General features: G+C 66.5%; 191 protein-coding genes, 4 pseudogenes and 2 riboswitches (1 of these 197 running past the window's edge). Of the genes and pseudogenes, 105 read left to right on the forward strand and 90 right to left on the reverse strand.

Annotated features, from left to right (window positions below; translation table 11 throughout):
- On the forward strand, window positions 1-852 hold the end of the coding sequence (locus tag D5084_RS06705; protein ID WP_128514738.1) for an alpha-amylase family protein. 1,008 nt of this gene lie to the left of the window's left edge; the window shows 852 of its 1,860 coding nt (coding positions 1,009-1,860); the start codon falls outside the window, past its left edge; it ends in the stop codon at window positions 850-852.
- Window positions 853-927: 75 nt separating this feature from the next.
- On the opposite strand, the gene D5084_RS06710 is transcribed toward D5084_RS06705, so the two are convergent.
- Both D5084_RS06710 and D5084_RS06715 read right to left on the reverse strand, forming a co-directional pair.
- The gene (locus D5084_RS06710; RefSeq protein ID WP_128514739.1) at window positions 928-1,590 is read right to left on the reverse strand and encodes a YggS family pyridoxal phosphate-dependent enzyme; all 663 of its coding nucleotides are present in this window, start codon (window positions 1,588-1,590) and stop codon (window positions 928-930) included.
- A 93-nt stretch (window positions 1,591-1,683) separates the two neighbouring features.
- The gene (locus D5084_RS06715; protein WP_128514740.1) at window positions 1,684-2,637 is read right to left on the reverse strand and encodes a porin; all 954 of its coding nucleotides are present in this window, start codon (window positions 2,635-2,637) and stop codon (window positions 1,684-1,686) included.
- A 269-nt stretch (window positions 2,638-2,906) separates the two neighbouring features.
- Between D5084_RS06715 and D5084_RS06720 the strand changes: the two genes are divergently transcribed.
- The 4 genes from D5084_RS06720 to holA all read left to right on the forward strand — a co-directional run bounded on the left by D5084_RS06720 (window position 2,907) and on the right by holA (window position 7,630).
- Window positions 2,907-3,443, forward strand: coding sequence for a DUF3576 domain-containing protein (locus D5084_RS06720; protein ID WP_128514741.1), 537 nt, complete (start codon window positions 2,907-2,909; stop codon window positions 3,441-3,443).
- Window positions 3,444-3,544: 101 nt separating this feature from the next.
- Window positions 3,545-6,097, forward strand: a complete 2,553-nt coding sequence (leuS, locus tag D5084_RS06725) for a leucine--tRNA ligase (RefSeq protein WP_128514742.1) — start codon at window positions 3,545-3,547, stop codon at window positions 6,095-6,097.
- Window positions 6,098-6,143: 46 nt separating this feature from the next.
- On the forward strand, window positions 6,144-6,620 hold the full coding sequence (gene lptE, locus D5084_RS06730) for an LPS assembly lipoprotein LptE (RefSeq protein ID WP_238382547.1): 477 nt from the start codon (window positions 6,144-6,146) through the stop codon (window positions 6,618-6,620).
- Window positions 6,617-7,630 carry a DNA polymerase III subunit delta gene (gene holA / locus D5084_RS06735; protein WP_128514744.1) on the forward strand — a complete coding sequence of 338 codons (1,014 nt, stop codon included), beginning with the start codon at window positions 6,617-6,619 and terminating at the stop codon, window positions 7,628-7,630. The genes lptE and holA overlap by 4 nt, the downstream gene beginning before the upstream one ends.
- Window positions 7,631-7,682: 52 nt before the next feature.
- On the opposite strand, the gene D5084_RS06740 is transcribed toward holA, so the two are convergent.
- Window positions 7,683-8,081, reverse strand: coding sequence for an OsmC family protein (locus tag D5084_RS06740; protein ID WP_128514745.1), 399 nt, complete (start codon window positions 8,079-8,081; stop codon window positions 7,683-7,685).
- 92 nt (window positions 8,082-8,173) lie between these two features.
- Between D5084_RS06740 and D5084_RS06745 the strand changes: the two genes are divergently transcribed.
- Both D5084_RS06745 and D5084_RS06750 read left to right on the forward strand, forming a co-directional pair.
- A complete protein-coding gene (locus D5084_RS06745) occupies window positions 8,174-8,596 on the forward strand; it encodes a GAF domain-containing protein (protein WP_222929376.1) in 423 nt (140 codons plus the stop codon).
- Complete coding sequence (locus D5084_RS06750; protein WP_128514747.1) at window positions 8,596-8,919, forward strand: hypothetical protein; 324 nt, start codon at window positions 8,596-8,598, stop codon at window positions 8,917-8,919. Before D5084_RS06745 ends, D5084_RS06750 begins: the two co-directional genes overlap by 1 nt.
- Here D5084_RS06750 and D5084_RS06755 read toward each other — a convergent pair.
- A complete protein-coding gene (locus tag D5084_RS06755; RefSeq protein WP_128514748.1) occupies window positions 8,916-9,350 on the reverse strand; it encodes a DMT family transporter in 435 nt (144 codons plus the stop codon). The two genes, D5084_RS06750 and D5084_RS06755, sit on opposite strands and share 4 nt — an antisense overlap.
- Before the next feature lie 113 nt (window positions 9,351-9,463).
- Between D5084_RS06755 and D5084_RS06760 the strand changes: the two genes are divergently transcribed.
- Window positions 9,464-10,372, forward strand: a complete 909-nt coding sequence (locus D5084_RS06760; protein ID WP_128514749.1) for a LysR family transcriptional regulator — start codon at window positions 9,464-9,466, stop codon at window positions 10,370-10,372.
- 15 nt (window positions 10,373-10,387) lie between these two features.
- Here the strand turns inward: D5084_RS06760 and D5084_RS06765 are convergent, their stop codons facing one another.
- Window positions 10,388-11,581 carry a glycosyltransferase gene (locus tag D5084_RS06765; RefSeq protein WP_128514750.1) on the reverse strand — a complete coding sequence of 398 codons (1,194 nt, stop codon included), beginning with the start codon at window positions 11,579-11,581 and terminating at the stop codon, window positions 10,388-10,390.
- 212 nt (window positions 11,582-11,793) lie between these two features.
- Here D5084_RS06765 and D5084_RS06770 point away from each other — a divergent pair, with 212 nt between their 5' ends.
- From D5084_RS06770 to D5084_RS06805, 8 genes are all read left to right on the forward strand, one after another.
- Window positions 11,794-12,951, forward strand: coding sequence for an ABC transporter substrate-binding protein (locus D5084_RS06770; RefSeq protein WP_128514751.1), 1,158 nt, complete (start codon window positions 11,794-11,796; stop codon window positions 12,949-12,951).
- Window positions 12,952-13,034: 83 nt separating this feature from the next.
- Window positions 13,035-14,033, forward strand: a complete 999-nt coding sequence (locus tag D5084_RS06775; protein WP_128514752.1) for an ABC transporter ATP-binding protein — start codon at window positions 13,035-13,037, stop codon at window positions 14,031-14,033.
- A gap of 133 nt (window positions 14,034-14,166) precedes the next feature.
- On the forward strand, window positions 14,167-15,105 hold the full coding sequence (locus D5084_RS06780) for an ABC transporter permease (protein ID WP_128514753.1): 939 nt from the start codon (window positions 14,167-14,169) through the stop codon (window positions 15,103-15,105).
- On the forward strand, window positions 15,095-15,904 hold the full coding sequence (locus tag D5084_RS06785) for an ABC transporter permease (protein WP_128514754.1): 810 nt from the start codon (window positions 15,095-15,097) through the stop codon (window positions 15,902-15,904). The genes D5084_RS06780 and D5084_RS06785 overlap by 11 nt, the downstream gene beginning before the upstream one ends.
- Window positions 15,905-15,923: 19 nt before the next feature.
- Window positions 15,924-17,348, forward strand: coding sequence for a gamma-aminobutyraldehyde dehydrogenase (locus tag D5084_RS06790; RefSeq protein ID WP_128514923.1), 1,425 nt, complete (start codon window positions 15,924-15,926; stop codon window positions 17,346-17,348).
- A gap of 330 nt (window positions 17,349-17,678) precedes the next feature.
- Complete coding sequence (gene mutL / locus D5084_RS06795) at window positions 17,679-19,520, forward strand: DNA mismatch repair endonuclease MutL (protein WP_128514755.1); 1,842 nt, start codon at window positions 17,679-17,681, stop codon at window positions 19,518-19,520.
- Window positions 19,517-20,677, forward strand: a complete 1,161-nt coding sequence (locus D5084_RS06800) for a DNA recombination protein RmuC (protein WP_128514756.1) — start codon at window positions 19,517-19,519, stop codon at window positions 20,675-20,677. The genes mutL and D5084_RS06800 overlap by 4 nt, the downstream gene beginning before the upstream one ends.
- 106 nt (window positions 20,678-20,783) lie before the next feature.
- Window positions 20,784-21,314: a HutD/Ves family protein gene (locus tag D5084_RS06805; protein ID WP_128514757.1), complete on the forward strand. Its 531-nt coding sequence runs from the start codon at window positions 20,784-20,786 to the stop codon at window positions 21,312-21,314.
- A gap of 34 nt (window positions 21,315-21,348) precedes the next feature.
- Here D5084_RS06805 and D5084_RS06810 read toward each other — a convergent pair whose 3' ends face one another.
- A complete protein-coding gene (locus D5084_RS06810) occupies window positions 21,349-21,993 on the reverse strand; it encodes a ChrR family anti-sigma-E factor (RefSeq protein WP_128514758.1) in 645 nt (214 codons plus the stop codon).
- Between the two features lie 14 nt (window positions 21,994-22,007).
- Window positions 22,008-22,553 carry a sigma-70 family RNA polymerase sigma factor gene (locus D5084_RS06815; RefSeq protein WP_238382548.1) on the reverse strand — a complete coding sequence of 182 codons (546 nt, stop codon included), beginning with the start codon at window positions 22,551-22,553 and terminating at the stop codon, window positions 22,008-22,010.
- A 336-nt stretch (window positions 22,554-22,889) separates the two neighbouring features.
- Here D5084_RS06815 and D5084_RS06820 point away from each other — a divergent pair, with 336 nt between their 5' ends.
- The 10 genes and pseudogenes from D5084_RS06820 to hpaH all read left to right on the forward strand — a co-directional run bounded on the left by D5084_RS06820 (window position 22,890) and on the right by hpaH (window position 32,323).
- Window positions 22,890-24,185 carry an NAD(P)/FAD-dependent oxidoreductase gene (locus tag D5084_RS06820; RefSeq protein WP_128514760.1) on the forward strand — a complete coding sequence of 432 codons (1,296 nt, stop codon included), beginning with the start codon at window positions 22,890-22,892 and terminating at the stop codon, window positions 24,183-24,185.
- On the forward strand, window positions 24,185-24,931 hold the full coding sequence (locus D5084_RS06825) for a DUF1365 domain-containing protein (protein WP_128514761.1): 747 nt from the start codon (window positions 24,185-24,187) through the stop codon (window positions 24,929-24,931). Before D5084_RS06820 ends, D5084_RS06825 begins: the two co-directional genes overlap by 1 nt.
- Before the next feature lie 46 nt (window positions 24,932-24,977).
- Window positions 24,978-26,321: pseudogene (locus D5084_RS06830) on the forward strand (MFS transporter); the annotation flags it as partial.
- The gene (locus D5084_RS06835) at window positions 26,318-26,905 is read left to right on the forward strand and encodes a DUF3833 family protein (protein ID WP_128514763.1); all 588 of its coding nucleotides are present in this window, start codon (window positions 26,318-26,320) and stop codon (window positions 26,903-26,905) included. The pseudogene D5084_RS06830 and the gene D5084_RS06835, both read left to right, overlap by 4 nt.
- Window positions 26,902-27,642 carry an SDR family NAD(P)-dependent oxidoreductase gene (locus tag D5084_RS06840; RefSeq protein WP_128514764.1) on the forward strand — a complete coding sequence of 247 codons (741 nt, stop codon included), beginning with the start codon at window positions 26,902-26,904 and terminating at the stop codon, window positions 27,640-27,642. The genes D5084_RS06835 and D5084_RS06840 overlap by 4 nt, the downstream gene beginning before the upstream one ends.
- Before the next feature lie 147 nt (window positions 27,643-27,789).
- Entirely contained in the window at window positions 27,790-28,182 is a 393-nt protein-coding gene (locus D5084_RS06845; RefSeq protein WP_128514765.1) for a 5-carboxymethyl-2-hydroxymuconate Delta-isomerase, read from the forward strand.
- Entirely contained in the window at window positions 28,179-29,684 is a 1,506-nt protein-coding gene (gene hpaE, locus D5084_RS06850; RefSeq protein WP_128514766.1) for a 5-carboxymethyl-2-hydroxymuconate semialdehyde dehydrogenase, read from the forward strand. The genes D5084_RS06845 and hpaE overlap by 4 nt, the downstream gene beginning before the upstream one ends.
- A 2-nt stretch (window positions 29,685-29,686) precedes the next feature.
- Window positions 29,687-30,667: a 3,4-dihydroxyphenylacetate 2,3-dioxygenase gene (gene hpaD / locus D5084_RS06855; protein ID WP_128514767.1), complete on the forward strand. Its 981-nt coding sequence runs from the start codon at window positions 29,687-29,689 to the stop codon at window positions 30,665-30,667.
- A 4-nt stretch (window positions 30,668-30,671) separates the two neighbouring features.
- Window positions 30,672-31,526, forward strand: coding sequence for a fumarylacetoacetate hydrolase family protein (locus tag D5084_RS06860; RefSeq protein WP_128514768.1), 855 nt, complete (start codon window positions 30,672-30,674; stop codon window positions 31,524-31,526).
- On the forward strand, window positions 31,523-32,323 hold the full coding sequence (gene hpaH, locus D5084_RS06865) for a 2-oxo-hept-4-ene-1,7-dioate hydratase (protein WP_128514769.1): 801 nt from the start codon (window positions 31,523-31,525) through the stop codon (window positions 32,321-32,323). Before D5084_RS06860 ends, hpaH begins: the two co-directional genes overlap by 4 nt.
- Here hpaH and D5084_RS06870 read toward each other — a convergent pair.
- The 5 genes from D5084_RS06870 to hmgA form a co-directional block, all read right to left on the reverse strand.
- The gene (locus D5084_RS06870; RefSeq protein ID WP_128514770.1) at window positions 32,275-32,511 is read right to left on the reverse strand and encodes a DUF2783 domain-containing protein; all 237 of its coding nucleotides are present in this window, start codon (window positions 32,509-32,511) and stop codon (window positions 32,275-32,277) included. The genes hpaH and D5084_RS06870 overlap by 49 nt on opposite strands.
- A 3-nt stretch (window positions 32,512-32,514) precedes the next feature.
- Window positions 32,515-34,131 (reverse strand): FAD-dependent oxidoreductase, encoded by a 1,617-nt coding sequence (locus D5084_RS06875; protein WP_238382549.1) that lies wholly within the window; start codon window positions 34,129-34,131, stop codon window positions 32,515-32,517.
- 17 nt (window positions 34,132-34,148) lie between these two features.
- Complete coding sequence (locus D5084_RS06880; RefSeq protein WP_128514771.1) at window positions 34,149-35,099, reverse strand: MBL fold metallo-hydrolase; 951 nt, start codon at window positions 35,097-35,099, stop codon at window positions 34,149-34,151.
- 8 nt (window positions 35,100-35,107) lie between these two features.
- Window positions 35,108-36,367 carry a fumarylacetoacetase gene (gene fahA / locus D5084_RS06885; RefSeq protein ID WP_128514772.1) on the reverse strand — a complete coding sequence of 420 codons (1,260 nt, stop codon included), beginning with the start codon at window positions 36,365-36,367 and terminating at the stop codon, window positions 35,108-35,110.
- 66 nt (window positions 36,368-36,433) lie between these two features.
- On the reverse strand, window positions 36,434-37,795 hold the full coding sequence (gene hmgA, locus D5084_RS06890) for a homogentisate 1,2-dioxygenase (protein ID WP_128514773.1): 1,362 nt from the start codon (window positions 37,793-37,795) through the stop codon (window positions 36,434-36,436).
- A 121-nt stretch (window positions 37,796-37,916) separates the two neighbouring features.
- Here hmgA and maiA point away from each other — a divergent pair, with 121 nt between their 5' ends.
- Both maiA and D5084_RS06900 read left to right on the forward strand, forming a co-directional pair.
- The gene (gene maiA / locus D5084_RS06895) at window positions 37,917-38,546 is read left to right on the forward strand and encodes a maleylacetoacetate isomerase (protein WP_128514774.1); all 630 of its coding nucleotides are present in this window, start codon (window positions 37,917-37,919) and stop codon (window positions 38,544-38,546) included.
- A gap of 53 nt (window positions 38,547-38,599) precedes the next feature.
- Window positions 38,600-39,064, forward strand: a complete 465-nt coding sequence (locus D5084_RS06900) for a MarR family winged helix-turn-helix transcriptional regulator (RefSeq protein ID WP_128514775.1) — start codon at window positions 38,600-38,602, stop codon at window positions 39,062-39,064.
- 18 nt (window positions 39,065-39,082) lie between these two features.
- Here D5084_RS06900 and D5084_RS06905 read toward each other — a convergent pair whose 3' ends face one another.
- The 3 genes from D5084_RS06905 to D5084_RS06915 form a co-directional block, all read right to left on the reverse strand.
- Window positions 39,083-40,435, reverse strand: a complete 1,353-nt coding sequence (locus D5084_RS06905; RefSeq protein WP_128514776.1) for an aminotransferase class III-fold pyridoxal phosphate-dependent enzyme — start codon at window positions 40,433-40,435, stop codon at window positions 39,083-39,085.
- Window positions 40,436-40,460: 25 nt separating this feature from the next.
- Entirely contained in the window at window positions 40,461-41,939 is a 1,479-nt protein-coding gene (locus D5084_RS06910) for an aldehyde dehydrogenase family protein (protein WP_128514777.1), read from the reverse strand.
- Window positions 41,940-42,004: 65 nt separating this feature from the next.
- Window positions 42,005-42,796, reverse strand: coding sequence for an IclR family transcriptional regulator (locus tag D5084_RS06915; RefSeq protein WP_128514778.1), 792 nt, complete (start codon window positions 42,794-42,796; stop codon window positions 42,005-42,007).
- Between the two features lie 141 nt (window positions 42,797-42,937).
- Between D5084_RS06915 and D5084_RS06920 the strand changes: the two genes are divergently transcribed.
- Window positions 42,938-44,176 (forward strand): Tm-1-like ATP-binding domain-containing protein, encoded by a 1,239-nt coding sequence (locus D5084_RS06920; RefSeq protein ID WP_128514779.1) that lies wholly within the window; start codon window positions 42,938-42,940, stop codon window positions 44,174-44,176.
- On the opposite strand, the gene D5084_RS06925 is transcribed toward D5084_RS06920, so the two are convergent.
- From D5084_RS06925 to D5084_RS06960, 8 genes are read right to left on the reverse strand one after another with little or no spacing between them, the layout of a single operon-like run.
- Complete coding sequence (locus D5084_RS06925) at window positions 44,173-45,795, reverse strand: AMP-binding protein (RefSeq protein ID WP_128514780.1); 1,623 nt, start codon at window positions 45,793-45,795, stop codon at window positions 44,173-44,175. The two genes, D5084_RS06920 and D5084_RS06925, sit on opposite strands and share 4 nt — an antisense overlap.
- Window positions 45,796-45,822: 27 nt before the next feature.
- Window positions 45,823-46,221, reverse strand: coding sequence for a RidA family protein (locus D5084_RS06930; RefSeq protein WP_128514781.1), 399 nt, complete (start codon window positions 46,219-46,221; stop codon window positions 45,823-45,825).
- Window positions 46,214-46,627 carry an acyl-CoA thioesterase gene (locus D5084_RS06935; protein WP_128514782.1) on the reverse strand — a complete coding sequence of 138 codons (414 nt, stop codon included), beginning with the start codon at window positions 46,625-46,627 and terminating at the stop codon, window positions 46,214-46,216. The genes D5084_RS06930 and D5084_RS06935 overlap by 8 nt, the downstream gene beginning before the upstream one ends.
- Window positions 46,624-47,760: an acyl-CoA dehydrogenase family protein gene (locus tag D5084_RS06940; protein WP_128514783.1), complete on the reverse strand. Its 1,137-nt coding sequence runs from the start codon at window positions 47,758-47,760 to the stop codon at window positions 46,624-46,626. The genes D5084_RS06935 and D5084_RS06940 overlap by 4 nt, the downstream gene beginning before the upstream one ends.
- A 50-nt stretch (window positions 47,761-47,810) precedes the next feature.
- Window positions 47,811-48,638: an enoyl-CoA hydratase family protein gene (locus D5084_RS06945; protein WP_128514784.1), complete on the reverse strand. Its 828-nt coding sequence runs from the start codon at window positions 48,636-48,638 to the stop codon at window positions 47,811-47,813.
- The gene (locus D5084_RS06950) at window positions 48,635-49,066 is read right to left on the reverse strand and encodes a MarR family winged helix-turn-helix transcriptional regulator (protein ID WP_128514785.1); all 432 of its coding nucleotides are present in this window, start codon (window positions 49,064-49,066) and stop codon (window positions 48,635-48,637) included. The genes D5084_RS06945 and D5084_RS06950 overlap by 4 nt, the downstream gene beginning before the upstream one ends.
- A complete protein-coding gene (locus D5084_RS06955; protein ID WP_128514786.1) occupies window positions 49,063-49,812 on the reverse strand; it encodes an SDR family NAD(P)-dependent oxidoreductase in 750 nt (249 codons plus the stop codon). Before D5084_RS06955 ends, D5084_RS06950 begins: the two co-directional genes overlap by 4 nt.
- Window positions 49,809-52,094: a bifunctional salicylyl-CoA 5-hydroxylase/oxidoreductase gene (locus D5084_RS06960; RefSeq protein ID WP_128514787.1), complete on the reverse strand. Its 2,286-nt coding sequence runs from the start codon at window positions 52,092-52,094 to the stop codon at window positions 49,809-49,811. Before D5084_RS06960 ends, D5084_RS06955 begins: the two co-directional genes overlap by 4 nt.
- 106 nt (window positions 52,095-52,200) lie before the next feature.
- Here D5084_RS06960 and D5084_RS06965 point away from each other — a divergent pair, with 106 nt between their 5' ends.
- The 8 genes from D5084_RS06965 (at window position 52,201) to D5084_RS07000 (ending at window position 59,706) form a co-directional block, all read left to right on the forward strand.
- A complete protein-coding gene (locus D5084_RS06965; protein WP_128514788.1) occupies window positions 52,201-52,956 on the forward strand; it encodes an enoyl-CoA hydratase-related protein in 756 nt (251 codons plus the stop codon).
- A complete protein-coding gene (locus D5084_RS06970) occupies window positions 52,953-54,071 on the forward strand; it encodes a 3-hydroxyacyl-CoA dehydrogenase (RefSeq protein ID WP_128514789.1) in 1,119 nt (372 codons plus the stop codon). Before D5084_RS06965 ends, D5084_RS06970 begins: the two co-directional genes overlap by 4 nt.
- Window positions 54,068-55,246, forward strand: coding sequence for an acetyl-CoA C-acyltransferase (locus tag D5084_RS06975; protein ID WP_128514790.1), 1,179 nt, complete (start codon window positions 54,068-54,070; stop codon window positions 55,244-55,246). The genes D5084_RS06970 and D5084_RS06975 overlap by 4 nt, the downstream gene beginning before the upstream one ends.
- Before the next feature lie 215 nt (window positions 55,247-55,461).
- A complete protein-coding gene (locus tag D5084_RS06980) occupies window positions 55,462-56,460 on the forward strand; it encodes a ligase-associated DNA damage response exonuclease (RefSeq protein ID WP_128514791.1) in 999 nt (332 codons plus the stop codon).
- Window positions 56,457-58,028, forward strand: a complete 1,572-nt coding sequence (locus D5084_RS06985) for a cisplatin damage response ATP-dependent DNA ligase (RefSeq protein ID WP_128514792.1) — start codon at window positions 56,457-56,459, stop codon at window positions 58,026-58,028. The genes D5084_RS06980 and D5084_RS06985 overlap by 4 nt, the downstream gene beginning before the upstream one ends.
- 160 nt (window positions 58,029-58,188) lie before the next feature.
- Entirely contained in the window at window positions 58,189-58,476 is a 288-nt protein-coding gene (locus D5084_RS06990) for a class I SAM-dependent methyltransferase (RefSeq protein WP_238382550.1), read from the forward strand.
- Complete coding sequence (locus D5084_RS06995) at window positions 58,467-58,874, forward strand: type II toxin-antitoxin system PemK/MazF family toxin (RefSeq protein WP_128514793.1); 408 nt, start codon at window positions 58,467-58,469, stop codon at window positions 58,872-58,874. Before D5084_RS06990 ends, D5084_RS06995 begins: the two co-directional genes overlap by 10 nt.
- Window positions 58,875-59,016: 142 nt before the next feature.
- Window positions 59,017-59,706 (forward strand): DNA methyltransferase, encoded by a 690-nt coding sequence (locus D5084_RS07000; protein WP_238382551.1) that lies wholly within the window; start codon window positions 59,017-59,019, stop codon window positions 59,704-59,706.
- 213 nt (window positions 59,707-59,919) lie between these two features.
- Here the strand turns inward: D5084_RS07000 and D5084_RS18320 are convergent, their stop codons facing one another.
- Window positions 59,920-60,063 carry a hypothetical protein gene (locus D5084_RS18320; RefSeq protein WP_155523103.1) on the reverse strand — a complete coding sequence of 48 codons (144 nt, stop codon included), beginning with the start codon at window positions 60,061-60,063 and terminating at the stop codon, window positions 59,920-59,922.
- Window positions 60,064-60,160: 97 nt separating this feature from the next.
- Window positions 60,161-60,793 carry a cob(I)yrinic acid a,c-diamide adenosyltransferase gene (gene cobO / locus D5084_RS07005; protein WP_128514795.1) on the reverse strand — a complete coding sequence of 211 codons (633 nt, stop codon included), beginning with the start codon at window positions 60,791-60,793 and terminating at the stop codon, window positions 60,161-60,163.
- Window positions 60,794-60,829: 36 nt separating this feature from the next.
- A riboswitch (cobalamin riboswitch) is annotated at window positions 60,830-61,027 on the forward strand.
- Window positions 61,028-61,110: 83 nt separating this feature from the next.
- On the opposite strand from cobO, the gene D5084_RS07010 reads away from it, so the two are divergent.
- From D5084_RS07010 to cobJ, 7 genes are all read left to right on the forward strand, one after another.
- Window positions 61,111-61,485, forward strand: coding sequence for a DUF1636 family protein (locus tag D5084_RS07010; RefSeq protein ID WP_128514796.1), 375 nt, complete (start codon window positions 61,111-61,113; stop codon window positions 61,483-61,485).
- Window positions 61,482-62,528 carry a cobalamin biosynthesis protein CobW gene (cobW, locus tag D5084_RS07015; RefSeq protein ID WP_128514797.1) on the forward strand — a complete coding sequence of 349 codons (1,047 nt, stop codon included), beginning with the start codon at window positions 61,482-61,484 and terminating at the stop codon, window positions 62,526-62,528. Before D5084_RS07010 ends, cobW begins: the two co-directional genes overlap by 4 nt.
- A gap of 94 nt (window positions 62,529-62,622) precedes the next feature.
- Window positions 62,623-65,982: a cobaltochelatase subunit CobN gene (gene cobN / locus D5084_RS07020; RefSeq protein WP_128514798.1), complete on the forward strand. Its 3,360-nt coding sequence runs from the start codon at window positions 62,623-62,625 to the stop codon at window positions 65,980-65,982.
- 148 nt (window positions 65,983-66,130) lie between these two features.
- Entirely contained in the window at window positions 66,131-67,372 is a 1,242-nt protein-coding gene (locus D5084_RS07025; protein ID WP_128514799.1) for a ferredoxin-like domain-containing protein, read from the forward strand.
- Entirely contained in the window at window positions 67,356-67,985 is a 630-nt protein-coding gene (locus tag D5084_RS07030) for a precorrin-8X methylmutase (protein WP_128514800.1), read from the forward strand. Before D5084_RS07025 ends, D5084_RS07030 begins: the two co-directional genes overlap by 17 nt.
- 2 nt (window positions 67,986-67,987) lie before the next feature.
- Window positions 67,988-68,719: a precorrin-2 C(20)-methyltransferase gene (locus D5084_RS07035; RefSeq protein ID WP_128514925.1), complete on the forward strand. Its 732-nt coding sequence runs from the start codon at window positions 67,988-67,990 to the stop codon at window positions 68,717-68,719.
- The gene (gene cobJ, locus D5084_RS07040) at window positions 68,716-69,450 is read left to right on the forward strand and encodes a precorrin-3B C(17)-methyltransferase (protein ID WP_128514801.1); all 735 of its coding nucleotides are present in this window, start codon (window positions 68,716-68,718) and stop codon (window positions 69,448-69,450) included. The genes D5084_RS07035 and cobJ overlap by 4 nt, the downstream gene beginning before the upstream one ends.
- Window positions 69,451-69,509: 59 nt before the next feature.
- Here cobJ and D5084_RS07045 read toward each other — a convergent pair whose 3' ends face one another.
- Window positions 69,510-70,241, reverse strand: a complete 732-nt coding sequence (locus D5084_RS07045; protein ID WP_128514802.1) for a cobalt-precorrin-6A reductase — start codon at window positions 70,239-70,241, stop codon at window positions 69,510-69,512.
- On the opposite strand from D5084_RS07045, the gene cbiE reads away from it, so the two are divergent.
- The 8 genes from cbiE to D5084_RS07085 all read left to right on the forward strand — a co-directional run bounded on the left by cbiE (window position 70,240) and on the right by D5084_RS07085 (window position 77,546).
- Window positions 70,240-71,409, forward strand: coding sequence for a precorrin-6y C5,15-methyltransferase (decarboxylating) subunit CbiE (gene cbiE, locus D5084_RS07050; RefSeq protein ID WP_128514803.1), 1,170 nt, complete (start codon window positions 70,240-70,242; stop codon window positions 71,407-71,409). The two genes, D5084_RS07045 and cbiE, sit on opposite strands and share 2 nt — an antisense overlap.
- On the forward strand, window positions 71,391-71,765 hold the full coding sequence (locus tag D5084_RS07055) for a cobalamin biosynthesis protein (protein WP_435532661.1): 375 nt from the start codon (window positions 71,391-71,393) through the stop codon (window positions 71,763-71,765). Before cbiE ends, D5084_RS07055 begins: the two co-directional genes overlap by 19 nt.
- 136 nt (window positions 71,766-71,901) lie before the next feature.
- Window positions 71,902-72,687, forward strand: coding sequence for a precorrin-4 C(11)-methyltransferase (cobM, locus tag D5084_RS07060; protein WP_128514804.1), 786 nt, complete (start codon window positions 71,902-71,904; stop codon window positions 72,685-72,687).
- Window positions 72,684-74,018, forward strand: a complete 1,335-nt coding sequence (locus D5084_RS07065) for a cobyrinic acid a,c-diamide synthase CobB (RefSeq protein WP_202910035.1) — start codon at window positions 72,684-72,686, stop codon at window positions 74,016-74,018. Before cobM ends, D5084_RS07065 begins: the two co-directional genes overlap by 4 nt.
- A 97-nt stretch (window positions 74,019-74,115) precedes the next feature.
- Window positions 74,116-74,844: a uroporphyrinogen-III C-methyltransferase gene (cobA, locus tag D5084_RS07070; protein ID WP_128514805.1), complete on the forward strand. Its 729-nt coding sequence runs from the start codon at window positions 74,116-74,118 to the stop codon at window positions 74,842-74,844.
- Window positions 74,845-74,887: 43 nt separating this feature from the next.
- Window positions 74,888-75,107: riboswitch (cobalamin riboswitch) on the forward strand.
- A 31-nt stretch (window positions 75,108-75,138) separates the two neighbouring features.
- On the forward strand, window positions 75,139-75,813 hold the full coding sequence (locus D5084_RS07075) for an energy-coupling factor ABC transporter permease (protein ID WP_128514806.1): 675 nt from the start codon (window positions 75,139-75,141) through the stop codon (window positions 75,811-75,813).
- Window positions 75,814-75,868: 55 nt separating this feature from the next.
- A complete protein-coding gene (cobF, locus tag D5084_RS07080) occupies window positions 75,869-76,609 on the forward strand; it encodes a precorrin-6A synthase (deacetylating) (RefSeq protein WP_128514807.1) in 741 nt (246 codons plus the stop codon).
- The gene (locus D5084_RS07085) at window positions 76,602-77,546 is read left to right on the forward strand and encodes a phosphotransferase enzyme family protein (protein WP_128514808.1); all 945 of its coding nucleotides are present in this window, start codon (window positions 76,602-76,604) and stop codon (window positions 77,544-77,546) included. Before cobF ends, D5084_RS07085 begins: the two co-directional genes overlap by 8 nt.
- 5 nt (window positions 77,547-77,551) lie before the next feature.
- On the opposite strand, the gene D5084_RS07090 is transcribed toward D5084_RS07085, so the two are convergent.
- On the reverse strand, window positions 77,552-78,436 hold the full coding sequence (locus tag D5084_RS07090) for a DMT family transporter (protein ID WP_128514809.1): 885 nt from the start codon (window positions 78,434-78,436) through the stop codon (window positions 77,552-77,554).
- Window positions 78,436-79,320 (reverse strand): LysR family transcriptional regulator, encoded by an 885-nt coding sequence (locus D5084_RS07095; RefSeq protein WP_128514928.1) that lies wholly within the window; start codon window positions 79,318-79,320, stop codon window positions 78,436-78,438. Before D5084_RS07095 ends, D5084_RS07090 begins: the two co-directional genes overlap by 1 nt.
- 148 nt (window positions 79,321-79,468) lie before the next feature.
- Between D5084_RS07095 and D5084_RS07100 the strand changes: the two genes are divergently transcribed.
- The 14 genes from D5084_RS07100 (at window position 79,469) to D5084_RS07165 (ending at window position 89,094) form a co-directional block, all read left to right on the forward strand.
- Window positions 79,469-80,353, forward strand: coding sequence for a glycosyltransferase (locus tag D5084_RS07100; RefSeq protein WP_162302395.1), 885 nt, complete (start codon window positions 79,469-79,471; stop codon window positions 80,351-80,353).
- Window positions 80,354-80,539: 186 nt separating this feature from the next.
- Entirely contained in the window at window positions 80,540-82,051 is a 1,512-nt protein-coding gene (ffh, locus tag D5084_RS07105) for a signal recognition particle protein (RefSeq protein WP_128514811.1), read from the forward strand.
- On the forward strand, window positions 82,051-82,587 hold the full coding sequence (locus tag D5084_RS07110; RefSeq protein ID WP_128514812.1) for a GNAT family N-acetyltransferase: 537 nt from the start codon (window positions 82,051-82,053) through the stop codon (window positions 82,585-82,587). The genes ffh and D5084_RS07110 overlap by 1 nt, the downstream gene beginning before the upstream one ends.
- Window positions 82,584-83,156 (forward strand): GNAT family N-acetyltransferase, encoded by a 573-nt coding sequence (locus D5084_RS07115; RefSeq protein WP_128514813.1) that lies wholly within the window; start codon window positions 82,584-82,586, stop codon window positions 83,154-83,156. Before D5084_RS07110 ends, D5084_RS07115 begins: the two co-directional genes overlap by 4 nt.
- On the forward strand, window positions 83,153-83,449 hold the full coding sequence (locus D5084_RS07120; RefSeq protein ID WP_128514814.1) for a chorismate mutase: 297 nt from the start codon (window positions 83,153-83,155) through the stop codon (window positions 83,447-83,449). Before D5084_RS07115 ends, D5084_RS07120 begins: the two co-directional genes overlap by 4 nt.
- Before the next feature lie 43 nt (window positions 83,450-83,492).
- Window positions 83,493-83,858 (forward strand): 30S ribosomal protein S16, encoded by a 366-nt coding sequence (gene rpsP, locus D5084_RS07125; RefSeq protein WP_128514815.1) that lies wholly within the window; start codon window positions 83,493-83,495, stop codon window positions 83,856-83,858.
- A 52-nt stretch (window positions 83,859-83,910) separates the two neighbouring features.
- Window positions 83,911-84,495, forward strand: coding sequence for a 5,6-dimethylbenzimidazole synthase (bluB, locus tag D5084_RS07130; protein ID WP_238382552.1), 585 nt, complete (start codon window positions 83,911-83,913; stop codon window positions 84,493-84,495).
- Window positions 84,495-84,995 (forward strand): ribosome maturation factor RimM, encoded by a 501-nt coding sequence (gene rimM, locus D5084_RS07135; protein ID WP_128514817.1) that lies wholly within the window; start codon window positions 84,495-84,497, stop codon window positions 84,993-84,995. Before bluB ends, rimM begins: the two co-directional genes overlap by 1 nt.
- Before the next feature lie 61 nt (window positions 84,996-85,056).
- Window positions 85,057-86,025: a hypothetical protein gene (locus tag D5084_RS07140; protein ID WP_128514818.1), complete on the forward strand. Its 969-nt coding sequence runs from the start codon at window positions 85,057-85,059 to the stop codon at window positions 86,023-86,025.
- Window positions 86,026-86,068: 43 nt separating this feature from the next.
- A complete protein-coding gene (gene trmD / locus D5084_RS07145) occupies window positions 86,069-86,872 on the forward strand; it encodes a tRNA (guanosine(37)-N1)-methyltransferase TrmD (RefSeq protein WP_128514819.1) in 804 nt (267 codons plus the stop codon).
- A gap of 279 nt (window positions 86,873-87,151) precedes the next feature.
- Entirely contained in the window at window positions 87,152-87,526 is a 375-nt protein-coding gene (gene rplS / locus D5084_RS07150; protein ID WP_128514820.1) for a 50S ribosomal protein L19, read from the forward strand.
- Window positions 87,527-87,537: 11 nt separating this feature from the next.
- Window positions 87,538-87,759: a 50S ribosomal protein L31 gene (rpmE, locus tag D5084_RS07155; RefSeq protein ID WP_128514821.1), complete on the forward strand. Its 222-nt coding sequence runs from the start codon at window positions 87,538-87,540 to the stop codon at window positions 87,757-87,759.
- 50 nt (window positions 87,760-87,809) lie between these two features.
- The gene (locus D5084_RS07160; RefSeq protein ID WP_128514822.1) at window positions 87,810-88,187 is read left to right on the forward strand and encodes a hypothetical protein; all 378 of its coding nucleotides are present in this window, start codon (window positions 87,810-87,812) and stop codon (window positions 88,185-88,187) included.
- Window positions 88,188-88,284: 97 nt separating this feature from the next.
- The gene (locus D5084_RS07165) at window positions 88,285-89,094 is read left to right on the forward strand and encodes a division plane positioning ATPase MipZ (RefSeq protein ID WP_128514823.1); all 810 of its coding nucleotides are present in this window, start codon (window positions 88,285-88,287) and stop codon (window positions 89,092-89,094) included.
- On the opposite strand, the gene D5084_RS18325 is transcribed toward D5084_RS07165, so the two are convergent.
- The 11 genes from D5084_RS18325 to xdhA form a co-directional block, all read right to left on the reverse strand.
- Window positions 89,063-89,236 (reverse strand): hypothetical protein, encoded by a 174-nt coding sequence (locus D5084_RS18325; RefSeq protein ID WP_155523105.1) that lies wholly within the window; start codon window positions 89,234-89,236, stop codon window positions 89,063-89,065. The two genes, D5084_RS07165 and D5084_RS18325, sit on opposite strands and share 32 nt — an antisense overlap.
- A gap of 150 nt (window positions 89,237-89,386) precedes the next feature.
- A complete protein-coding gene (locus D5084_RS07170) occupies window positions 89,387-90,178 on the reverse strand; it encodes a glycoside hydrolase family 25 protein (RefSeq protein WP_128514824.1) in 792 nt (263 codons plus the stop codon).
- A gap of 65 nt (window positions 90,179-90,243) precedes the next feature.
- A complete protein-coding gene (locus D5084_RS07175) occupies window positions 90,244-90,594 on the reverse strand; it encodes a carboxymuconolactone decarboxylase family protein (RefSeq protein WP_128514825.1) in 351 nt (116 codons plus the stop codon).
- Between the two features lie 60 nt (window positions 90,595-90,654).
- Complete coding sequence (locus D5084_RS07180; protein ID WP_128514826.1) at window positions 90,655-91,731, reverse strand: NAD(P)/FAD-dependent oxidoreductase; 1,077 nt, start codon at window positions 91,729-91,731, stop codon at window positions 90,655-90,657.
- Window positions 91,732-91,836: 105 nt separating this feature from the next.
- On the reverse strand, window positions 91,837-92,922 hold the full coding sequence (locus tag D5084_RS07185; RefSeq protein ID WP_128514827.1) for a BMP family ABC transporter substrate-binding protein: 1,086 nt from the start codon (window positions 92,920-92,922) through the stop codon (window positions 91,837-91,839).
- Between the two features lie 49 nt (window positions 92,923-92,971).
- Entirely contained in the window at window positions 92,972-93,898 is a 927-nt protein-coding gene (locus D5084_RS07190; protein WP_128514929.1) for an ABC transporter permease, read from the reverse strand.
- A 16-nt stretch (window positions 93,899-93,914) separates the two neighbouring features.
- Window positions 93,915-94,994: an ABC transporter permease gene (locus D5084_RS07195; protein WP_128514828.1), complete on the reverse strand. Its 1,080-nt coding sequence runs from the start codon at window positions 94,992-94,994 to the stop codon at window positions 93,915-93,917.
- Window positions 94,995-95,063: 69 nt separating this feature from the next.
- Window positions 95,064-96,587, reverse strand: coding sequence for an ABC transporter ATP-binding protein (locus D5084_RS07200; protein ID WP_128514829.1), 1,524 nt, complete (start codon window positions 96,585-96,587; stop codon window positions 95,064-95,066).
- The gene (xdhC, locus tag D5084_RS07205; RefSeq protein ID WP_128514830.1) at window positions 96,584-97,543 is read right to left on the reverse strand and encodes a xanthine dehydrogenase accessory protein XdhC; all 960 of its coding nucleotides are present in this window, start codon (window positions 97,541-97,543) and stop codon (window positions 96,584-96,586) included. The genes D5084_RS07200 and xdhC overlap by 4 nt, the downstream gene beginning before the upstream one ends.
- Window positions 97,536-99,950 (reverse strand): xanthine dehydrogenase molybdopterin binding subunit, encoded by a 2,415-nt coding sequence (xdhB, locus tag D5084_RS07210; RefSeq protein WP_128514831.1) that lies wholly within the window; start codon window positions 99,948-99,950, stop codon window positions 97,536-97,538. The genes xdhC and xdhB overlap by 8 nt, the downstream gene beginning before the upstream one ends.
- The gene (gene xdhA / locus D5084_RS07215) at window positions 99,947-101,323 is read right to left on the reverse strand and encodes a xanthine dehydrogenase small subunit (RefSeq protein WP_128514832.1); all 1,377 of its coding nucleotides are present in this window, start codon (window positions 101,321-101,323) and stop codon (window positions 99,947-99,949) included. Before xdhA ends, xdhB begins: the two co-directional genes overlap by 4 nt.
- Window positions 101,324-101,567: 244 nt before the next feature.
- Between xdhA and dnaE the strand changes: the two genes are divergently transcribed.
- The 3 genes from dnaE to pheT all read left to right on the forward strand — a co-directional run bounded on the left by dnaE (window position 101,568) and on the right by pheT (window position 108,402).
- Window positions 101,568-105,113, forward strand: coding sequence for a DNA polymerase III subunit alpha (gene dnaE, locus D5084_RS07220; RefSeq protein WP_128514833.1), 3,546 nt, complete (start codon window positions 101,568-101,570; stop codon window positions 105,111-105,113).
- 80 nt (window positions 105,114-105,193) lie between these two features.
- Window positions 105,194-105,925: a heparan-alpha-glucosaminide N-acetyltransferase gene (locus D5084_RS07225; RefSeq protein ID WP_128514834.1), complete on the forward strand. Its 732-nt coding sequence runs from the start codon at window positions 105,194-105,196 to the stop codon at window positions 105,923-105,925.
- A gap of 59 nt (window positions 105,926-105,984) precedes the next feature.
- Window positions 105,985-108,402, forward strand: coding sequence for a phenylalanine--tRNA ligase subunit beta (pheT, locus tag D5084_RS07230; RefSeq protein ID WP_128514835.1), 2,418 nt, complete (start codon window positions 105,985-105,987; stop codon window positions 108,400-108,402).
- Window positions 108,403-108,477: 75 nt separating this feature from the next.
- Here pheT and D5084_RS07235 read toward each other — a convergent pair whose 3' ends face one another.
- From D5084_RS07235 to panB, 10 genes are all read right to left on the reverse strand, one after another.
- Window positions 108,478-109,149, reverse strand: coding sequence for a DUF1523 family protein (locus D5084_RS07235; RefSeq protein WP_238382553.1), 672 nt, complete (start codon window positions 109,147-109,149; stop codon window positions 108,478-108,480).
- Window positions 109,150-109,161: 12 nt separating this feature from the next.
- Window positions 109,162-109,440 (reverse strand): hypothetical protein, encoded by a 279-nt coding sequence (locus D5084_RS07240; RefSeq protein WP_238382554.1) that lies wholly within the window; start codon window positions 109,438-109,440, stop codon window positions 109,162-109,164.
- Window positions 109,440-110,789, reverse strand: a complete 1,350-nt coding sequence (locus tag D5084_RS07245; RefSeq protein WP_128514836.1) for a DUF6638 family protein — start codon at window positions 110,787-110,789, stop codon at window positions 109,440-109,442. The genes D5084_RS07240 and D5084_RS07245 overlap by 1 nt, the downstream gene beginning before the upstream one ends.
- Window positions 110,786-112,285, reverse strand: a complete 1,500-nt coding sequence (locus tag D5084_RS07250) for an AlbA family DNA-binding domain-containing protein (protein ID WP_128514837.1) — start codon at window positions 112,283-112,285, stop codon at window positions 110,786-110,788. Before D5084_RS07250 ends, D5084_RS07245 begins: the two co-directional genes overlap by 4 nt.
- Before the next feature lie 31 nt (window positions 112,286-112,316).
- On the reverse strand, window positions 112,317-114,245 hold the full coding sequence (locus tag D5084_RS07255; RefSeq protein ID WP_128514838.1) for an AAA family ATPase: 1,929 nt from the start codon (window positions 114,243-114,245) through the stop codon (window positions 112,317-112,319).
- A gap of 137 nt (window positions 114,246-114,382) precedes the next feature.
- Window positions 114,383-115,522 (reverse strand): hypothetical protein, encoded by a 1,140-nt coding sequence (locus D5084_RS07260; RefSeq protein ID WP_128514839.1) that lies wholly within the window; start codon window positions 115,520-115,522, stop codon window positions 114,383-114,385.
- Window positions 115,515-115,838, reverse strand: a complete 324-nt coding sequence (locus D5084_RS07265; RefSeq protein WP_128514840.1) for a hypothetical protein — start codon at window positions 115,836-115,838, stop codon at window positions 115,515-115,517. The genes D5084_RS07260 and D5084_RS07265 overlap by 8 nt, the downstream gene beginning before the upstream one ends.
- On the reverse strand, window positions 115,835-116,788 hold the full coding sequence (locus tag D5084_RS07270) for a hypothetical protein (protein WP_354001215.1): 954 nt from the start codon (window positions 116,786-116,788) through the stop codon (window positions 115,835-115,837). The genes D5084_RS07265 and D5084_RS07270 overlap by 4 nt, the downstream gene beginning before the upstream one ends.
- A gap of 385 nt (window positions 116,789-117,173) precedes the next feature.
- Window positions 117,174-118,013, reverse strand: a complete 840-nt coding sequence (gene panC, locus D5084_RS07275) for a pantoate--beta-alanine ligase (protein WP_128514842.1) — start codon at window positions 118,011-118,013, stop codon at window positions 117,174-117,176.
- The gene (gene panB / locus D5084_RS07280; protein WP_128514843.1) at window positions 118,010-118,840 is read right to left on the reverse strand and encodes a 3-methyl-2-oxobutanoate hydroxymethyltransferase; all 831 of its coding nucleotides are present in this window, start codon (window positions 118,838-118,840) and stop codon (window positions 118,010-118,012) included. The genes panC and panB overlap by 4 nt, the downstream gene beginning before the upstream one ends.
- 155 nt (window positions 118,841-118,995) lie before the next feature.
- On the opposite strand from panB, the gene D5084_RS07285 reads away from it, so the two are divergent.
- Complete coding sequence (locus D5084_RS07285) at window positions 118,996-119,337, forward strand: cupin domain-containing protein (protein ID WP_128514844.1); 342 nt, start codon at window positions 118,996-118,998, stop codon at window positions 119,335-119,337.
- On the opposite strand, the gene D5084_RS07290 is transcribed toward D5084_RS07285, so the two are convergent.
- Complete coding sequence (locus tag D5084_RS07290; RefSeq protein ID WP_238382555.1) at window positions 119,334-120,212, reverse strand: L,D-transpeptidase; 879 nt, start codon at window positions 120,210-120,212, stop codon at window positions 119,334-119,336. The two genes, D5084_RS07285 and D5084_RS07290, sit on opposite strands and share 4 nt — an antisense overlap.
- A gap of 253 nt (window positions 120,213-120,465) precedes the next feature.
- Between D5084_RS07290 and D5084_RS07295 the strand changes: the two genes are divergently transcribed.
- Entirely contained in the window at window positions 120,466-120,720 is a 255-nt protein-coding gene (locus D5084_RS07295; protein WP_128514846.1) for a GlsB/YeaQ/YmgE family stress response membrane protein, read from the forward strand.
- A gap of 35 nt (window positions 120,721-120,755) precedes the next feature.
- On the opposite strand, the gene D5084_RS07300 is transcribed toward D5084_RS07295, so the two are convergent.
- Window positions 120,756-121,964: an aminopeptidase P family protein gene (locus tag D5084_RS07300; RefSeq protein WP_128514932.1), complete on the reverse strand. Its 1,209-nt coding sequence runs from the start codon at window positions 121,962-121,964 to the stop codon at window positions 120,756-120,758.
- A gap of 258 nt (window positions 121,965-122,222) precedes the next feature.
- On the opposite strand from D5084_RS07300, the gene D5084_RS07305 reads away from it, so the two are divergent.
- Both D5084_RS07305 and D5084_RS07310 read left to right on the forward strand, forming a co-directional pair.
- Window positions 122,223-122,558: a TFIIB-type zinc ribbon-containing protein gene (locus D5084_RS07305; RefSeq protein ID WP_128514933.1), complete on the forward strand. Its 336-nt coding sequence runs from the start codon at window positions 122,223-122,225 to the stop codon at window positions 122,556-122,558.
- A gap of 112 nt (window positions 122,559-122,670) precedes the next feature.
- Complete coding sequence (locus tag D5084_RS07310; RefSeq protein ID WP_128514847.1) at window positions 122,671-123,666, forward strand: P1 family peptidase; 996 nt, start codon at window positions 122,671-122,673, stop codon at window positions 123,664-123,666.
- Window positions 123,667-123,759: 93 nt separating this feature from the next.
- Here D5084_RS07310 and D5084_RS07315 read toward each other — a convergent pair whose 3' ends face one another.
- From D5084_RS07315 to D5084_RS07365, 11 genes are all read right to left on the reverse strand, one after another.
- On the reverse strand, window positions 123,760-124,200 hold the full coding sequence (locus D5084_RS07315; protein ID WP_128514848.1) for a molybdenum cofactor biosynthesis protein MoaE: 441 nt from the start codon (window positions 124,198-124,200) through the stop codon (window positions 123,760-123,762).
- 1 nt (window position 124,201) lies between these two features.
- Window positions 124,202-124,450, reverse strand: coding sequence for a molybdopterin converting factor subunit 1 (gene moaD / locus D5084_RS07320; RefSeq protein WP_128514849.1), 249 nt, complete (start codon window positions 124,448-124,450; stop codon window positions 124,202-124,204).
- Window positions 124,447-125,112: a CDP-diacylglycerol--glycerol-3-phosphate 3-phosphatidyltransferase gene (gene pgsA, locus D5084_RS07325; RefSeq protein WP_128514850.1), complete on the reverse strand. Its 666-nt coding sequence runs from the start codon at window positions 125,110-125,112 to the stop codon at window positions 124,447-124,449. The genes moaD and pgsA overlap by 4 nt, the downstream gene beginning before the upstream one ends.
- Before the next feature lie 67 nt (window positions 125,113-125,179).
- Complete coding sequence (locus tag D5084_RS07330) at window positions 125,180-126,475, reverse strand: M16 family metallopeptidase (RefSeq protein ID WP_128514851.1); 1,296 nt, start codon at window positions 126,473-126,475, stop codon at window positions 125,180-125,182.
- Entirely contained in the window at window positions 126,472-127,821 is a 1,350-nt protein-coding gene (locus D5084_RS07335) for a M16 family metallopeptidase (protein ID WP_128514852.1), read from the reverse strand. Before D5084_RS07335 ends, D5084_RS07330 begins: the two co-directional genes overlap by 4 nt.
- An 84-nt stretch (window positions 127,822-127,905) precedes the next feature.
- Window positions 127,906-128,436, reverse strand: coding sequence for a DUF3035 domain-containing protein (locus tag D5084_RS07340; RefSeq protein ID WP_128514853.1), 531 nt, complete (start codon window positions 128,434-128,436; stop codon window positions 127,906-127,908).
- 62 nt (window positions 128,437-128,498) lie between these two features.
- The gene (gene lspA / locus D5084_RS07345) at window positions 128,499-128,993 is read right to left on the reverse strand and encodes a signal peptidase II (protein ID WP_128514854.1); all 495 of its coding nucleotides are present in this window, start codon (window positions 128,991-128,993) and stop codon (window positions 128,499-128,501) included.
- Between the two features lie 2 nt (window positions 128,994-128,995).
- Window positions 128,996-130,582: a bifunctional phosphoribosylaminoimidazolecarboxamide formyltransferase/IMP cyclohydrolase gene (purH, locus tag D5084_RS07350; protein ID WP_128514855.1), complete on the reverse strand. Its 1,587-nt coding sequence runs from the start codon at window positions 130,580-130,582 to the stop codon at window positions 128,996-128,998.
- Window positions 130,583-130,594: 12 nt separating this feature from the next.
- Complete coding sequence (locus D5084_RS07355) at window positions 130,595-132,328, reverse strand: heparinase II/III family protein (protein WP_238382556.1); 1,734 nt, start codon at window positions 132,326-132,328, stop codon at window positions 130,595-130,597.
- A gap of 134 nt (window positions 132,329-132,462) precedes the next feature.
- Window positions 132,463-133,614 carry a saccharopine dehydrogenase family protein gene (locus tag D5084_RS07360; protein ID WP_128514856.1) on the reverse strand — a complete coding sequence of 384 codons (1,152 nt, stop codon included), beginning with the start codon at window positions 133,612-133,614 and terminating at the stop codon, window positions 132,463-132,465.
- Window positions 133,615-133,697: 83 nt separating this feature from the next.
- Window positions 133,698-134,747: a saccharopine dehydrogenase gene (locus tag D5084_RS07365; RefSeq protein ID WP_128514857.1), complete on the reverse strand. Its 1,050-nt coding sequence runs from the start codon at window positions 134,745-134,747 to the stop codon at window positions 133,698-133,700.
- A gap of 151 nt (window positions 134,748-134,898) precedes the next feature.
- On the opposite strand from D5084_RS07365, the gene rfbC reads away from it, so the two are divergent.
- Genes rfbC through rfbA form a run of 4 tightly spaced genes read left to right on the forward strand, consistent with a single transcriptional unit; the run spans window position 134,899 to window position 138,204 of the window.
- The gene (gene rfbC, locus D5084_RS07370) at window positions 134,899-135,459 is read left to right on the forward strand and encodes a dTDP-4-dehydrorhamnose 3,5-epimerase (protein ID WP_128514858.1); all 561 of its coding nucleotides are present in this window, start codon (window positions 134,899-134,901) and stop codon (window positions 135,457-135,459) included.
- Window positions 135,456-136,493 (forward strand): dTDP-glucose 4,6-dehydratase, encoded by a 1,038-nt coding sequence (gene rfbB / locus D5084_RS07375; protein WP_128514859.1) that lies wholly within the window; start codon window positions 135,456-135,458, stop codon window positions 136,491-136,493. The genes rfbC and rfbB overlap by 4 nt, the downstream gene beginning before the upstream one ends.
- Window positions 136,490-137,335: a dTDP-4-dehydrorhamnose reductase gene (rfbD, locus tag D5084_RS07380; RefSeq protein WP_128514860.1), complete on the forward strand. Its 846-nt coding sequence runs from the start codon at window positions 136,490-136,492 to the stop codon at window positions 137,333-137,335. The genes rfbB and rfbD overlap by 4 nt, the downstream gene beginning before the upstream one ends.
- Complete coding sequence (rfbA, locus tag D5084_RS07385; protein ID WP_128514861.1) at window positions 137,332-138,204, forward strand: glucose-1-phosphate thymidylyltransferase RfbA; 873 nt, start codon at window positions 137,332-137,334, stop codon at window positions 138,202-138,204. The genes rfbD and rfbA overlap by 4 nt, the downstream gene beginning before the upstream one ends.
- A 205-nt stretch (window positions 138,205-138,409) precedes the next feature.
- On the opposite strand, the gene fliP is transcribed toward rfbA, so the two are convergent.
- From fliP to fliF, 4 genes are all read right to left on the reverse strand, one after another.
- A complete protein-coding gene (gene fliP / locus D5084_RS07390; protein WP_128514935.1) occupies window positions 138,410-139,069 on the reverse strand; it encodes a flagellar type III secretion system pore protein FliP in 660 nt (219 codons plus the stop codon).
- 62 nt (window positions 139,070-139,131) lie between these two features.
- The gene (locus D5084_RS07395; RefSeq protein WP_128514862.1) at window positions 139,132-139,401 is read right to left on the reverse strand and encodes a FliM/FliN family flagellar motor switch protein; all 270 of its coding nucleotides are present in this window, start codon (window positions 139,399-139,401) and stop codon (window positions 139,132-139,134) included.
- 7 nt (window positions 139,402-139,408) lie between these two features.
- A complete protein-coding gene (locus D5084_RS07400; RefSeq protein WP_128514863.1) occupies window positions 139,409-139,990 on the reverse strand; it encodes a FliH/SctL family protein in 582 nt (193 codons plus the stop codon).
- Entirely contained in the window at window positions 139,990-141,600 is a 1,611-nt protein-coding gene (gene fliF / locus D5084_RS07405) for a flagellar basal-body MS-ring/collar protein FliF (RefSeq protein ID WP_128514864.1), read from the reverse strand. Before fliF ends, D5084_RS07400 begins: the two co-directional genes overlap by 1 nt.
- A 122-nt stretch (window positions 141,601-141,722) precedes the next feature.
- Here fliF and D5084_RS07410 point away from each other — a divergent pair, with 122 nt between their 5' ends.
- The 10 genes from D5084_RS07410 to D5084_RS07455 all read left to right on the forward strand — a co-directional run bounded on the left by D5084_RS07410 (window position 141,723) and on the right by D5084_RS07455 (window position 151,296).
- Complete coding sequence (locus tag D5084_RS07410; protein WP_128514936.1) at window positions 141,723-142,202, forward strand: flagellar basal body-associated FliL family protein; 480 nt, start codon at window positions 141,723-141,725, stop codon at window positions 142,200-142,202.
- A gap of 10 nt (window positions 142,203-142,212) precedes the next feature.
- Window positions 142,213-142,605, forward strand: a complete 393-nt coding sequence (locus tag D5084_RS07415; protein ID WP_128514865.1) for a hypothetical protein — start codon at window positions 142,213-142,215, stop codon at window positions 142,603-142,605.
- Window positions 142,602-143,165: a MotE family protein gene (locus tag D5084_RS07420; RefSeq protein ID WP_128514866.1), complete on the forward strand. Its 564-nt coding sequence runs from the start codon at window positions 142,602-142,604 to the stop codon at window positions 143,163-143,165. The genes D5084_RS07415 and D5084_RS07420 overlap by 4 nt, the downstream gene beginning before the upstream one ends.
- A gap of 68 nt (window positions 143,166-143,233) precedes the next feature.
- Window positions 143,234-144,103, forward strand: coding sequence for a flagellar motor stator protein MotA (gene motA / locus D5084_RS07425; protein WP_128514867.1), 870 nt, complete (start codon window positions 143,234-143,236; stop codon window positions 144,101-144,103).
- A complete protein-coding gene (locus D5084_RS07430) occupies window positions 144,100-146,262 on the forward strand; it encodes a hypothetical protein (RefSeq protein WP_128514868.1) in 2,163 nt (720 codons plus the stop codon). The genes motA and D5084_RS07430 overlap by 4 nt, the downstream gene beginning before the upstream one ends.
- Before the next feature lie 89 nt (window positions 146,263-146,351).
- Window positions 146,352-147,023 carry a transglycosylase SLT domain-containing protein gene (locus D5084_RS07435; protein ID WP_128514869.1) on the forward strand — a complete coding sequence of 224 codons (672 nt, stop codon included), beginning with the start codon at window positions 146,352-146,354 and terminating at the stop codon, window positions 147,021-147,023.
- A 1-nt stretch (window position 147,024) separates the two neighbouring features.
- Window positions 147,025-149,100 carry a flagellar biosynthesis protein FlhA gene (gene flhA, locus D5084_RS07440; RefSeq protein WP_128514870.1) on the forward strand — a complete coding sequence of 692 codons (2,076 nt, stop codon included), beginning with the start codon at window positions 147,025-147,027 and terminating at the stop codon, window positions 149,098-149,100.
- Window positions 149,097-149,879, forward strand: a complete 783-nt coding sequence (locus D5084_RS07445) for a flagellar biosynthetic protein FliR (protein WP_128514871.1) — start codon at window positions 149,097-149,099, stop codon at window positions 149,877-149,879. The genes flhA and D5084_RS07445 overlap by 4 nt, the downstream gene beginning before the upstream one ends.
- Window positions 149,876-150,955 (forward strand): EscU/YscU/HrcU family type III secretion system export apparatus switch protein, encoded by a 1,080-nt coding sequence (locus D5084_RS07450; RefSeq protein ID WP_128514872.1) that lies wholly within the window; start codon window positions 149,876-149,878, stop codon window positions 150,953-150,955. Before D5084_RS07445 ends, D5084_RS07450 begins: the two co-directional genes overlap by 4 nt.
- Window positions 150,952-151,296, forward strand: a complete 345-nt coding sequence (locus tag D5084_RS07455; protein ID WP_128514873.1) for a hypothetical protein — start codon at window positions 150,952-150,954, stop codon at window positions 151,294-151,296. The genes D5084_RS07450 and D5084_RS07455 overlap by 4 nt, the downstream gene beginning before the upstream one ends.
- A gap of 82 nt (window positions 151,297-151,378) precedes the next feature.
- Here D5084_RS07455 and D5084_RS07460 read toward each other — a convergent pair whose 3' ends face one another.
- The 9 genes from D5084_RS07460 to D5084_RS07500 are packed head-to-tail and all read right to left on the reverse strand — an operon-like array spanning window position 151,379 to window position 155,876.
- Entirely contained in the window at window positions 151,379-151,879 is a 501-nt protein-coding gene (locus tag D5084_RS07460) for a flagellar basal body-associated FliL family protein (protein ID WP_128514874.1), read from the reverse strand.
- Window positions 151,879-152,604: a flagellar basal body L-ring protein FlgH gene (gene flgH / locus D5084_RS07465; RefSeq protein ID WP_128514875.1), complete on the reverse strand. Its 726-nt coding sequence runs from the start codon at window positions 152,602-152,604 to the stop codon at window positions 151,879-151,881. The genes D5084_RS07460 and flgH overlap by 1 nt, the downstream gene beginning before the upstream one ends.
- A gap of 1 nt (window position 152,605) precedes the next feature.
- The gene (gene flgA, locus D5084_RS07470; protein WP_128514876.1) at window positions 152,606-153,025 is read right to left on the reverse strand and encodes a flagellar basal body P-ring formation chaperone FlgA; all 420 of its coding nucleotides are present in this window, start codon (window positions 153,023-153,025) and stop codon (window positions 152,606-152,608) included.
- The gene (gene flgG, locus D5084_RS07475) at window positions 153,025-153,810 is read right to left on the reverse strand and encodes a flagellar basal-body rod protein FlgG (RefSeq protein ID WP_128514877.1); all 786 of its coding nucleotides are present in this window, start codon (window positions 153,808-153,810) and stop codon (window positions 153,025-153,027) included. The genes flgA and flgG overlap by 1 nt, the downstream gene beginning before the upstream one ends.
- A 9-nt stretch (window positions 153,811-153,819) precedes the next feature.
- On the reverse strand, window positions 153,820-154,530 hold the full coding sequence (locus D5084_RS07480) for a flagellar hook-basal body complex protein (RefSeq protein ID WP_128514878.1): 711 nt from the start codon (window positions 154,528-154,530) through the stop codon (window positions 153,820-153,822).
- Window position 154,531: 1 nt separating this feature from the next.
- Window positions 154,532-154,798 carry a flagellar biosynthetic protein FliQ gene (locus tag D5084_RS07485; protein ID WP_128514879.1) on the reverse strand — a complete coding sequence of 89 codons (267 nt, stop codon included), beginning with the start codon at window positions 154,796-154,798 and terminating at the stop codon, window positions 154,532-154,534.
- On the reverse strand, window positions 154,795-155,085 hold the full coding sequence (fliE, locus tag D5084_RS07490) for a flagellar hook-basal body complex protein FliE (protein ID WP_128514880.1): 291 nt from the start codon (window positions 155,083-155,085) through the stop codon (window positions 154,795-154,797). The genes D5084_RS07485 and fliE overlap by 4 nt, the downstream gene beginning before the upstream one ends.
- A 12-nt stretch (window positions 155,086-155,097) precedes the next feature.
- Window positions 155,098-155,481, reverse strand: a complete 384-nt coding sequence (gene flgC, locus D5084_RS07495; RefSeq protein ID WP_128514881.1) for a flagellar basal body rod protein FlgC — start codon at window positions 155,479-155,481, stop codon at window positions 155,098-155,100.
- Window positions 155,482-155,492: 11 nt separating this feature from the next.
- The gene (locus tag D5084_RS07500) at window positions 155,493-155,876 is read right to left on the reverse strand and encodes a FlgB family protein (RefSeq protein ID WP_128514882.1); all 384 of its coding nucleotides are present in this window, start codon (window positions 155,874-155,876) and stop codon (window positions 155,493-155,495) included.
- Window positions 155,877-155,960: 84 nt separating this feature from the next.
- Between D5084_RS07500 and D5084_RS07505 the strand changes: the two genes are divergently transcribed.
- Window positions 155,961-157,271, forward strand: a complete 1,311-nt coding sequence (locus tag D5084_RS07505) for a FliI/YscN family ATPase (protein WP_128514883.1) — start codon at window positions 155,961-155,963, stop codon at window positions 157,269-157,271.
- 10 nt (window positions 157,272-157,281) lie between these two features.
- Here D5084_RS07505 and D5084_RS18330 read toward each other — a convergent pair whose 3' ends face one another.
- From D5084_RS18330 to D5084_RS07525, 5 genes are all read right to left on the reverse strand, one after another.
- Complete coding sequence (locus tag D5084_RS18330) at window positions 157,282-157,458, reverse strand: hypothetical protein (RefSeq protein ID WP_155523106.1); 177 nt, start codon at window positions 157,456-157,458, stop codon at window positions 157,282-157,284.
- Between the two features lie 91 nt (window positions 157,459-157,549).
- A protein-coding gene (locus D5084_RS07510; RefSeq protein WP_435532666.1) for an IS5 family transposase occupies window positions 157,550-158,355 on the reverse strand; the annotation gives its coding sequence in 2 pieces (ribosomal slippage) (window positions 157,550-157,998 and window positions 157,998-158,355; 807 coding nt in all).
- Window positions 158,356-158,594: 239 nt separating this feature from the next.
- Complete coding sequence (locus D5084_RS07515) at window positions 158,595-159,641, reverse strand: YeeE/YedE family protein (protein WP_202910036.1); 1,047 nt, start codon at window positions 159,639-159,641, stop codon at window positions 158,595-158,597.
- A gap of 20 nt (window positions 159,642-159,661) precedes the next feature.
- Window positions 159,662-160,018, reverse strand: coding sequence for an ArsR/SmtB family transcription factor (locus D5084_RS07520; protein ID WP_435532662.1), 357 nt, complete (start codon window positions 160,016-160,018; stop codon window positions 159,662-159,664).
- A 108-nt stretch (window positions 160,019-160,126) separates the two neighbouring features.
- A complete protein-coding gene (locus tag D5084_RS07525; protein WP_128514885.1) occupies window positions 160,127-160,486 on the reverse strand; it encodes a thioredoxin domain-containing protein in 360 nt (119 codons plus the stop codon).
- A gap of 85 nt (window positions 160,487-160,571) precedes the next feature.
- Here D5084_RS07525 and D5084_RS07530 point away from each other — a divergent pair, with 85 nt between their 5' ends.
- From D5084_RS07530 to D5084_RS07590, 13 genes are all read left to right on the forward strand, one after another.
- On the forward strand, window positions 160,572-161,309 hold the full coding sequence (locus tag D5084_RS07530) for a cytochrome c biogenesis CcdA family protein (RefSeq protein ID WP_128514886.1): 738 nt from the start codon (window positions 160,572-160,574) through the stop codon (window positions 161,307-161,309).
- 11 nt (window positions 161,310-161,320) lie between these two features.
- The gene (locus tag D5084_RS07535; RefSeq protein WP_202910037.1) at window positions 161,321-161,878 is read left to right on the forward strand and encodes a SoxW family protein; all 558 of its coding nucleotides are present in this window, start codon (window positions 161,321-161,323) and stop codon (window positions 161,876-161,878) included.
- Window positions 161,879-161,990: 112 nt separating this feature from the next.
- Entirely contained in the window at window positions 161,991-162,464 is a 474-nt protein-coding gene (soxX, locus tag D5084_RS07540; RefSeq protein WP_128514887.1) for a sulfur oxidation c-type cytochrome SoxX, read from the forward strand.
- Between the two features lie 35 nt (window positions 162,465-162,499).
- Window positions 162,500-162,919, forward strand: a complete 420-nt coding sequence (gene soxY, locus D5084_RS07545; protein WP_238382557.1) for a thiosulfate oxidation carrier protein SoxY — start codon at window positions 162,500-162,502, stop codon at window positions 162,917-162,919.
- A gap of 18 nt (window positions 162,920-162,937) precedes the next feature.
- Complete coding sequence (soxZ, locus tag D5084_RS07550; RefSeq protein ID WP_128514889.1) at window positions 162,938-163,267, forward strand: thiosulfate oxidation carrier complex protein SoxZ; 330 nt, start codon at window positions 162,938-162,940, stop codon at window positions 163,265-163,267.
- A 27-nt stretch (window positions 163,268-163,294) separates the two neighbouring features.
- Window positions 163,295-164,155: a sulfur oxidation c-type cytochrome SoxA gene (gene soxA / locus D5084_RS07555; RefSeq protein ID WP_128514890.1), complete on the forward strand. Its 861-nt coding sequence runs from the start codon at window positions 163,295-163,297 to the stop codon at window positions 164,153-164,155.
- A gap of 121 nt (window positions 164,156-164,276) precedes the next feature.
- Window positions 164,277-165,968: a thiosulfohydrolase SoxB gene (gene soxB / locus D5084_RS07560; RefSeq protein ID WP_128514891.1), complete on the forward strand. Its 1,692-nt coding sequence runs from the start codon at window positions 164,277-164,279 to the stop codon at window positions 165,966-165,968.
- 20 nt (window positions 165,969-165,988) lie between these two features.
- A complete protein-coding gene (gene soxC, locus D5084_RS07565) occupies window positions 165,989-167,248 on the forward strand; it encodes a sulfite dehydrogenase (RefSeq protein WP_128514892.1) in 1,260 nt (419 codons plus the stop codon).
- Complete coding sequence (locus D5084_RS07570) at window positions 167,232-168,614, forward strand: c-type cytochrome (protein ID WP_128514893.1); 1,383 nt, start codon at window positions 167,232-167,234, stop codon at window positions 168,612-168,614. Before soxC ends, D5084_RS07570 begins: the two co-directional genes overlap by 17 nt.
- Before the next feature lie 14 nt (window positions 168,615-168,628).
- Window positions 168,629-169,315 (forward strand): c-type cytochrome, encoded by a 687-nt coding sequence (locus D5084_RS07575; protein WP_238382558.1) that lies wholly within the window; start codon window positions 168,629-168,631, stop codon window positions 169,313-169,315.
- A gap of 55 nt (window positions 169,316-169,370) precedes the next feature.
- On the forward strand, window positions 169,371-170,633 hold the full coding sequence (locus D5084_RS07580; RefSeq protein WP_128514895.1) for an NAD(P)/FAD-dependent oxidoreductase: 1,263 nt from the start codon (window positions 169,371-169,373) through the stop codon (window positions 170,631-170,633).
- A 62-nt stretch (window positions 170,634-170,695) separates the two neighbouring features.
- The gene (locus D5084_RS07585) at window positions 170,696-171,607 is read left to right on the forward strand and encodes an MBL fold metallo-hydrolase (protein ID WP_128514896.1); all 912 of its coding nucleotides are present in this window, start codon (window positions 170,696-170,698) and stop codon (window positions 171,605-171,607) included.
- A 24-nt stretch (window positions 171,608-171,631) separates the two neighbouring features.
- On the forward strand, window positions 171,632-172,066 hold the full coding sequence (locus D5084_RS07590) for a DUF302 domain-containing protein (RefSeq protein WP_128514897.1): 435 nt from the start codon (window positions 171,632-171,634) through the stop codon (window positions 172,064-172,066).
- A gap of 106 nt (window positions 172,067-172,172) precedes the next feature.
- On the opposite strand, the gene D5084_RS07595 is transcribed toward D5084_RS07590, so the two are convergent.
- Together D5084_RS07595 and D5084_RS18660 are read right to left on the reverse strand one after the other, a co-directional pair.
- Complete coding sequence (locus D5084_RS07595; RefSeq protein ID WP_128514898.1) at window positions 172,173-173,240, reverse strand: YeeE/YedE family protein; 1,068 nt, start codon at window positions 173,238-173,240, stop codon at window positions 172,173-172,175.
- A 103-nt stretch (window positions 173,241-173,343) separates the two neighbouring features.
- Window positions 173,344-174,033 (reverse strand): STAS domain-containing protein, encoded by a 690-nt coding sequence (locus D5084_RS18660; RefSeq protein WP_435532663.1) that lies wholly within the window; start codon window positions 174,031-174,033, stop codon window positions 173,344-173,346.
- 82 nt (window positions 174,034-174,115) lie between these two features.
- On the opposite strand from D5084_RS18660, the pseudogene D5084_RS07605 reads away from it, so the two are divergent.
- Window positions 174,116-174,634: pseudogene (locus D5084_RS07605) on the forward strand (transposase); the annotation flags it as partial.
- 31 nt (window positions 174,635-174,665) lie between these two features.
- Here the strand turns inward: D5084_RS07605 and D5084_RS18665 are convergent.
- A pseudogene (locus tag D5084_RS18665) lies at window positions 174,666-174,836 on the reverse strand (SMC-Scp complex subunit ScpB); the annotation flags it as partial.
- A gap of 236 nt (window positions 174,837-175,072) precedes the next feature.
- On the opposite strand from D5084_RS18665, the pseudogene D5084_RS07615 reads away from it, so the two are divergent.
- A pseudogene (locus D5084_RS07615) lies at window positions 175,073-176,508 on the forward strand (IS256 family transposase).
- A gap of 110 nt (window positions 176,509-176,618) precedes the next feature.
- Here the strand turns inward: D5084_RS07615 and D5084_RS07620 are convergent.
- The 6 genes from D5084_RS07620 to D5084_RS07645 form a co-directional block, all read right to left on the reverse strand.
- Window positions 176,619-177,347: a DUF1217 domain-containing protein gene (locus D5084_RS07620; RefSeq protein ID WP_238382559.1), complete on the reverse strand. Its 729-nt coding sequence runs from the start codon at window positions 177,345-177,347 to the stop codon at window positions 176,619-176,621.
- A 59-nt stretch (window positions 177,348-177,406) separates the two neighbouring features.
- The gene (gene flbT, locus D5084_RS07625) at window positions 177,407-177,811 is read right to left on the reverse strand and encodes a flagellar biosynthesis repressor FlbT (RefSeq protein WP_128514901.1); all 405 of its coding nucleotides are present in this window, start codon (window positions 177,809-177,811) and stop codon (window positions 177,407-177,409) included.
- Window positions 177,808-178,179 (reverse strand): flagellar biosynthesis regulator FlaF, encoded by a 372-nt coding sequence (gene flaF, locus D5084_RS07630; RefSeq protein WP_128514902.1) that lies wholly within the window; start codon window positions 178,177-178,179, stop codon window positions 177,808-177,810. The genes flbT and flaF overlap by 4 nt, the downstream gene beginning before the upstream one ends.
- A 70-nt stretch (window positions 178,180-178,249) precedes the next feature.
- Window positions 178,250-179,488 carry a flagellin N-terminal helical domain-containing protein gene (locus D5084_RS07635; RefSeq protein ID WP_128514903.1) on the reverse strand — a complete coding sequence of 413 codons (1,239 nt, stop codon included), beginning with the start codon at window positions 179,486-179,488 and terminating at the stop codon, window positions 178,250-178,252.
- A gap of 195 nt (window positions 179,489-179,683) precedes the next feature.
- Window positions 179,684-179,995 carry a hypothetical protein gene (locus tag D5084_RS07640; protein ID WP_128514904.1) on the reverse strand — a complete coding sequence of 104 codons (312 nt, stop codon included), beginning with the start codon at window positions 179,993-179,995 and terminating at the stop codon, window positions 179,684-179,686.
- The gene (locus D5084_RS07645; protein WP_238382560.1) at window positions 179,982-180,290 is read right to left on the reverse strand and encodes a rod-binding protein; all 309 of its coding nucleotides are present in this window, start codon (window positions 180,288-180,290) and stop codon (window positions 179,982-179,984) included. The genes D5084_RS07640 and D5084_RS07645 overlap by 14 nt, the downstream gene beginning before the upstream one ends.
- 72 nt (window positions 180,291-180,362) lie before the next feature.
- On the opposite strand from D5084_RS07645, the gene fliK reads away from it, so the two are divergent.
- Complete coding sequence (gene fliK / locus D5084_RS07650) at window positions 180,363-182,198, forward strand: flagellar hook-length control protein FliK (protein ID WP_238382561.1); 1,836 nt, start codon at window positions 180,363-180,365, stop codon at window positions 182,196-182,198.
- A 7-nt stretch (window positions 182,199-182,205) separates the two neighbouring features.
- Window positions 182,206-182,859: a flagellar hook capping FlgD N-terminal domain-containing protein gene (locus D5084_RS07655; RefSeq protein ID WP_128514906.1), complete on the forward strand. Its 654-nt coding sequence runs from the start codon at window positions 182,206-182,208 to the stop codon at window positions 182,857-182,859.
- Window positions 182,860-182,919: 60 nt separating this feature from the next.
- Here D5084_RS07655 and D5084_RS18435 read toward each other — a convergent pair.
- On the reverse strand, window positions 182,920-183,253 hold a 334-nt coding region (locus D5084_RS18435; protein WP_202910038.1), incomplete at its 5' end, for a GntR family transcriptional regulator.

Here is a 183,253-nt window from a genome sequence, read left to right on the forward strand (position 1 = left end):
AACAGCCTGATGGTGCAATTCTGGTCAGCACTGGCCACGCGCGACACGCGGCTGATGACCCATGTGCTGGCCACGCATTTCCCGGACCGGCTGACCAACGCGACCTATGCGACCTATATCCGCTGCCATGACGACATCGGCTGGGCGGTGACGGACGAGGACGCGGCTGCGGTCGGACTTTCGGGTCAGGCGCATCGCGCCTTCCTGTCGGACTTCTACGAAGGCAGCTTCCCCGGCACCTTCGCCAAAGGCGCGCTGTTCCAGGTGAACGAGGCGACGGGGGACAAGCGGATATCCGGCAGCTTCGCCTCGCTGGCGGGGATCGCGCAGGACCCGGAGCTTGCCGTGCAGCGCATCCTGATGGGCCATGCGCTGATCGCGGCCTGGGGCGGCATTCCGCTAATCTACATGGGCGACGAACTGGCGCTGCCGAACGACGACAGCTACCTGCAGAACCCGCATCACGCGCATGACAGCCGCTGGATCCACCGCCCCAGGATGGACTGGGCCCTGGCCGAGACGCGACACACGGCCGACACGCCCTCGGCGCGGGTGTTCCGGGGGACCAGGGCCATCCTGGCCCGGCGCGCGGCGACCAAGGCGCTGCATGGCGCGGTGCCGGTGCGGGTGGTGCGGTCGGGCAACGACGCGGTCTTTGCCTTTCAGCGGCTGGCGCCCACGGGCACGCTTCTTGGTCTGTTCAACTTCACCGAACACTGGCAGCACCTGCCGGAGGCCTGGGTCCGATCGCAGGGGGTCAGTGCCTTCCATGATGCGCTGTCGGATGGGCATGTTGCGGCGCACGATGGCCAGATCGTCCTGCCGCCCTATGCCCGCGTCTGGCTGACCTGACGCCAGGTGCCGATTTCCGGGAAGAGATCGGAGCGGAGCCCTTGAAGGCTTCGCCCGCCCCGCGCCCGGGCGCCGTCAGGCCCTGGGCGGATAGGCCCGAGCGCCGAAGATCGCGCTGCCGACGCGGATATGCGTCGCGCCGTGGGCAATGGCGGCCTCGAAGTCGCTGCTCATCCCCATCGACAGCTTTGTCAGCCCGTGGTCCGCAGCCATCCGGGCCAGCATGGCGAAGTGCGGGGTCGGGTCCTGATCTTCGGGCGGGATGCACATCAGGCCGACGGGAGACAGGTCCATCGCCCGGCAGTCCCGCAGGAACCCCGCAAGGTCGCCCGGCAGGACACCCGCCTTCTGCGGTTCTTCCCCCGTGTTGACCTGCACGAACAGCTGCGGCAGCGCGCCCCGGGCCTGCTGCAACCCTGCCAGCCTCGTGGCCAGCGAGGGGCGGTCCAGCGTGTGGATCGCGTCGAACAGGTCCACGGCGACCTTGGCCTTGTTGGTCTGCAAGGGGCCGATCATGTGCAGCTCCAGCGGCCCGAACCTGTCACGCCAGGCAGGCCACTTCGCCGCCGCCTCTTGCACATAGTTCTCGCCAAAGACGCGGTGGCCTTCGGTCAGCACCGCCTCGACCCGCTCTGCCGGCTGGACCTTGGACACGGCGATGAGCCGGACCGACCCCTCGGCCCGCCCCGCCGCCCGTTCCGCCGCGCGCATCCGCGCCAGGATTTCCGCAAGTGCCATCTCGCCCCCCGTTTGCAGCGCAACCTAACCGGGCGGGCGAAAAAGAAAAGAGCGGGCAAGGCCCGCTCTTTTCCCTCGTGCGATCCGGGAGGATCAGAACGAGAAGTTGATGCCGAGGTCGGCGTAGGTTTCGTCGTCGAAGCCCTTCTGGATGGTGCCAGCAATGGTCGCGCCGCCAAGGTCGTAGTTGGCGCCCACGCCGATGGCGTAGTCGTTCGCGTAGGTCACGTCGGAGTCGACGGCCGAAACGAACGCGCCGATGCCGATGCCGCTGGCCAGCTTGGTGTTGCCGTACAGGGTCAACGTCGTGTCGTCGCCTTCGCCAACGGGCGCACCATCTTCACCGATGAGCTGCAGACCAATGTTGGTCATGTCGTTCATCGCGTATTCGCCGAGCAGGGCGTAGACGTCATAGCCGCTGGTGCCCGCCGCGTTGTTCACATAGCCGAAGCCCAGCTTGTAGGCGCCGGCGGTGTAGTCCAGCGAGAAGCCGGTTTCTTCAGCGTCGGTCGACACGTTCTGGTCGTAATCGACGTACGACAGGCGAGCAACCACATTGCCGACCGAGTAGCTGGCGAACAGGCCGATACGGTTTGCCTGGCCAGCAGCGTACGGGCCGGAGTTGTACGAATCGTAGGAGAACAGCGAGTACGAACCGGTCGTCGACGAGATGAAGCCGAGTTCCGCGTTGTAGAGGGTTGCCAGCGAATCGAACGCGGTATTGGCGTTACCGATTTCGAAGCGGAAACCAGCGGTTTCAGCGTAGAGCATCGCGGCGTTCAGTTCCGCAGCGCCTTCGCCCGTGCCGTCGACGGTGTCGCCGGCGTCGTATTGCATGCGGATCCGGCCACCGAATTTCACGCCCGAGTCAGTCTCCTTCGCAGCGTCGATGTTCAGACGCATACGGTAGGACAGAACGGTGTCGGAGTTGGTGCCATCGTCGGTGTAGACCAGACCGAAGCGTCCCGAGCCGCTGAGCGTGACGTCGGCTGCGGCCATGCCAGCAAAGCCCAGCAGCGCGGTCGAAGCCAAAAGAACCTTTTTCATGTTTTCCCTCTTTCTTCAAGGTAAGCCCGCCGCAGGGGAATCCGCAGGGGGAATGCAGCGTATTTCGCCCGTCATGGCATGGATTGCAACGTTGTCGGCAGCGGTGAAAGATTTCGGCAGATGATTGGTGCAGCAAAGCAACAGGTCGGGAATCGCCACCCAATCGCTCCGTCGCGGGCGGGTTCCCTTCCGCGACCGTGCAAGCAAAGGGCCTTGGCAGGCCGCGGACGCTCGGCTAGACAGCAGGCAAGGGTTCTGAGGATGGCCGGATGATCTTGGTTCAAATTGCGCGGATGGCCCTGGCGGCGAGTCTGATGCTCTCGCTTTCGTCCTGCGGCGGGATCGCCAGCGGTGATAGCGGCCTTTTCGGCGGAAAATCGTCGATGACCGAAAAGCAGCGGGCCGAGCGCGATGCGGCGGCCGAAGCGCACCGCGACGGCAAGAGCAAGTCGGAAAGCCGGACATCGCTTCTGGACCTGTTCAAGACATCCGATGACCCCAACACCACGGTCGAGGTCAACAAGTACATCTGGCAGGCCAGCCTGGAAGTGCTGAACTTCCTGCCCATCGAATCGGTGGACCCGTTCACCGGCGTGATCGTGACCGGCTACGGGCGGCCTCCGGGCGGCGGGCGGGCCTATCGCGCGACGATCTATGCGCAGGACCCGGCGCTGGATGCCCGCAGTCTGAAGGTCGCGCTGCAAGGACAGGGCGGTGCCTCGGTCGCGCCGGAAACCGTGCGCGCGGTCGAGGATGCGATCCTGACCCGCGCCCGTCAGCTGCGCGTGCGCGACAGCAGGCTTTAGTCGTTTCAGGGCCGCGCAGGATCGGGAAGGGGTGGACCTTTCCCGGAGCCTGTGTGTAATTCCGCGCGCCAACCCGCCCGGACTTCCGCATGAGGCCAATGATGTCGCGCTATGACCCCGCCCAGATCGAACCCAAGTGGCAGGACGCCTGGGACAAGGCCGGGGCCTTCACGGCGGTGCGCGATCCGTCGAAGCCCAAGTATTATGTGCTGGAGATGTTCCCCTACCCCTCGGGGCGCATCCACATGGGGCATGTGCGCAACTACACGATGGGCGACGTGGTGGCGCGCTACAAGGCCGCGCAGGGGTTCAGCGTGCTGCACCCGATGGGCTGGGACGCCTTCGGGATGCCCGCCGAGAATGCCGCGATGGAACGCGGCGGGCACCCGAAGGACTGGACCTACGGCAACATCGCCGACATGAAGGCGCAGATGAAGCCCCTGGGCCTGTCGATCGACTGGTCGCGGGAACTCGCGACCTGCGACCCGGAATACTACGGCCAGCAGCAGGCCATGTTCATCGACATGATGGAGGCGGGCCTCGTCTATCGCAAGGCCGCCGTGGTCAACTGGGACCCGGTGGACATGACGGTTCTGGCCAACGAGCAGGTGATCGACGGCAAGGGCTGGCGGTCCGGCGCCGCGGTCGAACGGCGCGAGCTGGTGCAGTGGTTCTTCAGGATCAGCGATTACTCCGAGGAACTGCTCAGCGCGCTGGACGGGCTGACGCACTGGCCGGAAAAGGTGCGCCTGATGCAGGCCAACTGGATCGGAAAGTCGAGGGGCTTGCAGTTTGCCTTCGAGACGGTGGGGGCCCCGGCCGGGTTCGAGACGCTGGAGGTCTATACCACCCGTCCCGACACGCTGATGGGGGCGTCCTTCGCCGCGATCAGCCCGGATCATCCGCTGGCCAAGGCGCTGGAGGCCGACCCGAAGGTGGCCGAGTTCGTGGCGCTGTGCCGGAAGGGCGGGACCTCGGCAGAAGAGATCGAGACGGCCGAGAAGATCGGCTATGACACAGGCATCCGCGTCCGACATCCGCTTGATCCGACGTGGGAATTGCCGGTCTGGATCGCGAACTTCATCCTGATGGACTATGGCACGGGCGCCATCTTCGGCTGCCCGGCGCATGACCAGCGCGACTTCGAGTTTGCCACGAAATACGGGCTGCCGATCAGGCCGGTGTTCAGCGCCGACGGAAGCGATGCGGCCCTGACCGAAGCCTTCGTGCCGATGAAGTCCGAGCGCGTCCACTACATCCGCGGCTTTGCCGGGGAAACGGTGCAGACCGGGGACGAGGCCGTCGCCGCGGCCATCGCCCACGCCGAAGCGAACGGCTATGGCAAGGGCGTGACGAAATACCGCCTGCGCGACTGGGGCCTGTCGCGGCAACGCTACTGGGGCTGCCCGATCCCGGTGGTGCATTGCCCGACCTGCGGCGTGGTGCCGGAGAAGAAGGAGAACCTGCCGGTCGAACTGCCGTATGACGTCAGCTTCGACAAGCCCGGCAACCCCTTGGACCGCCATCCGACCTGGCGCGATGTGCCCTGCCCGCAATGCGGCGCCCCGGCCAAGCGCGAGACGGACACGATGGACACCTTCGTCGATTCGTCTTGGTACTATGCCCGTTTCACCAGCCCCCGCGCGACGACCCCGACCGTGGCCGAGGACGCGGAATACTGGATGAATGTCGACCAGTATATCGGCGGAATCGAACATGCGATCCTGCACCTGCTCTATTCCCGCTTCTTCGCCCGGGCGATGCACAGGACCGGGCACCTGCCCGCCAAGGCCATCGAACCGTTCAGCGCCCTGTTCACCCAGGGCATGGTGACGCACGAGATCTACATGACCCGCGACAGCCAGGGTCGCCCGGTCTATCACCTGCCCGAGGACGTGCTGCGGGGTGAGGGTGGCGCCACGCTGAAGGATGGCACTCCGGTGGAAATCGTGCCCTCCGCCAAGATGTCGAAGTCGAAGAAGAACGTCGTCGACCCGATGAACATCATCGCAGCCTTCGGGGCCGACACCGCGCGCTGGTTCGTGATGTCCGACTCGCCCCCCGAACGGGACGTGGAATGGACGAGTTCCGGGGCCGAGGCGGCCTTCAAGCACCTCAGCCGCGTCTGGGCCCTGTCGGCGCGGATCGGCGAGATGCCCGAGGGGCACCCGGGCGAAGGCGATGCCGACCTGGCGAAGGCCACGGCGAAGGCCATCGACGAGGTGACGAGGGGGATCGAAGGATTTGCCTTCAACAAGGCCATCGCCTCGCTTTACGCCTTCACCAACACGCTGTCCCGCGCCAATGCCTCGACCGGGGCGATGAAGACGGCGATCCGCACGCTGGCCAGGCTCATGTCGCCGATGACCCCGCACCTGGCCGAGGAAATCTGGGCCATGCAGGGCGGAGACGGGCTTTGCTCCCAGGCGCCCTGGCCCAAGGCCGATCCGGCACTGCTGGTCGATGACACCGTGACCTTGCCGATCCAGATCAACGGCAAGCGCCGCGCGGAAATCAGCGTGCCGAAGGACATGCCTGCGGCGGAGGTTGAAAAGCTGGCGCTGGCGGATGAGGATGTGGTCAGGTTCCTTGCCGGCCAGCCGGTGAAGAAGATCATCGTCGTCCCGGGCCGCATCATCAATGTCGTCGTCTGATCGCAAAGTCAGCATCTCCGATCCGTTCCCGACCCGGGAGCGGGCGGTGAGCCGTCGTTTCGTCGTTCTGGCCCCTCTCGCCCTTGCGGCCTGCGGCTTCACCCCGGCACTCGCGCCAGATGGACCAGCGACCGCGCTGCTTGAAACGGTCTATGTCCAGGATCCGACCGACAAGAACGGTTTTGATCTGGTGGAGCGGCTGGAGGAACGGCTGGGACGACCCGAGAACCCGAAGTACGACCTCAGCTACACCATCGTCACCGAAACCCTGGGCGTCGGCATCACCACCGACAACAAGATCACGCGCTACAACCTCAAGGGCGTGGTCGACTATACGCTGACCGACCGCGCCTCGGGCGCGCGGATCACGGGGGGAAGGGTGCAGAACTTCACCGCCTATGCCGCCACCGGCTCTACCGTCGCGAGCCTTGCCGCCGAGGAAGACGCCGCCTACCGGCTGATGCGCATTCTGGCCGACCAGATCACCGCCCGGCTGATTGCGGCCACGGCTCGGCAGCCATGATCCTGAAGGGGGCCGAGGCCGCCCGCTATTGCTCCCGCCCCGATCCGGGCCGCGCTGGCCTGTTGATCTTTGGACAGGACGCGATGCGCGTGGCGCTCAAGCGGCAGGACGCCATTTCCGCGCTGGTGGGACCCGAAGGCGAGGCCGAGATGCGCCTGACCCGGATGTCTGGCGGCGATCTGCGCAAGGATGCAAGCCTGCTTCTGGACGCGATCAAGGCGGTGGGCTTCTTCCCCGGCCCCCGCGTCGCCTTTGTCGAGGACGCGACGGACGGTCTGGCCGACACCATCGCCACCGCGCTGAAGGAATGGAAGCCGGGCGATGCGGTGATCGTGGTCACGGCGGGGGGCCTGACGGGGAAATCCGCGCTGAAAACCCTGTTCGAGAAGCACCCCGGTGCCGTCAGCATCGGGCTTTACGACGATCCGCCCAGCCGGGAAGAGATCGAGGAGGCGCTGAAGAAGGCCGGCCTCAAGGACATCGACCGCGAGGCGATGAGCGACCTCAACACCCTGGCCCGCGCGCTTGATCCCGGCGACTTCCGGCAGACGCTGGAAAAGATCGCGCTTTACAAGTTCAACGATCCGACGCCCCTGACCCCCGCCGACGTCGCGGCCATGGCCCCCGCCACCATCGAGGCCGAGGTGGACGACCTGATCGACGCCGTGGCCGAGGCGCGCAGTACCGCCATCGGCCCGCTGTTCCGACGACTTGAAGGCCAGGGCGTGCTGCCGGTCACCATCTGCATCGGCGCGCTGCGGCATTTCCGCATCCTTCACGCCGCCGCGACCGATCCGGGTGGCCCGGGCGCCGGCATCCAGAAGGCCCGGGTGAATTTCAAGCAGAAGGACGCGATGGGCCGGCAGGCCGGGCAATGGGGTGCCCGCGCGCTGGAGCAGGCGGTGGCGATCCTGCTGGAGACCGACCTGACGCTGCGCTCTGCCAGCCGGGCCCCCGGGATGGCGCTGATGGAACGCGCCCTGATCCGCATCGCAATGACGCGTCACTAGACGCCGCCGTCTTCGAAGACATCGGTCCGGAGTTTTCGAACACTCCGGTGCCTCAGGCCCGGCGGATGGTCCCGGTCAGGGGGACGGCTGCGGACAGCGTGTTGGAAATCGTGCCGTATTTCAGGATGTTGCGATGCAGAAGATCAAGCCGCGCCTCGCTTTCGGGCGTGTCGACCGTGATCTGATAGCGGATCGCCGTCAGTTTTGGCGGCGAATCCTGCCGGTCGGCCTGCAACTCCACCCGGATCCCGTCCAGCTGGAACTTCAGCACCGGCAGCACCCGTTCCGCCCCCTTGATCATGCAGGCCGCCAGCGCCGCCAGCAACAACTCGACCGGGTTCAGCGCGTCCTTGCGGCCCTCCATGTCGGTCGCCAGCCGGACCTCTGCCCCGTGGCTGGTGGCCAGGCCTCCCGTCGCGTCCACCCGCCGCGCGCTGACTTCGTACTGCATGACATCCCCCGCATTGACACTGCCTGACCTTGACCGAGAATACCCCGGCACTCTCACCCCGCCTTGATCAGGCGCAATTCCGGAGCCCGGACTTGTCCGCATTCACCGACCTTCACGCCCGCTGCGCCGCGCTTGGCACCCGGCTGTTCACCGTCACCCGGCTGGACGAGGACAAGGCGCTGTTCGCCCGCGTCTTCACCTCACATCCGAAGGAATACCCGGTGTCGGGGACGAAGCCGATGGAAAGGGACGGCTGGTACGACACGACCATCGCCGGGCGGCGGACCTTCGTCGCCAACACTCCGCCCGAGTTCGCAAGGTATTTCTTCGACCACGCGCTGATCGTCTCGCTTGGCCTTGGTTCCTGCATCAACGTGCCGGTGGTCGATGACGACCGCGTGCTGGGGACCGTGAACATCCTGGCCGAGGCCGGGCACTTCACGCCCGAGAAACTTGCCGCCTATGAGGCGTTGGTGGCCGCCGCCACCCCCGCCCTTGCGACCGAGCTGCGCTGATGGCGAAAGAGCTGACCCCGGTCGAGGCCTTCCTCGCCCCACTGGCGAAGATCACGCGCAAGCACCGCGACATCGAGGGCCTTGTCTTCTGGGGCGGTGCCGAGGGCTGGGACCCCTCGCCCTCCGAAGCCTTGGAAGCCGAAGAGATCGTGTTCTACGCCGAGGGCCTCTTGATCGACGGCTTCCACATGGATTGGGCGCTGGTTCTGGAGGGCGCGGCGGTGGATCACCTTCGGCTCTGCTTCTGGCAGGACGGCGAACCGCCACCCCCCGTCGCCGTGCCCTGGACAGTCGGGGACGCGGGGCGCTGGCAGGCCCCCTAGGCCCGCGACAGGATCAGCCCGGCCATCACCAGGCCGGCAGCGGCGATCCGGGTCGGCGTGATCTCGCGCGCGGTCACGCCCAGCGCGCCGGTCGCGTCGATCACCATCGCCGCCGTCATCTGCCCCAGGATCAGGGCGGCGACCATGGTCAGCACGCCCAGATGCGACACGCCCCAGACGGCGCTCAGGACATACCAGGCGCCGAAACAGCCGCCGATCAGCGTCCAGGCCGGAACCTGCGGCAGTTTCAGGAAGGTTGCACCCTGCCCCTGTGCCATCGCGATCACGAACAGGACAACGAAGCCCACACCGAAAGATACCGCCGCCGCCGGGACCGGACCGCCGAGTTCACGCGCCAGGGCGGCATTGACCGGAGCCTGCAAGGCAATGGCCACGCCACCCAGCACAACGGCCAACAATACCCAGACCATCCCTGCCTCCGTTTCCTTTTTCACCACAAAGCCACAGCGGCGGGGGTGCTGCAACCCTTGCCACAGGGCCATCTATCGGGCAGATGTCATCCAAGGACCTATCGCGGTTTCCGATGGCATTCACTCTGCGCCAGCTTCAGTTCTTCGTCGGCGCCGCCGAGGCGGGCTCGGTCTCGGGCGCGGCGCGGGCGCTGTCGATCAGCCAGTCCTCGGTCACCGAGGCGATTCGCGGGCTGGAGGATGACCTGGGCGTGGTTCTGTTCGACCGGCAGGCGCGTGGCATCGTCCTGACCCACAAGGGCTCGGCCTTCCTGCGCCATGCCCGGCAGATCCTGGCCGATGTCGCCACCGCCCGCACCACCTTCCAGACCGAGGCCGAGACCGCCAAGGGCCGCCTGTCGCTGGGTGTCACCAGCCTTGTCGCGGGCTATGTCCTGTCCGACATCCTGCAACGCTATCGACGGGCCCATCCGCAGGTCGATCTGAACGTGATCGAAGACAGCGGCGAATACCTGCAACACCTGTTGATCGGCGGCGAGCTGGACGTGGCGGTCCTTCTGACCTCATCCGTCCATGACCGGATGGCGCTGAATGTCGAGACGCTGCTCGTGTCGCCCTACCGGCTCTGGCTGCCGCTGGGCCATCCGCTGGCGCAGCAGGAAAGCATCGCGCTGGAAGAACTTGGCGGATCGCCGATGATCCAGCTGATGGTCGACGAGATCGAGGAATCGACCCGCCGCCTCACCGCCGCCCTGCCGGTCAAGCCGCAGATCGCCTTCCGGACCCGCAGCGTCGAGGCCGTGCGGTCGCTGGTCGCCACCGGCGCGGGGCTCGCGATCCTGCCCAGCCTTGTCTACCGGCCCTGGAGCCTGGAAGGCGACCGGATCGAGATCCGCGATGTCTCGGGTGATCTGCCCTCGGTGCAGGTGGGCCTTGCCTGGCGCAAGGGGGCGCCGCTGACGGGACCGGCGTCGAACTTCATCCGTTCGGCACAAAGCACGGCTGTCGTGCGGCCGGGGTGAGCAGCCTTGTCCCGATCAGGCCGCGACGGGCAGAAGCTCGACTCCGGCGATGCGGGCCAGATGCTCCATGCGGCGCCGGAACTCGGGCAGGAAGCCATGGGCGCGGGAAAACGCCCAGGCATTGCGGCTTGCGGCATTGATCGCCGCCGGGTCGCGCGCCAGATCGGCGATGCGGTCGGCCAGGGCCCGGGCCTCGCCGAGGGGCACACCCCAGCCCGCCTTCGCCTCGGCGTTCAGCCGTTCCCACATCCGGTTGTCGTAGCTTGCGACGGCAACCCCGCAGCCCATCGCCTCGATGTAGGTGCAGGACGGATCGGACTGGCGATGGCAGCCGACAAAGATGTCGGCCTGGGTGCGGGTAAAGGGAACAAGCTCGGTCTCGAAGTCGACAGCCCCGTGCAACCGGACCCGGGCCGGTTCCTTCAACCGCTTTATTCCCGCAGCGATCTGGCTGTCCAGCGCGCCGGTCCCGAACACGTCCAGGGTAAAGTCCACGCCCCGCTCGATCAGCCGCTCGGCCACCGGCAGCAGGTCCTGCGCGCCCTTCATCGGCTCCAGCCGCCCCGAGAAGATCAGCCGCAGCGGCCCCTCTGCCGCGCGCCAGGCCTCGCGCGCTGTCATCTCGGCCTCGGTCGCAAAGAGGTCGGTCGTCATTCTGCCGTCCAGATACAGCAGCGTGTTCCGACACATCGGCGCATAGGCGTCATAGGCCGGATAACCGTTGGCCTGCAGCGCATCCGCGGCCCGGAACGCCCGCTCGCGCCGCGCCTCCTGCTGGCGCAGCCAGAGCCGCCCCTTCAACCGCCCCAGAAGGCTGCGGCTGCCGTCCAGACCCAGGATCTGCATCCGGGTTTCCGGGGTGTATTCGATGGCATAGACGATCTTCTGTCCCGGCTTCAGATGGTCGGTCAGGCCCAGACAGTGAAAGTCGTCGCCCCCCGCATAGATCAGGTCAAAGCCGTCCAGGTGCCGGGCGCACAGCTCTTCGTCGGGGTCCAGCAGCCGAAGGTCGAACGGCAGTTCGCTGCGCTCGTAGTCGCGGCCGAAGGGAATCGACGGCGCCCCCCGACGCAGGGCCACGGTGATCCGGTGCGGCCACAAGGCCTGCTGAATGCGCATGCCTTCGACGAACTTCACATCCAGACGCACCCTGTCGTCGGTCTCGATCACCGGCGCCGGTGCGATCATCAGCATACTGGCCATCCACATGCCCACCAATCTCCTGGATAGCTAAGCAAAGATGCACTCCACACAAGCTGGAAAAGCCGAAACAATGCGACAACGGGGCCGGGCATCGGTAAAACCGATATCTGGCTTCAGTTTTTTGTTATTGTGAAAGTTTCGTGGCGAATTACGGTTTTTCCAAGTCCGCAAGAACGGACTCTCTGCGCATGCAAGAGACACACCAACGGGAGCCTGACATGAACCACCTCAGACTGATGGGAACGACGACCCTTGCGCTTCTGACCGGTCTTTCGCCGGTAATGGCCCAGGTCACCGAGATCGGTGCCCCCGAGGGCCAGGTGAACATCGTCGCCTGGCCGGGCTATATCGAGCGCGGCGAGACCGACAAGGCCTTCGACTGGGTGACCAAGTTCGAAGAGACCTCGGGCTGCAAGGTGAACGTCAAGACCGCCAACACCTCGGACGAGATGGTCGCCCTGATGAACGAGGGCGGCTTCGACCTTGTCACCGCCTCGGGCGACGCCTCCCTGCGGCTTGTCGCCGGCGACCGGGTGCAGCCGATCAACATCGACCTGATCCCGTCGTGGAAGACCGTGGACGAGCGTTTGCAGAACGCGCCCTGGCACACCGTGAACGGCGTGCACTATGGCGTGCCCTACATGTGGGGGCCGAACGTGCTGATGTACAACACCGAGGTCTTCAAGGAACCGCCGACCTCCTGGAACGTGGTGTTCAAGGAAATGACGCTCCCCGATGGCAAATCGAACAAGGGCCGCGTTCAGGCCTATGACGGCCCGATCCACATCGCCGATGCCGCGCAGTACCTCATGTTCCACAAGCCCGAGCTTGGCATCACCTCGCCCTACGAGTTGAACGAAGACCAGTACAAGGCCGCGCTCGACCTCTTGCGCCAGCAGCGCAGCCTCGTCAGCCGCTACTGGCACGACGCCTTCATCCAGATGGACGATTTCAAGAACGAAGGCGTCGTCGCTTCGGGCTCCTGGCCGTTCCAGGTCAACCTGCTGAAGTCCGAGGGCATGCCGATCGCCTCGACCATTCCGCAAGAGGGTGCCACGGGCTGGGCCGACACGACGATGATGCATGTGAATGCCGCCAACCCGAACTGCGCCTACCTGTGGATGGAGCATACGCTGTCGTCGAACCTCCAGTCCGACCTTGCCGTCTGGTTCGGGGCCAACCCGTCGGTTCCGGCGGCCTGCACCAACGGCTCGGGCATGTCCACGGCGGAAAGCTGCGCCGCGAACGGCGCGAACGACTTCGACAAGATCCGGTTCTGGACAACTCCGGTGTCGAACTGCTCTCAGGGCGAAGGGGCCTGCGTGCCCTACTATCGCTGGGTCTCCGACTACATCGGCGTGATCGGCGGCCGCTGATACCACAATCCCCAGGTGCGCCCCCCGGCGCACCTTCCCCCAAACCAGCGGTGCGCCCCGGGGGTGCGCCCTTTGGATTGCCCATGTCTGCTGCCGTAGAATTCCTGAACGTTTCGCGCCATTTCGGCCCCGCCTCTGCACCGGTAAAGGCCGTAGACGGCGTGGACCTGACCATTTCGGAGGGCTCGTTCTTCGCCATGCTCGGCCCCTCCGGCTCGGGCAAGACCACCTGCCTGCGACTGATCTCGGGGTTTGAAAAACCCACCGGCGGGGCGATCCGCATCTTTGGCGAAGATGTGTCGAACACGCCCCCGCACCTGCGCAACGTGAACACCGTCTTCCAGGACTATGCGCTTTTCCCGCACATGAATGTGCGCGACAACGTGGCCTACGGGCTGATGGTCAAGGGGATGGGCCGCGCCCGGCGCCATGCCAGGGCCGACGAGATGCTGGCGCTGGTCAAGCTGGACGGATACGGCGACCGCAGGCCCGCGCAGTTGTCCGGCGGCCAGCGGCAGCGCGTCGCCCTGGCCCGCGCCCTGGTCAACGAACCCCGCGTGCTTCTTCTGGACGAACCCCTGGGCGCGCTGGACCTGAAGCTGCGCGAGGCGATGCAGGATGAACTCAAGGCCCTGCAGAAACGCCTTGGCCTGACTTTCGTCTTCGTGACCCACGACCAGCACGAAGCCCTGTCGATGGCCGATAGCCTCGCCGTCTTCAACGAAGGCCGTATCGCCCAGATCGGAACCCCGCAGGACATCTACGACCGCCCCGCCACGCGCTTTGTCGCCGATTTCGTCGGCTCTTCGAATGTCCTGCCCCCCGACCTCACCCGCGCCCTGGGCGGCCCCGCCGAATGGGCCAGCCTCCGACCCGAGGCGACGCGCCTTGCCGCCACCGGTCCGCTGACCGGCACCGTCAAGGCGCTGCGCTACCTTGGTTCCGGCACCCGGGTCGTCCTTGACGCAAATGGCACGGAGATTGCCGCCATGGTCCCCGCCGGCCAGCCCGTGCCCGCCGAAGGCACCCGCGCCGCCATCGCCTTCGATCCGCAGGCCCTGCACCTGATGGGGGACAGATGAAATCGAGCAAGCCTTTCATCTGTCCTGCAAATATCCCCGCCGGAGGCTCCGATCTCGGCCCCAGGCGCAACGCCGCAAGTAAAGGCGCGCAAAATTCTTCCTTCAAGAATTTTGCCGGTCATAGGGCGCGCGCATGACCCAGTCAGCCATCCTCCCCGCGAAAGGCCCCGCCGACCGCCTCACCGCCCTGTTCTGGCGCCATCCCCGCGTGCTGCTGGCCCTTCTCCTCACCCCGCCGCTCCTCTGGCTGGGCGTGGTCTATCTCGGCTCGCTCGCTGCCCTTCTCCTCCAGTCCTTCTACTCGATCGACGAGTTTTCCGGCGTCGTGAGGCAGGAGTTCACGCTCAAGACCTACGGCGAGCTTCTGCGCCCGTCGAATTTCGACATCCTGGTGCGCACCGTCAGCATGGCCGCCGCCGTGACGCTCGCCTGCGCGGTACTGGCCTTCCCCATCGCCTATTACGCCGCCCGATATGCCCGCGGGCACTGGAAGGCCGCCTTCTACCTTGGCGTGATGCTGCCCCTGTGGTCCAGCTACCTGGTCAAGGTCTATGCCTGGAAGCTGATCCTGGCCAAGGAAGGCATCCTCGGCTGGGCCGCCGCGCAGACGCATACCTCGTGGATCATCGACGGCCTCCTGTCGATCCCCGGTCTCGAAGGCTCATCGCTGTCGACCTCGCCCCTCGGCACCTTCATGGTCTTCGTCTACATCTGGCTGCCCTACATGATCCTGCCGATGCAGGCCGCGCTGGAGCGGGTGCCGAATTCGATGCTGGAAGCCTCGGCCGACCTTGGCGCCACCCGCGCGCAGACCTTCCGCACCGTGATCCTGCCGCTGGCCCTGCCCGGGGTCATCGCCGGGTCGATCTTCACCTTCTCGCTGACGCTGGGCGACTACATCATTCCCCAGATCATCGGCAATTCCGCGAATTTCATCGGCATGGCCGTCTACCAGCTGCAAGGGACGGCGGGGAACATCCCGCTGGCCGCCGCCTTCGCCGTGGTGCCGATCCTCATCATGCTGGTCTACCTCGGCCTTGCGCGCCGGATGGGGGCGTTCGATGCGCTCTGACCGCTCGCCCCTCTCGCTGCGTGCCGCGGCTATCGGAGGCCTACTCTTCCTCCACCTGCCGATCCTCCTGATCTTCCTCTACGCCTTCACCACGGAAGAGCGGTCGTTCCAGTTCCCGCCTCCCGGCCTGACCACGCGGTGGTTCGCCACCGCCTGGTTCGACCGCCCGGACATCTGGCCGCCGCTGTATCTGTCGCTCAAGGTCGCGGCGATTTCGACATCCATCGCCCTTGTGCTTGGCACGCTGGTCGCCGCCGCGATGACGCGGACAGCCTTCTTCGGCCGCGACCAGATCAGCCTGCTGATCCTTCTGCCCATCGCGCTGCCCGGCGTCATCACCGGCATGGCCCTGCGCTCGGCCTTCGGGATCATGGACATCCCCTTCTCCACCTGGACCATCGTCCTGGGCCACGCGACCTTCTGCATCGTCATCGTCTTCAACAACGCCGTCGCCCGGATGCGCCGTCTGTCCGGCGGGATCATGGAGGCCAGCGCGGACCTTGGCGCCAACGGGTTCCAGACCCTCCGCTACATCCTGCTGCCGAACCTCGGCTCGGCGCTGCTGGCGGGCGGGATGCTGGCCTTTGCCCTGTCGTTCGACGAGGTCATCGTCACCACCTTCACCGCCGGCCAGCAATCCACGCTGCCGATCTGGATGCTGAACGAGCTTGTCCGCCCGCGTCAGCGCCCCGTCACCAACGTCGTCGCCATCGTGGTCTTCGCGGCCACCTTCTTCCCCATCCTCGCAGCCTACTACCTCACCCGCGGCGGGTCCGAGACCGCCGGCATGGGCAAATAGGGAGATCAACCCAATGAACATCCAGACGAAATTCCTCATCGGATCGGCCTTTGAGGCCGGGCAGGAGACGCCCGAACCGATCCTGAACCCCCGCACCGGCGGGCTGATCCTCGAGGTGCCCGAAGCCTCGACCGCGCAGGTCGACCGTGCCGTCGCCGCCGCGCGCGCCGCCTTCGAGGGTTGGTCCCGCACCACGCCCGCCGAACGCTCTGCCGCGCTTCTGACCATCGCCGACCGGATCGAGGCCGAGGCCGATGCCTTCGCGCAGCTCGAGGCGCTGAACTGCGGCAAGCCGATCAACGCCGCGCGGAATGACGAGATGCCGGCGATTGTCGACTGCTTCCGCTATTTCGCGGGTGCCGTGCGCTGCATGACGGGCACCGTGGCGGGGGAATACCTTTCGGGCCATACCAGCATGATCCGCCGCGACCCCGTGGGCGTGGTGGCCAGTATCGCGCCCTGGAACTATCCCTTGATGATGATGGCCTGGAAGCTTGGCCCTGCCATCGGGGGTGGCAACACCGTGGTCTTCAAGCCCAGCGAGCAGACGCCGCTGACCGCGCTGAAGCTGGCGCAGATCCTGGCCGATGTCCTGCCCGCAGGTGTGGTCAACGTCATCGCCGGGCGTGGGCAGACCGTCGGCAGCTACCTCATCACCCATCCCCAGGTGGACATGATTTCCCTGACCGGAGACGTGGCGACCGGCAAGAAGATGCTGGACGCGGCCGCCAAGACGGTCAAGCGCACCCATCTGGAACTGGGCGGCAAGGCTCCGGTGATCGTGTTCGACGATGCCGACATTTCCGAGGTCGTCGAGGGTCTGCGCGCCTTTTCCTTCTACAACGCCGGACAGGACTGCACCGCCGCCTGCCGCGTCTATGCCGGGAAGAAGGTCTACGACAATCTTGTCGCGGATCTCACCTCGGCTGCGTCGTCCATCGTTCTGGGGGCGGAGGACGACGCCACCAACGAAATCGGCCCGCTGATCAGCCAGCGCCAGCGCGACCGGGTGGCCAGCTTCGTCAACCGCGCGCGCGAGCTGAACCACGTCCAGATCACCACGGGCGGCGAGGCGATGGAGCCGGGCTTCTACTACAAGCCCACGGTGGTCGCCGGGGCCAAGCAGGATGATGAGATCGTGCGGCGCGAGGTCTTCGGGCCGGTGGTCTCGGTCACGCCGTTCAGCGAGGTGGACGAGGCGGTCACCTGGGCCAACGACAGCGACTATGGGCTGGCGTCATCCGTCTGGACCCGCGACGTGGGCCGCGCCATGGCGACGGCGGCGCGGTTGCGCTACGGCTGCACCTGGATCAACACCCATTTCATGCTGACCAACGAAATGCCGCATGGGGGGTTGAAGCAGTCGGGCTACGGCAAGGACATGTCGGTCTATGCGCTGGAGGACTATACGGTGGTCCGGCATGTGATGGTAAAGCACGGCTGACGCCTCCTCGTTCGACTTCGTCTCCTCGTCGGTTGCGTCCGGCGAAGAGTGACGAGGTCACCAACAAGCGTCCAGGACAAGCGAGGCGCCTCGCCGAAGCAGGGCCCGTGACCCTTGGCGGGCACCGCAGCGGTCGGTGGAACGCAGGCTGTCCAGGTTCCTGTCGACAGCCCCGCCACACTCTGCGGATGCTGCGCCGGTCTGCCCGAACCGTGGCCGGAGATCCGGTTTTCCGGTTAGCGCGCGAAAGGACTTGGGAGTGCGTGCCCCACCAGGGATAATCCGGTTTCGTTCTTCCCCGACTCGTTCCACCCTGCTACAGATGGGGGCATGACGGTTCACACCCCCAAGATAACGGGTTCCCACGGTCGTCCGGTGATCCGGCAACTGGACGAAGCCGCGATCAACCGCATCGCGGCGGGCGAGGTTGTGGAACGCCCCGCCTCGGCGGTGAAGGAGCTGGTAGAGAACGCGCTGGACGCCGGCGCGTCGCGTATCCAGGTTGACATCGCCGACGGCGGAAAGACGCTGATCCGGGTCACCGACGACGGCTGCGGGATGACAGCGGAAGACCTGCCGCTGGCGCTGTCGCGCCATGCGACCTCGAAGATCGACGGGTCCGACCTTCTGGACATCCGCAGCTTCGGCTTCCGGGGCGAGGCGCTGCCCTCGCTTGGCGCCGTGGGTCGCCTGACCATCACCTCCCGCGCGGACGGCGAGGCGGCGCAGATCACCTGCGAGGGCAGCCGGATGTCCCCTGTCCGCCCCGCCGCGCTGACCCGGGGCACGGTCGTCGAACTGCGCGATCTGTTCTTCGCCACCCCGGCGCGTTTGAAATTCCTCCGCTCCGACCGGGCCGAGACGCAGGCGGTGACCGAGGTCATCCGCCGTCTGGCCATGGCCGAGCCGCTGGTGGGCTTCACGCTCCGCGACGTGAGCGGGGGTGAGGCGCGCGTGCTGTTCCGCGCCGATCCGGCGAGCGGCGATCTGTTCGACGCGCTGGGCGCGCGGCTGACCTCGATGTTGGGCCGCGATTTCATCGACAACGCGCTGCGCATCGACGCCGAGCGCGACGGGCTGCGCCTGCAAGGCTATGCGGCCCTGCCGACCTATTCGCGGGGCTCCTCGGCGCAGCAATACCTGTTCGTCAACGGCCGCCCGGTGCTGGACCGGATGCTCTACGGCGCTTTGCGGGCGGCCTATTTCGACGTCCTCTCCCGCGACCGGCACCCGGCGGCGGTGCTGAACCTGATCGCCGACCCTAGCCGTGTCGATGTGAACGTGCACCCTGCCAAGGCCGAGGTCCGCTTCCGCGAACCCGATGCCGCGCGCAGCCTCATCATCACCGCGCTGAAATCGGCGCTGGCGGGCGCTGGCCACCGGGCCTCCTCCACCGTGGGCGCGGCCACGCTGGGCGCCTTCCGCCCGGAACCGCGCGTCTATCAGATGGACCGGCCCAGCCCGCCCGCCATCACCCGCGCCTTCGCCTTCCAGTCTCCCCCGTCATTTTCGGGTTTCGCCGAAGCCTCCCAGGCCCCGGCCTTCACCCCCGACAGCGCCCCCAGCGAGGAGGAGCCGCAGGCGAACGACGAGCATCCCCTGGGCGCCGCCCGGGCGCAGCTGCATGAAAACTACATCGTCGCCCAGACGGCGACCGGCATCGTGATCGTCGATCAGCACGCCGCGCATGAACGCCTCGTCTATGAACGCCTGAAGCGCCAACTGGCCGAGATCGGCATCCGCAGCCAGCCCCTGCTGATCCCGGAAATCGTGGACCTGTCGCCCACCGAGGCCGCGCGCCTTCTGGACGCCGCGCCCGATCTGGCGCAGGTCGGGCTTGTGATCGAACCCTTCGGCGGCAGCGCGGTGGCAATCCGCGAGACCCCCGCGATCCTCGGCCCGGTGAACGGCGCGGCGCTGGTCCGCGACATCCTGGACGAACTGGCCGATCAGGGCGACAGCACGCTTGTCCGCGCGAAGATCGACGCGATCCTCAGCCGAATGGCCTGCCACGGCTCGGTCCGCTCCGGCCGGCAGATGCGGGTGGAAGAGATGAACGCCCTGCTGCGCGAGATGGAGGCGACGCCGCTTTCGGGCCAGTGCAACCACGGGCGGCCCACTTATGTGGAACTCAGCCTCCACGACATCGAACGCCTGTTCGGCCGCCGATGATCACGCTGTTCGGCCAGACCTATCAGTGGAACGACCCCGAGGTGCTGGTCCTCGGCGGCCTTGTCGCGGTGCTCCTCGGCTTCCTCGTCCTGATCCTGCGCAGCGTCAGCCGCTCGGCGACGGCCGCCGAACCGCTGATGCGCGAGATCGGCTGGCTGTCCACCCGCATCCAGCAATTGGGCGACGGGCAGGAACGCCTGGCGGGCGGCCTGCACCACGTTTCCGAAGCGCAGGCGGTCAGCCAGACGGCGATGTTGCAGGTCATGGAACAGCGGCTGGCCGAGGTGCAGCGCCAGATGACCGAGGCGCTGCACGGCACCTCGACCCGCACGGCGCGGTCCTTGGGAGAATTGCAGCAGCGGCTGGAAACCATCGACAAGGCGCAGGCGAACATCGAAAAGCTGTCGGGGAACGTCCTGTCCCTGCAGGACATCCTGTCGAACAAGCAGACCCGTGGCGCCTTCGGCGAAATCCAGCTGCATGACATCGTGCAGAAAGCGCTGCCATCGGACGCCTACACGATGCAGGCGACCCTATCTAACGGCCGCCGCGCCGACTGCCTGATCCATCTGCCCAATCCCCCCGGCCCCATCGTGATCGACGCCAAGTTCCCGCTGGAGGCCTACGAGGCGATCCGCCGCGCCGACACCCCGCGCGGGGTGCAGGAGGCCGCGCAACAGATGCGCACCGCCGTCCGCGCGCATATCCGGGCGATCTCGGAGAAATACATTTTGGAGGGAGAGACCGCCGACGGCGCGCTGATGTTCCTGCCGTCCGAAGCGGTCTATGCCGAACTGCACGCCAACTTCCCCGAACTGGTGCGCGAGGGCTTTGCCGCCAAGGTCTGGATCGTCTCGCCCACCACCTGCATGGCGACGCTGAACACCATGCGCGCGGTCCTGAAGGACGCAAGGATGCGCGAACAGGCGGGCGCGATCCGGCGGGAACTGTCGCTGCTCTATGCCGATGTCGAACGCCTTGGCGCGCGGGTGGAGAACCTCGACCGCCATTTCGGCCAGGCGGCGAAGGATATCGAAGAAATCAAGATCTCCTCCGACAAGGCCAGCAAACGCGCGCGTCGGCTGGACAATTTCGACTTCGAGGAACTGGCCCCCGACACGCCGGCACGGGTGATCGGCCCGACCGCTGCCGAGTGAGACCCAGCCCCGGACCCGATCCGGGGCCTCTCCGAGAGATGCCCGGAGGTCCCGGGTCAGGCCCGGGACGGGTTGTCTTGCGGCAAGTGTCGCGCGAAAAGACGGGATGTTCCTGCATCACCTGACACCCGCCGACTACCGGACCCAGCCCTGGAAGAACGGGCGCGGCACCACGATCGAGCTCTGGCGGCTGGAACGGGACGGCCAGCTTCTGGTCCGCCTGTCGCGCGCATCCGTGGTGGAGGACGGGCCGTTCTCGCTGTTTCCCGGGATCGAGCGGAACCTGACGGTGCTTTCGGGCCCCGGCTTCCGGCTGACCGGGCCGGGCATCGACCTGCGCTGCGCGCCTCTGGTGCCGGTGGCCTTTCCGGGAGATGTCGTGGTGACCGCCAGCGAGACGAACGGCCAGCAGTCCGACGATTTCAACGTGATGACCGCGCGCGGCCTGCCGAAGCCACAGGTGACGCTCACCCGGAACGATCATTTGACCGCCGGTGGCACCCTTGCGCTCTACGCGCTCGGCCCTTGTGAGGTGAACGGGCAGATGGTCGGCCGCGACGATCTGATCCTCACCGAGGGTCCCGCGCGCCTGCAAGGCGACGGGCCAGTGATCGCGGTGCGGTTTCAGCTGCCGTAGGCCGGGCTTCAGACTGGCACAACCGGCGCCCCTGTCAGATCCGCAAGAGCGGCTGCGCCAACCTCGGGATCAGCCCCCGGAACCGCAACGGCGCATCGGTGGCCGCCAGGCAGATGCAATCCTCGCCCGCCAGAGCGACCGGAGTATGTTCCACCTCTTCATCGGCGATCTCGATATCGCCGCGACCGAACCGGTCGTTCTCGTCGGCGAAGGCGCCTTGCAGAACCAGCGTCAGCTCCATCCCCCGGTGGCCGTGGTCCGGCACCGCCGTCCCCGCCGGAATATACAAAAGCCGCGCCGAGGCATCCTTGCCGGTGGGCAGGATCGCCTGTTTCACCCCGCCGCCGACCTTGCGCCAGCGCACCGCCGACAGGTCGCCGCCGACGTAATCGGCCAGCGGCGCCGGGAAGATGCCCGCCGGTTTCAGCGGTTCGGACCTTGTCGCCTGCGGCAGGCCCTCGATCCGCTCCAGCGCGCGCGCCAGGGCATCCTCGCCCATCGCGATCTCGTCGGCCTCTTCCAGCAGCACCCCGCCCACCGCATCGAAGGACGCGGCCCGCGCCCGGCACTCGTCGCACAGCGAGACATGCGTCGCCACAACCAGGTTGAACGCCTCGGGCAGCTGACCGGCCGCATAGGCCATCAGAAGCTGGTCCGAAAGATGGTGGCGTATCGTCATTTCTACTCAGTCCTTCAACCCATCTGGTGGCGCAGCTTCTCCAGCGCCAGCCGTATCCGCGATTTGATCGTCCCCAGGGGAAGCCCCGTTTCTGCCGCGATCTCGCTGTGCGAGAGGTCGCCGTAGAAGGCGCGTTCGATCAACGTCCTCTGCGGTGCGGGCAACGCGGCCAACGCGCGCCCCAGCCGCTCTGTCTCTTGCTGGGCTTCCAGAACCTCGGCCTGATCCGGCTCGGGCTCGGGACCCCAATCCAGTTCCTCCGGCTCGGCGCGGCGCGCCTTGCGCAGCGCGTCGATCCGCCGGTTGCGGGCGATGGTATAGACCCAGGTCGCCACGCTGGCCCGCGCCGGGTCGAAGAGATGCGCCTTCTGCCACAGCACCGCCATGACGTCCTGCGCACATTCCTCGGCCAGTGCGGCCCCTGCACCGGACTTCATCAGGAAGGCCTTCACCCTGGGGGCAAAGTGCCGAAACAAGGCCGCGAATGCCGCCCTGTCCTGATGGTCGCGTACCTTCACCAGAAGGCCGGCCCAGTCCGTCTCATCTTCCGCCTTCGCCAACGACCCGTCCTTTTTCTGGCGCGAACCGACCTTCCCACCTATGCCCGAAGGCATGGGCGGCAAGGCCTGCTCCGTCATAGCGGGTCTCGAGGCGTCAAGCATCATGTGACTTCTACGCCCTGACCCCGCAGTCGGATCATTTTTCAGGCAAGTGGAGCACTCGGGCCACAAGTCAAGAGTTTGTGTCAACCTGGTTTGACAGATTTCGCGCCATGGGTGCGTATGGGGAACCTGACAGGAAACTTTCTTCGGTGCGACACCGTAAAGGTCGCAAAGGGTGATCCGATCAGGTGCCCGCTGCGTAACTTTCTAAAACCAACGAGGGAAGTCCACAGAATGCCTTTCGAACAGTTCGGCCCCACCCCCCGCCGCATCGCCGTGATCGGCGGCGGCATTTCCGGGATGGCCGCAGCCCATCTTCTGGCCGACCGGAACTCGGTCGTCCTGTTCGAATCCGAGCCGCGCCTCGGCGGCCATGCCCGCACGGTGATCGCCGGCAAGCGCAAGGATCAGCCGGTCGATACCGGCTTCATCGTCTTCAACCGGGTGAATTACCCCAACCTCGTCCGTCTGTTCGAAAAGCTGGGCGTGCCCGTGACCGAAAGCAGCATGTCCTTCGGCGCATCGATCCGGGGCGGCGCGCTGGAATACGGGCTGGCCTCGCTGGACACGATCTTCGCCCAGCGCCGCAACGCCTTCAACCCGCGCTTCCTGCGGATGCTGTCCGACATCCTGCATTTCAACCGCAATGCCGAAGCCGTGGCGACCGATCCCGCCATGACCATCGGCGAGCTTCTGGGGCGGCTTGGCACGGGCCGCTACTTCCGCGATCACTACATCACGCCCTTCTCGGGCGCGATCTGGTCCACGCCGACCTCGGGCATCCTCAACTTCCCGGCGCAGGCGCTGGTCCGCTTCTTCCGCAATCACGCGCTGATGGACTACGAAGGCCAGCACCAGTGGTACACCGTGAAGGGCGGGTCGGTGGAATATGTCCGCCGCCTGCACTCCGCGATGACGGCGCAGGGCGTGGACATCCGCACCGCCACCCCCGTCGCCAGCGTCCGGCGCGAGGCCGGGTCGGTCTTCGTCCGCGCCGAAGGCTGCGAGCCGGAACTGTTCGACGATGTGGTCTTCGCCACCCATTCCGACATCACGCTGAAGCTCCTCGCCGACGGCACGCCCGAGGAAACCGGCGCGCTGGCCGCGATCCGCTATCAGCCGAACGAGGCGGTGCTGCATTCCGATCCCTCGCTGATGCCCCGGTCGCGCAAGGTCTGGTCCTCCTGGTCCTATGTCGAACCGAAATCCGGCCCCGGCGACCGGATCGACCTGACCTACTGGATGAACTCGCTCCAGCCGATCCCGCAGGACGACCCGCTGTTCGTGACGCTGAACACCACAAGGCCGATCCGGGACGAGCTGATCCACGACGTGACCACCTTCCACCACCCGGTCTTCGACGTCGCAGCCTTCGCGGCGCAGGACCGCCTGCGCGCGATGAACGGGGCCCGCAACACCTGGTTCTGCGGTGCCTGGATGCGCAACGGCTTCCATGAGGACGGTTTCGCCTCGGCGGTGGATGTTGTCGAGGCGATGGCCGAGCGCCAGGCCCTGCGGCTGGTCGCCTGATGCAGGTGCAACGCATCCCGGCAGAGACCTTCCACGGCCGCAAGGGCGCGGTGAAGAACGCCTTCCGCTATTCGGTGGATTACCTGCTTCTCGACCCCGCCAAAGCCGAAGGCCCTGCGCTGTTCTCGCGCAACCGGGGCAACCTGATGTCGGTCCACGATGCCGACCATGGCGGTGCGCCCGGCCAGGGCACCGGCGCCGAATGGGCGCGCTCGGTGCTGACGCAGCACGGGCTGGCTGCAGACCGCATTCTCCTGCTGGCACAGCCCCGCCTTCTGGGTCATGTCTTCAACCCCGTCGCCTTCTGGCTGTCCTACGACCACCTCGGCCACCTGCGCGCCGTGATCGCCGAGGTGACGAACACCTACGGCGACCGCCATTCCTACCTCTGCCACCGCGACGACCGCGCGCCGATCACGCGGGAAGACACGATCACCGCGCAGAAGATCTTCCACGTCTCGCCCTTCCAGCCCGTCGCCGGGACCTACACCTTCCGCTTCGACATCCGCCCCGACCGCATCGGCATCTGGATCGACTACACCACCCCCGGCGGCGGCCTCTTCACCAACCTGATCGGCCCGCGCCAACCCTTGACCAACCGTGGCATCCTCGCCTCCGCCCTGCGCCGCCCCTTCGGCTCGCGCCGCGTGCTGGCGCTGATCCACTGGCAGGCGCTGAAGCTCTGGCTCAAGAAGGTCAGGTTCAACCCCCGCCCCACGCCCCCGGCCGAAGACATCTCGCGCTGATGCGCCACGCCTTCGCCTTTCATCTGTCTGCAAATATCCCCGCCGGAGGCCGCCCGAGCCGGTTGCGCGCCCTTCGCGCGCAGAGGCGAGACAAAGGGCTTGCGCCGCAAGGCGCTCATTTTCGCAGCCGCCCGGACCCATGAGCCACCGCCTCCCCGCCTGGTCGCTCTTCGCCGCCCTGATCGCGATGGCCGGCCTGCCGATCTACATCCACGCGCCGAAGTTCTACGTCGATACCTACGGCACCTCCCTCGCCGCCATGGGCCTGACGCTCGCTGCGCTGCGCCTGATCGACGTGGTGCAGGATCCCGCGCTGGGCTGGCTGGCCGAGACGACGCGGCCAAAGCGCCGGCTCACCGTCACCCTCGCCGCTGCGATGATGGCCGGAGCGCTTTACGCACTCTTTGCCATGACACCCCCCATCGCGCCGCTTCTCTGGTTCGCGCTGACGCTGGCCGTCCTCTTTTCCGCCTTCTCCTTCCTCACCATCTGCTTCTATGCCGAAGGCGTGACCAAGGCCGCCTCGCTTGGCCCGCAGGGCCACATCCGCCTCGCCGGCTGGCGCGAGGGCGGCTCGCTCCTTGGCGTCTGCCTTGCCGCCACCGCCCCTGTCGCCCTCGCCCGCCTGACGGACACCCCCTTCACCGCCTTCGCGCTGATCTTCGCCGTGGTGGCCATCGCCGCCATCCTTGCGATGCGCCGCGAATGGCAGGGAACCCCGGCCGAGCCCACGCCCAACCCCCTCGACCTGTTCCGCCCCGTGCTTGCCGACCCGCTGTCGCGCCGCCTTCTGCTGATCGCGCTGCTCAACGCTTCCCCCGTCGCCGTCACCTCCACCCTCTTCCTCTTCTTCGTCGAAAGCCGCCTTGTGCTTCCCGGCTGGGAAGGTCCGCTCCTCCTGCTCTTCTTCCTCGCCGCCGCCGCCTCGACCCCGGTCTGGTCCCTCCTCGCCCGCCGCCATGGCCCGAAACCCACCCTCCTCGCCGCCATGACCCTTGCCATCGCCAGCTTCCTCTGGACCCTCACCCTCGGGGCCGGAGACCTCATCCCCTTCGCCCTGATCTGCGCCGCCTCCGGCGCGGCCCTCGGGGCCGACCTCACCCTCCTCCCCGCGATCTTCGCAAACCGCCTCGCCCAGACCGGCACACCCGAGGCCGCCGCCTTCGGCCTGTGGAACTTCGTCTCGAAACTCTCCCTCGCTCTGGCCGCCCTCACCATCCTCCCCGCGCTCCAGGCCGCAGGCTTCCAGCCCGGCCAGTCCAGCCCCGAAAGCGCCCTGCGCACCCTCACATTGATCTACGCGGGCCTCCCTTGCGTATTGAAGCTGACCGCCATCGCGCTTCTCGCGCGGACCCCGCTGACCCCGCCCCTGAAGGAGGCCCTCCGATGACCCCGATCCTCTCCGCCCTTGCCGGCGCGCTGATCGCCATCGCAGTCATGCTGCTGAAGCAGCGTTATGCCTCCTTTGCCGCGCAGGACCCCGCCGACTATCGCGGCAAGGGGCCCGACTTCGATCTGCGCAAGCACCTGTCCGGCCCCCTGATCTGCGAGGGCGTGATCTTCGGCCCCACCGGTCGCGTCAGCTCGCGTTTTGTCGCCGATATGACCGGCACCTGGAACGGCACCACCGGCACGCTGGCCGAGGTGTTCCGCTATGACAGCGGCAGCGTCCAGCACCGCGCCTGGACCCTGGCGCTGGGCCCGGACGGGCAGATCACCGCCACCGCCCCGGATGTCGAGGGCAAGGGCACGGGCCGTGTCGAAGGCTCAGGTGTCCTGTTGCGCTACCGCATCCGCCTCACGCCCGAGGCCGGGGGGCATGTGCTGGACGTGACCGACTGGATGTATCTGCTTGAAAACGGCACGATCATGAACCGGTCGCAGTTCCGCAAGTTCGGGATCAAGGTGGCCGAGCTTGTGGCCACCATCCGCCCCGCCGCCCGCGAAGCGCGCCAGCTGGCCGCCGCGGAATGAGGGACTTCAAAGGCAAACGCTACTGGCTGATCGGCGCATCGGAAGGGTTGGGCCTGGCGCTCGCGCGGCTGATGTCCCGGGCCGGGGCCGAGCTGATCCTGTCGGCGCGCAGCGAAGACAGCCTGAAGGCCGCCGCCGCCAGCCTGCCGGGACCGGCTACCATCCTGCCGCTGGACGTGGGCGACAGCGCCAGCGTGGCCAGGGCCGCCGCGCAACTGCCACAGCTTGACGGTCTGGTGTTCCTCGCCGGGGTCTACTGGCCGATGCGGGCCCAGGACTGGGACGCCGAAAAGGCCGAGGCGATGGCGAACGTCAATTTCACCGGCTGCATCCGCGTTCTGGGCGCGGCCCTGCCCGGCATGGTCGCGCGCAACCGGGGCCATGTGGTCATCACCGGCTCGCTGTCCGGGTTCCGGGGCCTGCCGGGGGCCATCGGCTATGCCGCCTCCAAGGCCGGGACGATGGTGCTGGCGGAATCGCTTTACGCCGATCTGCGGAAAACCGGGATCACCGTGCAGCTGGCCAATCCCGGCTTCATCCGCACCCGGCTGACCGCGAAGAACGATTTCGCCATGCCCTTCATCATGGACGCCGACGCCGCCGCCCGGATCATGTTCCGGCACATGACACGCGGCGGCTTCAAGATCAGCTTCCCGACCCTGTTCTCCCTGCTGTTCCGGGGCGGCAACTTCCTGCCCGACGCGCTGTATTACCGGATGTTCCCGCCGCGCGGCTAGGCCTCGATACCCGCTCCCAGTCCTGTCTGACGCTGACCATCGGCAAGACCGCCTGGCGGTCGTGCACCGGCGCAGTCCTGCCCTCGCCGATCAGTGGTTGACACTCGCCATGCTTTTATTTAACAAAGCAACTAAAAGAGGGGTGAGATGCCGCATATCCAGATCGACTATTCCCCCAATCTCGAAACCCGGCTGGATGTGGCGGGGCTGTGCCGGGTGCTGCGCGATGCGGCGGTTGAAACCGGCATCCTGCCGCTGGCGGGCATCCGCGTCCGCGCCACGGCCTGCACCCATGTCGTGATCGCCGACGGCAACCCGGACCACGCCTTCCTTGACATCTCGCTGCGCCTGCGGGGCGGGCGCAGCGATCAGGCGAAGGCCGAGGCCACGGCGCGCATCTTCGCCGCAGCCGAGGCCTATTGCGCCAAGGTCCTTGAAACCTCGTCCTTCCTGCTGTCCTTCGAAATGCGCGACATCGACCCCGCGCTGTCGCCCAAGACCTCGTCGATCCGCCGCTACCTGCCAGGAGACGCCCAGTGACCGATCTTGCCACCCATCTGGCGAAACTCGACGGCCATCTGGCCCGGTTCCGCGCCAGGGGCATCCTGAACCTGATCGCAGGACAGGACGTCAGCGGCGGCGAGTGGTTCGAGACCCACTCGCCGGTCGACGAAAGCCTGATCGCCCGCGTGGCACTTGGCACCGAGGCGACAGTGGACGCAGCGGCAAAGGCGGCGAAGGCCGCGTTCCCGGCCTGGGCCGCGATGGACGGGGCCAGCCGCAAGGCGATCCTGCACCGCATTGCCGACGGGATCGAGGCGCGGGCCGAGGAGATCGCACTCTGCGAATGCTGGGACACCGGGCAGGCCTGGCGCTTCATGTCCAAGGCCGCGCTGCGCGGGGCGGAAAACTTCCGCTTCTTCGCCGACCTCGCGCCAGGCGCGCGCGACGGGAAAAGCCTGCCGACGAAGGACCATCTGAACGTCACCTCGCGCCACCCGATCGGGCCGGTTGGTGTCATCACGCCCTGGAACACGCCCTTCATGCTGTCCACCTGGAAGATCGCCCCGGCGCTGGCCGCAGGCTGCACGGTCGTCCACAAGCCCGCCGAGTTCAGCCCCCTGACCGCGCGCCTCTTGGCCGAGATCTGTCACGAGGCGGGCCTTCCCCCCGGCGTCTTGAACCTGGTGAACGGCATGGGTGAAGGCGCAGGCAAGGCGCTGACCGAACACCCCGACATAAAGGCCATCGCCTTCGTCGGCGAAAGCCGCACCGGCTCCATGATCATGAAGCAGGGCGCCGACACGCTGAAGCGTGTCCACTTCGAACTCGGCGGCAAGAATCCGGTGATCGTCTTCGACGACGCCGATCTGGACCGCGCGCTGGATGCGGTGATCTTCATGATCTATTCGCTGAACGGCGAACGCTGCACCTCCTCCAGCCGGTTGCTGGTGCAAGAGACGATTGCGGACAGGTTCCACGAAATGCTGGTCGCCCGCGTGAACAACATCCGCGTCGGCCATCCCCTGGACCCGGCAACCGAGGTCGGCCCGCTGATCCACCAGACGCATTTCGACAAGGTGACCTCCTACGTCGGCATCGGCCTACAGGACGGCGCGACCCTTGCTGCGGGTGGTTCCCGGGTCGGCGACAAGGGCTGGTTCATCCGCCCGACCCTGTTCACGAACGCCCGTTCGGATATGCGCATCGCGCAGGAAGAGGTATTCGGCCCCTTCCTCACCTCGATCACCTTCCGGGACGAGGAGGAGGCGCTGGCCATCGCCAATGGCACGGCCTACGGCCTGACCGGCTATGTCTGGACCAACGACCTGACCCGCGCCCTGCGCTTCGGCGAAAGGCTGGAGGCGGGGATGATCTGGGTGAACAGCGAAAACGTCCGCCACCTGCCCACCCCCTTCGGCGGGGTCAAGGCCAGCGGCATCGGGCGTGACGGCGGGGACTGGTCGTTCGAATTCTACATGGAACAGAAGAACGTGGCCTTCGCCCTGGGCCACCACAAGATCCAGCGACTGGGAGCCTGACGATGCCCATCCCCGCCCCGAACCTGAACCCGCCCTTCAACATCGTCCGCCTAAGCCATGTCGAGCTGAAGGTCACCGACCTCGCCTGGTCCCGCGCCTATTACGTCGACACGCTGGGCCTTCAGGTCACGCACGAGGATGCCACGGCGATCTACCTCCGCGCGATGGAGGAACGCGGCCACCACTGCATGATCCTGCGCCAGTCGGCAGAGGCTTCGGTGGGCGTGCTGGGCTTCAAGCTCTGGTCCGAGGACGACCTCGACCGCGCCGCGCACTGGTTCACGGCGCGCAGCCTGCCCGTGGCCTGGACCGAACGCCCCTTCATGGGCCGGGTCCTCGCCACCCGCGACCCCTGGGGCGTGCCGCTGGAATTCTACGCGCGGATGGACCGCCTGCCGCCGATCCATCAGCAGTATCGTCTCTATCGCGGGGTCAAGCCGCTGCGCATCGACCACTTCAACCTGTTCTCGTCGAACGTGGACAGGGCTGTGGAATTCTACGGCGACATGGGCTTCCGCGTCACCGAATACACCGCGGATGAGGAGACAGGCCGCACCTGGGCCGCGTGGATGCACCGGAAGGGCGGCGTCCATGACATCGCCTTCACCAATGGCACCGGGCCTCGCCTGCACCACACCGCCTTCTGGGTGCCCACGCCGCTGAACATCATCGACCTTCTCGACCTGATGTCCACCACCGGCTACCTCGCCAACATCGAACGCGGCCCCGGCCGCCACGGCATCTCGAACGCCTTCTTCCTGTACATCCGCGACAAGGACGGGCACCGGACGGAAATCTACTGTTCCGACTACCAGACCTGCGACCCGGACCTGGAGCCGATCAAATGGGACCTGAAGGACCCGCAGCGCCAGACCCTTTGGGGCGCGCCCGCCCCGCGGTCGTGGTTCGAACTGGGGTCCGTCTTTGACGGCGCCACATTGGCCGACAGCGACCTGAAGGCAACCCCGATCATCGCGCCCTGACGCCATGAACCTTGTGACCTTCTCCGCCGATGGCAAGCAACACTGGGGCGTGACCGCTGCGGGAGGCGTTCTCGCCCTGTCGCCCGAGTTTCCGCAGTGGAATACCCTGCGCAATGTGATCGAGGCCGGGGCGGTTCTTCGGGTGCTGAAAGCAGGGCAAGGCCGCCCGGCAAGCCATCCCGAAGGATCGTTCACATACGACATCCCGATCCCCGACCCGGAAAAGATCATCTGCGTGGGCGTGAACTTCCCCGACCGCAATGCCGAGTACAAGGACGGCCAGGACGCCCCGCCGTTCATGTCCCTCTTCCCCCGCTTTGCCCGCAGCTTCACCGGCCACGGGCAGCCGCTGATCCGCCCGCCGGAAAGCCCGCAACTCGACTACGAAGGCGAGATCGCCGTCATCATCGGCAAGGCCGGCCGCCGCATCCCTGAATCCGAGGCGCTGTCCCACATCGCCGCCGTCACGCTGTGCAACGAAGGCACGATCCGCGACTGGGTGCGCCACGCGAAATTCAACGTCACGCAAGGCAAGAACTGGGACCGTTCCGGCGCGATGGGTCCCTGGGCCGTCCCCTTCACCGACCCTTCCCAGATCCTCGACATCGCACTGGAAACCCGCGTGAACGGAGAGTTGCGCCAGCAGGACCGCACCGGGCGGATGCTGTTCCCCGTGGCGCGGCAGATCGCCTATATCTCCACCTTCACGACGCTGGTCCCCGGCGACATCATCGTCACCGGCACCCCCACAGGGGCAGGCGCGCGCTTCGACCCGCCCATCTGGCTCAAACCCGGCGACGTGATCGAAGTCACCGCCGAAGGCATCGGCACCCTGCGGAACGGGGTGGCCGACGAATGACACCGGACCAGATCACCGAAGCCGCTGAAATGCTTTTTCAGGCCGAACGGACCGGCGTGCAATGCGGGCTTCTGTCGTTGCGCTATCCCGACATGACTCTGGACGACGCCTATGCCGTGCAGGCCGCCCTGGTCGCGCGCAAACGGGCCGAGGGGCGCAGGGTCATCGGCTGGAAGATCGGCCTGACCAGCCGCGCCATGCAGCAGGCGTTGAACATCGCCACGCCCGACTCTGGCGTCCTGCTGGACGACATGCTGTTCCCGGATGGCGCGACCGTGCCCAAGGACCGCTTCATCCAGCCAAGGATCGAGGCCGAGATCGCCTTTGTCATGAAGGCCCCCCTGCAAGGCCGCGAGGTCACGCGAAACGACGTGCTGGCCGCCACCGACCACGTCGCCCCTAGCCTGGAAATCCTCGACACCCGCATCCTGCGAGCCGACCCGGCCACGGGGCGCTCCCGGATCATCACCGACACGGTCAGCGACAATGCAGCGAACGCGGGCATCGTCCTTGGCCCCCAGCGCCATGCCGCCCTGGCCTTCGACCTGCGCTGGGTCGGCGCCATCGTGACGCGCGACGGGGTGGTAGAGGAAACCGGCCTTGGCGCGGGGGTCCTGAACGATCCGGTGAGCGGCATCCTCTGGCTGGTTCACCGGCTGGCCGACTACGGCATGGGGATAGCGGCCGGAGATATCCTCTTGTCCGGCAGCTTCATCCGCCCGATCGAAGCCCCACCCGGCAGCCGCTTTCACGCCGATTTCGGCCCGTTCGGAACCGTTTCGCTGAACTTCGCCTGAGCCCCCGGGTCGCGCGCCAGCCGCATCGCCTCGGCCAGCACGGCATGATCGCCGATGTGGTTCATCAGGATCAGGATCAGCCGGGCGTTCAGCGCATGGCTTTCCGCCTCGCTCAGGCCCTCATGCGTGGCGATCAGCGCGGCATAGCTTTCGTCCGGCCGGGTCAGGTTCGGAGTGGTAATCAGCATCGGTCACACCTTTCCGATCGCACGGGCCAGCGCCTCGGCAACGGCTGTCTCGTCAAAGCGATCCCAGCGGGCGGCGACATGCTGGTCGGGCCGGATCAGGTAGACCGCACCCTTGGCCGTGCCCAGATAGCGCGCCGTCAGTTCCGGCGTCGCAGCCAGAGCCAGACACGGCACGGTCAGACCATGGGCAGACAGCACCTCCGGCGCCTCGGAGTCGATGGTCAACAGCCTGAAGCCCGGGCCAAGCTGGCGCAGCAGCCAGCCCCCCGCCAACGGCGCATCGGGGCAGACCGATCCGGGGCGCGTGCGGGCGGGCATGTCGGGATGATCCGGCCCGTTCAGGACCGAGCCGTCATAGGTGCAAGGCACCGACAACCGGCCAGAGTTCACCATCGTCCGCGCGAAAGGCAGATGTTCGGCCAGGCGCAGCACCGCATTGCGGAACAGCTTCGACACCGGGGTTTTCGGCGTGATGAAATCCGTCGCGCGGGTGGAATTCAGGATGTTTTCATCTGCCCCATGCACCCGTTCGGCGTCATAGCTGTCCAGCAGGCTTTCCGGCGCCAGCCCTTCCAGCACCAGCGCCAGCTTCCAGCCCAGGTTGTCCACGTCCTGAATGCCCGAATTCGCGCCCCGTGCGCCGAAGGGGCTGACCTGATGCGCAGAATCGCCCGCGAACAGCACCCGGCCATGGCGGAACTTCTCCATCCGGCGGCACTGGAAGGTGTAGATGGAACACCAGTCCAGCTCATACTCCACGTCCGGCCCCAGCATGGCATCGACCCGCCTGCGGATATTCTCCGGCTCCAGCTCCTTCGCGCGGTCGATGTTCCAGCCCAGCTGAAAGTCGATGCGCCAGATGTCGTCGGGCTGCTTGTGCAGAAGCGCCGAGTCGCCCGACTTGAAATGCGGCTCGAACCAGAACCAGCGTTCGGTGGGGAAATCGGCCTTCATCTTCACGTCGGCGATCAGGAAGTTGTCCTCGAACACCCGCCCGTCAAAGCTCAGCCCCAGCATCCCCCGCACCGGGCTGCGCGCCCCGTCGCAGGCGATCAGCCAGTCGGCCTCCAGGCGGTAAGGCCCGTCCGGCGTCAGGATGTCCAGCGTCACATGGTCATCGGCCACGTTGACGGCATCGACCCGGTTCTTGCCCCGCAGTTCGATCGGCGCGCCCTCGGCCCGGACCTGGACGATGGCGTCATGCAGGAACTTCTCGAACCAGGGCTGTTGCAGATTGATGAAGGCCGGGAAGGCATGGCCGCCTTCCGGCAACAGGTTGAACTCATACAGCAGCCGGTCGTCGTGGAACACCTTGCCCAGGTTCCACTGCACGCCCTTCTCCAGCATCGGCCCCGCCGCGCCCAGCCGGTCGCAGATTTCCAGCGTGCGCTTGGCAAAGCACAGCGCCCGGCTGCCCAGGCCCGCGCCTTCGTGGTCGTCCAGAAGCAGCACCGGCACCCCGCGCCGCCCCAGGTCCAGCGCCATGGCAAGGCCGACGGGACCGCCCCCCACGATCACCGCCCCGTGGCGGACCGGGGTTGCCGCGTCCTGGTCCGGCGATTTCGCGTACGGATAAAGGCGGAAGGCAAGCGTGTAGCGGTCCGGCACCAGCGCAGTCATGTCGTTCCCCCAGACCGTCAGCCCTGAAGCGCCGCCCACATCTCCAGATCGCGCGCGGCGGTCCAGATGCGGGGATGGCTGATCCCGCGCGCCTCGTCATAGGCGCGGGCGACGTTGAAGGGCAGGCAGTGTTCGTAGATCGCATAGTCCCTGAACTTCGGATCGCACTCGGCCCGGGCTGCCTCCCAGGCTTCCTTGAGGCTCCCATTCCGCGCCGCGACTCTGGCCACGGGCCGGTAGGTCGATTCCACGAAATCCTTCGTCCGGTCCAGCGCCCCGTTCACCGCCGCGCGCCCCACCACCGCATCACCGCGCCCCGGAGCGATCGCGTCCAGATCGTAGGCCCGGATCGCCTCCAGCGTGCCGCCCCAGTCGTTGAAATGGCCGTCGCCGCAGTAGCAGGCCGAATGGGCCTCGACGATGTCGCCAGTGAACATCACGTTCTGGTCCGGCACATGGATCACCGCATCCCCCGCCGTATGCGCCCGGCCCAGTTGCAGGATGTCCACCCGCCGCTTGCCCAGCCAGACCGTCATCTTGCCGTTGAAGGTCGTCGTGGGCCAGGTCAGGCCGGGGATGTCCTCATGCCCCTGGAACAGGCGGGGAAATCGCTGGAACTCGCTGTCCCAATCCTCCTGCCCGCGCTCGGCCACCATGTTCCGCGCGGCTTCCGACATGATGATCTGCGTGGCCTTGAAGGCCGACGCCCCCAGCACCCGCACCGCATGGTAATGCGTCAGGACGACATGGCTGATCGGCTTGTCCGTCACTCCCCGGATGCAGTCGATCACCTTCTGCGCCAGACGCGGCGTCGCCTGCGCCTCGACCACCATCACGCTGTCATCGCCGATGATGACGCCCGAGTTCGGGTCTCCCTCGGCGGTAAAGGCGTAAAGGCCCTCGCCGATCTCGGTGAAGCTGATCGTCTTCTCCGCCATGTCGCCTTGCGACGCGAAAGCCTTTGCCATGTCCTGTCCTATCTCGCGTAGGGGTCGGCCAGCGCCGGGATCACCTTGCCCGTGCACTCGCCAAACCCGATGGTGTAACCGTCCCCCTTGCACTGTCCGCGCAGGGTGAGCGTGTCGTTGTCCTGAATGAAACTGCGCGTGCCGCCCGCCACCGGGAACGGCTCCTTCCCGCCCCAGGACAGTTCCAGCAGACTGCCGCGCGACTCCTTCGTCGGGCCCGAGATCGTGCCGGACCCCAGAAGGTCGCCCACGTTCATCGCGCAGCCGCTGGTGGTGTGATGCGCCAGCTGCTGGGCGGCCGAGTAATACATCTCGGCATAGTTCGTCCGGGCGATCACGGTTTCCGTCCCGCCTTCCGGCGTCAGCGCGACCTCCAGCGCGATGTCGTACAGCATCGGGCGCGGCTCGTGCAGGTAGGGCAACAGCGGCTTCTCCCGCGCAGGCGTCGAGGTGCGGAACGGCTCCAGCGCCGCCTTCATCACGATCCAGGGGCTGATCGTCGTTGCCGTCGCCTTGGCCTGAAACGGCCCCAGCGGCTGATACTCCCAGGCCTGGATGTCCCGCGCCGACCAGTCGTTCAGAAGGACATAGCCGAAGATCATCGCATCGGCCTCCTCCACCGTCACCGGCTGGCCATGGGTCGAGGGCTGGCCCACCACCGCGCCCATCTCCAGCTCGATGTCGAACCGGGCCGAGGGCGCAAAGCGCGGGGCCGCATCGTCCGGCCCCTTGATCTGCCCCCAGGGCCGTCGGACCGGCGTGCCCGAGACCACCACCGACGAGGCCCGCCCGTTATATCCGATGGGGATATGCAACCAGTTCGGCGGCAGGGCGTTCTCGGCGCCGCGGAACATGGTGCCGACGTTGGTGGCATGGTGCCGCCCGGCGTAGAAATCGGTGTATTCGCTGACCAGAAACGGCATGTGCAGGGTTGCACCGGCCAGAGGCACTAGGAAGGGCTCGACCGCCGCCCTCTCGGCCGCGCCGTCCGAAAGCAGGGCGGTCAACCGGTCGCGGAAGGCGGCCCAGACCACCGGCCCGGCTTCCATCAGGTCGTTCCAGAACGGCACGTCCAGGAAGGGACCACCGGGCAGGGCAACCAGGCCCGCTTCCTCCAGCCCCGCCACATCCAGCACGAAATCCCCGATGGCGACGCCGCAGCGCGGCTCTTCCCCATCCAGCGAAAACACCCCGCAGGGCAGGTTGTTCAGCGGGAACGGATGGTCCGGCGCATTGGCGCTTTCGACCCAGGATCGCAGCAGCGGCATCTGCCCTCTTTCATCTGTCCGAAAATATCCCGGGGGTCCGGGGGCTGGCCCCCGGTCCGCCGTCTGTCATTTCACGCCCGGCGTCCCGTCGAACTTCTTCTCCAGGCTGCCCCAGCAGTCGATGTAATCCTCCTGCGCATGGCCGTTCGTCGCAGCCCAGGGCGTCAGGTGCTGCGGGAAGCGGGTCTCGAACATGAAGGACATGGTGTCCTCCAGCTTCTCGGGCTTCAGCGCGGCGTTCGACGCGCCCTCGAAGGCGTTGCGGTCCGGCCCGTGCGGGATCATGCAGTTGTGCAACGACATGCCGCCGGGGACAAAGCCCTTGGGCTTGGCATCATAGACGCCATAGATGTTGCCCATCAGCTCGGACATGACGTTCTTGTGGTACCACGGCGGGCGGAAGGTGTTTTCCGCCACCATCCAGCGTTCGCGGAACAGCACGAAGTCGATGTTCGCCGTCCCCTCGATCCCGGACGGAGCGGTCAGCACCGTGAAGATCGACGGATCGGGATGGTCGAACAGGATCGCGCCCACCGGGCAGTAGGTCCGCAGGTCGTACTTCACCGGCGCGTAGTTGCCATGCCAGGCCACCACGTCCAGGGGCGAGTGGTCGATCTCGGTCACATGGAACTGCCCGCACCATTTGACCGTGACGGTCGAGGGCACCTCGCGGTCCTCGAAGGCCGCGACCGGAGTCTTGAAGTCGCGCCGGTTCGCCATGCAGTTGGCCCCGATCGGCCCGCGGCCGGGCAGCGTGAACTTCTGCCCGTAATTCTCGCAGACAAAGCCGCGTGCCGGGCCCTCCAGCACCTCGACCCGATAGACCAGCCCGCGCGGCAGGATGGCGATTTCCTTCGGCTCCAGGTCGATGATCCCAAGCTCGGTGCAGAACCGCAGCCGGCCTTCCTGCGGCACGACCAGAAGCTCGCCATCAGCCGAATAGAAATACGCGTCCTGCATCGACTGATTGACCAGATACATGTGGCTGGCCATGCCCGTCTGCGTGTTCACATCCCCCGCCGTGGTCATCGTCCGCATCCCCGTGACCCAGGTCAGCGGCTCGGAGGGAACGGCGACCGGGTCCCAGCGGTACTGGCCCAGGCTCATGATCGCCGGATCGATCAGCGGGGCCGACTTCCAGTGCGGCACCTCGATGCGCCTGAACCTGTGCGTATGCTTGACCGAGGGCCGGATGCGATAGCACCAGGTCCGCTCATTCTGGTGGCTCGGCGCGGTGAAGGCGGTGCCCGACAGCTGCTCGCCATAAAGCCCGTAATTGCACTTCTGCGGGCTGTTCATCCCCTGCGGCAGCGCACCCGGCAGCGCCTCGGTCTCGAAGTCATTGCCGAAACCCGGCATGTAGCCCTCATGCGGACCGGCAACAGAAGCGGCCCGGATCATGCCCACAGGCAAGGAATGACTGGTCATGCGCTCCTCCCGGATGCTGATATGCCGCCTGCCCGCAGCCGAGGCGGAACATGCGCCCAGTTTAGTTGCGGATGCAACCAAGTCAAGATAAAGTTGCGTTGGCAACTAATCGGAGGGGCCGATGGCCGAGATTGTGCTGTATGATTACTGGCGGTCCTCGGCGGCCTATCGGGTGCGCATCGCGCTGAACCTGCTGGGCTTGACCTACCGGGCAGTGCCGGTGGACCTGACGGCGGACGAACAGACTGCGCCCGCCAATCTGGCGCGCAACCCGCAGGGCCTCGTCCCGACGCTGGAGATCGACAATCTCCGCCTGACGCAGTCGCTGGCGATCCTGGAATATCTGGACGAAACCCGGAGGGCAGGCTGGCTGCCCGGAGGTCCGGCGGATCGCGCCCGGGTCCGTGCTCTGGCCCATGCCATTGCCATCGACACCCATCCGGTCTGCAACCTGCGCGTCGCCCGGCATGCCGTCAGCCTCGGCGCCACGATGGAGGGCTGGATGCAGCATTTCATCCCGCTGGGCCTTGCAGGGCTGGAAGGCCTGCTGACCCGACGCCCCGAAGGCCGCTTCTGCCATGGCGACAGCGTGACGCTGGCCGACATCTGCCTTGTGCCGCAGCTCTACAACGCCCGCCGCTGGGGGGTGGACCTGGCCCCCTTCCCCCGCCTGGCCGACATCGCCGCCGCGCTGGAGCCGCTGCCCGCCTTCGCCGCCGCCCATCCCGACCGGGTCAAACCCGTCGCGTGACCCGGGCCCACCCCCCATGCCAGGCACTTGCCGCAACGAAGGGAACGCCGCCGATGACTGACCCGACCCACGGCTTCGATCTCGAGGATTTCCTGCCCTACCTCCTGAATCAGGCGGCAGAGGCGACCTCGCACGGGTTCCAGGCGATCTACCGCGACCGCCATGGGCTGACCCGCACGCAATGGCGGGTGATGGCCAATCTGGGCAAGTTCGGCGCGATGACCGCCCGCGACATCTGCGCGATCAGCCATATCGAAAAGACCAAGGTCAGCCGCGCCGTTGCCGCGTTGGAACAGTCCGGACTGCTGATGCGCAGGCCCAGCGAGACCGACCGCCGGGCCGAGGTGCTGTCGCTGACGCCAAAGGGTCAGGCCACCTTTGCCGAACTGGGCCAGCTCGCCATCGGCTTCGACCGGCACCTCCGCGACACTCTCGGCGACGGCGAGGCTGCGATTCTGGCCTCGCTCCTGAAACGCCTGGCCCGGCGCGCACCTTCCTCCGGCGATCCGGACGACTGACCTTGCCCCCGACCGCCGTCACAGCGCGGCGAAGCCAGCCTCCAGCGCCGACAGGATCTTCGCCACATCGCCCTCGGTGACGACCAGGGGCGGCGACAGGATGATGTTGTTGCCCGACACCCGGACCATCACCCCGGCCTCATAGGTCGCGCGATGCACCTTGCCGATGGTCTTCTTGTCGATGGGGGCCTTGGTCGCCCGGTCCGCCACCAGCTCCAGCGCGCACATCAGCCCATGGCCGCCGCGCACGTCGCCGATCACCTCATGCCGCGCCATCAGCGCCTGCAACCCGGCAAACAGCTGCGCCCCCCGCGCCCCCGCGTTCTTCTGTGGCTGGATCCGCTGCGTCTCCTTCAGACAGGCAATCGCCGCCGCCGCCCCCACGGGATGCCCGGAATAGGTGTACCCGGACCCGATGGCGCCCTTGCCGCTGGTATCCCTCTCGAACACCTCGGCCACGGCTTCCGACACCATCACCGCGCCGAACGGGAAATAGCCGTTGGTGATCGCCTTGGCCGACACCAGAAGGTCCGGCTGCACCCCCCAGTGGCGCGAGCCCGTCCAGCTGCCCGTCCGCCCGAAGGCGGTGATGACCTCATCCGCGACCAGCAGGATCCCGTATTTCGAACACAGCGCCCGCACCCCCGGCATGAAACTTTCATGCGGCGGGATCACCCCGCCCGCGCCCAAGACCGGCTCCATGATGAAGGCCGCGATGGTGGACGGGTCCTGGAACCTGATCTCGTCCTCGATCGCCGCCAGACACAGCTGCGCCAGCCGCGCCGGATCGGTCTCGTTGAACGGGTTGCGATAGGTGTAGGGCGCGGGGGTATGGAAACACCCCGGCATCAGCGGCTCATACTGGGTGCGGAAATTCGCGTTGCCGTTGACGGATGCGCCCAGAGTATGCGTGCCGTGATAGCCCTTCTTCAGGCTCAGGAACTTGACCCGACCCGCCTCGCCCCGGATCTTGTGATACTGCCGCGCCAGCCGCAGCGCGACTTCCACCCCGTCCGACCCGCCGCTGGTGTAGAAGGCCCGGCTCAGCCCGTCCGGCGCGAAGAAATCGGCCAGCATCTCGGCCAGCTCGATCACGTTGTCGTTCGTCGTGCCCCGGAAGATCGAATAATAAGGCAGCCGGTTCAGCTGTGCCGTGATCGCGTCCTTCACCGGCTGGCAGGAATAGCCGAGGTTGACGTTCCACAACCCCCCCACCGCGTCGATGGTGCGGTGGCCGTCGACGTCGATGATCTCCACCCCCTCCGCCTCGACGATGATTTCCGGCGGGTTCGCCAGACTGTCCGCCGGATGCGCCATAGGATGCCACAGGTGCCGCGCGTTGTTTTCCTTGAGGAAATTCGAATCCTTCATCGTCAGGCTCCTTGCAGGGCAAGCATCACAGCTTCACCCAGGCGGTTTTCAGGTTCAGGTATTTGTCAAAGGCATGCAGCGACTTGTCATGCCCGTTGCCGGACTGCTTGACCCCGCCCAGGGGCACCGTCAGATCGGACCCGCCATAGGTGTTCACATGCACCAGCCCCGCGCGGATCTTCCGCACCATCCGATGCGCCCGGGACAGGTTTCCAGTCCACACCGCCGCCGCAAGACCGTAGGACGTGCCATTGGCCAGCGCGACCGCCTCCGCCTCGGTGTCGAAGGGCGTCACCGTGACCACGGGGCCAAAGACCTCTTCGCGGAACACCCGATCCTCGGGCCGGGCCTCGACAATCGCCGGTTCCATGTAGAACCCGCCCGTCTCCTCCCGTATCCGCGCGCCGCCGATCACGGTCCGGCCCGCCTCTCGCGCCTCGGCGACAAACCGCAGGTTCTGCTGCAACTGCCGCAGCGAATTCACCGCCCCCGCCTGCGTCGTGCTGTCCAGCGGATCGCCCACCCTTATCGCCGCCGCCTGCGCCGCCAGCTTCTCCACGAACGCCGCATGCACGCTGCGCTCGACCAGGATGCGCGACCCTGCAATGCAGACCTGGCCCGAGTTGCGGAAGATCCCCATCGCCGAAACCTTCGCCGCCTCGTCCAGGTCCGGCGCGTCGGCAAAGACGATGTTGGGCGACTTGCCGCCCAGCTCCAGATAGACCCGCTTCAGGTTCGACCGCGCCGCCGCCTCCAGTAGCCGCCGCCCCGTCGCGCCCGAGCCGGTGAAGACCAGCACATCCACGTCCATCGACGCTGCAATCGCGGCACCAACGACCGGCCCCTCGCCTGTGACCACGTTCAGAACACCCGCAGGCAGTCCGGCCTCCAGCCCCAGTTGCGCCACCCGCACAAGCGTCAGAGAAGCCGTCTCCGCCGGTTTCAGCACCACCGTGCAGCCCGCCGCCAGCGCGGGTCCGAACTTCCACGCCCCGATCATCAGCGGGAAATTCCACGGCACGATTGCGCCCACCACCCCCGCCGGTTCCCGGTGCACCAGCCCCAGAAACGCCGGGTCGGTCGGGGCGATCTCCCCCGCAAGCTTGTCGATCGCCTCGGCATAGTAGCGCACCGTCGCCGCCGCAGACAAAGGCTCTGCCTTCAGCGCCATGCCGATCTCGGTGCCGTTCTCCCGCACACCCAGCACGGCCAGGTCCACCGCCTGCGCCTCGATCAGGTCGGCCCATTTCAGCAGGATCTTCTTGCGCGCCGCCGGGGCCAGCCCGGACCAGCGGCCATCGTCAAAGGCGCGGCGGGCGGCGGCAATGGCGGCTTCGGCATCGGCCACCGTTCCGCGGGCATAAGTGGTCAGCCGCGACCCATCGATGGGCGACACGACGGTCGTCACCCCCCCATCCGAGGCCGGAACCGACCGGCCATCGATCAGGTGCTGAAACGGCTCAACAGGGGCCTTGCGAAGGGCATCTATCCGGGGTTGACTCATGTCGGTTCATTATTGCCACCACTGGTTATTATTATGCACCGCAATCATCGCCCGGTCAATCAGACTCAGACCTGCACGAACCGGGCCGCAGCGGCGCGGAACGTGGCGGGGACGCGCCCGCCCGAACTCACCGTCACGCGCTCGGCCTCGGCGATCAGCGCGGTGATGATCTCTTGCCGCAGGTCATTCGTCATCCGGTGCGCGGGCGTCGCAATCGCAATCGCGCCGGTCGCCTCGCCATCGCTGTCGAACAGTGGGACAGCGATGCCATAGACATCGTCCTCTGCCGTCTGATCCGCCTCGGCAAAGCCGGACAGGCGAATCTCCTCCAGCCGCGCCCGCAAGACCCCCGGGTTGGTGATCGTCCGCGTGGTGCGGGCCACCAGCGGCTCGGCCAGCACCCGGTCCACCCGTTCGGGCCGGGAATAGGCCAGGACCGCCAGGCCCGAGGCGGTGCAGTGCAGCATCAGGATCTCGCCCGCCACCAGCGACACCCGGCTGCCCCGGTTGCTTTCGCAGATGCCGATGGTCGCCAGCCCGCGCCCCGAGATCAGCGAGGCATGCGCCGTCTCGCCCAGCCGCGCCGCCAGCTCCGCCAGCGACTGCTGGACCAGAGCGGATACCGGAAACGCCGCCTCACGCACACGCGCCAGCCGCAGCACGCCCGCCCCCAGCCGGTAAAGCCTTGCATCGCCGCGCTTTTCCAGAAGGCCCGCGTCGCACATCACCCCCAGCATCCGATGCACCGTCGCCTTGTCCACCCCTGACCGGCGCGCCAGTTCCGACAGCCCGATCTCGGGCTCTGCTTCCGAGAAATGGTCCAGCAACGACAAGGCCTTGGCGACAGTGGTGGACATGATGACTCCGGCGTGACCCCTGCCCAGCCAATCTCGTTGACGCAAAGGCAAGGGCTGATTATCATTGAACCACTGGTGATTATAATGAACCAAATATCCGCGTCAACGCGGACGCACGATGGCACCGGCAGGGGAAGGCACATGACGAAAACCATCCTGGTCATCGGCACGTTCGACACCAAGGCGGACGAACTTGCCTACCTCATCAGCCGGATCAAGGCGCAGGGCGGCGAGGTGCTGGCGATGGATGTCAGCATCCTGGGTCAGGCGAAGACCTCTGTCGATGTCTCCAAGCACCAGGTCGCCGCCGCCGCCAACACCACCATCGACGCCCTGATCGCGCTGGGCGAGGAAGGCGAGGCCTTCGCCCGGATGAGCGCAGGCGCCGCCCGCATGACCCGCAAACTCCATGCCGAAGGCCGCTTCCACGGCATGATCGCGCTGGGCGGCACGATGGGCACCGACCTCGCGCTGGATTGCGCGCAGGCCCTGCCGCTGGGCGTGCCGAAATACATCGTCTCCACCGTCGCCGGATCGCCCTTGATCGCCGCCGAACGCATGGCCGCGGACGTCCAGTTCATCCTCTGGGCCGGGGGTCTCTACGGCCTCAACCCACTGTGCAAGTCCTCGCTCAGCCAGGCCGCCGGGGCTGTCCTCGGCGCCGCGCAGGCGGTGGAGGCGCCGAAACTCGACCGCCCGCTGATCGGGATGACCTCGCTCGGCTCCTCCTGCCTGAAATACATGAAACGCCTGCACCCCGAACTGACCCGGCGCGGCTATGACATCGCGGTGTTCCACACCACCGGCATGGGCGGCATGGCCTTCGAGCGTCTGGCCGCCGAGGGCACCTTCGCCTGCGTGATGGATTTCTCCTTGCAGGAACTGGTGAACATGCTGCACGGCTCGCTGGTCAGCGCCGGGGCCGACCGGCTGACCGGCGCGGGCCGCAGCGGCACGCCGCAACTGGTGGCTCCGGGTGCCGCCGACATCCTCGACCTCGCCGGCTGGCAACCGATCCCGCCGCGTTTCCAGGACCGCCCCTTCCACGAACACAACCGCCTGATCAAAAGCGTGGGCTTCAACGCCGAGGAACGCCGCGAGCTTGCCCGCGTCATCGCCGACCGGCTGGCCCAGGCCAAGGGCCCGACGCATTTCTTCCTGCCCAGGGGCGGGATCGAGGAGTGGGACCGCCCCGGCGAAGCTGCGCACGACCCCGAGGGCCTGGCCGCCTTCACCGAAGCCGCCGAACGCGCGCTGACAGGCCGGGTCGAGCACACCGTCCTCGACTGCCACATCAACGACGCCGCCTTCTGCGACGCCGTGCTGGCCAAGCTGGACGAATGGGTCGCCGCCGGGATCGTCCCGAAGGGCGCCGCCTAGCCCTTCGTGCCCCGCAACTGAAACCGCTGGATCTTGCCGGTCTGTGTCTTGGGCAGCGCCTCGGTGAACACCACGCTGCGCGGATACTTGTAGGGCGCGATCACCTTCTTCACATGGTCCTGCAACAGCTTGACCATCAGCGCATCGCCCGACTGCCCCGGCGCCAGCACCACATGCGCCTGCACGATCTGGCCCCGGTCTTCGTCCGGCACTCCCACCACCGCACATTCCAGCACCGCCGGGTGCGACAGCAGCGCCGCCTCCACCTCCGGCCCCGCGATGTTGTAACCCGCCGACAGGATCATGTCGTCCGACCGCGCGGCAAAGTGGAAATAGCCCTCTTCGTCCTGCCAGAAACTGTCGCCCGTCAGGTTCCAGCCGTCGCGCACATAGGCCCGCTGCCGGTGGTCCGCCAGATAGCGACACCCCGTCGGCCCCCGCACCGCCAGCCGCCCGACCTCGCCATGCGGCACCTCGCGCATTTCCTCATCGACGATCCGCGCCTCATAGCCCGTCACCGGCTTGCCCGTGCAGCCCGGCCGATGATCGTCGAACCGGTTACTGATGAAGATATGCAGCATCTCCGTCGCCCCGATCCCGTCCAGCATCGGCTTGCCGGTCTTCTGCTGCCATTCCTCATAGACCGGCGCGGGCAAGGTCTCCCCCGCCGACACCGCCGCCCGCAAGGACGACAGGTCCGCCCCCTCATCCATCGCCTTCAGCATCACCCGATAGGCCGTGGGGGCGGTGAAGCAGATCGTCGCCCGATGCTCCTCGATCATCGCCACCATGTTCGGGGGCGAGGCCTGCTCCAGCAGCGCCGCCGCCGCGCCGAAGCGCAGCGGAAACACCGCAAGCCCGCCCAGCCCGAAGGTGAACGCCAAGGGAGGGCTGCCGATGAACACATCCTCTGGCGTCACCCCCAGCACCTCGCGCGCATAGCCATCTGCGATAATCAGCAGGTCGCGGTGGAAATGCATCGTGGCCTTCGGCTCGCCCGTGGTGCCCGAGGTGAACCCCAGCAAAGCCACATCGTCCCGCCCCGTCCGCACCGCCTCGAACCGCACGGGCTTCTTCAAGGCGACCCGGTCCAGTTCCGCATCATGGTTCGCGGTGCCGTCAAAGCCCACGATGGTGCGCAGGAACCGGCTGTCCTTGCCGCAGGCAACCAGTTCTTCCATCAACCGAGTATCGCACAGCGCATGGCTGATCTCGGCCTTGTCCACGATCCTGGTCAGCTCTCCGGCCCGCAGCATCGGCATGGTGTTCACCACCACCGCCCCCGCCTTGGTGGCCGCCAGCCAGCAGGCCACCATCGCCGGATTGTTGGCGCTGCGGATCAGCACCCGGTTGCCGGGCCTGACCCCGTAATCCTCGACCAGCGCATGGGCGATCCGGTTCGACCAGTCGGTCAACTCCTTGTAGGTCCGGCTGCGCCCGTTGCCGATCAGAGCCGTATGGTCGCCAAAGCCGCGTTCGACCATCCGGTCGGTCAACTCGACGCCGACGTTCAACCAATCGGGATAGTCGAAACCCTCCAGCCGGATCTCCGGCCAGTCCTCCGCCGGCGGCAGCCGATCCCGCGTGAATGTGTCGCCATGTCCTGTCGGTCCAAGCATCCTTCGGGTCCTCCCAAACCCTTGCCGTCACGCCTTCGGAATGACGGCGGTTGCCTCGATTTCCACCTTCGCCCGGTCCTCGACCAGCGCCACCACCTGCACCAAAGCCATCGCCGGGTAATGCCGCCCGATCACCGCCTTGTAGACCGCCCCCAACTCCTTGAGACTGCTCAGGTATTCCCGCTTGTCGGTTACATACCAGGTCAGCCGCACCAGATGCTCCGGCCCCGCCCCGGCACAGGCCAGCACCTCGACGATGGACTTCAACGCCTGCTCGACCTGGCCCACGAAATCGTCGGTCTCGAACTCCTGCTGCGCGTTCCAGCCGATGATCCCGCCGGTAAAGACCAAGCGCCCCTCGGCCGCCATACCGTTGGAATACCCCCGCGCGGCCTTCCAGTGCTTTGGGTGAAGGACCTCATGCATCCTGCGTCTCCTTGTAGGCTTCCAACGCCGCCCGCATCTCCCCGGGCCACGGAGCGGCCTTCATTCCCTCGATCCAGGCCAGCGTCATCCCGACCCGCAGCCGCAGACCGTCGTCCCCGTGCCCCTCGATCCACAGCTTGACCGAGGACCCACCGACCTTCTCCACCCGCAACGCAAAGCGCACCTTGTCGCCCAGCCGCGAGGGCCGCTGGAACACCGCCTCCATCGCCACCGTCGGCACGCCATTCGACGCGCCGCTGTGCATCGAGGCAAAGGACCGCCCGACCACATCGGCAAAGAAATTCTCGATGACCGAATTCACCATCTCGAAATAACGCGGGTAGAAAACGATCCCCGCCGGGTCGCAGTGGTTGAACTCGATCTGGATCAGGCGTTCGTAAGTCATCCCAGGATGCTCCGCGCGATCACGATCCGCTGCACGTCGCTCGCGCCCTCGTAGATCCGCAGCGCCCGGATCTCGCGATACAGGCTTTCCACCGCGAATCCCTGCCGCACCCCGTCGCCGCCATGCAGTTGCACCGCCATGTCGATGACCCGCTGCGCGGCCTCGGTCGCATACAGCTTGGCCATCGCCGCCTCGCGGCTGACCCGGGCAGCGCCCCTGTCCTTCACCCAGGCCGCCCGATAGACCAGCAGGGCCGAGGCGTCGATCTCCAGCGCCATGTCCGCCAGATGCCCCTGAACCAGCTGCAACTCGCTCAGCGCCTGCCCCTGAATCCGCCGCGCCTTCGTCCGCGCCAGCGCCTCGTCCAGCGCCCGCCGCGCAAAGCCCAGAGCCGCCGCGCCGACGGTCGACCGGAACACATCCAGCACCGACATTGCGATCCTGAACCCCTCGCCGGGCCTGCCGATCAACGCGCTATCCGGCAGCTCCACCCCGTCCAGCCGCAGATGCGCCAGCGGGTGCGGCGCCATCACCTCGATCCGGCTGACCACCTCCAGCCCCGTGGTCGCCGCTGGCAGCAGGAACGCCGACAACCCCTTCGCCCCCAAAGCCTCCCCGGTCCGCGCGAAGATCACATAGACATCGGCGATCCCGCCGTTCGAGATCCAGGTCTTCTCCCCCGACAGCCGCCAGCCGCCCTGCACCCGCTCAGCCACCGTGGCCGTCGCCGCCACGTCCGACCCCGACCCGGGTTCGGTCAGCGCAAAGCCCGCAATCGCCTGACCTGATCGCGTCCGCCCCAGCCACTCCCGCTGCTCCGCCGTGCCGAACAGACTGACCGCACCCATCCCCAGCCCCTGCATCGCAAAGGAGAAATCCGCCAGCCCGTCATGCCGCGCCAGCGTCTCGCGGATCAGGCACAGGGTCCGCACATCCAGCCGCTCCCCCTCGCCCGCGCCGGAATGCTGCAACCATCCTCGCGCCCCCAGCGCCGCAACCAGCCCCCGGCAAGCTGCATCCACATCGCCATGCGCCACCGGCAGATTGTCCGCGCACCACACTTCCAGCGCCGCCGCCAACTCGCGATGGCGGGTCTCGAAGAACGGCCAGTCAAGGAAACTCTTTTCACTCACAGCTTGCTCTTTTCCCAAATACTCCGGGGTCCGGGGCAGCGCCCCGGGGGTCAGTCACCCCGAAACACCGGTTGTTCCTTGGCGATAAACGCCCGATAGGCCCGCTCGAAGTCCTTGGTCTGCATGCAGATCGCCTGAGCCTGCGCCTCGGCCTCGATCGCCTGCTCCAGCCCCATGTTCCACTCCTGGTTCAGCTGCGTCTTGGTGATCCCATGCGCGAAGACCGGCCCCGCCGCCAACGCCCGGGCCAGCCCCATCGCCGCCTCCTCCAGAGCGTCAGACGCATGCAGCGCGTTCCAGAAGCCCCAGGCCGCGCCCTCCTCGGCCCGCATCACCCGCCCGGTATACAACAGCTCCGCCGCCCGCCCCTGCCCGATGATCCGCGGCAGCATCGCGCAGGCCCCCATGTCGCAGCCCGCCAGCCCCACGCGCGTAAACAGGAACGCGCATTTCGCCCCCGGGGTCGCCAGTCGCAGGTCCGAGGCCATCGCCAGGATCGCCCCTGCCCCCACGCAGACCCCATCCACCGCCGCTATCACCGGCTTGCCGCAGCCGATCATCGCCTTGACGAGGTCCCCCGTCATCCGGGTAAAGGCCAGAAGGTCCTTCATCTCCATCCCGACCAGGGGGCCGATGATGTCGTGAACATCCCCACCCGAACAGAAATTGCCCCCGTTCGGCGCCAGGACCACCACATCGACATCCGTCGCATGGACCAGCGCCCGGAACAGGTCGCGCAGTTCGGCATAGCTTTCAAAGCTCAGCGGGTTCTTCCGCTCGGGCCGGTTCAGGCGGATGATGCCGATCCGGTCCCGCACCTCCCACAGGAAGTGCTCGGCCACGAACCCGGCCAGTTCGGTCTTGGTCAGCAGGCTCATCGCTTGGCAGCCCTCTTCATGATTTCGGTCAAGGCATCGACATCCGCGTCGTCCAGCCCGGCGAAGATCTTCGCCACCTCGGCCTCATGATCCCGCGCCAGCACTTCGAAATGCTGCAACCCCTGCGGCGTCAGGCTGACAAAGACCGTGCGCCGGTCCGCCTCCGAGGGACGACGCTCCACCATCCCGTCGGCCTCCAGCCGGTCGACGACCGTCGTCACATTGCCGTTCGACACCAGAAGCATCCGGCTCAGCTCGCTCATGCTGCACCCGTCCCGCCGCCGGTACAACGCCGCCATCACGTCGAACCGCGGCAGGGTCGAGCCATGCCGGACGCGCAGGAACTCGCGCAGATGCGCCTCGGCGCCCCGCGTCACCGACAACAGCCGGATCCACAGCTTCAGCCGCCGCTTCGATCCTTCGCTCATGCCTCACCCCCGGAAATGGTGATCGCCTGTCCGTTCACCCCTTCCGCACCCGGCCCGCACAGCCACAGGGCAGCCGAGGTCACCTCATCGGGCCGGTACAGCCGGTTCTGCGGGCTCAGGCCCTCCAGCGCCGCGCGGGCCTCCTCCGGCGAGCGTCCGGTCTTTTCCACGATCACCCGGATCGTCTGCGCGGTCATCTCGGTGTCCAGAAACCCCGGGCAGATCGCGTTCACCGTGACCGGCCCACGCGCAACCTCCAGCGCCAGCGACCGCACCAGGCCCATCACCCCATGCTTGGCCGCCGCATAGGGTGCCACCTTGGCATAGCCCTTCAGCCCCGCAGTCGAGGCGACGGCCAACAGCCGCCCCCAGCCATCGAACTGCCGCACCCCTTCGCGGAAGGTCAGGAACACCCCCGTCAGGTTCACCGCCAGCATCGCATTCCACTGCGCCAGCGTGGTCCGCCCGAACGGAGCACTGTCCGCCTGCCCCGCATTGGCGATGACCACCTCGCACGGACCGGCCTCGGCGAACAGCCGCGCGACCTCGCCTTCGTCCGTCACATCCGCCAGGATCACCCGCGCCCCGGTCCGCTCGGCCACGGCGCGCAGCGGGGCCTCGCGCCTGCCGCAGATCACCACCTCGGCCCCCTCGGCGGCAAAGCCCCGCGCCAGATCGGCCCCGACCCCGCTGCCCCCTCCGGTGATGAGCACGCGCCTGACGCGCGGGTCCAACCGTCCGCTCATGCCCGGATCACCTCCTGCTGGCGCTGGCGCAGCCGGGTCAGCACGTCGCGCCCGCCGCGATAGGGCGCGGGCCAGTTTGCCCCGGTCTCGCCCTGCTCGACGGCGGCGTGCAGCGTCCAGTAGGGATCGGCCAGATGCATCCGCGCCAGCATCACCAGATCGGCCCGCCCCGCCATCAGGATGCCGTTCACCTGATCCCAGTCGGTGATGTTGCCCACCGCCATCGTGGCCAGCTCCGCCTCGTTGCGGATGCGGTCGCTGAACGGGGTCTGGAACATCCGGCCATAGATCGGCCTCTCCGCCGGGTCGGTCTGGCCCGAGGACACGTCGATGATATCCGCCCCCGCTGCCGCGAACTGCCGCCCGATCTCGACCGCCTCTTCCGGCGTGACGCCACCATCAATCCAGTCGTTGGCCGAGATGCGCACCGACATCGGCTTTTCCGCCGGCCAGACCGCCCGCATCGCCCGGAACACCTCCAGCGGATAGCGCATCCGGTTCTCCAGACTTCCGCCATACGCATCCGTCCGCTTGTTCGTCACCGGGCTGATGAAGCTGGCCAGCAGATAGCCATGCGCCGCGTGCATCTCGACCATGTCCGCGCCCGCCCGGTCCGCCATCCGGGTCGCCGCGACGAACTGCTCGCGCACCAGGGCGAGATCGCCTTCGTCCATCTCCTTCGGCACCGCATTCTCGGGCCGATAGGGAATGGCCGATGGCGCCAGCGTCTGCCAATTCCCCGCAGGCAAGGGCCGGTCGATCCCCCCGTCCCAGGGCACGCAGGTCGATCCCTTGCGCCCCGAATGCCCGATCTGAAGGCACAGCTTTGCGCTCGTCTCCGCATGAACGAAGTCCGCCAGCCGCTTCCAAGCCGCCTCATGCTCCGGCGCATACAGCCCCGGACAGCCGGGCGTGATCCGCCCCACGTCGCTGACACAGGTCATCTCGGTATAGACCAGCGCGGCCCCACCCTTCGCCCGTTCGGCATAATGGGTGAAATGCCAGTCAGTCGGGCAGCCGTTCACCGCCTTGTACTGCGCCATCGGCGAGACGACGATGCGGTTCTTCAACTCCATCCCGCGCAGGCGGAACGGCGCGAACATCGGCCGGCTGCCGACGCGCCCCCCCGCCTGCTCCTGAAACCAGGCCTCGGCGCTGGCCAGCCACTTCGGGTCGCGCAGCCGCAGGTTCTCGTGGCTGATCCGCTGCGACCGCGTCAGCAGCGAATAGGCGAACTGGATCGGCGGCATGTCCAGATAACGCTCGACCTGCTCGAACCACTCCAGCGAATTGCGCGCCGCCGATTGCAGGCGCAGCACCTCGACCCGGCGTTCGTCCTGATAGCGGCGGAAGGCGTCCTCCAGAGTGGGCTCGGAATGCAGATATTCGGCCAAAGCGATCGCGCTGTCGAAAGCCAGCCGCGTCCCCGAGCCGATCGAGAAATGCCCCGTCGCCGCCGCATCGCCCATCAGGACGACGTTCTCGTGATACCATTTCTCGCAGATCACCCGCGGGAACTGGATCCACACCGCCGACCCGCGCAGGTGGGCAGCGTTCGACATCAGCCCATGCCCGCCCAGATGCTTCTCGAAGATCTTCCGGCAGGTCTCGACCGTTTCCTCCTTGGACATATGCGCGAAACCGAACCTGTCCCAGGTCTCGGGCAGGGTTTCCACGATGAAGGTCGCGGTGTTGGCGTCGAACTGGTAGACATGCGCCCAGACCCAGCCATGCTCGGTCTTCTCGAAGATGAAGGTGAAGGCGTCGTCGAACTTGGCGTGCGTCCCCAGCCACACGAACTTGCACTTCCGCGTGTCGATGTCGGGCTGGAAGACCTCCTTGTATTCCGCGCGCACCAGGCTGTTGATCCCGTCGCAGGCCACCACAAGGTCATAGTCGCGGCGGTATTCCTCCGCCGACTTGAACACCGTCTCGAACTCCAGCTTCACGCCCAGCTCCCGCGCGCGGGCCTGCAACAGGATCAGCATCGCCTTGCGTCCGATCCCGGCGAACCCGTGCCCGCCCGACACCGTGCGCACCCCGTCGTGCACCACGGCGATGTCGTCCCAATAGGCGAAATTCGCCCGGATCGCATCGGCCGACACCGGATCGTTCTTCTGCATCCGGCCCAGCGCGTCATCCGACAGCACGACCCCCCAGCCGAAGGTATCGTTGGCCTTGTTCCGCTCCAGCACGGTCACATCATGCGCCGGATCGCGCAGTTTCATCGAGATGGCGAAGTAAAGTCCCGCCGGCCCACCGCCGAGGCAAAGAATCTTCATGGCCAGGTCGCTCCTCTGACTGCCGCAACTGTGACAGCCTTGCGAACAATTTCAAGATTAAAACTTTTATGCTTGAAAAAGACGCCGCTTCCCCCAAACTGACCGCATGAGCCTTCTGCTTGAAACCCGCGACGGCGCCTGGACGCGGCTGGTCATCAACCGGCCCGCCGCGCGCAATGCGCTGAACACCGCGCTTCTGGCCGACCTTGCCGCGACGCTGACCCGGCTGGCCGCGAACCCCGACTGCCGCGCCGTCCTGATCCACGGCACCGAAGGCAACTTCGCCGCCGGGGCCGACATCACCGAAATCGCCACCAAGACCGCCGCCGAGGCTGCCCGCGACCCACGCAAGGCGCATTGGGCCACGATCCGCGCCTTCCCCAAACCCCTCGTCGCCGCCATCGAAGGCTTCGCGCTGGGCGGCGGCCTGGAACTCGCCCTCATGGCCGACCTCATGGTCGTCGGCCCCACCGCCCGGCTCGGCCTGCCGGAAACCAACCTCGGCCTCATCCCCGGCGCCGGTGGCGGCCAGCGCCTGATGGCCCGCATCGGCCCCGCCCGCGCCGCCCGCCTGGTCCTGACCGGAGAGATCATCGACGCCCCCACCGCCCATGCCTGGGGCCTCGCCTCGCACCTCGCCGAGGACGCCCTCACCGAAGCCGAAACCCTCACCGCCAATCTCGCCGACCGCGCGCCCCTCGCGCTCATGGCTGCGAAAGCCGCCCTGATCGCAGGGGCGGAATCCGCGCTGGCCCTCACCCAGGAACGCCAGGCCTTCGAATCCCTCCTCGACACTGCCGACAAGGCCGAAAGCATCGGCGCCTTCCAGGACAGGCGCAGACCGGGGTTCCAGGGCCGATGATCCCCGTCGCCGTCATCGGCCTTGGCACCATGGGCCTCGGCATCGCACAGGTCTTCGCCGCCGCAGGCTACCGCGTGCTTGCCACCGACAGCCACGCACCCGCCCGCGCCACCGCCCCCGACCGCCTCGCCGCCACACTCGCCCCCCGGGTCGAGGCGGGCAAGCTCACCCCCGAGGACCGCGACGCCATCCTCTCGCGCCTCACGATCGTCGACAGCCCCGAAGCCATGGGCGCAGCCGCCCTCGCCATCGAGGCCGTGATCGAACAGCTTCCCGCCAAGCAATCCCTCTTCGCCGCCCTCGAACAGGTGCTGCCACCCGACGCCCTCCTCGCCACCAACACCTCCTCCCTCTCCGTCGCCGCGATGGCCGCCGGGCTCAAACACCCCGACCGCCTCATCGGCCTCCACTTCTTCAACCCCGCCCCGGCAATGCGGCTGGTGGAACTCGTCGCCCATCCCGGCACGGCCCCGCAGGCCCTCGCCACCGCCCGGTCGCTGATGCAGCCGACGGGAAAGACCCTGATCGACTGCCCCGACCGCCCCGGCTTCATCGTCAACCGCTGCGCCCGGCCCTTCTACGGCGAGGCCCTTGCCCTTCTCGAAGAAGGCCGCAGCGCAGGAAAGATCGACGCCGCCATGGTCGCCGCAGGCTACCGCCTTGGCCCCTTCGGCCTGATCGACCTGATCGGCGCCGACATCAACCTCGCCGCGACCGAAGGCCTGAACCGCGCCATGAACGGCCACCCGCGCTATCACGTCTTCGACGCCCTGCGCGCCCAGGTCGCCAGCGGCCACCTCGGCCGCAAGACCGGCCGCGGCTTCGTCCACCCCGACCCGCTCCCCGCACCCCCGCCAGATGCCCCCGCCATCGCCCTGCGCATCGAGGCCACCCTCGCCAACGAAGCCGCCTGGCTGCTGACCGAAGGCGGCACCACCCGCGACGGCATCGACACCGCGTTGAAACTCGGCCTCAACCTGCCGCGCGGCCCCTTCGAGTGCCTCCAGACCCACGGCCCCGCCACCATCGCCGCCGAACTCGCCCGCCTCGAACGCGCCGCGCCGCCGCAGCTGAAAACCCGCTACCTCCCACCCCCGGATGGACTCCCCGAATGACCCAGGACGTCTTTCTCTGCACCATGCGCCGCACGCCCATCGGCCGCTACGGCGGGGCGCTCGCCTCCATCCGCCCCGACGACATGGCCGCCCATGTCATCGACGGCCTGCTCGACCTGCACCCCGGCCTTCCCATCGACGAAGTGATCCTCGGCTGCGCCAACCAGGCGGGTGAGGACAACCGCAACGTCGCCCGCATGGCCGTCCTCCTCTCGCGCCTGCCCGACAGCGTTCCCGCCCTGACGGTGAACCGCCTCTGCGCCTCGGGCATGGATGCGGTGATCGCCGGGGCTCGTGCCATCCGCGACGGGGCCGACCTCATCATCGCGGGCGGCGTCGAAAGCATGACCCGCGCGCCCTTCGTGATGCCCAAATCCGAAACCGCCTTCGCCCGTCAGGCCGAAATCCATGACACCACCATCGGCTGGCGCTTCGTCAACCAGCGCATCGCCAAGGCGCATGGCATCCAGTCGATGCCCGAAACCGCCGAGAACGTGGCCGAAGACTTCGCCATCACCCGCGCCGACCAGGACGCCTACGCGCTCCGGTCACAGGACCGCTACGATGCCGACTGGCACCGCGCCGACATTCTGCCGGTGACGATCCGCTCCCGCGCGGGCGACACAATGGTGGACCGCGACGAACACCCCCGCGCCACCTCGCTCGACCGGCTGGCCGCGCTTCCCACCCCGTTCCGCGACAACGGCACCGTGACCGCAGGAAACGCCGCCGGGGTCAACGACGGGGCCTGCGCCCTCCTCCTCGCCTCGACCAAAGCCGTCCGCGCCCACAGCCTCACCCCCCTCGCCCGGATCGGCCGCGCCGCCTCGGCCGGAGTCGCCCCCCGGATCATGGGCATCGGCCCCATCGCCGCCGTGGAACGCCTCGTTGCCAGAGGCGCCAAGCCTCCCTCCGAACAGGACGTGATCGAACTGAACGAGGCCTTCGCCGCCCAGGTCCTCGCCTGCACCCGCGCTTGGGGCCTCGACGACGCCGACCCCCGCGTGAACGCGCGCGGAGGTGGCATCAGCATGGGCCATCCCCTCGGCATGTCCGGCGCGCGCATCACCGCCACCGCCGCCCGCCGTCTGGCCGAAAGCGGCGGCAAATCGGCTCTCGCCACCCTCTGCGTCGGCGTCGGCCAAGGCGTCGCGATAGAGCTGCTCTCCGTCTGACCGGGCGCAACACCTGCAACCGGGCCAAAATCCTTCGAAGGATTTTGCAAAACTTTTCGAAAAGTTTTGCCCCGGTCGCACCCGGCCCGAACAGCTCCACCCCCGCGCTTGTGGAACCCCCTCACGTCCAAACTCGTTGACAGCCACCGGCAAAGCCACACCTTTGCCCCTGTGACCTCCGCGCTCCCCGCGCCGGACCTCGCCTGGACACCCTGATGGCCCAACCACCCCTCCTGATCCCGCGACCCGAGGGGCTTTACTGCCCGGCAGGCGACTTCTTCATCGACCCCACCCGCCCCGTCCCCCGCGCGCTCATCACCCACGGCCATTCGGACCACGCCCGCCCCGGCCACAGCGCCGTCATGGCCACGCGCGAAACGCTCGACATCATGGCCATCCGCTACGGCGAAGACTTCACCACCGCCCGCCAGCCCTACACCGACCCTATCCGCATCGGTGACGTCACCGTCAGCTTCCACCCGGCAGGCCATGTCCTCGGCTCTGCCCAGATCGCGGTGGAGGGTCAGGGCCAGCGCATCGTGGTTTCCGGCGACTACGCCCGCGTCCCCACCCCCACCTGCGCCCCGTTCGAGCCCGTCCCCTGCGACATCTTCGTCACCGAAGCGACCTTCGCCCTCCCCGTCTTCCGCCACCCCCCGCCACAGGTGGAAATCGCCCGCCTTCTGGCTTCCGTCGAGGCCAACCCCGACCGCGCGCACCTGATCGGCGCCTACGCCCTCGGCAAGGCCCAGCGCGTGATCGCCGCCATCCGCGCCGCAGGCTGGGACGCCCCCATCTTCATCCACGGCGCGCTGCAACGGCTCTGCGACTACCACGTCGCCCAAGGCATCGACCTCGGCGACCTCCGCCCCGCAACGGACGGCAGGAAATCCGACTTCGCCAAAGCCATCGTCATCGCGCCCCCCTCCGCCTTCGCCACCACCTGGGCCCAGCGTTTCCCCGACCCGGTCCTCGCCTTCGCCTCCGGCTGGATGCAGGTCCGCGCCCGCGCCCGCCAGCGCGGCGTCGAACTGCCGCTCATCATCTCCGACCACATCGACTGGCCGAACCTCACTGCCACCATCACCGAGCTGAACCCCGCCGAAGTCTGGATCACCCACGGCCGCGAAGACGCCCTCCTCCGCTGGTGCGAGCTGACCCAGCGCGCCGCGCGCCCCCTCCACCTCGTCGGCTACGAGGACGAAGCGGAATGAGCCTTTCCACCTTCGCCACCCTCCTGGAACGCCTCGCCTTCACGCCGCAGCGCCTTGCCAAGGAACGCCTCCTCGCCGCCTCCTTCGCCCAGATCCCCGACCCCGACCGCGGCCTCACCCTCGCCGCCCTGACCGGAGATCTCAAACTCCGCCAGGTCACCCCCAGCCTCCTGCGCGGCCTGACCGAAACGCGAGCAGATGCTCAGCTTTTCCGCTACAGTTATGATTTCGTGGGCGACCTCGCGGAAACCATCGCCCTGATCTGGCCCGAAGGCACCCGCTCCGACCCGCCCCTGTCCGAGGTCATCCACGAACTTTCCACCACCCCCAGGACCCGCCTCCCCGCCCTCATCGCCACCCGGCTCGACAGCCTCGGCCCCTCCGAACGCTACGCCTACCTGAAGCTCGCCACCGGAGCCCTCCGGGTCGGCGTCTCCGCCCGCCTCGCCCGCTCCGCCTTCGCCAGCTGGGCCAACCTCGCCCTCCCGCAGGTCGAGGAGATCTGGCACGCCCTCACCCCCCCCTACCTCGACCTCTTCGCCTGGGCCGCCGGCACCGCCCCCCGCCCCGAAGCCGCCGCCCGCGCCCCCTTCCGCCCGGTGATGCTCTCCACCCCCACCGACCTCGACCAGCTCTCCGCCCTCGACCCCGCCGCCTACGCCGCCGAATGGAAATGGGACGGCATCCGCGTCCAGGCCGTCAGCGACGCCGGCACCCGCCGCCTCTACTCCCGCACCGGAGAGGACATCAGCCCTGCCTTCCCCGACATCATCGACCTGATGACCTTCGACGGCACGCTTGACGGAGAACTCCTCATCCGCCGCGGCGACCAGATCGCCAGCTTCGGCGACCTGCAACAGCGCCTGAACCGCAAGACCGTGACCCCCGCGCTGCTCCGCAGCCACCCCGCGGGCCTGCGCCTCTACGACGTCCTGATCTGGAACGGCCAGGACCTGCGCGACCAGCCCTACGACGCCCGCCGCGCGACCCTCGCCCAGGCCGTCGCCACCCTCGATCCCCGCATCGACCTGTCGCCCAACCTCCCCTTCACCACCTGGGACGACCTCGCCGCCCTCCGCGCCGCACCTCCCGCCGACGTCATCGAAGGCGTGATGATCAAGCGCCGCGACAGCCCCTACCTCGCCGGCCGCATCCGGGGCCCCTGGTTCAAGTGGAAACGCGACCCCCACCTGATCGACGCCGTCCTGATGTACGCCCAGCGCGGCCACGGCAAACGGTCGGGCTACTATTCCGACTTCACCTTCGGCGTCTGGAATGGCGACGACCTCGTTCCCGTCGGCAAGGCCTATTTCGGCTTCACCGACGAGGAACTGCGGGAACTCGACCGCTTCGTCCGCACCAATACGGTCGAGCGTTTCGGCACCGTCCGCTCCGTCGCCCGCACCCGCGTGGTCGAGGTCGCGTTCGAGGGCCTCAACCGCTCCACCCGCCACAAATCCGGCGTCGCCATGCGCTTCCCCCGCATCAACCGCATCCGCCTGGACAAACCGGCGGCAGAGGCCGATCACCTCTCCACCCTCCAGGCGATGCTGCCAAAAGACGACTGACGCCGCCCCGTAGGGTGCGCATTCATGGCGCACCGCCCCCGTCGCCACACGAACCCGCACCCCGTAGGGTGGGCGATCCGCCCACCACCCCCGGCCCGGCTTCACTTGCCCTTAACCGCTTCCCCCGGATAGGATTCCGAACGGGTCAGGAGGGCCGCGCATGTCGAACCACCTTTACTACGGCGACAACCTCACCGTGCTGCGCGAAAGCATCCGGGACGAAAGCGTGGACCTCATCTACCTCGACCCGCCCTTCAACTCGAACGCGGGCTACAACGTCCTCCTCAAGGCCCCCGACGGCTCGGGCTCAGCCGCGCAGATCGAGGCCTTCGACGACACCCGGCACTGGAACGACAGCGCCGAGGCGGCCTTTGCCGACGTCCTCTTGGTCGCCCCAACTGCAACCACTCTTCTTTGCGCATTGGATTGGCAAGCTCGATGCCGTTGACCTATCATCCCAGGGCAGGGCAGATACTTATGTGCGATTTCGAGGGCTTCAGGGTTCCCGAAATGGTCAAGGTTCGGCCAGTCATGGTCATCTCGCCGCGCTTGCCGCATCGAAATGACATCGTGACGATTGTGCCCATAAGTCTGACTGCGCCGATCCACGCTCTCCCGTTCAATGTCCGCCTGTCCAAGAACTACCATCCGCAAGAGCCTGACGACCTCCCGTGCTGGGCGAAGTGTGACATGGTGATGAACCTCGGAACCTGGCGTTTAGACGGTTTTAAGGTTGGTCGGCGAAAATGGGAAAATCCGCAGGCGACGGGCGACGACTTGAAGGCAGTGCGTCACGGTGTCCTGTGGGGGTTGGGCATGGGAAGCTTGATTCCTGCGCCAGAGTGACCTATTTGTTTCCTGTTCCCGGTCATCGGGCTTTAAGACCTAGATCCCTAGGCAGGCTGGCCGCCGAGCGATGACAAGCTTTGGTCAGTCTAGATTTTGTCAGCGTCCCTAGGCCCCGCTTCGGCGGGGCCTTTGCATTTGGTTGTCCAATTCGACCGCCTCCTCCAACCCCGGGTATGTGGTGCTCGACCCGTTCTGCGGCTGCGACACCTCCGTCCATGCGGAGGAAAAGGTCTGGCGGCAATGGATCGGCATCGACGTCACCCACCTTGCCATCGGCCTGATCGAAAAGCGCATGCGCGATGCCTTCCCCACGGTCCAGTTCACCACCCACGGCGTCCCGCAGGACATCCACGCCGCCCGCGACCTTGCGGCGCGCGGCAAATACCATGAGTTCGAGAAATGGGCGCTCTCCCTCATCGCCGCCCAGCCCGGCAACTTCGGCAAGAAGGGTGCGGACCGGGGCCTCGACGGGCGGCTCTACTTCGGGGCCAAGGGCACCACGCTCGGGATCGTCTCCGTCAAGGCCGGTGAGAACATCGGCGTCAGCATGATCCGCGACCTGAAAGACGTGATCGACCGCGAACGCGCCGGGGTGGGCGTGTTCCTGACCCTGACCGAACCGACCAAACCGATGGTCGCCGAGGCCGCCTCTGCGGGCCTCCACGAAGAACCCGGCTTCGCCCCCGTCGCGCGCCTCCAGATCGTCACCATCGAACAGGCGATGGCCCTGCGCGAACGCGCCGTCCAGCTCCCCGCCCGCCGCGACGACGCCTTCAAGCGCGCCGCACGCGAGGACACCCCGAACCGCCAGGGCGCGCTTGACCTCTGACCCCCGCCTGTCACCCATTCCCAACTGTCATCCCCGCGAAGGCGGGGACCCAGTCGGGCCGGAAGATCTGTTTCCCCGCCTTCGCGGGGATGACAGGTTGCGCGAACAACGACCGCCTTCGCAAACCCGCAGGTCGGGCTTCAGACCGACTCTCGCACAGCCCGTAGGTCGGGGCCTGCCCCGACTCCCCCGGACCGACCAGCGGAACTCCGCCTAGAACAGCCCGTCGCCGCCCTTGTCCTGCTCCACGACCTCGTCCGCGACGATGGCCCCGGCCCCGCCGATCAGCAAGGGCGCGCAGCCCGACAGCGTCAGCAAAAGCAGCGCCACCATCAGCATCAGACCGGTATTCTGCATCCCGAAACCCCTGTTCCCATGTCTTGCCAAATCGTTAATGACCACAGCCAACCCATTGATTTCGCTCATCCCGAAAAACCCGCCGCGCGCGGCACCCTCAGAACTCCACCCCCGGCTGCCCCTTGATCCCGGCCCGGAACGGGTGCTTGACCAGCGTCATCTCGGTCACCAGATCCGCCGCCTCGATCAGCTCTTCCTTCGCATTCCGCCCGGTCAGGACCACATGAGTCAAGGGCGGCTTTTCCGACCGCAGGAAAGCCAGCACCTCGCCCACATCCAGGTAGTCATACCGCAGCGCGATGTTGATCTCATCCAGCAGGACCATGCGGATGGACGGGTCCCGGATCAGCTCCTTCGCCTTCTCCCACCCCGCCCGCGCCGCCGCGATGTCGCGGGCCTTGTCCTGCGTCTCCCAGGTGAAGCCCTCGCCCATCGCATGGAACTGGCAGAGGTCGGAGAAATGCGTGGTGAGCAGCCGCCGTTCCCCGGTATCCCAGGCCCCCTTGATGAACTGGACGACAGCGCAGGGCATCCCATGGGCGATGCAGCGCAGGATCATCCCGAACCCGCTGGACGACTTCCCCTTCCCCGCCCCGGTGTGGACGATGATGAGGCCCTTCTCCCCCTCTTTCCCCGCCATGATCTTGTCCCGCGCGGCCTTCTTCTTGGCCATCTTCTGGGCGTGGCGGGCCAGCTCGTCGGCCTCGGGTGTCGCAACGGTCTCGGTCATGGTCGGTCGTGTCCTTGACAAGGGGGGGTGCCATGGCTCAGGTGGGCTGGCGCTGGTTCCTGTTTATGACAGGCGAAGAGGGAATGCGACAGGTCGGAAACGACCCGAAGCAGCCGCCCCCGCGACCGTGACCGGAGAGGTCCCATGGCCACTGGCGGATGCCGGGAAGGCGGGGGCTGTTGGGGAGACCCAGTATCCGCAAGCCGGGAGACCTGCCAGCGTGAACGGCAACCGGCGGACGGGGTGTTCCGCGACCGGTGATCGGCGGTGTCCCCGCCCCTCGCTGGCCCACCCCTTTCGCCTATTGGAAGGCAACGATGGGCACGACTCTCTACGTCTGCACCACCTGCAAGGCCGGCCAGCCGGTGCCCGAGGGCTCACCGCCCCCCGGTGCCCAACTGCACGCAGCCCTGATTGCCGGACAAGCGCCCGAAGGCGTGCGCATCGTCGGAGTGGAGTGCCTCTCGGCCTGCAACACCGGCTGCGCCATCTCTCTCACCAAACCCGGCGCCTGGTCCTACGTCTACGGCCGTCTGACCCTCGACGACGTCCCCGCCATCCTGGAAGGCGCCGGGAAATACGCCGCCACGCCGGACGGCATCGTCCCGTGGCGCGACCGCCCCACCGTCTTCCGCAAGCAGAGCATCGCCCGCATCCCGCCCCATCCGCCGATAGAAGAGGCCGCCGAATGAATACTCCAGACCTGGGCCTGATCAAAATCCCCGTGACCGTCATCACCGGCTTCCTTGGCGCGGGCAAGACCACGCTGATCCGCCACCTGATGCAGAACCCGCAGGGCAAGCGGCTGGCGATCCTGGTCAACGAATTCGGCACCGTGGGCGTGGACGGCGACATCCTGAAATCCTGCGCCGACGAGATGTGCCCGGTCGAGAACATCGTGGAACTCGCCAACGGCTGCATCTGCTGCACCGTGGCCGACGATTTCATCCCGACGATCGAGGCCCTTATGGCCATGCCCCAGCGCCCCGACCACATCCTGATCGAGACCTCGGGCCTTGCCCTGCCGAAGCCCCTGCTGAAAGCCTTCGACTGGCCCGCGATCCGCAGCCGCATCACCGTGGACGGGGTGATCGCACTGGCGGATGCCGAGGCGGTGGCCGCAGGCCGCTTTGCCCCGGACGTGGCGGCCGTGGAGGCGCAACGCGCCGCCGATGCCTCGCTGGACCACGAGACGCCGCTCTCCGAGGTCTTCGAGGACCAGATCCTCTGCGCCGACCTGATCCTGCTGTCGAAGGCCGATCTTGCCGGCGAAGCGGGCCTTGCCGCCGCGAAGGAAGTCATCGCCGCCGAATTGACCCGCCCGGTTCCGATGCTGCCGATGACCGATGGGGTGATCGACCCGCGTGTGATCCTGGGCCTGAACGCGGCGGCCGAGGACGACCTGGCCGCCCGCCCCTCGCACCACGATGGCGAGGACGACCATGAACATGACGACTTCGACAGCGTGGTGATCGACCTGCCCGAGGTGACCGACCCCGAGGCCCTGACCGCGGCCATCCAGCGCCTGGCGCAGGAGCAGAACATCCTGCGCGTGAAGGGCCACGTCGCGGTTGCCGGCAAACCCCTGCGCCTGCTGGTCCAGGCCGTCGGCGCGCGGGTTCGGATGCAGTACGACCGGCCCTGGGGGGCAAACCCGCGCCGGTCGCAACTGGTGGTCATCGCCGAGCACGACGACATCGACGAACCCGCGATCCGCAGGGTTCTGGGGGTCTGACGGCATGGCGCGGGGTTCCGCACCGGCAGGCGTGCGAAGGGCGGTCATCGGGCCGTCGCGTCCCGGGTTTGCCCGGCGGGAAAGGTCGTAACCGATGCACGTCGTCTTCCGCGAAAGCCACGGGCTGGAGGAAACCGAGACCCCCTTCGACGTCGGGCAGGACCCGGCGGATCTGGTGGTGCTCTCGTTCTCCGACAGCGACCTCGGGGCCTTCACGGCAGGCTATGAGCGCGCCCGCAGGCTGGGTTTCCAACCCACGGTCCGCCTCGCCAACATCATCGCGCTGAAGCACCCGGTTTCCGTCGACACCTATGCCGACCGCACTCTCCTGGGCGCGAAGGCCATCCTCGTCCGCCTGATCGGCGGCGAGGCCTACTGGCCCTACGGCCTCGCCACGCTCCAGGACCTCGCCCGCCGCAACGGGATTGCGCTCGCCATCCTTCCCGCCGACGGCCGCCCCGACCCGCGCCTGGATGAGCTGTCCACGCTGCCCGTCTCCACCCTCCGCCGCTTGCAGGCGCTGTGCGACGAGGGCGGGGCCGTCGCGGCCCATGCGGCCCTTGCGCAACTGGCGCTGGCGGCCGGCATCTACGCGGCCCCGGTCATCGGCGAAAAGACCGTGCCGCAGATGGGGTTCTACGACCCCGAAAGGGGCGTCGTCTCCGCACCGGCCCCCCACCCCCATCCCCTCCCCACCGAGGGGGAGGGGAGGCTCCCCGGCCAGACCTCCCCCGCAACGGACACCACAGGCGCCTCCCTCCCCCCCTCGTGGGGGAGGGATGGGGTGGGGGGGCCGCTTGCCAAGGGTCCCGTCCTCGTCACCTTCTACCGCAGCTACCTGACCTCCGGCGATACCGCCCCGGTGGATGCCCTGATCCATGCCCTCCGCGCCGAAGGGTTCGCCGCCTGCGGCGCCTTCGCCCCCAGCCTCAAGGCCCCCGGCGTCGCCGACTGGCTGTCAGCCCACCTCGCCGCAAACCCGCCCGTCGCCATCGTCAACGCCACCGCCTTCTCGGCCCGCGACGATGCCGGCAGGACCCCCTTCGACGCCGCCCATTGCCCCGTCTTCCAGGTCGCGCTTTCCACCAACCGCCGCCGCGACTGGGCGGCCTCCAACCGGGGCCTCTCTCCCGCCGACCTTGCGATGCATGTCGTCCTGCCCGAGGTGGACGGCCGCCTCTTCGCGGGGATCGTCAGCCACAAGTCCCCCGGCAAGCGCCACCCGGAGCTGCAATTCTCCCGCTTCGCCCACCGCGCCGACGCAGGCCGCATCAAAGCCGTGGTCGATCGCGTGAAACACTGGCACCGCCTGGCGACCACCCCCGCACCCGACCGCCGCCTTGCCGTGATCCTCTCCACCTATCCCGGGCGCCCGCACCAGATGGCCCATGCCGTCGGCCTCGACGCGCTGGCCTCGACCGAGCGCCTCCTCGAAACCCTCGCCGGCGAAGGCTATCACGCCACCGAAGGCCAACCCCTGCCGCACGCGCTGGCGGAAACCCTCACCTGGCCCCTCGCCGCCTATGAGGCCGCCCTCGCAACTCTCCCCGAGACCCTCCGCCAGACCATGACCGAGGCGTGGGGCGACCCCGCCACCGATCCCTCGGTAAAGGACGGCGCGTTCCACTTCCCCGCCGCCCGCCGGGGCCACACCCTCATCGCCCTGCAACCCGAACGCGGCGAGGTCGCCAGCCGCGACAGCGACTACCACGACCTCTCCCGCACCCCGCGCCACGCCTATGTCGCCTTCTACCTGTGGCTCCGGTCGCAATCCCTGCACGCCCTGATCCACATGGGGGCGCATGGCACGCTGGAATGGCTGCCGGGCAAATCCGTCGCGCTCTCCGACACCTGCTGGCCCGAGGCGCTGATCGGCTCCACCCCGGTCATCTACCCCTTCATCGTCAACGACCCCGGCGAGGCGGCGCAAGCCAAGCGCCGCATCGGTGCCGTGACCCTCGGCCACCTGCCGCCGCCGCTGACGCAAAGCGTGGTCCCGCCCGAACTCCAGCGCCTCGAACGCCTCCTCGACGAATATTCCACCGCCGACGGGCTGGACCCCGCCCGCCGCCGCCGCCTGATCGACACGATCCGCGACGAGGCTGCGGCATCGGGCGTGGCCGCCGACCTCGGCCTGTCCGCCAATGCCACCCCGGCCGAGGCGATCACCCGCATCGACCGCTTCGTCTGCGACCTGAAGGAAAGCCAATACGGCCACGGCCTGCACATCTTCGGCGACGGCGAGGGCGAGACCCGGGGCCTTCTTGCCGCGCTGAACGGCCAGCGCGTCCCCCCCGGGCCCGCAGGCTCGCCGCACCGGGGCCGCAGCGACGTGCTGCCCACCGGTCGCAACCTGTTCAGCGTCGATCCCCGCGCCGTCCCCTCGCGCAACGCCCATGCCCAGGGCGTGAAACTGGCCGAGGAACTGATCCGCCGCCACCTCCAGGACCACGGCGACTATCCGCGCGGGCTGGTGGTGGACCTCTGGGGGTCAGCGACCATGCGCACGGCGGGTGAGGAATTCGCCATGGCCCTCCACCTCGCGGGCCTCGCACCGAAATGGGACGAAGGCTCGGCCCGCGTCTCCGGCTTCGAAATCCTCCCCCTCGCCCTTCTCGGCCGCCCGAGGATCGACGTCACCCTGCGCGTCTCGGGCCTGTTCCGCGACGTGTTCCCGACGCTCGCCCAGCTTTTCGAGGCCGGGGCGGAAGCCCTGTCCCGAAGGGAAGAACCGCCCGAGGACAACCCCTATACCACGCGGGCCTCCCGCGTCTTCGGCCCCAGACCCGGCCTCTACGGCCTTGGCATGGGCACCGCCGCCGAGACCTTCACCGACGAGGCCCGCGCCGCAGCCGGTGAGGCCTGGCTAAACGCCTCCTCCTGGGCCATCGGCCAGGACGGCCAGTCCACCGAGGCCCGCGCCGCCCTCGAAGCCCGGGTCCTCTCAGCCGACAGCTTCGTCCACGCCCAGGACCTGCCCGAAACAGACGTCCTGATCGCCGCCGACTATGCCGCGCACGAGGCAGGCTTCGCCGCCGCCGTGGCGAGGCTGGGGGGCAACAAACCCACCCTCTACCACCTCGACACCACCCGCCCCGACACGCCGCACGCCCGCACCCTGACCGAGGAAATCGCCCGCGTCACCCGCGCCCGGGCCGCCAACCCGGCCTGGGCGGAAGGCATGATGCACCACGGCTTCCGCGGCGCCGCCGAAATCGCCGCCACGCTGGACCACATGGCCGCCTTCGCCCATCTGGCCCAAGTGGTCCCACCGCACCTCTTCGACCTCTACCACGAGGCCACCCTGGGCCGCGACGCGGTTCGCGACTTCCTTGCCCGCGAAAACCCCGCCGCCCTCCAGGCCATGGAAGACCTCTTCCGCCGCCTTCGCGACGCCGGCCTCTGGCAGACCCGCCGCAACTCCATCGCCGCAAGCCTCGACGGTGCCGCATGACCGGGCAGCCCTTTCATCTGTCCCCAAATATCCCCGCCGGAGGCACGCCCCGAGCCGGTTGCGCGCCCTTCGCGCGCAGAGGCGAGACTAAAGACTTGCGCCGCAAGGCGCTCGATCTGAAAACCGCCCCAACCAGGGGGCGCGCCGCATGACCGCCTGGGAGATCAGGGGCTGGTGCCCCGGCGCGCTGCGGCCGATGCAATCCGGCGACGGCCTCGTGGTCCGCATCCGCCCGCCTCTGGGCCGCCTGACCCCCGAACAGGCGCAAGCCATCGCTGATGCCGCCGAAACCCACGGCAACGGCATCCTCGACCTTTCTGCCCGCGCCAACCTGCAACTGCGCGGCGTGACCGAGGCCAGCCATCCGCGCCTGATCGAGGACCTCCGCGCGCAAGCCCTGATCGACCCCGACATCCAGACGGAATCCCTCCGCAACCTGATCGTCACCCCTTTTCGCGCCCCCCGTCCCGGGCTTGACCCGGGACCTCTCGTGGGACCGGGCACGCTGGACGAAGGACGAGGTCCCGGGTCAAGCCCGGGACGGGGATCCCTTGACGCCGCCGACACCGACACTCTCGCCGCCACCCTCACCGCCGCGCTTGCCCGGATGCCCAGGCTCCCCGGCAAGTTCGGCTTCGCCCTCGACACCGGCCCGCGCCCTGTCCTGACCGGGGCCTCCGCCGACATCCGCGTCGAACGCAGCCCCGATGGCCGTCTGATCCTACGCCCCGACGGACACCCGCTCGGCCAGCCTGTCACCGACCTTGCCCGCGACACCATCGCCATGGCCGAATGGTTCGTCGCCAATGGCGGCATCAGCAACGGCCGGGGCCGCATGGTCGCCCTCATCGCCCGTGGCATCGTCCCGCCCGACTGCACCGTCGCGTCCGCCGAGCCGCTCCCTGCACCAGCCCCCGGTCTCCACCCGGACGGGGCGCTCGTCGCCCTTGCCTTCGGCCAGATGCAGGCCGCGACGCTGCGCGCCCTCGCCGCCCTCGGCCAGGAGATCCGCCCGACGCCGTGGCGGATGCTGCTGATCGTGGGTGCAACGACGCTGCCGCAGATCCCCGGTCTCATCATCGACCCGGCCGACCCAATCCTGCGCATCACCGCCTGCACCGGCGCGCCCGCCTGCCCGCAGGGCCTTGGCGACACGCGCCAGCTTGCAAGACAGCTCGCCCCGCATCTCGCGCCCGGGCAGAGCCTGCACCTCTCCGGCTGCGCCAAGGGCTGCGCCCATCCCGGCCCCGCGCCGCTGACCCTTACCGCCACCGACAAGGGCTACGACCTGATCCGGGGCGGCACCGCCCATGACACGCCCAGCCTGACGGGCCTTTCTCCGCAGGCGATCCTGAACCACCTGAAGGCCCCCCATGCCCCACCTCTATGAAACCGACGGCGCCGCGATCTACGCCCAGAGCTTCGCCATGATCCGGGCCGAGGCCGACCTTTCCCGCTTCACCCCCGAGGAAGAGGTGGTCGCCGTCCGCATGATCCACGCTGCCGGGATGGTGGAACTGGCGCCGCACATCCATTTCACCCCCGGCATGGCCATCGCCGCCCGGGCAGCGCTGGAGGACGGCGCGCCGATCCTCTGCGATGCGCGCATGGTCAGCGAGGGCATCACCCGCGCCCGGCTGCCGAAGGACAATCAGGTCATCTGCACCCTGCACGATCCAAAGGTTCCCGCGCTGGCGAAGGAGATGCGGAACACCCGCTCTGCCGCCGCGCTGGAGCTCTGGCGGCCCCACCTTGCCGGGGCCGTCGTCGCCATCGGCAACGCGCCCACCGCGCTGTTCCATCTGCTGAACATGCTGGAAGACCCGGCCTGTCCCCGCCCTGCCGCGATCATCGGCTGCCCGGTTGGCTTCGTTGGTGCCGCCGAGTCGAAGGACGCGCTGATGGCGGCCCCGCCCGCGCCCGCCCTGATCGTCAAGGGCCGCCTCGGCGGGTCGGCGATCACCGTGGCCGCAGTCAACGCGCTGGCGTCACGGAAGGAATGACGATGGGACGCGTGATCTGCGCCGGCCTCGGCCCCGGCGACCCCGAACTGATGAGCCTGAAGGCCGCCCGCACCATCGGGGCCGCCCGCCATGTCGCCTATTTCCGCAAGGAAGGCCGCCCCGGACAGGCCCGCCGGATCGTCGAGGGGATGCTGCACCCCGCCGCCATCGAATACCCGATGGAGTATCCGGTCACCACGGAACTGCCTTTCGACAGCCCTGACTACACCGACGCGCTGGCCCGGTTCTACGACGACTGGGCGAGCCGCCTTGCCGCCCTCGCCGCGACCGAGGATGTGGTGGTGCTCTGCGAAGGCGACCCGTTCTTCTATGGCAGCTTCATGCACCTGCATTCCCGCCTGCAAGGCCGGGTGCCGGTGGAGGTGATCCCCGGCATCACCGGCATGACCGGCTGCTGGACCGCGACCGGCACGCCGATCACCTGGGGCGATGACGTGCTGACCGTGCTGATGGGCACGCTGCCCGAGGATGATCTGGTGCGGCATATGCAACAGGCCGATGCGCTGGTGGTGATGAAGACGGGCCGCAACCTGCCCCGCGTCCGCCGCGCGCTGGAGCGGGCGGGGCGGCTGGATCAGGCCTGGCTTGTCGAACGCGGCACCATGCCCAACCAGCGCGTGGCCCGTCTGGCCGAGGTCGATCCGACCGACTGTCCCTATTTCGCCATCGTCCTCGTCCACGGCCACGGCCGCCGCCCGGAGCTTCCCGAATGATCGGCTGGCTGGCCATTGCGGGGCTCGGGCCGGGGGATGACCGGCTGGTCACGCCCGAGGTCTCGGCGGCGCTGGCCGAAGCGACGGATGTGGTGGGCTACATTCCCTACGTCGCCCGCGTCGCCCCGCGCCCCGGCCTCACGCTGCACCCTTCGGACAACCGGGTTGAACTCGACCGTGCCCGCAACGCGCTGGAAATGGCCGCCGCCGGACGCAGGGTCGTCGTCGTCTCCTCGGGCGATCCCGGGGTCTTTGCCATGGCCTCGGCGGTGTTCGAGGCGCTGGAGGGCCGCCCGGACTGGCAGGCGCTCGACATCCGTGTCCTGCCCGGCATCACCGCGATGCTGGCCGCCGCCGCCGCCGCGGGAGCGCCGCTGGGCCACGACTTCTGCTGCATCAACCTTTCAGACAACCTGAAGCCCTGGGCGGTGATCGAGACCCGCCTCCGCCACGCCGCCCGCGCCGATTTCGCGATGGCCTTCTACAACCCCCGCTCGGCCAGTCGCCCGGAAGGCTTCGTGAAAGCCCTCGCCACCCTGCGCGAGGAATGCGGGCCGGACCGCCTGGTCACCTTCGCCCGCGCGGTCAGCACCCCGGACCAGCGCATCGAGACTGTCACCCTTGCAGAGGCGACCCCCGAGATGGCCGACATGCGCACCGTGGTGATCCTCGGCAACTCGGCCACCCGCCGCGTCGGGCGCTTCGTCTATTCCCCAAGGAGCGTCAGATGAACCGGGCCAAAATCCTTCGAAGGATTTTGCAAGACTTTTCGAAAAGTCTTGGCCCCGGTTCAATCGTTCAGCCAGGCCATGACATCAGCCACGCTGCGTGCCACCGGGCGTTCCGGCACGACGGGGCGGTCGATCAGCACCACCGGCAGGCCCAACTCGCGCGCGGCGATCAGCTTGGCCTCGGCCCCGGTCCCTCCCGCGTTCTTGGCAACGATCACCTCGATCCGGTGGCGTTCCAGAAGCGTCCGGTCGCCTTCGACCGTGAACGGCCCCCGCGCGATCACCGCTTCGGCCCGGGGAAGGGGCAGCGGCTCGGTCGGCGGATCGACGAGGCGCAGAAGATAGTGGTGCTGCGGCGCGGCGGCGAAGGGGGCGAGGGTCTGCCGCCCGATGGCCAGGAACACCCGGCGCGGAGCCTCTCCCAGCGCCGCGACGGCCCCGGCGATGTCCGGCACATGGGTCCAGCGGTCGCCAGGCCTTGCCTGCCACGGTTCCCGTTCCAGCGCGATCAGGGGAACGCCGGTAATCCTGCTGGCTTCGACGGCATTGCGGCTCATCTGCGCCGCGAAGGGGTGGGTCGCGTCGATGATATGGGTGAAACGCCGGGTGAGAAGCAGATCGACCAGCCCCGGCACGCCACCGAAGCCGCCGACCCGCACCGGAAGGGGCTGGGCCACCGGGGCTTCGGTCCGGCCGGCATAGGAATAGACCGCATCGACCCCCGCCTCGGCCAGGGCACGGGCCATCGCGGCGGCCTCGGTGGTTCCGCCCAGAAGCAGGACGCGGGTCATGGCTGATCCCTGGCTGACGATCATCGGTCTGGGCGAAGATGGACCACAGGGCCTGTCGCCCGCAAGCCGTGCCGCGCTGGCCGGGGCCCGCGTGATCTTCGGCGGTCCGCGTCATCTGGCCTTGGCCGATGCCGGAGACAGGGGCCAGCCCTGGCCCGTGCCCTTCGATCCGACCCCCGTCCTTGCGCATCGGGGGCAGCCCACGGTCGTCCTCGCCTCGGGCGATCCGTTCTGGTTCGGCGCGGGCGGCAGCCTGATGGCGCATCTTGCACCCGACGAATGGACCTCTCACCCCGCGCCTTCGACCTTCCAGCTTGCCGCGAACCGTCTGGGGTGGCGGCTGGAGGAGGTGCATTGCCTCGGCCTGCACGCCGCGCCCTTCGCGCGCCTGCGTCCGCTGCTGGGGCACGGTGTGCGGGCGATCTGCACCCTGCGCGATGGGGCCGCTGTCGCCGACCTTGCCGCCTGGCTGCGCGACAACGGTCACCCCGGTGCCCGCCTGACGGTCCTCGAACGTCTTGGTGGCCCGCAGGAGCGGATCACGCGCGGCCTGCCCGATGGCCCCATCGCGGCCCCGGTCTCGGCGGCCATCGAGGCCACCGATCCCGGCCTGCCGGGTGCCTCGGGCCTGCCGGACGAGCTGTTCCGGCACGACGGCCAGCTCACCAAGCGGCCCGTCCGGGCGCTGACGCTGTCCGCCCTGGCCCCCCGGCCGGGTGAGGTGCTGTGGGACATCGGCGCGGGGTCCGGGTCCATCGGCATCGAATGGCTGCTGGCCGGAGGCGCGCGGGTCGAGGCGCTGGAGGCCGACCCCATCCGCGCCGCCCGCGCGCGCGGGAATGTCGAAGCCTTCGGCCTGTCGCACCGCCACCGTCTGACCGAGGCCCGTGCGCCCGAAGGGCTGACGGGCCTGCCCACCCCCGATGCCGTCTTCATCGGCGGCGGCGCGTCAGATGCGCTGCTGACCGCGCTGTGGGACCTGATCCCGCCGGGCACGCGCCTGGTGATGAACGCCGTCACGCTGGAAACCGAGGCGCTGGTGCTTGACCGGTCCAGCCGACATGGTGGCAGCCTGTTGAAGATCGAGCTTGCGGAGCCCGCCGCCATCGGGGGAAAGCGCGGATGGAAAGCCGCCTTGCCGATCCTGCAATGGAGTGTGATCCGATGATCGTCGCAGGGTTCGGATTTCGCACCGGCGCAACCCTTGCCGCCTTGCAGGACGCCCTGTCGCGCGCCGGGGGGCCGATCGGGGTCACCCACCTCGCCACGCTGAAGGCCAAGGTCGGGGGGCTTGCCGCCTTGGGACAGGTTCTGGGCCTGCCGGTCATCGCGCTGGAGCCGGAATCCCTGCGCGGGATCGCGACACCCACGCGATCCGACCGGGTGGTGGCGATGTTCGGCACGGGGTCGGTCGCGGAGGGCGCGGCCTTGGCGGCGGCAGGGCCGGGCGCGCGCCTGCGGGCGCCTCGGGCGGTGTCGGCGGACGGGACGGCGACGGCCGCCATAGCGGAGGGCTTGGGGTGAGGGGCGGCTGCGAAATTGCGCGCCTGACGGCGCCAGCCCTTTGTCTCGCCTCTGCGCGCGACGGGCGCGCAACCGGCTCGGGCGTGCGCGCCGCGCGGGAGTATTTGGGAAAAGAGCAAATGCAGGAGTGGTTCAGGTGACCGTCCATTTCATCGGGGCCGGGCCGGGGGCTGCGGACCTTCTGACGATCCGGGGGAGGGATCTGATCGCGGCCTCTCCCGTCTGTCTTTATGCCGGGTCGCTGGTGCCCGAGGGGGTGCTGGCGCATTGTCCGCCGGGTGCGCGGCGCGTGAACACCGCGCCAATGTCGCTGGACGAGATCATCGCCGAGATCGTCGCCGCGCATGCGGCGGGGCAGGACGTGGCGCGGCTGCATTCCGGGGACCTGTCGGTCTGGTCGGCGATGGGCGAGCAGCTGCGGCGGCTGCGCGAGCTGGGCATTCCCTATGACGTGACGCCGGGCGTGCCGTCCTTTGCAGCAGCGGCGGCGGCGCTGGGGGTGGAGCTGACGCTGCCGGGCCTTGCGCAGTCGGTGGTGCTGACGCGGACAGAGGGGCGCGCAACGCAGATGCCCCCGCGCGAGACGCTGCCCGCCTTTGCCGCGACCGGGGCGACGCTGGCCCTGCACCTGTCGATCCACCTGATCGACAAGGTGACAGAGGAGCTGATCCCGCATTATGGCGCCGACTGTCCGGTGGCGGTGGTCTGGCGGGCCTCCTGGCCCGATCAGCGGATCATCCGGGCGACGCTGGCCACGCTGAAGTCTGCGGTCCCGGAAGAGGTAGAGCGGACGGCGCTGATCCTTGTCGGCCCCGCGCTGGCGCAGGAGGGGTTCGAGGAAAGCCGACTTTACGCCGGCGACTACGACCGCCGCTACCGTCCCGTCGGCACCCATCCGCGCTTTCCGGGGACCGGCCGATGATCCCGGGCCTTCTTGTCGCGGCTCCGGCAAGCGGCTCCGGCAAGACCACGGTCATGCTGGGTTTGCTGGCCGCGCTGCGCGAGAGTGGGCTGACGGTGCAGCCGTTCAAGAACGGGCCGGATTACATCGACCCGGCCTTCCATCGGGCGGCGAGCGGGCGGGAGAGCTTCAATCTCGACAGCTGGGCCATGCCGGGGCCAATGCTGGACGGGATGCTGTCGGCGGCCGAGGGCGCGGATCTGGTGCTGGCCGAGGGCTCGATGGGCCTGTTCGACGGCGTTGCGGCCAGGGGGGCCACGGGGAACGGCGCCAGCGCGGATCTTGCGGCGCGGATGGGCTGGCCGGTCGTGCTGGTGATCGACGCCTCCGGTCAGGCGCAGACGGCGGCGGCGGTGGCGCTGGGGCTGGCGCGGTTCCGCCCGGCTGTGCGGGTGGCGGGGGTGATCCTGAACCGGATCGCCAGTGCCCGGCACGAGGCTCTGGTGCGCGCGGGCATGGAGGAGGCGGGGCTCTCGGTCCTTGGTGTCCTGCCCAAACGCGCGGCGATTGCGATGCCCGAGCGGCACCTTGGCCTCGTGCAGGCCGAAGAACAGCCTGCGCTGCAAGCACTGATCGCCCAGGCCGCCGCCCTGATGCGCGAAGGCGTGGACCTGGACGCGCTGGTGCAGGCGGCAGGTGCCTCCCCTCCCACGGGTGGAGAGGGGACGGGGGGCACCGCCCGGCTGACACCGCCCGGCCAGCGCATCGCGCTCGCCCGCGACGCGGCCTTCAGCTTCGTCTATCCGCATCTTCTGCACGGCTGGCGCGCGGCGGGGGCCGAGGTGCTGCCCTTCTCGCCGCTGGCCGACCAGGCCCCCGACCCCTCGGCGGATGTCTGCTGGCTGCCGGGCGGCTATCCCGAACTGCACGGCGCGACCCTGGCAAACGCCGACCGCTTCCGCGCCGGTCTTCATGCCTTTGCCGCGACAAGGCCCGTCCACGGCGAATGCGGGGGCTACATGGCGATGGGCGAGGCGATCGTGGACAAGGACGGAACGCGGCACCGGATGGCGGGGCTTCTGGGTCTTGTCACCAGCTTCGAGACGCGGAAGATGCATCTTGGCTACCGCAGCGCAAGGCTGATGCAAGGCATCCCCGGGCAGGCCCCGGGGCAACTGCTGCGCGGGCATGAGTTCCACTATTCCACCATCCTCGCCCAACCCGACGCACCTTTGGCCGCGGTCACGGATGCAACCGGCGCGCCGGTGGCGGAAACCGGCAGCACTCGACTCCAGCCCGGCGGCGGGCTATCGACCGGCACCTTCTTTCACCTGATCGCGCCTGCCCCATGACCCGACCTGTCCCGCCCGGCCCCGGAGTTTTCGAAAACTCCGGTTCAGAGCCTTCAAAGGCTCTGGTCCGATTTCTTCGAAGAAATCGGGGGCGCGGATGACCGGTTTCGTCACCTTCGTCTCTGCCGGACCCGGCGACCCGGAGCTTCTGACCGTCAAGGCGGTGAAGGCGCTGGAGCGGGCCGATGCCGTGCTGTTCGACGACCTGTCCTCTGGGCCGATCCTCGCCCTGGCGAACCGGAAGGCCGACATGGTGGGCGTGGGGAAACGGGCCGGGCGCGCCTCGCCCAAGCAGGACCATGTGAGCCGCCTTCTGGTCGACTATGCCCTGACCGGGGCGCATGTCGTCCGCCTGAAGTCCGGCGACAGCGGCATCTTCGGGCGGCTGGAGGAAGAGCTGACCGCAGTCCGCGCGGCTGGCATCCCTTGCGAGATCATCCCCGGCGTGACCTCCGCCTCGGCGGCAGCGGCGGCGGCGGGCATCCCGCTGACCCGGCGCCAGCACGCGCAGCGCATCCAATTCATCACCGCCGCCGACGTGACCGGCAACCTGCCGCCGGGCCTGAACCTGCCCGCGCTGGCCGACCCGCAGGCAACCACCGTCATCTACATGGGCAAGCGCACCTTCCCCGCGCTGGCCGCAGCCCTGATTGCCCATGGCCTGCCGCCAGAGACCCCCGCGCTTCTGGCCGAGGCGGTCTCGACCCCGGATCAGAACCTCCACCGTTCTACCGTCGCCGCGCTGGCCGAGCGGCTGGCGCAGGACCGCTCGCCGCTGCCGGGGCTGATCCTCGTGGGGCCCCTGGCCGAGGGCGTCGCGGACTGATCGTCGCGTGTCGCCTTCCATCTTGCCTCGCGACCAGGACAGGCGCAGAAAGGCAGGGCAAGGTGTCCCATCAGGCGCAAAGCGCCGGGACTGAAACGGGAATGAGGAGCGGGCGGACCCTGACGGGCGCCCGTGACATCAGCCGCCCCCGCGACTGTCAGCGGTGAGCGGGTCTTCCTCAGCCACTGTCCCCGACGGGATGGGAAGGCGAAGACCCTCCACGATCCGCCAGCCAGGAGACCGGCCCTGCAAAAGAAGCAAACCGCCGTCGGGTGTGACGGTCAGGAGGGACTTATGCATATCGAACCGGGCCTCGTCAGCGAGGCAAAGATCGCGCTCAGCTACGCCACCGCTGCCGCCGCGGGGGGCGTCGCCCTTTACCACATCGCCAGCGCCACGAAGGAGCGGGGGCTGACTTCGGTCGCCATGCGCTCGCTCATTGCAACCGCTGGCGTCTTCTGCTTCTTCGAAGTGCTGCCGCACTTCCCCATCGGCGTCAGCGAGGTGCACCTGATCCTCGGCTCCACCCTGTTCCTGATCCTGGGGGCCGGACCCGCCGCCATCGGCCTTGCCATGGGTCTTCTGATCCAGGGCCTGTTCTTCGCGCCCTTCGACCTGCCGCAATACGGGATGAACGTCACGACGCTTCTGGTGCCGCTCTTTGCGCTGTTCGAGGTGTCGAAGCGGGTGACCGCACCCGGTACGGCCTATGTGGACCTGCAATACCGGCAGGTGCTGGCCCTGTCGCTGGTCTACCAGGGCGGAGTCGTCACCTGGGTCGCGTTCTGGGCTATCTACGGCCAGGGCTTCGCCGCTGCGAACCTTGCCGCCATCGGCACGTTCGGCGTCGCCTACATGGCCGTCGTCCTGATCGAGCCGCTGGTCGACCTCGCCGTGCTGGCGGCGGCCAAGGCGATCCGCGCCTCGGGGTCCGTCCTCGTGACGCCGCGCCTCTACACGGCGGCCTGATCCCATCGGGCGCGGCCTTGGCCTTCGGGCCGCGCCTCTGCTAAAGCCCGGGCCCATGACCACGCTTTTCCTCATCGGCATCGGCACCGGCAACCCCGACCACGTCACCGGTCAGGCGATCCGCGCGCTGAATGCGGCGGACCTGATCCTGATCCCCCGGAAGGGCGCGGCGAAGTCCGACCTTGCCGATCTGCGACGCAAGATCCTGTCGCAGGTCCTGACCGCCCCGGTCCCGGTCGCCGAGTATGACGTGCCGCAACGCGCCGACCAGGACGACTATCTTGGCGCGGTCAACGACTGGCACGGCGCCATCGCGCAGGTCTGGGCCGAGACGATCGCCGCCCGTCCCGGCGCAGACCGGGTCGCGCTGATGGTCTGGGGCGATCCTTCGCTATACGACAGCACCCTGCGCATCGCGGCGCGGCTGACCGGCGTGACCGTGAAGGTCGTCCCCGGCATCACCAGCCTGCAAGCCCTGACCGCCGCCCATGCCATCCCGCTGAACACGCTTGCCGCGCCCGTCACCATCACCACCGGCCGCCAGTTGCGCGACCATGGCTGGCCGGAGGGCGCCACAACGCTGGCCGTCATGCTTGACAAGGGCGGCGCCTTCACGGTCCTGCCGCCCGACACCGAAATCTGGTGGGGCGCCTATGTCGGGATGCCGGAAGAGACGCTGATCCACGGCACCCTGGGCGAGGTCTCCGACCACATCCTCGCCACCCGCGCCCGGCTTCGGGCCGAGCATGGCTGGATCATGGACATCTACCTTCTGCGACGGGGCGGCGATGTCTGACCTGATCCGCCGGGCCCTGCCTGCCTACGACCTGCCCGAGGATACGCCGCTCACCCTCCTCAATCGCTCGGAAAACGAAACCTGGCGGGCAGGTGACCTGATCCTCCGCCTCCACCGCGAAGGCTATCACACCAGGCCCGAAATCGCCTCGGAGCTCGCCTGGCTGACCGCGCTGCAAAACCTGCCCGGCCTGAACACCACGCGCCCGATACCCGGAGCGCAAGGCCTCGTCACCGAAATCGACCGCCGCTACATCGTCGCCTTCGCCCCCATAGAAGGGCAGGAGCTTCGGCCCGGCGACGACCTTGCCCGCTGGTTCGCACCCCTGGGCGAGATCACCGCCCGACTGCATCTGCACGCCCGCCAGTGGATCCCGCCGCAAGGCTTCACCCGCAAGCGCTGGGACGTGGACACCATCCTCGGCCCCCGGCCCCACTGGGGCCACTGGCGGCAGGCACAGGGTCTCGACCCGCAGGGCGCGGCGCTGCTGGATCGCGCGACCGCGGCTCTGGCGGACAGGCTGCGCGCCTATGGCACGGGACCAGAGGTCTTCGGCCTGATCCACGCCGACCTGCGGCTGGCGAACCTGATGGTGGATGGCGAGCGGCTGACCGCCATCGACTTCGACGATTGCGGGTTCGGCTGGTGGGCCTATGACCTCGCCGCCGCCCTGTCGTTCATCGAAACCGATCCCCGCCTGCCCGCCCTGATCGCTGCCTGGGTCCAGGGCTATACCCGCGTCGCCCGCTTGCGCCCCGAAGACCGCGCGATGATCCCGTCGCTCGTCTTCCTGCGCCGGGTGCTTCTGACCGCCTGGCTGTCCACCCGCGCCGACAGCGATACCGCCGCCGCGCTGGGCGGCCCCGTTTATACCGGGGGCACGCTCGACCTGGCCGACCGCTATCTGACCGACGGTCTGTCGGCATTCCGCCCCTGACCGCCCTACTCCTTCAACAGCAGCCCCAGCGCCAGCATCGTCAGCGCCACCCCGACCAGCACCAGACCGGGCGGCGTGGCACCGTGCAGGGCGATCTCCCACAGGATCACCCAGCTTGGCACAAGATAGGTATAGGCCATCACCTTCGCCGCCGGCAGCCGCAGCGAGGCATATTGCAGCAACACAAAGGTCATCGCGCTGGCCGCCACCGCCACATAGACCAGCGTCACCCAGACGATCCCCGGCAGCGCGGCCCAGTCGGTCGCCAGAAGCGCAGGCCAGGCGTAGATCGTCAGCACCGCCAGCCCGCCCAGCATCATGCCGAAGGTGAAGACCACGGCAGGCTCTCCCCGGTTCAGCTTGCGGACCAGCGGCGTGTAGGCGGCATGGGCCAGACAGCCGACAAGGTAGATCACCTCACCCTTGCCGATATGCAGCGCAAGCAGCGCGCGCAGGTCGGCCCGGAAGATCACCCACAACGCCCCGCAGCCGCCGATCGCCAGCGCCACGGCCATCCGTCCGGTCAGCCTCTGCCGCAGGAACAGCCAGCCGAACCCCGCCGCCATCAGCGGCGTCAGGGTAAAGACCGCCGCTGCCGACACCGGGGCCGCCGTCTTCAACCCCTCGAACATCAGCACGAAATAGATGCCCATCAGCGCACCCAGCACCAGATAGCGCCAGGGCGCGACCCAGGCCTGTCGCGGGATCCCCCTCGTCGCCGCCGCCGCCCCGACCAGCGCCCCGGCCAACAGGAACCGCACCACCGCCAGGGCTCCCGGATCGACAAAGGGCGCCGCCAGCCCGCCCAGCGAGAAGGACCCCGCCACCAGCGCCGAAAAGGCCAGCATCGCCAGATGCCCGCGGGCGGGCTGTGACAGGGCGGCGAACATCAGGTGCAGGACTTCCAGTCCTTCGCGGCATCCTTCAGATGGGTCAGGAAGGCCTGGACCTTCTTGGTCCGGTGCAGATCGACATGGGTGACGATCCGCAGCGGAGACTCCCACTCCGGGCGCGTCGGCAGCACCTCGACCAGATCGGGATCCTCGGCGGCACGGAATGCCATCATGAAGCCGATCCCCAGACCGTTGCGCACCGCAAGCTCCAGCGCCGCCGCCTCGGTCGCGGCAAAGGCGATCTGGTCGGGTTGCACCGTGGCGCGCAGCCAGCGGTGAAACGGCGCCCGGGTCACTTCGGCATCGGTGCAGACAAAGCGGTGCCCCTCGAACTCTGCCTCGGACGCAGGCTTGCCGAACCGCTCGACATAGGACCGCGCGGCATAGAGCCCCGCCTTCACCCGGCTCAGCGGCTGCACGACGTTGTCGGGTTCTTCCGGCCCGGCCCCGGCCCGGATCGCCACATGCGCCTCGCCGTAGTCCAGCCGGAAAACCCGCATGTCGGTCAGGAACCGCACCCGGACATCGCGAAACTTCTCCTGAAAGCCGGTGATGACCGGGATCAGCAGGTCGGAAATCCCGGCAATCGAGGTCACGACCAGCTCGCCCGCGACGGTCTCGCCCTGGCCCTTGATCCGGCTGACCAGATGCGCGAACTGCTCCTCGGTGGTCTGCGCCACCGCCAGCAGATCGCGCCCCGGCTCGGTCGGCGTGTATCCCCGCGCGTGGCGCTGGAACAGCTTGACCCCCAGCCGCCTTTCCAAAGCGTCGATGTGGCGGATCACGGTGGCATGATGCACGCCCAGCACCTCGGCAGCGCCCGAGACAGTGCCCAGCCGGGCGACCTGATAGGCCGTGCGGATCTCATCCCAGTTTTCCATCATCGCCCCGCAGTTGGTGCATGAACGCACATCAGCCGGTTTTTCCCGTCAGCGCAAGGCATGGCCCGGACCGGGCTGATGCCTTGACTTGGATGCCGAGACCGTCGCTTTTGTCGCGCAGGTAGTAAGCAGTAAGGAGACAGTCCCGGTGTTCGAGCAGCGCGCAATCTACGGCCATATCCGGTTTTCGTTCTACGGGCTGACCGACACGCGCACCCAGCCGGACGAGGACGGGGCCGCACTTGCCCGGCTTTACGACGAAACCCGCATGGCCCGGCGCTTCTTCCTGTTCGAGAACCTGACGCTTCCCAGCCTGATGCATCAGACCGACAAGGATTTCCGGACCGTCATCATGTCGTCCGAGGTGATGCCCGACCGCTTCAAGCACCGCCTCAGCGCGCTTGCGGCGAAACTGCCCGGCGCGGTGGTCGAATACTCGCACCATCAGCGCGGCGACCTGGCCTTCCACAAGTACATGGTCGAGGCCTCGGGCTACAAGGGACGCGCCAATTCGGTGCATTTCCGGCTGGACGACGACGACGCGGTGTCGGTGAACTACATCGCCCGCCTGCGCGAGGTGACACGGATCCTGTCGCCCGCGACCCATGTCACCTTCCCGACCGGCATCTTCGTCTTCCCCGCCAGCCCGACCGAAGCGGTGGGCGTCTCGATGGTCCAGCAGCGCTATCTGACCGCGATCGGCCTGGCCACGGTGAACGGCCCCAGCTTCCAGAAGAACCCGTTCCAGATGCAGCATGGCAACGTCTGGACCCGCTGGCCCGTGGTGTCCGACCCCAGCTTCTGCTCGCACATCCGCAGCCAGCATTTCGAGAATGACTCGGGCGCGATGCAGGACAGGATCCTGACCGCCGTGCAGCGCGAACGCAACAGTCGCCGGGGCAAGCGCCACGCCTCGGCCGTGGACCGGCGGTTGTCCGAGACCTTCCCCTGGATCGACCGCGAGACGCTGGATGGCCTGATCGCCCGCTGCGAGGCCGTGAAATCCCTGGCGGACCTGCCGCCGGTGACCTGACCGGCCCTTGACTCGCAAACCTGCCCGGCGTATCCGCCCCGTAATTCCCCGGAGGCATCAGCTTCCGGTCCCTTGGGCATTTCCCGGGATCGCCATCCGTCAGCGCGTCTGCGCCCACGGGTGCCTTTCCGCTTTGCGCCAGGGCTTCGCCGCCCCATATCGGGGCAAACAGCACGAGGTGACGCGATGTTCGAAAGCCTGTCCGAACGCCTTGGCGGCGTCTTCGACCGTCTCACCAAACAGGGGGCGCTGTCCGAAGCCGACGTCGTCACCGCGCTGCGCGAAGTGCGCGTGGCGCTTCTGGAGGCTGACGTCTCCCTCCCCGTCGCCCGGGACTTCATCAAGCGCGTGACCGAAAAGGCCACCGGCGCGGCGGTGACCAAGTCGATCACCCCCGGCCAGATGGTGGTGAAGATCGTCCATGACGAACTGATCCGCGTGCTGGCGGGTGACGGCCCGGCCGAAGCGCTGAAGATCGACAACCCGCCTGCGACGATCCTGATGGTCGGTCTGCAAGGCTCGGGCAAGACCACCACCACCGCAAAACTGGCGAAGCGGCTGAAGGAAAAGAACGGCAAGAAGGTCCTTCTCGCCTCGCTCGACACCAACCGCCCGGCGGCGATGGAGCAGCTGGCGATCCTCGGCACCCAGATCGGGGTGGACACGCTGCCCATCGTCAAGGGCGAAACCGCCGTTCAGATCGCCAGGCGCGCCAAGACCCAGGCCAGCCTCGGCGGCTATGACGTGCTGTTCCTGGATACCGCTGGCCGTCTGCACATCGACGAAGTGCTGATGGACGAGGTGCAGGCGGTCCGCGACATCGCCCAGCCGCGTGAAACGCTCCTCGTCGTCGACGGCCTCACCGGCCAGGACGCGGTGAACGTCGCCACCGAATTCGACGGCAAGGTCGGCATCACCGGCGTCGTCCTCACCCGGATGGACGGCGATGGCCGCGGCGGTGCAGCGCTGTCCATGCGCGCCGTCACCGGCAAGCCGATCCGCTTTGTCGGCCTGGGCGAGAAGATGGACGCGATCGAGCCCTTCGATCCCGAACGCGTCGCTGGCCGGATCCTCGGCATGGGCGACATCGTGGCGCTCGTCGAAAAGGCGCAGGAAACCTTCGAGGCCGAACAGGCCGAACGCATGGCCAAGCGTTTCGCCAAGGGTCTGTTCAACATGAACGACCTGAAGATGCAGCTGGAACAGATGCTGAAGATGGGCGGGATGCAGGGCCTGATGGGCATGATGCCAGGCATGGGCAAGATGTCCGCCCAGGCCGAGGCGGCGGGTCTGAACGACAAGATGCTCCATCACCAGATCGCGCTCATCAACTCGATGACCAAGAAGGAACGCGCGAACCCCGACCTCCTGCAAGCCAGCCGCAAGAAACGGATCGCCGCCGGCGCGGGGCTTGAGGTGTCCGATCTCAACCGTCTGCTGAAACAGCACAAGCAGATGGCCGAGATGATGAAGCGGATGGGCAAGGGCGGCATGATGAAGCAGATGATCAAGCAGTTCCTTGGCAAGGGCGGCATGCCCGACCCCTCGAAGATGTCGCCCGAGGAACTGGCCGAGATGGCCAAGGGCATGCAGGGCGGCCTTGGCGGCATGGGCGGCGGCCTGCCGCCCGGCATCGGCGGCCTGCCCCGTGGCATCACCCTGCCTGCGGGCCTCTCGGGGCTGATGAAGAAGAAGTGATGCCCAGCCCCGCGCACCAGATCACCGTGACGATCCCGGTCATTCAGACCGAACGTCTGGTGCTGCGCGAACCGCGCGAGGCGGACTTTCCCGCCATGCTCGCCTTCAACGACAGCCCCCGCGCCGCCTTCGTCGGCGGCGGTGCGCCGCGTCAGCAGGTCTGGCGCGGCCTTCTGGCCAATATCGGCCTCTGGGCGCTGCGTGGTCACGGGTTCTTCTCGGTGGATACCAAGGCAGGCGACTTCATCGGCCGGATCGGCGTGCTGTTCCATGACGGCTGGGATGAACCGGAGCTCGGCTGGCACCTTTTCGACGGCTATGAAGGTCAGGGTTACTGCGTCGAGGCCGCCCGTGCGGCACGGGCCGACTATCACGCCCGCCTGTCGGCCAAGCCTCTCATCAGCTACATCGACCCGGCGAATGCGAAGTCCGAAGCCGTCGCCCGCCGCCTTGGCGCGGTGCCGGAACGCGAGACGGTGTTCTTCGACAAGACCATCAACGTCTGGCGCCACCCCGCCCCGGAGGCACAACCGTGAGCCGCCCCTGGGAAGCCCCGCCCTTGACCGGCGCCGCGACGGTGCGGGCCGACCGCTTCGCCGCCCTTGTCCCGGTGATCGAGACCGACCGCCTGCGCCTGCGCGCACCCGGAATCGGCGATTTCCCGATCTATGCCCGGTTCCTGATCGACGACGCACTCGACAGCGCCACCGAGGACGACCGCGAATCCGCCTGGCTGGACTTCTGCCAGCTTGTCGCCTCGTGGCCGTTGCGCGGGTTCGGCCCCTGGACGGTCGAGGACCGCACCGGCCGGCCGGCCGGGGCAGTGGTGGTGAACCACGAATACGGCGATCCCGAGCTGGAACTCGGCTGGGTGGTGGCCCGGGGGCATGAGGGTCAGGGCATCGCCACCGAAGCCGCCCGCGCTGCGCGAGCGTGGCTTTTCGCCACGCAGGGTGTGGCGACGCTCGTCTCTTACATCGACCCGGCCAATGCCGCCTCGGTCGCGGTGGCAGAACGGCTGGGCGCCCGCCGCGACCCGGTTGCCGAGGCCGCCATCGGCCACGACTGCCTTGTCTATCGCCACCAGCCGGAGACCGCCCGATGACCGATGCCGCCGCCCGCGCCGCCGCGCTTCTGAAGGACCATCGCGCCTCGATCGACCGGCTGGACGCGATCCTCGTCTACACGCTTGCGGAACGCTTCAAGCAGACCAAGGCCGTGGGGCGGCTCAAGGCCGAACACGACCTGCCGCCCTCGGACCCGGCTCGCGAGGCGCAGCAGATGGCCCGGCTGGATCAGCTTGCGAAAGAGGCCGACCTCGACCCCGACCTGGCCAAGAAATTCCTGACCTTCATCATCAGCGAAGTCATCAGGCATCACGAGAAACTACAGAAATAACAGGGGCTTGCCCCCTTTATCAGCCATCTGAAGGAGAAACATCATGGCTATGAAAATCCGTCTCGCGCGCGGTGGTTCCAAGAAGCGCCCGTTCTATTCCATCGTCGCTGCCGATTCGCGGATGCCGCGCGACGGCCGCTTCATCGAGAAGCTGGGCACCTACAACCCGCTGCTGGCCAAGGACGACGAAAAGCGCGTCGTGATGAACCTGGAGCGCGTGCAGCACTGGCTGTCCCAGGGCGCGCAACCCACGGATCGCGTTGCCCGTTTCCTCGAAGCCGCCGGCGCCCGCCCGAAGGCCGTCCGCAACAACCCCAAGGCCGGCACCCCCGGCAAGGCCATGGCCGAGCGCGCCGCCAAGAAAGCCGCCCGCGCTGCCGCTCCGGCTGCCGAACCTGCTGCCGAGTAAGACTGTGGTCGGCCAGTTCAGCCCAGCGTTCCGGGACGAGCTGGTCACCCTGATGCGGTGGCGGCGCGATGTGCGCCGCTTCCGCACCGACCCCGTGCCGGAAGACGTTCTCGCCCGCTGCCTCGAGACCTTGTCCCTCGCTCCCTCGGTGGGTCTATCCGAGCCCTGGCGCATCCTGCGGGTCCTCAGCCCATCCAGTCGCGCCGCCTGCCTTGCCAACTTCCGGGACTGCAACGCCCGTGCCCTGGACGGCCTTGACGGTGCCAAGGCTGCAACCTACAGCCGCCTCAAGCTGTCCGGCATGGCAGAGGCCCCGATCCAACTCGCCGTCTTCTGCGACGACACGACGACCAAGGGTTCCGGCCTCGGCGCCGCAACGATGCCCGAAACGCGCGCCTATTCCGTCGTCGGGGCCATAACCCTTCTCTGGCTGGCGTTACGAGCGGAAGGTCTCGGCCTTGGCTGGGTGTCGATCCTTGACCCCGACCGGCTTGCACGCGACCTTGACGTTCCCCCCGGCTGGCGTTTCATCGGGTATCTCTGCATAGGCTGGCCGGAAAAGGACGACATGGTGCCCGAACTTGAACGCGAAGGTTGGGAAAGCCGAAGCCCGGCCCTTCATCTGGAGACACGCTGATGTCCGACCTGATCTGCGTGGGCGCCATCGCCGGGTCGTTCGGCGTATCAGGCGAGGTCCGGCTGAAATCCTTCTGCTCGGAACCGACCGACATCGCCTCTTACGGCCCGCTTCGCACCGAGGACGGCCGCGAGTTCAGCATCACCCTGACGCGCCCCGTTTCGGGCGGCCTGGGCGCCAGACTCAAGGGGATAAACACCAAGGAACAGGCCGACGCCCTGCGTGGCACCAGTCTGTTCGTCCCCCGAAACCGGCTGCCCTCGCTGCCCGATGACGAATACTACCACGCCGATCTGATCGGCCTGGCAGCCTATGACACTGGCGGTGCGCTGATCGGAAAAGTCACCGCCGTTTACAACCATGGGGCGGGAGATATCCTTGAAATATCGCCCACTGGTCACAAATCGGCCCTGCTTTTGCCCTTTACGATGGCAATCGTGCCCAATGTCGATCTGGCGGCGGGACGCATTGTTGTCGATCTGCCGGAAGAGTCCGACTGATCGTCCGGCCCGGCCGGGTCCGGGACTGGAACGAGGGAGAGGGTTGGTCATGCTGACACGCATGCGCCTGGTGAAAGGTGCGACAGCACTCTTGTATATCGGACCGCTGATTGCCGGGCTGTGCGGCTTTGGCTGGACCATGCTTGCCCCCTTCACCGCGATCTTCGTCGTCTGGCTGATGGTCCTGCGTCCCGAACAATGGCCGGCCTCGCCCGAGGAATGGCTGACCGGAAAGGCCTGGCTTGCCGCGCTTGCCCAGGTCCTCTCGCAGGTCGTGCTGGTCGCCGTCCTTGTCGCCATCGGGCGCGGGCTGGGCGGGCTTGCCGATATCGGGACAGTGTCGGTCAATCCGGTCCTGCCTCTGTCCATCTCGTTCGTGGCGATCCCCCTTTGCCGGATGCTGTGGGATTCGCACGAGGCGGCAAGCCTTGGCTACTACCTCGACGAAGAAGCCGAATCGGCCCATTCCGAAAGCGCCGCGGGCGATGCGGTCCGGGCGATCATCCCCCTGCTCAACCTGCCCGACACGGCCCCCGATGACGAAGTTGCGCGCCTGGTGGGCGAAACCCTCGCCGTCGTGACCGCCGACCTGCGGCTTGATGCCCTGCGCGCCGCTCTGGCCGCACCGCACCGCAGCCACGCAGCCCTGCGACGCGGCCTTGTCCTCTGGGCCACCGAGCCCGAGATCGTCGCCCCGGCCCTGGTGCCCGAGGGGATGGCAAAGGCCTTCGAGATTGCCAACGGCAATCCCGACATCCTGCGGCTTTACATCCCGCGCGCGGTGGCGCTGCTTGCAGCCTTCCCGAACCGGGTGGAAGACTTCCCTCACCCCGACGATCTGCGCAAGGCCGCCGACGCCGAGCCTGCCCCCGGCGACGACCTGCCTGCCCATCTGCAGGCCGATCTGCGCGAGGGCCTGCTTGCCCTTGCCCGCTCGATCGAGGCCGCTCGCGCAGGGACGGCACCGCCCGCGCCGCGCCCGGTGACCGAGCCCGTCCGTTCTGCCCGGATCAGCGCCGGCCACGCCTGAGGCGGGACTTCCCAGCCGGGGCGTTTCACGCTAAGCCCCGGCCATGTCCAATGTCCGCCCGCCTCCGAAAAGCCACGGCCGCCTACAGGTCCGCGCCAGCCTGACGCCGCGTGACCTGATGGAGGAACCCCGCCTCGTCAAGGGCGCCTTCACGGCAAAGATCATCACCCTGTTCCCCGAGGCTTTCCCCGGCACGCTGGGCCTGTCGCTGACCGGAAAGGCGCTGGACTTCGGGCTATGGCAGCTGGAAACCATCGACCTGCGCAGCTTTGGCGAAGGCAAGCACCGCAACGTCGATGACACCCCCGCCGGCGGCGGCGCCGGGATGGTCCTGCGCCCCGACGTGGTGGATGCCGCCTTCCGCCACGCCCGCATCGGCACCCCCGTCGACCGCGCCCGCTGGCCGGTCATCTACCTCTCTCCCCGCGGCGCGCCCTTCACCCAGGCCACCGCCCGCCGCCTGGCGCAGGCCGAGGGGCTGACCCTGCTATGTGGCCGTTTCGAGGGCGTGGACCAGCGTGTCCTCGACCACCATCAGGTCGAGGAGATCAGCCTCGGCGATTTTGTCCTGACCGGCGGCGAGATCGCCGCCCAGGCGGTGCTTGACGCCACCGTCCGCCTGATCCCCGGCGTCCTCGGCAATGCCGCCTCGACCGAGGAGGAAAGTTTTTCCGACGGCCTGCTGGAACATCCGCACTACACCCGCCCCGCCGTTTGGGAGGGACAGGAGATCCCGTCCGTCCTGCAATCCGGCAACCATGCCGAGATCGCCAAGTGGCGCCGCGCCCAGGCAGAGGCCCTGACCCGCGCCCGCAGGCCGGATCTTTGGGAGAAGCGCGGGAAATAGGGCGCTCTGGCCCCCCGCTCCCTTGACCCTTGCGCCGCCAACCCCTATACGCGCCCGGTCCGGGGTGTAACGCTCATCGGACCCGATTCCCCTTGCCTGCCTGCCTTCTTCCGCAGGGCCATCGCATGGGGACGGCACGACAGAAAAGCAGGCGCCACCTGCGGCGGGCTTCCTGGTGATCCAGTTGTGGGCAACCAGGGGGGACCCGGACGAAGACCGGAAGCTCTGGCGCGGCATCACCTCTGCGGAAAACACCGCAGGCAGAACTGGAGACAGCGCATGAACCTCATCGCGCAACTCGAGGCGGAACAGATCGCCGCCCTCGGCAAGACCATCCCGGATTTCAAGGCCGGCGACACGATCCGCGTCGGCTACAAGGTGACCGAAGGCTCGCGCAGCCGGGTGCAGGCCTATGAAGGCGTCTGCATCGGCCGCAAGGGCGGGGCGACGATCGGTGCCTCGTTCACGGTCCGCAAGATTTCGTTCGGCGAAGGCGTGGAGCGTGTGTTCCCGCTCTATTCGACCAACATCGATTCCATCGAAGTGGTCCGCCGCGGCAAGGTGCGTCGCGCCAAGCTGTACTACCTGCGCGCGCGCCGCGGCAAATCGGCCCGGATTGCCGAAGTCACCAACTACAAAGAAAAAGCCGAGTGAGGAGTGGAGCCATGAAAGCCGATACCCATCCCGACTACCACACCATCACCATCAAGATGACCGACGGCACGACCTATCTGACGCGCTCGACCTGGGGCAAGGAAGGCGACACCATGTCGCTGGACATCGACCCGCTGGCGCATCCGGCCTGGACCGGCCAGCAGGCCAAGCTGATGGACACCGGCGGCCGCGTGTCGAAGTTCAAGAACAAATACGCCGGCCTGGGGTTCTGATCCTGCCTGCAGCGACACTGAAGAAGGGGCACGCCGCGCTGCGTGCCCTTTTGCTTGCCGGGGCGGCGACCCTGCCTTTGGCTTCGCAGGCGGAAGTGGCCCTGCATCCGGTCGAGGGGCTGTGGGGTTTCGAACTGGCCGATGACATGACCTGTGCGGCCAACCCCGTGAGCATCGACCTGACCGACAATAGGCAGCAGCTGGTGTTCAGCTGGCCCAAGACGGTTCAATACTCGGACGGCACAGCGAACGACGGCGTGACTTTCACGGTTGTTGGCCTGGACGGATTGCGTTTGCAGCTGCGCCGCGACCGTGATGGAGTGGTCGCCAGCATCACCGTTGCCCCGGATGGGAAGTCCTTCCAGTATGAAGAGAATGATCCGAACGCAGGCAGTCGCTTTGACCGCTGCGACGACCTGGCCAGCTGATGGGCCAAGCCGCGAAATCCCCTGGAGATCATCCCTTCCCGCTTCCCCCCCGGAAGCCGAGCGCATATGAAAGCGCCGGGAACGGGAAGGGGCGACCGTGGCGCATATCATCGTTGTGGGAAATGAAAAGGGTGGATCGGGCAAATCGACCACCTGCATGCATGTGGCAACCGCCCTGTCGCGCCTGGGTGCCCGGGTCGGTGCACTTGACCTCGACCTGCGGCAGAGGTCTTTCGGCCGCTACATCGAAAACCGTCGGGCGTATCTGGGCCAGGTCGGACTGACGCTGCCAACGCCCGACTACCGCGAGCTGCCCGAGGTCGATCCCGCGAGCATCGCCGAAGGCGAGAACGCCCAGGACCTGCGCCTGACCCGCGCGATCGAGGCGATGCATGCCGAGATGGACTATATCGTCATCGACTGCCCCGGCAGCCACACGCGGCTGTCGCAGGTGGCCCATACCCTGGCCGATACGCTCATCACCCCGCTGAATGACAGCTTCGTCGATTTCGACCTTCTTGCGCGTGTCGATCCGGTGACCGGCAAGATCAAGGGGCCGTCGATCTATTCCGAAATGGTCTGGGGCGCGCGGCAGATGCGGGCACAGGCGGGGCTGCAACCGATCGACTGGATCGTGGTGCGCAACCGGCTTGGCGCGCAGGCGATGCACAACAAGAAGAAGGTCGGCGCGGCGCTGGAGGAACTGTCACGCCGCATCGGCTTTCGCGTGCTGAACGGGTTTTCCGAACGGGTCATCTTCCGCGAACTGTTCCCGCGCGGCCTGACGCTTCTGGATCTCAAGGATACGGGCGTCGATCAGCTGAACCTGTCGAACATCGCCGCCCGACAGGAGCTGCGCGACCTGATGACCGGCCTCAGGCTTCCGTCTCTGGCTGTCGGTTTTTGAACACCGGGCCGCCAAGCCCCTGCTGATTGACCACGCGGATGCGCCTCACCTTCTTCAGGCGCTTCTCGAATGGAGTGTCTTCCTCGGCCTTGCGAGCACGGCCAAGACCCAGTTTCTTCAGAATGCGGATCGTTTTATCCATCTTGGGCGTCCTATGTTCGATGCCCCAAGAATCATCGGCAAGCAGGGCAGGACTAAGGCAGCTTAGGTCAAATGGTGCGACATGCCTGTGCTCATTTGGCGACAGATTGTCTCCAATTGCGCCACATATAGGGCATGTCGCCCGGGAATGTCATAGGGATCGTTGTGCCAACCAGTCGGCCCAGGCCTGCCGCGATCCGGCGAAGGCATTGATATCCACCGGCCCGGCAATACCCGCCACGACCCCGGTCGAGGTATATTGCCAGAAGCTCCACGCCTTTCCGTCGTAGACGCCGTGCGGATGATCCGCGACAGAGCGGAGCCAGAACTCCACCCCCTGCAACCGCCAAAGCTCGGTGTCGCGGAAGAAATCGACCGTGGTGTAGATCAGCGGACGCTGGCCGTAGTGGCGCTCCAGGATGTCCATGAAGATCCGTGCCTCGTCGCGGATCGTCGCCCCGTCGCGGCGGATCGTGCAGGTCGGGCTGGTCGGCGTCCATTCCATGTCCAGAACCGGGGGCAGCATCCCGGGCGTCTTCGGCACCGCCTTGATGAACCAGCGCGCCTGCTCGGCCGCCGGTCGGCAATGGTAGAAGAAGTGGTAGGCCCCCCGCCGGACCCCTGCCGCCCCCGCCCCGCGCCAGTGACTGTCAAACATCGGGTCGACCATGTCGCCGCCCTCGGTCGCCTTGATGAAGGCGAAGTTCACCCCGTTGGCCCGCGCTGTCGGCCAGTCGATGCTGGTCTGGAACCGTGACACGTCGATGCCATGCACCGGATAGCGGTCGGGCGATCTCCCCGGCCAGTCGGTCGGCTTGCGGTCGTCGAAGTTGGCGCTCATCACCGTGACCTCGCCAACCGCCACCGGGGCCGGGTCACGACGTTGGGTGCCGCCACAAGCGGTCAGGGCAAACAGGGCAACAAGGGTCAGCGCACGGATCATTCCCGGATGCTGCCAAGGCCCGCCGGCCCTGTCACGCCCCGAATTCATCCGTCGGCGGAAAAGCCTCAGCCCGCGCGGGTTGCCAGTTCGTCCCAGCAGGCCAGCGCATGGCCGGCATACATCAGCCCAGGCCCGCCGCCCATCTGGATCGCCATCGCCAGCACATCGCCCAGTTCCTCGCGCGAGGCACCCGCCTTCATCAGCGCCTCGACGTGAAAGTTGATGCAAGGCTCGCAGCGCAGGATCACCGACATCCCCAGCGCGATGAACTCCTTTTCCTTCGGGCCCAGCGGCCCGGCCTCCTTTACCCCCTTGGACAAGGCGCCAAAGCCCTTGGCGGCCTCGGGCACCAGGGCGTTCAGGGCGCGCAGCTCGCGGCGCATCTCGGTGATCTTGCTGGCATAGCTTTCGGTCATGGCGGTCTCCTGCTTCGGCCCCGTCTTGCACGGGCCCGGGGATCGCCACCTTGACGTCGATCAACCGAACCGCGACGGCGCCAGTTGCGCGACCAGCCCCGCGTCAAGCTCGGGGCGGCGGCCGCCGATCAGGTCCGCTGCCAGCCTGCTCGCCGCTGCACTGGTCTGGAAGCCATAGCCACCCTGACCCGCCAGCCAGAAGAACTTGGGCTCCCGCGCGTCCGGCCCGATCACCAGCACCCGATCCGGCGCAAAGGTCCGCAGTCCTGCCCAGTTGGAGATCAGCCGCGTCACGGGTTCCGTCACCATTTCCTCATAGCGCGCCAGCCCTTCGGCCAGCACCATGTCGTCGGCCCAGGCGTCGTGCGGCTCCATCGGGTCCTCTTCGGCAGGCGAGACGATCAGCGCCCCGGCATCGGGCTTGGCGTACCAGTCCTCGCCCGGGCCGAACATCATCGGCCAGCGGCTCACGTCATGCCCGCCCGGCGCGGGGATCCGGGCCATCGAGCGGCGATAGGGCGTGAAGCCCAGCGGCCTGACCCCGGCCATCGCCGCAACCTGATCCACCCAGGCCCCCGCTGCGTTGACGATCATCCTTGCCGTGAACTCTCCGGCGGTCGAGCTCACCCGCCACCCGGAACCGTCCTTGACGATCGCGCTGACCCGCGCCTTCGTCAGCACCTGCGCCCCGCGCCCCTTCGCCTCACGCGCAAAGCCCTGCACCAGAAGGTCGGTGTCCACATCCTCGGCATGGGCCGCATAGCCCGCCATGGCCACTGTCTCGGGGTTCAGGATCGGCACGATCCCCCGCGCCTCGTCCACGCTGATCCGGTCGAACGCCATCGAGACGAGGTCATGCTCGAAGGCCTCGGCCACGTCCGCCTTGGCCACCAGCAAAAGCCCCCTGGGCGACAGCACCCCTGGCAGCGACCGGAAATAAGCCTCCGACGCCATCGACAGCCCGACGACCGCCGGCGCACCATAGCGCGGCTCGAACAGCGCCGCCGACCGGCCCGAGGCATGGTGCGCCAGCGCGTCCTCGGCCTCCAGCACGATGACCGACCCCAGTTCGGACATCCGCGCCGCCGCCGAGATCCCGGCAATCCCTCCGCCGATGATCAGGAAATCCGCGTCCATTGCACCCCCCGAAAGCCAAGGGGCACCGATGGCCGGTGCCCCTCTCGTCCTGTATGGCATAACGCGGCAGGCGGGACGGACGCAATCCGTCCCGCGACGCCCGGATCACTTGGGGATGTCGCCGGTGATCCCTTCGACATAGAAGCTCATGCCCAGAAGATCACCGTCCGGGGCGGTCTGGCCCTCGGCCAGCCAGGGCGAGCCATCCTGCTTGTTGATCGGTCCGGTGAACGGGTGATAGGTCCCCGCCGCGATGGCTTCACGCAGCGCCTCGGCTTCGGCCTTAACGTCGGCGGGCACCTTGTCGGTGATCTCGCCGATCAGCACCTCGCCGCCGGCGATGCCTTCCCATGCGTCGATCTGCTCGTAGGTCCCGTCCAGAAGCTGACCCACGCGCTTCACATAGTAGGGCGCCCAGTTGTCGATGATCGAGCTGACGCGCGGCCCGTCCTTGTATTCCGCCATGTCGGACGCCTGACCGAAGCCGATCACCGCGCCATTGGTCTTGGCCGCCTCGGCCAGCGGGGCGGTGGAGTCGGTGTGCGACGCGATCACGTCCACACCCTGGTCGATCAGCGCCTTGGCGGCGTCGGCCTCTTTCGCCGGGTCGAACCAGGTGAAGGCCCAGACCACCGACAGCTGCACATCCGGGTTCACCTTCCTGGCGTGCAGGTAATAGCTGTTGATCCCCATGATGACCTCGGGGATCGGGAAGGACGCGATGTAGCCGATCTTGTTCGACTTGGTCATCCGGCCTGCAATGGTGCCCTGCACCGCGCGGCCCTCATAGAAGCGGGCGTTGTAGGTGGAGACGTTAGGATGCTCGCGCTTGAAGCCGGTGGCATGTTCGAACTTCACGTCCGGGAACTTGGCGGCAACGGCGTTCGTCGCGTCCATGTAACCGAAGGAGGTGGTGAAGATGATGTTGCAGCCGCCCAGTGCCATCTGGGTCAGCACCCGCTCGGCATCCGCACCCTCGGGCACGTTTTCCTGATACTGGATCTCGACCTTGTCGCCATAGGCCTCCTGCACGGCCAAGGCACCCTGATGGTGCTGATAGGTCCAGCCGCCGTCGCCGATCGGGCCGACATAGACGAAGCAGGCCTTCACCTTGTCCATGCCCTGTGCAAATGCGCCCGAGGCGAGCATCAGCCCCATCGCGGCGCTTGCCAGAAGTGTTCTCCGTTTCATCGCGTAACTCCCCTTCGTGGCGGAGCTTTCTGCTCCGCGGTTATGTGCCTCAGCGTGAGGCGTGAAAGTTTTGGCCCAGCGACGCAGGCGCGCCATTCGCCTTGCGACCCGCCGAGATGATGACCAGCACCAGGATGGTTATCAGATAGGGGGCCATGGACAAGTACTCGACCGGGATGCCCGACCCGGCGACTTGCAGGTTCAACTGCAAGACGGTGATCCCGCCGAAAAGATAGGCACCGATCAGCACCCGCCAGGGCTTCCAGGATGCGAAGACCACGATGGCCAGCGCGATCCACCCCGCCCCCGCGGTGATCCCGTCCACCCATTGCGGCACCCGCGCGAGGGAGACATAGGCCCCGCCCATCCCCGCCATCGCCCCGCCGAAGGCGATGCACATCAGCCGGATGCGGTTGACCTTGTAACCCAGGGCATGTGCCGCCTCGTGGCTTTCGCCCACCGCGCGGATAATCAGCCCCACGCGGGTCGCCTTCAGCACCCACCACAGCACCGCCGTCATCGCGATGCTGAAATAGACCACCCAGTCATGGCCGAAGACGATCGGCCCCACCACCGGCAGGTCCGCCAGCGCCTGCGGGAACAGCTTGCCCGTCGGCGGCGGCTTCACCCCGTTGTAACCCTGCCCGCCAAGACTGGAGACCCCCAGCCCGAACAGCGTCAAGGCCAGCCCCGTCGCCACCTGGTTCGCCAGGAACACCTGAGTGAGCAGCGCGAAGATCAGGCTCAGCGCCGCCCCGCAGACCGCCCCGCCGATGAAGCCCACCACCGGGCTGCCGGTCTGGACCGCCACGATGAAGCCGCCCAGCGCCCCGATGACCATCATCCCCTCGACGCCCAGGTTCAGCACGCCCGCGCGCTCCACCACCGTCTCACCCAGTGCCGCCAGCAGGATCGGCACCGCGCTGGCCATCAGAGTTGCGATCAGGATGACCGGATTGATCCCGCCCCAATCCATCACGAAAAGTCTCCCATCAATGCGCCCCCACTGCCAGCCGGAACCGGTAATTCGTCAACACATCCACCGCCAGAAGGAAGAACAAGAGCATCCCCTGGAACACCTGGATCGCCGCATCCGGCAGACCAAGGTTCGTGGACGCCATCTCGCCCCCCACATAGGTCAGGGCCATCAGGAAGCCTGCCAGCACGATCCCCAAGGGGTTCAGCCGCCCGAGGAAGGCGACGATGATCGCCGTGAACCCGTAGCCCGTGTTGAAGTCGATGCTGATCTGCCCCGCCGGACCCGTCACCTCGAACAGCCCCGCCATCCCCGCCATCGCGCCCGAAAGCCCCATGCACATCACCACAAGCCGCGCCGGGGAAACCCCATGGAACCGCGCCGCCCTCGGCGCCTGCCCGGCCAGCCGGATCTGGAACCCCGTCTGATGCCGCGTCAGCAGGACATAGGCGAGGATCGCAGTGACAAAGGCCGCCACCCCGCCCCAGTGCAGGCCCGTGCCTGCGATCAGCTCCGGGTTCGCCGCTGCCGGATAGCTGGAGAAGTTGCGGCTGCCCGGAAAGCCCATCCCTTCGGGGTTCTTCAGGAACCCCGTCGAGGCCTTGGCCAGGATCGTCTCGGCCACATAGACCAGCATCAGGCTGACGAGGATTTCATTGGTGTTGAACCGCGTCTTCAGGATCGCCGGGATCATCGCCCATAGCCAGCCGCCGAATGCCCCCGCCACGACCATCACCGGAAAGATCAGCCGGTTCTCGGTCGGGAACACCGCAAGGCCAACCGAGGCGCCGAAGATCGCCCCCATGATGTATTGTCCCTCGGCCCCGATGTTCCAGATGCCTGCGCGAAAGCCCAGCGCAAGGCCGATCGCGATCAGGATCAGCGGCCCCGCCTTCACCAGAAGCTGCCCCCGCAGATAGAAGGCGAACTCGCCGAAGACCGGGTCCCAGAAGATGGTGCGGATCACCTCGAACGGGTTCTTGCCCATCGCGGCGAACAGGATGCCCCCCGCGACCATGGTCAGGATCACCGCGACGGGCGGCGTCGCATAAAGCCAGAACCGGCTTGGCGTCGGGCGCTTTTCCAGCCTCAGCACAACGCATCCTCCCCGCGCCAAATTCCTTCGAAGGAATTTGCAAAACTCTTCGAAGAGTTTTGGCCCCCGTCAAACATGATGCGCGACCTCCATGCCATGCGCGCCGCCCATCATCAGTCCGATCTCGTCCATCGTCAGCCCCTCGGTCGGCCGCGGCTTCGTCAGCCGCCCCTCGTTCAGCACTGCAAAGCTGTCGGCCACCTCCAGCAGCTCGTCCAGATCCTGGCTGATGACCACCACCGCCGCCCCTTCGCCCGCCCGGTCCAGAATGCTCTGCCGGATCGAGGCCGCCGCCGCCGCATCCACCCCCCAGGTCGGCTGGTTGATCACGATGACCTGCGCCCCCTGCATCAGCTCGCGCCCCATCAGGAACTTCTGCAAATTCCCCCCCGACAGCGCCCGCGCCGCCACATCCGGCCCCGGGGTCCGCACGTCATAGGCCGCGATGATCTCCTCGGCGAACTTCCGCGTTCCCGCCCAGTCCACGAAGCCGTTCCGCGTCAGCCCCTTGCGCACCCCGGCGGTCAGGAAGGCGTTCTCGACCAGCGACATGTCCGGCGCCGCCGCATGGCCGTAGCGATCCTCCGGCGCAGCGACCAGCCCCGCGCGCCGACGCTCCACCGGCCCGCAATCGCCCACGGGTTGCCCCGCGACCCGCACCCTGTCCGGCGCCGCCTTCAACTCCCCCGACAATGCGAGCAAAAGCTCATCCTGGCCGTTCCCGGCCACCCCGGCGATGCCCAGAACCTCGCCCTTGGCCACCGTGAAGGACACCCCCTTCAACGAGGTCCCGAACGGAATGGGCGACTCGAGCGACAGGTCCGACACGCCCAGCGCCACCTCGCTCTTCGCCCCCATCCGCCGCTCCGGGGTCTTCAGCGCCTGGCCGACCATCAGCTCCGCCATCTCCCGCGCCGTCCGGTCCCGCGGGGTGCAGGTCGCCACCACCTTGCCCCGGCGCAGGATCGTCGCCTCGTCGCAGAGGCTGCGGATTTCCTCCAGCTTGTGGCTGATATACAGGATCGCCGTCCCCTCCCGCGCCAACTGCCGCAGCGTCCTGAACAGGATCTCCACCTCCTGCGGCGTCAGCACCGAGGTCGGCTCGTCCATGATCAAGAGCTTCGGGTCCTGCAACAGGCAGCGGATGATCTCCACCCGCTGCCGCTCTCCCGCGCTCAGGTCCCCGACCATCCGCGACGGGTCCAGCGGCAGCCCATACTCCTCGCTGACCGCCCGGATCCGCGCCGCAAGTTCCCTCATGGCCGGCGGGTTCTCCATCCCCAGCGCCACGTTCTCGGCCACGTTCAGCGCCTCGAACAGGGAAAAGTGCTGGAACACCATCGCCACGCCCGACCGCCGCGCCTCGGCCGGTTTCGCGGGCTGATAGGGCGCGCCGCGCAGGGTCATAGTCCCGCTGTCGGGCCGCACCAGACCATAGATCATCTTGACCATGGTCGATTTCCCCGCCCCGTTTTCCCCCAGCAGCGCGTGAATCTCCCCCTCGCCGATGGAAAAGGACACGTCGGAATTCGCCACCACGCCCGGATAGGCCTTGGTGATCCCCTCGACGCGCAGAAGCTCCGGCCTGGTCATGCCCGCATCTCCCTTGCCGCCACCTTTGGCGCCCGCAACAACTCTGCCGCCACACCCACCGCAATCGCCTGCGGATGCTTGCCCAGGGCCGGATCGCCGATCGGGCACCGGATGCGCTCCACCGCCTGCGCCTCATGCCCCAGCGCCCGCAGCCTGGACCGGAACCGCCCCCATTTCGTCGCCGACCCGATCAGCCCGCAGGACCGGAACCCCCGGTTCAGCAGCCGGTGACACAGCTCCAGGTCCAGCGCATGGGAAAAGGTCAGCACCAGATGCTCGGCCTCCGGCGGAGCATGATCCGCGAGCACCGCCGGATCGCGCGCCGGAACCACCGTCACCCCGTCCGGCACCCCCTCCGGAAACCGCTCTGCCGCGACATCCACCCAGGTCAGCGCGATCCCCGGCAAGGGCGCCAGCACATTGACCAGCGCCCGCCCGACATGCCCCGCGCCCCAGACCCAGACCTGCCGCTCCGCCTCTGCCACCGGCTCCACCAGCCAGCCGGCCACCAGCCCCGGCGCGGGACGCACCCCTTGCCCCCGCGCCGCCGCCAGCACCCGCTTCACCGCAAGGGGCATCTCGCCCACACCCCGCGCGACCACACCCGCCACGGCTTCCGGCACCGCTTCGAACACCTCGGTCCACAGCACCACCGCCCCGCCGCAGCACTGGCCAAGGCTCGGCCCCAGCGCGACCCGCTCGACCAAAGGCGCCTCCTTCTCCCCTCCGTGGGGGAGGGATGGGCTGGGGGGGCTTCCCGCCAGCAACAAACGCGCCTTCGCTGCCGCCTCATACTCCAGCGCACCACCGCCGATCGTCCCCGACTGCCCCTGATCCCAGACCAGCATCGACGCGCCCACCTCGCGCGGGCTCGATCCCTCGACCCCCGCGATCACCACCCGGGCCACCCGCCCATGCGCCCGGATCGCCTCTGCCAATGCCGCAAGGTCAAACACAGCCCTCGACCCTCCTGACCGCCATCAGCACCCGTTCCGCCGTCGCCGGCGCATCCAGCGCCGGATAGACCGACCCATCCCCGCAGGCCGCCACCGCATCCGACAAGGCCATCAGCGCCGAAATCCCCAGCATGAACGGGGGTTCCCCCACTGCCTTGGACTTCCCGACCGAATCCTCCCGGTTGGGCCTGCCCCACAGCGCCACGCGGAAATCGCGCGGCCGGTCCGAACAGGCCGGGATCTTGTAGGTGCTGGGAGCATGCGTCATCAGCCGCCCCTTGCCATCCCACACAAGCTCCTCGGTCGTCAGCCAGCCCGCGCCCTGCACATAAGCCCCTTCCACCTGCCCGATATCCAAAGCCGGGTTCAGGCTGGTCCCCGTGTCGTGCAGCAAATCCGCCCGCAAAATCCGGTTCTCCCCGGTCAGCCGGTCGATCACCACCTCGGTCACCGCCGCCCCGTAGGCGAAATAGAAGAACGGCCGCCCCGTCCCCTTCACCCGGTCCCAGATGATCTTCGGCGTCGCGTAATACCCCGTGGAGGACAGGCTGACCCGCGCCTGATAGGCCCAGGCCACCACCCGCGCCCAGTCATAGACCTCGCCCGCGACCTTCACGGTGCCATCCACGAACCTGACCGTCGAAGCCTTCACCTGATGCTTCTCGGCAATGAACTCCGCCAGCCGCCCGCGGATGGTCTCCGCCGCCGCCCTCGCCGCCATCCCGTTCAGGTCCGACCCCGAGGACGCCGCCGTGGCGCTGGTATTCGGCACCTTCCCCGTGTCCGTCGCCGTGATCTTCACCAGACCCACATCGACGCCGAACACCGAAGCCGTCACCTGCGCCACCTTCTGGAACAACCCCTGTCCCATCTCGGTCCCGCCATGGTTAAGCGCGATGGACCCGTCCTGATAGACATGCACCAGCGCCCCGGCCTGGTTCAGCCAGGTCAGCGTGAACGAGATCCCGAACTTCACCGGCGTCAGCGCGATCCCCCGCTTCAACACCGGGGACCGCGCATTCCACTCCGCAATCTCCGCCTTCCGCGCCCGGTAGTCGCTGGTCCGCTCCAGTTCCGCCACCAGATCGTGCCCGATGAAATCCTCCACCGGCATGTGGTAGGGCGTCGTCTGCACCCGCCCGTCCGGCGGCAGGTCATGCGACCCGACAGGGCCCGCCGCACCGCGAGACGTCAGATCCGCCCCGCTTCCTGCTTTCATCTGTCCGGAAATATCCCGGGGGTCCGGGGGCTGGCCCCCGGGGTCTCCCATCCCGCGATAGAAGTTGGCCTTGCGCACCTCCAGCGGCTCTCGCCCCAAGACGAAAGCCACATGGTCCATGACCCGCTCGATCCCCACCATCCCCTGCGGCCCGCCAAAGCCCCGATAGGCCGTGGCGCTACAGGTGTTGGTCTTCAGCCGGTGGCTCTCGATGCGGATGTGGGGCAGGTGATAGCAGTTGTCCGCGTGCAGCATCGCCCGGTCCGCGACCGGCAGGCTCAGGTCCTGCGACCAGCCGCAGCGGAAGAGATGCGTGAACTCCAGCCCCAGAATCCGCCCCTCCTCGTCCACCCCGGCACGATAGACGATCCGCAGATCATGCCGCTTGCCCGTGATGACCATGTCGTCATCCCGGTCATACCTCATCCGGCAGGGCCGCCCGGTCAGACGCGCCGCCACCGCACAGGCAATCGCCAGCGCGTTCCCCTGGCTCTCCTTCCCGCCGAATCCCCCGCCCATCCGCCGCACTTCCACCCGCACCGAGGACATCGGCATGTGCAGCGCATGGGCCACCTTGTGCTGCACCTCGGTCGGATGCTGGGTCGAGGAATGGACGACCATGTCGCCCCCTTCCTGCGGGATCGCCGCCGCGACCTGCCCCTCCAGATAGAAGTGCTCCTGCCCTCCCACCTCGAAGGACCCCTCGACGACGCGCGGAGCCTTCTCGATGGCCCTTGCCGCATCGCCCTTGGCCCAGATGACCGGCCCCTGCTCGAACCGGCTGTTCGCGGCCAACGCGTCATCGACGGTCAAAAGCGCGGGCAGTTCCCGATAGGACACCTTCCCCAGCCGCGCCGCCTTGCGCGCCGCCAGATGGCTTTCGGCCACGACCAGAAAAACCGGCTGCCCGACGTAATGCACCTTGCCCACCGCCAACAGCGGCTCGTCATGCGCCGAAGGGCTGCAATCCGGCATGTCGTCGAAATCCTCCGCCGACAGCACCGCGACCACGCCCGGAGCAGCCCGCACCGCCGACAGATCCATCCCCGTGATCTCGCCATGCGCCACGGTGGACAGTCCGAAGGCCAGATGCAGCGCATTGGCCAAGGGCAGGTCGTCCACATAGCGCGCCTGCCCGGTCACATGCAGGGGTGCCGCGTCATGCGGCAGGGCTTTCCCCATGCTCATCGCGCCACCTCCAGCACCGACACCGGCACGCCCGCCAGATCATGGAAATACCGCCGCAGCAGGTTCTGCGCCGTCAGCATCCGATAGGCCGCGCTGGCCCGCATATCGCTCAGCGGCGTGAAATCCGCCGCCATCGCCTCGGCCGCCGCCTCGACGGTCGCCTCGCTCCAGGGCTTGCCCAGCAGCGCCGCCTCCGCGCGACTGGCGCGCTTCGGCACCCCGGCCATGCCGCCAAAGGCGATCCGGGCGGATGTCACCACACCGTCCGTGACCGTCACGTTGAAACACCCGCAGACCGCGCTGATGTCCTGATCGAACCGCTTGGAAATCTTGTAGCAGCGCAGCGCCGGGGCGCTTTCCGGGAACGACACTCCCGCCACGAACTCGCCCGGCCGCCGGTCCTGCTTGCGATAGTCCAGGAAGAAGTCCTCCAGCGGCATCGACCGCATCTCGTCCCCCCGCCGCAGATGCAGGGTCGCGCCCAGGGCGATCAGCGCCGGCGGCCCGTCGCCGATGGGCGAGCCGTTGGCGATATTGCCCCCGATCGTCGCCGCATTGCGCACCTGCACCGACGCATACCGCCGCAAAAGCTCGGCGAACGAGGGCAGCCGGTCCTTCACCGCCTCTCGCAGCGCGCTGATCGTCACGCAGGCACCCACATGCAGGCTGCCCCCGCGCACCTCGATCCCCTTCAGGTCCTCGACGCCCGACAGGAAGGCCACCGGCTTCAGGTCCCGCAGCTGCTTTGTCACCCAAAGCCCCACATCCGTCGCCCCGGCCACCAGCACGGCATCCGGATTGGCCAGATACCACTCCGCCAGTGCATCCGAATCCGAGGGCCGGAACGCCCCCGCCTCCCCCGCAGCGAACGACGCCACCGCATCCCGATCCGCCTTCATCCAGTCCGGCACCGCCTCACCAGCCGCCGCCTCCGCCGCCCGCACGATGGGGGCATACCCGGTGCACCGGCACAGGTTCCCCGCCAGCTGGTCGTCGTGGTCCCGCGCCCCGTTCAGATGCGCCACCGCCATGCTGACCACGAAACCGGGCGTGCAGAACCCGCACTGGCTGCCGTGATGCGCCACCATCGCGGCCTGCACCGGATGCATCTCACCCTTCGGCCCCGACACACCCTCTATGGTCCGCACCGCCTTGCCATGCAGTTGCGGCAGGAACAGGATGCAGGCGTTCAGCGCCTTCGAGCCGCCCTCGTCGGTGACCATCACCGTGCAGGCGCCGCAGTCGCCCTCGTTGCAGCCTTCCTTGGTCCCGGTCAGACCGCGCTCTTCGCGCAGCCAGTCCAGAAGCGTCCGCGTCGGGGCTTCCCCCTCGATGCGAACCGGCGTTCCGTTCAACAGAAACGCAATGCTCATCTGTCAGTCCGCCGCCTTCTCCCCGGTCGAGGCAAATTGCGGGATCGCCCGATGCGGCGTAAAGCGACCCACGCGCCCCTTGTTCTGGTTATCATTCCATCAAGCGCGGCCCGGCGATTCAAGGCAAGAACAAACTCATCGCCAAAAGGCGAAGCTGTTATCAGGATTTGCCGAAAATTCGGGCGTCGCAGCCTGAGACCAAACCGCCCTTCCACCCCCGCACAGCCCGCGCTAGACTCCCGCCATGCCCGGCGCGAACCCCCGTTTCATCCACCTCCGCACCCACACCGAACACTCGCTTCTCGAAGGCGCGGTGCCGGTGAAGAAACTCGTCGGCCTCTGCACGGCGCAGGCCATGCCCGCCGTTGCCGTGACCGACACGAACAACATGTTCGCGGCCCTGGAGTTCTCCGTCACCGCCATGGGCGCCGGGGTCCAGCCCATCGTCGGCTGCCAGATCTCCATCGCCCATGACCCCGCCCAGCCAGGCGAAAAGCCCCGCCTGCCCGCGCCCATCGTCCTTCTGGTCCAGACCGAACAGGGCTACATGAACCTGATGCGGCTCAACACGCGGCTTTACATCGACGGGGCGATGACGGGCTCGGCCAACCTGCCGCAAGTGACGCTGGACGAGCTTGCACAGAACGCCGAGGGCCTGATCTGCCTGACCGGCGGCCCCGAAGGCCCCCTTGGCCGCTTCCACGCCAGCGGCCAGCACGCCAAGGCCCGCGCGATCCTGGAACGCCTCGCGCAGATCTACCCGAACCGCCTGTATGTCGAGCTGCAACGCCACCCCGGCCCCGGCGGCGCGCTTCCCGAACACGAGGCGCTGGCCGAACGCGGCGCCATCGACCTCGCCTACGAACTGGGCCTGCCGATCGTCGCCACCAACGACGTCTATTTTCCAAAGGCCGAGATGTACGAGGCGCACGACGCCCTCATCTGCATCGCCGAGGGCGCCTATGTCGACCAGCAGCAGCCCCGCCGCCGCCTGACCCCGCAGCACTACTTCAAGTCCGAGGCCGAGATGGCGGCGCTTTTCGCCGACCTTCCCGAGGCGCTGGAAAACACCGTCGAGATCGCGAAACGCTGCGCCTATGCCGCCTCGAAACGCAAGCCGATCCTGCCGCGCTTCGCCGATGACGAGGTGCAGGAGCTGCGCCGTCAGGCCAACGAAGGCTTGCAGAAGCGTCTGGCCGTGATCCCCCATTCCGCCACGCCCGATGAATACCAGGCCCGCCTCGATTTCGAGCTTGGCATCATCGAGAAGATGGGCTTCCCCGGCTATTTCCTGATCGTGGCCGACTTCATCAAATGGGCCAAGGACCACAATATTCCGGTGGGTCCCGGCCGGGGCTCGGGCGCGGGTTCGCTGGTGGCCTATGCGCTGACGATCACCGACCTTGATCCCATGCGCTATGCACTCCTGTTCGAACGCTTCCTCAACCCCGAACGCGTCTCGATGCCCGACTTCGACATCGACTTCTGCATGGACCGGCGCGAGGAAGTCATCGCCTATGTCCAGGAAAAATACGGCCGCGACCGGGTGGCCCAGATCATCACCTTCGGCGCCCTGCTCTCGAAAGCCGCCGTCCGTGACGTGGGCCGCGTCCTGCAACTCTCCTACGGTCAGGTCGACAAGCTGTCGAAGATGATCCCGGTCGAAGGCGTGAAGCCCGTCTCGATCACCAAGGCCCTTGCCGACGAACCCCGGTTGCGCGAGGCCGCGAAAGAGGAAGTGGTCGGCCGCCTCCTCGATTACGCCGCCAGGATCGAAGGCCTCTATCGCAACGCCTCGACCCATGCCGCGGGCGTCGTGATCGGCGACCGCCCCTTGGACCAGCTGGTGCCGCTCTACCGCGACCCCCGGTCCGACATGCCCGCGACCCAGTTCAACATGAAATGGGTCGAGGCGGCGGGGCTGGTGAAATTCGACTTCCTCGGCCTCAAGACCCTGACCGTGATCCAGAACGCGATGGACCTTCTGAAGCTGCGGGGCATCGAGTTCGACATCAACCTGATCCCGCTGGACGACAAGGCCACCTACGATCTCTACGCCTCCGCAAGGACGGTCGCGGTATTCCAGGTCGAAAGCTCGGGCATGATGGACGCGCTGCGGCGCATGAAGCCCACCTGCATCGAGGACATCGTCGCCCTCGTGGCGCTCTACCGCCCCGGCCCGATGGAGAACATCCCGGTCTATTGCGAGGTGAAGAACGGCCTGCGCGAGCTGGAATCGATCCATCCGACGATCGACCACATCCTCAAGGAGACGCAGGGCATCATCGTCTATCAGGAACAGGTGATGCAGATCGCCCAGGTCATGGCGGGCTATTCCTTGGGCGGTGCCGACCTTCTGCGTCGCGCGATGGGGAAGAAGATCCCCGAGGAAATGGCCAAGGAACGGCCCAAGTTCATCGAGGGCTGCGCGAAGACCCACGGGATCGACGCGAAGAAGGCGGGCGAGGTCTTCGACCTGCTGGAGAAATTCGCCAACTACGGCTTCAACAAGTCGCACGCAGCCGCCTATGCCGTGGTCAGCTACCAGACCGCCTACCTCAAGGCGAACTATCCGGCCGAGTTCATGGCCGCCGTGATGAACTGCGACATCCACCTCACCGACAAGCTGGCGGTCTACAAGCGCGAGGTGGACAAGCTGGGCATCAGGACCGTGGCGCCCTGCGTCAACGCCAGCCTTGCCACCTTCACCGTCCGCGACGGCGCCATCGTCTATGGCCTCGGTGCCCTGAAGAACGTCGGCGTCGAGGCGATGAACCTTATCGTCCAGGCCCGGATGGCACCGGCGTCATCCCAGGCTCAATCGCCCGACAGCCCGCGCCTCCCCTCCCCCCCGTGGGGAGGGGATGGGGGTGGGGGGCACCCGGTCAGCCAGACCGACAAACCCTTCACCACCCTCTTCGACTTCGCCCGCCGCGTGGACCTGAAACGCATCGGCAAGCGCCCGCTGGAGATGCTCGCCCGCGCCGGAGCCTTCGACCAACTCGACCCCAACCGCGCCCGCGTATTCGACTCGCTCGACGCCCTCACCGCCTATTCCGCCGCCATCCACGAAGCCGCCGCATCCACCCAGAACTCGCTCTTCGGCAGCGCCGGGGCCGACATCCCCGAACCCCGCCTGCCCTTCCGCGACGACTGGCTTCCCACCGAGCGCCTGGCCCAGGAACACCAGGCCGTAGGCTTCTACCTCTCCGGCCACCCCTTGGACGACTACATGTCCGCGCTGCGCAAGAAGGGCGTCGAAACTCTGGCCCAGGTCGCGCAGAAGGCCGAACGCGGCCCCTGCATCGCCAAACTTGCCGGGTCGGTATCGTCGCGTCAGGAACGCAAATCCGCCAAAGGCAACCGCTTCGCCTTCGTCCAGCTCTCCGACCCCACCGGCCTGTACGAGGTCACCTGCTTCTCTGACGTGCTGGAGGCCTCGCGCGATTACCTCGACGCGGGCGAAAACGTCGTCCTCACCGTGAAGGCGGAACTCGAAGGCGAGACCCTCAAGCTCCTCGCCCAATCCATCACCCCCATCGACATGGTCGCCGCCCAGGCCGGGGCGCCCGACCTGCGCATCCACCTCTCCCGCCCCGAGGCCGCCATCTCCCTCGCCTCGCTGCTGTCCCGGGTCGAGGGCCGCAGCCGGGGCTCGATCACCCTCTGCATTACCGACCCCCAGGGCCGCGAAATCGACATCGCGCTGCCCGACACCTACCCCATCACCCCGCAGGTCAAAGGCGCGATCAAGGCTGTTCAGGGCGTGCTGGCGGTCGAGGAGATGTGACCCATAAGTAGGGTGGGCAATATTGCCCACCCTGCGAACCCGCCTTGCGGCCCCCACCGTTCCGCGCCACCCTCCGGCCCATGTCCAGCGCCCTCGACCTCCTCCCGCCCGCCCGCCTTCTCGGCCTCGACGTCGCGCGGACCCTCGCCGTGGTCTGCATGGTGATCTTCCACTTCACCTTCGACCTCGCGCTTTTCGGCCACATCGACCCCGGCACGATGTCCCAGCCCTTCTGGTACTACTTCGCGCGCATGATCGCCGGGTCGTTCCTCTTCCTCTCCGGCATCTCGCTCTGGCTCGCCCATGGCCGCGGTTTCCGCTGGCCGGCCTTCTGGCGCCGCTGGGCGATGATCGCCGGCGCCGCCGCCCTCGTCACCACCGCCTCGATCTGGCTGGTGCCCGGCGGCCCGATCTGGTTCGGCATCCTCCACGCCATGGCCGCGACCGCTCTCATCGGCCTCGTCGCCCTGCGCCTGCCCTGGCCCGTGACGCTCGCCCTCGCCGCCGTGATCTTCGCCGCCGCCTGGGGCCCCCGCTTCCCGGCCTTCGACCCGATCTGGCTCGTCTGGACCGGCCTTGCCGAGACGCGCCCCATGATGGGCGACTATGTCCCCCTCATTCCCTGGGCCGCCCCCGCGCTCGCCGGGATCGCCGCCGCCAAGGCCCTTCGCCTCGACCAATGGCGCGGCACCGCCCCCGGCCGCCTGGCCCATACCCTCACCTTCCCCGGTCGCCACTCGCTCATCATCTACCTCGTCCACCAGCCGATCCTCTTCGGCCTCTTCAACCTCTACGCCCGCCTCGCCGCCTGACGCTTCCCCTCGCCCCCGCTTTCCGCTAATCGGAACCCCGAAGTTTGGAGGCGCCTGCGATGAAATTCACCCTGTCCTGGCTGAAGGATCACCTCGACACCGAGGCCACCGTCGAGGCCATTGCCGAGGCGCTGACCGACCTTGGCCTCGAGGTCGAGGGCATCGAGGACCCGACCGCGCAACTCGGCGCCTTCCGCATCTGCCGCGTGATCGAGGCCGTCCAGCATCCGAACGCCGACCGCCTCCGCGTCTGCCGGGTCGAGACCTTCCCCGAAGGCCCCGGCGGTCGCACCGAGGAAGTCCAGGTCGTCTGCGGCGCACCCAACGCGAAAACCGACCTGATCGGCGTCTTCGCCCCCCCCGGCACCCATGTCCCCGGCACCGGCGTCGATCTCAAGCCCGGCGTGATCCGGGGCGTGGAGTCGAACGGGATGCTGTGTTCCGAACGCGAGCTGATGCTGTCGGACAACCACGACGGCATCATCGAACTGCCCGCCGACGCACCGCTGGGCGTGCGCTTCATCGACTATCGCGGCCTGAATGACCCGGTCATCGAGATCAAGGTCACTCCCAACCGCCCCGACGCCCTTGGCATCCACGGCATCGCCCGCGATCTGGCGGCGCGGGGCTTGGGCAAGCTGAAACCCGTCAGCGTCACCCCGGTTCCGGGCAGCTTCCCCACCCCGATCGGGGTCCGGATTGATGCAAGCCTCAAGGCCAAAGGCTGCCCCCACTTCGCCGGCCGCCTGATCCGTGGCGTCCGGAACGGTCCCTCGCCCGACTGGATGCAGGCCCGCCTCAAGGCCATCGGCCTGCGCCCCATCTCGGCGCTGGTGGATATCACCAACTACTTCACCTTCGGCCTGAACCGCCCCCTCCACGTCTTCGACGCCGCGAAGGTGAAGGGCGACCTCCACATCCGCCCCGCCCGAGAAGGCGAGACGCTGCTGGCGCTCGACGGCAAGACCTACACCCTGTCCCCCGGCCAGATGGTCATCGCCGACGATCACGGTCCCGAGTCTCTGGCCGGTATCATGGGCGGCGAGGCTTCGGGCTGCACCCCGGAGACCACCGACGTCTTTCTGGAAAGCGCGTATTGGGACCCGATCACCATCGCCGCCACGGGCCGCGCGCTGAAGATCAACTCCGACGCCCGCTACCGCTTCGAACGCGGCGTTGACCCGGCCTTCACCCTGCCCGGCCTCGAACTCGCCACGCAGATGATCCTCGACCTCTGCGGCGGCGAGGCCGGGGCCGTGGTGCAGGACGGCGCGCCCCTCGACACGACGCGCAGCTACCGCCTCGACCCCGCCCGCGTGGTCAGCCTGGTGGGGATGGACATCCCCGAGGCCACCCAGCGCGCCACCTTGGAAGCCCTCGGTTTCACCCTGAACGGCAACGAAGTGACCCCGCCCAGCTGGCGCCCCGACATCCTCGGCGACGCCGACCTGGTCGAGGAAGTCGCCCGCATCGCCAGCCTGACGAAACTGCAAGGCGCGCCGATGGCCCGCACCCAGCCGGGCGTACCCCGCCCGATCCTGACGCCCCTGCAGGTCCGCGAACGCACAGCGCGGCGCACCATCGCGGCCTTGGGCTACAACGAGGCCGTCACCTACAGCTTCATCGACGCCAGATCCGCATCCCTCTTCGGCGGGGGAACCGATGACGTCCGCGTCGAAAACCCCATCTCCTCCGAGATGACGCACCTCCGCCCCGACCTCCTGCCGGGTCTGCTGGCCGCCGCCGCCCGCAACCAGGCGCGCGGCTTCATGGACCTCGCGCTCTTCGAGATCGGCCCCGTCTTCCACGGCGGCGAACCCGGGGACCAGCACCTGCAAGCCGCAGGCCTCCTCGTCGGCGCCACAGCGCCCCGCGACCCGCACGGCTCGCGCCGGATGGTCGATGTCTTCGACGCCAAGGCCGATGCCGAGGCCGTCCTCTCTGCCCTCGGGGCCCCCGCCCGCGTCCAGATCACCCGCAAGGCGGCCCCCTGGTGGCACCCCGGCCGCTCCGGCGTGATCGGCCTCGGCCCCAATACGCTCGCCACCTTCGGCGAGATCCACCCGCGCGTCTTGCAGGCGATGGACGTGAAGGGTCCCGCCGTCGCCTTCACGATCCTGATCGCCAACATCCCCGCGCCGAAGGTGAAAACCCCCACCCGCCCGGCACTGGCGATCAGCGACCTTCAGGCGGTGGAGCGGGACTTCGCCTTCGTCGTGGATGCCAAGGTCGAGGCCCTGACCGCCGTCAACGCGGCGCAAGGAGCGGACAAGGCGCTGATCGAAAGCGTCCGCGTCTTCGACCAGTTCACCGGCGACAAGGCCGAGGCGCAGATGGGGCCGGGCAAGAAGTCCATCGCCCTGACCGTGCGACTGCAACCGCAGGACAAGACGCTCACCGAAGCCGAGATCGAGGCCGTCTCGGCGAAGATCATCGAGAAGGTCACCAAGGCCACCGGCGGCACGCTGAGGGCTTGAGCAGGACACCCGCCCCGGACTTGATCCGGGGCCTCGTGAGGCGACCAGAGGCCCCGGATCAAGTCCGGGGCGGGGTCATCTCTTCGCCCGCCAGGTGTTCAGCCAGGCCCCGATCCGCCCGAAGACCCCCCGCGCCTCCTTCCGCGCGGATTCGACACGCTGCCCGGCCGCATCAATGGTCTCGCCCACTTCGGCCAGTGCCGGATCGACCATCCGCTCGCGGAACTGCAGCCACATCCGTCGGACCATGAACAACACGAAGGCCAGGAACGACAGGATGATGATGTTGACCCAGGGAATCAGCGTGACATCCGGCCCATCGACCTTGGTGATCGACACCGCATTGGGGAAGATCGAAAAGATCGGCAGCCGCCAGCCGTAATGCGTCACCGCCACCCATTGCCCCGGCGTGCGCGCGGCATTGGTCGCCTCGGCCTGCAAGGTGCTGGAATTCCACTTGAAATAGGGCGGCCAGAACCAGCCCGTATCCTCGTTCCGGTAGGTCATCGTCTTGCCGTTCGCGAAGACCGCGTCGATATAGCGGATATCGCGCGAGGTGGTTGCCGTCTCCACTCCGGTGCCGGTGTCCTCGATCGCATAGAACATCCAGTTCCCGCCGATCTGGGTGATCCGGTTGTAGGTGTTGATGATCTGCACCACGTCGCGCTGCGGCAGGGTGTAATGCAGGAACAGCCCGACGATCAGCACCAGAAGGATGCGGATGCCCCATTTTATCTTGGTCCACATGCGCGCGTCCTTTCAGGTCCAGTTGACGAAATAGATCGTGGCCAGGAAGCCCACGGTCGGCAGGATGTAGATAAGCCACAGAAGCCGCCTTTTCAGCCCCTTGTCGTAATGCACCATCCCCGCCTCGATGAAGGCCCGGCGTTCCTCTGCCGTCAGCCCCTCGCGTGCGGGGTCGGTGTCCCATTCCTTCTCCAGCTTCTCGCGCCGGACCGACCGGGAATAGATCGAGGTCAGGAAATAGGCGATGGTCAACCCGACATACATCAGGAACGCAAGCCGCAGCCACCCCATCAGCGTCTTCCTCCCCAGGGTCCCACCACCGGGCGGGACGGTTTCGGCCCCTCGGCCATCTGCGGCCGGTGCAGCGCGTCCATGCTCGGCTCCGGCCCGAACAGAGCGGTCCGGGCGCCTTCCCTGTCCACCTGATACTCCCGCGCCAGGAAATCCGCCACATAGGTCTTCTTGCGCTCGCTCCACGTCGCATACTGGGCGTAGAACAGCTCCTTGTGGGTGATGAACATCTGCCGCACGTCCATCGGCGACAGTTCCGACAGCAGCATGTTCACCAGATCCCGCTCCGGCCCCTTGCCGCGCAGCGTGTAGAAATAGGCCGGATGCTCCGAGGTGATTTTCGGCCAGGGTCCCCCGGCCTCGACCCAGCGCAAGAGCGCCGCGAGCCCCAGGAACTCCTCGGGCAGCGCGGTCCCCAGCTTGTAGGCCACCTTCCGCAGCTCCGTCCGCCGCGCGTCGCCGACCTCGATCCCCAGCCGGTCCGCCGCATCGACGAGGATAAAGTCCATCTTCTGCCGCAGGATCGCCGCCGCATCCGTCCCCCGCGCCTGCACGATAGGCTCCACCAACCCATTCCGCTCCAGCCAGTCGGCGATCTGGTTGCGGTGCGTCAGGTCCATCACCTGCGCGATGGGCACATCGCCCAGGGACCGCCAGTCCAGCGAGGATATCGCCGCCGGATAGCGCACCCCCTGAAAGATGTAGATGCCGCCGAAATGGCTGGTCCAGAAATTCGGCTGCTGGAAGGTCATCGCGGGCAGGCTGATCGGCACCCGCGTCACGTCCCCCGTTTTCTTCGCCAGCCCGATCATCTCGGCGATCAGCAGATCATCGCGCCAGCCGTCGGGCTCGGCCCGGAACCGCTCGATCAGCTTCGCCAGCTTCCCCGCATCCGCCACATGCCCGCCGATCGTATCCGCCTCGACCGTCACCTGCCGGATATCGAACAGCCTGGCCGGCGTGTCGAAGGCATAGACCGAGTTCTGCAACTCTCCACACACCGCATCCCGCGCGGTCAGCGCAAAAAGCTGCGCCTCGTTCTTCTCGATGAACTGCGTCAGGATCCCGCGGCTGGTGGAGAACTTGATGTTCAGCAAAGGCGCATCCTTCTGCGCCGTGGTCAGGAGGATAAACTGCCGGTTCGCCCCGTTGGGGTTGAGGTAGAGGTGATCCCCCAGCTCATCCCCGATCTCCGGCGAATAGCCCGACAGGTCGATGTGGAAATCGGTCAGCTTCGTGGTCTTGCCGGTCAGATGCCTGAGCGCCCGGTTGTAGCGTTCGACAAGGGCGGGAGAGGAGACCTCGATCAGGTTCCCGAACATCAGCCCGCGCTGGATGAGGCGTTTCATTTGTTGTGTTGCTCCAGTTCATCCAGCCGTGCGGCAGCCCTGAAAACGGCGCTACGAAGGTTGGAGTTTTCACCTCCCTCCTGATAGATGTTTCGCAAAAGATCAAAGATCGGTTCGGTGGGCTCAAAGCCATCCGGCAGGCTGCGAATGCCGCGCACAATCTGGATGTCGTTGAATCTTTGGCGAATGTCGCCAACGGCGCCATCTTGCAAACTTCTGACGACATTGAGGATCGCGCCGCTGGGTTGTTCAAATGCGGATCGCCGACCCCGCAGACGCTCGAGGGCGTATTGCTTCGAGTTCCGATAGACTGCCGTCGTTTCATCAAGTGCAGAGATAGCAGTCTGGATATCTACACCCGCTAGATGGACGAAATAGAAAACCGGCAACCATTGCCTTTGCACTTTCGCTGATAAGCAGATGTATTGGAGTGGCTCTCGCACATCTTCATGGCCGAGGTAGGCAAATAGAACGGCATCTGCATCCAGCGCACGACCCTCGATCCGTTCCACCACTTTCTTCTCCGAGTCGATAGCCTGAACGTCACCAATAAGCCGCAAAGCTGGCGCCCCAGCCCTTTCTTCGAACTCTCCTTCTCGGATGAAGTTAAGCTGGTCAGCCAACGCACGGTCGATAACTATGCGCTTGGACCCAGCATCAAGTTCGCCCCTGTCAGTATCTACGATCAATGCCCGATCAGTACCGATTTCACTAAGTCGGGTCGCGCTTGCGAGCAAGGCCTGGGTCGCTGCCCGGTCACGCTCACGCAGCAACGCCAGCAGATCACCGAACTTGATTTTTCCGGACTGCCCTGGGTAGCGGAACAAGATCGACCCATCCTCTAGACCATCTGCATCTCTGCAAACGATTACCGGAGGGTTCAGATACTTTTCCACATAGATGACGCCGACTGCTAGGCCCGCGATCTCGATAACCTCCTTTGCGAATACAGGTGTGGGTGTCAGAAGGTTCTTCACCTTGTCGGCGATCCGAACAATGTCTGTGCCCTGAAAGGACGTGTCGGGCATTCCGACAACCCGGCAGTCAGCGTTCTGGACGCCAATGAACATAAAGCCTCCCCGATTGTTTGCCAAAGCGGCAATCGCTCGAACGATTGGTTCCATGCGTCGTGGATTGAATTCCGCCTTGCATTCTTGATCCGAAGTCTCGCCATCAGCGAGATACCATCCGTCGCCGCGTTGAATGAAGCGAGCAGTCGCCCTCTCAGCAAGTGTCGCCTCTCGCGCTGCCCCGCCTTCGATGACCACCCCGACCTCGGCGGGCGCGAAGTTGGCAATGAAGTCGTCCAAGTCCGCATCCGTCGCCGCAGGCACCTCGGATCCATAGGTCCCCGCTTTCACACCGGTAATGCGCCCAGAATTCACCGGGCGCTCCGGGCGGTTGAAGAAAAACTGGATGTCCCGATTCCGCATTCCCCGGCGCAGCATCGCCTTAATTAGACCGATCTCTTCATCCGTGATGCTTCTGCGAGTCATGATATCTTGGCAACTCCTAGAGTTTATTCACTCACCCCTTCCCCTCCAGATACCGCCGCTTCGCCTCTTCCGTCCGGGCAAAGTCGCGCACCATCGCCTGAATGGCCACTTCGTCCGACTTGTCGGCATAGCGGAACTCGCTGTCGGCGTAGCGGTTGATCTCCTGGATCACCATGTCCACGGTGATGGGCCGCATCAGCCCCCGGATCATCGCCAACTTCTCGTCATAGGGCTTGAAGAGGAACAGGTCCGGGTTCTCCATCCACTCATCCGGCAGCTCGAAGTCCATCGCGCGGACCTTCACCGCATCGGTGATGTTCTTGATCGCGCGGCCCGTGAAGCGGTCATCCGCCTGCTGGATCGCCTTGAGGTAAGCACCGATCTTGGCCAGCGTATCCAGCGGCCCGATCTCCCTGGCCACCCGGTCCCAGACCTTCAACAGCCCCTCTTCATGCGGCTTCGAATGCCCCTCGAAACTCGCCGCCACCGCCCGCTTGATCTCCCGCGCCGCGAATAGCTCATGGTCGCCGACGGGAATGGAGTGGTTCTTCCCCAGCAGCAGCGAGAGGATGTCGATGTAATCCTCCTTCGTCTGCGGCCCATCCACCAGAAACCGCGCCCCCGCCCGCTGGCGCAGGGCATCGTCCACGTTCTCCGGGAAGTTGCTGAACATCCCGAACGTGCAATTCCCCCGCACCACCGTCCCCGCCCCCGCAAAGGCCTGCATGAAGACCGCCGTCACCTCCTGCTGGCCGGCACTGGACTGCCGGTCCCCCCGCTTCCCCGCCACCTGGTCGATGTCGTCGATGGTCCCGAACCCGATCACACTCGGATCAAGCACCGCATCGATGAAGGCCTTCGCATTCTGCCCTGACTTGCCCTGATAGCTGTCGATCTGGTCGATCGAGAAGTTCTGATACCGGAACGGATAGCCCGCCACCTTGCAGTAATCGTGCAGCAAGCCCGCCATCATCTGGATCAGCGTGGTCTTGCCCGTCCCCGGCTTACCATCCCCCATGAAGGTGAAGATGAACCCGCCCAGTTCCGCAAACGGGTTCAGACGGCGTTCGAAATCATAGGCCATCAGCATCTTCGCCAGCCGCAGGCTCTGATACTTGGCGATGTGGTTCCCCACAACCTCATGCGGCTTCTTGAAGGCCATGGCGATCATGCCGCCCTTCGCCGCCTTGGCCGGCTTGAACCCCGCGATGGTCAGCCCGTCGGTCTCCACCTTCCAAGACCCAGAGGTAAACACAGACACCCGAGCCCCATTCTCCGCCCGGATCTGCACCTTCTTCATCAGCGCCTCGGCAAAGGCCGACACCACCGCCACCAGCTTCACATCATCCGTGGCCAGCGCGCCGATGTCCTGATCCAGCTCCCACAACGCCCCCTGCAAGGCCAGAGGAGCGTTGTCTGTCAACACCTCTTCCACCTCGCCCAGTTCCACCGTCCCCGGCCCGACATGCGGCGCAATGAGATAGGCCAAAGCATTGGCAAAGGTGAACAGAACCACCAGCGCCTCACCCTGCAGCAGCTCCCCGAACTCCCCTCGTTTCGGCTCGGGAACCCGCCCCTCCAGGTTCGCCTTCTTCAACTCGGCGAGGCCCGACTGAGCCGAAAACGTCTCCCCCATCGCCAGCGCAATCGCGAGGCTACGGCGCAAGGCATTCAACACCGCTGCCTGCACCGGCGTCACCAGGCCATCGCCCAACCCCTCCACCCGCTCCGCCAGCCGCACCCCACCCGGCCGCGCCGTCGACCGCGTCGCCATCCCCGGCACGGTGGACCGGAACGTCGGCCGCGCCCCAACCCCCGGAGACCGCTCCGCCACCGGAGCCGCCACCAAAGCCTTCGCCAACCGCGGCGCATGGTCGAAGCCAAGGACCATCCCCAGGGCCGCTTCATACTGCGCCCGGATCGTCTCTTCCTTCAGCTCCATCGTGTCGCGCGTGTTCATGCGAACCCTCCAACCGCAGTCCCGACTCCACCGTTCGCCTCCGGCGGGAGTATTTGGAAAAAGAGCAAACCTGGCCTGATTTGCTCTTTTCAGAAATACTCCGGGGTCCGGGGCAGCGCCCCGGGGCCAACCCAGGATCACAACGTCGGAATAAGCCGCCCCCCGGCCCCCACGACGAATTTCCGATAGCCCCGCAGCCCCGCCGGGTCCTGCTCCACCAGCACCTGATAGGGCCTTTCCGGCAGGATGATCATCCGGTCCTGCCGCGTGGCCCCGAGTTCCGCCCCCGCCACCGGGTCCAGCCTGTAGACCTGCCGGACCGCGGTCGAGAACCACCCGTCCTTCACCTCTTCCTCACGGTCCGAGATCAGGTCCTCCACCGTCCAGACCAGCGCCCAATCCTCGCCCTCGGGCGCCTTCGCCCCCTCCAGCACCTTCGAGATCGGCCCCGATTGCAGCGTGAAACTCGCCGAATACATCGGCCCCAGGATGATCCGCCGCAGCCGCCTGGGGTGCAGCCCCTCGAAATCCTTGTCGAACCCGGTGGCAATCGTCAGCAGCTTCAGCCCTCCCACCGACTGTGCCATCAGCGCCTGCTGCACCTGCGGCCAGCGGTAGGCATCGGTCGGCAAGGGCCGCTTGCCGCTGTCCTCAAGGTCCATCAGATAAACCACAGGCAGGTTGCTCTGGGTATCCCAGACCGCCCAATGCACCAGGAAATGCCGCCGCGCGCCGCCCGGATGGCTGACATCCTCGATCCACTGCGCATCCGGGTCGTTCCGCGCCCAGAAGATGCCGCCAGCCAACAGCGCCTCGTAGTAATACCGCTGCGACAGCGCGAATTGCAGCGCGGTCGGGATCGTCAGGTCCCCCACGATCTGCCGCACCATCCGGTCCTTGAGTTCCACCTCCGAGGGCATGCCCGCCAGATGCTTCTCCGCCTGCTGCGCATCGACAGCCATGGTCATCAGCTCCTGAGCCACCGGAAACCCGCTCTCATGCCGGTCGATGGTCAGGCGCGGAGCCGTCTCGCCCCGCCCCGTCATCAGATACTTGTTCGACAGCGCCCGGAACGTCCCCGCCACCGCCGCCAGATACCGCCCCAGCACCCTGGCCTCGGTCCGCGAAAGCCGCCCCTCCGCCTCCACCTCAGCCGCCACCCGGCCCAGATGCCCGGTGATCCGGTCGAACTTGGCAAAATACCGCCGCGCGACGAGCGTGTCGTACAGTTCGTGATGGTCCGAAGTTAGGACGTCCTTGACGGAGGGGTCAGGCATCGCGGTCGCGACCTTCGTTATCAAGCCAACAGTACCAACGGATAAGGGGATTGGCCGCTAGTTTGGTGCGGTAGTGTTCACTGGCTTCGAAGACGCGGTGATAAAGCCTCTTCTGTAGCGGTGGCCCCAGCCCACCGAACACGAGTAGGACGAACGCACCGCCCATCGTCAGCGTGACAACGTTCGACCATACCATCAATGTATCGCGATCCACGCTCTCACGCAGGACGACCAGCAAGCCCAACACACCGCAACTGAGGAGCAACAAGATTGCTCCCCATTTCCGGCTCCATCGAACCTGATCCTTAAAGGTCATTCCCCATACGCGTTCTTGTCGTGCTTTTCGACAATCGCCGCGAACCGGCGAGCGAACCGTTCATCCGCCTTCGCCTTCTGCTCCAGGATCGCCCGCGCAAAGACCATATGCCCCTCATGCGCTTCCAGCATGTCGGCCATCTTGTCGTTGGTCGCAGCCCCGATGGCCGCCATCGCGGTCTGGGCCTCCTGATCGGTCTTGACCCCGATCTCGTTGATCCTATGCGCCACGTCCTGCTGCTGGGCGGTCTTCAACGAAGACGTCAAAGCATCATACAGCACCACCCGCTGCTTGGTATCCGTCTGCAGCTTGTTGATCAGCACCAGCTGCGTCGCCGCCTGGTTCTGCAAGCTGTCCACCCAGGTCTTGCCCTTCTCGATATACCGCTCCAGCGTCTGGGACTTTGCCAGCTTCACCTGCTCATCCTGCACCAGCGCATTGTACCGCGCGTTCAGCGTCGCCAGCTCCGTCTCCAGCTTCGTCCGCGCCGCCGCGTCCTGCTCGACCGCGATCCTGTTCTCCATCTCGATGATCTTCGGATCCATCGCCGCGATCTCGCGCCGCACCGCCTCCAGCGCGCCCACCGTCTCTTCCCGCTCGGCCAGCGTGGAGGCGAGGTTTGCCTCAACCCGCGCCTTCTGCGTGTTCAGCAGATCCAGCTGCCCCTGCAACAGCTTCACGATCACGTCCGACTTCGAGATCAGATCCTGCAACTTGTCGTCGATGGTGGCCGCCCGCATCCGCTCCTGCCGCATCGCCTCCGCCTTGGCCGGGGCGAAGATGCCGATGAAGCTCTCCATCCCCGTCTTCGACCGCATCTCGCTGAATTCCTTGGAAAATCCAGCGGTCACATCGTCCAGACCCATGATGAGTTCCGCGATGTTCGCGTTCATCAGCTCGGTGTGCTTGGCCACATCCTCCAGCGTCGCGTTCTCGACATCCAGCTGCACGCCCTGGTCCAGCTTCGACCGCGCCGCCTCGATCCGGCTGGTGATCCCCGAAATCTTCGCCTGAGCCTCGGCGACCTGAGCCTGACTCTCCCTGATCTGCGTCTCGAAATCGGCCGTCCGACCCTCCGTTGAACCACGTTTGCATCACATAGTGATGTAACAACGAATTACATCATCCCGGCGCCGCTTTTTCGGACACCCAACGCGCCAAGTCTTGCAACAACTCAGGCCTTCCGCCAAGCACGGAATCCCCGGCCCCTGCATTTGCCCTTTTCCCAAATACTCTGGGGGTTTGGGGGTGAAACCCCCATCAGCCGAGGAGGAGGCGAAGGCCGACGACGAGACAAAAGCCTCGCGCGTCAGCGCTCAATTCGAAAACCGCCCGTCACACGGGAATGTTGTCGATCAGCCGCACGCCGTCGATCCAGGCCGCCGCCAGCATCCGACGCGGGCGGCGCGGGTCGTCCGAGGGCATCAGCGTCTCGGCATCGCGCAGCTCGATATACTCCACCCGCTCGAACCCGGCCTCGCGCATCGTCTCCGCCGCCTCGCGGATCGCCATCCGGTCGGCGTGACCGATGCGGATGTCCTGCGCCGCCCGGGTGATCGCCGCATACAGGATGGGGGCCTTCGCCCGCCCCTCCGCCGTCAGCCGCAGATTGCGCGAGGACATCGCCAGCCCGTCCGGCTCGCGGATCGTCTCGCAGCCCACCACTTCCACCGGCAGGTTCAGGTCGCGCACCAGCCGCAGAACGACCTGCAACTGCTGCCAGTCCTTCTGGCCGAAATAGCCCCGGTCGGCCAGGCTCATCCCGAACAGCTTGGTCACCACCGTCGCCACGCCGTCGAAATGACCGGGGCGCATGTGACCCTCCAGAGGCTGGGCGACACCGGTCATGCTGACCGTGGTGATGAAGCCGTCGGGATAGACCTCCTCGACCGGCGGCGCAAAGATCGCATCCACCGGCACCGTGGCCAGCAGCGCCGCGTCTGCCGCCTCGCTGCGGGGGTATTTCTTCAGGTCCTCGGGATTGTTGAACTGCTTGGGGTTCACGAAGATCGTGGTGATGACCCGGTCGCACTCCGCCCGGGCGCGGCGGGCCAGCGACAGGTGGCCGTCATGCAAGGCCCCCATCGTCGGGACCACGCCCAGCGTTTCGCCCTTCGCCTTCCAGCCGCGCGCAAGGGCGCGCAGGTCGGCCACTGTCCGCAGGATCGGGATCATGTCTTCACCGGCATCACATCGGGGAAGGCATGTTCCGCCGCCGGGAAGGCGCGGCCTCGCACCTCGGCGGCATAGGTCGCAATGGCTTCGTCCGCCGCCTTGCCCAATTCGGCATAGCGTTTCACGAACTTCGGCCGGAACTCGGTGAACAGCCCCAGCATGTCATCCACCACCAGCACCTGCCCGTCGCAGTCCACCCCGGCCCCGATGCCGATGGTCGGGATCGACAGCTCACGGGTGATCCGCCCCGCCAGCCCCGCGGGCACCTTTTCCAGCACCACGGAAAACGCCCCCGCCGCCTCCACCGCCTTCGCATCCGCCATCACCTTCTCGGCCTCGGCGTCGCGGCCCACGACCTTGTAACCGCCCAGGGTGTTCACCGCCTGCGGCGTCAGGCCCACATGCGCCATCACCGGCACGCCGCGCGCGGTCAGGAAGGCAATCGTCTCGGCCATGTGCTGCCCGCCCTCCAGCTTCACCGCCGGGGCGCCTGTCTCGGCCATCAGGCGGCTCGCGTTGCGGAAGGCCTGCTGCGGGCCCTCCTCGTAACTGCCGAAGGGCATGTCGATCACCGGCATCGCCTTCGTGCATCCCCGCACCACGGCGCGCCCGTGCAGGATCATCATCTCCAGCGTGACACCCAGGGTCGAGGACATGCCGTGGATCACCATGCCGACACTGTCGCCCACCAGCGCGATGTCGCAATGCGCATCGACCAGTCGGGCTACCGGGGTGGAATAGGCCGTCAGCACCACCAGCGGCGCCCCCCCCTTGCGGGCGCGGATATCGGGGGGAAGCACAGGCCGGACAGGGGACGTGGCGCTCATCGCTAGGCCTCCGCTTTCACATTCTGCCCGCCATATGGGCACAAGCGAAACGCCGCCGCAACAAATTTGCGCCGCAGCGCAGCACCGCCGACCGCAGCGTCACGGGGTTGACCCCGGCCCGCCGCGCGGCCTGAATGCCGCAAAAGGAGACCCCCATGACCCTGATCCAGCGCGTCAGCCGCGACGGCACCGCCCCCGACATCACCCGCCCCGATCCGGCGAAGGTCATTTCCGGCGATCCCGTGCACTCGACCTGGAACCTCGAGGACCGCGACGGCCTCTACGCCGGGCTCTGGCAATCCACCCCCGGCAAGTGGCGCGTCAGCTATTCGGAATGGGAGTATTTCCGCATCCTCTCGGGCTACTCGCTGCTGACCAGCGCCGACGGCACCGTCACCCAACTGCACCCGGGCGACAGTCTCATCATCCGCCCGGGATTCGAAGGCACATGGGAGGTCGTGCAGACCACCCTCAAGGACTATGTGATCCGGCTTTAGCCGGCGGTCCCCACCGTGACCGCCGGCGCCTGCGGCCGCGGACATTCCTCGTCGGGAATGCCCCGCCTTGCGCAGGCTGCCAGACGCTTGCGCTCGGCCTTCTCGGACGCGACGCGGTCCCGTTCGGCCTGCTTTGCGATGGCGATCAGGTCCTTTTCCTTCCTGGCGATGTTCTCCGGCGTCTCGGGGACGATCCGACCATAGGCGTCGGTCATCTGCGGACCCTCGATGGCCAGGCTTTCCGCTTCGGTGCGGACCTTCACCCGGGTTCCGACCGGGACACGGTTGTAGAGGTCGATGATGTCCTGGTTGAACAGCCGGATGCAGCCCGCGCTGGTGGCATGTCCGATCGACGCCGCATCTGCGGTGCCGTGGATGCGGAACATCGAATCCCGCCCGCCGCGATACAGATACAGCGCCCGCGCGCCCAGCGGGTTCATCAGCCCGCCCGGCAGGCCGCCGGCATAGGCGGCGTAAAGGTCGGGCCGGGTGCGGATCATGTTCCTCGTCGGCTGCCAGGACGGCCATTCCGCCTTGCGCCCGATCACGCCGGTTCCCCGGAAGGCCAGACCCTCGCGCCCGACCGCGATGGGATAGCGCGTCGCCGTCCCGCCGTCGCCCACCAGGTAGAGCTTCCGGGCATAGGTATCCACCACCACGGTCCCCGGCGATTCGCTTCCGGCATAGGCGACCTCGGTCCGGCGATTGCCCTCGTAGAGGTATTTCGGCGCAACCGGCTCGATGAAGAACTCGCCGTCCTGGATGCCTTCATAGCCCGGAACGACCTCCGGCGCGGTCTGTTTCGGGGCGCTTGCGCAGGCGGCGAGCAACGGCAAGGCAAGGATCGCGAAGATCCGGGCGAAGGTTTGGGACACTTTGGCAGACTCATGGTCAAGGGCAGCTGCCCTCACTTGCGCCACGGCGATGCCCATGCGTCAAGCCCAAAAACACAGGCTTTTCCGAATCTTCCCGGTCGAAGCTGTTTCCCGTGCCGATTCCCGTTCGATTCTGCGCAATCGCCCCTTTCCCTCGCCCCGTCCGACAGAATGAGCCGCCGCAGGGAACCCGGCGGATTTCCGCGCGTTGGTTGGTACCGCTCATCACAGAAGCGGCAGAAAAGGGGACCTCATGGCCATCGAAGCACTCGTCATCACACTCATCATCGGCGCCGTCGCCGGCTGGCTTGCCGGGCAGATCGTCAAGGGCTACGGCTTCGGCCTTCTGGGTAACATCATCGTCGGCATCGTCGGCGCCTTCCTCGCCGGCCTGCTGCTGCCTTCCGCCGGGATCTCCCTGGGCGGCGGCATCGCCGGCGCGATCATCTCGGCCACCCTCGGCGCCGTGATCCTCCTGCTCCTGATCCGCGTCATCAAGCGCGCCTGACCGAAAAGGGCCGGGGATCTCCCCGGCCCGAACCCTTATCCCACCACGTTGAACGCAGGTCCGTAAGGGTAGTGCGTGATGTCCTCGGGCGCGTCCTCGGTGACGACGAAGATGTCGTGCTCCCGATACCCGCCCGCCCCCGGCATCCCTTCGGGGATCGTCAGCATCGGCTCCATGCTGATGACCATTCCCGGCTCCAGCACCGTGTCGATGTCCTCGCGCAGTTCCAGCGCCGCCTCGCGGCCGTAGTAGTGCGACAAGATCCCGAAACTGTGCCCATAGCCGAAGGTCCGGTATTGCAGCATGTCGCGCTCGGCCAGGAAGGCGTTGATCTTCATGGTGATCTCGGCGCAAGAGGCCCCCGGCCGCAACAGCTTCATCCCGAACTCATGGGCCGCGATGTTGGTCTGCCAGAAGTTCAGGCTGGCCTCGTCCACCTCGCCCAGGAACAGCGTCCGCTCCAGCGCGGTGTAATAGCCCGAGATCATCGGAAAGCAGTTGAGGCTGAGGATATCGCCGTGGCGAAGTTTGCGGTTCGTCACCGGATTGTGCGCGCCATCGGTGTTGATCCCCGACTGGAACCAGACCCAGGTGTCGCGGTATTCGGCATCCGGGAAGCGCCGCGCGATCTCCCGCTCCATCGCGTCCCGACCGGCGATGGACACCTCCAACTCCGTCGCCCCGACCCTGATCGCCTCGCGGATCGCATAGCCGCCCACGTCAGCCACATTCGCCCCCTGCTTGATGAGGGCAATCTCTGCCTCCGACTTCCGCATCCGCTGCTGCATGGTTGCCGGAGACACATCGACGCCCCGCTTCGGCTGAAGGAAGCTGTTGAACTTCTCTGCCCGCTCCAGCGTCAGATGGTCCGCCTCGCAGCCAACAGCCTTGCCGGTGCCCACCACCGAGACGACCGCGCGCCAGAAGTTGTCGCGCGTCCAGTCGGTATAGGTGATGTTGTCCCCGATCGACCGCCGCCAGGGCTGGCCCGCGTCGATGCCCGCGCTGATCGTCACGCACTGGTCCTTCGTGACGACACAGGCATAGGGCCGCCCGAAGCTGCAATACAGGAACCCCGAATAATAGGCCACGTTGTGCATGCTGGTCAGCACCACCGCGTCCAGCTCGTGCAGCTCCATGATGTCACGCAGGCCCGCCAGCCGGTCGTGGTATTCGGCATCGGCGAAGGGCAGCGTGTCCTTCCTTCCGCCATTGTGAAAGCGGTACATCTCGGGACGGTTCAACGACATGTCCAGACCTCATGTTCTGGGGTCCGGGACAGGCCGCAGGAACCCCGAAAGGTCCCGGCGTACAGGACGGAAGCGGAAGCCCCTTCGGTTCGGGTCCGCAAGCGTCGGGGCGGATGCCCCTGCGGCGACGCCATCGCCACGGCTCACCCCTTGAATGCGCCCTCGCGGCATTTCGCGCAAGAGCGTTTCCGACCCTTGCGGGGCCGATTTGCGACCCCATCTAACGCCCTGACAGATGGAATGGAGACGCTGATGCGCTGCCCGGTGGACAACGAGATTCTGGTGATGGCCGACCGGGGCGGGGTCGAGATCGACTACTGCCCGAAATGCCGCGGAGTCTGGCTTGACCGGGGCGAACTGGACAAGATCATCGAACGGTCCCTCGGCGGCCCCGCCGCTGCGCCTGCCCCCGTGCCACAGGCGGCGACCCGGCCCCACGCCGCGCCCGCCGCCCCCATCTACCAGCCCGAGCCGCGCGCGCAGCACCGCGATCGCGATGACGACCGCAGCTATCGGGATGACGATGACGATTACCGCTACAAGAAGAAGCGGAAGGAAAGTTTCCTGAAGGACCTGTTCGACTTCTGACGAACCGCTCCTCGTCGCTTGCGGCGCGCGTCGCTGCCCCCGGGACGAGAAGCCAAAGGCGTACGGGAAGCTTCACCTTGCGCCCGGACCAGACTGCGCTAGCCTGACGCCCATGCGCCCCGGCCCGAGAAACCTCATCACCGATGTCCCCGGCCTTCGCGTTGGCAATGCCGACGACCCGACGCTTCGCTCCGGCGTCACGGTCCTCACCGCCGACCATCCCTTCACCGCCGCCGTCCACGTCATGGGCGGCTCTCCCGGAACACGAGAAACCGACCTCCTCGCCCCCGACCGCATGGTGCAGGAGGTGGACGCGATCTTCCTCTCCGGCGGGTCCGCCTTCGGCCTCGATGCCGGGCAGGGGGTGATGCAGGGCCTGCGTGAGGCGGGCCGGGGCTTTGCCGTCGGCCCGGTCCGCGTGCCCATCGTGCCGGGAGCCATCGTCTTCGACCTCCTGAACGGCGGCGCCAAGGACTGGACGACAAGCCCCTATCCCGCCCTCGGCCGCCGGGCCTTCGACACCGCCGCCCCGGACTTCGCCCTCGGCACCGCCGGCGCAGGCTACGGCGCGATGACCGGCAATCTGAAAGGCGGCCTCGGCTCCGCCTCCTGCGTCCTGCCCTCGGGCCTCACCGTCGGGGCTCTGGTCGTGGTGAACGCGCTCGGCCAGGCCACCGTGGGCGAGACCCCGCATTTCTGGGCCGCCCCATGGGAAGAAGGCACCGAGTTCGGCGGCCTCGGCCCCGCGCCGATGGTCGCGCAGGACGCCCCCATGCCGCGCAAGCGGCTGGGCGAGGCCACCACCATCGCCATCGTCGCCACCGATGCCGCCCTGACCAGGGCTCAGGCCCAGCGCATGGCCGTGGCCGCCCATGACGGCATGGCCCGCGCCCTTGTCCCCGCGCATACGCCCCTGGACGGAGACCTCGTCTTCAGCGTCGCCACGGGCGGGAAACCGCTGTCGGACCCCCTGACCGACACCTTCCAGCTTGGCCACGCCGCCGCCACCTGCCTTGCCCGCGCCATCGCCCGTGCGGTCTGGCTGGCGCGCCCCGAACCCCTTGACCTGCAACCGTGCTGGCAGTCCCGCTTCGGCGCGCCGCGCTGACCCGCCGCCCATTCCCCGCCGGTTAATCAAAGGTAAACGCCCGCAGCCAAGCCCTTGATTCCAAACGGTCCGAAAACCTGACCACGCGCGGTGCTACCAGCGCTTCAACGCGTCCTCGTCCGCGTCCTTCGCGGCGACCCAGGCCTCACCCCCCGCCGAAAGTTCCTTTTTCCAGAACGGAGCCCGGCTTTTCAGGTAGTCCATCAGATACTCGGCAGCTGCGAAGGCATCGGCCCGGTGCGGCGCCGCCGTGGCGACCATCATGATCGCCTCGCCCGGTGCCAGCTTCCCGTATCTATGGATCACCAGGGCATCCCCCAGCGCCCAGCGCCGCACCGCCTCCTCGGCAATCCCCCGGATCGCCTTCTCGGTCATGCCGGGGTAGTGCTCGATCTCCATCCCCGAGAGGCTGCCACCCTCGTCCCGCACAAGGCCCGTGAAGCTGACCACCGCCCCCGCACCGCGCACCCCTGCCGTGAAAGCCGACACCTCGGCCCCCAGATCGAAGGCCTCGGGCTGGATCACGATCCGCATCTCAGCCCCCGGTCATCGGCGGGAAGAAGGCAACCTCGCGCACCCCGGCAAGCGGCGCGTCGAAGGACGCCAGCTCCTGATCCAGCGCGACCCGCAAGGAGCTCAGGTCGGCAAAGGCCGCCGCATAGCGTTCCTCCCGCCCGCGCAGCTCCTCGACCAGCTGTGCGACAGTGACGGCCCCGGTCTCGATCCGCTCCCGCGGGAGGCCGATCCGTTCCCGGACCCAGGCGAAATACAGGACGTCGATCACTTGTCCTCCCGCAGGAATGGCAGCGACTTCACGAAATACTCCCAACCGGTGACCATGGTGAGGAAAGCCGCCACCCACAACAGCCAGATGCCAACCAGGTTCGCATAGGACGCGCAGTCCCGCTTGCCGCAGGCGCGGATCGGGTCAGCGGTTCCGGCGTTCACCGCCTCGACATACTGGTCGGGCGTCATCCCCTGCATCGCGACGCCGTTCAGATATTCGAACCCGGTCCCCAGGAACAGGACCGCGATGGCGATCATCTGCGCCGTGGTCTTCCACTTGGCCAGCCTGGTCACCTTCAGTAGCCCGCTCTTGGCACCCAGATACTCCCGCAGACCCCCCACGAAGACCTCGCGGAAAAGGATCAGCGTCGCGGGCAGGATCAGCCAGGGGTTCATCCCGTTGTAGCCGGTGATGACCATGATCGCGATCACCACCATCGCCTTGTCGGCAATCGGGTCCAGCATCGCGCCGAACTTCGATTCCTGTTTCCACAGCCGCGCAAGATAGCCATCGAACCAGTCGGTGATCGCCGCACCGACGAACAGCGAGAGCGCCAGCCAGTCGGCCCAGGGGCGGTGGAAGTACAGGAACATGATCGCCACACCCGGTGCCGCAAGGAGCCGAAGCACGGTCAGCGTGTTGGGGATCGTCCAGCGCATGGCAAATTGGTAGACCAAGGGCAAGATCGGCGAAAGGGGGCTTTTGTTCCATCGCCCCCGCACGCCGTCACATCCCCTGCGGCTGGCCCACCACGACGAATTGCAGCGCCTCGGGCTTGAAAAGCCGGGCCGCGACGCGCCGGATATCCGCCATCGTCACCGCTTCGATCCTGGCGTTCCGGCTGGTGACATAGTCGCGCGGCATACCGTCCATCTGCATGCCGACGAGGATGCTGGCAATCGGCCCGTTTCCGTCAAAGCGCAGCGGATAGGACCCGGTCAGATAGGTCTTGGTCGCCGCAAGCTCTTCCTCGGTCACGCCTTCGCGGGCGATCCGGCCCCATTCCTCGCGCACCACCCTGATCGCTTCGGCAACCTTGTCGTTCGACGCGGCGAACTGGCCCAGGATCATGTCGGCATGGTCCATGTTCACGATATAGGTTCCGATCCCGTAGGTCAGGCCGCGCTTTTCCCGCACCTCGGTCATCAGCCGGGCGGTGAACCGGCCGCCGCCCAGAAGCTCGTTCAGAACGAAAGCCGGAAAGAAGTCGGGGTCGTCGCGGGGAATGCCTTTCTGTCCGAAGAAGACGGTGGACTGCGGTGTCGGGAAGTCGACCACCGTGACACCACCGGGCAAGAGCCATGGCGCATCCCCGGGCAGCCTGGACCCCGTCGCGGGCAGATCGCCCAGCAGACGGTCCAGCAATCCACCCAGCTCCTCGGCCGTGATGTCGCCACTGGCCGCAACATAGACCCGGTCCCGTGCCAGAGCCCCCTTGTGCGCCGCCAGGATGTCGTCGCGGGTCAGAGCCGTCACCGTCTCGATCGTTCCGTCCCCGGTCGTGGCATAGGGGTGATCGCCAAAGGCCAGCGCGTCGAAGCGTTCCGATGCGATCCGGCCGGGGTCCTTCTGGTTCGACCGCAGGTTGGACAGCACCTGTTCGCGGACCCGGTCGATGGCGTCCTGATCGAAGCGCGGAGTGACAAGTGCCTGCCGCAGCAGGTCGATCACCTGATCGCGGTTTTCGGTCAGGAACTTCACCGACACTCCGACCGAATCCGCCCCGGAGCGGAAACTGATGTCGGCGGCCAGGGCCTCACGCGCCTCGGCAAAGGCGCGGCTGTCCATGTCGCCCGCGCCTTCCTCCAGCGTCGCGGTCATCAGGTTCACCGCCCCGCGCTTGCCCGGAGCGTCCAGCGAGGTGCCGCCCTTGAACTGGATCTCCAGCGCCGCGAAGGGGATGTTGTGATCCTCGACCAGCCAGGCGGTGATGCCGCCGGGAGAGGTCACTTCCTTGATCTCGATCTCGGCCCGGGCCGGGACGGCCAGAAGGACAAGGGCTGCGAATACAGCGCGGATCATTGTCGGGCCTCCCCTTCAGCGGCGGGCCGGGTCAGCCAGCCGGTCACCGCGTTCTTCCGGTTCAGCACCATGCGGGCGGCCTCCATCACATCGGCCTCGGTCACCGCCGACAGAGCTTCATCCCAGCCCTCGATATCCGCGACAGTCAGGCCGACGCTCAGCCCCTTGCCGAAGCTGTTGGCCAGGTTTTCGACGCTGTCGCGCGCGTAGATCTCGCCCGCACGGACCTGGGTGCGGATCCGCTCCAGCGCAGCCGGGTCGGGGCCCGTCTTGAGGAAATCGTCCAGGGTGCGGTCCAGCTCGGCCTCGACGGCGTCCAGACTGACGCCCTGCACCGGCACGACCGCGATCCCGAAGGTGCCGTCGTCGATGCTGGTCCCGTCATAGAAGGCTGAACTGTAGACCGCCACCTTGCGGTCGAACTGCAACGCCCGCGCCAGGACCGAAGTCTGGCCATTGCCGCCCAGAAGCTCGGCCAGAACGGTCAGCGCCGCCGCCGTCTTCTGGTCGCCCGGATCGCGTTCCGGGGCCAGGTAGGTGCGGAAGACGTAAGGCTCCGACACCCGCTCATCCTCCAGCACGAGCCGGCGTTCGGCCAGCTGAGGCGGTTCCTGCGGGCGTACGCGCGGCACGATCCCGTCCGACGGCTCCAGCGGGCCATAATGCTTTTCCGCCAGCGTCTTCACCGTCGCCGGGTCCACATCGCCCGCGACCACCAGGGTCGCATTGTTCGGGGCGTAGAAGCGGCGGTAATACTCCAGCGCATCTTCGCGGCTGAGTTTCTCCATCTCGTGGCGCCAGCCGATCACCGGGATCGAGTACGGATGGTTCATGTACTGCGCCGCGCGCATCTGTTCCATCAGAAGCGCGCTCGGGTCGCTGTCGGTGCGCTGGGCGCGTTCTTCCAGGATCACCTGGCGTTCGGTGGCAACGTCCTCCTCGGTCAGGCGCAGGTTGCGCATCCGGTCGGCTTCCATTTCCATCACCAGATCCAGCCGGTCGGCGGCGATCCGCTGGAAATAGGCGGTGTAGTCCCAGGAGGTGAAGGCGTTGTCATCGCCGCCCTGCGCCTCGACGATGCCGGAAAACGCATTGGGCGCAACCTTCTCGGTGCCCTTGAACATCAGGTGTTCCAGGAAATGCGCGATCCCGGAATGGCCGGGGGGTTCGTCCGCCGCGCCCACGCGATACCAGATCATCTGCACCACGACCGGGGCGCGGTGATCCTCGATCACCACTACATTCAGACCGTTGTCCAGCGTGAAGGTGGTGACCGGCTCGTCCGCAGCGGCGGGCAAGGTCAGGGTCAGCGCAAAGGCCAGGCCAGCGCCAAGTCGTCCGAGCATCGGTTTCTCCGGGTCAGGTTCGCCTGCAAACTGCGGCCCGTCACCCGGACAATCAAGCCCGGTCAGACCAAGGCCACGCGCTTGTTACTCTTCCTTGGGCTTGCGCGGAGGCGCCGAGGGATTGCGCACGCCAAGCGCACGCCACCGGGCAAGCTCTGCCTGCTGGTCCAGCCGCTGCTTGCGATAGGCCTTGTAGTAGACGTTCACGTTGAACAGGCGTTCCAGGATGCGGCCGTTGTTGTCGCGCCGCCATTCCAGGTCTTCCGAGGCCAGCGTTTCCCGGATGCCGCCATCGACCCCGAAGCGTCCGGCATGGGCAAACAGCGCCGAATCCGCCGCCGGGATCCCGCCCGCTGCACCGGGCCTGCCGCCAAGGGCCACGACGGCCTCGGCCTCGGGGTTGCGGTCGGTGCGGTTGACGCCGCCGGGGGTCGGCTCGGGCAGTTCGGCCAGGTTCTGAGGCATTTCCAACGGCTTGGGCGGAACGATCGCAAATTCGTCCGGGCCGGGGCCCGACCGCAGGTTCATCAGCTTGGGATCGCCCTTGCCGCCGCAGGCCGCCAGCGTGATCATCGTCGCTATCGCGATGACCGCCCTGCCTTGTCCAGCCTGCATGCCTGCCTCCGAAACCGTCTTTTGCCCGTCTTAGCCTAAAGCCGCGCGGTCGTCACGCGGGATTAGCGCGCCTTGCGCTTGGGTTTTCCGCCTGTTGCATCGCCCCTGGCAAAGATCACCAGCCCCAGAGCCCCGGCGAAGATCGCGATGTCGGCCACGTTGAAGGCATAGGGATTCTCGATGCCGCAGCAGGACATGTTCAGGAAGTCCGCCACCGCGCCATAGGCGATTCGGTCGATGACATTGCCCAGGGCGCCCCCGACCAGCAGCCCGCCCGACAGTTCCGCCCAAGGGTTCCCCCGCTCGCGCCGAATCCACCAGATGACCCAGGCCGAGATCGCCAGCGCCAGCACGATCAGCCCCCAGCGTGCCAGGTCCGAGCCATGCGACAGCAAGCCGAAGTTGATGCCGTAGTTCCATGCCATGCGGAAGTTGACGAACGGCGGCAGCACGTCGATTTCGTGACGGTTGAACAGGTCCAGCCCATGCACCACCGCCAACTTGGTCAGCTGGTCCAGGCCGAAGGTCGCCGCCGCCGTGATCCAGAACCGGCGCATCGTCAGTGCCGGAAATGTCGCTGGCCGGTGAAGACCATGGCAAGGCCACGTTCATCCGCCGCAGCGATGACCTCGTCGTCCCGCATCGACCCGCCGGGCTGGATGATCGCGGTCGCCCCGGCCTCGGCGGCGGTAATCAGCCCGTCGGCAAAGGGAAAGAACGCGTCCGAGGCCACGACGGACCCTTTGGTCAGCGGACCCGGCAGGCCCAGCGCCTCGGCCATGTCCTGGGCCTTCCGTGCGGCGATCCGCGTCGAATCCACCCGGCTCATCTGGCCAGCGCCCACGCCCACGGTCGCGCCGTCCTTGACGTAGATGATCGCGTTCGACTTGACGTGCTTGGCCACGGTCCAGGCGAACATCAGATCGCGCATCTCGGCATCCGAGGGCGCGCGCCTTGTCACCACCTTCAGGTCCGACGTCGAGACATGCCCCGCGTCCCGGTCCTGCACCAGGAACCCGCCTGCGACCTGCTTGAACGCGAGCCCTTTGGCCCTGGGGTCGGGCAAGGCACCCGTGGTCAGAAGCCGCAGGTTCTTCTTGCCCGCAAAGATCGCCTTCGCTTCGTCTGTTGCATCCGGGGCAATGACGACCTCGGTGAAGATCTTCACGATCTCTTCCGCGGTCGCCGCATCAAGCACCTGATTCAAAGCGACAATCCCGCCGAATGCCGAGGTCTGGTCGCATTGGTAGGCGCGGATGTAAGCCTCGGTCAGCGTCGCCGCCGTGGCCACCCCGCAGGGGTTCGCGTGCTTGATGATCGCGCAGGCCGGAGCACCTCCGGCAAACTCCGCAACCAGTTCGAACGCCGCATCGGTGTCGTTGATGTTGTTGTAGGAAAGCTCCTTGCCCTGCCACTGCCGCGCCGTGGCGACACCGGGCCTGCGCGAGCCATCGGTATAGAACGCCGCCGCCTGATGCGGGTTCTCGCCATAGCGCAGCGTCTGCGCCAACCGGCCGGCAAAACTGCGATAGCGCGGGGCGGGTTCCTTCAGCTCTTCCGCGAGCCAGATCGAAACCGCCGTGTCATAGGCCGCCGTCCGTGAATAGGCCGTCAGTGCCAGCTTTTGCCGGAAGGCCATCGTCGTCGCCCCGTCATGCGCTTTCATCTGGGTCAGGAGGCAGTCGTAATCCCGCGGATCGGTGACCACGGTTACAAAGCGATGGTTCTTCGCCGCCGCCCGGATCATCGCCGGCCCGCCGATGTCGATGTTCTCGATGCAGGTCGCATGATCCGCGCCACGCGCCACGGTTTCCTCGAACGGGTAGAGGTTCACCACCAGAAGGTCGATCGGCTCGATCCCGTGCGCCGCCATCGCCACCAGATGCTCGTCGTCATCCCGCAGCGCCAGAAGCCCGCCATGCACGTTCGGGTGCAGCGTCTTGACGCGTCCATCCATCATCTCGGGGAAGCCGGTCACATCCGCCACGTCCCGGACGGCCAGCCCCGCCGCCCGCAACATCCCGCTGGTGCCGCCGGTCGAGATCAGCTCGACCCCGTATCCCGCCAGCGCCCGTGCCAGGTCCAGAAGTCCGGTCTTGTCGGATACGGAAATCAGCGCGCGGCCGATGGGGACGAGGTTGGTCATGGCATCACCCTGTCAATCTGGCAGCGGGTCCTCGGGCTCCTCGCCCTCCAGGTCCCGGATCGCCAGCGGAGTATCCTTTGCCTTCGCCAAGGTCCAGCCTATCCGTGTCTCGAAGCCCCGCGCCTCGCCCCGCAGCACGATTTGCAGGCTGGGCCGGGGGTGCAGCTGCCCTTTTTCCAGGTAAGCCGAGGGTTCAAGCGCCAGATCGGCCGATCCGGTGTGGCGGAAGATCCAGATCTCGCCGCTGCGCAGGACCAGCGACACCGCGGCACCCCCCAGGTCCAGCGCCGCATCGACATCCGGGTGGAGGTGGAACCGCACAGCAAAGCGTCCGGCCGCCATCTCCGTCGCCGTCATCACGTCCTCGAACCGCTTGCGCGCCTCGGCCTTGAGCGCGGTCAGCGCCTCGACCCCCGACAGCCGCCGCCCGTCGTGGCTTAGCGTCAGGCTGCGGCTTGCGGTCAGCCCATGCGTCTTCAGCCATCCGTCATGCGCAAGATAGAGGTCGGTGCCCTCGCTGCCCGTGGTCATCCGCATGGCAACCACGGTCGCGCGATGCTCCAGCGCCTCGCCGGTCGGATAAAGACGCGAGGACGACACCCGGTCCATCGCCAGCACCGAATGACACTCTGTCGCCCGCGCCGCCAACCGCCACATCGGGCCGAAGGACAGGCCGGACCCGCAGTTCACCACCACCGGCCGCCGCCCCGAGGTCAATTCGAACGCGCAGGTCGAGGCATGGCCCGTCTCTGCCGCCCGCCCGCCCGGAGGGGACGAGGCATCGACGATCACCGTCGTCCGCCCCCCGTGCAGCCGCGCATAGCCCATCGTGATCGCCGGTATCGCCCCCGACCGCACTGCCGCCGCGGCCAGCGCCTGATCCAGCCGCCCCTCCGCACCCTTCCCGCCCCCGTGGAACCGGGCCAGTTCGCCATTCGCGTGCCGCAGCGCCCGCAGGGCGGGGGCGATCCGGGCTATCGCTGCCTGCACCTCGGACGGCACCGTCAGGCTGGCCTCGCTCATCGCGCTGGCCGACCATGTCAGCAGGGTCAGGATCTCGAGCAATTCCTCCGGGTTCCGCGTCAGGATGCCGCCTTCCGCGTCGATATCCGCCGCACAGGCTGCGGCCAACGCCTCGGCCGCCGGGCCGGTCAGGGCCTCCATCCCGATCAGCGAGGTCGCGGCATAGACCAACCCCGTCAGCGCCTCGAAGCGGGGAAGCCCTTCCGCCGCGCTGCGCCAGCGCCGCGCCAGATAGGTGGATTGCCGCGACAGGGACCGGTAGAACGCCGCGCTGTCGGACGGGTCGCGCCCGTTCAGCAGGAAGGTCGCGTGATGCACCCAGCGGATGATCCGCCGCCCGGTCAGGTCCGGCGTCCAGCCTGGCCCCTTCCCGCCCCCGAACCGCGTGATCCAGTCCCATGTCCAGGCCTGCGCCCGCGCCTTCGCCTCCCTGGTACCCAGCGCCGCCAGGTCATCCAGCCAGCCAACCCCCTGCGCCTCTGCGGCGAAGGCCGCGTCCGGGGCCTCGATGTCCCAGATCGAGCCACCCGGCACCTCGACAAGATGCCCGGCGAGCAGCACGTTGCCCAGAACCAGTTGCCGCCCGCGGGTCAGCAGTCCAATCGACCGCGGCTCGGGCTGTGACACAAATCCTGCGGCCGCCCGCGCCCCGCGCGCGGCCAGAACCGCCAGCCTGTCGGCCAGCCGGTCCAGTCGTTTCGACGTGCCGATTGTACCGCCCAAGCCCTGCCTCGCTCGCGTGCCCGGTTCTCCCGGATCGTCGGGGGATGATAGGCAAAAGCGGTCCGCGCGTCGATGACTTCGTCTCGCCTCGCGTCGGTCCGGCCACGAGAAGCCGAAGGTGCGTAAGGAGCGGATCAGGAAAGGTGGTCGATCCGCCGCAGGAACTGCGCCAGATGCCCGACCTGATCCAGCCAGCGCGCCACCAGCTTCGGGTCATGCGGCGCGCCGTGCACGCCGGCCGGGATCTCGCGGTTCAGCACCGCCTCGATCGCCAGCGACACCGGGACCGAGACCAGCCGCCCCATCGCCGTGCCCCGCACATCGCCCCAGGCATCCATCGCCCAGGTCTGATGGAACACCGGCTTCCCGTCGCGCTCCGCCTTCAGCGCCACGAACAGCACCACCCGGTCGGGCTCTCCCGGCGCGTAGGCGTTTTCTTTCAACAGCGCCGCCGCCCGTGCCTCCAGCGCCGCGTTGATCTCGGCCAGCGGCTTGCCTTCCAGCGCCTCGATCTCGCGGAAGATCGGCGCCCAGGCATCGGCCCAACCGTTCAACCGGATCGTCCCCCGCACGAAGTCCTTGACCTTCCAGTGCTTCTCGAAGCGGTATTCCTCCATGAACGGATAGCTGTCGCGGTTGGGGTAGACCTCGAAACTCTCCGGCACCGGCAGCGGTGCGTCGTAACGGCTGATCGCATCCCAGGGCCGCGCCACGCGCAGTTCGGTGAAATGCCGCAGGCTGCGGGACGGAGACCGCAACGCCTTCAGCACCCCCGCCGGAGCCCAGGAGAACTTGTAACGGAAGGCGTTCGGCTCTTTCGGAACGCCGCCGCAGTAGCTGGTGAAGCTCAGCACGTTGTCGTTGTCATAGACCTTCGACGCCCGATAGCGCGCCACCAGATCATGCGCCATCAGATGGTCGATCCCGGGGTCGAGACCCACCTCGTTGATCGACACCAGCCCCGCCTCGCGGAAATCCTCATCCAGCGCCCGCATCTCGGGCGCGATGTAGGAGGACGAACAGAAGTTCGCCCCCTTCTCCAGACACAGCCTGGCGATGCCCACATGCTGATCCGCAGGCAGCATCGACACCGCGATGTCGCCGGGCTTCAGCGCCTCGGCCAGGGTCTCCAGCGAAAACGCCCGGATGTCCTGCGTCAGGTCGCCAACCTCGGCGCGGGCCTTTTCGACCGTGCGGTTCCAGACCGTGACCGGATGCCCCGCCTCGATCAGCCGTCTCAGGCCCGGAATCGACGACAGCCCCGTGCCGCACCAATGGATCGTCATGGTCTTTCTCCCCTCCGCTTGCCGTCTGGCGGCAAGAGTTTTCGAAAACTCTTGCAGATCTTTTCGAAAAGATCTGCGACCTCTCACACGCCCGCGACGTGCCTGTCGAATTCCACCTTGGCCCGCCCCCAGACGCCGGAGCCAAGGTCGTTCAGCGTCAGCAGCGACGGCAACAACTGCGCCGCATAGTCCTGCGACGACTCCACCGGCATCAGGCTGGGCAGATTGTCGATCGCCGTCACGTCCAGCGGCGGGTCGTCATGCACCCGCAAGGCCGGAACATCCCAATCCGTCGCCCGGTCATAGACCTTGATCGGCGAAAAGTCCGAGGTCGGATCGCAGGCGATATCCCCGATCACCGTCAGCTTGCGCGCATCCGTCTTGGCCGAGGCGGGCACGAACACCGGACAGCCCGGACGCGCAAGAATGCAGTTCAGGAAGATCTCGTGCTGCAACACTTCCGGGAAGGGCCCGCCGCTTGCCGTCTCGGCCATGTCCCACCGGGTGACCTCGACGCCCATCGCCGTGCAGAGGTCCGCCGCCCCCGTCCCCACCCGGCCCAGCGCGCCGATGATGATCGCCCGGGGCCGACCCAGCCCGGCCAACTCCTCACCCAGTTGCGCCAGCAGCGCCTCCTTCGACGCCACCTTCCTGACCGGCCCGGCAATCCCGCCCCGCTGCTGCGCCGCCCAGCATTTCAGCGAAACCGCAGCGCCGGCATAGCCCGCCCAATAGCCGAAGGCCGCCACCCGACGCCCGGTCTCGTCCACCAGATATTCCAGATCGTAAAGCGTCCCGCCGCCCGCCTTGAACCGCTGCAACAGCACCCGCCCCGCCGGTTGCCCCTTGTAGGCGTGGCCGAACATGATGTGCCGGTGCGTCAGCGGCGTGCCATCATCAGGCAGTTCCTTCAGCCCGAAGATGATCGCATCGGCAGGCGCCTTCGGCCACAGGTTCTCTTCCGCGATCTCGCAGCCCGCCGCCACATAGCCCTCCAACGGGATCGCGCGGACCGAGGACTTCTCCACCGTCACCCGGATCCCCGCCTTGACCAGCGCCGCCGCGCCCTCGGGCGTCAGTCCCACGCGCTCCTCGTTCGGCCGTTGTTCCGCGCGCACCCAAAGATGAGTCATGTCCCGTCCTTCCCCAGACTGCGGCCCTCGTGATAGCCCAGGATGCGACCCGGCAAAACCCCGCAAACAGACTGTTTCCCGGCCATCTTGGCTTGCATTGCGCCCCCGTTCGTCGCAAGTCTGCCGCAGCCGTGCCTTCCGAGTTTCGCCCATGCAGATTGACCCCACCGCATTGCCCGAGGTCCTGATCCTCACCCCCCGCCGCTTCGGCGACGCGCGCGGATGGTTCATGGAAACCTGGAACGCAGCGCGGATGGCGGATGCCGGGCTCGACCTGCCCTGGGTGCAGGACAACCACTCCTTCTCGGCCGCCAGGGGCACGCTTCGCGGCCTGCACTTCCAGTCCCCGCCCCGCGCACAGGACAAGCTGGTCCGCTGTTCGCGCGGCGCGATCCTGGATGTCGCCGTCGACATCCGCACCGGCTCGCCCACCTACGGACGCCACGTCGCCGTCGAACTGACCCCCGACAACGGGCGGCAACTCTTTGTCCCCAAGGGCTTCCTGCACGGCTTCGTCACCCTGACCGACGACACCGAGGTGCAGTACAAATGCTCCGACCTCTACAGCCCCGACCATGACGGCGCCGTCCGCTGGGACGACCCCGCGCTTGGCATCGACTGGGGCACCACCACGCCGATCCTGTCGGACAAGGACGCCCGGGCCCCTCTGCTCGCCGACATCGGCACCCCCTTCCGCCGGGAGCCGCAATGAAACTGCTCGTCACCGGAGGCTGCGGCTTCATCGGCTCTGCCGTCGTCCGCCTGGCCGTTGCCCGAGGGCACGAAGTGGTCAACCTCGACGCCATGACCTATGCCGCGAATGCCGCCAACGTGGCCCCGGTCGCCAGCTCCAACCGCTACAGCTTCGAACAGGCCGACATCCGCGACCGCGCCGCGCTGGACCGCATCTTTTTGACCCACAGCCCCGACGCCGTGATGCACCTCGCCGCCGAAAGCCATGTCGACCGCTCCATCGACGGGCCTTCGGACTTCATCGAAACGAACATCACCGGCACCTTCAACCTGCTGGAAGCCGCCCGCGCCCACTGGATGCGGCAGGGGAAACCCGACAGCTTCCGCTTTCACCACATCTCCACCGACGAGGTCTTCGGCTCCCTCGGCCCGGAAGGCCGGTTCACCGAGGAAACCCCCTACGACCCCCGTTCACCCTATTCCGCGTCGAAGGCCGCCTCCGACCACCTCGTCCGCGCCTGGCACGAAACCTACGGACTTCCCGTCGTCCTGACGAACTGCTCGAACAACTACGGCCCCTACCACTTTCCCGAGAAACTGATCCCGGTCGTCATCCTGAACGCGCTGCACGGCAAACCCATCCCGGTTTACGGCACAGGCGAAAACGTCCGCGACTGGCTGTATGTCGAGGACCACGCCGACGCCCTCCTCCTTGTGCTGGAGAAGGGCCGGATCGGCCGCAGCTACAACATCGGCGGGGAAAACGAGCGTCGCAACATCGACCTCGTGCGCACTATCTGCGCGCTTCTCGACGAGATGGCGCCCAAGGCCACGCCCTATGCCGACCAGATCACCTTCGTCACCGACCGCCCCGGCCATGACGCCCGCTATGCCATCGACCCCACCCGCATCCGCGAGGAACTGGGCTGGCGGCCAAGCGTGACCGTGGAAGAGGGCCTGCGCCGCACCGTCCGCTGGTATCTCGACAACGAAGCCTGGTGGCGCCCGCTCCTGAACCGGCAGGGCGTGGGCGAAAGGCTGGGCCGGGCATGAAGCTCCTCGTGTTCGGCAGGACCGGCCAGGTCGCGCGCGAACTTCAGCGCCTCGCCCCCGACGCCACCTACCTCGGCCGCGATCAGGCCGATCTGATGCACCCCGCCGCCTGCGCCGCCGCCATCGCGGCTTCGGACGCCGACGCCGTTATCAACGCCGCCGCCTGGACCGCCGTGGACAAGGCCGAGGCCGAGGAAGCCGCCGCAACCGTGGTCAACGGCGATGCCCCCGCCGCCATGGCCAGGGCCGCCGCCGCCAGGGGCATCCCCTTCCTCCACGTCTCCACCGACTATGTTTTCGACGGCGCGGGCGACCAGCCCTTCGCCCCCGACCACCCGACCGCCCCGCTTGGCGCCTATGGCCGCTCCAAGCTGGCCGGGGAACAGGGCGTGCGGGCGGCAGGTGGCAAGCATCTGATCCTGCGCACCTCCTGGGTCGTCTCCGCCCACGGCGCGAATTTCGTGAAAACCATGCTTCGCCTCGGAGCCGAGCGGGAGAGCCTCAAGGTCGTCGCCGACCAGATCGGCGGCCCGACCCCCGCCGCCGCCATCGCCGAGGCGCTGCTGACCACCGCCAGAGCCATGGCCGACGGCACCCCCGGCGGCACTCATCACTTCTCCGGTGCCCCCGACACCAGCTGGGCGGATTTCGCAAGGCGTATCATGGCCGAGGCCGGGCTTTCCTGCCGGATCACCGACATCCCGACCAGCGAATACCCCACACCCGCCAGACGTCCGCTGAATTCCCGCCTCGATTGCCGTGCATTCACCGCTGCATTCGGCCTCCCTCGGCCCGACTGGCGCGAGGGCCTGAAAGCGATCGTGAAGGAGTTGCGCTCATGACCCGCAAAGGCATCCTCCTCGCCGGAGGCACCGGCTCGCGCCTCTGGCCGATCACGCTGGGTGTGTCGAAACAGCTTCTGCCGATCTACGACAAGCCGATGATCTATTACCCGATCTCGGTCCTGATGCTGGCAGGCATCCGCGAGATCGCGATCATCACCACCCCCGAGGATCAGCCCCAGTTCCAGCGCCTGCTGGGCGACGGCAGCCAATGGGGCGTCAGCTTCACCTGGGTTGTCCAGGAACGGCCCGAGGGCCTGGCCCAGGCTTACCTCCTGACCCGCGATTTCCTGGCCGGAGCCCCCTCGGCGATGTGCCTCGGCGACAACATCTTCTTCGGCCACGGCCTGCCCGAAATCCTGCATCGCGCCAGCGGGCAGGCTTCGGGGGGCACCGTGTTCGGCTACCATGTCTCCGACCCCGAACGCTATGGCGTCGCGGCCTTCGACGCCGACGGCCGCGTCACCCAGATCGTCGAAAAGCCGAAGAGCCCGCCGTCGAACTTCGCGATCACCGGCCTTTATTTCCTCGATGGGCGCGCGCCGGACATTGCCGCCCGGATCAAGCCCTCGCCGCGCGGCGAGCTGGAAATCGTCGATGTCCTGGAACACTACCGCGCCGAGGGCAGCCTCCAGGTCGAACGCATGGGCCGGGGCTTCGCCTGGCTCGATACCGGCACCCCCGGCAGCCTCCTCGACGCCGGGAACTTCGTCCGCACCCTGCAGGACCGGCAGGGTATGCAGGTCGGCTCGCCGGACGAGATCGCCTTCCGCCAGGGTTGGATCGACCGCGCAGGCCTGGGCGAACGCGCCAGGGTCTTCGGCAAGTCCAGCTATGGCGCGCATCTGGACACCGTTCTGAAGGAATAGCCACGGCGCATCACCCTCGCGTCCAGACGGACACCTTTCGCCTTTGCCGCGTGTTTCCCCCGGAGCCTTTGCCGAACTTGTCGCGAAACAAGCCGGGACGGTTGCGTCGGAACCTGGGTTAACCAGACGTGAATGCCCGCAGCCAACCCATTGATTTCATTAACACCATGACTCGCGCCGCGCGTGGCGCGGGCAGTGTCACGGGTCAGAAATAGCTCCTTACCAGGGCCCCGGACACAAGAGCCCACCCGTCCGCAACCACGAAGAAGATCAGCTTGAACGGCAGCGAAACGACCGCGGGTGGAACCATCATCATCCCCATCGACATCAGGATCGCTGCAACGACCAGGTCGATGATCAGGAAGGGCAGGAAGATCATGAACCCGATCTGGAATGCCCGCTGAACCTCGGACAAAAGGAACGACGGGACCAGCAGCGACAGCGGCGCGTCAGTGGCCGTGATCGGGGTGGTGGATCGCAGGTCCTGAAGGGTCTGCAAGGTTTCCGGATCGACGCGTGCCGCCATGAAGACGCGGAACGGCGCGATGGCCGCCTGCAGGCCCGGACCCATCTCCATCGTCCCGTTGGTCATCGGTTCGATCCCCTTGACCCAGGCCTCGGTGAACACCGGGTCCATCACGAACCAGGTCAGGAACATCGCGAGGCTGATGATGAGCATGTTCGGCGGGGCCTGCTGCAACCCGATGGCCTGCCTCAGGATCGACAGCACCGTGACGATGAAGGGAAAGCAGGTCACCATCACCGCAAGCCCCGGTACGATCGACAGCACCGTGACCAACAAGAGCAGCTGGACAGACCGCAGCGACAGGGACTCACCTCCGCTACCGCCGAAGTCGATGGACATCTGCTGCGCGAGGGCCGGACCGGCCGCCAGCGTCAGGAAGATGGCGAGACCGACGCTAACCCTCACAGCCCGCCCCGCAGATTGGCAACCTCGGTCAGCCTGACGGCCAGCTGACCGGCATGTTCCCCTTCCAGTTCGGTCAGCTCTCCGCGCGCGATCAGCCGGTCGCCGACATAAAGCTCGACCGGATCATCCACCCGCCGATCCAGCTGCAGCACGGCGTCCTTCGACAGCCGCAGGAGATCGCGCACCAGCGGTCGCGCGCGACCGACCGAGATCGTCACTTCGATAGGCACCTGGCTGAACGGGTTCGTGTCGGCAATATCTTCCATGATGTCCTCAGGAGTTGAGGTTGAAAAACGCGCGGACCGCGATCGCGATGTCCGCCGTGGTCTGAGACAGGTCGACCTTCGTCTCGACCGTTCCAAACCGGATGTAGACCTGGCCCTCCGGCAGGGACGGCTCTTCTTCGATCACCATCGGCAATCCTGTCGCCTGAGTGATCAGGTCTTCGACCTGCCCGCGAACCACCGGGTTCAGCACCAGTGTCAGCGGCGCATCTGCAAGCTCTTCTGCCAGTGGCATCAGGGCTTCAAGCACCGTCGGGGCCAGGGCTTCCCGGGCTACTGCGGGAAGAAGGCGGCTGGTCATTTCGAGAATCAGCGGACGGAGTGCCTGCAGGACGTGGCTGCGCGCGTCCTGGAACGTGAAGGCGAGACTTTGCAGGTTTCGCGCCAGATCGGCACGGATGCGTGTCTGGTCGCCCTGCTGGGCCGCAACTGCATCGTCCCAACCGGCCGAATAGCCCTGTTCGAAGGACGCAACCTTGGCCTCCTCGACTGCAGCTATTTCGACCATCGGCTGTGGCGTGCCGTCCGCAGCGATCGCTGTATCAAAGACTTCCAGACGCAGAGCCGGCATCAGGCGCGCTCCTCTTCATGTTCCATCCAGCCGCGCAGGATTTCGATCGACTCGGTCTGACGCTTTTCGATAAGGCGCCGGAGCCGCGTTGCCGGGTCTTCCTCGGCCCCATCAGCGGAAGGTTCGCGGGTCACATCATTGCTGACATCCGAGAAAGCGCCGTAGTCGAAGCCGTTCTCGACCTCTCCGGTCAAGGCCATGTTGCCAGAAAGAACATTCGACGGTAGCGCCAGAGGTGCGGCCGGGGCAGGCAAGGCCGGGCGATTGGCAGAGGTCAGGATCGGCCGGATGACGAACAGCCCCAGGATCAGCGCCACCAGGGCAAGAACCGCCGTCTGAATGACCGTCATCACATCGATCTGACCGATCGGAAGCATGAGGCCGGAGCTTGCCTCGGTCCCGGGCGGCGCCGTGATCTCCTGGAACTCCAGGGACTTCAATGTCAGCACGTCACCACGGGCCTCATCGAGACCGACCGCAGATGCGACAAGTTCGCGCAAGGCCTGAAGCTCTTCGTCCGGGCGGGGGGCCCACGTCCTGGTGCCATCTGCGGCGATGGAGACCACGCCATCCACCATGACAGCGACCGTCATGCGGCGAACCGCCCCAGGGTTGCGCAGGATCTCGCGCTGGGTCTCGGAGACTTCGTAGTTGATCCGTTCGCGCGTCTCGGAGTTCTGGCTTTTGCCTTGCCCCCCAGAAGCGGCGTTACCTTGCGGCAGGTTCGAGGCCACCGTGACCTCGCCCCCAGGTTCGGTGCTGGAGCCGCTGCGCTCTTCGGTATCCGACGAGATCGCGACACGGCCCTGCGGGTCGAACTTGCGCTCGGTGATCGCTTCGCGTTCCGAGTTGAGGTCAATCGACACTTCCACGATCGCCTTGCCCTCGCCAACCCGAGCGGCAAGCAGTCGTTCGACGCTCCTCTTGATCGCAGCTGCGCGGTCATCCGCACTGCCGGCGTTGAACGCATCCGGCTCCGTGCCGCCGATCAGTCCCGCGACGGTGTCGATGATCTGCACCGCATCCGGCGTCATTCCGGCAACCGCACTGGCAACCAGGTGACGAACCGCGCGGGCCTGGGCCTCATCCAGATTGCCCGTGGTCGTGGTCAGCGTGACGGAGGCCGTCGGCTTTGCATCGGGCTGGAAGGCGCGGGTCGGCGCGCTGGCGATATGCACCCGGGCAGCCCTGACCTGGGGCAATGCCAACAGCGTGCGGGCGATCTCGCCCTCTTTTGCCCGCCAGTAGGCGGCATCGAACATCTGCGACGTGGTGCCGAAACCCGTCAGCGAGTCGAGCAGCTCGTACCCTGCGCCGCCTGCGGCCGGCTTGCCCTCGGCAGCCAGAGCCATGCGCAGGGCATCACGTTGACCGACATCGACCAGGATCGAGTCGCCCTTGATCTCGTATGCGACGCCACGCTGATCCAGCGCGGCAATCACCTCGCCCGCGGCAGAGGGTTCAAGTCCCGCGTAGAGCAGGCCCATTTCCGGCTGACCAGCCATCCTGCTCAGCAGCAGCACTGCGGCAAACATGGCGGCTGTCGCGCCCGCAATGATGACGCGGCGGCGCAGGTCCAGCGAAGTCCAGATGGCGATCAGGTTTTGCAAGACGATTCTCCGGCTCCGGCGTTCTGCCGTGGCCTCACCTTTCTTCGGTTCGCCTTAACAATCGGTTAGTGACCTTACGTCTATGTTCGCTCTCATCCGGATGTGAGGAACGAAACATGGCAATGGCAGAAGCCGCAGTGGATGAGGCTCCGAAGAAGCGGTCGAAAAAGCCGCTTCTCCTGGGCCTTGTCCTGGCACTGGTCCTTGGCGGCGGCGGGTTTTATGCAACCTTCGCAGGCCTGATTCTCGGCGGGCATGATGGTGGGAACCCGAACGCGGAGAGCATTCCAGGCCCGCTGACGGGAATTGCGTTTGTGCCGCTTGACACAATCGTGGTCTCGCTTGGCCGCAATTCGGGCAGCGAACATCTGCGGTTCACCGCCCAGCTTGAGGTGGTGGATTCGGCGGCAAAGGATGTCACGACGCTGACTCCGCGCATCCTTGATGTCGTGAACAGCTATCTGCGCGCCATAGACACGGCATCGATCGAGGACCCCCATGCCATGGCGCGACTACGTGCGCAGATGCTGCGGCGCATTCAGGTCGTTACCGGCGAAGGCCGGGTGCGTGATCTGCTGATTACCGAATTCGTGCTGAACTAGGGCGGACGTCATGGAACTGATCTCGGATATCCTTTTGATGGCAGGCTCTTTCGGGGCAGCAATCTATTGCTATGTCCTGTCAACCCGGCTGAAGAAGTTCACCACGCTTGAGACGGGAATGGGCGGGGCCATTGCGGTGCTGTCCGCCCAAGTGGACGATATGACCGTGGCGCTGGAAAAGGCCCGCGGGGCTGCGAACGGATCTGCCGAAAGTCTCGAGGCCCTGACCGCACGTGGGGAAGCCGTGGCGCGCAAGCTGGAGCTTCTGGTCGCCTCGCTGCATGATCTTCCGGAGCCGAAGGTCACGCAGAAACCTTCCGCAGCCGATACCCCGGAGGACGAACGTCGACTGCGGTTTGTCCGTCGCCGCGCGCCCAGGGATGAGCTGGAGGCTGCCGAATGAGCCGCAGGATGGGACAGGGCACCTTGTTCGTCGTCGCGATGCTGTTCGCGTCATCCGGCGCCCTGCGGCTGGGGTCCGGTGTGGGGTCTGCCCTTGCAAATGCGCAGGCAGAGACCGCACCCACTGCTTCGGAGCCCGAGCCTGCCTCCTGTGAAATGCCCGGCGCCCTGGCCGAGGCCCTGTCTCTGCGCGAAGATCGCGTTGCTGCGAAAGAAGCCGCCCTCAAGGATCGGCTGGCCGCTCTGGCTTTGGCTGATGCCGCCATCACCAAACGCATGGAAGAACTGCGCGCGGTTGAAGAAGAGCTGAAGGCGACGCTCGCTCTGGCAGATGGTGCGGCCGAGAAAGACATCCAGAGGCTTACAGCCGTCTACCAGGCCATGAAACCAAAGGATGCTGCCGCCCTGTTCGAGACCATGTCGCCCGATTTCGCAGCCGGGTTCCTCGGTCGGATGCCCCCGGACTCTGCGGCGGCAATCCTGTCGGGCATGTCATCGGAAGCCGCCTACCGCATCAGCGTCATCGTGGCCGGTCGAAATGCCGGCGCTCCGAAGAACTGATGTCGGTCAGAGAGTCTTAACTCCGGCCCCCGATACTGGCCGCAACGAAATCGGAACTGGACTGCATCATGCTTGGCTTCGTCGGCATCGCCGTCATCCTCATCATGGTATTCGGCGGCTATGTCCTGGCTGGCGGAAAGATGGGCATCATCCTGAAAGCCTTGCCTTTCGAGATGATCATGATCGGCGGCGCTGCCATCGGGGCCTTTCTGATCTCGAACGACATGGCTGCGGTCAAGCACACGCTCAAGGACATCGGCAAGGTCTTCAAGGGGCCCAAGTGGAAGCCTGACGATTATCGCGATCTGCTGTGCCTGCTCTTTGAGCTGATCCGCCTCGCGCGCGCGAATCCCGTGGCGCTGGAAGAGCATATCGAGTCGCCGGAGACCTCTGCCATCATCGGCAAATACCCGCGGATCCAGCACGACCACGAGGCGATGGAGATCATCTGCGACACGCTGCGCGCGGCGTCCATGAACTACGACGACCCCCACCAGGTCGAGGAAGTTCTCGACAAGCGGATGGAAGCAACCTTGCACCACGCCATGCACTCCAGCCACGCCTTGCAGACGGTGGCTGACGGGCTGCCTGCGCTGGGGATCGTGGCGGCAGTTCTGGGTGTGATCAAGACCATGGGCGCTATCGACCAACCGCCGGAAGTACTGGGCAAGATGATCGGCGGAGCTCTTGTCGGAACGTTTCTCGGGGTCTTTCTGGCCTACGGCCTCATGGGGCCCTTTGCCTCACGGGTGAAATCCGTGGTCGAGGAAGACATCCACTTCTATCAGCTTATCCGGGAGGTCCTGATCGCAAACCTGCATCGTCATCCGGCCAATATCTGCATCGAAGTCGGCCGCCAGAATACGCCGCATCACGTTCGCCCCGGCTTCAGCGAACTGGAAGAGTTCATGCGAAATCTCAAGCAGGACGCCGCATGATCCGCAGTCTGGCTTTCCTGCTGGCGATGTCCAGCGCTGCATCCGCCGAAACCGCCCGGGTCTATTCGGGAGATCACGGCACCTTCACGCGCCTTGTGGTCGAACTCCCTGCCGCAACCGAATGGAACGTCGGTCGCACCACCAACGGCTATGCCTTTGCGATAAGGGGTGAGGCGCAGCCGGACTATGACCTTTCGGGCGTCTGGCAACGGATCTCGAAAGCGCGGGTATCCGCCTTGCAGGTCGACCCCAAGACCGGAGCCTTGCAGCTGTCCCTGGCCTGCGATTGTCATGTCTTTCCCTTCGAGTATCGCCCCGGCGCCATTGTTCTGGACATCAAGCCGGGACCACCCCCAACCGGTTCAGTGTTCGAGTCGCCGTTTGACGACGCGCCGGGAACCAGTGCAGTCACCCAACTGTCGGATACCGCCGGGCGAGGCGCGACCTACAACTGGCTGAGCGAGGCGACGCGTGATCCGGCTCGACCCTCTGCGACCTTGCCTCTGCCCCTTCCCACGGGAAAGGTTTCACTCGATCCCCTGCGCAATGCCTTGCTTGAACAGATCGCCCGGGGCGCAGCGGACGGGATCGTTGACATGGGTCTGCCCATGCCCAAGCGGCGTCCCGTCGGACAAGGACCGGACGAACTGCCCTGGTCCAGCGTCATGCTGGGTGAACATCCGGGCCTTCAGGTGCGGGATCCGGATGCCTTCGTTGCGGGGTCGGAACCGGCTGGCAACTGTCTGGCGGACGGTCTTCTGGATATTGCGGCCTGGGGCGGGGATGGCTCTGCGCTGGATTTGCTCGCCGCTGCGCACACGGGCCTTTACGGCGAGTTTGACGTTGCGGATCCAGAGGCCGTGATAAGATCCGTGAGGTCACATCTCTTTCTCGGCTTTGGCGCCGAGGCATTGCAGATTTCTGAACTTGCCAAGGGTGCGTCGGGAGACGACCTGATGCCCTACTACCAGTCGATGGCACGGATCTTGGATGGGGACACTGATCCCGGCACACCTTTTGCGAAGATGCTTGACTGTGATGGTCCGGCAGCCCTGTGGGCCGCGCTGGCCCATGATCGGTTGCCAGCCGGAAAGGGCGTGAACCGCAAGGCCATTCTTCGGTCCTTTCTGGCGCTTCCGCCGCATTTGCGGGCCCATCTGGGCAGCAGCCTGGCTGAAAAATTCATTGCGCTTGGTGACTCTGATGCCGTCCGCACCATTCGAGATGCGATGGAACGGACACCGCATGTCGACACCGCAACGGTCGCGTTGCTGGACGCTGAACGGGAATTGAACCAGGGCAACGCGGACGCGGCACAGGCGCACGCACGGGAAGTCATTTCCCTGGAAGGCAACGCGGCAGAAGGGTTTGTCGCCCTGGTCGAAGCCCATTTCCAGAAGCTGGCGCCTGTCGGTCCCGACGTCGCCGAGGCGCTGATTTCGGGCCGCGGAGAGGCACGCGGGACCGGACTTCTCGGCAAGGTAGATCGCGCCATTGTCCTCGCCCTGGCGCTATCCGGACAAATCGAAGCCGCGTTCCAGCACGAGAGCGCTACGGGTGATACTCTCGTCGACCTATGGAGAGTGGCCTTGGCACTTGCCACCGACGACGATTTCCTGCGACACGCGGTTCTGCCTGCTGACGGGGTGCCCTCGCAGGTTCCCGCTGACCTCAGACTGAAGGTCTCGCGGCGGTTGGTGTCGCTTGGTTTTCCCGATGCTGCCCTTGCCTGGCTGGGCCCGACGCGGCCGGACGATCCATCTGACCGCCGACTTGTTGCAGCCGAAGCCATGCTGGGCCTTGGCGATGCGCGGTCGGGTCTGGCCCTGCTGGACGGACTTGCCGGGCCTGAGGCTGAAGGACTCAGGGCACAGGCATTGCTTCAGTTGGGCGATCTGCGTGCCGCCGAAGAGGCGTTGTCTGCGTCAGGGCAACCCGACGCCGCAGTGAGGACGAACTTGTGGGAAGGTGACTGGTCCAGACTTGACCCCGCGACACCGGAACTCTGGCAGACCGCAGCAAGCCTGACGCAGCCAACCGTCGCGGACGCTGCAAGCGGGCTGCTCGGCCGCGGCGCGCAGGCGCTCGAAGCAAGCGTCGCGTCACGAGAGGCGATCGAAGCACTGCTGACCAACGTCGCTCGGCCGGATGCAGACTGATCCCGGTAACCCCCCGGAAAGATTCGCCAGCTAGTGTTCAGTCGGACCCCGGCAGAACGCCCGGAAGAACAACGACGAAAAGGAAGAACATGGCCTTCGGAAACCGGTATCCGACCTTCGGCGTCCTGTTCGCATCTTCCTACCTCCTCGCAACACTGCCAGGATATTCCCTCGGCGATCCGGCGGCCCTGTGCCGCGAGGCGGCAGCCCATGCCGCAGCGAAAACGGGGGTGCCGTACGATGTGTTGATTGCCATCGCGACGGTTGAGACGGGACGAAACAATCAGCCTTGGCCCTGGACGGTGAACTTCGCAGGCGAGGGCCACTGGTACGACAGCGCAGCAGACGCAGCCTTGAGCGTTCAGCAGGCGCTGAGCACCGGTGCCACCAACATTGACATTGGGTGTTTCCAGCTGAACTACCGCTGGCACGCAAGGGCCTTCACATCCGTCGAAGATATGCTGGACCCTGCACGAAACGCGATCTATGCGGCTGAGTTCCTGTCCCGGCATTACGCAAATACCGGGGACTGGGCGCTGGCAGCTGCGGCCTATCATTCCGGCACTCCGGAATACGCCAGGGCGTATCAGAGCAAGTTCGAAGAAACCTACGATCGTCTCGGCGCTTTGCCGGCTCCGGCCGAGCCATCGGTCGAAAAGAGGCGCAACGGATTTCCTCTCCTTGTCGCCGGAGCAGCCGGACAGAATGGCTCGCTGTTTTCGTCGACATCGGGTGGCCGTCCACTGATCGGGACGCCCTGACATGACTGGCGGCCTCTCGATGCAGACGATCTTCCGCCCCACGATCCTGTTGGCCATCGGGCTGATGGCCGTCATCGTGATGATGGTCCTGCCCGTGCCGTCCTGGATGCTGGATATCGGCCTCGCCCTGTCCTTCGCCCTTGCCATCCTGATGTTGACGGTCACGCTCTTCATCGACCGACCGCTGGACTTCTCGGCCTTTCCGACGATCCTGTTGGCCTCGCTGTTGCTGCGCCTTGCGCTGAACGTGTCGTCGACCAAGCTTATCATCGGTCAGGGGCACACCGGGACCGATGCCGCCGGCCATGTGATCGAAGGCTTTGCCCATTTCATCATGGGTGGTGATCTCATTCTAGGCCTGGTGATCTTCATCGTACTGATGATCGTGAACTTCATCGTCATCACCAAGGGCGCGGGGCGGATGGCAGAAGTCGGTGCCCGATTCGCCCTGGACGGGATGCCAGGTCGACAACTGGCGATTGACGCGGATGTGTCGGCAGGGGCCATCGACCATGCAGAGGCCAAGCATCGCCGCGAACAGGAGATGGCCGAGACGAATTTCTTCGGCTCGCTGGACGGCGCCTCAAAATTCGTGAAGGGCGACGCAATCGCCGGTCTGATGATCACCGGGCTGAACATCATCGTCGGGCTGATTGTCGGGCTCGTGGTTCACGGAATGGAGCCGAAGGTCGCATTCGAGACCTACACGATCCTGACGGTGGGGGATGGTCTGGTCAGTCAGATTCCTTCAGTCATCATTTCGGTCGCCGCGGCCCTTCTCCTTGCCAAGGGTAGCCAGAAAGGCGCTGCGGACGTCTCGTTCTTTGCGCAACTGGGCCGCTATCCCGGAGCGTTGGGAACAGTGGCCGCTCTCATGGCGCTCTTTGCCCTGGTGCCTGGCATGCCCTTCCTGCCCTTCATCGTGGCGGCGCTGGCACTGGGGACGGTGGCGTTCTTTCAATCGCGCCCGAAGCCCGGCGCTGTCGAAGCCACGGCCCCCAGTCAGGAGCCGCAGAAGCCCCGGTCGATCGGCGACATACTCGACTTCGACGATATCCACATCGAGTTTGCTCCCAACCTTGTCGCGATGGTCCTGGACCCGGCAACGGGACTGGACAGCAGAATTGCCAACATGCGCAATCACGTTGCAACCGCTTTCGGGATCATCCTGCCCGAGATCCGGCTGACCGACGAAAGCTCGCTGCCTCCGGGACAGTATCGTATCCGTCTGCAAGGGGTGGAAAGGGTCTCGGACCGGCTTTATCCGGACCGTGTCCTTGTGCTGCTGAGCGACGGAATTCCCGCACCGGAGGGCCTTGACGCAAAGGAACCGGTCTATGGTGCCCCGGCGCGATGGATCCGCCCCGACCAGCAGGAAGATGCCGCGCTGTCGGGTCTCACCGTGGTCTCGCCGACAGAAGTTCTGGCGACCCACTTGCTGGAGGTGCTGAAGGCAAATCTGTCCAGTCTGCTGACGCTGCGCGGGCTTCGCCGACTACTGGACGAGTTTGTGCGGCTCTCCGACCCTGCGCGCGCAGAAGCAAACCGCCGCCTTCTGGACGACCTTCTGCCCGAAAAGGTGCCCATGGACCTCCTGCATTCAGTCCTACGGCTTCTTCTGGATGAAAAAGTTTCGATACGGAACCTGCCCCTCATTCTCGAGGCCATCGCAGAGGCCCGCAGTCTGGGTACGCCGGAGGCGATCTGCGAGCATGTCCGACAAAGGCTTGGCTTTCAGATCGTTGCCGAGTTGAAACGGCCGGACGGCTCCATTCCGCTGATCCAGTTGGCGCCTGACTGGGAGAAGGCCTTCACGACCTACCAGATCGAGGGCGAACGCGGTCAACGAGACATTGCCCTACCGCCAGAGCTTTTCGCACGTCTTGCCAACGGTTTGACCGACCGCGCCAATCGCGCTGCAGAGACCGGAGTCTATCCTGCCCTTGTTACCTCGGTCAGCCGCAGGCGGTTTCTGCGCACCGTGGTCCAGGCCAAAGGTCTGCAGATGCCCGTTCTCTCCTATGAAGAGATCGGCACGGGTGCCCGGCCAGCCCTTCTGGGGCAAGTGCCGACATGAACGGGATCATCGAAGCCCTTGCCGGCCTGCTCGATCTGGCAGACGGCCTGGCATGGGCTGCCGCCCTGGCCTTCATGAGAATTGGCGCAATGGCTGCCCTGATGCCTGGCATTGGCGATCCTGCAGTGCCGCAACGCGTGAAACTGGCGCTGATCGTCGCCCTGACCGTGGTCCTGTCCCCGCTTCTGGCCGATCGCCTTTCGACGGCAGGCCTTGAACCGTCCTTCCTGTCGCTTGGCGGTGAGGCCATCGCGGGGCTCATTCTTGGTGTCGGACTTCGGTTGTTCCTTGTGGCTCTGCAGACAGCGGCCTCTATCATCGCTCAGGCGACGACTCTGTCACAGCTTTTCGCCGGAACCGCCCCCGATCCGCAACCTGCCATGGGCAACCTTTTCCTGATCGCAGCGATCACCCTGGCAATGACCACCGGACTGCACGTCAAGGCGGCCGAGCTTCTGCTGCTGTCCTATGAGATTCTTCCGGCCGGCGGACCACTGTCGGCCGCCGACGCGGCGGATTGGAGCCTTGCCCTGATTGGTCGGACATTCAGCCTGGCTTTCACACTGGCGGCACCCTTCGTCATTGCGTCGATGATCTACAACCTGGCACTGGGCGCCATCAACCGGGCCATGCCGACCCTCATGGTCTCGATGGTCGGCGCGCCAGCCCTTACCCTGGGCGCGCTGGCGCTGCTTGCTGTGGCCAGCCCCTTTCTTCTTGCAGCCTGGTTGACGGCCTTCTCGGATCATCTTGCCCAACCCTTCGCGACGGCCCCATGAGCAGCGAGGAAAATGACGGGGACAAGCAACACGAGGCCTCCCAGCAGAAGCTGGACAAGGCGCGCAAGGATGGCGACGTTCCAAGATCGGTCGACCTGCAGACCGCAGCGTCGACCGGGGGTTTCCTGCTTGCCCTGATTTCTTTCGGGAGCTGGGCAATCATGAAAACCGGGACAGCCGGTATGGTCGTTCTGGATCAGTCCGATCGCCTGGCCAAATTGGTCGCGTCTGGTGGCGGCGGAATTGTCGGTGGTCTAATCCTCGGTCTTGCCGGGCCCCCCATTGCCCTTCTCACGATCGCTCCGATCCTGGTCATTGCGCTGTTGATCTCCAGCCGAGGTCTTATCTTCGCACCAAAAAAGCTCGCGCCGCGCCTGTCGCGCATATCGCCACTTGCCGTAGCCAAGCAGAAGTTCGGCTTCGAGGGACTCATGGAGTTTGGAAAAAGCGCGACCAAGCTGATCCTGGTGTCTGTCGTCCTTTATCTTGTCCTTGCCGGCCGGATTGCTGAGGTCGTGGCCAGTCTCTACCTGAGCCCGGCGATGTCGGCCGCGTTGATGGCAAGACTGCTGATGGAATTTCTGTTCATCCTGTTTCTGATTCAGCTTGCGCTGGGCGGTGCAGATTATCTTTGGCAGATCCATCACCATCGCCAGAAACTGCGGATGTCACGCAAGGAGATGCTGGACGAATTCAAGGAGAGCGAAGGCGATCCACACTTGAAGTCGGCTCGCCGACAGCGCGCCCAGGAGGTGGCCACGAACCGCATGCTTTCGGACGTCGCGACTGCGGATGTCGTCGTGGTGAACCCGACACACTATGCAGTCGCGTTGAAATGGGATCGCAGGAAAGGCGGGGCCCCGATCTGCGTTGCCAAAGGTGTCGACGAGGTAGCCCGGAGGATCCGCGAGCGCGCTGCGGAGCATGGCGTCCCGATTCACAGCGACCCGCCGACAGCCAGGGCCATCCATGCGACCGTCGACATCGGCCAGGAGATCCGGCTTGAGCACTATCGCGCGATCGCCGCCGCGATCCGGTTTGCTGATGCCATGCGCAGAAGGGCACGGAAGAGATGAGCAAAGCCAGGGAATTGTCGCGTCTTGCCGAGCTTGCGCAATTGATGCTGGACCACAAGCTTGGCGTCCTGAAGGAAACGTCAGATCGCCTTGAACAAAGCCGCCTGCAGCGGTCCGCCCTCGATCAGGCACCACCGCCGGTGGAGCTGGAACCGATCCTGTGCTCCAAGGTCGGGCTGGACTACGAGCGATGGGCAGATGTGAGGCGCAGCGAACTTAACCTCGTCATAGCGCGTCAGACCGCAGCGTGGATCGAGGCCCGCGGCGATGCCCAGACGGCATTCGGGCGCGTCCAGGCGCTGCAGAGGCTGGCGGAGAAGCTTGAACGAAGTCGGCAATGAGGTGCGTCGTCCGCCTACCCTGCCTTGCCGTGCGCAGGCGATCGCCCGCTTGCCGTGCCGGGTTCAGCGGAGCGACCCTGACCTAACCATCCTGCCGGGCGATATCCGTGATCAGAACATCCGAGACCACTGGCCCGAGAACAAGGGCCGCGGCTTCCTTCAGATTGGTTCGCAGGACCAGAAGATTGGCACCGTCGGTGAACGAACCGGAGAAGCCTCCGACATTCGCATGATCGAACAGAACCCGCAGGAATGCATCGCGCAACTTCGGTTCGCGCTGGTAGACGGCTTCGGTGTTGCCGGCTGCAACCTCCAGCGACAGTGAGAGCACGATCATCGAGGCCACCCGACCATCCTTGACCACCGGCACAACGAACTGGTTGTTCATCTTGACATATTCCGGTGCGCCTTCTTGCGGCTCGCTCGCTTTGTGGGCGTCTCCTTCCGAATGCTGACTGTCCTCTGATGACGACCCATCCGCGGCAGGGGACTGATCTGGAGCTGGGCGCAAGACCAGCCCGGCTGCAACGCCGGCACCCAGGCCGATCAAAGCGAGAAGAATGGGAAGAACCTTGCGGAGCATCAGAAGGGCATCACGATATCGGCAACCTGCTGGCCGTAGGTCGGCTGCTGCATGTCGGTGATCTGCCCCCGGCCGCCGTAGGAGATGCGGGCGCCGGCGATCTTGTCGTAAGTGATCTCGTTCTGCCGGGAGATGTCTGCGGGACGCACATATCCGGTCACGATCAGTTCGCGCATTTCGAAGTTCACACGGACTTCTTGCTGGCCTTCGATCTTGAGAACACCGTTTGGCAGTTTCTCGACAACCGTTGCAGCGATACGAAGCGTGATCTTTTCCTTGCGGGCCACCGAGCCCTGGCCCTTGAAGGTGGACGAGGAACTGCTTTCGTAAGCATTGGCCAGGCTGGCGCCGTCGGGCAGCATGGCGTCCACACGTTGCGGGATTCCCATGAGCTCCGGCAGACCGGAAGTCTGCTTTCCGTTGCGGCTGCGGCCCGTGGAGTTCGAGATCGACGCGCTGTCATCAATCTGGATGACCACGGTCAGGATGTCGCCGCGCTGCGCCGCACGGCGATCTCCGAACAACGAGTCGGTTCCGGCGGCCCAGAGCGACGATGCGTCGGTATCCGAAGCTGGCGCGGCGTCCTCGGGCAAGGTCGCCGAATACATGGCATACTGCTGGTTCGAACCGTCCAGACTGGAAAACTCCGGGGCACGGCCCACTTGTTCAAGCTTGCCGCAGCCGGCAAACGCCAAGGCCACCAGCATCAGTTTTGGTTTCATCATTTCAATCTTCCCATCCGACATAGACTGTCCCATCCGGACCGATACGGCCCGTGACTGTGGTCTTGGACTGCAGGTTCATCACCCGAAGGTCGTCTCCCTCGGAGCCGCGATCCAGCGCCCTTCCCTCGGTCGCGATCGACAGGCTCCCAGCCGAATAGACAAGTTTTACCAGCTGGTTACGCTGGACCAGCGTCGGCGGGCCATAGTCGCCGGGTTTCACCGGCTTCCCGGCGTAGATCGACACCCGGGCTTCCTGACCAATTGCCAGCGCCGGATCTGCGAGGGCGCCCGGAAGCTCGGCACTGACAAGCGTCAGATCCTCGGGCGCAATCAGCGTCTTTGCGCGGATCGTGCGGGTGGCAACCACGCTTTCGGCCCAGGCGGGCTGGGTGAGTATCAGGAGAGCGACCAATCGCAACATCACCGCACCTGCGTGGTTGCTGCGAGCATCTGATCGGCCGCAGTGATGACCTTTGCGTTCAACTCGTAGCCGCGCTGTGCCTTGATCAGTTCCGTCACCTCGCGGACTGCGTCGACCGAACTGCCTTCCAGGTAGCGGTGACGAAGCGTTCCGAGACCGTCCAAGCCAGGAGTTCCAGAGAAAGCCGCACCCGATGCGGGACTTTCCAGAAAGAGGTTCGAGCCGATCGCCTCCAGCCCCTTCTCGTTCGGAAAGGACGAAAGCGTCAGTTGGCCGATCAGTTCGGGGTCGACGCGATCGGCAAAGTCAGCCCAGACTTCGCCCGAGGGGCTGATGGTAAGGCCACGGGCATCCGAGGGAATGGTGATCCCGGGAACGACCGGATATCCGTCAGAGGTGACGATCAACCCTTCGGCCGAGCGCTTTAACGCGCCATCCCGGGTATAGCCGACCTGACCCGAGGGCATCTGAACCTCGATGTAGCCGTTTCCATCGATTGCAACATCCAGATCACCGCCCGTGGGTTCAAGCGAACCCTGGCCGATCACCACCGATACGGCCGCAGGTCGGACGCCCAGTCCGATCTGGATGCCGGTCGGAAGCATGCTGCCGTCCGCGGCTGAAACGCTGCCGGGTCGTGCCATCTGTTGGTAGGTGAGATCGGCAAAATCGGCCCTGCGCGGGTTGTAGCCCGTGGTCGACATGTTCGCGAGGTTGTTCGAGACAACGTCGACCTTCATCTGCTGTGCGGCCATGCCGGTTGCGGCAATCTGAAGCGCTTTCATGAACGACCTCTATCGCCCGAGCGTTGAAATCACGCCCCGGACCCTTTCATCTTCGGCGTCGAGAAACTTCTGGCCCAGCTCGTAGGCCCGCTGGACCTCGATCATCCTTGCTATTTCCGAGACAGGTTCGACATTGCTGTCTTCAAGCATTCCCTGCAGGATGGTCGCACTCTCCGCAGGCTCAACGTCTGCTGCGGAAAAGAGGGTGCCGGACTGGTGTCGCAAAGTCATCGGGTCGGCCGGTTGCCAGAGCCCGATCTGCGCGATGGGCTGGCCCCCGGCGGACAAGGTTCCGTCTGAAGCCAGAGACAGACCCCTGGCGTCGGGCGGCACAAAGACCGGCGCCCCACCAGCATCAAGCAAGCGGTAGCCATCGGGCGTGACCAGCTCACCCTGGGCTGAGGGAGTAAAGCTGCCGGCGCGGGTCAGCCGGTTTCCTTCGGGGGTTTCGATCAGAAAGAAGCCTTCGCCCTGGATAGCAAAGTCGAACTGGCCCCCGGTCTGGCTCAGCGTCGATTGGGACAGGTCGACATGGCGCCCGCTGGCATGGGCCATCGACAGGGAAGGGTCGTGGTCCAGCGCGGCGACGAACTCCGAAAAGACCACGCCTTCCCGCCTGAAGCCGGTGGTCGACGAGTTGGCAATGTTGTTTGCCACGACGCCCATCTCGCGCATGAGGCCGGACTGGCGGTTCAGCGTCACATAACCTGCTGCGTCCATGTCAACCTCCCGCAATCAATGGAATGAGCGTGTCGGTGAAGAAGGCGACCAGGGTAGAGGTCATGAAGCTCATCGATAGCCAGAAGACCGCAATCATGGCGCCGGCCTTTGGCACGAAGGTCAGCGTCATTTCCTGCACTGAGGTCAGCGCCTGCAGAAGGCCAATCACGACGCCAACGACAAGCGCCACTGTCAGAAGCGGTGCCGAGATCATCACGGACACCCAAAGTCCCTGGCGCGTCAGATCGTAGATCATCGCTTCGGTCATACCGGCATCCTCAGGATTTCCTGGTAGGCCTCGACCACCCGGTCACGGACGGTCGCCACCGTTTCTACGGCCAGCTGGGAGGAGGCCAGGGCCTGCACCAGAGCATGAGGATCAGCCCCCCCGGTCATGGCCGCGCGAGCCGTCGCTTCGTGTTCCTGAAGCGTGTCGAGGAAGTTTCCGGCAAGCCTTGCAAACCCCTGTTCCACCGCCCCCGCGCGAGGCGAAGGGGCGGCGGCGGTGCGGGCATTTGCATAAGCCTGCGATACGAAAGAGGTTTTCACATCCATTCTGGATCTCCCTTACCGTCGCAGAAGGTCGAACAGGCTTTGCGTCATTTGACGCGTCTGGTCGAACATCCTGAGGTTCGCCTCGTAGCTGCGCTGCGCTTCGCGCGCGTCAGCGATTTCGATCACCAGATCGACATTCGAGCCGTCGTAGTGACCGGTGTCGTCGGCCAGTGGATGGCCGGGATCGTAGATTCGGGTCAGCTCGCTTTGGTCCAGTTTCACCGGGCCCGCCTGGACCAGACCGGTGTCCATGGCCTGTTTGAAGGTCATCACCTTGCGGTGGTATCCAGGTGTGTCCGCGTTGGCGATGTTCTCGGAAACGTGCCGCAGCCGCATGGCCTGCGCCTCCATTCCAGAGGCCGCGAAGGAAAGCGAAGAGATAAGGTCGTTGCCCATTTCCCGGCTCCTCAGCGCGGCCGGCCAAGGCTGGCGCGGATCACATCCGACGTCGCCCGATATATCGCCAGCGCCATTTCGTGTGATTGGCGGGCCTCGACCGACTTCACCATCTCGGCCTCGAGCGAGACAGAGTTGCCATTCGGCGCCTCATGGCCACGCGCCTTTTCAGGACGCGGCATGGCCTGTGCGGAGAACGAGGACAAATGACCGGCACGGGTGGTGCGCATTTCGCCCCCGGCTTCGGCAAAAACCTCGGCGAAGGCTGGCAAATCGCGGGCCTTGTATCCGGGAGTGTCGGCGTTTGCGACATTCTCTGCGATCACGGCCATGCGTGCCCCCGAGAAGGCGGCCAGCGACTGCGCCATCCGGGTAAGTTCCAGTTTTTCGAACATCGGGGCTTCTCCCTCGACCTGCTTCACCAAGGCTTAAGGGTGATTCGTTTAGAAACGGTTGAGAGCGAACAAAGGAAGAATCCCATGGCTGGACTGTTCGACGGACTTCTGGCGGAAATCGGTGCAAGCGCTTCAATTCGGCGGATCGGTCGTGTCGCCGAAACACGTCGCGGATTGGCCGAGGTGACTGGCCTGGAGTCCGCTGCCATCGGTGACAGGGTGCTGATCCACAGCCGCGATGGGGCCGCTGGCGGTGAGGTACTGCGTCTGACTCAGGGGCGGTGTTCGGTGCTGCCGGATGCTTCGGGGGACGGAATGGCCATCGGCGACCGGGTCGAGCTCGTGGGCAAGGCAGAGATTGCACCCGATGACAGCTGGATTGGACGGATCATCGATGCTATGGGCCAGCCGCTGGATGGACGCCCCCTTCTGCGCGGAACGCGGCCACGCGCATTGCGTGCGCCTGCTCCACCGGCTGCCCGTCGTCGACGTCTTGGCAAGCGGCTGGAAACGGGTGTTGCGGTTTTCGACACCCTTCTGCCCTTGGTTCGCGGTCAGCGGATCGGCCTGTTTGCAGGCTCGGGCGTCGGAAAATCCTCATTGCTGGCAAAGTTTGCCAGGGGTCTTGAAGCCGATGTCGTGGTCATAGCCCTGGTCGGCGAACGGGGCCGCGAACTGCGGGAGTTTACCGAACGTGTCCTGGGGCCTGCGGGGATGGCGCGCAGTGTTGTCGTGACCGCGACATCGGATCAGTCGCCCCTGATGCGTCGCATGTGCGCGCTGACCGCCATGGCGGTGGCAGAGCATTTCAGAGATCAGGGCCGGCATGTGCTTTTGCTCGTCGACAGTATTACCCGCTTTGCGGAAGCACATCGTGAGGTTGCCTTGGCCGGCGGCGAGGGGGCCTCGCTAAGGGGTTTTCCGCCATCGCTGACGCAAGCCATCATGGGGCTGGCCGAACGGGCCGGGCCGGGCCCCGAGGGGTCTGGCGATATCACGGCCGTGTTCTCGGTCCTTGTCGCAGGTTCGGATATGGAGGAGCCGGTGGCCGACATCCTGCGCGGTGTACTGGACGGCCACGTTGTGCTGGACCGGCACATCGCCGAAAGGGGAAGGTTTCCCGCGATTGATCTGTTGCGGTCCGTGTCGAGGTCGCTTCCGGAAGCCGCCACCGAGGAGGAGAATGCCCTGATCGCGGAGGCGCGCCGGCTCCTCGGGGCCTATGACAGGGCCGAAATGATGATTCAGGCTGGGCTCTATGCTCAGGGTTCCGACCCGCTGATCGATCGCGCGATCAAGGTCTGGCCGCGACTTGACGGATTTCTTGCCGAAGCCGCCCCGGAAACCGGGATCTCCGGGAGTTTTGCCATGTTGAAGGCAAGCCTTGCAGACTGATTGTGATCGGCTAGGCAGTCATGGCTTGCAGATTTTCCCAGACCAGTACTGCGGCAATACCGATCAGTATCAATCCACCAGCCCAGGCCATCACCTCCCTGGTCTTGCGGCTTTCGTTAAGCGTCTGGGAAATGGTCCCGCCAAGCCAAGCCACGACGAGATCGGCCGGTATTGCCGTCAGTGGCACCAAGACACCCAGCAAGAGAAGCTGGCCTGTGACGTCACCGTCGATGGTCGCGCCAGGATCCCGAGCCCCTAGACTCCGGACTCATTGATCGTCAAAGCCAGAACATTACGGTAGCGGCGAGGGCGACTGCTGACTTGAAGGTCGTGGCGCATCTGTCGTAGCGGGTCGCGATGCGGCGCCAGTCTTTGAGCCTGCCGAACATGATCTCGATCCGGTTGCGCCGCCTGTATCGGCGCTTGTCGTAGCGGACAGCCCTGCCACGCGACTTCCGGCCCGGGATGCAGGGGCGTATCCCCTTGTCTTCCAACGCCTCTCGGAACCAGTCGGCATCATATCCCCGGTCCGCGATCATCCACTCGGCGGCAGGCAGACTTCCCAGCAGGGCCGCGGCTGCGGTGTAGTCGCTGACCTGCCCTGCGGTCATGAAGAACTTCAGGGGGCGTCCCTTGGCGTCGGTGACGGCATGCAACTTGGTGTTCAGTCCGCCCTTCGTTCTGCCGATCAGACGCCCACGCTGATCGCCGGGTCCCCCTTTTTCGTCCGCAGGCTCGAAGCCGTGCGGTGCGCCTTGAGATACTTGCGCAGGCATGCTTGGACCAATGGCGCATGCCTGCTCACATCGATCATGATGGTCTTCTGTTCGGTGCCCTCCGGGGCCAGTCCCTCCATCATCCTGGCGAAGACCCCCATGTCACTCCATCGCTTCCAACGGTTGTAGAGCGTCTTCGGCGGCCCATGCTCACGCGGGGCATCGCACCACCTCAACTCATTGCGATTGATGAAAATTATGCCGCTCAACACACGCAAATCATCAACACGTGGCTTGCCATGACTCTTCGGGAAGAACGGACGCAGCCGCTCCATCTGCTCTTCGGTCAGCCAGAAAAGGTTGCTCATCATCACCCCCGTCAGTTCGGGAGCTTGAAGCACGCAGACGGTGCAGCCTCCAGCCGATGAATGGGTCCTGACCCTAGACTTGAAGCAGATCAAAGCCACCTGCCCCGCGCTCTGGCGCCGTTCGACTGGTCAATGGATCGGACGGCTGCACGACCTGCCTACCCGGCCCGTCGGCGAATGCTCATCCTTCTAGGCCGGGACATCTGCAAAGCGAGCAAGGCCCAACCGCCCGAAGGGCGTCATTCCGGTTGATATCCGGCGATCAGCTGGTTCAGGCCCACCACGGCCCCCGTCGCGATCGCGGCCAGCGTCACCGGCCCCGACCAGGCCAGTGTCGCGAAACCCGTGACCCCCTGGCCGACCGAACAACCCATCGCCACCACTCCGCCGATCCCCATCAGCGCCGCGCCGCCAACCTGTCGGCCCAGTTCACGCGGGTCCTCGCAGGCCTCCCAGCGGAACAGGCCGCGCAGCATTGACCCGATCAGCGAGCCCGCCATCACCCCCACGACCGAGCCGACCGAGAAGGTGATCCCCCCCGCCGTCGAGGTCATCAGGAAGATCAGCGTCCGCCCGACCGGCGCGGTGAAGGATGGGCCCTCGACCCCGATCTCGCCCAGGCTTTCGGCAGCCAGCCAGCTGGTGCCGAGGAAACACCAAGCCACCGCCAGCCCCGCCGCCACGCCCCAGGCGATCTGGCGCGGGCGGGCGCGCAGACCAGGATGCGCCAAACCCCAGACCAGGAAGCTCGCCGCGATGGCGACGATGACGACGGCGGGCGGCAGACCCAGTCGCCCGAGGTCATGCAGCATGCCCTGCGGCCCGGTCGCATCGGGCTGCGGAAAAAGCGTCACCCGCAGCGGCGCCAGGGGCCCCGACAGCGCGATCAAACCGAAGATGCCCATCACGACCACGACAACCAGCGACCGCAGATCCCCGCCGCCAAAGCGCCCCAGGGCTCCGAAGCCGCAGTTTCCCGCCAGCGCCATGCCGTAGCCGAAGACCAGCCCGCCAAAGATCGAGGCGAAGGCATTCCACTCGATCGCATGGTAGAATGTGGCACCCAGGTCGATCAGCCCGCCCATGGCGCCGAACTGGGTCGCCAGGATCGCGGTGCCCAACACCACGCCCCAAAGCCGCATCCGGGTCTGATCGCGGCCATAGACCGCCGATTCCAGCGCGCCCAGCGTGCAGAAATCGCCCAGCCGCGCGGCAAGCCCCAGCACCAGACCGCCCGCCAGACCGATGAGCGCCGCCAGCACTCCAACCGGGACCGATTCCAGCATCTCTCCCCCCCTCCGGCCGTTCAGCCGTGCTCTGTCCGGTAAAGCTGCGCCAGGACCTCGATCATCGCGGTGACCTTCGGATCCAGCAGCGAATAGTAGATCGCCTGCCCCTCGCGCCGCGCGCTGACCAGACCCTCCAGCCGTAGCCGGGCCAGTTGCTGACTGACGATAGCCTGCCGCGCCGACAGCAGGTTTTCAAGCTCGGTCACGCTCTTCGGTCCGGTCCGCAGGTGACACAGAATCGTGAGCCGCCCGTCATGCCCCATGGCCTTCAGCAGCGTCGCCGCCTGTTCGGCCCGCGCAATCAGCCCCGACAGATCGCAGCCCTCGGCGGGGCTGTCCTCTCCGTCCGTCGCATGAAGATCGCCATCCGCCAAAGCGCCGCTCCGCCTTCCCCCCGCACCGTTATTGCGTGCCGCCGGTGCAAAGGGCAACCCGCCTGACGCATGGAACCGCGATTCCATGGCGCAGGCGGCCTTGGCGCCTCAGTCCGCCGCGGTTTCGGCAATCAGCCCGGCCAGCAGCGGCCAGAAGAAATCCGCCCCCGGATAGCCTTCGATCCGGCCGGTTTCCGCCCCGTCCTCGACCAGCACGAAGGTCGGCGTGAAGACCGGAGAAGAGATCAGCGACAGGTCCCCCGGCAGAGGATCGCGTAGTTGCAGCCGACGCAGCGGCGCCGCCCTGCCTTCGTCGGTCAGGGGATACTGCGGGGCGATCTCTTCGTTCCAGCGCGCGCAATAGATGCAGCCGGGCTGTTCGAACATCAGAAGCTGTAAGTCGCCCGCCGCAGCCGCGACCCCGGACACCGCAAGAAACGCCGAAGCCAGAAGGGCCGGATACGCCACGTTGACAGCCCCATAGAAAGATAGAACTATCGCTATATACCTTTGCCGCTCCGGCAAGGCAACGCTTCCCTGGGGAGGAGGGGCGATGCTGGACATTTCCTTCGGCGGTGCAGCTCTGGCGGGGCTTCTGTCCTTCCTGTCGCCCTGCATCCTGCCGATGGTGCCGTTCTACTTGTCCTACATGGCGGGTCTTTCGGTGCGCGAACTGCGCGAAGGCGGCACCATCGCCCCCGGCGCGCGCGGGCGGCTGGTGGTGCAGGCGCTGGCCTTCGCCATCGGCGTGACCACGATCTTCGTGCTGCTAGGCCTCGGCGCCACGGCGCTCGGTCGAAGCTTCGCCCAGTGGCGCGAGCCCCTGTCCTATGTCGCCGCAGCGGTACTGATCGTCTTCGGGCTGCATTTCCTCGGGATCTTCCGCATCGGTCTTCTCTACCGCGAGGCCCGCGTCGAAAGCGCCGGCAACCCCCGCACCCTGGCCGGGGCCTATCTGATGGGGTTGGCCTTCGGTTTCGGCTGGACGCCCTGCGTCGGCCCGGCGCTGGCCGCGATCCTCATGGTCGCCAGCGGCATGGGAGACCTGTGGCGGGGCGGAATGCTGCTTCTGGTCTACGGGCTGGCGATGACCCTGCCCTTCGTCCTTGCCGCGTTCTTCGCCGGGCCCTTCCTCGCCTGGGTCTCCCGCCACCGCGCGCTGATGGGACATGTCGAAAAGGCGATGGGCGTGATGCTGATTGTCTTCGGCCTCCTCATCGCCACCAACACCGTCAACCTGATCGCCGACTGGATGATCCGCAATTTCGACTGGTCTCTGACCCTGACCTGAAAGGAGCCGCCATGCTGCGCCGCCTGACCCTCGCCTTCGCCCTTGCACTGTCCACGCCTGCCTTCGCCGTCGAACTGGGCGACGACGGGCTGCACAAGCCCGCCTGGCTGCGCGAGACCTTCAAGGATCTGCGCGACGACCTGGCCGAGGCCAATGCCGAGGGCAAGCGCCTGATGCTGATCTTCGAACAGCGCGGCTGCATCTACTGCACCGAAATGCACGAGAAGATCCTGACCGATCCCGCGATCGAGACGCTGATCCGCGACCACTATTTCGTCGTGCAGATGAACCTCTTCGGCGATGTCGAAGTGACCGACTTCGACGGCACCACGCTGTCGGAAAAGCAGATGGCGCTGCGCTGGGGGGTGATGTTCACGCCCACGCTGATCTTCCTGCCCGAAGAGGTGCCCGAGGGCGCCACCACGCCGGACGTTGCCGTGGCGATGATGCCGGGCGGCTTCGGCAAGGAAATGACCGAGGCGCTGCTGATCTGGGTCCGCGACCACGGCTATGACACCGGCGAGAACTTCCAGAAATTCGTCGCCGAACGCATGAGCCAGGGCAACTGACCGTCAGCCAGAATCCTAGGGACATAGGAATATAGGGTTCCTGCTATATTTTTCTTGCCCGACTCCGGATTCCTTCGCATACTGCATACGGAGGAATACTGGGAGGAACACCATGAAGCGCCAGCTGTGGCTGGTGGTTGCGACGGGTCTGTCTGTCGCGGCCCCGGCATCGGGTGAGGTTGCCCCGAAAGACGTGCACTACAACGAGGGAAAGGTGGAAACCTCTCTCACCGGCGTGCCGGGCGATCCGGCGAACGGCATCAAGGTGATGACCACCAACGCCCTGGGCAACTGCGTGGCCTGCCACACGATCGCGGCCCTGCCCGACGTGCAGTTTCCCGGCAATATCGCTCCGCCGCTGGACGGTGTGGCCAGCCGCTGGAGCGAGCCGGAACTGCGCGGGATCGTCGCCAACGCCAAGATGACTTTCGACGGCAGCTTCATGCCCGCCTTCTACAAGACAGAAGGCTTCATCCGTCCGGGTGCGGGCTACACCGGCAAGGCACCCGAAGGCGACTTGCCGCCGATCCTGACCGCCCAGCAGATCGAGGATGTGGTCGCCTACCTTCTCACCCTCAAGGAATGACGGCCGCAAGGGCCCAAAACGACAGGAGATTTCCCGTGACCCTCAGCAGACGCAAAGCCCTATCGCTTGGCCTTGGCGGCATCGCATTCGCCGCGATGCCCGGACTTTCGGCCGCCGCCACACTGGAAGAGCTGACCGCCGCCTTCGCTGGCGGGGCAACCCCGGGCACCGACGGCATCACGCTGACGACCCCGGAAATCGCCGAGAACGGCAATACCGTGCCGGTCTCGGTTGACGCACCCGGAGCTGTGGCGATCGCCCTCTTCGCTTCGGGCAACCCCGAACCGGCGGTGGCTACCTTCACCTTCGGCCCCGCCGCGGGGCGCCAGTTCGCCGCCACCCGCATCCGTCTGGCCAAGACCCAGGACGTGATCGCCATGGCCAGGATGGCCGATGGCTCGATCGTTCAGGCCCAGGCTACCGTCAAGGTCACCATCGGCGGCTGCGGCGGCTGAGAAAGCAGGAGAAACACAATGGTCGAAGAAGTCAAACCCCGCGTCAAGACGCCCAAATCCGCGGCCGCCGGTGAGGTCGTCACCATCAAGGCGCTGATCTCGCACCCGATGGAATCGGGCCAGCGCAAGGGTGCTGACGGCAACCTGATCCCGCGCCGGATCATCAACCGCTTCACCTGCGATCTGAACGGGGTCAACGTGATCGACGTGGCCATCGACCCGGCCGTGTCCACCAACCCCTATTTCGAATTCGACGCCAAGGTCGACGCGGCCGGCGAATTCAAGTTCACCTGGTACGACGATGACGGCTCGATCTACGAGGACGTCAAGCCGATCGCGATCGGCTGACGGTCTGGCTCAGGGGAGGAGACAGCCATGCACCGCACAGCCACGACAGTTGCCGCCCTCGGCCTCGCCCTTGCCGGGGCGGCCTTCGCCGATCCGGTCGAGGATACGCTGGTGATCGAGGCCGGCGACGGCTCGACCATCGAGATCGTGACCAAGGCCCCTGCGCCCGAGCATCTCAAGGATGTGATGGACTGGGTCTATTCCGGCTGGCACTACCGCGAGGACGAGACGCGGGCCCTGGAACGCGACGATTTCGACAATCCCGGCATGGTCTATGTCGATCGCGGTCTGGACATGTGGAATGCCGCCATCGGCAAGGGCGGCGAAAGCTGCGCCGGTTGCCATCAGGGGCCGGAAAGCATGGCGGGCCTGCGCGCCGTCACCCCGCGCGTCGATGAGAAGACGGGCAAGCTGATGACGGTCGAAAGCTACGTCAACGAATGCGTGACCGAACGCATGGGGCTGGAAGCCTGGAACTGGACCGGCAACGAGATGAAGGACATGCTGGCCCTGATCTCGATGCAGTCGCGCGGGATGCCGGTGAATGTCGCCATCGACGGCGCGGCCGCACCCTTCTGGGAAAAGGGCAAGGAGATCTATTACACCCGTTTCGGTCAGCTCGAGATGTCCTGCGCCTCCTGCCACGAGGACAACCAGGGCAAGTTCATCCGCGCTGACCATCTGTCCCAGGGCCAGATCAACGGCTTCCCGACCTATCGTCTGAAGGATGCGGGCATCCTGTCGGCCCAACAGCGGTTTGTCGGCTGCGTCCGCGACACCAGGGCCGAGACCTTCAAGGCCGGCTCGGACGAGTTCACGGCGCTGGAACTTTACGTCGCCTCGCGCGGCAACGGGCTGTCGGTCGAAGGCGTCGCCGTACGCCACTAGACCTGCGGGGGCGGTCGCCGATCCTCCCAAGCGGCCGCCCGCCGACCCACACTGCATGACCGTCCGGTCAGACGCGCCTGCGCGAACCGGACCGGCATGACCTGCAACCAAGGAGAACGGGATGACCACCCGGCGCGAATTTCTGCAAGCCTCTCTCGCCGCCTCGGCGATCTACGGGGCGTCCGGCTTTGGCAACTGGTCGCGCCTGGCCGCGCAGCAGGCGCTGAGCCAGGACCAGTTGCTACAGTTCGAAGACTTCGGCAACCTGACCCTGATCCACGTCACCGACGTCCACGCCCAGCTTCGGCCGATCTGGTTCCGGGAGCCGGAATGGAACCTCGGAGTGGGCGAGGCGAAGGGCCGGCCGCCGCATGTCGTGGGCAAGGCCTTCCAGCAGATGTTCGGCATCGCCCCCGGCAGCCCCGAAGGCTATGCCCTGACCTACGAGGATTTCGCTGCGCTTGGACGGACCTACGGCCGGATGGGCGGGATGGACCGCGTGGCCACCGTGGTCAAGGCGATCCGTGCCGCGCGGCCCGAAAGCCTGCTCCTGGACGGCGGCGACACCTGGCACGGCTCGATGACCAGCTTCCTGACCAGGGGGCAGGATATGGTCAACGTGATGAACGCCCTTGGCGTCGATGCGATGACCAGCCACTGGGAATGGACTTTCGGCACCGCCCGCGTGCAGGAGATCGTGGAAAGACTGCCCTTCCCTTTCCTCGGTGCCAACATCTTCGATGCCGAATGGGACGAACCCGCCTTCGAGCCCTACCGCATCTTCGACCGCGCCGGCCTGCGCGTCGCGGTGATCGGCCAGGCCTTCCCCTACATGCCCATCGCCAACCCGCGCTGGATGTTCCCGGAATACTCCTTCGGCATCCGCGAGGAACGGATGCAGCAGGTGGTGGACGAGGCCCGTGCCGAGGGCGTCGATCTGGTCGTCTGCCTGTCGCACAACGGCTTTGACGTGGACAGAAAGATGGCCAGCCGCGTCACCGGCATCGACGTGATCCTGACCGGCCACACCCATGACGCGATCCCCGAGCCGGTGCTCGTGGGGCAGACCATCCTCATCGCCTCCGGCAGCCACGGCAAGTTCGTCTCCCGCGTCGATCTGGACGTGCGGGACGGCAGGATGATGGGCTTCCGCCACAAGCTGATCCCCATCTTCTCGGACGTCATCACCCCCGACCCGGACATGGCCACCCTGATCGAGACCGAACGCGCACCCTTCAAGGCCGAGCTCGAGGAGGTCGTCGGCCAGACCGAAAGCCTGCTCTACCGGCGCGGCAATTTCCAGGGCACCTGGGACGACCTGATCTGCGATGCCGTCCGGGTGGAACGCGACGTGCAGATCGCGCTGTCGCCCGGCGTGCGCTGGGGCGCCTCGCTTCTGCCTGGTGACCCGATCACGCGTGAGGACATCCACAACGTCACCACCATGACCTACGGCCAGGTCTATCGGACCGAGATGACCGGCGAGATGCTGAAGACGATCCTCGAGGACGTGGCCGACAACATCTTCAACCCCGATCCCTATTACCAGCAGGGCGGCGACATGGTGCGCGTCGGCGGCATGGGCTTTGCCTGCGACGTGTCCCGGACCATCGGAAACCGGATCAGCGACATGGTGCTGCTGGAGACCGGCGAGCCGATCGACCCCGCGAAGTCCTACACCGTCGGCGGCTGGGCCAGCGTGAACGAAGGCACCGAAGGCCCCCAGATCTGGGACCTGGTGGAAGCCCATGTCCGCAAGCTCGGCACCGTCCGGCTCGACCCCAACCCCTCGGTCCGCGTGACCGGGATCTGACCAGAAGGAACGTTCGCCAGATGACCGACGAACCCGTCACCAGCCGCCGCGCCTTCCTGGCCGGCACTGCCGCCGCCGGGGCTGGCCTTGCGGCCAGCGCCGCCGGGGCGCAAACCCCCGATCCGCTGATTACCGAAGTGCAGGAATGGGCCAGCGTGTTCGGCGACCCGGTCGATGCCACGCCCTACGGCATGCCGATCGAATTCGAATCCCATGTCGTGCGCCGCAATGTCGAATGGCTGACCGAAAGCACTGCCTCCTCGATCAACTTCACGCCGATCCACGCGCTGGAAGGCACGATCACGCCCCAGGGCTGCGCCTTCGAACGGCACCACTCCGGCGCGATCAGCCTGTCGAAACAGGACTACCGGCTGATGATCAACGGGCTGGTGGAAAGGCCCCTGGTCTTCACCTTCGACGACCTGCTGCGCTTCCCGCGCCAGATCACCACCGCCTTCTGCGAATGTGCGGCGAACGGCGGGATGGAATGGGGCGGGGCGCAGCTGGAAGGCTGCCAGTTCACGCAAGGCATGATCCACAACATGGAATACACCGGCGTGATGCTGCGCGACCTTCAGGCCGAGGCAGGCGTCAAGCCCGAAGGCAAGTGGATCTATGTCGAAGGCGCCGATGCCTCGTCCAACGGCCGCTCGATCCCGCTGGAAAAGGCGCTGGATGACGTGATGGTCGCCTTCTTCGCCAATGGCGAGGCCTTGCGCAAGGAACATGGCTACCCCGTGCGGCTGGTGGTGCCGGGCTGGGAAGGCAACATGTGGGTCAAGTGGCTGCGCCGGATCGCGGTCTATGACCAGGCGGTGGAAAGCCGCGAGGAGACCTCGAAATACACTGACCTGATGCCCGACGGCCGGGCGCGGAAATGGACCTGGGTGATGGATGCGAAATCCGTCATCACCTCGCCCTCCCCGCAGGCTCCGATCCGCCACGGCAAGGGGCCGCTGGTCATCACCGGGCTTGCCTGGTCGGGGCATGGCAAGATCACCCGCGTCGATGTCTCGGTGGACGGCGGCAATACCTGGACCCCGGCCCGGCTGACCGGCGACGTGAAGTCCAAGGCGCTGACCCGCTTCCACCACGACATGGTCTGGGACGGGTCCGAGATGTTCATCATGTCCCGCGCCGTGGACGAGACCGGCTATGTCCAGCCCACGAAACAGGCCCTGCGCGAGATCCGCGGGCTGAACAACGTCTATCACAACAACGGCATCCAGGTCTGGTGGGTGCGCGCCGACGGAGAGGTCGAGAATGTCGAAATCGCCTGAGTTCCCGACGATCCTTGCCGTCACCGGCTGGGCGACCGCCGCCACCGTGGCCGCCTTCGTCTTCGCCTCGACCGGGCAGAAGGCTGCCGAACCCGCGCCTGTGGTGAAACCGGCCGAGACCGCCGCAGCGCCCGCGCCGGAACCCGCGCCCGCGCCTGCGCCCGCACCGGAACCCGCAGCTGCGGTCGCCGAGGCCGAACCCGCGCCCGCAGCCCCGACGGCCGAACCGGCAGCCGCGGCAACGCCCGTCTCGCTGGCTGACATCACGCCGCTCGGCCTCGGCCGCCCCGCCCTGCCGGAAGAGATCGAGGCCTGGGACGTCGCCGTCCTGCCCGATGGCACCGGTCTGCCGGTCGGGTCGGGTGATGTGGAAACCGGGAACGAGGTTTTCGGCGAGAAATGCGCCGCCTGTCACGGCGACTTTGCCGAGGGCATCGACAGCTGGCCGGTGCTCGCCGGCGGGGCGGGCAGCCTGACGGACCCGCGCCCGGTCAAGACCATCGGCAGCTACTGGCCCTATCTGTCCACCGTCTTCGACTATGTCCACCGCTCGATGCCCTTCGGCGAGGCGCAGACCCTGTCGGTGGACGAGACCTATGCGATCACGGCCTTCCTCCTCTATTCCAACGGGATCGTCGAGGACGACTTCGTGCTGTCGAACGAGAATTTCACCTCGATCGTGATGCCCAATGCCGAGGGCTTCTATGTCGATGACCGGCCGGTCACCGAGTATCCGCTGTTCTCGGGCGAGCCCTGCATGGAGAACTGCCGCACCGCCGCGCCCCAGGTGACCAAGCGCGCGGTCGATCTGAACGTGACGCCGCTGGACCCGGACGGCAAACCCGCCGGGACGCTGCCGGTCATCACCCTGGCCGCGACCGGCACGGCCACGGACCCTGCGACACCCGAGGCCGCCCCCGCAACCGAGACCGCGACAGCGCCAGAGGCAACTGCCGAGCCCGCTCCGGTCGAACTGGCCGAGGCCACCCCGGCCCCGGCCGAACCGGTCGCCGAGCCTGTCGCCACGGGCGATGCTGGCGATGCGGCGCTAATTGCCGAAGGCGAGAAGGTGTTCCGGAAATGCGCCTCTTGCCACAAGGTCGGCGAAGGCGCGAAAAACGGCGTCGGCCCGGTGCTGAACGGCATCGTCGGCGCACCGATGGCCAGGGTCGAGGGCTTCGCCTATTCCGCCAGCCTGGCCGACATGGGCGCCAAGGGCGGGGTCTGGGATGCGGCGGCGCTCCAGGCCTTCCTCGAGAACCCTAAGGGCTATGTGAAGGGCACCAAGATGTCCTTCGCGGGCCTGAAGAAACCCGAGGAACGCGATGCCGTCATCGCATATCTCGGGACACTGAAGGGACCATGACGCGACGGCTTTCCATGGCAGTTCTCCTGCTCGCCTTCGGCACCACGCCGGGGGCGGCGGAAGAGATCGGCGATGCCGCACGCGGCGCGGACCTCTTTGCCCGCCAGTGCCAGGCCTGCCATCAGATCGGCGAAGGCGCGAAGAACCGGGTCGGGCCGCAGCTGAACAAGATCTTCGGCCGCCGGGCGGGCAGCGTCGAGGGCTTCACCTATTCCAGGTCGATGGCGCGCATGGGCGCGGACGGGCTGACCTGGACGCTCGAGACGCTGGACGCCTATCTCGCCAATCCCAAGGCGCTGGTCTCGGGCACGCGGATGAACTACCGCGGCATGCCCGACCCCGAGGCGCGGGCGGCGCTGCTGGCCTATCTGCGCGACTGGTCCGACCGGCCGCAGGACATCCCCGAATCCGAACCCACCGCGCGCAAGACCGACCCCGATCTCGCACCCGAGGTGCTGGCCCTCAAGGGCGACCCGGATTACGGCGAATACCTCGCCTCGGAATGCCGGACCTGCCACCAGGCCGACGGCTCGGATCAGGGAATCCCTTCCGTCACCGGCTGGCCGGAAGAGGATTTCGTGATCGCCATGCATGCCTACAAGCAGAAGCTGCGCCCGCATCCGGTGATGCAGATGATGGCCAGCCGCCTGAACGACGAGGAGATCGCGGCGCTGGCCGCCTATTTCGCCACGCTGAAATGACGACAGGCGCGGGCCAACCGCGCGGGAAGACGCAACCCAAGGGGAGGAGACCCTGATGAAGCTGAACAGACGCCATTTCCTGGGCACCGGCATCGCCGCCAGCGCCCTGCTGACTGCCCCCACCGTCTGGGGCCAGGCCAAGCCCAAGGTCGTCGTCATCGGCGGCGGCGCGGGGGGTGCAACGGCCGCGCGCTATCTGGCCAAGGACAGCGACGGCGCGATCGAGGTCACGCTGGTCGAGGCGAACCCGATCTACACCACCTGCTTCTTCTCGAACCTCTACCTCGGCGGCTTCTACGACTTCGAGAAGCTCCAGCACGGCTATGACAAGCTCGCCGGCGGCGGCGTGACGGTCATCAACGACATGGCCACCGGCGTCGATCGCGCGGCCAGGACCGTGACGCTGGCCGGCGGCCAGGTCCTGCCCTATGACCGGCTCATCCTGTCGCCCGGGATCGACTTCAAGGACGGCTCGGTCCCCGGCTGGTCGCTGGACGCGGCCGAGATCATGCCGCATGCCTACAAGGCCGGCCCGCAGACCCAGCTACTGAAGAAGCAGGTCGAGGAAATGCCCGAAGGCGGCGTCTTCGCCATGATCGCGCCGCCGAACCCCTACCGCTGCCCGCCCGGCCCCTACGAGCGGATCAGCATGGTCGCCCATATCCTCAAGACGAAGAACCCGACCGCCAAGATCATCATCGCCGACCCGAAGGAGAAGTTCTCCAAGCAGGCGCTGTTCGAGGACGGCTGGAACCGCCATTACGCCGGCATGGTGGAATGGATCGGCCCCGACTTCGGCGGCGGCAAGGTCGAGGTGCGCCCCGAGGCGATGGAAGTGGTGATCGACGGCGAGGTGACCAAGGTCGCCTGCTGCAACGTGATCCCCGGCCAGAAGGCCGGCAAGATCGCCGAGCTTGCCGGGGTCACGGATGACTCGGGCTGGGCGCCGGTGCATCCCGACAGCATGAAGTCGAAGGCCGACGAGAACGTCTGGGTGCTGGGCGACAGCTCGGCCCAGGGCGACATGCCCAAGTCGGGCTTCTCGGCCAACAGCCAGGCCAAGGTCGCCGCCATGGCGATCCGGGGGGAACTGACCGGCTCCAAGAGCTTCCCGGCCAAGTATTCCAACACCTGCTGGTCGCTGATCGCCCCGGACGACGGCGTCAAGGTCGGCGCCTCCTACGAGCCGACGCCCGAGAAGATCGCCAGCGTGGAAAGCTTCATCTCCGAGGTCGGCGAGGACGCCGCGCTGCGCAAGGCGACCTATGAGGAAAGCCTCGGCTGGTATGCCGGGATCACCGCCGACATGTTCGGTTGACCCCTTCCTTGCAACCCGCGGGCGCGACACCCTCGCGCCCGCGCCTTTCCGGGACCTTTGCCATGCTGACCCGCCGCAGGCTTCTGACCGCCACCGCCGCCGCCGCCGCCACGGCCCTTGCACCCCGCCGTCTCTGGGCGGCCAGTACGCTGACGCTGGGAGGGACGCGGATCGACACGCTATCGGACGGCTCGCTGGTGCTGCCGGGCGACTTCATTCTCGGCGGGATGCCGCAGGACGAGATGCAGGCCATCGTGGCGAAATACCGCCTGCCGACCGACCAGTTGACCCCGCCCTGCAACGTGACGCTTCTGCGAGACGGCACCAACACCGTCCTGTTCGACGTCGGCGCCGGCCCGGATTTCCAGCCCTCGGCCGGCAAGCTGATGGAGGCCTTCGACGCCATCGGCCTGACGGTGGACGACATCACCCATGTCCTGTTCACCCATGCCCACCCCGATCACCTCTGGGGCCTCCTGGATGACTTCGACGAGCCCCTGTTCCCCAATGCCGAATACATGATCGGTCAGGCGGAATTCGACTACTGGACGAACCCCGACACGGTGGCCAGCATCGGCGAGGCGCGGGCGACCTTTGCCGTCGGCGCCGCACGACGTCTGGCTGCGATCGCCGAAACCGTCCGGCTTCTGGCCGATGGCGAGAAACCGCTGCCCGGCATCGCCGCCCGGCTGACCCCCGGCCATACGCCGGGCCATCTGGCCTACGAGATCGCCGGGCCGACCCCTGTCATGGTGCTGGGCGACTGCATCGGCAACCACCATGTCGCCTTCGAACGGCCGGAATGGGAAAGCGGCTCGGACCAGGACAAGGCGCTTGCCGCCGGCACACGGACCGCGCTGCTCGACCGGCTGGCGACCGAGGGCCATGCGATCATCGGCTACCACCTGCCCGGTGGCGGCATCGGCCGGGTGGAACGCGCCGACATCGGCTATCGCTTCAGCGAGGACATCTGACATCCGCACGGAAAGGGAAACCCCATGCACAGACTGGCCAGCGCCTGCCTCACCCTGCTCACCCTCGGCGGTTCCGCCCTCTCGCAGGGGGTCACCACCTATCCCTTCGACGGCAGTTTCGAGGACGCCACCTTCGCCGTGGAATCCGCCATCGTGGACAAGGGTCTGGTGATCGACTACCGCAGCCATGTCGGGGCGATGCTGAACCGCACCGGCGCCGATGTCGGCAGCGCGGTGACGATCTACGACAATGCCGACGTGTTCCTGTTCTGCTCGGCCGTCCTGTCGCGCAAGGTGATGGAAGCCGATCCCCTGAACATCGCCCATTGCCCCTATGGCATCTTCGTCACCGACAAGGCGGGCCAGGTCGCCATCGGCTACCGCCACATGCCAGAGGGGGCAATGCAAGAGGTGCAGGCCCTGCTCGACACCATCGCGCGCGAGGCGTCAGGCGAGTAGGGCCGACGGTTCCGGCGTTGGAACAGGGTCAACCGAAGGTAAACGCCCACGGGCAAGCCGCTGTTTTCATTGACTCTCGAAACCTCACCGCGCGTGGTCAGCGGGTTCAGGCAGCGGCGCGGCGCGCCAGTCCGCCCTGATCGACCAGCCAGTCGGTGACCCCGGCGCCGACCCACATGCAGAACAGCGCCAGCCAGGCGGTGGCCACGAAGATCGACCCTCCCGTGACCCCGGCCCCGATGGCGCAGCCGCCCGCCAGCATCGCCCCGAACCCCATCAGGGCCGCCCCGGTCATCGACCGCCGCATCTGCCCCTCGCCCTCGAACCCCTGCAACTTCACCTCGCGCCCGGCCCAGGCCGCGACCAGCGCCCCGAGGAAGACGCCGGGGACCAGCCCGATGTCGAAATCCAGCGCCGGGTTCTCGGTCAGGAAGAACATCAGCATGTTGGCCGAGGGGCCCGAGAAGGTGGCCGAGGTCACGCTCGCCGGCTCGAAGGCGACCTGCGCCAGACTGAAGGTCAGCACCCAACCCAGGGCCACCGCAAAGCCCACGCCCGAGGCAAAAACCATCGCCCGCAGCCCCAGCCCGTTGCGGCGCACCAGATGAAAGGCCAGCGCCGCGATCGCCAGCCCCAGGACCAGGCCCGCGGCCTCCGGCAAGCCCGCCGCATGCAGCAGGTTCACGTTCGCGCCGCCCGGCGTGACCCAGAGCCCGGCGATCCAGGCCCGCGCCGGGGCGAGCCAGCCGTGCAGCGACATCTGCGCCACCACCGCGAAGATCAGCCCCGAGACGACGGCTCGCAGGTTCCCCGTCGCCGCCAGCACCAGAAGCCGCCCAGAACAGCCGCGCGCCAGAACCATGCCCGCACCGAACATCAGCCCGCCGATCACCGCGCCCGACCAGGACCCGGTCACCGCCATCATCCGCGCCTCCTCGCTGCGGAACAGGCCCAGAAGCACCGCCCCCTGCACCCAGATCACCGCTGTCGAGAAGGCCAGCAACCAGACCGCCACCCGTGACCCGAGCGCACCGCGCGCGAACTCCACCGTCGCGGCCCGCAGGCAGAAGGACGACCGCTGCGCCGCCACGCCGAACACGGCCCCGGTCAGCAGCCCCATCAGAACGGCCACCAGGCCTTCGTCCATATGATCCAGAAGCGGAACCAGATCCATTCATGCATCCCCTTTGCGCCAGTCTAGGCGGGCCGCGCAGAAATGCCCTGATCTGGATCATGGATCTTCCCGCAAGGCGACGACCTGAAGGCCTCTGCCCCGCCTATCGCGCCGGTCCGCCGAGGGTCGTGAAGGCTTCGTACTGGGACAGGAAGATCCGCCCCTTGAAATGCTGCAAGAAGTCCGACCGCTTGAGCTCGTCCATCACCGGCCCCTTGACCTCGGACAGATGGAAACCGACCCCGGCTGAGGAAAGGCGGTGGGCGATGGCCTCGAGGCTTTCCAGCGCGCTGGCGTCGATCAGGTTCACCGCCGGGCACATCAGGACGACATGCTTCAGCGCGTGCTGATCGGCGATGCGGTCGTAGATCGCATCCTCCAGCGCGCGGGCATTGGCGAAGTACAGGCTTTCGTCCACCCGGATCGTCAGGATCGAAGGATCGCTGACGACCTTATGCCGCTCGACATTGCGGAAATGTTCGCTCCCCGGCACCAGGCCGACGATGGCCATGTGCGGCCGCGAGGTCCGCCACAGGAACAGCACCAGCGACAGCAGCACGGTCAGGATGGTGACGGCCATCGCGGCGACAGCCCGCAGACCGCAGCCCTGATCGACGGGCGCAAAGGCGTCGACCACGTCATCGCCGCCTCGACCTACGACTCGGGGGAGCTGCGCGCGAAGATCGAGGGCGAACTCGAAGCAGAGGCCCATATCCAGACCAACCCCTCCCGCGCACTCAAGCCGTCCCTCGATGTCGACCTCTACGCGGAGCGCCACAAGGTCGACTTGCATCGGGAAAACGATCCAGTGGGGGCTGTTGAAGAAGTCCCCCTGTCTCTGATTCTCTTTGCTTGTCCGTGATTGAGGGGCGGTCATGCTGGGTCGGAAGGAGCGCGGTCAGCTGGAATTGTTCATCACCGGGTCGCTGCGGGAGCTCTTCCCCGACGACCATGTTCTGGTGAGGGTTGATCATGTTCTTGATCTGAGCTGGCTGCCGAGCAAGGTTGCAGGGCGCTACTGCGCCGACAATGGCCGTCCTGGCATCGATCCCGAAGTCGCGGTGCGCCTCATGCTGGCGGGCTTTCTTCTGGGCATTGTCCATGACCGGCGGCTGATGCGTCAAGCGCGGGTCAATCTCGCGATCCGCTGGTTCATCGGCTACGCCCAGCATGAGGCGTTGCCGGATCATTCCTCACTGACGCGAATACGTCAGCGTTGGGGTGACGACGTCTTTCGCCGGATCTTCACGCGTGTCGTGCGGCAGTGCCAGGTGGCCGGACTGGTTTCGGCGGAAACCGTTCACATCGACGCCAGGCTGATCCGGGCGAATGTCAGCATGGATGCGTTGATCCTGTGCCATCTCGAAGCGGTCGAGGATGCCAACATCTCCGCCCTCGACTGGCTCAGATGAATGCAGACAGGACCTAGATGTCGTGGGCTCCCGCCGGGCTTGACAATCCAGCATCATTAAGTTGCTCGCGATCGGGCAGATCGCGCAAGGACTCCATCCCGAAGGCAGCCAAGAACGCCTCGGTCGTGACGAAGATATAAGGCGCTCCGCAGCGGGGTTCGCGGGGACCGGTGCCGATCAGGTCACCGTTAATGCAGGCTTTTGCATCGAACTCTTGGCAGGTCTTTCCATCTGTGAAGGCTCGTCATGTGACTGCCAACGCACTGCCTGCGGGGGCAGTGTCCCACGACGTGGTGTAGGAGGCCGCGCGCGGAGCCTTCGGCGTAGCGCAGCGCGCGGCCGGGGGTGACGCTGGCGGTCATCGCCGATCTTCGGAGAAGGTTTGGGTTGCGAGACCTTGAACCTGAAACGGAGACGACGATGACCGAAGAGAGAATGGCGCTGATCGAGCTGGTTGAGACTGAGGCGCGAGCGCGCCACCGGTTCGAGCGCCGCCCCGAACGCTGACGGCGATTTTGTCCGCGAGATGCTGGCCTTTGCGGCCGAACGGATCATGGAAGCCGAGATCGAGGCCCGGACGGGTGCAGCCAAGGGTGCACGAACGCCGACGCGGGAGGTTCAGCGCAACGGATACCGTGACCGCGACTGGGGTGAGGGCATTCCCGCCACCGGTTCGAGGGAATGCCCGAACGCGCGCCGGGTGGATCGCGCTGGAGATCCCCAAGCTGCGCAAGGGCAGCTATTTCCCCAGCTTCCTGGAGCCGCGCCGCACGGCGGAGAAGGCCTTGGTAGCCGTCATCCAGGAAGCCTACGCACGGTGTCTCGACGCGCTCGGTCGACGATCTGGTCAAGGCCATGGGGTGAGGAGGATCAGGAAACGGTCCGGGGGACCGTTTCCCCGACGAACGTGGCATGTCAAAGAGCCAGGTCTCGCGGCTCTGCGCCGAGATCGACGAGCGGGTGAACGCTTTCCTGGCGCGGCCGCTCGAGGGTGCATGGCGCTCGCCATCGGACTTGAACCGATGGCGTCTCGATGGCTCGCCTTTGGCTGGATGCGACATACCTCAAGGTCCGGGAAGGCGGGCGCATCATCAGCCGCGCCGTGATAATCGCCGTGGCGGTCAACGGTGAGGCATGGTCCGCCACCGGTTCGAGGACCATGCCGAACGGCAAGCGCGAGGTTCTCGGCGTCGCCACCGGCCCATCCGAAGCGTTCGGGCGATGGCCCTCACCCTTCTGGACCGACTTCCTGCGGTCCTTGGCCGACCGGGGCCTGCGCGGCGTGAAACTGGTGATCGCCGACGACCACAAGGGGCTGCGGGCCGCTGCCCGCCGGGTGTTCAACGCCACCCATCAACGCTGCCGCATTCATTGGATGCGAAACGCGCTGGCCCACGCCCCGACCAAGCAGCGCACCGCCGTGGCGGCGATGCTGAAGACGATCTTCGCGCAGGAAACCAAGGCCGAGGCCGAAGCCCAGTGGGAGATCGTGGCCGACGCGCTCCGCGAAAAGCAGCCCAAGCTCGGGGCCCTGATGGATGCCTCCCGTGACGACGTGCTGGCCTACATGTCCTTCCCACGCGAGCACTGGACCCAGATCGCCAGCACGAACCCGCTGGAGCGGGTGAACCGCGAGGTGAAGCGGCGCGCCGACGTCATCGGCGTTCGGGCATTCCTTCGGACCGATGGCAGTCATGCCCTCACTCCCGAACGACGAGGCCATCATCCGCCTGGTCGGCGCGCTGATGCTAGAGACAAACGACGAATGGGCCGTCGCGCGGCGATACATGTCGCTTGAAACGCTTGGCCGTGTGACCGACAATCCAACCGTCAGGCTGCCCGCCGTGGCTGCATGATCAGGCCCTGACCTCTCCGAGGGTCGGCGCTCCTACACCACGTCGTGGGACACTATCCCTGCGGGGCTCGCGCTTCTTGCAGGCGCTACCCTGCTCGCAGGGTCTGACCATTACCGCCGAAGCAAGGCAAGGGCCGTCGCTGCGGGTGAATAGGCCGCCGTTTGGCCCTGCATCTCCGATTGCAGAAGGAACCGTCGCACGAGCGCATCCATCTTGGCCGGATCCTTGAATTGGCTGAGATCGGATGAACCGAACACCGCTTCTGTCCGTTTCCGGAGCGTTGACACCTGCTGATCGATGTCGATCGACGCAAAACTCTTGGGCAAACCCAGGGCTGTCTGCATCACTTCACGCAAGGGAGCGCTGCCAAGAAGTGTGTACCATTTGGCGAGCTCGCTTGACCCTTTTGCAGCCAGGGCAGCAATCTCGCGCTCGGCATTCATGGAGAGGCGAAACGTGTTGTTCTGTTCCCCAACGGCTTTTTCGAAACTTCGTGCACGGAACTGGGCCAGGATTTCATCGGGAAAGGTGGAGATCTTGGTGCGTGGCACCGCGAAATCGCCGTATCCGAAGGCGGCAGCGAGCTTCTGATACTGCTTGTCAGCCAGTTTGTTGGCGAGGCTGCCTTCCTTCAAGGTTCCGCCTTCCAGAACCTTCTGAATGAACGCCTTGCTGTTCAAATCGGCCTCAAGCCCAAAGGCCGTAAGCGCGATGCGCAGCAGGCGTTTGTCATTGACCAGTTTTTCAGCCGTATCGGCCTTGCCGATCCTGTCCCGAAAATAGGCTTCGTCGCGTTGTTGTGCGGGAAGCGCCTGCTGCACTTCCTGCTGGCGTGCCATCGTCCTTTTCAGAAAACCCCAGCCGACGTAGCCGGCCAGGGGAAGGACGGGCTGGAAACTCACGCGCGGCCGGCGGCGAAGAGCCGCTCCTCCCGAGGCAGAAGGCTGCGGAGCGCCTTGAGGACCTGATAGTGCTGGTTGTCCATCACCGCTCGGCTGGCCAGGGTCAGTTGAGTCCGGCTGTCATAATCGGTCAGAACCTGGGAAAGCTGTTCGATCCCTCGCAGGAGTTGAAGCTTCGCCTCTTCCGGATCCGCGTCCCCGGTCAGAACGAGCTGGGCGATGTAGCAAACCCGGCGGACGGGCGTGTTCACCGCCTCTGGATGGATTGCGTCACGAAGACGGAGGATGTTGGCATTCGGCGTCATGATCGCCAACCGCGACCGCTTATCTCCATTCTCGATGACCGCGCCGTTGATCAGGACACGTTCATGCGGGCTCAATTTCAGGACGAGGCCAGTCATCTCGCACCCCCGTCGCCGCGCAGACCACGCATCACGGCCATGTTGATGTCTGCAAGGACTTCGACGCTCGCCTTCTCTTCCAGGATCGCGCGTCCATGCTTTGCCGAGAATTCATACAGATAGAAGAGACGGGCCCTGAGGGCGGCAGGAAGGCCGTTGCCGGGCAGCGCAACATCCGATGCCAGGGTCGACCAGAGCTGGGTATTGTCGGTCACTGCGCGCGCAAGCGCCGGGAAGTCGGTCGCCCGGTTGGCCCAGGCAACCCGAAGCCGCTGGGTGACCTGAGCGAGAAGATCGTATTCGACCGAGCGAAGCGACCGGGTCGGCGCCTCGGGCCGGGCATAGCTGATGGCGGAATGGAAGGTCATGGGGTGTCCATCTGTTCAGACGCAAAGGGGTGAAAAGGGCCGCGAGGATCACCCTCGCGGCCCGAAGTGCTTAGCGGAACAGAGACAGGAGACCCTGCGGCTGCTGGTTCGCGATCGACAGGGCCTGGGTGGCCAGCTGCTGCTGAACCTGCAGCGCCTGCAGACGGGCCGAGGCCTCTTCCATGTCGGTGTCGACCATGGCGCCGATGCCGGTCTTGAGCGAGTCGGTGAGCTTGCCGACGAAATCGCTCTGGATTTCGACGCGCTTCTGTGCCGAGCCGAAGCTGGCCGCTGCATCGATCGAGGTCTGCAGCATACCCTCGATCTCCTGCAACGCGGTGGCTGGAGCGGTCTCGACGTTGAGCGTGGTCAGACCCGCAAGCCCGCCGGTGCCACGCGTCGCCGATGCCGAGATCGCCGCCGCCTGGTTGGTGTTGTTGGCGACCTGCAGCGACCCGGCGCCCAGCGTCAGCGTGAAATCGGTATCGGACAAGCCGTTCGCGGTCAGCGAGGATTTGAGGCCGGCCACCAGCGCATCGGCGGTGTCGCCCTTTTGCACGGTGTACTTGCCTTCGACCGAGCCGATCTTCAGGCTGATCTGGTCGCCCGCGATCAGCGCGGTCAACATCGCCGGGTTGGCGCTGGCATCGTTCTTGGCTAGCGCGCTGCCGCCGCCCTGGAAGACGAAGGTGCCGAGCGAGGCCGGCGTTCCGTTGACGACCGAGGCGACCGGCGGCGTGCCAACGTTGGTCGTGCCGGTCAGCGTGCCGCCACCCGCGGTCAAGGCCGCGCCGGCGCTTGTCGACAGATTCTGGGTCTCGACGGTGATGTTGGACGAGACAACGCCGGCTTGGCTGCGGTCAAGCGAGGCCAGAATGTTGACGCTGCCGCTGGTCACGGACCCATCGACCAGGTTCAGGCCGTTGAACTGTGCCGCGCCAACGGTCGATTCGATCTGCTTCGTCAGGGCGACGATGTCGGTCTGGATCTTGCCGCGATCGACGTTGTCCGCCTGGGCGGCGACGATCTTGCCCTTCATTTCCGTCAGAAGCTTGGTCACGGTTTCCGAGGCGTTGCGGGCGACGGTCAGGGTGGCAGAGCCGACCGAGAGGCTGTCGGAGATACCCTTGAAGCCTTCGACATCGGATTCCATCACCTTCGAGATGGCCCAGACGGCCGCGTTGTCCTTGGCCGTGGCCACCGACTTGCCGGTCGAGATGTCGGCCTGGGTCTTGTTCAGGCTGGCGTTGATACCCTTCATCGTCTGCAGGGCAACCATTGCGCTGGTATTGGTCAGGATCGACGACATTATTCAGTCCTTCACACGGGGCCGCAGGTTTCACGGCCGGGAAAGCCACAGAAAGTGGCGGAAGGGGCGTTCTGTCCGTGCTTGCCGGGGATCCGGGAAGCGCCGCCTCGTCATGAGGCGCAGGGCCCATCAGGCAGCAAAGGCCCTAACCATTCCCTAATTTGCGCCGATCAATTGCCGAGCATTTGATTCAGTTCAGACGCGGTGCGAGCGCAATTCCGAAACGACGCTGAGCAGGGCCTTTTGCCCGCGGGCGTCATAGGTTGTGAGTGTTGGACCACTGGCGATTTCCGCCAGCCGAAGTCGGGCGGCAGTGACGCCACGGGTTGCAGCATCAAGCAATCTTGCGTTCCGCAAAGCCTTGGCCCGCAGCGTTTCGGCAGTCGGGCGATCGATGTTCGCAAGATTGTGACCTTCGATCTGAGGCGTCAGGCGGGTCAACGCCGCAAAATCCCCGGCGATCAAGGCCTCTGCTGCCTGATCAAGAAGGGCATCAAGCTTTTCCATTCTCAGCCCTTACCATTGACTTGAAAATAAGCTCGGCAAGCCCCAGACCGCCGCCTTGCACGATCAGCCTGGCCTGCTCTTGCCTGAGAAAAGAGGTGAACTGCGCTTCTCCCTGCCCTCCCCCGAAGGCGCCCTGCATCTCGGAGAGACCGGAATACGCCAGCATCTCGGACAGGAAAGTGGCTTCCAGCTCTTCCGACTTCTTCATCAGTTGCTGCTGGTGAACAGAGGTCGGCGACGTGACAGGAGGTATGTCCATGGATTGCTCCGGATAGATCGGATTTTCGGCAACCATCCGGCAAGCGGGTAAAGAATGGGTAACTTCTATCGAGGAAAAGAGCGGTGTTGCGGCAGAAGTCGTGGAGCCATGCAGAACCCTCTTGCAGCCCTTTCGGTAACGTCACTCCTGGTTGAGACGAAAAGTCCGGCATCCAGTGGCCGGACGGGCGATTGTTCGTTCGTCGATGCCTTTGTCGATGCCGCAGCCAAGATTGATGCGGAGAGCCAGACTGATGGTGTGTCTCCGGCGGATGGCGTGGGTCCGCTTTTCTGGCCCTTGGTGCCTTTACAGAAGCCCGCGTTCGTGGCCGCGACAGATGCCGCGATCAATGCAGTCGAGGGTTGTCCCGCTCATGCTGACGCGACCGGAGAAACAGTCCTGCCACCGGGCACGAAGGGTAGGGCGGATGTGCCTGCTTTGGACCAGGGCGTTGGACAGGTTGCCACGCCCATTGCAACCCCGTTGACCTGGGTCGAAGAGGGGAGTCCATTTCGGGATATCGAGCGAGACTTGCATCAGGATGCCAAGAATGCGCTTGCCGTGTTGACGGTCGGTCCTGACTCAAGTCCCGGGGGCGTGGCGGGCGCAAGCAGCAGCCGGGTGCCAGCCGTTTCCGATGCCTCGGTGCTTCAACCCCCACCCGCAAGGCCGGCTTCCAGCCCACAGATTGGCGCCGAAGGCCAAGCCGCCACCGAAGCCGCGCGGCGCTTGGTCGACGCACAGGGCGCTGATACCGTGGGGGCGATGCCGCTCAGCGGTGTCGATTTGGCCCGCATTCAGGATAGCAGCCGGACAGACAGCGATCAGGACATCCTGATTGCAGACGATCTCGGTCTACCGGAAGTGCGGCCGAGCCTGCCCCTTCAGGAGACCCGCCAGCCCTCCGGCAACAAAGTTCCAGATCTTGCGCTGGAAGAGGCCATCGGTCGGCCAAACCCGCAAATGCGCCCCATGCACGGGCTGGATCCGATCGGCGGCGCGGCTCTGGCTGTCCGGGACCTATTGGAGACGTCCCTCGAGACTGATGGCCCTGATCTGGCCGTTGACGACCTTTCCTTGCTGTCTTCTGTCCCGACACCCATTGCGTCGCAAGAATCAGAGGTTCGGCATCTGCTGTCGGTCAGCAGCTTCTGGGAGCGGTTTTTTTCCTCCCCGGTCATGCCAGAAAAGGCCAAAGCGGTGGCGTCGACATCCGGGCTGGCTCCGGCAGCGGCCGTCCCGGGTTACGTCAACGGGTCGCTTCCGATCCTGATTGAGGCGTCAGGCGCTGATATGACGGAAGTCATGCCCGATGCCGCGCTCCCCGCACAGACTCCGGCACAACACCTGAACCTTCACCAAGCGCCGCTTGCAGCGCCGGGCGTCGAAGCCTTTGCAAGGGTCGTGACCGGCATCGTGTTTTCCGAATGGGTGGAAGACCCCTCGCCACCGTCCCAAAGGGGCGACTTCCAGACCTCTCTTGAGCCGACGGCTTCAATCCGACTGGCGACGGGCCTTTCCTCGGCCCCGCCAGGTTTGCTTGCGGCACCCATTCCGCAGGTTGCGTCGCAGTTGAAGGGTGTTCTGGTTCGAAATTCGAACAGCATGACGGAACTCTCTCTCGCGCCAGAGGAGCTGGGCCGGGTCAGGGTGTGGATGGAGCCGGATTCCGCAAACCCGGACCGGATGGTGATCCAGATCAGCATCGAACGACCCGAGACGCTGGAGCTGTTCCGTCGCCATGCCGGTGAGCTTGCCGATGCAATTCGCACCGCAGGCTATTCCGGTGCCGACATCGGTTTTGGTCACGACGGCAGCAAGGGCAATCCGGATCATGGAAGCCGGTCTCCTCCTGCCCCGCCCAGCTTCCCGTTCGATGAGGCAGGCCAGATCGAGGCCACCCGCATGCTCCCGGTCGGCTCTTCGCTTGATCTCAGATTGTGAGGCTGGAATGGACGTCACTTCAATCACCACAGCGGCGAGCACTGCCCCGAGCGGAACGGCTCCGCCGAAGATCACGTCGGACTTCAACACGTTCCTGCGCATGTTGACGGTGCAGATGCAGAACCAGGATCCGCTGAACCCGATCGATTCGGCAGATTACGCCGTGCAGCTTGCAACCTTCTCGGGGGTCGAGCAGCAAGTGCGCACCAATCAACTCCTCGCTGACCTGCAAAGCAGGTTTCAACAGCTTGGCATGGCCGAGATGGCCAGTTGGATCGGCAAGGAAGCCCGCTCGAATGCACCCATCTACTATGGCGGTTCGCCGGTGACGCTTTCCCCAAATCCGGCCGTCGGTTCGACCCGCGCCGTGCTGGCAGTCCGGGACAGCGCCGGGAACCTGGTATCTCGCGAAGAAATTCCGGTCAGCACTGCACCCTACAAATGGCTAGGCGGCGGCATGGACGGTTCGCCTTTGCCCATCGGGACCTACACGATCACTCTGGAAAGCATGAATGGCCAGACACTGATCGATTCACGCCCGGTCGAGCACTATGCGCGCGTGAGGGAGGCCAAAGGCGGAACTACGGGAACAGTGCTGGTCCTTGACGGCGGGATCGAGGTTCCGGCGGCCGATGTCAGCGCCCTTCGCGACTCAGAATAGGCGACAGCGTTCAGGTTGCGATGATCCCCCCGATGGCAGCTTTGGCTTGGCAGACGCTCCTCAGGCTGCTGGTCCCAGGATGGCAAATGGAGCGTCCTTGAGGTCGTCATGGGTCATGCAGGTGATGACGTTTTCACGAAGCTGCCGCCTATGAGCACGGGCCAATGCACCGGCCCGACCAACGTCCCGATCCCGGATGTCAGCCAGCATTTCGTCATGTTCATCGGTCGGCAGAACTGCCTGATTTCCCTTCTCAAGAGAACCGAAATGCAGATGGCGCATCCGCCGTTCCTGATTAAGCCGCCTTTTGCAGAGATGCTGTCCCGTCGAGTGGTGTAGCTGGCGCTGATCGTCACCGTGATGTTCGGCGCGGGCCTGCTTGATCAGGATGCCA

It is taken from the genome of Tabrizicola thermarum, from assembly GCF_003574395.1.
Classification (GTDB): domain Bacteria; phylum Pseudomonadota; class Alphaproteobacteria; order Rhodobacterales; family Rhodobacteraceae; genus Tabrizicola; species Tabrizicola thermarum.

What these genes read in the sequence shown, in the direction of transcription:
- rfbB (WP_128514859.1), top strand. Translation starts at nt 135,456, where the DNA reads ATGAAACTGCTCGTCACCGGAGGCTGCGGCTTCATCGGCTCTGCCGTC.
- pgsA (WP_128514850.1), bottom strand. Translation starts at nt 125,112, where the DNA reads ATGCGCTGGACGATCCCCAACACGCTGACCGTGCTTCGGCTCCTTGCG.
- D5084_RS06910 (WP_128514777.1), bottom strand. Translation starts at nt 41,939, where the DNA reads ATGAGTCAACCCCGGATAGATGCCCTTCGCAAGGCCCCTGTTGAGCCG.
- D5084_RS07315 (WP_128514848.1), bottom strand. Translation starts at nt 124,200, where the DNA reads ATGCGGATCGTGATCCAGCCCGAGGCCTTCGATCTGGGGGCCGAGGTG.
- fliE (WP_128514880.1), bottom strand. Translation starts at nt 155,085, where the DNA reads ATGGATGTGAAAACCTCTTTCGTATCGCAGGCTTATGCAAATGCCCGC.
- D5084_RS07430 (WP_128514868.1), top strand. Translation starts at nt 144,100, where the DNA reads ATGATCCGCAGTCTGGCTTTCCTGCTGGCGATGTCCAGCGCTGCATCC.
- hmgA (WP_128514773.1), bottom strand. Translation starts at nt 37,795, where the DNA reads ATGACCAGTCATTCCTTGCCTGTGGGCATGATCCGGGCCGCTTCTGTT.
- purH (WP_128514855.1), bottom strand. Translation starts at nt 130,582, where the DNA reads ATGACCAACCTCGTCCCCATCGGCCGCGCGCTGATTTCCGTATCCGAC.
- D5084_RS06740 (WP_128514745.1), bottom strand. Translation starts at nt 8,081, where the DNA reads ATGCAGTACGAAGTCAGCGCGCGGCGGGTGGACGCGACGGGAGGCCTG.
- hpaD (WP_128514767.1), top strand. Translation starts at nt 29,687, where the DNA reads ATGCCCATCCCCGCCCCGAACCTGAACCCGCCCTTCAACATCGTCCGC.
- fliK (WP_238382561.1), top strand. Translation starts at nt 180,363, where the DNA reads ATGCAGAACCCTCTTGCAGCCCTTTCGGTAACGTCACTCCTGGTTGAG.
- D5084_RS07340 (WP_128514853.1), bottom strand. Translation starts at nt 128,436, where the DNA reads ATGCAGGCTGGACAAGGCAGGGCGGTCATCGCGATAGCGACGATGATC.
- D5084_RS06880 (WP_128514771.1), bottom strand. Translation starts at nt 35,099, where the DNA reads ATGGCAAAGGCTTTCGCGTCGCAAGGCGACATGGCGGAGAAGACGATC.
- mutL (WP_128514755.1), top strand. Translation starts at nt 17,679, where the DNA reads ATGACGGTTCACACCCCCAAGATAACGGGTTCCCACGGTCGTCCGGTG.
- D5084_RS07585 (WP_128514896.1), top strand. Translation starts at nt 170,696, where the DNA reads ATGCTGACCCGCCGCAGGCTTCTGACCGCCACCGCCGCCGCCGCCGCC.
- D5084_RS06825 (WP_128514761.1), top strand. Translation starts at nt 24,185, where the DNA reads ATGCAGGTGCAACGCATCCCGGCAGAGACCTTCCACGGCCGCAAGGGC.
- D5084_RS06965 (WP_128514788.1), top strand. Translation starts at nt 52,201, where the DNA reads ATGAGCCTTCTGCTTGAAACCCGCGACGGCGCCTGGACGCGGCTGGTC.
- D5084_RS07190 (WP_128514929.1), bottom strand. Translation starts at nt 93,898, where the DNA reads ATGGATTGGGGCGGGATCAATCCGGTCATCCTGATCGCAACTCTGATG.
- D5084_RS07595 (WP_128514898.1), bottom strand. Translation starts at nt 173,240, where the DNA reads ATGGATCTGGTTCCGCTTCTGGATCATATGGACGAAGGCCTGGTGGCC.
- D5084_RS06780 (WP_128514753.1), top strand. Translation starts at nt 14,167, where the DNA reads ATGACCCAGTCAGCCATCCTCCCCGCGAAAGGCCCCGCCGACCGCCTC.
- D5084_RS07110 (WP_128514812.1), top strand. Translation starts at nt 82,051, where the DNA reads ATGCCCAGCCCCGCGCACCAGATCACCGTGACGATCCCGGTCATTCAG.
- cobN (WP_128514798.1), top strand. Translation starts at nt 62,623, where the DNA reads ATGCACGTCGTCTTCCGCGAAAGCCACGGGCTGGAGGAAACCGAGACC.
- D5084_RS06870 (WP_128514770.1), bottom strand. Translation starts at nt 32,511, where the DNA reads ATGCTGATTACCACTCCGAACCTGACCCGGCCGGACGAAAGCTATGCC.
- D5084_RS06925 (WP_128514780.1), bottom strand. Translation starts at nt 45,795, where the DNA reads ATGCTTGGACCGACAGGACATGGCGACACATTCACGCGGGATCGGCTG.
- D5084_RS06980 (WP_128514791.1), top strand. Translation starts at nt 55,462, where the DNA reads ATGGCCCAACCACCCCTCCTGATCCCGCGACCCGAGGGGCTTTACTGC.
- fliP (WP_128514935.1), bottom strand. Translation starts at nt 139,069, where the DNA reads ATGTCCATCGACTTCGGCGGTAGCGGAGGTGAGTCCCTGTCGCTGCGG.
- D5084_RS07295 (WP_128514846.1), top strand. Translation starts at nt 120,466, where the DNA reads ATGGCCATCGAAGCACTCGTCATCACACTCATCATCGGCGCCGTCGCC.
- D5084_RS07250 (WP_128514837.1), bottom strand. Translation starts at nt 112,285, where the DNA reads ATGACTCGCAGAAGCATCACGGATGAAGAGATCGGTCTAATTAAGGCG.
- D5084_RS06990 (WP_238382550.1), top strand. Translation starts at nt 58,189, where the DNA reads ATGTCGAACCACCTTTACTACGGCGACAACCTCACCGTGCTGCGCGAA.
- D5084_RS07140 (WP_128514818.1), top strand. Translation starts at nt 85,057, where the DNA reads ATGCGCCTGGTGAAAGGTGCGACAGCACTCTTGTATATCGGACCGCTG.
- cobA (WP_128514805.1), top strand. Translation starts at nt 74,116, where the DNA reads ATGACCGGTTTCGTCACCTTCGTCTCTGCCGGACCCGGCGACCCGGAG.
- D5084_RS06755 (WP_128514748.1), bottom strand. Translation starts at nt 9,350, where the DNA reads ATGGTCTGGGTATTGTTGGCCGTTGTGCTGGGTGGCGTGGCCATTGCC.
- D5084_RS07245 (WP_128514836.1), bottom strand. Translation starts at nt 110,789, where the DNA reads ATGAAACGCCTCATCCAGCGCGGGCTGATGTTCGGGAACCTGATCGAG.
- D5084_RS06935 (WP_128514782.1), bottom strand. Translation starts at nt 46,627, where the DNA reads ATGACTTACGAACGCCTGATCCAGATCGAGTTCAACCACTGCGACCCG.
- D5084_RS07635 (WP_128514903.1), bottom strand. Translation starts at nt 179,488, where the DNA reads ATGTCGTCGATCCTGACCAATACCAGCGCAATGGTTGCCCTGCAGACG.
- panB (WP_128514843.1), bottom strand. Translation starts at nt 118,840, where the DNA reads ATGAGCGCCACGTCCCCTGTCCGGCCTGTGCTTCCCCCCGATATCCGC.
- D5084_RS07415 (WP_128514865.1), top strand. Translation starts at nt 142,213, where the DNA reads ATGGAACTGATCTCGGATATCCTTTTGATGGCAGGCTCTTTCGGGGCA.
- D5084_RS07335 (WP_128514852.1), bottom strand. Translation starts at nt 127,821, where the DNA reads ATGCTCGGACGACTTGGCGCTGGCCTGGCCTTTGCGCTGACCCTGACC.
- D5084_RS07445 (WP_128514871.1), top strand. Translation starts at nt 149,097, where the DNA reads ATGAACGGGATCATCGAAGCCCTTGCCGGCCTGCTCGATCTGGCAGAC.
- D5084_RS07045 (WP_128514802.1), bottom strand. Translation starts at nt 70,241, where the DNA reads ATGACCCGCGTCCTGCTTCTGGGCGGAACCACCGAGGCCGCCGCGATG.
- maiA (WP_128514774.1), top strand. Translation starts at nt 37,917, where the DNA reads ATGGCCGAGATTGTGCTGTATGATTACTGGCGGTCCTCGGCGGCCTAT.
- D5084_RS07365 (WP_128514857.1), bottom strand. Translation starts at nt 134,747, where the DNA reads ATGACTCATCTTTGGGTGCGCGCGGAACAACGGCCGAACGAGGAGCGC.
- D5084_RS07260 (WP_128514839.1), bottom strand. Translation starts at nt 115,522, where the DNA reads ATGCCTGACCCCTCCGTCAAGGACGTCCTAACTTCGGACCATCACGAA.
- panC (WP_128514842.1), bottom strand. Translation starts at nt 118,013, where the DNA reads ATGATCCCGATCCTGCGGACAGTGGCCGACCTGCGCGCCCTTGCGCGC.
- D5084_RS07395 (WP_128514862.1), bottom strand. Translation starts at nt 139,401, where the DNA reads ATGGAAGATATTGCCGACACGAACCCGTTCAGCCAGGTGCCTATCGAA.
- D5084_RS07460 (WP_128514874.1), bottom strand. Translation starts at nt 151,879, where the DNA reads ATGCTCCGCAAGGTTCTTCCCATTCTTCTCGCTTTGATCGGCCTGGGT.
- cobF (WP_128514807.1), top strand. Translation starts at nt 75,869, where the DNA reads ATGACCACGCTTTTCCTCATCGGCATCGGCACCGGCAACCCCGACCAC.
- D5084_RS07170 (WP_128514824.1), bottom strand. Translation starts at nt 90,178, where the DNA reads ATGATCCGTGCGCTGACCCTTGTTGCCCTGTTTGCCCTGACCGCTTGT.
- D5084_RS06775 (WP_128514752.1), top strand. Translation starts at nt 13,035, where the DNA reads ATGTCTGCTGCCGTAGAATTCCTGAACGTTTCGCGCCATTTCGGCCCC.
- D5084_RS06720 (WP_128514741.1), top strand. Translation starts at nt 2,907, where the DNA reads ATGATCTTGGTTCAAATTGCGCGGATGGCCCTGGCGGCGAGTCTGATG.
- D5084_RS07580 (WP_128514895.1), top strand. Translation starts at nt 169,371, where the DNA reads ATGAAGCTGAACAGACGCCATTTCCTGGGCACCGGCATCGCCGCCAGC.
- rfbD (WP_128514860.1), top strand. Translation starts at nt 136,490, where the DNA reads ATGAAGCTCCTCGTGTTCGGCAGGACCGGCCAGGTCGCGCGCGAACTT.
- D5084_RS06950 (WP_128514785.1), bottom strand. Translation starts at nt 49,066, where the DNA reads ATGAGCGAAGGATCGAAGCGGCGGCTGAAGCTGTGGATCCGGCTGTTG.
- D5084_RS07570 (WP_128514893.1), top strand. Translation starts at nt 167,232, where the DNA reads ATGTCGAAATCGCCTGAGTTCCCGACGATCCTTGCCGTCACCGGCTGG.
- D5084_RS07065 (WP_202910035.1), top strand. Translation starts at nt 72,684, where the DNA reads ATGATCCCGGGCCTTCTTGTCGCGGCTCCGGCAAGCGGCTCCGGCAAG.
- D5084_RS07035 (WP_128514925.1), top strand. Translation starts at nt 67,988, where the DNA reads ATGGGACGCGTGATCTGCGCCGGCCTCGGCCCCGGCGACCCCGAACTG.
- D5084_RS07410 (WP_128514936.1), top strand. Translation starts at nt 141,723, where the DNA reads ATGGCAGAAGCCGCAGTGGATGAGGCTCCGAAGAAGCGGTCGAAAAAG.
- D5084_RS07640 (WP_128514904.1), bottom strand. Translation starts at nt 179,995, where the DNA reads ATGGAAAAGCTTGATGCCCTTCTTGATCAGGCAGCAGAGGCCTTGATC.
- D5084_RS06920 (WP_128514779.1), top strand. Translation starts at nt 42,938, where the DNA reads ATGACGAAAACCATCCTGGTCATCGGCACGTTCGACACCAAGGCGGAC.
- rpsP (WP_128514815.1), top strand. Translation starts at nt 83,493, where the DNA reads ATGGCTATGAAAATCCGTCTCGCGCGCGGTGGTTCCAAGAAGCGCCCG.
- D5084_RS07360 (WP_128514856.1), bottom strand. Translation starts at nt 133,614, where the DNA reads ATGACGATCCATTGGTGCGGCACGGGGCTGTCGTCGATTCCGGGCCTG.
- D5084_RS07090 (WP_128514809.1), bottom strand. Translation starts at nt 78,436, where the DNA reads ATGTTCGCCGCCCTGTCACAGCCCGCCCGCGGGCATCTGGCGATGCTG.
- flgG (WP_128514877.1), bottom strand. Translation starts at nt 153,810, where the DNA reads ATGAAAGCGCTTCAGATTGCCGCAACCGGCATGGCCGCACAGCAGATG.
- D5084_RS07620 (WP_238382559.1), bottom strand. Translation starts at nt 177,347, where the DNA reads ATGGCACGCCAGCAGGAAGTGCAGCAGGCGCTTCCCGCACAACAACGC.
- xdhA (WP_128514832.1), bottom strand. Translation starts at nt 101,323, where the DNA reads ATGAGCATTGCGTTTCTGTTGAACGGAACGCCGGTTCGCATCGAGGGG.
- D5084_RS07085 (WP_128514808.1), top strand. Translation starts at nt 76,602, where the DNA reads ATGTCTGACCTGATCCGCCGGGCCCTGCCTGCCTACGACCTGCCCGAG.
- D5084_RS07590 (WP_128514897.1), top strand. Translation starts at nt 171,632, where the DNA reads ATGCACAGACTGGCCAGCGCCTGCCTCACCCTGCTCACCCTCGGCGGT.
- cbiE (WP_128514803.1), top strand. Translation starts at nt 70,240, where the DNA reads ATGGCTGATCCCTGGCTGACGATCATCGGTCTGGGCGAAGATGGACCA.
- D5084_RS06845 (WP_128514765.1), top strand. Translation starts at nt 27,790, where the DNA reads ATGCCGCATATCCAGATCGACTATTCCCCCAATCTCGAAACCCGGCTG.
- D5084_RS07305 (WP_128514933.1), top strand. Translation starts at nt 122,223, where the DNA reads ATGCGCTGCCCGGTGGACAACGAGATTCTGGTGATGGCCGACCGGGGC.
- D5084_RS07450 (WP_128514872.1), top strand. Translation starts at nt 149,876, where the DNA reads ATGAGCAGCGAGGAAAATGACGGGGACAAGCAACACGAGGCCTCCCAG.
- trmD (WP_128514819.1), top strand. Translation starts at nt 86,069, where the DNA reads ATGTCCAATGTCCGCCCGCCTCCGAAAAGCCACGGCCGCCTACAGGTC.
- flhA (WP_128514870.1), top strand. Translation starts at nt 147,025, where the DNA reads ATGACTGGCGGCCTCTCGATGCAGACGATCTTCCGCCCCACGATCCTG.
- D5084_RS07240 (WP_238382554.1), bottom strand. Translation starts at nt 109,440, where the DNA reads ATGGGGTGGCTGCGGCTTGCGTTCCTGATGTATGTCGGGTTGACCATC.
- D5084_RS06710 (WP_128514739.1), bottom strand. Translation starts at nt 1,590, where the DNA reads ATGGCACTTGCGGAAATCCTGGCGCGGATGCGCGCGGCGGAACGGGCG.
- D5084_RS07200 (WP_128514829.1), bottom strand. Translation starts at nt 96,587, where the DNA reads ATGACCAGGCCGGAGCTTCTGCGCGTCGAGGGGATCACCAAGGCCTAT.
- D5084_RS06945 (WP_128514784.1), bottom strand. Translation starts at nt 48,638, where the DNA reads ATGAGCCTGCTGACCAAGACCGAACTGGCCGGGTTCGTGGCCGAGCAC.
- soxA (WP_128514890.1), top strand. Translation starts at nt 163,295, where the DNA reads ATGCACCGCACAGCCACGACAGTTGCCGCCCTCGGCCTCGCCCTTGCC.
- D5084_RS06835 (WP_128514763.1), top strand. Translation starts at nt 26,318, where the DNA reads ATGACCCCGATCCTCTCCGCCCTTGCCGGCGCGCTGATCGCCATCGCA.
- ffh (WP_128514811.1), top strand. Translation starts at nt 80,540, where the DNA reads ATGTTCGAAAGCCTGTCCGAACGCCTTGGCGGCGTCTTCGACCGTCTC.
- D5084_RS07515 (WP_202910036.1), bottom strand. Translation starts at nt 159,641, where the DNA reads ATGCTGGAATCGGTCCCGGTTGGAGTGCTGGCGGCGCTCATCGGTCTG.
- D5084_RS18660 (WP_435532663.1), bottom strand. Translation starts at nt 174,033, where the DNA reads ATGCAAGTCGACCTTGTGGCGCTCCGCGTAGAGGTCGACATCGAGGGA.
- D5084_RS06750 (WP_128514747.1), top strand. Translation starts at nt 8,596, where the DNA reads ATGGCGAAAGAGCTGACCCCGGTCGAGGCCTTCCTCGCCCCACTGGCG.
- soxX (WP_128514887.1), top strand. Translation starts at nt 161,991, where the DNA reads ATGAAGCGCCAGCTGTGGCTGGTGGTTGCGACGGGTCTGTCTGTCGCG.
- soxB (WP_128514891.1), top strand. Translation starts at nt 164,277, where the DNA reads ATGACCACCCGGCGCGAATTTCTGCAAGCCTCTCTCGCCGCCTCGGCG.
- D5084_RS07485 (WP_128514879.1), bottom strand. Translation starts at nt 154,798, where the DNA reads ATGACCGAAGCGATGATCTACGATCTGACGCGCCAGGGACTTTGGGTG.
- D5084_RS07180 (WP_128514826.1), bottom strand. Translation starts at nt 91,731, where the DNA reads ATGGACGCGGATTTCCTGATCATCGGCGGAGGGATTGCCGGGATCTCG.
- D5084_RS07575 (WP_238382558.1), top strand. Translation starts at nt 168,629, where the DNA reads ATGGCAGTTCTCCTGCTCGCCTTCGGCACCACGCCGGGGGCGGCGGAA.
- lspA (WP_128514854.1), bottom strand. Translation starts at nt 128,993, where the DNA reads ATGCGCCGGTTCTGGATCACGGCGGCGGCGACCTTCGGCCTGGACCAG.
- D5084_RS06955 (WP_128514786.1), bottom strand. Translation starts at nt 49,812, where the DNA reads ATGAGCGGACGGTTGGACCCGCGCGTCAGGCGCGTGCTCATCACCGGA.
- D5084_RS06715 (WP_128514740.1), bottom strand. Translation starts at nt 2,637, where the DNA reads ATGAAAAAGGTTCTTTTGGCTTCGACCGCGCTGCTGGGCTTTGCTGGC.
- pheT (WP_128514835.1), top strand. Translation starts at nt 105,985, where the DNA reads ATGAAATTCACCCTGTCCTGGCTGAAGGATCACCTCGACACCGAGGCC.
- D5084_RS06930 (WP_128514781.1), bottom strand. Translation starts at nt 46,221, where the DNA reads ATGCATGAGGTCCTTCACCCAAAGCACTGGAAGGCCGCGCGGGGGTAT.
- fahA (WP_128514772.1), bottom strand. Translation starts at nt 36,367, where the DNA reads ATGCCGCTGCTGCGATCCTGGGTCGAAAGCGCCAATGCGCCGGACCAT.
- D5084_RS07235 (WP_238382553.1), bottom strand. Translation starts at nt 109,149, where the DNA reads ATGTGGACCAAGATAAAATGGGGCATCCGCATCCTTCTGGTGCTGATC.
- bluB (WP_238382552.1), top strand. Translation starts at nt 83,911, where the DNA reads ATGCGGTGGCGGCGCGATGTGCGCCGCTTCCGCACCGACCCCGTGCCG.
- D5084_RS06860 (WP_128514768.1), top strand. Translation starts at nt 30,672, where the DNA reads ATGAACCTTGTGACCTTCTCCGCCGATGGCAAGCAACACTGGGGCGTG.
- leuS (WP_128514742.1), top strand. Translation starts at nt 3,545, where the DNA reads ATGTCGCGCTATGACCCCGCCCAGATCGAACCCAAGTGGCAGGACGCC.
- D5084_RS07095 (WP_128514928.1), bottom strand. Translation starts at nt 79,320, where the DNA reads ATGGAAAACTGGGATGAGATCCGCACGGCCTATCAGGTCGCCCGGCTG.
- rimM (WP_128514817.1), top strand. Translation starts at nt 84,495, where the DNA reads ATGTCCGACCTGATCTGCGTGGGCGCCATCGCCGGGTCGTTCGGCGTA.
- D5084_RS07310 (WP_128514847.1), top strand. Translation starts at nt 122,671, where the DNA reads ATGCGCCCCGGCCCGAGAAACCTCATCACCGATGTCCCCGGCCTTCGC.
- D5084_RS06840 (WP_128514764.1), top strand. Translation starts at nt 26,902, where the DNA reads ATGAGGGACTTCAAAGGCAAACGCTACTGGCTGATCGGCGCATCGGAA.
- dnaE (WP_128514833.1), top strand. Translation starts at nt 101,568, where the DNA reads ATGCCCGGCGCGAACCCCCGTTTCATCCACCTCCGCACCCACACCGAA.
- D5084_RS06985 (WP_128514792.1), top strand. Translation starts at nt 56,457, where the DNA reads ATGAGCCTTTCCACCTTCGCCACCCTCCTGGAACGCCTCGCCTTCACG.
- D5084_RS06970 (WP_128514789.1), top strand. Translation starts at nt 52,953, where the DNA reads ATGATCCCCGTCGCCGTCATCGGCCTTGGCACCATGGGCCTCGGCATC.
- D5084_RS07055 (WP_435532661.1), top strand. Translation starts at nt 71,391, where the DNA reads ATGGAGTGTGATCCGATGATCGTCGCAGGGTTCGGATTTCGCACCGGC.
- cobW (WP_128514797.1), top strand. Translation starts at nt 61,482, where the DNA reads ATGAATACTCCAGACCTGGGCCTGATCAAAATCCCCGTGACCGTCATC.
- D5084_RS07420 (WP_128514866.1), top strand. Translation starts at nt 142,602, where the DNA reads ATGAGCCGCAGGATGGGACAGGGCACCTTGTTCGTCGTCGCGATGCTG.
- D5084_RS06770 (WP_128514751.1), top strand. Translation starts at nt 11,794, where the DNA reads ATGAACCACCTCAGACTGATGGGAACGACGACCCTTGCGCTTCTGACC.
- D5084_RS06975 (WP_128514790.1), top strand. Translation starts at nt 54,068, where the DNA reads ATGACCCAGGACGTCTTTCTCTGCACCATGCGCCGCACGCCCATCGGC.
- D5084_RS07185 (WP_128514827.1), bottom strand. Translation starts at nt 92,922, where the DNA reads ATGAAACGGAGAACACTTCTGGCAAGCGCCGCGATGGGGCTGATGCTC.
- xdhB (WP_128514831.1), bottom strand. Translation starts at nt 99,950, where the DNA reads ATGAGCATGGGGAAAGCCCTGCCGCATGACGCGGCACCCCTGCATGTG.
- D5084_RS07500 (WP_128514882.1), bottom strand. Translation starts at nt 155,876, where the DNA reads ATGTTCGAAAAACTGGAACTTACCCGGATGGCGCAGTCGCTGGCCGCC.
- D5084_RS18320 (WP_155523103.1), bottom strand. Translation starts at nt 60,063, where the DNA reads ATGCAGAATACCGGTCTGATGCTGATGGTGGCGCTGCTTTTGCTGACG.
- flbT (WP_128514901.1), bottom strand. Translation starts at nt 177,811, where the DNA reads ATGACTGGCCTCGTCCTGAAATTGAGCCCGCATGAACGTGTCCTGATC.
- D5084_RS07530 (WP_128514886.1), top strand. Translation starts at nt 160,572, where the DNA reads ATGCTGGACATTTCCTTCGGCGGTGCAGCTCTGGCGGGGCTTCTGTCC.
- D5084_RS06875 (WP_238382549.1), bottom strand. Translation starts at nt 34,131, where the DNA reads ATGACTGCGCTGGTGCCGGACCGCTACACGCTTGCCTTCCGCCTTTAT.
- rfbA (WP_128514861.1), top strand. Translation starts at nt 137,332, where the DNA reads ATGACCCGCAAAGGCATCCTCCTCGCCGGAGGCACCGGCTCGCGCCTC.
- motA (WP_128514867.1), top strand. Translation starts at nt 143,234, where the DNA reads ATGCTTGGCTTCGTCGGCATCGCCGTCATCCTCATCATGGTATTCGGC.
- D5084_RS06905 (WP_128514776.1), bottom strand. Translation starts at nt 40,435, where the DNA reads ATGAAGGATTCGAATTTCCTCAAGGAAAACAACGCGCGGCACCTGTGG.
- D5084_RS06820 (WP_128514760.1), top strand. Translation starts at nt 22,890, where the DNA reads ATGCCTTTCGAACAGTTCGGCCCCACCCCCCGCCGCATCGCCGTGATC.
- rplS (WP_128514820.1), top strand. Translation starts at nt 87,152, where the DNA reads ATGAACCTCATCGCGCAACTCGAGGCGGAACAGATCGCCGCCCTCGGC.
- D5084_RS07225 (WP_128514834.1), top strand. Translation starts at nt 105,194, where the DNA reads ATGTCCAGCGCCCTCGACCTCCTCCCGCCCGCCCGCCTTCTCGGCCTC.
- D5084_RS07455 (WP_128514873.1), top strand. Translation starts at nt 150,952, where the DNA reads ATGAGCAAAGCCAGGGAATTGTCGCGTCTTGCCGAGCTTGCGCAATTG.
- D5084_RS06900 (WP_128514775.1), top strand. Translation starts at nt 38,600, where the DNA reads ATGACTGACCCGACCCACGGCTTCGATCTCGAGGATTTCCTGCCCTAC.
- D5084_RS07175 (WP_128514825.1), bottom strand. Translation starts at nt 90,594, where the DNA reads ATGACCGAAAGCTATGCCAGCAAGATCACCGAGATGCGCCGCGAGCTG.
- D5084_RS07435 (WP_128514869.1), top strand. Translation starts at nt 146,352, where the DNA reads ATGGCCTTCGGAAACCGGTATCCGACCTTCGGCGTCCTGTTCGCATCT.
- D5084_RS07535 (WP_202910037.1), top strand. Translation starts at nt 161,321, where the DNA reads ATGCTGCGCCGCCTGACCCTCGCCTTCGCCCTTGCACTGTCCACGCCT.
- cobJ (WP_128514801.1), top strand. Translation starts at nt 68,716, where the DNA reads ATGATCGGCTGGCTGGCCATTGCGGGGCTCGGGCCGGGGGATGACCGG.
- D5084_RS06765 (WP_128514750.1), bottom strand. Translation starts at nt 11,581, where the DNA reads ATGTGGATGGCCAGTATGCTGATGATCGCACCGGCGCCGGTGATCGAG.
- D5084_RS06785 (WP_128514754.1), top strand. Translation starts at nt 15,095, where the DNA reads ATGCGCTCTGACCGCTCGCCCCTCTCGCTGCGTGCCGCGGCTATCGGA.
- rfbC (WP_128514858.1), top strand. Translation starts at nt 134,899, where the DNA reads ATGCAGATTGACCCCACCGCATTGCCCGAGGTCCTGATCCTCACCCCC.
- D5084_RS07010 (WP_128514796.1), top strand. Translation starts at nt 61,111, where the DNA reads ATGGGCACGACTCTCTACGTCTGCACCACCTGCAAGGCCGGCCAGCCG.
- D5084_RS06810 (WP_128514758.1), bottom strand. Translation starts at nt 21,993, where the DNA reads ATGACGATACGCCACCATCTTTCGGACCAGCTTCTGATGGCCTATGCG.
- D5084_RS07480 (WP_128514878.1), bottom strand. Translation starts at nt 154,530, where the DNA reads ATGGACGCAGCAGGTTATGTGACGCTGAACCGCCAGTCCGGCCTCATG.
- D5084_RS07025 (WP_128514799.1), top strand. Translation starts at nt 66,131, where the DNA reads ATGACCGCCTGGGAGATCAGGGGCTGGTGCCCCGGCGCGCTGCGGCCG.
- D5084_RS06995 (WP_128514793.1), top strand. Translation starts at nt 58,467, where the DNA reads ATGCCGTTGACCTATCATCCCAGGGCAGGGCAGATACTTATGTGCGAT.
- flaF (WP_128514902.1), bottom strand. Translation starts at nt 178,179, where the DNA reads ATGACCTTCCATTCCGCCATCAGCTATGCCCGGCCCGAGGCGCCGACC.
- D5084_RS07655 (WP_128514906.1), top strand. Translation starts at nt 182,206, where the DNA reads ATGGACGTCACTTCAATCACCACAGCGGCGAGCACTGCCCCGAGCGGA.
- soxZ (WP_128514889.1), top strand. Translation starts at nt 162,938, where the DNA reads ATGGTCGAAGAAGTCAAACCCCGCGTCAAGACGCCCAAATCCGCGGCC.
- cobO (WP_128514795.1), bottom strand. Translation starts at nt 60,793, where the DNA reads ATGACCGAGACCGTTGCGACACCCGAGGCCGACGAGCTGGCCCGCCAC.
- D5084_RS06960 (WP_128514787.1), bottom strand. Translation starts at nt 52,094, where the DNA reads ATGAAGATTCTTTGCCTCGGCGGTGGGCCGGCGGGACTTTACTTCGCC.
- D5084_RS07265 (WP_128514840.1), bottom strand. Translation starts at nt 115,838, where the DNA reads ATGACCTTTAAGGATCAGGTTCGATGGAGCCGGAAATGGGGAGCAATC.
- D5084_RS07645 (WP_238382560.1), bottom strand. Translation starts at nt 180,290, where the DNA reads ATGGTTGCCGAAAATCCGATCTATCCGGAGCAATCCATGGACATACCT.
- D5084_RS07120 (WP_128514814.1), top strand. Translation starts at nt 83,153, where the DNA reads ATGACCGATGCCGCCGCCCGCGCCGCCGCGCTTCTGAAGGACCATCGC.
- D5084_RS07075 (WP_128514806.1), top strand. Translation starts at nt 75,139, where the DNA reads ATGCATATCGAACCGGGCCTCGTCAGCGAGGCAAAGATCGCGCTCAGC.
- D5084_RS06760 (WP_128514749.1), top strand. Translation starts at nt 9,464, where the DNA reads ATGGCATTCACTCTGCGCCAGCTTCAGTTCTTCGTCGGCGCCGCCGAG.
- D5084_RS07285 (WP_128514844.1), top strand. Translation starts at nt 118,996, where the DNA reads ATGACCCTGATCCAGCGCGTCAGCCGCGACGGCACCGCCCCCGACATC.
- D5084_RS18325 (WP_155523105.1), bottom strand. Translation starts at nt 89,236, where the DNA reads ATGGATAAAACGATCCGCATTCTGAAGAAACTGGGTCTTGGCCGTGCT.
- D5084_RS06915 (WP_128514778.1), bottom strand. Translation starts at nt 42,796, where the DNA reads ATGTCCACCACTGTCGCCAAGGCCTTGTCGTTGCTGGACCATTTCTCG.
- holA (WP_128514744.1), top strand. Translation starts at nt 6,617, where the DNA reads ATGATCCTGAAGGGGGCCGAGGCCGCCCGCTATTGCTCCCGCCCCGAT.
- flgC (WP_128514881.1), bottom strand. Translation starts at nt 155,481, where the DNA reads ATGGGCAACGACCTTATCTCTTCGCTTTCCTTCGCGGCCTCTGGAATG.
- soxC (WP_128514892.1), top strand. Translation starts at nt 165,989, where the DNA reads ATGACCGACGAACCCGTCACCAGCCGCCGCGCCTTCCTGGCCGGCACT.
- D5084_RS06800 (WP_128514756.1), top strand. Translation starts at nt 19,517, where the DNA reads ATGATCACGCTGTTCGGCCAGACCTATCAGTGGAACGACCCCGAGGTG.
- rpmE (WP_128514821.1), top strand. Translation starts at nt 87,538, where the DNA reads ATGAAAGCCGATACCCATCCCGACTACCACACCATCACCATCAAGATG.
- D5084_RS07255 (WP_128514838.1), bottom strand. Translation starts at nt 114,245, where the DNA reads ATGAACACGCGCGACACGATGGAGCTGAAGGAAGAGACGATCCGGGCG.
- D5084_RS07330 (WP_128514851.1), bottom strand. Translation starts at nt 126,475, where the DNA reads ATGATCCGCGCTGTATTCGCAGCCCTTGTCCTTCTGGCCGTCCCGGCC.
- flgA (WP_128514876.1), bottom strand. Translation starts at nt 153,025, where the DNA reads ATGTTGCGATTGGTCGCTCTCCTGATACTCACCCAGCCCGCCTGGGCC.
- D5084_RS07400 (WP_128514863.1), bottom strand. Translation starts at nt 139,990, where the DNA reads ATGCCGGCTCTGCGTCTGGAAGTCTTTGATACAGCGATCGCTGCGGAC.
- D5084_RS07030 (WP_128514800.1), top strand. Translation starts at nt 67,356, where the DNA reads ATGCCCCACCTCTATGAAACCGACGGCGCCGCGATCTACGCCCAGAGC.
- D5084_RS06805 (WP_128514757.1), top strand. Translation starts at nt 20,784, where the DNA reads ATGTTCCTGCATCACCTGACACCCGCCGACTACCGGACCCAGCCCTGG.
- D5084_RS07505 (WP_128514883.1), top strand. Translation starts at nt 155,961, where the DNA reads ATGGCTGGACTGTTCGACGGACTTCTGGCGGAAATCGGTGCAAGCGCT.
- flgH (WP_128514875.1), bottom strand. Translation starts at nt 152,604, where the DNA reads ATGATGAAACCAAAACTGATGCTGGTGGCCTTGGCGTTTGCCGGCTGC.
- hpaH (WP_128514769.1), top strand. Translation starts at nt 31,523, where the DNA reads ATGACACCGGACCAGATCACCGAAGCCGCTGAAATGCTTTTTCAGGCC.